Origin of the sequence: Gracilibacillus massiliensis (assembly GCF_001458115.1) — a bacterium.
GTDB classification, from domain to species: domain Bacteria; phylum Bacillota; class Bacilli; order Bacillales; family Amphibacillaceae; genus Gracilibacillus; species Gracilibacillus massiliensis.
In genome coordinates this window covers 344,650-575,335 of the sequence record NZ_CZRP01000013.1, presented here as the reverse complement: position 1 = coordinate 575,335, position 230,686 = coordinate 344,650, and the positions used below count along the sequence as shown (strand labels likewise).

Below are 230,686 nucleotides of genomic sequence, written 5' to 3'. Positions count from 1 at the left end.
ATAAATGGAAATGCTATCGATGTGTTCCTACCTAATCAAAATGATGCACTTCAATGGGGACGTAAAACCGTTCGCGTTGAAATTGTCGAATAAATAACGTGAAAAAGGGCGGGTTTGTTTCTTTTGGAAATAAACGTGCCCCTCTTTTTTCTAAAAAAATGTTTATTATCTTCTAGTAAAGGTATTAGTAAAACAACTACATATTAAGGAGATGATAACATGAACGATCTAGGAAATTCTTTTGCACAAATGTTTAATAATGTGATTCAGGCAATTCCAAATGTGATAGCAGCTTTATTATTACTTATCTTGGCATGGATAGTAGCAGCTATTGCAAAAGGGATTGTAGAAAAGTTATTTGTAAAATTAGGGGTACACAGAGCGATTGGAAAAACAAATTTTGTTGAAGATGAGGAAAAAGGAAAGCAAGTATTAAGTGCGATTGCGAAAGTTGTCTATTTATTGGTATTTATTTTATTCCTGCCTGCTATTTTAGATGCTTTAAGTATGGATTCTGTTTCGGGTCCAATCTCAAATATGATGGATAAGTTATTAGGATTCCTTCCGAATTTAATAGCAGCGGCTGTTATTCTAATCATAGGTTATGTGATTGCAAAACTAGTTAAAGAATTATTTGAGAGATTTTTAGTAAGTGTGAATGTTGATAAATGGTTTAATAAAGTGAAACCTGCTTCAAAACCAAATAGTGGAAGTACAATGACACTATCGTCTGTGCTTGCTAATGTCCTATTTGTTGTCATAATCATTCCGGTGATTACGATTGCATTAGAAGCATTAGAGATTCAAACAATATCAGAACCAATTACACAAGTGTTAGATAGTGTATTAATGATGATCCCAAATATTTTTATTGCGATTGTGTTAGTAATTGTAGGTTATTACTTAGGTAAAATCCTTGGTAATCTGCTTGAAGGTTTGCTTCAAGGCACTGGCATTAATAATGTATTCTCTTCCATAGGTATTGATAATGCGGAGAGTAAAGTACCATTCGATATTTCTAAAGCTATTGGTACCGTCGTAAAAGTACTAGTGATTCTCTTCTTCACCGTAGAGGCATTAAGCGTTTTACAATTAGAAGTATTAAATCAAATTGGAAGTGCAATGATTACCTATTTACCGTTCCTGGTAAGTGCGTTATTAATTCTGGGCGGAGGAATCTTATTAGGTTCATTCCTGGCTAGCTTTATTCGTAAGTATACACACAGTGGCTTCACCGCAGCTATTGTAAAATATGTGGTTATTGTATTTGCAGTATTTATGACTTTGGATCAGTTAAAATTTGCAACTTCTATCGTTAACACTGCCTTCATTCTTATCCTAGGCGGGTTAATGGTGGCCTTCGCAATCTCCTTTGGTATTGGCGGACGCGACTTTGCGAGAAATCAATTGAGTAAAGTAGAATCAAAAATGAAAAAAGATAATAATTCCAATAATCATGATAATGATTCGTTGAATTAAGATGCTGATAGAAAACCCTACATCAAGCCGTGTAGGGTTTTCTTTTAATAACAATAAACTTTAAAATGGATCAAATGAATTGTTTTTCAAAAATTCTTTTGGTGTCATTTGGGTATGTCGTTTGAAAACCTTTGTAAAATAACTTTGATCAGTGAAGTTTAATTGGTTACAAATATCTGTCACTGAACGATTAAAATAAATCATCATCTTTTTAGCTTCTTGTATTTTTGATTTCTGGATATATTCACTTAGGGAGATGCCAACTTCTTTTTTAAAAAGATTAGATAAGTATTTTGGATTTATCTCTAATTTTTCAGCGATAAATTTCACAGAAAGATCTGATTCGTAAATATGCTTATAGATATATTCCTGACTAAGTGTTATCTTTCGGGAGAAGTTCTGTTTTTTATTTCTCTTTACCATTTCTGTAAAATCGTATAAGATTTCTTCGCGATACCAAGAGACTTTGGAAATGGAAGTTAATTCCTCAAGATCTTGTATCAAAACATCTCCAAGGGAATAAGCATCTTCCGGATGAACTCCACCCCTAATCGCAGCACGGGTAGCTAATGTGATCATTGCTATTGCTCTATTTTTCAAACTTCTCATTTCACTATTTCGTGAAAGTAGGCCATGTTCAAAGTCTCCACGATTTTGAAAAGCTTTATAATAAGGTAATATCTCAGTAGTATTTCCATCCTCTACCAATTGATAGATGCGCCTTTCCAAAAGAGGGTCATGGTGGTATAAAGATTTCTCGCGAACATCTGCAATATAATCAGAATAAAATGTATTATTTGTGGGTTCCTCTTTTTGTTTTACTAAGCTTAATTCTTCTCGGATATTAATTTCTACTCCATTAATGATAAAGTATGCCATGTGCCCAGTTTCTATTAATTGATTTTTACTATCGATTTTTAAGGTGAATAAGTAATTTTCAAATTCTTCTTGAAAAAATAAACGGTCCAATTTTTTTAATAGTCTATTAATACTTTTTTTAGTAGGTGGATTATGGATGATGGGTCCAATAATTAACCAATAGTTGGTTCTACCCTTCGTAAAAGGGATACTCAGAAAGCTCTCGAAATAAATGGTATCCACTAACTGAATATACTGATCTTGAATTCCACAGTCTAAAAGTTGTTCCTGATAATTTTCAAATAACGGATTCGTTAACTTGCTATTTGAAAAGATGTTTATTTGCTCCGACCGTTTGACAATACTAATCGGTATTTTTGTCATTTCAAATAATGTTTGTAATAAACCCTTATTGAAATCTTTCATTAAAATGCCTCCCGTTAAATTGTAACCGCATACAATAAATATGAATAAATACAATAAAATGAACTTTTTTACCATAATTAAGTGTAACAATCCGTTATAATTTTTGCAAGTTAGCAAATGAGTTTGTTAACAAAGTATAAAAAATTATGAGGGGTGAATGAAGATGAAAAAGAAATTAGTTGGGTCATGGTTTGCACTTATTTTAATCGTATTGTTAGCGGCATGTGGCGGAGATTCATCAAGTGATGGAGATGGCGAAGAACTTACAATTCCAGAAAATCCAGAAGATGTAACTGGTGATATTACGGTTTGGGCATGGGCATTAGAAGCCAATTATCTGGATAAAGATGTATTACCGGCATTTCAGGAAATATATCCGAATGTCAATGTGACGGTGGAACATATTGGTGTCGATCAGGTTTACCAAAAAGTTAGTGCAGGGCTATCAAGTGGTGGTAGCGGTCTTCCAGATGTTGTACAGGTGGAGAATAACCGAATTCATTCCTTTACAGAAGAATTCCCTGATGCATTTACCAATTTAACGGCAATGGGGTATGACGAACATGAAGATAAATTTGCAGATGCAAAAATTGAAGGTCTAAAAGATAGTGATGGGAATGTAATTGCGGTACCACGTGATTTAGGTCCTGTCGGTGTTTTATATAGAGTGGATATTTTTGAAGAAGCGGGTGTTGACCCATCATCAATTGAGACATGGGATGATTATATAGAAGCTGGTAAAAAAATAGTAGATCATACAGGAAAGAACTTCTTGGGTACGGATGGTGATGGTTTACTTCGTATTATGATGCAACAGCAAGGTAGTTATTATTTTGATGAAGAAGGGAAGTTAGATATTACTTCAGAAGCTGGTGAAAATGCAGCACGTGTTTTACAGGAAATGAAAGATAATGAATTAATCACATTTACAAACAACTGGGATGGTCAAGTGGCTGCCATGAAAAATGGTGAAGTTTCTACACACCCTGGTGCTGTATGGTGGAGTGGTACGATGTTAGAACAAATGCCGGAACTGTCTGGTAATTGGGATATGTTTGAACTGCCTGCTTTTGAAGAAGGCGGTACTCGTGCATCGAATGATGGTGGTTCTGCTTTAGCAATTCCATCTTCTTCTGAAAATAAAGTTGCGGCCTATGTTTTTGCTGAATTTGCTACAACTGATATAGACTCACAAATTAAAGCATTAACGAACAGAGGGTTATTCCCAGCCTTATTAGAAGCATATGAAGAGCCTGTTTTTTCTGAAGACCAAGAATATTTCAATAATGAACCATTCTTCCAAAAATTCGCGGATACAGTAGAAAATATACCTGCTGTAAACCATGATGGCGCAGAGTTAGAAGTTCGTTCCGTAATGGGTAGCGAAACAGAAGCATTTTTATTAGAAGATAAGTCTGCTATGGAAATGTTGGAAGATGGGGAAGAGCAAGCAGCTCAACAAACTGGAAAAGAAACAACAGACTAATAAAATAAAGGTTGGCTGAAGTAGCTCCAGTCAACCTTTTTTTCTAAAGAAGGAGGGGACACTATTGGATAATGTAGCAAAAAAATCAGAATCAAAACCACACAAAAAAGGGTTTATTACTCCAAAGACAGCACCGTATATATTTATTTTACCTGCTGTTTTATTGTTTTTAGGATTTACCGTATACCCGATTATTGCGTCTTTCTTACTTAGTTTTCAGACACGTGTAGGTGGTGTCTACAGCTTTTCTGGATTAGATAATTATGTGCGATTATTCAGTGATCCAATCTTTTATAAAGCGTTAGGGAATACGTTTATCCTTCTAATTGTGCAGGTACCAGTCATGTTATTCTTTGCACTTTTATTGGCAGTATTTTTAAATGCAAAGTTATTGAATATGAGAGGCTTTTATCGTGTTTCTTTTTTTACACCAGCTGTCACTTCGTTAGTTGCAGCATCAATCATTTTTATCCTGTTGTTAAATTCTGATTATGGTTTAGTGAATTATATTTTAACTTCGATTGGCTTAGAGCAGATAGATTGGTTAACCAACGGGTTTTGGGCAAAAGTATCTTTAATTATTGTCACCACCTGGAGATGGACAGGATACAATATGGTTATTTTGTTAGCAGGACTTCAGAATATTCCTAATGATTTATATGAAGCGGCTAGTATTGACGGGGCATCAAGTATTCGTAAATTCTTTTATATTACGATTCCACAGTTAAAGCCTGTGTTACTATTCTGTTTTGTTTTATCAACCATCGGAACGTTTCAATTGTTTGATGAACCCTATAACTTAACAAGTGGTGGACCGAATAATGCGACCTTAACGATTACGTATTATTTGTATAACCAAGGTTTTGGTTATTTTGATTTTGGATATGCATCGGCTATTGCTTATGTGATTGTGTTATTTATCGCGATTCTATCCTGGTTGCAATTTAAGGTGGTGAAAGACGACTAATGAAAAGCGTATATGTAAAAAAATCATTGTTACATTTTATATTAATTGTTGGTGTTATCATTTCACTTGGACCTTTCTACTGGATGATCGTTGGTGCTACTAATCCATCTGGTGATGTACTAAGTTTTCCGCCAAAAATAATACCAGGTAACTATTTAATGGAAAACTTAACAAGCTTAAGTGAAGCAATACCAATTATGAAAGCATTATTTAACTCTGCAGTTATTGCGGTGATATTTGTTTTAGCAAGTTTGCTCGTCTGTTCAATGGCGGGGTATGCATTTGCTAAGTTTAAATTCAAAGGGAGTAATGTAGTATTCTCCAGCTTCCTTTTAGCGATGATGATTCCTTATCAGGCAACTATTATTCCATTGTTTCAAATTTTTGGTGCATTGGATTGGATTAACACCTACCATGCAGTTATTCTACCGCAGATCTGTTATCCGTTTGCGATTTTTCTTATTCGTCAAAATATGAAAGGTATACCCGACTCGATGATTGAGGCAGCACGTATCGATGGTGCAGGGGAAATTTCGATTTTCTTTAAGCTTGCCTTACCAACGATGAAACCAGCGTTAGCGGCAGTAGGAATTTTCTTATTTACCCATCAATGGAACAATTTTATGTGGCCATTAATTGTGATGACAACTAGCGATAAATATACTTTGCCTGTTGCGTTATCAACATTAGCTGGCTTGAATTCGGTTGATTATGGACAATTAATGCTTGGTACCGCTATTTCTGTCTTGCCGATTATGGTAGTATTTTTAGTGTTGCAAAAGCATTTTGTTTCAGGTATTTTAGGTGGATCCGTTAAAGAATAAAAGACACAAATAGTATACAGAAAAAGGAGCATACCAATGAAAAAAGTCATAAACGAAGAAACGATTCAATTAGGTGTCTGTTACTATCCAGAACATTGGTCAGAAGAACTATGGGAAGATGACTTTAAAAGAATGAAAGAAATGGGATTCAAATATGTAAGAATGGCAGAATTTGCCTGGACCATCTTTGAACCAGTTGAAGGAACTTTTGAGTTTGGTTTATTTGATAGTGCGATAAAGCTTGCACAGAACTATGACTTAAAAGTGATCATGGGAACACCAACAGCAACCCCACCAGCATGGTTGACGGAGAAATATCCCGAGGTATTAAACGTATCAAGAGACGGTGTCCGTTACAACCATGGTTCTAGAAGACATTACAATTATAATTCCGAAATATATCAGTCGCTATCAAAGCGAATTGTTAAGCAAATGGTCGAACACTATAAAGATAATCCAACGGTTGTCGGGTGGCAGATTGATAATGAAATCAATTGTGAGATTAATGAATTTTATTCGGATGCGGATCATGTCAAGTTTCGTGAATGGGCAAAAGAAAAATATGGAACATTAGACCGATTAAATGAAGCATGGGGAACGGTATTTTGGAGTCAGACGTATACGGATTGGGAACAAGTATATTTATCCCGCCCTACTGTGAACGATTCGTATAATCCACATCAATTTTTAGATGAAAAACGTTTTATCTCTGACAGTGCTATTCATTTTGTCCAAATCCAATCTGATATTATTCGTTCGATTACGACGAAACAGTGGGTAACTACCAACGGCATGTTTGGGCATTTGGATAACCACCGTATGACAAAAGAGGCATTAGATTTTTATGCGTATGACTCCTATCCGAATTTTAACAAAATTATAGATGATAACTCTTTCATGCCGTTACGAGATCGCAAATGGAGCCTTAATTTAAGTACAGTTCGAAATTTTGGTGGTAACTTTGCTATTTTCGAACAACAGGCAGGACCCGGCGGATGGGTGAACCGAATTGCACAACCCACTCCTCTTCCTGGTCAGTTAAGGTTATGGACCTTTCAATCAATCGCCCATGGTGCTGATTTAGTACTCTATTTTAGATGGCGAACAGCAACAATGGGCTCAGAGATTTATTGGCATGGAATTAACGATTATCACAATTTACCGAATCGCAGGATCAAGGAAATTAAAGAAACGAGTGAAGAAATTCAGCGTCTCGGATCTGCTATTTTTGATTCCAATTATCTTGCAAACGCTGCGATTTTAACGGATTACAATAATGAATGGGATGGAGAAGTGGATAAGTGGTATGGCGATTTTCTTGGGGAGAGTAAGGAAGCATGGTTTAAGGCTTTTCAATATCACCACATTCCAGTTGATGTTGTGAACGTTACTCAACATATGACGTTAGAGGAGTTATCACGTTATCAAGTGCTCGTTTATCCACACGCAGCTATTTTAACAGAAAAAACGGCTGAACTTTTGACGCGCTATGTCGAACAAGGTGGTCAAATTATCTTTGGAGCAAGAACGGGATATAAAGATATAAACGGACAGACGTATATGAAGGCATTTCCAGGTTATATAAAAGATTTAGTAGGTATTTCAGTTGAAGAATATACGTTGTTAAATGGCTGGCAGAAGAATCCTGAGGTCACTATGTTCGGTGAGGAGTTAGAGACACAAGGATTTAATGAGGTGCTTCATGTGGAAGCAGATAGTGTCGACGTGATCGGATCATTTAAAAACTGCCACTATGAAAATAAGCCAGCTTTAACGAAGAGAGAAGTTGGAAAAGGTAAGGCTTATTACTTTGGAGGGGTATTTGATTATCAAATTGCAACCATGCTTTTAGAAGACATTGAGGTTTCTCGCCATGATGATATCTTCTCACTTACAAGTGATGTGGAATTAGCAGTTCGTGAAAAAGACGGTGAAACGATGTATATATTACTTAACTATTCTCGAGAGGTACAATCTATTGAGATTAAAGAACAGATGGAAAACTTGTTAGACAACCGTACTGTTAGTGGCGAGATTGAAATGAAAGCTTATGATGTTATGGTGTTGAAATAGTAAGTATTAAAAAACAGCTAAGGAGGTATTCTCCTTAGCTGTTTTTAATTCGTGATCCAATCTGGAAAATTAGTCACAATACCGTCAACACCTAATTCCATTGCTTTATTAAAATGTTTTTGTTTTTTAATGGACCAGGCGGTAACCATGATGTCATTTTTTTGAGCAGCTTCTACAATTTCTTTGCTCAAATAATTCACATTATAGTTTATAACATTCACATAATTAGCTAAATCTGCAATCTCAGTCGTATTTAGTTGCCTCTTGGATACAATAACACCTGTATCCACGTCAGGAAGCATTTCGTTTACTTTTTTAATGACATCAAAATCAAAGGATTGTACGATGATATTATGTTTATCTTGGTAATCTTTAATAGTATTGACTACTTTTTCTTCAATTTCAGGATAGAGATCTGGATATTTAATTTCAATCATTATCCCTGCACCTGGATTTAAGGCAATCAGCAATTCTTCCAAAGTGAGAATCTCTTCACCGATATAATCTGTGCTGAACATGAGACCAGCATCGACTTTCTTCAATTCTTCTAGTGTCATATCTTTAACCATGCCAGTATAGTTGGTGGTACGATCGATTCGTTTATCATGCATGATCACAACATGACCATCCTTTGATAATTGGACGTCGCATTCTAAATAATCTGCATTTAGCTCAATCCCTCTTTGGAAGGCTCCTAAAGTGTTCTCAGGGGCATGATAAGAGGCTCCACGATGGGCGACAAGTATCGTATCTTCATGAAGTGGTACGGTTTTAACAGGTTTCGTTACAAAACCGAATGTGATAACTAAGCTACTACTGATCAATACGAGAATAAAACTGCTTTTAACAATGGACAATAATGACATATGACTGCACCTTCTTCGCTGTAAGACTTTCTTATCTGTTTCTATAGAACAATTATCGCATTTTTTTGACAAAATGAAAAGGCTTACATTTTAATTTCTTTAAAAAATAACCGAACTACTTTGATTTGTAGTTCGGTTCCTATTGCTACTTAGAATCTATTTATATTTTGCAAGTGCCAGATGGCTTCCTGGTGGCTTGGTTGTAGCTGTAGTACTTTTTCTAAATTTTCTCTAGCCTTTTGTGTTTGCTGTTTGCCGATTTGTCCGAGTGCGATCATAAAAAGACAGTGGACTTTGTTTTTTTGGTCCATATTTTCGTCAAACACAAGAAAATCAGGTAAGGAAACAGCGAAATAATCAATAGATAGTTCTTTGAATAATTGTGTTTTTCCATAATCGATTAATGTATTGAATTTGCCATTAGCGATATCTGTTTCGCCTAACTGGAGGTGTGCTAAACCTTGATAAAAAATCATCTCTGGCGGTTGATCATTATAATACATGGCCGTTGTTGGTTCACTGTGTCCGCGTGATGCTTTCCTCCAATAATTTGTAGCTTCCTGTTGCTGTTGATTGGCAGAATAAGCAACACCTAACCAATAATCTATATCGTTCTCCTGTGCACCATGTAATTTACCTTCTCCCAGATTTTTTGGAAAACTTTTCGCTTCTTGTAAGAGATTAATCGCTTGGTTATAGTCCTTTTTGTCGATAGCAGTTACTGCTTGCCCGACATGGGTGGCAATATATTGTTTGGTGATTTTTCCTTCGCCACCTTCCCATGGGTGGAACTGACGTCGGTTGATTAATGGTAATGTTTTTTTATGATATCCTAAGATATTTTGTAATGTAAGATATTCTACATAAAGATCATCACGTTCTTCAACAAGATTCATGTTTTGCTCTAAATAGTCGATGCGTTTCACCGGTGAAACACCAATCTTTTTGTAGAGTTGATCTAATTCATAGAACACTCTGGCGTCGTTTCGGTCTAAAGCAAAAGCTTTTTCAAGTACTTCCTTTGCTTTTTCCTGATTGGCTTTTTTATTGTAATAGTAAAAAGCAAGATTTCGATAGACGGTTGGGAAATTAGCGTTAATGGCTATGGACTGTAGCCAGTGATTCGCTGCCTCCTCGTATCTTTTTTTGTCATAAAATAAATTTCCTAGATAATAATGCGCTTTATCCTGCTGATTATCGTTTTCGATTGCATGTTCCAAGACAATTGCATCATAAAGATGATTTGGGAAACAATAATCTGCAGCCAATTGATTGGCTTGCTGATAAAAGTTAAGTGCTTCTTGAATACGACCTTGTTTGTGTACCGCATAGCCAAGGTAATAGCTGACCATTGGATTTGATTTGGCGGTTATCGAAGTTAACAATAACTCAATATCGCTAAATCTTCCTGATAAAAACAGGTCCTGTGCCAAGAAAAGATAATTACGTGATTCCCCACGTGTAAGCTTAGACAATGTTTGCCATGTTTCCGTTACTTTTTGTTTTGTACCTTGAGTTCTATAAGTCAAATATAATTCAAAGCGAGCTCCAAAGTCTGCTGGATCAATGGTGATCGTTTTTTTAATAAACGTAAGAGAGCTATCGATATCTCCTAATTCCCTTAAACAGGCTGCTTTTAGATTTCGGACGATTAGATTATGTTGATTGAGTGCAAGCGCATCTTCTGCATGAGATAATGCTGTTTCGATATCACCGTTATAATAAGCAATCATCGCTAATTGACTAAGTGCCTTATCTTTCCATAATCCGCTCCATGTTGCTTTGTATAAAATATCGTATGCGTCTGTTCGTTTTCCTTGTAATTGAAGACATACACCAAGGTAGTAATAGGGTTCCATCTCATAAGGGTTTGGGTTATGCCTAGTTAATGTTGTGACTGCTTTGCGTAAATAGTCTTCACTTTCTTTTAATTGCCCTTTGCGAAGTAGTAGTTGACCATATGCATTGTTCATCCGATAGTCTTTATGATTTCTTTTCAATCCCTCCAGATAATAATCCTCGGGTTCGAAGGTAGCATGACGGTATTGTTCTAAATGCTGTCCAGCAAGAAAAAGGTCTTCATTATGCTGTAGGGATTCGGGTGCTTCAATTGCTTTGGCTGCTTCCGGTATTTCTTCAATCGACGGAGCCTCTGCTTGAAAATCGACTAATGTTTGATCGCTTTCTGTTAACACTTCAATTTTAAAGTCATGAATTTGATCCGTATCATGTACTTCAAAAGACTTCACCCATCCTTTTTCAGGAGTGGCATCGAATGTGAACTCTTTCCATAAGGATTGTTGGTGTCTAATAATGGTCCGAATCTTTTTAAATGGAGCGGTTGTATAAACACCAGCTGTTAGCGTACCATTCTTTAATTCGAGATTGACTGCTGCATCGACACTGGCATTTTTTATAGCGCCGATATCTTTATAGGGCATGAAAAATTGTGTGAATCGTTTTTCTTCATACGGCTGCAACCATGTGAAATCTGGCTGATTGTCGGTGAAAACACCTGTCATTAATTCAACATATGGCCCATTCTCATCGGTTAAATTGCGATCCCATGCTTTGCCAAAATCACCACTTCCCCAAGTCCATTGTTTTTTCCCTGGGGACAGATGACGATTCGACACGTGATAGATTCCTGATTGCTTGTTAAAATCATAGTTTCCGACAAAGTTATAGTTGGAATGATGGACCATATAAGATGTAGGAACAGGTATGTTTTTATATTTCGAAATATCAACACCTGCAGAATAATCCATTTTGTAATATTCACCTGTTGCAATTGGAAAGTTCGATACATCTCTTTTGCCATGATCGAAAACAAAACGAACATCAGGTGGAAAAATCGATTGGGTATGATCATTTACCGGTATCGCAGGATTTGCCCACCATAGAAAGGTTTGCGATTGTGCTGTACGATTGTATAACTGGCCGGTAATTTCAATAACAGCTTTATTAGGATGAAGTGTGAAGCCGGCCATGCCTTTGGTGCCGTACATTCGATCAATTTCACTCATCCAGACCGTTTGGCTGCCATCATCCTGTTGTTCTATCGTATATTCAACAGGTCCAAATGTATTGGGGCGATGATGTTGAGGCCAGTTAAATTCAATACCTCCAGAAATCCATGGGCCTGCCAATCCGACTAATGCCGGCTTGATTACTTCATTATAATAGACAAAATCGTAATCGTTTGTTTTATCAAGTGCCCGGTAAATTCGTCCACCGATTTCAGGCATTAATTCAACATAAAGATAATCATTTTCCATAATGACTAATCGATACGTTTGATCTTCTTTATCATCGTAAATTTTTTCTATTATTGGATGGGGATAGACTTTTCCTGAGCTTCCTTGATAAACTCTTTTTTCTAAAAACATTGGATTTTTCTCTGCTTTACCTACCGGGTAGGTTGGGATGGTTACGTCCCGTTCATATACGTTTACAGTAGTTGTTGTCATGCTTTCTTTCCTCCTTAACGATGGACAATAGCCGTTACTTTAAAAATGCCTAACAATTCGCTCATTGTCAGTTCTGCAGTTGGCTGAAACTGTTTGCTGTTCAAATAATCAATAATTTCAAGCAATAAAGTCTGGGTTTCTGGTCGCTTCAAATCTGCCGGTTCTTTGGTATTTAGGCTTGTAACAAATAATTTCCCGCGTCCAACCTTTGCTTCAAACATATAGGTTAGTCTTTTTAATCGGTTAAAGTTGTCGATCACTTCTATAATGGGCTTAATTTGTGGAACACTGTCGATATTCAATGCGCCTGTTTGATTGACTAGGTGAAACCATTGCCAATTGGAAAAAGCATCATGTGGGAATCTTTGTAATACTGGATGTTGATGAATTTTCATTCCCATTGTTGTTCCTTGTTGCTCAGGAAACCATAAGTAATTCCAAAAGGTTGGTAAGTATCTTGTTAAAATTTCATCCTGTTGATTTTCTGACATTAACCAAACCGTTCCTCCATCGACAACATGTTGGATCACATCTCGAGATAATTGATCCGAAATGACAAGATCAACATTGGGGTCTTTTTGAAAACTGTGTTGGTTAATCCCTATCTTATCTTCAAATCGAGCACCGTACAGGACAGAACGTAATGTTGGGATATTGGTCCAAATTCTGTCGATATTATCGGGAAGCAAAGGTCTCGGATAGATCCAATAATCCCAGTTATTTGTTGCTAATGCTTCATTATTCTGAGTCAAATTCAGATGAAATGTAAGAGGTTTTGCACTGTCTGTTTCTAATGGTATTTGAATAATTTCTATCGGTTGTAAGCCTTGACCTGTTAAATGAATGTTATTGATTTCACCAGATCGAACTACTTTATTTTCGTCGGTCAATTGCCATTCTAAAGTCAAATTCTCGATTGATTTACCAAAATACGATACATCGACTTGAGCTGTCAAAGTCTCCTTATCATAAAATGTTCTTTTATCGCTTCTAGCTAATAGAACAATATCGTTACTAAACTGTCGAAAAGCTTTTTCTGAAATAATCCCTTTGGAATCCCAAAACACGTCCAAAATACCGACAGTGGCATGTCCTTGACCAGGGAAGTCTCTGATATCTAGTAATTGAATCCCTGCTAGTCCTGGTGTCCTACGCGCTTTTTCAAAGGTTTCCTTCAATCCACGTGCGAGATGATTTCCAGTAGCTTCGATAAATTCATCTACTCTTGATTGTAGTCCTTTCTTTTCAATAGATGCATTAATCGTATCCAGCCAGTGTGGTTCTAAGATGCCTTTGTATTTCTTTTCTTCCTCTGGACGGGCATACATTGTGAATTGTCCATGCTCATGAGCGATTAATGGTTTATTCTCAAGCTTGGTTACTTCACGATAATCTGTCGTAGTGTCAGGTCCTGCTGCATCATTAATATGATAAGGTGGATGCCAATTTAATGTTGGAATATAGAAATCTCCTGCACGATCATGTCCAGGCAATTCACCAAACCCTGTATTATCGGTATAGAGCCTAGAAACATCAATTGTTTTTGCGTATTCCACTAACTCATTTAGTTGTGGATGCCCCTCCTGGCTAATCAATTCATTGCCCATTGCTAACATGACGAATGATGGGTGATGATAAAGTTTTTTTAGTATAATTTCCAACTCTTTTTTGTAAAAGGTGTGAACGTCTTCAGGCGCATCAAGATCTCGCTCACGATAGTAGACACTCCACTGTGGCAACTCTGTTTGAACAAGCATGCCTTCTTCATCAGCCGCTTCCCAAAATGGCTCAGGAGGTGTCCAGCCATGTAAGCGTACATGATTGAAACCGTACCTTTTTGCTGTTTGAAACTGCATATGGTAATGCTCTTTATCCCGAACTGGATAGCCTGTTTGTGGAAAAACACAACAATCGACATAGCCATTTAAAAAAACAGGTGTGTCATTGATGAGAAACTGTTGATCTTTTGTTGAAAAAGAGCGAACACCGAATCGGATTTCTTCCGTCTGGATTATTTGTTGATTGTCAATGAGTTCTACCTGATAGAAGTATAAATTCGGATGTTCAGGTGACCAGTTTTCTAATTTCTCGTTCGTGTGAAGTTTTAGTATTGTTTGTTGGTTAATTAATTCTGCTTCTGCTGTCAGGATGATTGAATCTTTTACGTCCTTTACCGTCTGTTTAATGGTAACTGGCTGATTTGGCTCCTCTTTTAAGTTAATGATAGCTTGTAAGGTCGCTTGATTAGCCTCGACTTTAACATTTTGGATTCCATTTTGAGGCTTGGCAATAAGTTCTATACCACCTGTAATTCCGCCCCAATTGGTTGCAGTATGATAGGAATGTATGTGACTTTCCTGCAGATCCATTTGCATACGATTGTCTACTTTAATAGAGACGCGATTTTTCGTACCTGGTTGAACCGGTTTGGTAATATCATATACATGCGGAACACTTAAACGATTGCTTTCTGATATTTGCGTACCATTAATCCAAAGCTCTGTATGCCAACGAGCACCATTGATATGTAATTGTAAGTCGTGATCTTTAAAGTGTTCTGGTACTTTTATTTCTTTGGAGTACCATGCGATTCCTTCATATTCTCGTTTCTTTTTCCACGTCCCAATTGGAAAGTGATCGGAAGCGTCTCCAAATCCTTGTTCTTCAATGGAGCCAGGTATTTGGATGGTATCAGTAAATATTTCAGGTACCTTGACTTCGTTAGTTTGTTCTGGTGTTAATTTAAATGACCATTCGCCGTTTAGGTTGAGTGTGGTTTGATTAGACAATGGAATTCTCCTTTTCATGATTGTAATCGGTTTCTTTTATTATAGTAAAGTCACTTTAATAAAGTCAAATTATTTTTGCGAATATTTGTGTTTATTCTAATGAAGAGGGACTTGATTATTTAAAATAATTTTAATAAACTTGTATTTAGTAAACTTACTTTAATAAGATAATGTAAGAATTTAGGGAGATGCAAAATGTACAATACCACACAGCGAATCAGTAAAGACATGATGAAACAATATAATCAAAAATTAATTTTGCGTATTTTAATGAAAAATGGTGCTACTTCTAAGTCTACTTTGGCGAAACAAACAGGACTTACATTACCAGCAATTGCAGATATTGTAGATAAGTTAGAAAACTATCAATTAATAAAAAATATCGGAGCATCAAAAACAGATAGAGGTAGATTCCCAACTCTATATGATATCGAAGAAAAAACCTTAAAAGTTATAGGTGTGGGAATTACTTCTAAGCATATTACAATAGGCATTTATAATCTCAAGGGGGAAAAGTTGGTTCACCAATCTGAAGATTTGCCCCATAATACATCACCAGAACCTCTGATTAATAAGATCACTTTAGTAATTAACCATCTATTACAAAAAAAGGGATTTCACCGTTCCGAATTTTTAGGTATTGGTGTGGGGATGCATGGAATTGTAGACTATCAGAAGGGTGTCGCGATTTATCCACCTCATCTAGACTGGGAAAACGTACCGATTAAAGAACAGTTAGAGAGAGCCATCGATTTACCAGTTTTGGTTGATAATGATTGTAACGCCTTAACTTTGGCCGAATCCTGGTTTGGGGACGCGAAAGAAGAGAACTCATTTATTGTTGTGAATGTGGACTACGGTATCGGTGCAGGTATTATGATTGATCGTAAAATATTTCATGGTATTGATTTTGGTGCCGGTCAGATTGGGCATACAATAGTGGATGGTGATGGACCGTTATGTACATGTGGTAATTATGGTTGTCTGGAGGCACTCGCAAGTGAAGCATCAATTTTGGAACAGATACAGAAAAAAATGAAGAAGGGTTTTCCTACAATATTGCATGACGTAAGAGAGGTACCTGATGACATCATGATCTCAGATGTGTATGAAGCTTTAATTAAGGGGGATGCCCTAGTATTGAATGTGGTAGAAGAAGCTGCTAGATATGTAGGAATTGCTGTTTCTACTTTAGTAAATATTATTAATCCTGAAAAGATCATTTTAACGGGAAGCCTAATAAGTAATGCTTCAAAAGAAACGTATTCTTCTCTCGTCGATTCTTTTGCCAAACATGCTTTAAAAACAAATACGAAAAAATTAGAAGTTGTGAAATCTAATTTAATGGATCATACGATCGCACTAGGCGCTGCAAGTCAGTGGATAAACGAACTCTTATTAGGAAGCTTGTCTTTGAAACGGGAGATGGGTATAAATACATTATCTCAAAATATGTAAAAAGGAAGTCAGCCTAATTAACTGACTTCCCTTTTTTTATTCGAAAATATATGAAATTACTTCTATTGCTTGCTCCACTGTTTCCACTGTCACATTCGCTTTGTTCGATAATTCTTTAAGCGGATGGATAAGAGATTCTGGTCTAACAATAATAGTTGGCTTGTTTAGAGCTAATGCAGTACTAGCGTCCATTGCCGTGTTCCACTGTTTATATTTTTCACCGAAAAGAGCAATGACGATATCAGATTTTTGCATAAGCACCTGTGTTCTCAAATTGTTAATGGCCGAAGCAGCATCATCTTTAAACACATTACCGGGTTGTTCACCTAAAATATCTTCCCCGACATTATCTGAGCGAGCATGGTCTGTTTGTGGACCAACAAATTCTAACGATAGTTTCTTGTGATTTGCTTTTTCTTCCACCTCTTTACGCCAGTCATCATGTATTTGTCCTGCTAAGTAGACGGTTAAGTTCATTATCATCTCTCCCTTGACTGTAAGTATTAACTATCATTTTACCATGTTGTAAACGTTTGTAGTAGTCCCTAGATCCAGTAAAAACAGTGGCTCATTGCTTTTTGTAATTAGTAATATTATACTATTATCATCTGAAAACAAAGGGAGGTTAGTAATGTGAAAGAAAGAAATATTGCTGTTGCCTACATATTATGGTTTTTCTTTGGACAGATTGGTGTCCATCGCTTTTATACAGGACGAATTGGAAGTGGAATTGCTCAACTATTACTGGGAGCAATTGGTTGGTTTACAGTCTGGATTCTCATCGGTTGGATTCCATTAGTTGTTTTATGGATCTGGTTGATAGTGGATATATTTTTGATTCCAAGTATGTGTCGAAATCCGCGATAAAGACTTGTGGTCATAGTGGTGGGACCATTAGTTACTCGTATTTATTGCGAATTATTGATCGTCGTGTTCAAGATGCATGATGCACTGCAAACGATTAAACATAATACAACAGTAAAAACAAAAAGTTAAAGTCAGTTATCTGAATAAGTAAAAAGCTCAACTTTCGCAGCTAGAAAAAAGCATTAAATATAACTAGCTGTAAAGCATGTCACTGTTTAAATATGGTCATTGACAATCGAAATAGGTATAAAAAAACACCTCAACTTTTGGTATAGTGTAATTGACTAGAAAACACTACCAATACAGAAGAGGTGTCTCCTATATGATAGCGAATAATGACCAAAATAATCAACTACCAAATGAACTTTCTTCCATCTTTAAAGAATTAAACGTGTATAAGCATCTTAGAAAAGCTGGTATTACAAAGTCTGTCGGCTTTACTTGTGCCTATCTTATTCATTATATGATTTTTAGTTGATTTTGATAATAAGAACTGGTATCAAGTACTTCAAAGTAACAAAGCGAATGATTGTCCAGAGAAGAATGCCGTCTATCGCTTTTTAAACAAATCTACCTTTGCTTGGAGAAGGTTTTTATTATTTCTAAGCGCTCATACCATTGGAAAAGTAACCAACTTAACGCGTCATGATCGCCCCAAAGTATTGATTGTAGATGATTCTTCGTATGATCGTAACCGCAGTAAATCGGTTGAATTATTAGCTCGCTGTTTTGACCATGCATCCCAAAAAATGCGCTTTTATAAAGGGTTTCGTATGCTTACGCTTGGTTGGTCAGATGGTGCCACATTCATTCCAGTGGACTTTTCTTTATTAAGCTCGAAGAAAAGCCAAATTAATGGCATATCATCAAAAGTTGATAAACGTAGTTCCGGTTATAAACGCAGAGTAGAAGCATTACAAACCGCACCTGAGCAAATACCAGGTATGGTGGAACGCGCGATGAATGCCGGTATCGATGCTTCCTATGTGCTGATGGACTCTTGGTTCACGTATCAGCCTCTCGTTAAGGAGATAAAAGAGCAAGGACTCGATGTCATTGGCATGGTAAAGAACTTGAAACAGCGTTACCTTGTGAATGGCCAACGTGTAAGCTTAAAGGAACTATATCGTTTTGCGAAACCAACAGATGGAAAGAAAGGCATTCTTCGTTCGATTCATACCACACAAGCGAATGGCGTTCCTATTAAAGTTGTCTTTGTTCGTAATCGAAATAAAAAGAGTGAATGGTTAGCTATTCTAAGCACCGATTGTACACTTAGTGATCAAGAAATCATTCGTATTTATGGGATGCGATGGGACATTGAAGTTTTTTTCAAAACAACAAAATCTCTCTTAAAACTTCAAAAAGAGTTCCAAAGTCGTTCGTATGACGGCTTAATTAGTCATACGACCATCGTATTCACACGATATATTGTTCTCTCGTGGCAAAACCGATGTAGCACAGACGAGCGAACACTTGGCGGCATGTTTTATGAATTATGTGATGAAGTTAGTGATCTCGATTGGGCTGTGGCACTTCAGCAGTTGATCGAGCTTCTTGAAGATGCCTTGAAAATGAGCAACAAAAAGGTACAAAAATTAATCAAAAGTCAAGTCCAACAATGGATTGCAGGCTTACCCAGCTATATCAGGGCTTACCTGCCTATTTCAGTGTGCGAAAGTTGAGTAAAAAGCAAGTAAATATTTTATCGTTAAGAAGAAAGCTATCCAACTATACATAATAGTTAGGTAGCTTTTTTGTACGTTAAGAAAGAATATAATTTTTAGCGATGAAGGAGTTCGACAAAGGAAATGTTGAATGTACAAAATATAAGAAAAACTTTGTCGCTCACTAAAGAATTAGGATATAGCTAAATTTTTTTATGAGAAATATCAAAGTGTAGTATAGAACACTTATAATCACTGTTTCATCCCTCTGTTACTAAATGAGTAAAATTTACCTATAAAATATTCTTAATATTCTACACTTTTTGTCGAAAATGTACTAATATAGTAATATATACTCAATTGGTTTGGAGGTGTTGTAGTGAATGAGGGTGATAAATTCTTACATGAAATACTCCCAATTTTAGATGAAGAGCAAGGAGAAACAATAAAAAAAGTCCTGCATACGGAGAAAAAATCATTGCCGCAGTACGTGATGTTAACTCTAAAATGGAATTTTTACATAAGTTACAAATCCTATTATGTTTTATTTAATCAATTGATCGATTTATCTGAATCCCAAATGAGTTGGACAGAAGAGATTAGAACGCTAACTAATAAATTTATGGATAAATATAAAAATGAGAAAGTAGGGGAAGTGAATTTGGAAACATATCAAAAACATTTAGAAGATGAATTGTTAAACTTGTCTCCTATTCTAATCGAAGAGGAGCTTGAAGATCCTAAGACAGATACCGATCTAATAAGCAAGTTTGATACCATCAGAGATGAAGTAAAAAAAGGGAATCACGTTAATTTTAAATTATTGCAGGAGATACAGTTGCATATTGATGAAAAATTAGGACAACAGGAATTAGAGCAAGAATCCTCAATGGAGGAAGTTCATCAACAAGTCAATCAATATGTGGACCTTTTGTTAGAAGTATTTGATCTGCTTGATTTGATAAAAATCAATGCTGAACAAAAGCAAGATAGCTCATGGTTAGAGGAAGTGTCAAAAGTTGTCGATAAGGCTATCCACTTACTTGAGGAATATGGAATAGAAGAAGTACCAGTGATTGGGGAACCATTCGATGGCTCCATCATGGAAGGTATAGGAACTGTTAGCTTAGAAGAAGTGGAAGCCTCTAATTTGCAAAAGTATGAAGTGTATTCGGTTTTCCAAAGAGGCTTTCGATATCAACATAATCAATCATTAATCAGAAGAGCAAAAGTAATTACAATCTACTAAGAGAAAAAGGACGGGATCATCATGGCGATCATAGGAATTGATTTAGGGACAACAAATTCAGCAGTTGCTTACATAAAAAATGAAAAACCTGAGATTATTGAAAACAGAGAAGGCGGGAGAACCACTCCATCGGTATTTCACGTGACAAAGGATGGACAGATTGTTGTCGGAAACTCGGCAAAATCAGCGATTGTCAGTATGCCTGATCATGTTGTCACAGAAGTAAAACGTTTTATGGGAACGGATGAAAAACTAAACGTAGCAGGAGAAGTTTATCGTCCTGAAGAAATTTCAGCTAATATTTTAAAAGAATTAAAATTAAGTGCGGAAGATAAATTAGGAGAAGAAGTAACAGAGGCTGTGATTACCGTACCTGCTTATTTTTCTGATTCCCAGCGAAAAGCCACGCAAAAGGCAGGAGAATTAGCTGGTTTAAAAGTGGATCGTATCATTAATGAACCAACAGCAGCCGCAATTGCGTATGGTTTAGATAATATGGACAAAGAACAATACATATTGGTATATGACTTAGGTGGAGGTACTTTTGATGTATCGGTTGTCGAATTATTTGAAGGCGTTGTCGATGTAAAAGCAAGTGGTGGTAACAATACGTTAGGTGGTATGGACTTTGACCAACGAATTGTTGATTATATCGTAGAAGAATTTGAAAAAATGCATGGGATTAACCTTTTGCATGACGGATCTCAACAAGAGATTGTATTAAGAAAAAATCGTTTGAAAGAAGAAGCAGAACGGGTTAAGAAATTACTTTCTACTCAAGTATCAGTCAATATTTCGGTACCTATGATTCTATTAAAAGACGGCATGCCATTATCAGTAGATTTAGAGCTTAGCAGAATCGATTTTGAAAAAATGGTCGATGATTTATTGAGTTCCACATTAGTAGAAGTTGATAAAGTATTAGAAGACACTGGTATTGGTATCGATCAGATTGACGAAGTGTTATTGGTAGGGGGATCAACTAGAATTCCGAGTGTACAAGAGTTAGTTGAAAGAAAATTTAATAAATCACCACGCAAGGATATTAATCCAGATGAAGCGGTAGCACTTGGTGCAGCGATTCAAGTGGGGATAAAGAATGAAACGATTTCTTCACAAAATGGACTTGTCGTCACAGATGTTGCTCCATATAATTTAGGAATTGAAATTATTAAAGTAATTGGTGGCCAAAAAGTACCTGGATATTTTGATATTATTATTAATCGTAACTCGACGATTCCAAAATCAGAGACAAAGTACTATCATACGGTAGAAGATCATCAAACCTCTTTTAATATTCAAGTTTTCCAAGGAGATGCGGAAAAGACAATCGACAATACTTTCCTGGGAAATATTGAGATAAATGATGTGCCAGCAAATCCTGCTGGTCAAGAAGGTATTGAAATTACGTTCCATTATGATATTAACGGTAACTTGAAAGTAACGGCAAAACTTACCAGTACAGGTAAAACGGTAAATGCAGAAATTAATAATAACGGTGTAATGAGTGACTTGGAAGTAAGTCAGTCGAAAAGGAAAATGGAACAAGCATGGGATCAGTCAGAATTGTATAAAGAGGTAAAGGCGGTTATGTATCGTGCAGAAAAAGTGAGGGATGAGCTGGATTCCAATCAACAAGCTAGTCTTGATGCGATTATGAATAATCTAAAAGGCGCCCTTTCTCAAAATGATGCCCAACCAGTGAAAAAATATGAAGAACAATTGACCGATTATTTAATGGAAGTTGTGTAAAGGATGTAAAGAACCTATGGATACGATCAAAGAAAACTACAGACTAGCATTACACTATATAGGTGAAAAAGATTATCTTCGGGCAAAAAAATTGCTCGAAGATATCGCGATTCATTACCCTAATTCACAGGTAATGTGGGCATTAGCATTAGTAGAGGCAATGACTGGTAACCCTTTTCAGGCAAAAAGACTACTTCGTTCTGTAAGTCCTGAAGTGATCCCACAAGCAAAAAATTTACAGGAAAAAATTGAGCATCAAATCCCAGAGTATAAGCTATTATTTTCAAGTTATAATGATGGAATTGAAAAGGTGAAAAAGGGTCAATATCTCGAAGCTTTACAAGATTTTTCAGATGCTTTTGACAAAGGTAAGGACTTGCCTTTACCAGTTGCTATTTATAAAGGATATTTACTTAGTTTGATGCATTCAGGAGATCAGAAGAAAGCATTTGATTTATATCGCATCGCGCCATTATATATCCAACAATCGATTGATTTGAGTCGATACAGGAGTGCAGAAAAACCAAAGAAAAGCTCTCGTCGCTGGATTATGGTAGCTGCATTCGTGACAGTACTGATGATAGGGCTCTTTGTTGGAAGTAAAGCTTTTCCTGATACGAAAGAGATCCCTGTAGTAGCAGAAGATAATGAAACTGCCCAAGAAGAGGAAGAGTTTTTATCTGAACAAAGTGATACAATTGCAACTTTAGAATCAAAGCTGGACGAACAGATGGCTACATATGAAATGTTAGAAGAAGAGTATAACGAAATGGAAGAACGTATCGGTTTTGTAGCGGATGCTGAAGATATTAACGCGATCGCCAGTAATGAAGCATATCAACAAGGATTACAAGCATATCAGCAAGGAGATTATCAAAATGCTGCAATATTATTAGAAAAATCTTATAGATATGATGACCAGCAATATTTCTCAGATGATGCGAGATATTATCAGATTCAAGCATTCCAGCGGGCAGGGCAATCAATAGAAGAAGAAATTTTCGCTTTTATTACATCAACGAATAGTCATTTTCAAACGTCGCCATATCGCGATGATTTGATGTTACAATTGGCGGAATTATCGATCGACAAAGGTAAGGTTGAACAGGCAACCGAGTTATTACGGGAAATTGTTGACACATTTCCTCAGCAATGGACGGCTATCAGTGCTCAAACTCACTTAAATAAATTGTTGGAGGAAGAGTAAATGGGGGAACAGAATTTATATGAGGTATTAGGAGTCGATGAAAATGGCTCACAAACAGATATCAAAAGAGCGTATTATCGTCAAATACGAATTTATACGAATGAAAAACACCCTGAGAAGTTCCAGGAGTTAAATCAGGCTTATGAAACACTTTTTGACGAAGGAAAAAGGCAAGAATATGACCGAATGATACAAGATGGTGGAAGGTATGAAACGGCGGCGAATCAAGTTGTTGAACATATCAATAACCAGAATTATTATAGGGCAGCGCAACTTCTAGAAGAGATGCTACAGGATTACCCAGATGATCCAACGGTTAAATTTAAGCTGGCAGATGTATATATATCGTTGGAAAGGTTTCAGGATGCTAAGAGGTTGGGTGCAGATCTGATATTGGAAGACCCCAATTCAGAAGAGTATCGTCTTTTGATGCGTCAAATTTATTTTCATTTAGGGGATGCGTATAAAGAAGAAGTACAGCTCAAAAAACTGATCCAACTTAATTTAAACGAACGAAATTATCATTTATTACTATCACATCTATATACCGAGCGGGATCAGTATGACGAATCGATTAGAGTGATCGAAGAAGGACTATTAGTAACACCAAATGGTATCGAAGACTACTTTTTATTATCGGAATTATACTTTTTAGCATTTTTAAATCAAGATGAATTCTTACGGAAAAACACGCTTAAAAAGATGCGTCAGCTACCTAATAATGAAGAAGAAAAGCAACAGGTGATGGCATTTATCATGAATAATTGTGATAATGTCGACCAAAACCATCCTGCGCTGCCAGACTTAGTACGACTTGTGGAAAAGATGAATCACCCTTCCTATGATGAAGTGGAGGATTGGCTCAATGAGCGTCAACATTTATTAAACAATAATCAAGAGCACCAGCCGTCTAATTATCAGGAGGAAGTAACCGAAGATTTACGCGGTTCCATTTTAGGATCAATTATTGTCGGTATCATCTTTTCGTTCATTGCTACTCCAATTGTTGGTATTATCGTCGGATTTGTATATTACTTTTATGCGGAGAGAATTAAACAAATTCTCGGATGTCTTATTCTAATCATCATTGCAGTTGCGGTGATAGCGTTGTTCTTGTCAGGATTATAAGTGAGGTGATGGAATTTGAGTAATTGGTATGATGATTTTCTTTCAAAAGATCAACAGCAACAGTTGAGTAACTTTTCCAAAAAGGCAAAAAAGGAATTGGCGTCCTTACCTATTCTTTCAGCTGTCAGTGATGCCACCCAAGGTGCTACAGGTGTAGCTGATCTACAGGAAAAGCTCGAAGATGAACCAGATAATCCACTGTATTGGTTGTTTTTCTATGAAGCGATCATTACGTATCAGAAGTGGAACAGCGGAATGAATGTTGGTAGAGCAGTGATTAATCCGTTTGGCTTTGTTGTTGGGAAAGGTGTTGCCTCAGGCTTAAATGCCATTGACGAAGACTTTGAAAAAGCATCACCATCGACTTATTTAGGTATGGCAATCGCGTTAACTGCTGAAAGAGTGAAAAGTGATGAACATCGAAATGATGTGGAAGACCTAGTGATTTTAGGTAAATCGTTAGCGTATTCGTCTGCCTATGCGAGTTCTAATCTCAAGAAATTCAATTTACTAAAAAAAGCAATTCAATACATCTCAAAAGCGATTCATATAGAAAAAGTTCCACGTTTTCAAGCGGAATTCTTCTTCTATTTGGCACAGTGTTATCAGTTGGCAGAAAATCAGAAGATGTATCTACGCTCGTTAAATATCTCGAGGAAAAGGGGTTTTGCTCCCGCTGAATCCCTTTTGAAAGATGAATTAAAACAAAAAGTGACAGAAAATGAAAGGGAAAAGCTAATGTCTGCTGGGAGTACTGCTAAAACTAAAAACAGATTTATTTATACATTTCAGTTAGATTTTGATCAAAAGTTTGAAGGATCAATAGAAAATGTAAAGAAGAAACAAGCGGAAAAATTTCGACAAACGAGTAATCGTATTCAGAAATTTTTTGAATAATGATTGGAGGAATGATGTTAATGGATATAGATCCGTTAGATTTTTTGGATATGAACCATGATATGAGTATTGATGAGAGTGACTTGCAAATGTATCAACTTTCTGAATATGGTACATACGGAATCAATGACTTAGATCATGATCTAATCATGGACCAATTTGATGTTGATTTAAACAACGACGGATTCATCGATGAATTTCAAGCAGATCTGGATAATAATTCGGTCATCGATCAATTTGAAACAGATCCCGCTAGTTTCGGTGGAACAGAAATGAATTATGATATTAATCAAGACGGAAACACCGATTACATCGATACAGTTTTAGCTAAAGAGATCTTCTAAGCAGAAGGTACTTGTTAAAGAGGAATAATACTGCAAGAAGAGCAGAGGGAAATGCAAGAAGAGAAGCGAATTTGCAAGAAGAGCAGTGAGAAATGCAAGAAGAGAAGCGAATTTGCAAGAAGAGCAGAGGGAAATGCAAGAAGGAGAGCGAATTTGTAAGAAGAGCATTGAGAAATGCAAGAAAGAGAAAAAATCTGCAAGAAGAACAAGTGAAACTGCAAGATGAATTTATTAAAAGTCTCACCAAATAACAAAAGAGAAAGAGAGTTCGGACTCTCTTTCTCTTTTAGCGTTGTTCAAGCTTTTCAATTCGATCTTCTAAAGGTGGGTGGGATGAAAATAAGGTCATCATGCTACTTTTTCCATTAATTTTCATTGTTTGTATAGCAGAGTCATCGGTGCGATCATCGACTTTTGCTCGGTCGACATACATTTTTAACGAACGTAATGCATGTGCCATTTTGTCACGACCAGCTAAATCAGCCCCACCTTTGTCTGCATGATATTCTCGATGACGGGAATAGGCGCTGACAACAATACTTCCAAGTATCGAGAACAGAATTTGGAAGACGATAATTGCTGCAAATTGAACAATCCATTGAATTTCGGAACGTACAAAGCGAGATACAATAATCGCTGCGATTCTTGAAAAGAACACTACAAACGTATTGACGATTCCTTGTAATAACGTCATCGTTACCATGTCACCATTTGCAACGTGTGCTACTTCGTGAGCAATAATTCCTTCAATCGCATCATCATCCATTGTTTGTAAAAGCCCTGATGATACAGCGACTAATGAACGTTTCTTAGTCGGGCCTGTTGCAAAAGCGTTGACTTCAGCAGATTGATAAATACCAACCTGTGGCGTATGAACTAAACCAGCCGTACGAGAAAGGCGTTCGACTTTTTCATAAACCATGCGTTCCTGTGCATTGGCAGGACGGTTTGGATCGATTACTTTAACTTTCATCATCATTTTGGCCATCCAGCGTGACATTGCAAGGGAAATGAACGCCCCAGCGAAGCCGACAAGAATACTAAATATCATTAATGCTCCGTATGATATTTGACCTTCGGCATTTTGAATTGCACCAATATCTGTAAAAGTTGTGATCAACGACCATGCAATTACTATGGTAGTCATTACTAAAATATTTGTTAATAGAAATAACAGAATTCTTTTTCCCATTTCTCAACCTCCAAATTATCGCTTATCTCAGAATATCATAACATAATTTTGCGCATTTGACCTTCCTTAGAGATTAACTCTTCTCGTATGGTTCCCCAATTATGAAAAAAGTGTGTCCTTCTTGCTTTTTAAACTAACCGATGCTAAATTTTAAATGAAGTTAAGGAGGGGATACGAAATGGAATACACTTATTTAGGACGTTCAGGAATGAGAATAAGCAAATTATGTTTAGGTACGATGAATTTTGGTGTCGATACCGAAGAAAAAGAAGCCTTTAAAATTATGGATGCTGCTCTTGATGCAGGTATAAACTATTTTGACACCGCTAACAATTATGGTTGGGGTGAGAATGCTGGCTTAACGGAAAAAATAATTGGGAAATGGTTTCATCAAGGTGGAAATCGAAGAGAAAAAGTGGTTTTAGCAACAAAAATGCATGAAAAGATGTTTGATCCGAACTATGGTCCAAATGATGAGCAAGGGCTGTCCGCATACAAAATTAAGCGTCATTTAGAAGATTCGTTACATAGATTACAAACAGATCATGTTGAAATTTATATGATGCACCATGTCGATCGTCGAACATCATGGGAAGAAATCTGGCCTGCTTTTGAAATTGCGAATCAACAAGGAAAACTGGACTATGTAGGCTCTAGTAATTTTCCTGGTTGGGCGCTAGCGGAAGCACAAGCCAGTGCAAAAGCGAGAAATTTTCTTGGACTCGTGTTGGAGCAGCATAAATACAATTTGAATTGCCGTTTACCAGAATTAGAAGTATTGCCAGCTGCAAAAAGGTACGGAATCGGTATTGTGCCATGGAGTCCGTTAGACGGTGGTTTATTAGGTGGAAATGCACTCCATCCGGCTAAAAACTCCAGAAGTAGACACAATCAAGAAAGAGCCGAGAAACAACGCGGACAATTAGAACAATTTAGTGCATTATGTAATGAGATCGGTGAGAGAGAGGATACAGTAGCGCTAGCATGGTTACTTTCAAATCCTGCTGTTGACGCACCGATTATCGGTGTAAGAACCGTAGCACAGCTGGAGAAATCATTGCGTGCTGTCGAGGTGAAATTAACAGAGGCAGTGCTTCAAAAATTAGATGAGATATTCCCAGGACCAGGCGGACAAACTCCAGAAGCATACGCTTGGTAAATGAGCAACATACTAAATAACGAGAATAACCGATATCTTATTTAATAGGATATCGGTTATTTTAGATTAAAAGGGGGAGAAAGTATAGAACGGACATCAACTGTCTTATGGTTAAATGTCATCAGTTTTTCGCATATGTTTCAAGCAAAAAAAGCTGAGGAGGAAGCATCTCGTCGGCACTTTACTTTAAGAAATTGCCCTTCATAACGTAAATGAAGGACAAAAAACAGGAAAAATGCTCCGAATTGTCCTTCATAACGCGAATGAAGGACAAAAAACAGAGAAAATGCTCCGAATTGTCCTTCATAACGCGAATGAAGGACAAAAAACAGAGAAAATGCTCCGAATTGTCCTTCATAACGCGAATGAAGGACAAAAAACAGAGAAAACGCTCTGAATTGTCCTTCATAACGCGAATGAAGGACAAAAAACAGAGAAAGCGCTCCGAATTGTCCTTCATAATCGAAATGAAGAACAAAAAGCAGAGACTAAATTAAGGCACAAAAAGTCTAAGAGAGAAGAGCGGACATCTCATCGACACTTTCATCAATAATTATAAAACAAAACCTAATGAACGATGTGCTCTTCTAGTGAGAATCCGTAATTCAAGCTGATTGAAGTCAAATTTCATCTTGTTGCTCATTAATAGCATGAAACGCCTGCCGTTGTTGTTCTAAATCGCGACGAACTAAATCCAATGCTCCCTGATCATCGGTTGTATTGTCTGCTTGAACCATAGAACGTTCTGCTCGATCTAAGGAATGTTGAATTTGTTCTAAGATTTCTTCATTTGGATGGCTTTGAGCTTGTTGAATCGCATGTTGCAAATGAAGTATCGATTGCTGAACTTGTGCTATTTGATTTTGAGCTTGCAAACTTGAGATATTATTTCCTTTTTTCATCATTTTCCTCCTCGAAACATCAAACACGTGAAGCATTTAAATTCTCACTCTATAATGTGGATCAAACAAGCCGGAAATATTCATATAGTATTAAAACGCCATCACTTTTAGATGAAAAGTAATGGCGTTTAATTGTTACTGGATGGATTTCCTCAATGCTTCTAAACGAGGATTCATACCATCAGCAGCTTCTATATCATATTCATATTGGATAACAAGTACATTCTCATCGATTTGGTAGACGTAAAATCCTTGTGGTGTATCAAAAAAGTGTTGTCCTATTCCTAGATAAGGGTTGTCGTCTTCGGGTAGCTGATACGGACCGTCACTTTCGCCAGTGTACTCATTTTGTAAGTTAGAAGAAACCTCTTCCAAGTTGGCATTCTCTTCTACATACATAATAATCGAAGCTTCTGTATCATAATCATTATGATATCTTACCGTATTCTCTTCTATAGCATACTTGTCTAAAAAAGTATCTACACTATACTCTATTCCATATGGTTCCATTCGATAGTGTGCAATGGTTTCTTCATTTTCCATACCTTCGATCATTACTGTACGCGTATCCTCTCCGACCTTATCCACTTTAAAATCTTGAGGACTAACATCTTCCGTCTCGTTTGCTGTCTCCTCGTTACCTTCTGCCTCATTCTCATCCTGGCCATCATCTAACCCCTCAGCATCATCTGATTCTTTTTGATCATCACTGGTAATGCCTGTTTCTTCTTTTTGTTGGTTATCTTCTGCAGGAAGCGTGATCTGGTCGTTATTAATCATTTGATAAACGAGAAGACCACAAATCAATAAGGCTGCAGCACTTGAAAACCAAATGAACGTCTGTTTCGCTTTTGACTTGGCACGTTTTTTCTTAGCATGTTTTTGAAGTGCCATTTTCATCGTCTCCTTCTTTTTCGTCTCTAATGAGTTTTTTGATTTCAAATCTTTTAACTCCTTCATTAATTCGTCTTCATTATGACTCATATTGGACCTCCTCTACGTGCAGTTTCAAAGCCTTTAATGCTCGGTGGAATGTGACGCGAACTTTGGAATCGGACCATTTTAAAATAGTAGCCGTTTCCATGACAGATAGCTCTTCGATACCTCTTAAAATGACAACATCTCGATAATCTTGCTTTAGCTTAGAAATTGCTTGATGTAATTCCAATTTCCTTTCGCTTATAAGCTGTTTATCTTCAGGCGAAATATCTACTTTATTCTCATACGATTTGATTAACTTGCGCCAGTCTTTTCGTTTGTTTTTACGAGCTTCATCTATGGCTAAATTTCTAGCGATGGATATCAGCCACGTTTTCGGGCTGGCATCCCCTTTAAAAGAATCATATCGATCAATTGCTTTAATAAAAACTTCCTGGACTAAGTCTTCCACATCTGACGTCGAAGTGTAATAGATCAAAAAGCGATATACATCATCGGCATAAGCGTCAAACCAATCCGTAATTAATTCTTCATCCATCCTCTTGCCTCCTTATTTGACATTCTTTGGTGTTGTTAATTAATAGACGTTTATGCAAAAGAAATATTACATATTTATAAAAAATATTTTAGATGAGAATTTGTGATATAGCAATTTAATATGAAAACAACTCGCATAACTTACTGCTAAAAGTCTCATATTTGCATGGTTTTTTGATAGATGGGATACTAGTAGGAAAAGGTTGTTTAATTATGACAGGAGGGATCATGATGGAAGTAGGCAGAAATGATCTTTGTCCATGTGGCAGCGGAAAAAAATATAAGAAATGTTGTTTAAAAAAAGATAATGTGATCGAAATACAAGAATTAAAAGAAGAAAAATTTTATAAACAGAAAAATATGCTTGTCGAAAAAATAAGGGATTTTCTTATGTCATACTTGCCTCCAAGTGAATTCTATCCCCTTGAAGCAAAATTCAAAAAAAGAACCAATCACGTTTTTGGCTCGGATGACAGTGGCTTCTTTCAATTTTGGTTACATTTTTTCTATCGTTATGACAATGGATTGCGTGGAATTGAATGGTTTTTAGCTGAACAGGAAGAGCAATTGAATGAAGATGAAAAGGAAATGGCCAAACGTTGGTCACAACTGCAACCAAAACTTCTTCAGGCTATTGATTACACAGAAAATAATGTTATTTTTAAAGATTATTACTCAGAAAAAACGTATCCGATGCCAGAAATAGAAGAGAATATACCAACTTTACTACCTTGGATTAGTAGTTTCGGACTGATCGAAGAGTTAGATGGTAACTATTATTTTAACGGTGTAAGAGGTTTTGTAGGTCCAGATGATCTAAAGAATGCGGTAAAGTTTATCGACTCCATTCATAAAGAATCGGATCAAAATCGCGAACAAATAATGGTCGATTATTATCCAGAAATTTTGGCAAGTCTTTATCAACAAGATCAGATGGGCGATCAAACTCGAAAAATGAGTTTTTATCATTATGAATTTGAAATGATCGATCCTGCTCGAGCAGAGAATACACTTTATAATGATGAGGACTTTGAAATAGAGGAGTGGACACCATCCCGCAAAAAATTGGTCTGGTTCAGTGATCTCAAACGCTATATCGATAATGAGATTGATGGGGAAATATACGTGATGAATGTACATGCCAATGTTACGATGGAAGGAAATCTATTGACGTTTACCAGTTATGATTTACGGAAGGTGAATGAATTTTTAAGAAAATCGCAAAAACTAGGGACAGAAACCAGGTTATTAGAAGATGAAGAAGAACAATTCGAAGTTCCAAAAGACATTATCACAGAACAAAAATTTATAAAAACAAATAAGCAACTATCAGAGGATGTAGTAATTACTATACAACATCGAGCACAATTGAGTTTGGACGAGCCAATTCCAAGATACAATGGGAATTCGTTACGTCAACTAGCTGAAAATGATCAAGAATTCGCAGATGAGTACTTAAAACATGCTGAATTTCAAGCGTATAAGTTAGCATTAGAGCAGTTCGGAAAAATCGAGGTAACACCTGATTTTAATACTCCAAGAAGAGAACTAGGTTTACCTTTATCTTCTTTCATAACTGGTGGTGCAAAACGCGAATCTGAGTTAGAATCAGTTTCTTTAACAGAGCAACGGGAAACGGTAGTGTTAGAAGAAGATATACCACTTTATGAAAGTTTAGGTATTACCGCGACAACGATCGATGCTTTTTATACAAAGGATATTATTTCTTTTTATCAACAGAAAACAGCAGGAAAAGCGAAAGCAACCGAAAGAAAATATCGTAATAGTCTTAATGATATTCGAGAAATTATCGAAAGACATCCGATTACAAGTTGGAATGACTGCAATCTACCTTTCTGGGAAGAGTTGTTGGGACGAGATATATTTGAATTATATCATTATGTCAGCAAAGCACTTGTAAAAGATTTAGTAACCACTCTCAAGGCACTAATCAAATGGTTGGCAAAAGAAAATAAGATATCAAACGTAAAAAAAATTCTTGATCTGATTAAACAATATGAACCACGTATGTTAAAAGTTGTACAATTAATACAATTAGAAATGAGTTATGGCTATATCCACAATTCATTAAACATCGACAATATGGTAAAATTACAAACGATAAACGATAATACAATTGAACAGATTCAAAAAGGTATATTCCAAATCATCAAGATCAATAAAAAGAGTGTCCGTGTAAGGAATCTTTCAACAAAAGAAGAAATCACCATAACTTTAAAAGAAGAATCAATCAGGTATGTGGAAGAGGATATGGTGTTGACAGCTTATATTGGACTAAGAAAAGCATCCAATACATGGAAAAATATCGAATTAGTATCTGTTAGTTTAGTATGATATATCATTCTTGCAACTTATAGAAAACAATGAACACCGGGACTGAATAATGTCGCGGTGTTCTTTATCGTTCAAGTTTGTTAAGTAAATAGTAATTCCCTTTGGTTAGCAGTTGTATTGGTGAGAATTGTTAATTGATTAATTAGTCGCTGCTTAGTCTCTTCGTCTACAATCGGTTCTTTTGTCTGTTGTTTATCAATACATTTATCAACAATATAAACCCCTTGTAGGCACTGACCTTTTAATGAAGCTAGCAATGGTTTTAATGAATATTCAATGGAAAGTAAGTGTCCACCACTTCCTCCGGTCATAACTGGTAATACAGGTGTATCCTGTAGAACATCTGGTGGTAATAGATCTAATAGAGCTTTTAATACACCGGAATATGCAGCTTTATAGACTGGTGAACCAACAATTACTGCTTTTGCGTTTCGCAATAAATCGGTTACTTCTTTAATTTTAGGATGATCAAATTGAGCATGAAATAATACTTCTGCTGGAATATCCTGAATCGAGATATGTTTGACATCGAAACCTTCTTTTACTAATTTACCGCCTGCATAATGAAGTGCTAAATCCGTTCGTGAGCTTATTGATGGGCTTCCTGATAATAATATAATGTCTGTCATCTTCAAAACCTCTTCCTGTTTGTATTTTTAGACAATAAAAAACCTCTTCTAGTAAAGATAGAAGAGGGTGTGTGTTTAAAATGAAATCCGCTCCTCTTATCTATCAAGCTAGTTGCTTGCTGGAATTGGCACAGTACTTCTACTAAGTCTGTTGCCGAGGCTTCAAAGGGCCAGTCCCTCCACCTCTCTGGATAAGAAAATATTTCGCTTATTAAGTTAAGTCACAATATACAGGAATTATAAAATACTGTCAACTTCTTTTTTTAGAAAATTTTAAATAATAGAAAAACAGTTGACAATAACTAGAAAGTTTTGTAAAGTGATGGCTAACTTCATATCGATTAATCTTATCAAGAGTCAGGGGAGGAAACTGGTCCGCTAAACCCTGCAGCAACCACTTTTTTACGAGTGAGTGTAAAAAGAATGGTGCTACTTCCAGCAGACGATTCGGTCTGAAAGATGAGAGTACGTTTGTATTTATAAATCCTACTTCTCTCATTGAGATGTAGGATTTTATTAGTTTATAGGGGGATTTATGATGACAATTGTTTCAGAGAATAGTAGAAGCTACATAGAAGATGTCAAAAAGTTAGCGGAGATTTTTGCGGGAAGAGCAAATCAAGTCGACGAAGAAGCAACGTTTCCGTATGAAAATTTTGAAGAGATAAAAGAAAGTGGATTATTATCTCTAACGGTGCCAAAAGAATATGGAGGTTCCGGGATTAATCTTGTCGAATTTTTGCAGGTGCAACAACAATTAGCAAAAGGAGATGGACCAACGGCCTTATCACTGGGTTGGCAGCTTGGTGTAATCTTGGAACAAGCGGAGAATCGTAATTGGAGTAAAGCAAATTTTGAAAAGGTTTCTCGTTTGATCGTCGAAGAAAAAGCACTTATTAATTTAGCGCAGACGGAAAAAGCAACAGGCAGTCCTTCACGCGGGGGTATACCAACGACTATTGCAAAAAAAGAACAGAATGGTTGGCGTATCAATGGCGCTAAATCCTTTACATCGATGGCAGTAGCCCTTGATTATTCGATTGTTACTGTCGACGTTAATCAAACAGGAACCAAGGGTTATGTACTGATTGATCATTCTTTACCAGGAGTAAAAGTTAAAGAAACATGGGATAGTATTTCGATGAGAGCAACCAAAAGTGATGACCTTATTTTAGAAAATGTATTTGTCTCAGAAGATGCTTTACTGTTCGAAGAGACACCACAAAAACCATTTCCTAAGGGATGGTATTTACAGATACCTGCTGTCTATCTAGGTATTGCAGAAGCAGCACGTGATTATGCGATCGAGTTTGCTAGTAATTTTCAGCCGATTACGCTACCACACCCAATCAAAGAAGTACCAGAAGTAAGAAGAAAGATTGGCGAAATCGAATTAGAGTTAGTGAAAGCTCGTGAAGTGTTATATGGTGTAGCAACAAAATGGGTAGAGCAACCTGAGAACAGATCCCAGTTAGGTGCAGAACTACAAGCTGCTAAACACATCGTGACCAACAGTGCTAACACCATAGTAGATTTGGCGATGCGCATTGTCGGAGCTAGAAGTTTGTCTGCGAAAAATCCATTGCAGCGGCATTTCCGAGATGTTAGGGCAGGATTACATAATCCGCCAACAGATGATGCGATTGTCTACAATTTAGCAAAAAACGTTTTGGATAGCTAACGAAAATTTTTTGCAATAAAAGATTGACAATTCTGAAAAATCAAGTTACATTGAATACTATAATTTAATAACCACAACATTTTTTCTTATCCAGAGAGGTGGAGGGACTGGCCCTTTGAAACCTCGGCAACAGACTTGATCGCAAGTACTGTGCCAACTCCAGCAAGCAAGTAGCTTGAAAGATAAGAAAAGGACAGGACTTCAGTGATTGTATTTTTAAGCCTCTTCTTTTCTTAAAGAAGAGGCTTTTTAATTTGTAAAGGGGAGATATCTATGACAAAAGAGATAATTTTAAATGCATTTGAAATGACGAGCGCCATGCACAATTCACATGGTTTATGGAAACATCCAAAAAGTGAACGCCATCGTCAATATAAGGATTTAGATTATTGGATCGACTTAGCAAAATTACTAGAAAGAGGTAAATTTGATGCTGTTTTTTTTGCAGACGTATTAGGTATTTATGATGTCTATCAAAAAAGTAAAGCACCGTCGATAAGGGACGGCTTACAAGTTCCGTTAAATGATCCGGCATTATTAGTATCAGCGATGGCTAGTGTCACGAAACACCTGGCATTTGCTGTTACAGTAAGTACTACATATGAAGCGCCGTTTGGAAATGCGAGAAGGTTTTCGACTTTAGATCACCTTACTAAAGGACGCGTTGCCTGGAATGTCGTTACCTCCTACCTGCCAAACGCGGCCCGGAATTTTGGGCTTGAAGATATGATCAAACATGATGAACGTTATGATATAGCAGATGAATACCTAGATGTTTCCTATAAATTATGGGAACAGAGCTGGGAAGACAATGCGGTAGTCGAAGATGTGGAAAATGAAACATTAGTTGATCCTGAAAAAGTACACGAAATTAATCACAAGGGTCATTATTTCAAAGTAGAAGGACCACACCTGAGTGAACCCTCTATACAACGAACACCAGTAATCTATCAAGCTGGTACTTCGGAAAAAGGTCGAGAATTTGCCGCTAAACATGCAGAATGTATTTTTGTTGGTGGTCCGACTCCACAACGAATCCGCTATTATGCAGATGATATTAGAGAAAGAGCAGCAAAGCATGGTCGCAATCCTGAAAACTTAAAAATCATTTCTTTCTTAAGTGTCGTTGTGGCTGAAACAACAGAAGAGGCAGAAGCGAAATTCGAAGAGTATAACAAAGTCTGGAGTGCGGATGCCGCAAAAGCACAGTATGGTGCAAGCGGTTATGATATTGCTGAATATGAGGATGCAGATCCGGATGAGCCATTTGAATATAAGAAAAAGACAGAAGGTGGTCATTATAAGGCCGCAACTTTAACGAAAGATGCACCGAAAAAATTGACCGTTGGTGATGTGTTAAATCGCTTTGAAGCAATTGACCGTAATAGCTATATTGTCGGAAATCCAAAGGAAGTAGCGGACGCCATCCAATTTCAGTTTGAGGAATCAGGGGTGGATGGGTTTAATTTAAACCATTTGGTGACACCAGGTGACTTAGAGTCGTTTGTTGATCTTGTCATCCCTGAGCTCCAAGCAAGAGGCATCTACAAAAAAGACTATCGTGAAGGTACTTTAAGAGAAAAATTATTTCCAGATGGAAACAGTAGATTACCAGAGGATCATCCTGGCAGTAAATTCAGAAGGAAGTGATCACCATTGATTGAATTAACGAAAGTAACAAAAGAATTTAAAAGTAAAAAACGTAAAATCGTCGGTGTCGATAATGTGTCGCTAACCATTGATTCAGGAGAAGTTTATGGAATTGTTGGATACAGTGGTGCTGGGAAAAGTACCTTATTGCGTTGTATGAATATATTGGAACGGCCAACCTCGGGGAACATAGTGATAGATGGAATGAATCTACTGCAATTATCGGGAACAGAATTGCGAAAGGCAAGGCAATCAATCGGCATGATCTTTCAAGGGTTTTATCTTGTTTCATCCAAAACCGTTTATCAAAATGTAGCATTTGCTCTTAAGGCGGCTGGTGTTCCTGATAAAAAAATAAGACCAAGGGTAAACCATTTATTAGAATTAGTGGGATTATCAGATCGGACAAACCAATATCCGGCACAGCTGAGCGGCGGGCAAAAGCAACGGGTTAGTATTGCAAGGGCACTGGCAAATAACCCAAAAGTATTGCTCTGTGATGAAGCAACCTCTGCATTAGATCCAAATACAACCAAATCAATTTTAGCTCTACTTAAAAAAATTAACAAAGAGTTAGGGTTGACGATTGTAATTATTACCCATGAAATGGAAGTCGTCAAAGAAATTTGCCATCGTTGTGCTGTGATGCAGGATGGCAGAGTGATCGAACAGGGTTCTACTTATGAAATATTTTCTAATCCAACAGAACCTTTGACAAAGAAATTTATCGAAACAGTACTTGATTTCCAATTACCTGAACAACTGTTAGCAACAATTACAGGTAAACTAGTTCGACTTCATTTTTGGGGCGAGCTTGCAGCAGAGGCAATTGTTTCTGACGTACTACAAAACTTCTCAGTAAAAGGAAATATTCTGCACGGAAAAGTAGAATATATTCGCGATGTTCCGCTCGGAATTTTTGTTATGGAAGTGAATGGTGAGTCACGTGAAACGGAAGCTGCGATTGATTATCTCCGTGAACGAGTCAGTAAAGTAGAGGTGATCAACAATGGCTAGTATTATCGAACTTTTGCCAGAGTTAAATGTAGCCTTTTTTGAAACGTTATTGATGGTGGGTATAGCATTATTAGTAGCGATTTTTATTGGGTTACCTTTAGGGATTGTATTATATGTGACAGATAAAGGATTATTTCTTGAAAACAGTTGGATTAAAGGGATAGTGGGTGTTGTTATTAACTTGATTCGCTCAATCCCATTTATCATTTTGTTAGTTTTCTTATTGCCTTTTACCCAGTGGCTGGTCGGGGAAACGATCGGGCCATTAGCAGCATCTGTTTCGTTATCAGTAGCGGCGATTCCTTTTTATGCGAGAATTGTAGAATCGGCTGCACGTGAAGTCGACAAAGGGGTAATAGAAGCGGCGATTGCGGTAGGTGCTTCACCGTGGATGATTATTAAAGATATTATTTTCCCTGAAGCGAAGCCGGGATTGATAAGTGGTCTCACTATTACTGCCATTAGCTTAATTGGTTATTCCGCTATGGCCGGTACGATTGGTGGCGGTGGTATTGGTGACTTGGCGATTCGTTATGGCTATTATCGATATGATGATACGGTAATGTTTACCACTGTTATTTTATTAATTGTCTTGGTTCAATTCATTCAATATTTAGGTGATTTTATCGCTAAAACTGTAAATAAAAAATAAGGAGAATAAAAAATGAAAAAAGTAGTACTTTTGATTATATTAATTGGATTATTAGCAGCGTGTGGTTCTGATGACGGCAGTGCCTCAGGTGAAAAGAAAGAATTGGTGTTAGGTGGAACGATACCGTATAGTGATATGTTAGAGGAAGGGGTAAAACCTTACCTAGAAGAACAAGGATATACGGTAACAATTGAAGAGTTTAATGATTATGTGCAACCTAATAAAGCACTAGATAATGGTTCTTTAGATGCGAACCTTTTTCAACATCAGGTCTATATGGATGCATTTGCAGAAGAGAATGATATGGAATTATCGAGTGTGATCACTGTTCCAACAGCACCGATCGGTATTTATTCTAATGAGTATGATAGTTTAGATGAAATAGAAGAAGGGAGTACGGTAGCGGTTGCCAATGATCCTACTAATCTTGCAAGAGGACTAACGGTTTTAAAAGATAATGGTGTGATAGAATTTAGTGAAGATGTCGATCCATTACGAGCATCAGAGAAGGACATTACGAGTAATCCATTAAACTTACAATTTGAACCAGTTGAAGCAGCACAATTACCTCGTACCCTAGATTCAGTAGATGTAGCTGCGATTAATGGTAATTTCGCAATTTCAGCAGGGATCGACTTAACCACCGCACTTGTTCGTGATGAATTACCGGAAAATATCATCAATCGTGTCGTTGTAAAAACAGAAAATCTGGATGCTGAATATGTAGCAGATATTAAAGAAGCAGTGGAATCGGATCATTTTAAAGAAGTAATCGAAGAACAATTCCAAGGCTTCCATCAACCTGATTGGATGAGTGAATAAAATATAAATAAAATTATCATGAAATTAACATCAATCAAATAAATAGACGAGTATTATTCGCTCGATAGTCTACTTTTCTTAGACTATCGAGTCTTTTGTTTCAATTAGAACAAAATGATATGATACAAAGTGTTAACTTGACAATTTAGGAGCGTTTATTTTGCAAAATAAAAAGTTTTTACAAACCTCAATGGAAACGATACAATGGTTCATCTTTTTATTGGCTAGCTCAGTGGCATTGCCAATTGTAGTAGGGGCTATTTTTGATATGAGCTTTTCTGAAGTAGCTGGTTTGATGCAACGGACTTTTTTTATAGTGGGACTTGCATCGTTTCTGCAAAGTATTTTTGGACATCGCATGCCAATTATGGAAGGTCCTGCAGGGATATGGATCAGTATTTTTTCAGTAATGGCAGCAACCGGGTTACAAAACGGTACTTCACTTGATGGCACCCTTCGTTTATTAGAAACAACGATGATCATAACAGGTGTTTTTTTATTCTTATTCGGCATTTTCAAAATTTCTCAATATATTTTGCCTATATTCACACCTCTAGTGACGGGTACTTTTTTCTTTTTATTAACCGTGCAATTGAGTGGGACTTTTTTGCAAGGGATGTTAGGCCTGCAAGGTGATTCAACTAATATCCAAATCAAAGAAGCATTAATAGCTACCTTTACTTTTTTAATTGTGCTTGGTTTATCGATTTTTGCTAGAGGCTGGCTAAGTAGTTATTCGATGTTTATTGGTATATTAATTGGCTGGATTATTTTTGTGGTGGTCGAAGGTCAAGCACCAGAGATAGGTGATGTCGCCATATTTTCACTTCCACAAGTATTTGCGTTTGGCATGCCTACATTTGATATCAGTGCTATTCCGATTGCTTTTATCACAGCAATCATTTTAATTTCAAATATTGTGGCATCAGTCGTTGCGGTTGATCAAACATTAGGAAACGAGGGAGGAGAACGTCGAAAGGAAATTAATAGAGGAACTACTGTCTTTGGCATCAATCACGGATTGGCTGGGATGTTTTCATCGATCGCAAATGTCCCTTTGTCCACTTCTGCAGGATTTATTGGCCTTACTGGTCAAAAAAGAAAGACACCATTTATATATGCTTCCTTTTTACTTATGGTAATAGCTTTCTTTCCACCAATCGTTTCCTATATTTCGAGTATCCCATCACCGATTGCAAATGCTGCTTTAATGGCATCTTTTGTCCAATTAGTTGGTTTAGCTGTCCGTAATGTTACGTTGACACCATTAGATAACAGAAGAATTACGATTATTGGAATTGCTTATTTAATAGGTATGGGCACGATGTTTTTGCCAGCAGAAGTATTTTCGGAATTACCATTGGTCGTACAAAATGTAATGAGCAATGGCCTATTAGTAGGCACAGCACTAGTAATCATATTGGAGCAGATATGGAAAGAAAAATAAAAGTTGTAGCAACTCTTCATAACGCAGGCTTTTTTATATCTTCTATTTACGGTATAATATATTTCGAGTGCCGAAGTATATAAAGGAGACTTGCAGCATGGAAAATACAGGAGCAAAGGCATCCAGTACAGAAAGAATTTGGACAAAAGACTTTATTTTTATTTGTTTTGCTAATTTCTTTATTTTTTTAGGTTTTCAAATGACTTTACCAACCATTCCATTATTTGTGCAAGACCTTGGTGGCAGTGACCAGATGATAGGAATTATTACAGGTGTTTTTACATTTTCAGCACTATTAGTACGACCTAACGCGGGTCATGCACTAGAATCTCTCGGGCGCAAATTTGTTTACTTATTAGGTTTGGCTATTTTTGTACTATCTGTTGGTTCTTTCGCCTTCATTACTAGTGTTGTTTTTCTATTTCTGATGAGATTTGTTCAGGGCGTGGGTTGGGGTTATTCCACAACCGCAACAGGCACAATAGCAACAGACTTAATTCCTCCAAAACGACGTGGCGAAGGTATGGGTTATTTTGGTTTATCCGGTAACTTAGCTCTTGCTTTTGGACCATCATTAGGTCTATTTTTATATGGTTATATCTCTTTTACTTGGTTATTTTTAATTGCAGCTAGTTTAGGGATAGTAGCCTTACTACTAGCAACTCAAATCAATTATAAAAAAGTTGAAAAGCCAAGTGAAACAGAGAATAAAAAGAAATTTGATATTTTTGAAAAATCAGCTATTGAGCCATCGCTGTTACTGTTTTTTATTACAACGACGTTTGGTGGTATTGCATCTTTTTTACCATTATATACCGCTCAACAAAATGTAGCTGGAATTGAATGGTACTTTTTATTATTCGCATTTTTTTTAATGATTTCACGAGCATTTGCCGGCAGATTATATGATCGATACGGACATATCTCCGTATTCTTGCCGGGAACAGTTTCGATTTTAATCGCGATGTTATTACTCGTCTGGTTACCTAATTCGTTTATATTATTTGTTGCAGCTTCTATGTATGGTCTTGGTTTTGGAGCGGTGCAACCTGCATTGCAAGCATGGGCAGTTGATAAAGCGGCCGTTAATAGGAAGGGGATGGCCAACGCAACCTTTTTCTCCTTTTTTGATTTAGGTGTTGGGACAGGGGCAATCGCCTTCGGTCAAATTGCTTTCCTATTAGGGTATAGTTATATTTATTTAGCATCAGCAATCTCAATCGTGTTTTCGATTACCTTGTATATCTATCTTTTAATCTATCATAAAAAACATCCAGTTCGTTAAGAAAAGCGCAGAGCGCCCGCATAGAAACGTAGCGACTGGAGCGAATCAACTGAGATAAAGGAATCACGGTGAGCTTGCGAACCGATGATGACTTATCGTAGGGTGATTTGTGAAGTCGTCTAGTTTCTGGGCGCTCGGAGCTAGACATGACAATGCTTATATGCTTTACTTATAGAAAATACAAGCTAAGCCCATGGGCTTAGCTTGTATCACGGTGTAATCGTCCGTAAAACCCCCACTTCAAGAGTCGAGTGACACTAAAGAAGCTAAGTGGGGGATAAACGGACGCTAACTTCCTGATAAGTTTCGCTAGCATCAGTGGGAGTGTAAAACTCCCACTGATTGAAGTCTCACTTTATTTTAGTGTAAACCAATTTTTTCTTTAAAGTCCTCCATCGTGTCGTCAGGAAAAACTTCTTTGCGAGGTATTTCATACATGGGTGTTCCGGGATAGACGACATCAGGGTTTACAGTGAAAGCCATAGAAAAGCCCAAATCTTTAAATAATTGAATGTTTTCTTCGTCATAGGCACCATATGGTGAGGCAAAAGCCTGACGCTTTCCATCGAGATTGAATAAACTATTTTCTAAATCTTCTTTGACTTTTTCGTCACTTTTTCCGGTCAGATATGGGGTGTTATCTTCCATCCTTTTGTGGAAATTGTAAGTATGGCTCTCAAATTCAAACACATCACAGCTGTTATGAATATCATCCACACTGAAATATTGAAATTCGCCAGCTTTAAAAGGATAGTCATATTTATGGACTGCCGCTGTTATGACAAAGCTTACTGCATTGAAGTCCAGTTTTCGTAAGATCGGTGCCACTTCCATGGCATTATCTTTAAAACCATCATCAAAAGTTAAAACCAAACTTTTCTTTGGAACATCTAGGTCGTTATTTATATATTGCTCTAATTCTTTCAAAGTAAGTGTGGTATAGCCTTCTTTTTTTAATAACTGCATTTGTTCTTCAAATTGTGATTTCAACAAAACGGTAGAAACCAGTTCACCGTCTTCCTCAAGGTGGATATCATCTATTTCTTCATCTTCAATAATGCGGTGATACATTAATACGGTAACATTTTCTGCTTTATTATCAGGAGCCATATCAAAATTTCGCGTCGAATTTGTCCACTGTTGACAAGCTTCAATTTCGAACGTCTCGTCAGTTGGAAAGACATCATGATTATATAACGCACGAGCTATGTCTTCATAATAACTGAAAATTATGAATGAAAATAATCCGAAAAATACTAGAGTGAAACAGATATTAAATAAATTCTTTTTAATCATAATAGATACACCCCTTTATACTGCTTTGTTTTCATACATCAATTCTATTTGTTTACTTGCAACTGTTTGGGGATGATTGCCAATTCGTTTGGATACGTACCAACTGTCTTTATTTTTAAAATACATAATAGTACCTGTTATAACGAACAATAAGCCCATCAAGCGATAAGATATTGTTTCGAATGGTATAAAAAACAATACTTTTTTGAAATGTTTATTCGAATAAATCGTTCCAAATCTTTCTCCTATGATAATAGTAACAATACTTTGATAAACGGATAGAAATACGGTAACCGAAAATAGTGCTACTGCGACCATATAGTTTTCGCCAGTAAATAATAGAACAAATGGAATAATGATAATTGGAAAAGCATTTAATGTCCCTAGTAGCAAAGATTCAAACAAAAAAAAGAAAGATAACCTAAATCCTAATTGACGAAAAAATGATTTTTTAAAGTGAAAAACACAATCGACAAATGCCTTTTGCCAGCGTATCCTCTGATTATAAAGCTCTTTAAAATTTTGAGGGCATTCGGTATAGCAAATAGCTTGAGGTATAAAGGCGAGTCTACTATTCTTATATTTTTTATTTGTCTTCATTAACTTATGCATTTTTAAGGTGATGTCCATATCTTCACCGACCGTTTTCCGATACCCATTGGCATCAAACAGTGCTTGTTTGCGAAACGCACCAAAAGCTCCAGCAATTACAATAATAGAATTCAATTTAGCTTGTGTAAGTTTGTGTAAATAAAAGGATGTCATATATTGAACAATTTGATAACGGACAATTCCAGGTATTTTGAATGTGGGGCGTGGTTTCATTAAATTTCCTCTAAAGCCTTGGCTTATTTGTACCATGCCTCCAGCAGCAACAATATTTTTATCCTGAAATGATAGATTAATAGCATTTAATGATTGAGGATCTAATACACTGTCTGCATCAAGAGTAACGACAATTTCTTTATCAGCATATTCCGTACCTGCATTCAAGGCATCTGCTTTTCCGCCATTTTCCTTATCTATTAAAAAGATTTTAGGATATCGTTTTGATTGATAGATATCTTTAATATCTTCATGTGGTATTTTAACGGCAGGTAATTTATTGCAAATAGGTTCTAGTTCTAAATGATTCATTAAAACTGAGAGCGTCTGATCTGTTGAACCATCATTAACGAAAAGAATTTCATACTTTTCATAATCTAAATTGACGATACCTTGTAAACAATCCAGTATAATTTTTTCTTCGTTATAAGCTGGTATAATCACACTTATTCCAATTTCTTTCTCTAATTTTTTTATCTTTTTAACTTTTTTTACGGCGAAGAGTGGGTACAGTATATACAAAAGTTGAAAGAAAATATAGAAAATAAATAAAATTAGTGTTATTTTCAACATCATTTTTGATCCACTCCTATCTGTTGAAAAATGCGGACATAGTCAACTTCAAATACTTGTGGGAAAACTGTGCTACCATCTGGACTGCCTGGCCATTCTCCACCGATTGCTGTATTCAGGTATAAATACATATCCATTGATGGACTAAATGTACTTGTTTTAAAACGTTCATTTCCGTCGATATACCAAATAATTTCTTCTGGTGACCATTCGATTGAATACGTATGATACCCCTTTGAATAATTAACACCTACATAGGAATCCGATTGACTTACTAGTTGGTTATTATCATCCAACCAATGCTGTACCATCCAAATTTTTTCGGGTTGATGTCCAAGCATTTCCATAATATCTATTTCCGGTAACCAAGTATTATCGATATTAGGCATCATCCAAATGGCGGGGAATATCCCTTGACCAACAGGTAATTTTGCTTTGATTTCGACTTTACCGTAGCGAAAACTAAATTTGTCTTTGGAATGTATCGCTCCAGATGTATAATCACGACCCTGGTGTTGTTCTTTTTTACTCACTAGTTGTAAATGACCGTTTTGAACCTGAACATTATCAGGCGTATAAAATTGCAATTCATTATTTTTTTCAGCAGCCCAATTTTCTGTGTTCCAATTATTTTGGTTTAATGTGTTTTTGTCGAATTCATCATGCCAAATTAGTTGCCAACCATCTTCTTTGTATTGATTGCTGATCGACTTTTGATTGATAAAAGATTTTGACTGATCCGATTTTACTGAAATAGTTCGTTCTAATTTTGGTGAGTTCTTTATCTTTATGATTTCAGTAGGATGCTCAGCTAAGACATGGCCGGGTATAGTAAATAAAAATAGAAAAAAACAACCTAATAAAACAAATTTCATATAATCACATCCATTAATATGTATTTTATAAAGAACATTTAAGTAATTTGTTCTATATAAAGAACTAAAAGAAGTATAAAATAGAATATATAAAACTCAAAACAGCAAATTTGTTCGTTTTAGTGAAAAAAATAGTGTTTATGTTCTTTAAATAGAATATATCGTTCGTTATCTTAAAATTTCGTCGATTTTTGTTTTAGTTTGAAAGTGATAGAATAAAGAAAAGTACAAGGAGGAGATCGTTATGTTTTTGGGGATTCACCATATTGCTATAATTTGTTCAGATTACCAAGTATCAAAAGATTTCTATCTTAATAAGTTAGGTTTAACATTAATTCAAGAAGTATATCGAAAAGAACGAGATTCATATAAATTAGATCTCGCTCTTAACGATCAATATATTATCGAATTATTTTCGTTTCCTAATGCACCTAAGCGTCCAAATTTTCCTGAAGCACAAGGACTACGTCATCTCGCTTTCACTGTGGAGGATATAGACGCAACAGTGAAAAAACTAGTTTTGAAAGGAATTGAAGTAGAAGAAGTAAGAATAGATTCGACTACGAAAAAGAGATTTACCTTTTTTCAGGATCCAGACCAATTACCGATTGAAATATATGAAAAGTGACACATCTTAAACTTAAGTATAAGAGCATGCCAAATCAAAAAAGATCATAGTAAAATATGATTACGTAAACTAAATAATATGATAAAATTGAACTAAATTATTATGTAGTGAATAAAGGTAGGGATCCTGATGCATCCAGAAATGAAATCATTACTTTTTAAGATCTTACTAGCAGGAATCGTTTATTTTGTTCTTTTATTTCTCACACAAGATTATTTATTGATACGATTGTTAATGTCCATTACAGGACCCATAATCGCCCTTTTATTTATATTGCCTTGGTTATGGTCTGCCTTCCAGCAAGCATCAACCAAACAGAAGAAATTTTGGATTTTTATAGGCATCGGTATGATTATCTATATGATCTCAAACGTTATTTGGATACTAAACATTATTGTTACAAATGGTTATGCGTATCCTACCATTTCTTTTATTCTATGGTTGGTTTCTTACAGTCTATTTCTGGTAGCTGCTGTATATAAAATACGAGTAATTGAAACAAGCATTTCGACTAGTCCTTATTTGTTTAATATATTTGTGTTTATAGTTGTTGCTGTTGCAATCAGTATCCATTACCTTTTTGAACCTGTTATATTTTTCTCGCATGATTCGATTTTGTTAACTATCATTACGATTTTATATCAAATTGTCTATTTATGCCTTTTATTTGCAATAACTACACTGTATTATCTTAATTTGTACAGTCGTGAAAAGAATTCGCTGTATTTCTTTATAGGTGGACTATTTTTTCAAATCATTGCGCAATTGTTAATAGTCGTAGTAGAAATGAACGAACTAACAAACTTCCTTCATGTTGTGGATGCACTTTGGTTGTTTTCCTTTTTATTAATCGGTGGGTCAGCCCTGCTGGTTAGAATAGATTCTAATGAAAATGATAAAAATCGCTTAAATACGATATATTCTAAAGAAACGTACTTCCCCTATATTGCGGCAATCCTTTTGATGATATTAGTGACCGATAGCTATAATTGGTCATTAAATGCTCTTAGTATTGCCCTATGTATCGTGTTTACAATGATTGTTATCAGACAAATTATTATCTTGAATCATAATAATAAATTAGTTCGTCAATATCGACATTTAGCCTATCATGATTCTTTAACGTTATTAAAAAATCGAACAAGTTTTACGGAGGAAGCCCAAAAAATTCTAAAAAAGGCGGAAGTAGAAAGTTTTCCTGTAACCGTTTTATTAATGGATTTAGATCGTTTTAAAAATATCAACGATACCTTTGGTCATTATGCCGGTGATCAAGTCTTAAAAGAAGCGGCAAATCGGTTGAAAAGTATTTTTGCAGTTAAAAGTGAAATCTATCGCATAGGTGGAGATGAATTTATTATTTTATTACCAAATGCAACCAAGGAAAAAAGCAAGGATGTAGCTGAAACCATTCTATCAAATTTCTCTTTGCCTTTTTCCGTACACCATCATGAAATAATGATCACTCCTAGTATCGGTATTAGTTCGTATCCTAATGATGGGTTAACAGGGGAACTATTAATGAAACATGCGGACGCAGCTATGTATCAAGCTAAAATGCTAGGTAAAAATCGCTTTTATTTTTTCGATGAAAAATTAAATGAACAATTAATGCGGCGGATGACGTTAGAAATCGATTTGGAAAAAGCGATAGTAGCGAATCAATTGTTTTTAGTATTTCAACCGATTCATTGTTTACATACAGGAAAAGTAAAAAGGTTTGAAGCTTTAATAAGGTGGGAACATCCAAAACTAGGTATGGTTTCTCCAAGTGAATTTATACCTATTGCAGAAGACACCGGACAGATAAATAAAATAGGAGAATGGGTGTTAAGGAAAGCATGTGAAGAGACGAAAAAGTTGCATGACCATGGAATGAAAGAGCTAGGTGTGGCTGTTAATGTCTCTTCTAAACAAATGGAATCTAATTTTATTACTATCGTAGAAGAAATATTAGAGGAAACAGAGTTAGACGCTAAATATTTAGAATTAGAGATTACAGAAAGTACCATGCAAAATATTGATACTTCGGTGCGAATGATTCGTAAATTGCATGATATAGGAGTTCAAATAGCGATCGATGACTTTGGTACTGGCTTTTCTTCTTTATATTTATTAAGGGATTTGCCAATTGATACGATTAAAATAGATAAAGCATTTATTGATGAAATAAATGATAAGAAAAGTTTATCGATTGTAAAAACGATCATTGATATTGGGTTGAATTTGAATTTAAAGATAGTTGCAGAAGGAATAGAGCATGAATGGCAAAAAAATGCGCTGACTGATCTGAACTGTGACTTTGGACAAGGCTATTTTTTTGCAAAGCCCATATCATCTTATGAAGTTTTGAAGAATATGAAATAAAACGTGGTAACAGGTATTAAATATCGAAAGAGGAGGAAGAAAGAGTGGGTTTTTTAAGAAAATTATTTCAACCAAAAAAATGTGTGGTTTGTGGAAAGAAGCCTACTAATCCCACTTATTATTATAATGATAACGATGAGAAGGTACCAGTTTGTGATAAATGTGTGACGTATGCAGAAAGACGTGCCTATCGAAAAATTTAGTGTTTGTTGATAAGTAATCCAATTGCTGAAAATAAAGTATGCTGGAACAATATTTCTTTGCTCCAGCATACTTCTGATATTAATAGTTGCCTAGTTCACTTTCAGGTGTTTGAATAATTACAGGGTTTTTACTAGGATCAATCCATTTTAGAATATTGACCATGTTACTTTGAGATACACCGGTACATCCTAATGTATAATTGTTTGCAACATGAAAGAAAATAGCACTTCCTTTACCGGGAGTTTTATTCGTATTATAGTTAATAACAAAGCCATAAGTATATGCGGAAATATCCATATTTTCAGCACTATTCCACTGACCTTCTGTTTCTGCTTTGGATTGCCATGTATTATATAATGAAGAATTAGGATCATCAACCCATACATCATCTGAAGATATTGCGCGAAAAGGCAACTTAGTACCTGGATTCCCACTTCTACCGAAAGACGTGCCGATGGTGTACTTGCCAGTTGGGCTTTTACCGTCTCCTTCTGTCTTATTCCCGCTAAATCCGTTTTTTCCAATGTAGCCACTTGTGTTTAATACTCTTTTCCAATTCCCATTAGAATCTCGTTCAAATGTTTGAATTTTAGCATGAATACTATTATATCCTGCAGAAGTAACTAATATGAGTTGATTATTCTGGCCAACGGTAGACAATTTCATGGCGTCATTACTAACTGGTTTGGATTCTTGCTTTTCTTTCTTGTTAGTTTTTGTTTCTTTTTTTGTCTCCTTCTCTTTGTTAGTAGTTGTTTTCGTGCTTTTTTTAGCGACTGTCTGCGTTTCTTTCTTTATGGGGTTGTCTTTAAGGTAACTATTATTTACATAGGCAATGGTGTCATTTGTTTTTACTTGCACCCAACCTTCCTGACCGTTTCCAATTTCTGCAGTTATTTTCTGATTTTCTACTAGCACTCCAGCTACTTCATATTCTGTACCTGGGCCAACACGCATATTTAATGATTCTACGTGGACATACTTCTCTTGATAATCATTCACGTTATACTTTTCATCATAAACTGCGATTAGTTCAGTTTCTTTCTCTTTTTTATTCTGTATACTGTTTGCTTCATCACCACTTGTTTTCGTTTTTTCTGTTTCTTTTTGAGGTGACTTAACTAGTAATATAGGTATCTCTTTGTCATGTTCAGTAAGCTCATTTGTTTCGTTTGGTGAAATTTTCTTTATCTGTTCGGGAGTATTCTGCTCATTCAAAAGAAAAGTTAATAAAAATGAAAATACACACATAATAGTTAAAGAAATCATTATATTTTTTTTAATTATAGTAAAAACCTCCTGTTGATAAATAATGTAATTATAGTTATATTATATCAATTTTGATATAGCATTGTAAGCTTTTTGTCATGTATAAATGAATAATTATTACCTATTCATAGCAATCATGTGCAATATGTTAAACTTATCTTAGTAATAATAGGGAGGTAATAAGATGCAAGGTGTAATTGCAAAACAACCTGGTGGTCCTGAACAATTAGCATATGTAGAGATGGACGAACCTAAATTAAAAGCTGGTGAGTTATTAATAGAAGTCCATGCCACAGCAGTTAATAGGACCGATATATTGAATCGTGAAGGTAAATCCGGCTATGCCCTAAATCCGATAATTGGTATAGAAGTTGCAGGAGTTGTAGCTGAAACGAATGGTAACAAAGAATTTTCAATAGGTGATAGGGTCATGGGTTTAGTAAATGGGGGAGCGTATGCTGAAAAAGTAGCAATGCCTGCTAACCGTGCGATGCTGATTCCAAAGTCCCTAACTTTTGAGGAAGCAGCAGCTATTCCAGAAGTTTACTTAACTGCTTTTCAAACATTATATTGGCTAGGCAATTTGAAAAAATATGAAACGGTTCTGATACATGCAGGTGGTAGTGGAGTTGGAACGGCAGCCATCCAATTAGCTAAAAGATTATCACACGCAAAGGTGCTGACAACGGCAGGAACAGATGAGAAATTACAAGTATGTAAACAATTAGGTGCTGATGTACTTATAAACTATAAATCAGCTTCTTTTGATGAGGAAGTACAAAAGGCAACTAATCAAGAAGGTGCTGACCTAATTTTAGACTTTGTTGGCGCTAGTTACTGGGAAAGGAATTATCGTAGTATTGCCATTGATGGTCGTTGGGTATTAATTGGTGTATTAGGTGGAAGCACAGTAGAAAAAGTAAAATTAATGGATTTGATGGCAAAACGAATTCAATTAACAGGTACTTTATTAACACCTAGGAGTGATCAGTATAAAGCGGAGTTAACGAAAGATTTTTCAGAAAAGACGAGCGCACTATTTGATAATAAATCGCTGCAACCAGTGATTGATCAAGTCTTTCCTATTGAAGATGTAGCAAAAGCCCATCGACATATGGAGTCCAATAAAAATATAGGGAAAATTTTATTAAAAGTTAAATAGACAGTGGAGATAAAGACGCTAGGACAAGAGTGTGTTGTAATTAGGAAATCCAAACGATTATTCGAAGAGCTTTCGATATCGTTTGGATTTTTATATTTAATAGGAATACACTAACTTTGCAAAGATTTGATAAATAACTCCTAAATAAATGGTTGCGCTTCCAATGAAAATATTGTATATTATTAGAGAAAACGATTGCACATATATAATTTTGAAATGTGCAATCGTTTTTTAATATCATTAGTGCAAACGTTTTCTTAAAATTGCATGAAATTGCACGGATCTTGCACAAAGAATAAGGAGGGAAATGGATGAAGAAAAAAAAGCAAGTTTTAGTATTTTTTATGATTGGTGTAATGTTTTTAAGTCTATTTTCAGGAATAGCACCTCTTCCGGATGTCTCTGCTGAACAATCTGAGCTAGAAGAGGTAGAAGAAGGCTTTTTGAGAATTCATTATGATCATGGAGACAATGATACATCTGAAATTGGAGCATGGTTGTGGGGAGATGTTACAACCCCTTCAGATGAAACAAGTGATTGGCCAAATGGCACTTGGTTTGAAGAAGGAGGTATAGATGATTATGGTGTCTATATTGATGTACCTTTGGAAGAAGGTGCTGAAACAGTCGGTTTAAAAATCAATAACCGAGCTGGAGATGATGTCACGAATGATATATCTATTGATATTTTAGCCGACGAAATGAAGGAGGTTTGGCTTAGTTCGGAGGGAATTGTCTACTATTATAAACCTATTGAATTTGAGGAAAATATAGTACGTGTGCATTTTCAGACAGATGAAGCGTCTCATGAACCATGGGGGATATGGACTTGGGGGGATGTTGCCACGCCTTCAAATGGTGAGAATTGGCCAATGGACGCACATCCCTTTTTGGATGACGTAGTGGGAGAGTACGGAGCATATGTAGATATACAGCTAAATGACAATCCAAGTAATATAGGGTTTTTACTTGCTGAACGTATTGAAGATGGAGACCAAACTGGTGATTTTAGTTTTGATGATTTAGATAACCATAGACAAATATTCTTGGAAGAGGGAAATGAAGAAGTATATACTAATCCTTATTTTATTTCAACCGAGAAAGATGAGGATCTACCTGATGAATACGAAGGTGAACAGGATATTAAAGTAGAAGCTAATGTCAATCAGTCTTTCAATTATAATGAGCACGCAGTACTGTCTGTGGATATAACAAATAACTCTGAACTAGGGATTCGGACTATTTATGCAGACACCACTGCTCTTGGTGGAACAGAACGTCTTCATATTTCACCAGAGTTAAACGAAGTAACATTAACTGTACAACATGAGATTACTGCAGGTGAAAAAACAATACCTGTTACTGCAGTAGATGAGGAAGGTGGTACATACACAACAGAAGTGACAGCAACTGTTTCGCCTAGAGAAATAGGTGAAGCAACAACGGATTGGGATGAATCGATTATTTACTTTATGTTGACCGATCGTTTTTATGATGGAGATCCATCCAATAATGATCCATATGATCTGAATTACGATGGTTATGATAATCCAAGAGGCACTTATCAAGGTGGGGATTTTAAAGGGGTAATGGAACAACTGGATTATTTAGATGAGCTCGGTGTCAATACGATATGGATTACACCGATCGTTGAAAATGTTGGATATGACGTTAATTATGATGCGTCAGAAGGATCCTATTTTGCTTATCATGGTTATTGGGCTAAAGATTTTGAAGAATTGAATCCACATCTTGGGACATTAGATGAATTTCATGCCTTAATCGATGCGGCCGCGGAACGTGAAATTCAAATTATGGCAGATGTTGTTTTAAATCATGCTGGATATGGATTGAAGCAGGACGATGATTTAAGCATTGACGGTCCTGCTGGTTATCCGACAGACGAAGATCGTTCGCGGTTTGATGGAATGCTTCGCGACAAATCAGGTTCTGGAGATGAAGGAATGGAGCTTTCCGGACTACCAGATTTCAAAACTGAAAAATCAAATGTACGTGAACAATTGGTCGCTTGGCAAAAGAACTGGGTAGAGAAGTCAACAACTGATAATGGAAATTCATTAGCTTCCTATAGAGTGGATACGGTTAAACATGTTGATGGAACAACATGGCAACATTTTCGAAATGAATTAACAAAGCTAAAACCAGACTTCCAGTTGATTGGTGAAGCATGGGGTGCTGGTAAATCAGATGATCAAGGATATCTTGGCTCCGGAATGATGGATTCCTTGTTAGATTTTGAATTTAAAGGCACCGCACGAAATTTTGTCGATGGTAGCTTAGAGAGCGCTAATGAAGCTTTAACGATAAGAAATGAAACGATCGATAATACGAGATTACTTGGCCAATTTTTAGGCAGTCATGATGAAGATGGTTTTTTATACAGTCTTGATGGAGATGAAGGGAAATATAAAGTGGCATCTTCTTTACAGCTGACTGCAAAAGGTCAACCTGTCCTTTATTATGGCGAAGAATTAGGTCAATCAGGCGCAAATAATTGGCCAGAATACGATAATCGCTATAACTTAGATTGGAATAACATAAAGGACAATGATATTTTAGAACATTATCAAAAAGTAATAGGTTTCCGAAATGATTTTTCAGATGTGTTTGCCAAAGGTTCAAGACAACAAATTGCCGGGTCTGATCAAGATCAATATTTGATGTTCGAACGTTCCTTTCAGAACGAAAATATTTATGTGGCTCTCAATGTAGCAGAATCGAAACAAACGGTTTCAGTAAATGTCGAAAATGCTGATGTTTCCATTACGGACCATTATCAGGGGGTCACATATGAAGTAAACCAAACAAATGAAGAAAATTATCAAATTACGCTTGATCTGCCAGCTAGGTCAGAAGGCGGCACAGCATTGCTGACGTCTTCAGGGGGAGCTATATTATCTGAAGCTACGAATGTGGAAGTTCCCGAAGTGACGGAAATACCAGAAAACCATCTTCGTGTTCATTTCCCGGGAAATGAACATGATTTTGACGAATTGGGGCTATGGGTATGGGAAGATGTCGCATCTCCTTCTGAATCTGCAGGTGGATGGCCCAATGCGGCACTAAATTTTGATGAGACGAACCAAACAGAATATGGTCGTTTTGTTGATATCGAACTGGCTGAAAATCCTGAGAAAATTGGCTTTCTTATCAATCATGCAAATGGCGATAATTTATCCGGAGATTTGTTTGTGAACCTCTTGACGAAAGAGATGAATGAAGTCTGGCTGACTGATAATTATGAGGTTTATTTATATCCACCATTGAAAAAAGAAGATGGAAAACTTCGTGTTAATTTTTATCAGAACGAAGAATCGTATAATAATATTGGATTATGGACATGGGGAGACGTCGCAGAAGCTACCACAGATTGGCCTGATGGTGCCCATTTTTTATCTGATCAAAGATTAGGTTTAAACGGATCATATTTTGATCTCCCGTTGGCAGAGGATCCAAATCAGATTAACTTCCTCTTCCTGAATAAAGAAACAGGATGGCAATCAGGTGACTTGTCATTTGATAAGTTTGATGAACATACTCAAATCTTTGTCCGTAGTGGAGATGACACAGTTTATACAAACCCTTATTTTGTAACAGAGGAAGGAATATTGTCTGGCGAGGTAATCTCTGATCAAAAATTGGAACTTAGATTTAACTCTGTAGCAGAACTTGATCAAGAGAAGCTTGCCGAGGAATTAGAAGTTACAGATAAAGAAGGAGATATTGTAGAATTTACTTCTATCTCTATTTCAGAAGAAAATAACAACGTAATTGTTCATGGTACGTTTGATTTAGAAAAGGCACCTTTTACTATTACACATAACGGTAGAGAAGCTATCGCAACGATCGGCTGGAGATTAAAAGATGAAATGTTCGGCTATGATGGTGATTTGGGACTTACTTTACATGATGAAACAAATGCCACCTTGAAATTGTGGTCGCCAAGTGCAGATAAAGTTTCGGTTATACTCTATAATAAAAATGACCAAAAACAAATTGTGAAAGATGACATTGAAATGACAAAAGGTGATAAAGGAGTATGGCAAGTAGAATTAAACAAAGAAACAACAGGTATAGACAGCATTACAGGTTATTATTATCATTTTGCAATTGAACGTGAAGGTGAAACCGTTCTTGCTTTAGACCCTTATGCAAAATCAATGGCTGCATGGAATAGTGATAATGATGAATACGACATAGGAAAGGCCGCTATCGTTGATCCTAGTGCGATTGGGCCAGAATTAGAGTATGCAGATATTGAGGGGTTTGAAAAGCGAGAAGATGCGATTATTTATGAAATCCATGTCCGTGACTTTACGTCCGATCCTTCTATTGATGAGGAATTAGAAGCTGAATTTGGTACATTTGCATCTTTTGTTGAAAAATTAGATTATATAGAGGATTTAGGTGTCACACATGTTCAATTGCTACCTGTTATGAGTTATTATTTTGCAAATGAACTTAACAAAGATGAAAGGTTAATAGGTTGGTCAGCTTTAGAAAATAATTATAACTGGGGATATGACCCACAAAGCTATTTTTCATTAACAGGTATGTATTCGGAAGATCCGAATGATCCAGCGAAACGCATAGAGGAGTTTAAAAATCTGATTAATGAGATTCACGATCGAGATATGGGTGTTATTTTAGATGTTGTCTACAATCATACGGCTCAAGTTCATCTGTTTGAAGATTTAGAACCTAATTATTACCACTTTATGGATTCGGACGGTAGCTCGCGTGAAAGCTTTGGTGGTGGTCGTTTGGGTACAACTCATAAGATGGCGAGAAGAATATTGGTTGATTCTATTACTTATTGGTTGGATGAATTCAAGGTTGATGGATTCCGTTTTGATATGATGGGTGATCATGATGCTGAAAGTATTCAAATCGCCTATGATCAAGCAAAAGCATTAAATCCAAACATTATTATGATCGGTGAAGGCTGGAGAACTTTTGCTGGAGATGAAAATTATCCGAATGTCCAACCAGCTGATCAGGACTGGATGGAGCATACAGATAGTGTAGCTTCCTTCTCTGATGAATTCCGTAATGAATTGAAGTCAGGGTTTGGCAGTGAAGGCGAACCACGATTCATTACTGGAGGAGCAAGAAATATTGAGTCCATTTTTAATAATATAACAGCTAATCCAGGAAATTTTACAGCAGATGATCCAGGAGATGTTGTTCCATATATTGCTGCACATGATAATTTAACTTTACATGATGTGATTGCCCAATCGATCAAAAAGGATCCAAAAGATCATGAGAAAGAAATTCACCAACGTATTCGCCTTGGAAATTTAATGGTATTAACTTCTCAAGGTACACCATTTATTCATGCCGGACAAGAGTATGGTCGCACAAAGCAATTCAGAGCTGAGGAATTCAAAACAGAAGTAGCAGAGCCACCTTATAAGTCAACATTTCTTACAGATGAAAATGGAGAACCTTTTGAATATCCATACTTTATTCATGATTCCTATGATTCAACGGATGCAATTAATATGTTTGATTGGGAAAAAGCAACTAATTCAGCTGATTACCCTATTCATACAACGACGCGTGCTTATACTAAAGGGTTAATTAATTTAAGACGTTCTACAGATGCATTCCGCTTAGCAACAATGAAAGACGTGAATGAAAAAGTGACACTAATAGATGCACCCGAAATTGCTGATGAAGACTTAATAATTGGCTATCGTGCTGAAAATTCAACATCAGATGAAGCTTATTATGTTTTCGTAAACGCAGACAATCAATCTAGAAGTCTTACATTAACTGAAGATTTAACTGGTGGTGAGGTAGTAGTCGATGCTAGACAAGCAGGTGTTGAGACAATCGAGGAACCTCAAGGTGTGTCAATAACAGACAATGGATTAGACATAGATGCTTTAACATCTGTTGTGATTCGAGTAGCAGATAAAACAGAGCAGTCTAATGGGGAAAACCCTTCAAGCCCAGGGTCAGAAAAAGAAACAGAAGAAAGATCGGAAAACCTAGAAGAAGGTAATCACCAAAAAACGTCAACGCCAAAAGGTGGCGATCAAAATTCACTTGATAATGATAATGAATCAGAGCTACCAGATACGGCAACAAATATGTACCTTCAGCTAGTAATGGGTCTAATAATGATTGCAATAGCTTTTGGTTTACTCGTTGTTCGACGAAAAAAATAATTGGTTTCAATAGGACAGACTCTTTATTAGTAAAAAAGGTCTGTCCTATTTTGAGTATGACTCCAACTTTGTATACTAGCAAAAATTTTACTGTCACATTTAAATTAAAATTTAATTAATTATGTGAAAATATTCACAAATACAAGGTGATTTGTGGTATAATATATGTATTAGGAATATATGGAGTGAGTACAAATGATGACATTAGTTGCTTTAACACCAATTTTGGCTGTATTTCTTTTTTTGGTCTTATTAAGAATGCCTGCGATGAAAGCAATGCCGATTAGTTTAGCCGTTACAGCTATTCTAGCATTCTTTTATTGGAAAGTGTCTTTTTTACAAATTACTGCGTCAATTTTTGAAGGAGTATTGATTGGTATTTCAATTCTTTATATTGTTTTTGGGGCTATACTTCTTCTAAATACCTTACAAAAAAGTGGTGCGATCGATACTATTCGCAAATTTTACATGGGTGTAACACCGGATCGCCGGATCCAGGTCATTATTATTGCCTGGCTATTTGGGGCTTTTATTGAAGGTGCTGCAGGATTTGGTACCCCTGCTGCTATTGTCGCACCATTACTTGTTGTTCTTGGCTTCCCACCATTGGCCGCAGTTGTTTTAGCGTTAATTGCGGATAGTAGCCCAGTGTCTTTCGGTGCTGTAGGTACTCCAATTATTGTAGGGGTGGAGCAGGGATTAATGGAAGGCGGCGGTGTTGCCTCAATGGTAGCCGTTTTTCTAGGTGACATGTCAATTGGAGAATATATGAAAGTGATCGCAAGTCAGGTGATGCAATTCGATTTAATTACAGGTACTTTAATGCCTCTTATTATGGTAGTCCTGTTAACTCGTTTCTTTGGCGAAAAAAAATCTTGGAAAGATGGTTTAAGAATATGGCCATTTGCCATCTTCGCTGGTCTTAGTTTTACGGTTCCTGCATTTATTGTAGCTACTTTTATCGGACCTGAATTTCCTTCTATTATTGGTGGTTTATTCGGCTTAGTTATTGTTTTATTTGCTGTAAAAAAAGGTTGGTTCATGCCAAAAGAAACATGGGATTTTGCTGTTCGCGAGAAATGGCCGAAAGAATGGTTAGGCAATTTACCTATTGCAAAGGAAGAAACCAAAAAGAAAATGTCGTTATGGAAAGCATGGGTGCCTTATCAGTTGTTAGGTCTTTTGTTGATTTTAACGAGATTAGAAGTTTTACCTTTTAAAGCTTGGCTAACTAGCGTGAAAATGGGTTGGGAAAATATTTTAGGTACTTCTATTTCAGCCGTTTTTGAACCATTATACTTACCTGGTACGGTATTTATAATCGTGGTAATCATTACTTTCTTTTATCATAAAATGAGTATGAAAGAGTTAACAAGTGCCCTATCTAGCTCAGGAAAAACATTAATTGGTACAGCAATTACTCTGTTCACAGCTGTTCCTATGGTGCGAATCTTTATTAACTCTGGTTTAAATGATGCCGGCTTTGAAAGTATGCCAGTTGAATTAGCCTATCAAGCTTCCGATTTATTAGGAAGTAGCTGGCCAATCATGGCACCTTTTATCGGAGCATTGGGTTCATTTATTTCTGGCAGTGCAACTTTCAGTAATATGATGTTCTCATTATTTCAATTTTCTGTAGCAGATCAAGTAGGATTGGAGCCTACTTCAATTATAGGTTTACAGGTAATGGGAGCGAATGCTGGTAATATGATTTGTGTAGTCAATGTGGTAGCAGCAGCTTCAGTCGTGGGATTGGTAGGTAAAGAAGGTCTAATTATTCGAATGACTTTAATACCGATGATCATCTATGCGGTTATTGCCGGGTTACTCGGAATGTTTTTGTAGAAATAGTATTAACATAATTTCTGATAAATTAATTTTTTACCATGAGATATTGAAGTGCAATATCTCATGGTTCATTTTATTGGAGAAAAAATTCATTGCATATACATGGTGCACCCAATCAAAACAAGTGACTAGTACCACAAAACATAACATATTGAAATTATGTTTGATCAATGCTATGGTTAATTCAAATTAATGTAAGTGTTTTCATATAAAAATACGATTTTCTATTTTGCTACACTAGTGTCGCATTAAAATAATTTAACTCAGAGTAAAAATCAGAATATTCTGAAAATGTTTTTAACCGTAAAAAAATCCTTTATAATGGTTGGGTGGTAGTAAACCGATCCAAATCCAAAATAAAGGACACTGACATGGATAAGTTTACTCGAAAAACAGCCTTTGAACAATGGTTTTCGCTTATTTCCTCTGATTTTTTACAGGAACAAGTGGAAAACTATCAATTAGATTACTATACCAAAAAGCTTTATACGGCATCTTTTATGAAATTATTACTATATGCACAACTACATGAAACAGAGAGTTTGCGTGCCATAAGCGATAGTGTTTTTTCGGAAGAATTACAACAGGCAACAAATCTAGATTCTATTAGCTTTTCCCAATTAGGGAGACGGTTGAATAATGTTCCAACGGCTTTCTTTCAAGCGATTTTTCTGCGTTTAGTAGCGCACATTCATGAAAAAACAGATTTTCAAACGAGACGGAAAACCACAACACCCTTAAAAATCATTGATTCCAGTACCTTGCCGCTGTGCTTGAATAACCACAACTGGGCAAAATTCCGCAAAACAAAGGCTGGCGTCAAGCTACATCTGCGCCTCGTTTTTATGGAGAAGGGCTGTTCCTATCCCGATCAAGCCAAGCTTACGAATGCGAAAGAACACGATCGAGGTCAACTCGAAGTATTGGTTGACGATAAGGCATGCATGTATGTGTTTGATCGAGGCTATTTAGATTACGAACGATTTGATCGTATGACAGACGAAGGATATTTTTTCGTCTCGCGCTTACGCAAAAATGCGGTCACTCGTACGCTAGAAACGTTTTCTTTACCCACAGATTCGGATGTTTTGTCCGATGAAATGGTGGTGATTGGTACCACGCAAAACCGATCAGAGAATGTGTTTCGGCTATTGAAAATCATCGATTCTAAAGGTAATGCGTTGCACTTACTGACCAATCGTTTTGATTTAGATGCCGATGAAATCGCGGAATTGTATAAATCACGCTGGGCCATTGAGTTATTTTTCAAATGGATGAAGCAGCATTTAAACATTAAGAAGTTTTATGGTCAGAGCGAACAAGCTGTACATAATCAAGTCTATATCGCGATGATCGTGTACTGTTTAAACGTGTTGATACAACTCGAAACCAATAGTCAACGAACCTATCTACAAATCAGTCGATATTTAAAGGCTGCCTTGTGGAAATCTTCTCATCTATGGATACGCAAAATCCAGGGGAAAAGTGTTCCATAAAGCAATGGGTTGTCGTTGCTACTTAGTGAAGACGTTATAGTAAAAAATGGATGTTTACTACCTTTGCTTGGTTGTCTTTCTTTTTCATCAAAAAAGCAGAAGGTAATAGTCAGAAAATTCAGAATAAATTCATGCGACACTAGTGATTTTGCTATTTTATTTCATTTTGTATCAGAGGAATGGAGGTTGTTTGTTATAGTCAAGCTTATAAATAAGTTTAAGATGATGAGTCTAAAAGGTCGTATAGCGATCGTATTTGCTGTAAGCACCTTTATTCCACTTGTTTTCACCGTTGTTTTTTCCTACCTTACAATGTCATCGATTTTAACAAATAAATTAAATACCACCTTTAATAGCAATCTAAATCAAATCAGATTAACACTTGAAAATACGATTGATGACATGAACTATGTTTCCCAGCAAATCGATTTTTCAGAGAACATTAACATTACATTACAAAACTATCTCGAAATGGAAGATTCTTTAGAAAAGAAACAATTATATGAAGAAATTAAAAATGAACTAAATGTGATCACATTTAGTAATCCGAATATTGGTCTATCTCTCCTCTATATAGAAGAGGAGGATAGTTATGTTTTTAACAGTCATTGGGCAAAAGATGATTTTACATTAAGAAACGAACCGTTATTTATAAAAGGATATAAGATTGATAACTTTGGTCCTCACGTTAGTATGGAGAGATTTAATAATAAATCCGTTCTCTCCACTGTAAGAGAATTAAGTATTAACTATCCTCAGAAAGTCTATTTATATATTGAATCTAATCTAGATCTAACGAAAAACATACTAGAATCAGATAATGTCATAAATGATACTAGTTATCTTATATTAGATGAGAATAAAGAAATTATTTACTCAGAGCAGGAGGCAGCTTTCTCTGTTAATCAAACCTTTCGTCCAAAAAGCGATGCAAATTATGGGACAACAGATGGCTATTACTGGTTTAGAGAGGATACCGAGCGTGGATGGAGTATTGTTTCTCTTATCTCTATTTCGCAATACAATGAAGAGATTAATCAGTGGATTATTATGATGATGTACATTGCAATATTGTTTGTCATGATTAGTTTAGTCGTCGGATTGCTATTATGGAAAACATTTTATAAACCACTAAATCAATTTAACCGTGAAGTAAAATTAATGGGAGACAGCAACTTTCATTCGGAAATTGTCCAGACATCTATCCCAGAATTTATGGAGCTTACCAACAGGTTCAGGTATATGAGAAAACAAATTTCAACTTTAATCACAGAAATTGAGCTCAAAGAAAGGAATAGGGCTGATTTAGAGGTGGAAAAACTGCTACATCAAATTAATCCACACTTTTTAATGAATACCTTGGATACAGCAAGGTGGTTAGCAGTTTCTGGTGAAAAAAATCAAGTAATACACCTTATTTCTTCTTTAAATAAAATCCTTTATTACAATATGGGGAAGCTAGGCCAATCCTCTACTTTAAAAGATGAATTAGAAAGTATGGAGCAATATTTACAGCTGCAGCAAATTCGTTATGATTTCACCTACAACATTCATATTATGCTTGATAATGATTTATTAACAACTTCCGTACCTCGATTTATTCTGCAACCGATTGTGGAAAATTCGATTTATCATGGCTTAGTAGATGATGGGCAAATCGATGTCAATATTCAACTCCACCATAATGAGATCATGATAGAGATTAAGGATGATGGCAGAGGAATGTCGCGAGAAAAAATTAACAAAATACTTCATACAGATCAGTTAGAAGAAAAGAAGCAGGGCATGGGAATTGGTTTGAATTATGTAAAAAGAATACTAGAACGAACATATAATCATAAAGCAAGAATCGAAATTATCAGTATAATAGATCATGGAACTAGCGTCATTTTATATATACCGAATGGAGGGGAGTAAGATGATTCGAGTGTTATTAGTAGAAGATGATAAATTAGTCCGTAAAAGCTTGATTTCATCTTTTAATTGGGAGACTTTTGATATGAAGGTGGTAGGAGATGCGAAGAACGGAGAGAAAGCTTTAGAATTTTTAGAAACAGAAGAAGTTAATTTAATTATTACTGATTTGGCGATGCCAATTATGTCAGGTACGGAATTAATTAGAAAGGTGAAAGAAAATTATTCAGATATCCATGTAGTAGTATTATCTTTGCACCGAGATTTTGATTATATTCAAGATGCGATGCGGCTTGGCGCGATTGATTATATTGCAAAAGTTGAGCTAGATAATGAAGAAATGGATAAAACACTAAAAAGAATTCACGACCGTATCAAGTTGGACGAACAACCTCTGAGGAGTACAGAAAAAACTGAAATACAAGCAGTGAATAAAGGCTATTTTTTAATAACTGATGAAGAAATCGATAAATATGAGACGAGATTCCGAAATGAATTTAAAACATTGTCAATCGTTGTATTAGGTGAAAATGTATTATATATCGATTATGAAGTGAATATTACCGATCTTAAAAAACATGCCACTTCCGAAATTCATCCCAATGAACAGATTTTATTAGTCGAAATTGATAGTAATCATAAATTAGAGATTAACGAACTAGAAAGTTTTGTACGAAAATATAAAGACTCGATTTTTTTTTATGAGGTAGAAAAAACGGGTATTCTCTCTTTCTATACTTTAACAAGTGCAAATATAATTAGGCGTAGAGCAACAAAAGAAGAAATACAAAAATTAAAGGAAGAATTAATCTCTTTAAAATGGTGTCGCAGTGATGATTTATTAGAAAAAACTTTATATGATTTAAGAGAATTAAGATTAGCAAAAAACAAATTGATGAGTCTTTTATTATTAACCATCCATGAATGTAGACGAATTTATGCAGATATTCTTGCAGTCGATTTGTCACTCCCAGATGAATTTAGAAGTTGGCAAGAAGTAGAAAAATGGTTTAGAGAAACGAAAGAAACAATACATCAAAAAATTTTTTATACATCCGTATCAGAAGAAACAACGGCTTGCATTATAGAAGCGATCCAAATTATTGAAAAAAAGTTAGATACATCGATTACAGCTAATGAAATTGCCAAAGATGTAAACATGAGCAGAAGTTACTTCTCTATATGTTTTAAACAGGTAGTGGGAAATACATTTAATGAATATGTAAGAGTTGCCCGAATTAGAAAAGCAAAAAACTTTCTGTTATTTACAACGGAAAAGGTTTCTGTTATTTCAGAAAAAGTAGGCTACGCGGATGTGAAGTATTTTAGTAAAGTATTTAAAAAATCAACCGGTTTACTCCCTAGTGAATACCGAAAACAACAAAGCAAGGAGTAAATATGTTCTTTGTTAGTTAGACAGATGTATTCTCTGTGAAAGAATGAGTAAAGTTATCAAAAACAGTAAACATTTATCCCCTTTAAACTGAACACATTTGACTTATTGAATGCGTTTTCATTACTGGTATCATTAGAACTGTAATAAATACATGAAATGAAAAGAGGGGTTTTACATGAAAGTGAAGGGGAAAATTTTCGCTCTACTTATTTTGTTATTTTTACTACTCTTAGCAGCATGCTCAGACGATGCTGGTACCAATGAAGAGTCCGAGGGGACAGAGGAAGAAACTACAACAGAAGAAACAACTAGTGATGAAGACGCGGATCCTTTTGGAGTTTACGAGGAAACGGTTACAATTGCGATTGGCCAAGAGGTGGACCCTACCGATACGAGTTTAGAAGAAGGTGAGACACCACTTAATAACAAGTATGTCAATCATGTGAAAGAAAACTTAAATATTGAAGTTGAGCATGCCTTTACTGCATCACCTTCCAATTATGATCAAAAAGTAAGTTTAGCAATTGCTAGTAATGACTTACCGGATGCGATGATCGTAGGACCAGTAGAACTACGTCAAATGGTAGAAGCAGATCAATTAGCAGATTTAACGCAAGTATATGAAGATTATGCTTCTCCTGCAATCAAAGAAATAATTGATAGTACAGGTGGTGTTGCCTTAGACAACGTAACGTTTGATGGTAAAATCATGGCGATTCCAAATTCACAAGCATCTGCTGATGGAATTCATAATATGTGGATCAGAAAAGATTGGTTAGATGAACTTGGACTTGAACCACCCACGACTTTAGAGGAATTAAAAGAGGTAGCAAGAGCGTTTGTCGAAGAAGATCCAGACGGAAATGGTGAAGATGACACGATTGGTCTAGCAGGTCCTGACACAAGCAATAAATTATATGCAAACTTTTTGGAGTCCACCAATAACTTATACGGGTTTGATGGCATTTTCTCAGCACATCATGCATATCCAGGTTATTGGATAGAAGGAGAAGGCGGCGATCCAGTATATGGTTCCACTTTACCTGAAACAAAAGAAGCTTTAGCAACACTGCGAGATATGTATGCAGAAGGATTAATTGATAGAGAAATGGGTGTACGTGAAGATTCTGGTGAATCTGTTATTAGTGGTAAAACAGGAATGTTCTCTGGACCTTTCTGGATGCCATACGGACCGATAACGGATGCGGTTACAGAAAATCCTGAAGCAAATTGGCAGTCATATGCTATTCCATTAGATGAAAATGGGGAATATACTCCGCATTTAAGCACACCGACAAGTTCTTATGTAGTAGTGAGAAAAGGATATGAACATCCTGAAGCTCCAATGAAAATGTTAAATAATTTATTTGCGCATGAATCTGAATTTGATCACATGGAAGGTGGAGGTGGACCTGGTCATTATCCACTAAGACTAGTTTATGCACCTGCCGATGAAATGGAAGTAACTACGGTTGCTATGCGTGAAGTATTAGCTGGAACAAAAGAACCAGAAGATTTTTATGATATGCCAGCTTATAAATTAATTAAAAATGATGTAGATACTGTTTTTGATGCCAAGCTTGAGCCATATGACAATATGGATATCGAACATTGGGATATAACGTCAACTAGCTTTACTCGAGCCTATTCTGCTTTAGTTGGTACCGCACCACAGGTTGATACCGAAGTGAAGGGTGTTCCAAGTTTAATTTATTCTCAAACGGAATCAATGGAAGATCGTTGGGTGAATTTAAAGAAATTAGAGGACGAGATATTCTTGAAAATTATTATGGGTTCTGAACCTCTAGATGCATTTGATCAATTTGTAGAAGATTGGAAGCAACAAGGCGGAGATCAGATTACAGAGGAAGTAGCGGAAGTAGTAAATTGATTTAACTATTAAAGGCGTCGAAACTTTTCGGCGCCTTCTATCATAAGTAAAGAAAGCATATAAGTGGCATCATGTCTAGCTCCGATCGCCAGAAACTAGGCGACTTCACGACTCTGCCTGCGATAAAGAAGACTTGCCGATTGGTGAAAACAGAGGCTTAGTCGCACTTATACCTTTAGGTGAAAGTCATCATCGGTTCGTAACCTCACCGTGATTCCTTTATCTCAGTCGATTCTGAAGTCGCTACGTTTCTAAACGGGCGCTCTGCGCTTTTCTTAATTCACATCTTAGTTGAGAGGGAGAGTTTATTATGAAAGCAAAAGGCTTTGCCAAACACTACTACTTGATGATGCTTCCAGGTTTTGTTTGGTTATTTATTTTCAGTATTATTCCAATGTTTGGCATCATCATTGCTTTTCAAGATTTCAATCCAGGTCAAGGTGTTTTTAATTCAGAATTTGTCGGCTTGGAAACATTCAAGTACATGTTTCAACTAAATGATACGCCAATTATCTTTTTTAATACGATGTTTATTGCGATTATGAAAATAATAGGAAACTTAATTGTTCCTTTACTGTTTGCATTAATGCTTCATGAATTAAGGTATATTGGTTTGAAGCGTTCGATTCAAACGATCGTTTATTTACCTCACTTTTTATCATGGGTAATTCTTGGTGGCGTGCTGTTAGATATATTCGCATATCAGGGTCCTATTAACCAACTATTAGGTGTATTTGGAGTAGAGCCGATTTTATTTTTTGGAAGAGCGGACTTATTTCCTTTCTTAGTTGTAGGAAGTGATGTGTGGAAGGAGTTTGGTTTTAATACCATCATCTATCTAGCGGCGCTAACAGGTATTAACCCTGCCCTTTACGAAGCTTCAGGTATTGATGGTGCTTCCAGAATGCGAATGCTGTGGCACGTTACATTACCTGGCATTAGAACTACGGCAGTATTGCTAGCTGTATTAGGTTTAGGTAATGTATTAAACGCAGGTTTTGATCAAATTTTTAACCTTTATAATCCACTTGTATATTCTACCGGTGACATTATTGATACGTGGGTATATAGAACAGGTTTATTAAATCTTCAGTATGAACTAGCAACTGCAGTTGGATTATTAAAATCAGTCGCTGGATTTATCTTAATTAGTGTTTCGTACTACATGGCGTATAAGTTCACAAACTACAGAATTTTTTAGCGAAAGGGGGAAATCACATGATTAGAAGTAAATCATTGTCTTCAAAAATATTTGATATTGTATTAATCGTGATATTGTGTTCGATTGCTCTAACCTGTATTTTACCTTTATGGTACACACTTGCCGTTTCACTTAGCTCCAAATCAGCGGCTGCAGCAGGAATCATCACATTATGGCCGGTTGACTTTAATTTAACATCATATCAACAATTGTTAAACGATACGCAATTTTTTAAGTCGTTTTGGATTTCGATTCAACGTGTCGTACTCGGTGCAGGCTTAAACTTCATTATCGTACCATTAATGGCTTATCCGCTATCGAAAACAGTAAAAGACTTCCGAGGACGTAATGTTATTATGTGGACGGTTATTTTTACCATGCTATTTAACGGAGGATTAATTCCGCTTTATTTAACGATACAAGAATTGAATTTAATGAACAGTGTGTGGGCCCTAGTACTGGTAGGTGGAGCTCAGACGATTGTTTTTAATATAATTTTAACCATAAACTTTTTTAGAAATTTACCAAAATCTCTGGAAGAAGCGGCTCTCGTTGATGGTGCTGGACCATGGTATATCTTATTTAAACTGTTTATACCTCTTTCAATACCGGTACTTGCCACCGTGACGTTATTCAGTATTGTCTATCACTGGAATGAATTCTTATACGGCTTAATATTTATGACAAGAGAAGAATTTTATCCATTACAAACGTATATACAACAACTAGTAGTGTCGGTGGATCCATCTCAAATGACTGAAGACCAATACAAACGATTGAGTGAAATGTCTAATCGAACGTTAGACGCAGCGAAAATCTTTATTGCGATGATTCCAGTATTAGTTGTTTATCCATTTTTACAACGTTATTTCATTCATGGGATTACACTGGGGTCTGTAAAAGAATAGAACAGTAAAGGGGGGATAATATGGAATCATTTGCTTTAGAGCGAATCTATCGTTTCACCGATATCATTGTTCGAACCGCCTATATTAATATCTTAGTGATCGCTTTTTCCTTATTAGGTTTAATCGTGTTCGGTTTCTTTCCAGCAATTATTGCAGCCTTTTCAATATTTAGAAAATGGTTCACAGGTTATAGCGATATCTCGATAACGAAAACTTTCTGGCGGGTCTATAAACGAGAATTTGTAAGAAGTAATCTAGTCGGTTTTATTGTAGTTTTGGTAGGTGGATTGCTCTTCATCAACCTGTCAATTGCTGAAGTAATTCAGCATGAAGGTATTCGCCTTACGTATTATCCTTTGCTTTTAGTAAATATATTATTTCTAGGGATGCTCATTTATTTATTACCGATGTATGTTCACTTTGAAATGAATCTTGTTGAATTATTTAAAAATGCCTTTCTGTGTATGTTCGCCATGCCGCTACTCACTATTGTTTTGGTTGTAACGATCGTTCTGATTTATTTTTTGTTCACAATTATCCCAGGATTACTGCCATTCTTTGGTTTTAGTTTGTTTATACTGGTGATGATGAAAGGTGCACTAATTTCCTTTGAGAGAATGCTGGGCTTTTCAGATATTGCAAAAGAATAGTAATTTTCAAGCTGTAAAATAATGATAGCAATATAAGAGGAGTAGATAGGATGATCCGACTTTTTCAAACACATCGCATCAGAAAAAACAGAGATTTGCATGGTCTCTGGGAGTTTCAGACCATTAATGATTTGGGGGAATTAGCTAGTAAAAGATATCAATTACCTGTACCGAGCTGTTGGGAGATGCATCCTGAATTTTTAACGTACCGAGGTAGGGCTATTTATCGTAAATATTTTGATGTGAACGAAGAGAAAAATGTGAGGCTTGAGTTTAAAGGGGTTAGCCATACAGCAACCGTTTTGGTTGATGGAAAAGAAGTAGCAACTCACTATAACGCTTATACTCCTTTTTCTGTTGTGTTGCAGGAATTAAAAGCTGGCGAACATCTTCTTGAGGTCGTAGTAGATAATCGATTTACAGAAGATTCTTCCTTGCATGTACCCAATGATTATTATACGTATGGTGGCATTATTCGAGCGGTAATTTTAGAAGAGGTTCCCGATTGTTTTATTAAAATAATGAAAGCCTTACCAAAAAAAGTGGAGGATAAATGGTGCTTAGAAGTAGAAGCACATATAGTTAATTTAACGCATGAGTTAAAGAAGGTGCGAATAGAAGCAACGATTTCAGGTAGAAGAGTTATTACCCCTTTTTCCGAAGTTGCGCCAAATAATTCTGTCGTTATTACACGTTCTATTCCGATGAAAGATATACGCGAATGGACCCCAAGCTCACCTTATTTATATGAATTAGCTCTGAATTTATATGTGGGTCAAGATATTGATCCTATTGACGATCAAATTGAGCGAATTGGATTTCGAACGGTTACTACTCTAAATGGGCATATTCAAGTCAATGGTGAGAATATAGTGATGAGAGGTTTTAACAGGCATGAAGACCATCCGCAAGTTGGAGCATCTTTTTCACAAGCTTTAATGGTGCATGATTTAGAATTGATGAAGGATATGGGAGCTAATACTGTGCGAACCAGTCACTATCCCAACGATGAATTATTTTTAGATCTATGTGATGAGATGGGGTTCTTGGTATGGGAAGAGAATCATGCAAGAGGACTAAGTCTGGAGCATATGCAACATCCAAAATTTCAAACGCAGTGTCTAAAAGTAAATGAAGAGATGGTAACCAATCATATTCACCACCCATCAATTATCGTATGGGGAATATTAAACGAGTGCGCCAGTAACACGGAAGAAGGAAGAGTAATGTATCAAGAACAAATCGAACAAATTAAAGCATTAGATTCCAGCAGACCAATTACGTTTGCCTCACACCACAGGGGCGAGGAGATTTGTTTTGACTTGGTGGATATTTGTTCCTTTAATTTATATCCACAATGGTACACAGATGAAGATCCAAAAGAATTAGTAGAAGAAGCAAAAAAATGGGCAGACGAATTAGGTGGAAAAGGTAAACCGATAATCATGAGCGAGTTTGGCGGAGATGGTATCTACGGGTATCGGAGTCCAACCCAAGTAAAAGGTACGGAGGAACGTCATGCGGAAATAATTAGGCGGAATTTAGAAGCTTATGAGGATAAATCATACATTAGTGGGTTGTTAATTTGGCAATTTGCGGATTGTCGTGTTACGGAAGGTCTTGGGTTTTTATTAACGCGAGCAGGGACAATGAATCAAAAAGGGATTGTCGATACATACCGAAGACCAAAGCTCGCTTATCAAACCGTGAAAGAAATTTGGAAAAAGGGAGATAAAAAATAATGAAATTCACTGATGGAAATTGGCTAGTTAGAGAAGGATATCAGATTCATTTTCCAAGGTTAATTCATGAAGTGGTAGAAAAGGACGGTGCAGTGACGCTATATGCACCTTGTAAATATCTGAACCATCGCGGGGCTACATTAGATGGTCCACTTTTGACAATTAGAATATCTGCACCGACAGATGAAGTAGTACGTATTCAAACATGGCATTTTAAAGGAGAGAAAGTAAAGTATCCTACTTTTGAAGTGCTGGATCTAGCAAAATCTGTTCAATTAGAAGAGAAGAACGACACGTTAAGCTTTACAAGTGGTGAATTGAAGCTTAGCATTTCTAAAAGTAATTTTGCGTTATCTTTTGAAAATGCTACAGGTCGCTTAACCGATACGGATGGAAAAGGCCTGGCATGGATTGAGGGACCAGAGGATAAAACCTTTATGCGTGGTCAATTACGTTTAGGTGTTGGGGAACATCTATATGGTCTTGGCGAACGATTTACCCCGTTTGTTAAAAATGGGCAAAGTGTTGATATCTGGAACAAAGATGGAGGCACGAGCTCAGAACAATCGTATAAGAATATTCCTTTTTATCTTAGCAGTAAAGGGTACGGGATTTTTGTGAATCATCCTGAGGAAGTAAACTTTGAACTAGGATCAGAAACGGTCTCTCGTTCCCAATTCAGTGTGGAAGGCGAATATTTGGATTATTATTTCATTAATGGTCCAACTCCAAAAGAAGTAATTAGCCGTTATACAGAGTTGACTGGTAAACCAGCGTTACCCCCAGCATGGAGCTTTGGTTTATGGTTATCTACATCTTTTACCACTGATTATAATGAAGATACCGTTAATCATTTTGTTGATGGCATGGCAGATCGAGGTATTCCATTAAGTGTGTTTCATTTTGATTGTTTTTGGATGAAAGAATTTGAATGGAGTAACTTTATCTGGGATCGTCGTAATTTTCCTGATCCTGAAGGTATGCTGAAACGATTGAAAGACAAAGGGTTAAAGGTCTGCGTGTGGATTAACCCATATATCGCACAAAAGTCAGTCCTTTTTGACGAAGGAATGGAGAAAGGTTACTTGCTCAAAAAAGAAAATGGTGACATTTGGCAATGGGATTTATGGCAAGCAGGTATGGCAATTGTTGATTTTACAAATCCGGCAGCTTGTACATGGTACCAGAATAAATTAAAAAAGCTGCTTGATATGGGTGTCGATTCATTTAAAACAGACTTTGGCGAGCGTATCCCAACGGATGTTGTCTATTATGATGGTTCAGACCCTCAAAAAATGCATAATTATTATGCATATAAATACAATCAGGTAGTCTTTGATTTATTAAAAAAAGTAAAAGGCGAAAAGGAAGCGGTTGTATTCGCACGTTCTGCTACTACTGGCGGACAAAAATTTCCGGTCCATTGGGGTGGAGATTGTGATTCTACCTATGATGCAATGGCAGAGAGTTTACGTGGTGGATTGTCTTTAACCTCGTCCGGTTTTGGTTATTGGAGCCATGATATTGGGGGCTTTGAGAACACTGCTACACCCGATGTATTCAAGCGGTGGACGGCATTTGGCTTGTTATCCAGTCATAGTCGTTTCCACGGTAGCTCTTCTTATCGGGTTCCATGGAATTTTGATGATGAAGCAGTAAAAGTTGCACGTCATTTTACAAAATTAAAAAATAAATTAATGCCTTATATCTATGCTCAAGCAGTGGAAAATAATAAAACAGGTATTCCATTAATGCGTCCTATGTATATGGAATTTCCTGAGGATCCGATTTGTGAAACGTTGGATCGTCAATATATGTTGGGGGATTCCATCCTCGTAGCTCCTGTGTTCAATGAAGATGGAATCGGTTCTTTTTATTTACCAAAGGGAAAATGGACACACCTTTTGACAGGTGAAGAGAGGGAAGGCGGTATATGGATAAAAGAATACTATGACTATTTCAGTTTACCACTTTTCGTAAAACCGAATTCGATTCTCCCACTTGGAAAAAAGGACGATAATGCTGTTTATGATTATTTGGAGGGTATTACCTTCAGAATTTATGGTATCGATGATAGCGGAAGTGCAAGAAGAGATCTAGTTGATGCAGAAGGAGATATTAAAGCAAATGTGACAGTGGAAAGAATGGATCATACATTAAGCGTGAAAACTAACATAAGAAAAGATCAATATCAAATAGAAGTTGTAGGAAAGAAAACGATTCCTTCTGGATCAAGCTCAAATGAGACTGTGTTAGAAATAGTGAGAGAAAAACAATAGCCGAACCAGGCTATTGTTTTTTTATTCTTTTTTGTTATTTACTATTTATCAATATGAGAGGATGTATTGTTGAAACCCAAGTAGATTACTGCCTGGTTTTTCACGATGTAAATCATCCGAAATAACTCCACTTCCAGTTTCGAGCATAAGAAAACCAGATAAAATAGCTTAATTAATATTTATTATTTTTATTTGTAAGCTGCTGGACATCGTTTGTTGGTTGGAAATTTTTTTGTGTATTTGCACGAATATTTTTATTCTTAAGTTTGAATTTCTTTTTAGCCATTTTCTCACCCCTTTAGTCTCTTCATTATAGTTTTTACGTGTTTTTTGCTTTTTATGATTATAATAAATTGTTAAAGTTACCTAAGATTTCTTATGTAAGCACTTACTTTTCTTTATTCAATTGTAAAGGCTTACACTTTAGAATAAACTTATCACATTAGAAAGGGGAAATGATTTATGAGAAAGGTCTATTTATTATTCATTTTAATGTTAATTACAACAGTTGTAGTAGCTTGTAGTTCTGACTCAGCTACGGACGACACGACAGAGGATACTAACTCTGAAGGCACAACAGAAAGCGCAGAAGAAACCGAAGATGAAGAGGCGTCAGGTGAAGAAGATGTGACATTACGTGTTGCATGGTGGGGTGGTCAGGAACGACATGATCGTACTTTACAAGTAATTGAAATGTATGAAGAGCAAAATCCACATGTAACCATAGAAGCAGAGTATTCAGGGTTTGATGGTTACTTTGACAAATTAAACACACAATTAGCAGCAGGAAATGCACCAGATGTTATTCAGTTTGGTGGTAACTTAAATGATTTTGTATTAAGAGATGTCATTTTACCATTAGATGATTATGTAGGTAATGAACTTGATACAAGCTTGCATTCAGAAAGTATGTTAGATTCTGCTACATTTGATGGAAATTTATATGGTGTAACTTTAGGTACAACTGCTTGGGGAGTATTAGTTAATAAAACAGCATTAGAAGAAGCTGGTATTTCGATGCCTAGTAAAGAATGGACTTGGGAAGATTTTAAAGAGATTACACCAGAAATCACAGAAAATATCGACGGAACGTATGGTGCTAGTGATTTTAGTGAAGATGGATTTGGCGTATTTTTAGCGCAACGAGATAAATATACGTATCTAGACGGTGAAATAGGTTTCGGTGTCGAAGATGTTCAGGATTGGTTTCAATTATGGAAAGATTTAAGAGACAGTGGTGGTGCAGCGGTAGCAGAAGTACAAGTTTCCGCAACCCAAACACCTGAACAATCTTTAATTGTCCAAGGTGATGTATCTATGGAATCAATTGCAAGTAATCAGCTGGGTGCCTATTCGAGTGCAACCGAGGATGAATTTGAGTTATATCCTTATCCGTATAATTCTGAGACGGGAAAAAATGGTGTTTCGCTAAGACCAAGTCAATATTTTGCGGGTTATAAAGATACACCACATCCGGAGGAAGCAGCAAAATTTATGGACTTCTTTGTAAATAACGTAGAGGCCACTGAAGTATTAGGTAATGATCGTGGCGCACCAGTTAACTCAGATGTTCGAAAAAATTTAATTGATCAAGCAAGTGAATTAGATGAAAAAGTATATTCCTATATTGATCTGGTAAGCGAAACATCGGATGCTCCTTATATTCCGAACTTACCAGGGTATAACGAAAATACCCAGCTCTTTACAGAAACAGAACAAATTATCTATTATGATCAAAAATCTGTAGAGCAAGCATCAGAAGATTACTTTGAAGAGTTACTTTCAAATATTGAAAAGTATACAAGTGAAGAGAAATAACTTGTTGAACAAAGTGACTTTATGAGTCACTTTGTTCCACCATTTTACCTTTGAAGTCTTATTTCAATTAATTTCAGAGTGACAACTGATTCAATTAGTTGTTTTTTGAAATGAAGACTTCAAATTTTTAGGAGGGGTGACAATTGAAAAGTTCAGAGGCAATGACAGTATCTTCTGTTCAGAAAAAAATAAAAATAAGTAAAGAAACCAGGAAACAATATATTGCAGCCTATATTTTTTTACTACCATGGTTAATCGGTTTTCTTGGATTAGTTCTCGGGCCAATGATAAGTTCTTTATATTTATCCTTCACTCGTTTTGATTTACTTAATCCACCTGAGTGGATCGGCTTTGCCAATTATACCGAAATGTTTCAGGATACACGTTGGATAGCTTCAGCAAAAGTAACGATGACATTTGTATTTATAGCAGTTCCTACACAATTAATTGCAGCGCTGTTAGTAGCCGTTTTACTAAATAAAAAAATGGCAGCTGTTGGATTTTATCGTACTACTTATTATTTACCTTCCTTACTTGGTGGAAGTGTCGCAATTGCGATTCTGTGGAAAAATCTATTTGAAATTGATGGATTAGTCAATCAAGTATTAGCTTACTTTAACATCGAAGGTCAAGGGTGGATTTCACATCCTGATTATGCGTTAGGAACAATTATTATACTTGCTACATGGCAATTTGGTGCTTCAATGGTTATTTTTCTTGCTGGGTTAAAACAAATTCCGAAAGAACTATATGAAGCAGCAGCTGTCGATGGTGGGACAAAGAGACAAGTGTTCTTTCGAGTAACATTACCACTATTATCACCCGTTATCTTCTTTAATTTGGTAATTGAGCTTATTAAATCAATTCAAGTCTTCACTTCTGCTTTTATTATTAGTGAAGGTACTGGTGGACCAATTAACTCTACTTTATTTTATACCCTTTATTTATATCAAAAAGGTTTTACGCATTTTGAGATGGGATATGCTTCTGCAATGGCATGGGTATTAGTATTTGTTTTAGGTGTCATGACTCTTGTCATCTTCTTCTCATCAAAATATTGGGTGCACTATGAAGACGGAGGGAAATTATAATGGATCAAAGTACAAACAAAAGTAGAATATTAACACATACATTTATTATATTGATAGGAGCGGGTATGTTATATCCAGTAATTTGGATGGTAACAGCTTCCTTTAAACCGGAAACCCTTATTTTTTCTTCGCCTAGTCTATTTTCAAAAGAATGGACTTTAGATAACTATATTAATGGTTGGAATGTTGTTAGAGATGTCAATTTTGGTCAGTTTTTTGAAAATTCCTTTTTAATTAGTTTAATTGCAGTGGTTGCCAACCTGATTACTTGTTCAATGGCTGCATATGCTTTTGCTAGGTTGAAATTTCCATTGAAAAAGCTATGGTTTGCCTGTATGCTAATGACTATTATGCTTCCGGCACATGCAACATTAATACCACAGTATACTATTTTTCATAATTTAGACTGGGTTAATACGATTTTACCTTTGACTGTACCAAAAATATTAGCAACAGACGCCTTTTTTATCTTTCTAATGGTACAATTCTTTAGAGGAATACCACGTGAATTGGATGAGAGCGCGATCATGGATGGTTGTGGTGTTTTTCAGGTTTATACCAGAATTATTATGCCGCTAGCTGTGCCAGTCTTAATTACAACTGCGATTTTTACATTTATTTGGACATGGGATGATTTCTTTAGCCAAATATTGTATTTGAACACGGTAGATACGTTTACCGTACCATTAGGATTACGTTTATTCCTTGATTCGCAAGGTGAATCCTCATGGGGATCAGTATTTGCAATGTCCGTATTATCGCTAATACCAATTACGACTGTATTCTTTATTTTCCAGCGTTATATCGTTGAAGGAATCGCTACTACAGGTATAAAAGGGTAAGACAAAACGTGGTCTGATAGACATTCAGCAATGTAATAACAATTTAGTTGAAAGCAAGAAATGAGGGGCTTGTGATGATTCGAAAATTAAAGACGATCATGGTTATTTGCTTTGTTTTCGTTAATGCTCTATTTCTTGCTGCGGTTAGTTACACTTCCTACCAATACTTTTTTAATTTCACCTCAAATGAAATTAGTGAAACAAAATTGTCACTGTTAAATGAAAGTGCTAACAAATTATCTGGTGTTATAAAAAATATTAGTGAAGCAGGGACTTTTATTGCAATTGACCGCACTGTTTCGGAGATTTTTGATGACTCAGAAACAGATCCATATGATGCACTGGTAGAACGTAATGAATTAAAAAATTTAATTAATAATGTGGCATCATTAAAACAGGAAGTATACTCGATTGAGTTATTTACGGATCGTTATCAGGAGTATTCGTATTTATACGATCATACGATTCAACCGGAGTCCAATTTAACGGAGCGGGAATGGTTTGCCCCTTTCATAGAAAATGTTGATAATGGTTGGGTTCCAAGGCATACGGATACCTTAATGGATCGTGAGATGATTAGTTATGTTCATCGAATTTTAAACCAAAGAAGTCAAACAGTAGGCTATATCAAAGTAAATATTTTGGCTGAACATTTTTTAGAATATTTAATTGATACCGATTTATATCAAGAAATAAATGAACCGTTTATCTTATTAAATACAGGTGGTCGAATCATTGCCGAAACGCATTCACGTGAAGAATTTCCAATCGTTAACGATTTAACAGTCCGAACTAATAATGAAATATATGAGAGACTAGTTCCTGAATATGATGAGATGACGAATCATCATCAACTGATTAAAAGAGATAATGAATACCACCTCCTTCTAATTTCCGAACCAAATTATGAACAGTGGCGACTTGTTCAAGTTATTCCAGTTGATGATCTATACGCCGAAACAAAAGAGCTAGGTATCTTTGTTCTAGTGATTGGTTTCATTGCTATTTTATTATCGATTCCTATTGTTTATGGTATTGGGAAGTGGATAACCAAACCAATAACTCAAATGATCAAAGGAATGCGAAAAGTAGAAAAAGGAGACTTTGAGGTACAAATGAATCGCCATTATGTTGAAGAATATGACATCATGGCTAACAATTTTAATCAAATGACGGGTGAATTAGCTGATTTATTAGAAAAATTAGAAATGGAAAATTCTAATAGAAGAGAAGCCGAAGTCAGGGCATTACAAAGTCAGATTATGCCGCATTTTCTATATAATACGTTGGATATGATCAAATGGAAGTCCTTAGATCATGATGCAGATGAGGTAAGTGATATGGTCAATAACTTAAGCAAAATGCTTCGAATTGGCTTAAGTGGGGGATTGAAATTTATTCGCTTACGTGATGAATTAGATCATGCTAAATGTTATATCGATATTCAAAAACAGCGTCAAGCTCAAGATATTCAATATACTGTACGTGTGGCAGCATCGATGAAGGACTTATATGTACCCAAAATCATTTTACAACCTTTCATTGAAAATAGCATCAAGCATGGTTATCAATCCTCTAACTCAGAGCAAATGAAAATTGCTATAAACGGTTCGATTGTAGAGGATGGAAACCATATTAAATTAACGATTAAGGATAATGGAAACGGATTACCAGAAGATTGGACTTTCTCAGATGCAAAAGGTATCGGAATCCAAAATGTTAGAGAGCGAATCGCGATGTATTGTGGTGAGCAATTTGATGTAAAGATCTTTAATCATCTTCAAGGTGGAGTGATGGTAGAGATTTTGTTACCTATTCATTATCACCAACCATTCACAAAAGCTTCATCAATAGAAGCGGGGGATTAATTATGAAATCGGTCTTAATAATAGATGATGAATTGTCTGTAAGAGAGGGATTAACCAAACATATAAATTGGCGAAAATTAGATGTTTTTATAATTGGAACCGCAACTAATGGTCAGGAAGCATTAACCATGATGGAAGATCAGGTACCAGACATCATGATTACGGATATTTATATGCCAGAGATGGATGGCTTAACTTTAATCAAAGAAGTGAAACAAAAGTATCCAGATATCTGCATTATTATTCATAGTGGATATAATCATTTCGATAATGCAAGAAAAGCAATTCAATATGGAGTGAAGCATTTTTTTCTTAAACCTTCTCCTGTCTCTGAAATAGAAACTGTCATCCAGGAAGTATTGCAGGATATGGAGTCAGAAGAAAAGCAACAATCGATTCTTGAAAAGTATCGTGAACAAAGACCCATATATTTGACTTATCGAAGGGATACTTTCATTCGAAGTCTTTTATTTAATCGGTATGAAACAAAGGACCTGACTGCAGAAAGTAAAGAACTAATCGGGACAGATGCAGAAACCCCGCAGATTGTCACTTCCATTATGATTAATCGTCCGCCTTATTTAAGGACATCACATGAACGGGATTGGCAGTTGATGAAATTTAGTGTGGGTAATATCTTATCTGAAACTATCGATTATTTTAATGAAGAGAAGGACATGATGATACATCTGATTGATTATTCCGACTCTACCTATGTCATGGTCGCTTTTTTTCCGGGAAACGCCATTTACCTTGAACAGTTACATGATAAACTCGTCAACAAGATGCTAGAAAATTTATTATATTATTTAAAAGTATCAGCCATGATCGGTGTTAGTTCTACCAAATCAACTTTACATCAATTGGCGGATGGATATTCTGAAAGTATGCAAGCCTTAGAAGTCGCAGAGTATGAAGAATGGAATAAAGTCTACCATTATCAAGAAACAAAGGATAAGGGTTCAAGCGATGTTTTTACATATCCTTTTGAAACCATTAAAGAAATACATGGAAAAATTGCGGATAAGGACTATGATGAACTTTTAGCAATATGGCATCGATTTGTAAACGGTTTATCAGAAGAGAAGTATTCGCCATTTTATATGATCCAAACCATATCTATCAATATTTTAAGTGCATTAATGATGGAAGATCATTCACTAGAGCATGTTGATCAGCAACCAATTGAGAAGTCTTCTCTGTTAATAGAAGTTTATAATCATAACACAACAAAAGAGTTGTTAGATTGGACAACCGTTCAATTAATGAAATGGGTCGAGCATTCAAAAGAAGCTTTAGCTGGCAAAAAAACAAGTAAATTAGTAGAACGTGTGAAAGAACATATTCACCACTATTATGATGAAGAAATAACCTTAGCAGAAATTGCCGATACACTTTATGTGAATCGCAACTATTTATCACAGTTATTTAAAAAAGTTACTGGTGAGACATTTGTGAATTACCTTAACCATTATCGTATTACAAAAGCGAAGGAATTATTGAAGGAAAAAAGGTATATGGTGTATGAAGTGAGTGAAATGGTAGGATATCAAAACTCTACTTATTTTAGTCAAGTCTTTAAAGCGATTACAGGCGTTAGTCCATCAGAATATTTTTGAGATTGGGAGAGAATGCAGATGAAAATCAGTCAAGAAGTACAAATTAGAGACCCATTTATCTATGTTGATCGTCAAGACAGTAAGTACTATTTATATGGAAGTACCGATAATAATATTTGGGGAAAGGGTAGAGGGTTTGATGTCTGGATTGGAAATGATTTAGAAAGCTGGGAAGGACCGTATCCAGTTTTTCGACCTGATCAGGACTTTTTTTCTGAAGAAAATTTTTGGGCGCCAGAAGTTCATCTTTATAAGGGTGCTTATTATATGTTTGCTACCTTTTTATTAAAGGAGAGTGGGATGCGAGGTACAGCCATTTTAAAGTCAGATTCTTTAACAGGCCCTTTCTCACCACATAGTGATGGTATTGTTACACCGGATGATTGGTTTTCTTTAGACGGTACGTTACATATTGATGAAGAAGGTATGCCTTGGATGGTGTTTTGTCATGAATGGGTGCAGGTCGGGGATGGTGAAATCTGTGCGGTTCGTTTGAGTGAGGATTTAAAAGAAGCAATTGATGAACCGGTAACACTTTTTTCAGCATCTGATGCACCATGGCCAACTTCATTCAAACATAAAACGCGCAATACACAAGCTAATTATGTGACAGATGGTCCATATGTTTATCATGCGAAAAATGGTGAGTTACTTCTACTTTGGGCAAGCTTCGTGGATAATGTGTATGCTCAGGGTATTTCTCGCTCCACAACAGGAAAAATTACAGGCCCATGGATTCATGATGAGAAGCCACTATTCTCAAGTGATGGTGGACATGGAATGTTGTTTCATGATTTGCGAGATCAATTATATTTAACACTTCATTCTCCAAATAAAACCCCGAACGAGCGACCCGTTTTTATTGAAATGGATGAGAACAATGGCGGCATTAGGAGGAAGGACGATGAATAGAAAAGAAATCGTTGATAAACATTCGCCAATTATTAGAACGATACAACCAAGAGCCCCGTTATCAATTGGTAATGGTGACTTTGGTATGTCTGTTGATTTTACGGGATTACAGTCTTTCCACAATGCTTATATTGCCCCACTTAGCACACAGTCTAATTGGGGATGGCATGCTACAGGCGGGGATCATTCTTATACACTAGACGATGTACAGATGCAAGCCTATCAAGGTGCGCCATACCCATTATTTTCAGAAGGCGAGGATGAAGCATATCATTGGTTAAGACAAAACCCTCATCGATTGCAACTAGGCCAAGTAGGGTTTCGTTTTTATGATGCAAATGGCGAGCCAATCTCAAGTGAGAAAATCAAACCAGTCTCACAACAATTATTGCTTTGGGAAGGAATTATTGTTAGCGAATTTTCAGTAGATGGAGAAGTGGTCAAGGTAGAAACCTGTTGTGATCCTAAACAAGATATCATTGCTGTTTCTGTGAAAACTGCTGCTATGAAATCAGGTCAGTTTGCTATAGAATTAGCTTTCCCAAGCCCAAATGTTACCGATCTTAAGTGGGAACAAACCTTGAAACTAAATTGGCAAAAAGAAGGACACAAAACTGCGATTTCATTACATGAGAATAACATGGCGGTTTTTAATAGGAAATTGGATGACACAAATTATTTTGTTCAATGGAATTGGAATAAAGGAGAACTGAAACAGGAAGAGGATCATACTTATTCTTTAATACCTAACACAGAAGTATGCCATTTTACCCTTTCTTTTGCAGAAAATAAGACAGTAAGTAAATCCGTTGAGGAAGTATTTACAACTTCCCGGACTTACTGGGAAGAATTTTGGTTGGACGGAGGATTTCTTTCTTTTCAAGGAAGTATTGATCCTAGAAAAGAGGAATTGGAGCGCCGTGTTGTATTGTCTCAATATTTACTTGCTATTCATAGCGGTGGATCGGTACCACCACAAGAAACAGGATTCATGTACAATAGTTGGTTTGGTAAATTCCATTTAGAAATGCATTGGTGGCATGCCAGCCATTTTCCATTATGGGGAAGAGCATCGATCCTTGAAAAAAGTATGGATTGGTATTTGGAAATTTTACCTGAGGCGTATAAACTTGCACATTCTCAAGGGTACGAGGGGGCACGGTGGCCTAAGATGGTGGCAAGAGAAGGTGATCAGACACCATCTCCAATTGCGCCAGGATTAATCTGGCAGCAGCCTCATCCAATTAGTCTCTTAGAGTTATGTTATCAAGACAATAAAAATCCACTCTTCTTAGAAAAATATCAAGAAATTGTCTTTTCTTCGGCAGAATTCATGGCATCGTTTGCTAGATATGATCAAGAACAGGACGTATACCATCTTGGTCCAGGGCTGATCCCAGCACAAGAAAATCATTTGATGGAAGACAGCATCAATCCGCCCTATGAATTAGAGTATTGGCATTATGGTTTAACAGTGGCAATTGAATGGTGTGTGCGTTTAGGTAAAGAAGTACCTGATAAGTGGAGGAAAGTAAAAGAGAAATTAGCTAAGCCGAATGTAATGGACGAAGTATACCTCGCTCATCAAAACTGCTTAAACACCTATACTGAAAAAAATCATGATCATCCATCTATGGTAGCGTCATTGGGTGTTTTGCCAGGTGTACTAATAGATAAGGATGTCATGCTTAATACCTTATATAAAGTAAAAGAAGAGTGGAAGTGGGAGACTGCCTGGGGATGGGATTTTCCAATGTGTGCGATGACCGCAGCACGAATAGGGGAGTTAGAATTAGCTGTGGATTTTCTGTTGATGGAGCAAGACAAAAACACATATTTAATTAATGGACACAATTATCAGCATGATGCCTTAACCGCTTATCTTCCAGGTAATGGTGGTTTACTAACTGCAGTAGCCATGATGGCGACAAAATGGGGATTCCCTGACAACTGGAAAGTGGAGTGTCAAGGTATAAAAGGTTTAATGAAATAATAATTAAGTAAACTTTTTTCCACTACATAATTTCATAAAAAAGTGATGACAGCTGAGCTGAAAATTGATAAACTATTTTAGTATATTAAATGGTAAGTCAGGAACAGTAATGGACTTTGTTCTATTGCTGTTTTTTTCTGTGATTATTTGGTAAGGATAGATATAGTGGAGGTAATGATATGGAAGGTACAATATATTCGCTGATTCCAGCAGTCTTAATGCTGATACTAGTTCTGTTAACAAGGAGAATTTTACTATCGCTTGGAACAGGTATTATTGTTGGTGCGTTATTGATTCATGAATTCGATGTCTTGAAAAGTTTGCAACAAATCTGGTTGGTATTTCGAAATATTTTCTATTCGTCTGAGGGATGGAATTTAGGTAGTATCTATTTATTAGGCTTTTTACTATTACTAGGTATTATGACAGTGGTAATGACGGCATCAGGTGGTAGTAAAGCTTTCGGGGACTGGGCAATTGAGAAAGTGAAAACAAGACGAGGAGCTCAACTTGTTCCGGCCTCCTTAGGTGTCCTCATTTTTATTGATGATTATTTTAACAGCTTAGCGGTTGGACAAGTATCAAGACCATTAACCGATCGGTATAAAATATCGCGCGCAAAACTTGCTTATTTTATTGATTCGACGTCTGCTCCTATTACGGTGGTAACACCAATTTCAAGTTGGGGTGCTTATATCATCGGAACTTTGGGTTCTATTTTTGCAGCGGCTGAAATAACCGAGTTTCAACCATTAGAAGCATTTGTCAGAATGATACCTCTGAACATGTATGCATTTGCAGCATTATTATTAGTGTTCTTAGTTGCTTTGTATAACATTGATATAGGTGCAATGAGAACTCATGAAACGAGGGCGAAACAGACTGGACATGTAGTAGATCCGTTAAAGAAGACGATGGCAGCAGATATGGAAGTAAACGCACATATAAATGGAAATGGGAAATTGATACATCTCCTCATTCCGATTGTAGTATTAGTTTTAGCTACTGTAGGGATGATGCTTTTTACTGGGTATCAGGCAACAGAAGGAACCACCACCATTTTAACGATGTTTGAAAATACCAATGTCAACTTATCATTGTTTGTTGGTGGTCTGTTGGCAGTGGTAGTTGCATTTTTATTATATTTTTTATTAAAAGGTGAGAAACGATCTGGATTAAGCGTAATAAAAGATGGCTCACTTTCCATGATGCCTGCGATTTATATATTAATATTAGCTTGGATGATTGGCTCTATCATCGAATTAATCGACACAGGAGGATATTTGGCAACATTAGTAGAACAATTTTCACTGAATGTTAATTATCTCTCCTTGTTATTATTTGTCCTTGCAGGTTTTATGGCGTTAGCAACAGGTACATCCTGGGGAACATTTGGCATTATGCTACCGATTGCAGCACAAATCGCGGTAGTGTATGATGTGGAATTAGTTTTACCAGCTATGGCTGCTGTATTAGCAGGCTCTGTATTTGGAGATCACTGCTCACCAATTTCTGATACTTCCATTTTATCATCAACAGGAGCAGGATCTAACCATTTAGACCACGTGATCACTCAGTTGCCTTATGCCTTTATTAGTGCTTTAGCTGCCGGAATAGGTTATTTCGTTTATGGGATAACAGGAGAAGTAATCGTATCACTAGTCATTACTTTGTTAACTGTAATAGGGATAGCTTTAGTTCTAGTCTGGCAAGAAAGAATCAAGAAACGATAAATGTCAGGTTAATGAACATAACAATTAAATAAACAAGTATAGATGCTCGGACAAAAGAATTTTATAATTACAAAAATCCAAACGATTAAATGAAATCGTTTGGATTTTTCTGCGTAGTAGGAAAAAACTGCGCAATAACCGATATGTATGTATTAGCCAAAGTGGTAATTTTGAAATGTATTGTCCGATAAACATCCGCTCCAGCTGCCCACTTTCCTTTCCGTGGGGTTTTACCTTCAGCTAACTTTTTTAAGCAAAGAACGCTAAAAAAAGTGGATCTTCAGGTAAAACGTTCCCACAGGAGTGAAAGTGGGCGGCCTACGCTAATATACTTGTTCTACAACTACTGTGACAGATAGCATTTTGAGCTGTTATCTTATTATTTCTTTTTTACATAATAGAAATGACATAATGCTACCTCATGCTAGCGTTGTAGAATATCAAATTAGCGTAGGCGTCCGCTTCAACTCCTACGGCATGTTTTTATCCGAAGATCCACTTTGGCAAGCGGTTTTTGCTTTCCAAAGTTAGCTGAGGAGAAAAAGCCGTGGAAAGGGAAGCGGACAAGCCGTAGCGGTTTCTACGCACAAACATTATCTCAAAATTACTACATCATTTGTTGCGTAGTATCCTGATATTGCGCAACAATTTTTATTGTATCGTTCGTGTTTTAAGATAAGAAAAATCAGTATCTTTATGTGGTAAGTTGTTATACATAAAAAGTTTTGCATTCGATAAAATACCACAATTTCTATGTAATTAGACGTAAAATAATCATAAAAAAGTAACGACTATGAAAAAAATGTCGATGTAATATCGGATTATTCTAAATATTAAACGGATATTTATATATGCATTTTTTTCCACTTTGTTAAACTTACATATGTAAGCGATTACAAAAGATGGAGGTGAAATATTTAGTCTTTTTCAAGATGAAATTTCTAATCTTAACAGGGAAGGGGAAATGAACATTGCAGCAAACATGTAAAAAAACATCATTGCTATTTTTGTGTATTTTATTATTAGTTCCAAATATTCCTTTAAATCCAACATTTGTTTCCGCAGCAGACAATAAATTACAATTTGATTTTGGGGCAGAAGACAGTACGGTTAGTGAGGGTTTTACTAAAGTAACTGACACAACTAATTATTCAGAAGAAACTGGTTATGGTTTTGATGATACAGCTGATGTATCTGCCATTCAATTTGATTCAGAGGATCCAGTGGAATCAGATGCTGTTAGTTATCTAGATGCGACATTCGAAGTAGATTTAGAACCAGGTGATTATCAAATTACCGTTATTGCCGGTGATGAGAATGAAGCTGTTTCTACCGGGGTGAAAGCAGAGGATATTCAAAAGATTCAGAACCAAGAATTAAATAGTGGTGAATATTTAGAACGAACATTTGATATTGCATTGATAGATGGATCATTGTCGATACAGTTAATAGGAGACAATCCGCGATTGAATGGGTTAATCATTGAATCGTTATCTACTAGATCTGCAGCAGATCATCCTACTGTTTATGTTGCTAGTGATTCAACAGCACAAACGTACGACTCCTATTGGCAGCCGCAAGCAGGTTGGGGACAAATGTTAGACCGTTTTTTTGAAGAAGATGTTGAAGTAGATAATCATGCGATTGGTGGACGTAGCTCCAAAACCTTTTATACAGAGGGTAGATTGGATACGATTTTACGCGAGATAAAACCTAATGATTATTTATTGATTCAATTTGGTCATAATGACGCGACCATTAGCAGACCAGAGAGATATACGACAGTAGAGCAATTTAAAGAATACTTAACCACGTATGTTACAGGTGTTCGTCAACGAGGTGCAGAGCCAGTCTTAATTACTCCTGTAAATAGACGAGACTTTAATACGGAAAATGGGGAGTTTAATGTAAGTTTTCCTGAATATAAACAAGGAGTGGAAGAAGTTGCAGATGAACTAGATGTACTACTAGTTGATTTAAATACTTCCAGTAGAGAGTATTTTAATGAAGTGGGACCAGAAGGCACAAAGGCTATTTTCTTACATGCAGATGCGGGTGTTTATGAAGCATATCCAAATGGAATTCAAGATGATACCCATTTTCAGGAATATGGTGCTATTCAAGTGGCTCGACTTTTATCAGAAGGAATAGCAGACTTGGATACAAATTTATCAGCCTATGTAAGAGATATCGAAGCACCAGAAGCTGTTCCTAATCCTCCTGAGAATATTCGAGTTTCCAATATTAGTAATGCGGGTGCCATTTTCGCCTGGGATCCCTCAGCAGGTGCTGATATTTACCGTGTTTACCAAAAATTATCTAGCGAAGATAATTATAAAATGGCAGGTTCGACTGTTGTTCCGCAATTTAATCTATCCGGTTTGGAAGAAGGTAAAAGTTATGATGTCTATATTGCTGGTGTTAATAATAAAGGAGAATCAGACCCTTCTGATATTGTAACCATCCAAACAAAAGAAGCTACCTATCGCTATGATTTTCAACCGGCTGGCTCACCAACTAAAGAAGGATATACGGCGATATCAGCTGATACATTATACACGGAAGAACGTGGCTACGGATTATTAGATAATGAAGGAGTTATTTGGCGTGATCGTGGTGGAGATGATTTATTAAGAGATTGGATTGGTTATTTTAGTGTAGGCTGGGATTTTCAAGTCGATTTACCGAATGGTCTCTATTCTGTAAAAGTGTACGTAGCTGACTTTTTAGGCTCAGCAAGAACAGATTTAACGATTGAAGGAGTAGGTTATGGTGGTATTTCGGCACCACGTGAAGGCTCTACTGATAAAATTGTTCCAGAAGTAGCAGTAAAGGATGGCAACATGAACTTCCACTTTGGTGGTTCAACGGGGATTGCAAATGGATTGGAGATCACACCGATTTTATTAGCGCCTAGTGAACTTAACTTAGTAGAAAAATCACTTGAACCAAATAATACTTCAGCTACTATCAGTTGGGAACCTGCTGAAGGTGCTGATCACTACAATGTCTATCGAAAAGTAGAAGGAGCTAATCAGGCAGAATTAGTAGGGACCACAGATGAAACTACTTATAAAGATACCGATAACCGAGTGGGAGTAACCTATGAATACACTGTGTCGACTGTAAATTCGTTAAATACAGAAACCGTTCCTTCAGAACCTCTTACTGTTTCGATGGTAGATGAAGACGCGGAAGTGCCAGAAGCACCAACGAATTTAGAAGTCGAAGATTACAGCAAAAATCAAGTATTTTTAGCATGGAACGAGCTTGATGATGCCAATTATTATAATGTTTATCGTGCGGAGAAAGAGGACGGAGATTTTCAATTAATTGGACAAGCAGATGCTGGTTCATATGAAGATGATACCGTATTAACAACTGTACCATATTATTATAAAGTAAATGCTGTAAATGGTGGTGGTATGTCTGCTGATTCTGATGTGGTCGAATCTCCATCAGATACGATATTGACAAAACAAGCAGAATATTTAACAAGAGCACCTATTGCTGTTAAGAATGAACAAGGTGTGCTGATTAGTTGGCGATCGTTAGGCACAGATCCTAATACGCTTGGCTTTGATATTTACCGTAATGGAGAAAAAATTACGGATCAGCCTATCACAGATCGTACAAATTATCTTGATGTAACAGGTGATGTGGAAGCTGAATATGAAATACATCCAATCAGTAATGGTAGTCTTTACGGGGATATTAGCAATACAACGGTTCTATCTGAAAATCATCTTGATATTCCTATTGAAAAACCAGAGGATGGTGTAACGCCACTAGGTGACACTTACTCCTATCACGCAAATGATACGAGTGTTGCGGATGTAGATGGTGATGGGGAATATGAATATATTGTAAAATGGGATCCAACAAACAGTAAAGATAATTCACAGTCTGGTTATACTGGTAATGTTTATGTTGATGCATATGAACTTGACGGTACGAGATTGTGGAGAATTGACCTTGGAGTTAATATCCGAGCAGGTGCTCATTATACCCAAATGATTGCATATGATTTTGATGGTGATGGCAGGTCGGAGCTTGCCATGAAAACAGCTGATGGCACCATTGATGGACAAGGTAATGTAATTGGAGATGGATCTAAGGATCATCGATATACTAGTGGTTATGTCCTGCAAGGTGATGAATTTTTAACCGTTTTTGACGGTGAAACAGGCGCAGAAATTGATACGGTTGATTATGATCCACCAAGAGGAAGTGTTGACGCTTGGGGTGATGGATATGGTAACCGTGTCGACCGTTTCTTAGCGGGTCTTGCTTATTTAGATGGGGAGACACCAAGTCTTGTCATGACAAGGGGCTATTATACTCGGACGGTTATTGTAGCCTATGATTTAATTGATGGAAAAATTGAAAAACGTTGGAACTTTGATACGAATGATGAAGGCTATAGTGATTGGGCTGGCCAAGGTTATCATTCTTTAAGTATTGCCGATGTGGACGGTGATCAAAAAGATGAAGTAGTATTTGGTCAAATTACAATTGATGATGATGGTACAGGCTTATACAACTCAGGATTAGGACACGGTGATGCTTTACATGTTGGTGATTTGATTCCAAGTCGTGAAGGATCAGAAATTTTTTCAACCCAAGAAGATAGTGGCGCTGATTATGGTTATGACATGCGTGATGCCAAAACAGGAGAGATTATCTGGGGAGAGCACACTGGTCAAGATACTGGTCGTGGACTAACAGCAGATATTGATCCAAGATATGTAGGATCGGAAGCATGGGCAGTTGATGGTGCATGGAATAGTACGACAGGCGGTTTACATCAATCAACTGGTGAGAAAATAGGTGACTCGATTCCAAGTGCTAACTTTGCGATTTGGTGGGATGGTGACTTACAACGTGAGCTTCTGAACCATGAATGGAATGAGGAAGCTTATCAGGGAGTAGGTGTCATTGAAAAATGGGACTACCAAAATCAAGAGTCAAATGTTGTTCTAAAAGCAGAAGGTACGCTTTCGAATAATGGGACAAAAGGGACACCTGCGATTCAAGCTGACTTATTCGGTGATTGGAGAGAAGAGGCAGTCTGGCGGACGGAAGATAGCTCTGCATTAAGAATTTACTTTTCTGACCAAGAAACCGAACATAAAATTTATACGTTAATGCATGATATACAATACAGAACAGCAGTTGCATGGCAAAATGTTGGTTATAATCAACCACCACATCCAAGCTTCTTTATTGGTGAGGATATGAGTGAGCCTCCAACTCCGGCCATTTATACTGGTGAAGAAATTAGTGAGCCTGAAGATCCAGATGAAGAGAATCCTGACGAAGAACCAGGAGAAGAAAATCCGGGAGAAGGACCAGGAGAACAACCTGATGAGGAGAATCCGGGTGAAGAGCCAGAACAAAATCCGGAAGAAGAGAATTCAGGTGAAGAATCAGAAGATGATGCAGAAGAAACTAATGAGCAGGTTCATTCAAATACCGATGAAGAAGATGAATCAGCATTACCAAATACAGCAACCAATACTTTTAACTGGTTGCTAGCGAGTGTATTGTTCCTCTTGTCAGGAATTATAGTTTTGTTGAAAGCTAGAAAAAGATCAAATCAGTTTAAAGAATAGATAGCTATTAAACCTAGGAGGGAAATACCCTTCTAGGTTTTTTTGAATTATTAATTTACAATTTATTAACATTCCATACAAAGTACCTTAATGAAATATAGATAGAATAGTGAGTGAATATTGAAAAAGGAGTGGAATAATGAAGAATTCGTTGTCTAAAGTACTAATTTTGTCATTTCTTCTTATGTTATCTACATTAACACCATCAACGACTATTGCAGCTGAAGATTTAAATTATTATTCTGAAAAAGATCAGGCATTAGCAATCGAATGGTTAGGACGTTATGCAAGTAAAGCCCCTATTGATGATGGAGGAACAGAAATAGTTGCTTATGATCCTAATACATATTATGGCTATTCTGTGAATGGATCAGAGAAAACGTTAGACATTATTGATTTATCAGTTTTAGCCAATGGTGATACCGAAATCCCTTTAGTGAAAAAAATTAAGCTCAGTGATTTTGATGTTGATGCAGGAGATTTAACAAGTGTTACGATTGATCAAGAAAGTAGATTTATTGCTGTATCCGTACCAGCAGAAAATAAAGTCGAGAATGGCCATATTGTTTTTCTTTCTACGGAGGGTGACGTGTTAACCTCTGTTGAAGTAGGTGCTTTACCAGATATGGTAACGATTACGCCAGATGGTGATAAAGTATTGGTTGCCAATGAAGGTGAACCAAGTGAAGATTATGCAATTAATCCAGAAGGTACTGTATCGATTATAGATATCTCGAATGGTATTAAAAAGGGTGAAGAATTGTCAACTGAAACTGCAAGATTTACGAACGAAATAGTAGAAGACGATGTTCGAAAAGTACATCCTGACAGTTCTTATCCAGAGGACTTAGAACCAGAATATATCGTAGTAGATGAAGCGAGTCAGTATGGGTATGTTGTTTTACAGGAGTCAAACGCTATAGCTAAGCTTGACATAGAAACAGGTAAATTTCTGACAGTTAAAAGTCTAGGTTATAAAGACTTTTCATTAGGTCAAAACAAGCTCGATGCTTCTGATAAAGATGATACGATTAATATTCGCAATTGGCCTGTTCTTTCAATCTATCAACCAGATGGTATGGATATTATAAATATAGAAGGAAAGAGCTATATTTTAACAGCAAATGAAGGAGATGCTCAAGATTGGGATGGCTTCTCAGAGGAAGAAAGAGTAGAAGACTTGATCGACGATTATCAGCTTAATGCAGACCTTTATGATGGTTATACACAAGAAGAATTAGACCAGTTAGTGGATAATGGTTTATTTGATAATGAACAATTAGGTAGGTTAAAGACTTCTATTTCACATCCAGTAAATGAAGAAGGGAAATATGAAGCAATATACGGCTATGGAGGTCGATCCTTCTCTATTTGGGACGCAGATTCATTAGATTTAGTATATGACAGTGGATCAGACTTTGAAAATAAAATAGCAGCATTTCAACCAGATTATTTTCATAGTAATAATGATGAGGATACGTTTGAATCCAGAAGTGATGATAAAGGTGTTGAGCCTGAAAGTGTTATAACCGGAAAAGTGAACGGGACCAACTATGCGTTTATCGGTTTAGAACGACAAGGTGGAATCATGGTTTATGATTTAACAAATCCTACTTCTCCCCAATTTGAAAATTATTTTTCTTCACGAAATTTTAATGGGGAAGATGAAAAGGTTACATTGGCTAGTGGTGACGTTGCCCCTGAAGGATTAACGTTTATTCCTGAAAATCACAGTCCAACAGGTAAGTCTATCCTATTAGCAGCACATGAAGTAAGTGGAACGATTGCTGCTTATGAATTAGGTGTGTCATCCGATTCTACGATTTCCGAATTAACGGTTGATCATGGAAAACTAAGACCTGGTTTTTCTTCTGATACGTTCGAATATCAATTCGAAGTTTCCAATCAAGTAAAAAACATACATTTTTCAGCTATCGCTAATTCAGCTAATACGAATGTGTTCGTTAATGGAAATGATCCAGGTAAAGGTGTGCCTCTTGATGTAGGTGATAATGAAGTGATCATCGAAGCAGTTGCAGAGGATGGATCAAGTTCAAGCTATGTTGTTCATGTAAAACGATTAGCAAATACTATAACTGAAGAATTACAAACTGACGGTGACAATCTGGTATTTGAAACAGACGTAATCTATTTAGATAATATGGGAGAATTAATTCTAAATGTTCCTAATAACAATGATTCTATCGATAATATTATTATCTCAGCGGAACAATTACAACTATTAAAAGATAAAGATGTTACTGTTAAAGTTCAGAAAGAAGACGTCCATCTTGCATTTGACTTAACATCTTTTTCTGCAGAGGAAGATGTAACATTAACAATTGAACAGCTAGATGAAAAGAGTATAGAAAACGCTGAATTTGCACGTTCTGATCTATTTGATTTTGAATTTGTTCAAGCAAATCAGTCTATTACATCTTTTGAATCACCAGTTACGCTCTCCTTTAAATTAGCAGAGCACAATGATAATTTAAAAATTTACAATTGGAAAGATAGTACAGAAAAGTGGGAAAAAATTGGTGGTGAAATCTCAGATGGCTGGATTGAAGCAGAAACAAATCATTTTAGTACTTTTACCGTATTTGAACCTAAAGATTTGTTAGAGAAAGATACGGAAAGTAACGATGATAATCGACAACCCTCTCAAAATGAAGATATCAGCTCAGAGCCTATAAATGAAGATAACGGTGAAACGCCAAAAACCGATATAAAAAATAATACTTTACCAGATACTGCTACAAATATGTATACGATTCTCTTAATAGGTGGTCTACTATTAATCTTAGGAATGGTTTTAGTAGTGCTAAGAAAAAATAAAAAATTTACTAATGAATAAACAAAACCGGGCGATTGCCCGGTTTTGTTTGTCAGGATTCCTCTATGTATTCTAATAGATCTCCGGGCTGGCAATCTAATGCCTTACATAAGGCGTCTAATGTACTAAAGCGTACTGCTTTTCCTTTTTCATTTTTTATAGGTTCACATTATTATGAAAATTTTGTATATTAAAATAGAGATCAAGAAAAATAGAGGATGTTGTAGATGAATGAATTAAAATTAGAGCACAAATTAGCTGCCGATATGCCAAAAGTGAGAATGATTTCTGAAACGATTGGAAATATAATTGGTTTTATTGTGCTAGGTGTCTTATTTGGAGCAGATGCTTATTTTGAATGGCCAAAATGGATTGGTTGGATTTTGTGGGGAGTGTTTGTTTTTACAATTTTAGGGACGATATGGAGTTTGATTGAACCGAAATATTTATACAGAAGTTGGCGATATCAAATTGATGAGAATTATTTACAGCTTACATATGGTATCTTAAAGAAACAATGGGTGACAGTTCCTATGACCAAGATTCAATCCGTATCTACCAGTCAAGGACCGATCTTGAGGAAATATCATTTGAGAGCAATAAAAGTAGAAACGATGGGTTCCTCTCATGAGATTCCTGCCTTAGAAGAGCCTATTGCTCTAGAAGTTAGAGAAAAGATCGCAATCTCAGCAAGGTTAAAGGAAGTAGATGAATAATGAGATACCATCCATTAACGATACTTTTTAAATTATATCAACTTATAAAAAATAGTTTCTTTATTATCATTATTTTGTATGTGATTCAGGGTCGATCAGATTTCTGGCTCTATGAATATGGTCGATATGCTTATATTGTTTTCATTATTTTACGAATTCTCTACATAACAGTTAGTTGGTGGAAGGAAACATATCAATGGGATAAGCAGGCTTTTCATCTTAAGAAAGGGGTCTTTGTCAGAAATGTGAGTACGATTCCTTTCAATAAAATTCAAAATGTTACAAGACAAACTACCCTCTTCCATAAAATATTTCGCTTCACCTCGGTCTCTTTTGAAACAGCAATGGATGGGGCTGATGATACCATTAAATTTGATGTAGTGACAAAGAAACATGCATCTTTTTTAACAAATCTTGTTCAGAAGGATGAGGCAGAGAATACGGATGAGACAGATAATAAAGCTGAATCAGAAGAAAGAGTTGAGCCAGATCAAGAAACGAAAGAGTTTAAGACTATTCATTTTGAACCAACCAAGCGTGAATTGTGGAAAGCCAGTTTTACTTCTTTAAGTTTTTTGGCGATTATACCAATAACAGCGGGGTTATATGATTACGTGGAACCTTTTCTGCCAAAGCTTGAAGGTTTTGGTGAAAGTTTTTTACAAAGTAAATGGTTAATTTTTTTATTAAGTCTAATCGCAGTGATTATCGCGGTATCATTTGGTGTAATCAGAACGTTTGCACGTTTTGGGAAATATAAAATCTCTTCAAATGAACGGTATATTTATATCGATAGAGGTATTCTAAATGAAAGTAACTTTGCAATTGAGAAACGTAAAGTCCAAGGGTTACAAATGAGACAAACTTTTATGAAACGGTTATTTGGATTGACTGAAGTGACGTTAATTAGTTCGGCAAGTCCGGGTGCTAATGATGATAATGTAAATGTCAATTCGCTATATCCATTTTTACCGATTTCCCAAGCATATTCCTTAATTGAGCAGTTGTTACCAGAATATCAATTAAAAACGAATATGACTCGATTACCTAAAAAGGCACTACTAGTAAAATTATTACGACCCAGTTATGTTTGGTTGATTGCTACGGCACTTCTAATTTATTTCAAACCAAAACCTTTTGATATCGATATAGCTTGGTGGATATATTCATTCGTATTATTGGGATTAATTATCCTTCAGCGTATATTGGATTACGTCCATACGAAATATAGGATCGATGAGGAACAGGTACAATGGTGGCAAGGTGGCCTAACGACTCAAATGTTTGTTACTAAAAGACAGAGAATAATAGAAATAGCAACCTCTCAATCTCTGTTACAAAAGTTATTTGGTGCTGCTACGCTTCAAATGATGAATCGCTCAACGCCTGTTCATACGGAAACGATCGTAGACGTTCCTATTGAAGTGGTCCGTTTTTATCATCAATGGTATAAAGAACGTAAAACACAGATAAAGAAAGATGAAAATGGCTAGATAAGTTCTAGCCATTTTTGGTTACATAGCAATATAGGAATATAATTTCAACAATAATTAGCTATTAGATTAGGAATTTAATATGATATAATCAAAATGAAAACGTTTTCTATAATTAGTAGGAAGGTGGTAGGAGGTTGGTTCAAAATCTGCAAATGTTAAAGAAGAGAGTAGACGTTCCTGAGTTCACCATCCAACATAAGAATGACAATAAAACGATAAGAGATTTTCATGCACATCCAGGTTATGAAATCGTATGGGTAAGAAATGGAGAAGCAAAATTCATTTTTGAAGAAAAGGTTTATCACGTTAGAAAAGACGATGTTTTATTTTTTCGGAGCTCTGATTTTCATCGAGTTCGTTTGCTAGAGGAAGCACCATATGATCGCGTGATGATCATGTTCACCGATGCTTTTTATTCTTTTGAACAACCTATTTTTACGGCCTTTAAACAGTTGTTAGATCATTCTACTGTCCCCCATCGTTTACTACATCTAAAAAGGCAATGGCATGAGGAAACATTCCATCATATTATTCATCAATTATTAAAAGAAGACATGAATCAACATAAATGGCAACAAAAGAATGCCTTAAGCCTCTATCTAACAGAATTGTTGCTTTTCTTAGGTAGAGAAGTACACACTACATATGATCACTCATCAGCTATTACAGGGAACAGTAATGAAATAAGACTGCAAGAAAAAATTTTAAGAGAAATAAATTTAATTTGGGACACTTCATGGCAATTAAATGAACTAGCTGACAAGTTACATTTCAATAAATACTATTTGTGTCATTTTTTTAAAAAGGAATTTGGCTTAACGATACATCAATACATTTTAGAAAGAAGAATGTACGAGGCAAAGAAATTACTAGTTGAAACGACTATACCAGTAACAGAAATTGCGGCTAACGTCGGTTTTTCAACATCTTCCAATTTTATTAGGTGTTTTAAACAACAGCTTCAGATAACACCAAAACAATACCGTGAAGAAAAACGTAGGGAGTGATTAATAGAATAAAATGAAGTCTTAGTTCTATGGCGAAGGATGTCCAATTAAATTCAGGAAGGACGAGAGTATATGAAGCTAAAACGAATCAGTTATTTGTTTATTATTTTTATGCTTACATTGACAACCGTATTTTCATCGATGCCACTTACATTAGTTAAAGCTGATCCTAATTTTAACAACGTTGTTATTTTTGAGGATGACTTTAATGATAATACGACAGGTCAAGCACCAACTGATTTTGATGTTTCAGAAGATGGTGGAACCGTAGCAATTGCGGAAACTCCAGATGCGGAAAATAAAAGTGTATTTTTAGAAGACACAAGTGAAAGTGATGATGTTCAAGTATCAAAGAGTTTTGAGGATTTAACGAACCAGGTCACGATTGAAATGAAGTTTATGCAACCAAGCTATACAAGTTCAACAAAAGTAATGCGTCTTAAAGGTGATGTTACTTCGGTTATTCTTGAGACAAAAGATGGGTTCATCGCATACAGAAACAGCGATGATTCGTATGAAAATCTAGTAGAGGTAGAAGAAGGGCAATGGTATAACATAAAAGCGGAAGTTAATTTAGAAGAAAAAACGGTAAATATTTATATTGATGAAGAACTAAAAATAGAAGGTGCAAACCTTTACGAAGATGCTTCTCAAATTAACTTTTTTGAATCATTTACCCCTGGTAGTAAAGCATTAGGACATTATTTGGATGACATTCGAATTTCACATATGGAGGAAGTGGAAGTAGAAACACCTCCTGTAGGAACTACTGTATTCGAAACAGATTTTAATGAAGAGCTAGTTGATGAAGTACCTTCAAGTGTTACGGTTTCAGAAGGTGGAGGTACTGTAAGGGTAAAAGAAATCCCATCTTCAGAAAATAAAAGTGTTTTCTTAAATGATACAAGTGATGATACAAATGTTATTTTAAGTAAAAATTTTGAAGATGTAGAAGGTGTTGTTACTGCAGAGATGAAGTTTATGCAACCAAGCTATACTAGCTCTACAAAAGTAATGAGAGTTAAAGGGGATGCTACACCTGTAATTATCGAAACAAAAGACAATCATATCACCTATCGAACAGGTGATCATTATCAACCTTTAATAGAATTAGAGGAAGAAAAATGGTATCAAATAAAAGTAGAAATAGATCTAGATCAGCAATATGCCAATGTATATATTGACGATGAGTTAAAGTTAGAGGAAGCAGCATTAAATCAATCAGGAACAAAAGTGAATTTCATCGAGTCTTTTACTCCAAATAGTGGGATGAAAGGTCATTATTTAGATGATATAAAAATAACCGGTCAATTGCCTGAAGACGAACCTACAGATCCGGTGGAACCGCCAACAGAACCTGTCGAGGATGGAACAGGAGTAATTTATGAAGCAGAAAATGCGGAGATAAGTGATGCTATTATTGACAATCAGCATGTTGGATTTACAGGAGATGGTTTTGTTGATTATAAGCCAAATGCCCCTGGTGGATGGATCGAGTGGACATTGGATGTGCCAGCGGATGGAGAGTATACATTAGATTTTCGTTATGCGCATGGAGGTACCGATTTGCGACCTGCTGAAATTCTTGTAAATGGTGAAGTAATAGAGGAAGAATTGCCATTTGATCCTACTGGAGGTTGGGCAACCTGGGAATATACTTCGACAAAAGTAACCTTAACAGAAGGAGAAAATGTCATTCGTGCGACCGGAGTAGGAGCAAGTGGTGGTGCAAATATTGATCATTTAAAGGTATATATCGAATATGATCAAATTTTTGAAGCAGAAGAAGCAGAGCTGGAACCAGAGACGGTCATTATTGATAATAAACATGCTGGCTTTACTGGAACCGGATTTATTGATTATGCCCCTAATGCACCTGGTAGTTGGGTAGAATGGACAGTTAATGTTCCGGTTGAAGGAGTATATTCATTAGATTTTAGATATGGACATGGTGGAACTGATGAACGTCCGGCAGAAATTAAAGTAAATGACGAAGTGGTGGAAGCGGAATTGGAATTTAATCCAACTGGTGATTGGGCAGCATGGCAATATACAACCATGACGGCGGAACTTCAAACAGGAGAGAATAAAATTCGTGCTACTGGAGTTGGACCGAGTGGGGGTGCTAATATTGATCATTTACGTGTCCATAACACCTCTTCTTCCGATGATCAAGGACCGATTGACGTTGAGGAGACAGAAGTAGAAGAGGTAGCAGGTGGTGTCTTACTGAAAAAAATGAAAGAACTTGGCATTGTTGCAGATACTCTGCCAGATGAAGAAGAATCGATTTCGAGACTTGCATTTTTTGCTATGGTCAATCAAGCCTTAGGGGTAGTGCATGAAGAAGAATTTAAAGTATCCAGTAACAATGAAGATATTTGGGAGACTTCTAGTGAAGAATGGTATAGCTATGTTTTAGAAACAACAAATAAATTAGGTTATGCAGATGATCTTGTAGAAAATGGCAATATTTATCCTGAAGAATCAATTACATGGAACGAAGCAATCCAGCTTATGAAAGAAGTGACAGGAGAACAATATGAAAGATCTTCTGAACAAGCCCTGACATGGGGAGAAGCAAAAGAACTAATAACTACTGTAGATAGTGAGCAAGATACAGTAGATATAGCAGGCGTACATGCGATATCCAATAATGTGTTAGTAGTAACACTTAACGGTACTTTCGACGAATTTTCCTATTCGGACTTGGATGTAGTAGTACCTACTCGAAAATTGGAATTATTGTCACCAGACTTTCAAAATTTAAGAATAGACAAAGCAGCTAAAGCAACGAACCGTTTTGGACAGACGGTAATTGTCATGCATAGTCAAGATGAATGGAATGAGTATGCGGAATATCCGTTAGAAACTGAGGAAACAAGGTTTTCAGGAGATCTAGATACAGCGATCGAAGAAGCGGATAACTTGTTGACTTGGCAAATGGAGCATGGCGGGTGGACAAAAAATTGGTCCCATATCTATACGCGTCCATGGGATGGCGAAGAATCGCGTTCTGAATGGGTAGAAGATGGTGAAGAATTAGGTACGATTGATAATGATGCGACTATTTCTGAATTGTTATATATTGCGCAAGTGTACCAGGAGACAAAGGATCCTAAGTACAAAGATAGTGTGGAGAAAGGTTTAGAATTTTTGTTTGACCTTCAATATGATACAGGCGGATTTGCACAAGTATATCCTAGAAGAGGAAATTACTCGGACTATGTGACTTTTAATGATGAAGCAATGATTAATGTGTTAGAACTAATGGAACTTGTAGCAGAGCAACGATATCCATTCAATGATGACTTAATAAGTGAAGCGGATGTTATAAAAACAAAAGCTTCTATAGATCATGCCGTAGATTATATTCTAGAGGCACAAATTGAAGTCGATGGTGAGCTAACTGCTTGGTGTGCTCAGCATGATCCATATACGTATGAACCAAGAGGAGCACGAAGTTATGAACATCCTTCTATCTCAGGACAGGAGTCAGTTGGGATTATACGATATTTGATGACCCAACCACAAACAGAAGAAATTGAACAAGCAGTTTTGGCAGGACTGGAATGGTTGGATGAGGTGAAACTGGAAGGAATCAGATATGTGAGTGGGGATCCAAATAATGAATACTTTGTAGAGGATGAAAATTCTACTGCTTGGTATCGTTTCTACGAAATTGGCACAAACAAACCGATTTTTTCTGGTCGAGATGGTGTGATAAAACACGACATCGTGGAAATAGAAGCAGAAAGACGAAATGGTTACTCATGGGGTGGACATTGGGCAACACAATTACTAGAAATTGCCCAGACAACCGGTAACTATGAAGATCAAGTATTTGTTCGTGTAATTGGAAACAAATCAGCAGACGTGAACGGCAACACATTAACCGAAGATCAAGTGAAAGTGTTAGAAGGGCAGACGAAGCAAATGGAACAAATTGAAAGCCAGATAATTGTAGCTAAAGATGGTTCAGGAGATTATGAGACAGTTCAATCAGCGATAGATGCGGTTCCAGACAATAACAAACATCCGGTCACCATTTTAATAAAAGAAGGTACCTATAAAGAAGTGGTCACTGTACCAACGAATAAACCATTTATTACACTACTTGGTGAAGATGAGACAACAACTGTTATCACGTACGATAATTATGCTGGAAGAGATAATGGTGTTGGTGGAACTTTAGGTACAAGTGGAAGTGCAAGCGTATATTTACGGGCGGATGATCTGAAAATCGAAAATCTCACACTGGAGAATTCCTTCGATGAGTCGATGGATGTTGAAGGTAAACAAGCGGTGGCAGTCTATGCGAGTGGAGATAGGCAATACTTCAAAAATATTCGTTTTATTGGGAATCAGGATACGTTGTATACCCATTCTGGCACTCAATATTATCGTGATGTCTATATTGAAGGGGACGTTGATTTCATTTTTGGTGGTGCAAGTATCGTCATTGAAGATTCGATTATTCACTCATTGGATCGAGGATCAGATTCTAATAATGGGTACATTACAGCGGCTAGCACCTTATTATCAGAGCAATACGGTATGTTGATTAAAGATAGTACATTTACTAGTGATGCTGCTGATGGAACGGTTTATTTGGGAAGACCATGGCCTGCTGGAGGTAATCCAAATGCTAGAGCCAGTGTCGTAATTATGGAAAGTGAACTAGGAGCACATATTAAAGATGAAGGTTGGACCTCTATGAGCGGATTACAACCTGAAGACGCAAGATTATATGAGTATGAGAATGAAGGACCTGGTGCCGTCATTAATGCATCCCGTCGCCAGTTGTCAGATGAAGAAGCAGCGGATTGGACAGTTCAAAATGTATTAAAAGGTTGGGATCCTTATACAATTGATCCAGATGAAGAGGAACCCGAAGAACCTGGAGAGGAACCAGATGATGGTTCAGACGATGAAAATCCAGGCGAGAATCCTGGAGAACCTGGTGAAGAATCTCCAGATCAGGATGAGGGAAAAGACCAAGATGATATTACCGAAGAGGAAGAAGACACTGATAAACCAACATCAGATGAGGACGAACAAGAAGTATCATTTGATGAAAAAGTAGAAGTGTCCGCAAACATGGAGATTAATATCAAAAATTCGAATTCAAAAGTGATTTTACCTGAAGACCTGCCCAAGGGAACTACTTTAATAATAAAAAAGGCAAATCCAGTAAACTTAGATGGATTAATGATAGCTGGAGATGTATACACTTTTCACTTCACATTTCCTCAAGGATACGAAGACTATACGGGTGAATATCAATTAATATTAGGGTATAATGATACTGATTTTAATTCTGAAGATGTTTCTATCTATTATTATAATGAGGAAAAAGATAACTGGGAAAACAAGGGTGGAGAAGTGAGTGATAGTGTTGTCACTACCATGGTGAATCATTTTTCTACTTATGGTGTCTTAGCAGAAAAGCAAGAGAAGCAAGGCACTGATCACCAACAAATAAGCGAAGATAATAAGGTGTTACCTGATACGTCTACAAATATTTTCAACTGGTTGTTATCTAGCGTATTATTGATTTTATTTGGAAGTTTAATTTGGTATACTGTTAATAGACGAAAAAAAATGAATTAAATAAAAAGTTTTCTAGGGTTCCGCAACAGTAAGTTGGTCTGGTCCGAGAGAAAACACACAGTCATACTGTGACACGGAGGGACAAAAGCCTGGGAGAATTTAAATTTCTCTTAGGCTTTTTTTATTTGTAAGGAAGGAGAATGTTCATGTTAAAAGAATGGATCAAAATTATAGTTGCTGCATTTTTTGAGGTTTTATGGGTGATCGGGTTAAAACATGCTGATCAACCATTAGAATGGGTTGGAACGGTAATAGCCATATTTATTAGTTTTTATTTTCTTATTATGGCTGGCGAAAATCTCTCAGTAGGGACGGTTTATGCGGTTTTTGTAGGGCTTGGGACTGCGGGTACAGTCATTTCTGGTGTGTTATTTTTTCAAGAAGACATAAGTATGACTAAATTAGGACTTATTGTACTGCTGTTGATTGGTGTGATTGGTTTGAAGTTATCAGATACCAAGGAGGATTCAGTATAAATGGAATGGTTTGTATTAATTTTAGCCGGGTTATTTGAAATGTTAGCTGTGATGATGATGAATCAATGGCATCATGATAAATCAAAAATATCTATGATTCTGATGATATCTAGCTTTGCTGCAAGTTTTGTCTTTTTATCTATTGCTTTGAAGTCATTACCTATGAGTTTAGCATACGCTATCTGGACAGGTATTGGAGCAGCTGGTGGAGCTTTAATAGGTATAATTATCTATAATGAATCAAAGAATGCTAAAAGATTATTCTTCTTAACCATTATTATTGTATCAGTGATCGGTCTTAAAGCGGTGTGAAAAATCGACATTAAAAGACAAAAAATGATAGTAATATTGAACTAAATATGTTATATTATTTATGCAATAATACCTATATTTAATGATAATTTTGAAAGGAGGAATTTTCTGTGCGATTCAGTGAACTTGTAAAAAGTATTAATCATGCTACTGAAAATTTAGATTTAGTCACAGCTAGAAAGTATATGGAAGAAAATATAGAACTTCTAAAAAGTAAAAAGCATGTCTTAAATCATAATGCTAGAGAGATTTTAGAATTTATGATCAAGCGTCAAGAATCTGGTTATCGAAATTTAGATAAAAGAGAATTAGCGACGCTTAGAGCAGTTAACATGTATGCAGAACAGTTTGATGTTCGAGGAATAAAGATGATTATTAAAGAAAAGCCGAATCTTCTAATGGAGAAAGAAGCGATAGATTATTTAAGTAACGACTCTAAAGTAATATTAGTTGGTATGGGTGTATTAAAAAAAGAAGCTTAAAAGAGGCTGGAAAAAAAAGAGCTTTATAATTAGAAAAATCCAAACGATTGTTTGGATTTTTTTGCGTAGTTGGACAATACTGCGCAATAACTGATGAGTAACTATTAGCCAAAGTAGTAATTTTGAAATAAGTGATGTACTAGACACCCGCTCCGGCTGCCCACTTCCCTTTCCGTGGTTTTTTCCCTTCAGCTAACTTTTCCAAGCAAAGATCGCTCGAAAAAGTGGATCTTCAGGTAAAAAGTTACCACAGGAGTGAAAGTGGGCGGCCTGCGCTAATATATTTTTACTACGTACTGTTACAGATGGCATCTTGATCTTTTACTCCATTCAATGAATTTTTCACATGAGAGAAATGGCATAATGCTACCTCATGCTAGTGTTGTAAAATATCAAATTAGCGTAGGCGTCCGCTTTTACTCCTACGGGATGTTTTTATTCGAAGATCCACTTTGGTAAGCGGCTTTTGCTTACCAAAGTTAGCTGAGGAGAAAAACCCGTGGAAAGGAAAGCGGACAAGCCGTAGCGGTTGTTAAGCACAAACTTTATGTCAAGATTACTACTGAGCAGTATCCTTATATTGCGCAATAATACATTTTTGGTGTTTTAATTTAAAAAAATATTAATGCCCAGACATTTTTGCTAAGATCATTAATTAGTTAGATTAATATCAAAATTATTATAAAAATCTTAATAATATACCATAAAAGATAGAGTGATTCTATTATAATGAAGTAAGCGGTATCAAATAGAGGAGGTATTTTATGCAAGGGTATGTAGATAAAATAAAAGAAATGACATTAGAAGAGAAGGCAGGTTTATGTTCTGGATTGGATTTTTGGCATTTGAAAGGTATTGAAAGGTTGGAGATTCCATCTGTAATGGTAACAGATGGCCCTCATGGCTTGAGAAAACAGGCAGAGGGTGCAGATCATTTGGGGATTTATAATAGCGTACCAGCTACCTGCTTTCCATCAGCAGTCGGACTTGCTAGTACATGGGATAAAGAACTCATCTATCAAGTAGGTGTAGCACTGGGGGAAGAAGCACAAGCTGAAGAGGTTGCCGTGTTGTTAGGACCTGGGGCAAATATTAAACGGTCACCACTTTGTGGGAGAAACTTTGAATATTTTTCAGAAGACCCTTACTTATCTTCAGAAATGGCAGCAAACCATATTAATGGTGTACAAAGTCAAGGTGTAGGAACATCACTCAAACACTTTGCTGCAAATAATCAAGAGCATCGACGTATGTCTACAGATGCTATTATTGATGAGCGTACGTTACGAGAAATATATTTAGCAAGTTTTGAACAAGCAGTTAAAAAAGGTCATCCATGGACTGTCATGTGTGCTTACAATAAGGTAAATGGTGAATATGCAGCTGAAAATCATAAACTTTTAACCGAAGTTCTCAGAGATGAATGGGGATTTGAAGGCTTTGTCGTGTCAGATTGGGGAGCTGTTAATGAGCGTGTTGATGGTTTACAGGCAGGGCTTGAGCTAGAAATGCCTTCAAGTAATGGTGTAAATGATAAGAAAATAATAGAAGCTGTTCAAAACGGTGAATTGAAAGAAGAAACGGTAGATATAGCTGTTGAACGTATCTTGAATATTGTGGATAAAGCGATTTCTAACAAAAAAGAAAATGCAGGTTATGACAAAGATGCTCATCATCAGTTTGCTAGAAAAGTAGCAGCAGAGGGTATGGTTTTATTAAAAAATGAACAAAGTGTTTTACCTTTGGCTAAAGATGCAAATATTGCAGTTATTGGATCTTTTGCTGATAAACCACGTATACAAGGTGGTGGTAGTTCACATATTAATCCGACAAAAGTAGATCGTGTCATAGATGAAATCAAATTGTATAGCTCTACTACAACATTTGAAGAAGGTTATGAGGTAGAAACCGACAAAGTTGATGATCAAAAAGTGATTAAAGCTCAAAAAGCAGCCAAGAATGCAGAAGTTGCTGTTGTTTTTGCCGGATTACCTGATCGTTATGAGTCAGAGGGGTATGATCGAGATCACTTGCAGATTCCTGAAAATCAACGTTTGTTAATTGAAGCAGTCGCTGAAGTACAACCAAATACAGTAGTTGTTTTAAGTAACGGGGCACCTATTGAAATGCCATGGTTGGATAATGTAAAAGGTGTTGTAGAAAGTTACTTAGGTGGACAAGCTTTTGGTGGAGCAGTTGCAGATGTATTATTTGGAAAAGTAAACCCGAGTGGTCGATTAGCAGAAACGTTCCCTGAAAAATTAAGTGATAATCCTTCTTTCTTGAATTTCCCTGGAGAAGGTGACAAAGTTGAATACAAAGAAGGTATTTTTGTCGGTTACCGCTATTATGACACAAAAGATGTCAAGCCTTTATTCCCGTTTGGTTATGGTTTAAGTTATACCACTTTTGACTATAGCGAACTAAAGGTAAGTCAACAAGAAATCAGCGATAACGATAATGTAGAAGTTTCCGTTAAAGTAAAAAATACAGGGAATATTGCAGGTAAAGAAGTTGTGCAGTTATATGTAAATGACCTTGAGAGTACAGTTAATCGTCCTTTAAAAGAATTAAAAGGTTTTGAAAAAATATATTTAGAACCAGGAGAAGAAAAAACAGTTACATTCAGCTTAGATAAACGAGCATTTGCTTACTATAATGTAGAAATTTCTGACTGGCATGTTGAGACAGGAGATTTCAACATCATGGTTGGAACGAGCTCACAAGAGATTTTATTAGAGGAAAAAATTAAGATGATAAGTTCTGTTGAATTACCTTTTACCGTTCATCGCAATACATTGGTTGGTGACCTTTTAAGTAATCCTAAACTAGCTCCGATAGCGAAAGAGTTGTTGTCGAAAAACAATCCTTTTGGTGATATGGAACACTCTGAAGAGGAAGGTGATGCATCTGAAATGATGGAAGCGATGATGCAAAACATGCCACTTCGAGCAATGGTGAACTTTAGCATGGGTGCCTTTACCAATGAAATGCTGGATCAATTAATTGAAAATTTAAATAACGTTTAAATAAAATAAGTGTAAACAAAACGCTCAGAAATTGTCTAGTTTATCGGACAAACAAGGTGAAAAGAACCCCTCTTTTGTCCAATAAACAAATATATCGGACAAAACAAGAGGGGAAGAACCCTCCTTTTGTCCAATAAACAAATATATCGTACAAAACGAGAGGAGAAGAACCCTCCTTTTGTTCAATAAACAAATATATCGGACAAAACAAGAGGAGAAGAACCCTCCTTTTGTCCAATAAACAAATATATCGTACAAAACGAGAGGAGAAGAACCCTCCTTTTGTCCAATAAACAATATATCGTACAAAACGAGAGAAGAAGAACCCTCCTTTTGTCCAATAAACAAATATATCGGACAAAACGAGAGGAGAAGAACCCTCCTTTTGTCCGATAAACGAATATATCGGACAAACCAAGAGGGAAAGTCCCTCCTTTTGTTCAATAAACGAATATATCGGATAAAACAAGAGAAAAAGTACGCTCCTTTGTCCGATAAACAAATATATTGGACAAACCAAGAGGAAAAGAACCTCTCTCTGAGCGTTTTAATTTCATTACTACAACCATGAAATCATAAATATTAGTCCTAGATAAATGCAAAGGGGAGTGTATAATTTTGTATCGAAGTTTGAAAACGTCGTATTTTTTATTTTCTTTGTAATCCCAAAATACTTGAAATCGCCAATTGCTCTAAGTAGGAATATAAAGGTGAAAAGAATACAGGCCCATTGCGTAAAGATGTTAGAGGAAAGAAAAGATACTAAATTATTCTGTGCTAACAATACAAATGTCATAATGAGTAAGCCTAGTGCAACAGTCAACGTTTCAAACCATTTAGGTGTAAACGCGGACCCGCCTGCCGTTTCTTTAGGTATTACAGCTTTGATCCCCCATTTGCCGCCAAACACCCAATAAACATGTAACATGCTTATTAAAACTAAGATAAGTACTGCAAAATAGATCAATATTAGTTCCATTATTCGATGCCCTCCCATACTACTTCAAACTGCTTTTCAAAAAGTGTGATAATACTTTCGTTTTTCTCTTGACTTAAAGACCAATTGATTAAAGTATTAAAATAGATTCCTACGAGTACGGAAGAAATTGTTCCTGAAGCAAAATGAGTATTTAAAATGTTATTTTGCTTCGCTTTTTCAATCACTTCAGTTATTGTTTCTTTAAAAGCATTTATATTTGTTGATTCATCTTTTAATGCAGAACGAATGGTTTCAGAAATGGTGAGTTTAAAAAGGTCCGAATTTTTTAGGTAAACGGATAAAAGTTCCTTGAAGATATTTAAGAGCTGTTGTTTGATTTTTAGATGCTGATATTTTTGAACAATATCTTGTAGAAAATCATTTTGTGAATTGCCTAAATATAGCAATACATGCTCTTTCTTTGGAAAATAATTAAAAAAGGTTCCCTTAGCAATACCACAGGACGATGCGATTTTTTCAACTGTAACATTTTCATAACCATACTCCTTAAATAATTCAATGGATTTAAGAAATATTTGGTTTTTAAGTTCTTTTTTTCTTTCTTCTCTTAACATGGAATTACTCTCCCTTAAATAAAATGACCTCAGTCAATTTATGACTATGGTCATTTTATCACTAAAACCTTATTTTTACAATTATTAATTACTGCCGACTTTTTTCAAGATTTGTGGGATAAGTTTGCACTACCTTTTCTTTTCACGCATCGCTTTTGGTATATACACACAGTAAGGTTCACTTTCTAAATAATCCCCAGTTGCGGCATATGCTCTGGAACGTGAGCCACCACAGATGTGCCGAAATTCACATACTCCACATTTACCTTTATATTGATCTGGATCCCTTAGTTTTTTTAGTATAGGTGATTCACGATAAATTTTTGGTAAGGCTTGTTCTTTCACATTTCCTACTTTTATCGGTAATAGACCACTAGGGTAAACATCACCAATATGAGAAATAAAGATAAATCCATTACCATCATTAACTCCTTTTGGTGCACGTCCTAATCCATCCACTGTCCCTGTTGCGCCTTCCATTAGCACATTTTGAAACGCCATATCATCTTTATCAATTTTTTGTTCACGAGCTTTTTGTTGTAACACGACACGTCTGTAATGTTGAGCGGCTGTCGTTTTTATATCAAAATTGACAGATTTAGAGGTCGTATATAACCAACGGAAAACTTTTTCGTGTTCCGCCGGTGAAATCATATCCTTGTCTTGTCCGCGTCCAACTGGAACTAAGAAAAATACACTCCATAATACCACTTGTAATTTCTCCATTAATTTCTTCATTTCCTCTAAGTAGTCGATATTATAGTTAGAAATAACTGTATTGATTTGCAATGGCATATTTAGTTCATGTAAATATTGAATGGCTTCCATTGTACGATCAAAAGACCCTTTTGTTCCTCTGAAGAAGTCATGTATTTCTTGATTCGGTCCATCAATACTGAAAGCCCACCTGGATAATCCAATTTCTTTTGCCTTTTTCATCACACTTTTAGTTACATTTGGAGTTGCTGATGGTGTCATTGACACTCTTACTCCTTTTTTTATTGCATATTGAACAATCTCCAATAAATCGTCACGTTCTAACGGATCACCTCCAGTAAAAACAAGGAGAGGATTATTCATCGATTGGATTTGATCAATAAGAGTCTTCGCTTCTTTTATATTTAATTCTCTGGGGTCCCGCTTATATTGTGCATCTGCACGACAATGAAGGCATTTTAGTGCACAAGCACGGGTAACTTCCCATATTACGATAAACGGATCTTTATGATAATCTCTTGGTTGAAAAAATGGTGCGTTGCTGATCATATAGTAACCTCCTCTAATAGGGTGGTACCATATATTTTATCGAAAAGTCATTTAGTTTAGTGTGATTTATTGCACAATTATCAGGTCTTTTTTTTACAAATATATTGAAGAGTAGTGATGGGACTATATGTTAAAATACAAAAACCCCCACTTAGTTTTCATTTATTAATGAAAGCTAAGTGGGGATAATTGGACGCTAATCTGCTGATGAATTTCACAGAGTTTGTGTGAGTTTAAAACTATCACTCAATTAACGTCTTACTTTATCGCCAATACATAAATCAAAACACAGAAAAAATGTGCAATGGTCCCAGCTAATACAAATAAATGCCATAATGCATGGTGATACTTGAATCCACGCCATACGTAGAATACTGCCCCTACAGTATAAAGTACGCCACCAATTACAAGAAGCATCACTCCATTAGGGTGTAAATTTTCTACTAGCGGGTTCCAAGTTAATACGATTAACCAACCCATTACAACATAAAGAATGGTTGAGAAAAACAAAAACTTTTTAACGAAGAAAGCTTTAAAGATCGTTCCTCCAATTGCTAAGCCCCATATGATTCCGAAAAGGGTCCAACCTAATGTGCCCTGAATGACCACAAATAAAAACGGTGTATATGTTCCCGCTATAAAGAAATAGATCGAGGAATGATCCAATATTTCAAAAACATTTTTTGCTTTTCCTTTTGGGAGACTATGTAACAGAGTAGAAGAGGTATATAGTAAAACCATGGTCACTCCAAATAAGGTAAAACTTACGATATGCCAAGCTGTTCCATATAAAGAGGAATAGACGATTAATATAACTAATCCTGCTATGCTTAAGGCCATTCCAATACCATGTGTGATAGAATTAGCCACTTCTTCTCTCACAGAAAATTCATGCGTTGAACCCATATATAGACACGTTCCTTCCAAGAATCTTTGTTCTTTCTATATTATCTTCCTTCTATAGCTGAAATGCAAATGATCGAAATTTTTTCTATGAAATGTTGCCAAAATACTTTGTTTTGCGATTGAACTTAGTTATAATGATAGCTAAGTTAGGTTTGAGAAAAGGAGTTGAAATAAAAAATGAAAACGATAACAAATCCGATTTTGCCGGGTTATCATCCAGACCCATCCATCGTTCGAGTGGGAGACGATTATTACATTGCAGTATCTACATTTGAATGGTTTCCAGGTGTGCAAATTTATCATTCAAAAGATTTAAGCAACTGGGAGTTAATAGGTTATCCTTTAACACGTTCTTCTCAACTAAATATGTTAGGGGATGTCAATTCAGGTGGAGTATGGGCACCATGCCTTTCCTATTCTGATGGTTTATTTTATTTGATTTTTACTGATGTGAAAAGCAGACAAGGTGCTTTCAAAGATACCCACAATTATCTAGTGACTGCTCCAAGTATTGAGGGGCCTTGGTCAGATCCGATTTATCTAAATAGTAGCGGTTTTGACCCGTCATTATTTCATGATGAGGATGGTAAGAAATGGCTCGTCAATATGATATGGGACCATCGTAAAGGAACGAATTCATTTGCAGGAATAGCTTTACAAGAATATTCGGTAGAGGAGCAGCGATTAGTTGGACCGATTCAAAATATATTCAAAGGTACCGAATTAGGTTTAACGGAAGCACCACATCTCTATAAACAAAATGGGTATTATTATTTACTAACAGCTGAAGGAGGTACATGGTATACACATGCCGCAACCATGGCCAGGTCTAAATCACTTTTTGGTCCATATGAAGTAGATCCAACGAATCCTATTCTTACCTCAGATAAGTCACAAACAGATCAACTTCAGAAAGCTGGACATGGTTGTTTGGTCGAAACACAAAAAGGTGAATGGTATATGGTACATCTATGTGGACGACCAGTGATAGATGACAAATGTATTTTAGGAAGAGAAACAGCTATCCAAAAATGTTATTGGACGGAAGACGGCTGGATAAGAGTAGTAAACGGACCGAATCCGAGCAATGAAATCGAGGCACCTGATTTACCGGAAGTCCCTAAAACTTTAATAGATAACAAAGATGATTTTGAAGATACTAAACTTCGATTGTATTGGAATTCATTAAGAAGAACGTTTGAAGAAAAATGGTTTTCGTTAACAGATCGTCCGGGGTCTTTACGATTGTATGGAGAAGAATCAATGAGTTCCTTCCATCGACAAAGTATGATAATGAGAAGGTTAGAACATTTTAATGTGGAAGTCGAAACAAAAATGGAATATGATCCAGAGAATTTTCAGCAAATGGCAGGATTAATGATTTATTATGATACAAATGACCATGTTTATTTAAGAGTGACAGAACATGAAGAATTAGGTAAATGTCTCGGCATCATTGAAACAAAATATGGACAATATGATGAACTTTTAGATAAAGATATTGCTTTACCAAATGATCAACCGATTTACTTAAAAGCAGTGATTAAGCGTCATTTACTCCAATTTTATTATGCAAAACAAGAAAATAATTGGATTGAAATCGGTAATGCCATTGATATCGGGCACCTCTCGGATGATGATGCCGACTATATTCGTTTCACGGGTACATTTGTGGGAATGGCTGCTCAAGACTTAAGTGGACAGAAAAAGCATGCAGATTTTAATTATTTTGACTATCGAATCATAGAATCATAAAGTGAGACTGATTGATAACTAAACTTATCAGAAGGTTACCGTCCGTTTACCCCTCACTTAGTTTCTTTGGTATTACGGACGGTTAGCACCGTGATAGATAATAACTAGGAGGTTATAAAAATGAAACAAGCACTTATATTTCAAGGTGGTTGGCAAGGGCATGAGCCAGAGGAAGTAGCAAATATTTTAGGAGGGATTCTAGAAAAAGAAGGGTTTCAAGTCAAGATAACAGATACGTTATCCACCTTACAAGAAGATGATTTAACACAATATGATCTTATCGTTCCGAACTGGACACAAGGAACGATCGAACAGGAACAATTACAACCTTTACTAAAAGCCGTTGAACAAGGGACTGGATTAGCTGGCCTTCATGGTGGAATGGGAGATTCTTTTCGCTTTGAAGTAGATTATCAGTTTATGGTTGGCGGTCAATGGGTTGCACATCCTGGTAATGATGGTGTTTCATACAACGTCCATATCAAAGATCCTGATCATCCGTTAACGAAAGATTTAGAGGATTTCACAGTTGTGTCTGAACAATATTATATGCATGTTGACCCTGCTGTTCATGTCCATGCGACGACAAGATTTCCAGTAGCGGAAGGTGCCTATCAGACAAACGGTGAAGTGGACATGCCCGTAGTCTGGACCAAAAAGTGGGGCAAAGGAAAAGTCTATTACTGTGGATTAGGTCATGTAGCTGAAATTGTTAGAATGCCACAAGTTATGGAATTAATGAAAAATGGCTTAGTTTGGGCAAGTAGATAACGGTTACATTCATACATCAATAGTAAAAAAGATGAAGCACTACGAAAATAGGAGGAGTTCGATGACAGCATTGAATGTGGGTATCATAGGTTGTGGAAATATTAGCAAAATTTATTTAGAGAATGCATCTCAATTTGAAAATTTTGAAATTAAAGCAGTAGCTGATTTAGTTTTAGATCGAGCAATCGAACGTGCGAAAGAATTCGATATCGAAAAAGCTTATACAACTGATCAATTATTAGAAGATCCTGAGATTGATTTAGTAATTAACTTGACTATTCCTGCCGTCCATGCCGAAATTGCAATTAAAGCGCTAGAGAATGGTAAACATGTCTATGGAGAAAAGCCGTTAGCCGTCACCAAAGAAGACGGCAAAAAAATGATCGATGTCGCCAAAGAGAAAGGGTTGTACATTGGTAATGCGCCAGATACTTTCCTTGGTGCAGGTATTCAAACATGTAAAAAGCTGATTGATGATGGAACAATTGGTAAGCCAATCTCGGCAACCGCTGCTATGATGATTCCAGGTCATGAACGCTGGCATCCAGATCCAGCCTTTTATTATCAAACAGGGGGTGGCCCAATGTTTGATATGGGTCCCTATTATATTACAGCATTAATAGCGTTGGTAGGACCTGTTGCAAGGGTAACTGGATCGGCGCAATTAACGTACAAAGAACGAACGATTACAAGTAAAGAGAAATATGGAGAAAAAATAAAAGTAGAAGTACCAACACAGATTAATAGTGTATTAGATTTTGAAAATGGTGCAGTCGCTTCAATGGTGATGAGCTTTGATACTTGGCATCACCAGTTGCCAAATATAGAGATTTATGGAACAGAAGGAACATTATCAGTACCAGATCCAAATACATTTGGCGGTCCGGTATTTGTAAAAAGACATGATGATAAAGAATGGCGTGAGGTAGAGTTGGCCCATGGGTATGCCGAAAATAGTAGAGGACTAGGTGTAGCAGAGATGGTACAAGCGATTCAAACTAATAGCAAATCTCGGGTAGATGGAAGCTTAGGTTTTCATGTATTGGACATTATGCATGGTATTCATGAGGCATCGAATGAGGGGAAACACCAAGTTCTTTCGAGCAGTTGCCCACAACCAGAACCTCTACTTGCAGATTCTATTGAGAGTACATTTCCTTTAAAGTGATAAATAGTTGTAAGAGTGGGAATAAAGGTTAACCCCTTTCAAGTATTAGTGCGATTAAATTCGCACTAATCAAAATATTACAATATAAAAGGATGAGGTGATTCGTCATGAAATTAGGTGTTTTTGCTGTATTGTTTGGTGATAAGTCATTGGAGGAAGCGTTAGATAATGTGCAAGAAGCGGGGCTGGATGCGGTCGAAATAGGAACTGGAGGATATCCAGGGAATACACATTGTGATCCGTCTCAATTGTTGGCAGATGAATCAAAACTACAACAGTTTAAAGAGGCATTTACCAAAAGGAATATCGAAATAAGTGCACTTAGTTGCCACGGCAATCCATTGCATCCAAATCAGGAAATCGCAAAAAAACACCATGAACAATTCGAACAGACGGTTTTATTAGCGGAAAAAATCGGAGTAGATACAGTTGTTACTTTTTCAGGCTGTCCAGGTGAATCCGATTACTCACGATATCCTGTATGGGTAACTGCAGCATGGCCAGATGATCACCCAGAAGTATTGGAATGGCAATGGAAGGAAAAAGTTATTCCATATTGGCAAAGTCAAAATACATTTTTAGAGCAGCATGGGGTTCGTGTAGCGATTGAACCACATCCAGGTTTTGTGGTTTATAATAATGAAACAGCGCTAAAGTTACGCGCGGCATGTGGGGAACAAATTGGCGTTAATTTTGACCCAAGTCATTTATATTGGCAACAAATGGATCCAGTCGTTAGCATTAAGGAGTTAGGAGAGCATAATGCACTTTTCCATTTTCATGCCAAAGACACGGCGATTGATCCACAGAATACAGCTGCTAATGGTGTATTAGATACCAAACCTTATCAAGACGAATTACATCGCTCCTGGATTTTCCGCACGATAGGCTATGGCCATGGTGAAGAAGAATGGCGACGAATTATTAGTGCCCTGCAACTAATTGGATATCAAGGAACAGTAAGTATTGAACACGAAGATAGTTTAATGTCTGTTGAGGAAGGTTTAGAAAAAGCAGTTGACCTTCTCAAAAATGTATTAATCGAAGAAAAAGTGGGTGATATCTGGTGGGCGTAAAACCAAAAGTTAGAGTCGGGATGATTGGATATCAGTTTATGGGAAAAGCGCATAGTCATGCTTATCGTGATTTAGCCTTTTATTTTGATAATCCTTTAGAGATAGAGATGGCAGTAATCTCAGGTCGGAATCTAGAAGCAGTTAAAGAAGCTCAAGAAAAGATGGGATGGCAAAGCTATGAAACAGATTGGCGAAAAGTGATTGAACGAGATGATATAGACGTCATCGACATTGTCACGCCAAATCACACACATGCGGAAATAGCGATTGCAGCTGCTGAAGCCGGCAAACATATTATTACGGAAAAGCCATTAGCTTTGACAGTAGAAGAAGCAGAACGAATGCTCGAAGCTGTTGAGAAAAATGGCGTAAAGCATATGATCTGTCATAACTATCGTTTTGCCCCAGCTGTTCAATTTGCAAAAAAATTAATAGATGATGGTCGGATTGGACGAATTTATCATTGGCGAGCTAACTATCTACAAGACTTTATCATGGATCCAAATTTCCCACTAGTTTGGCGATTGAAAAAAGAAGTTTCCGGTTCAGGTGCTCTTGGTGACATTGGTGCACATAGTCTTGATTTGGCACGTTTTTTAGTTGGTGAATTTAGTGAACTGACAGCAACGATGGAAACTTTTATAAAAGAGCGACCAATCGGGGAAATGACTGGAGGTTTAAGTGCGAAAGGTGATTCAAGTAAGATGGGAGAAGTAACGGTAGATGATGCTGTTACCTTTATGGCTAGATTTAAAAATGGAGCACTTGGTACCTTTGAAGCGACGCGTTTTGCGGGTGGTAATCGTAATAAAAATAAATTTGAGATTAATGGTGAGAAAGGTTCGATTCGCTGGGACATGGAAAATATGAATAATCTTGAAGTTTATTTTCCAAGTGATGAGGAAGGTTTGCAAGGATTTCGTCTAATTAACTGTACAGAAGAAATTCATCCATATGCAGGTGCATATTGGCCACCAGGTCATATTATTGGATATGAACATACGTTTATTCATCTAATTGATGAATTTTTCCGTGGTATTCACGGTAACTATCAACCAAGCCCAAATTTCGTTGATGGTGTTCGAAATCAGAAAGTGCTTGAAGCAGTAGAAAAATCAGCTAAAGAAAGACGCTGGATAGAACTAGATTAATAGCTAAAAAAGAAGTATTCCAGATAAGTAGGAATACTTCTTTTTTTGTAACTAAAAACAGACAAAACATCCCACAAAATGCAGCGTAGGAGGAAGATACTGCGCAATAAATGATGTGTATGTATTAGCCAAAATGGTAATTTTGAAATGTATTGTCCGTTAAACATCCGCTCCGGCTGCCCACTTCCCTTTCCGTGGGGTTTTCCCTTCAGCTAACTTTTTTAAGCAAAGAACGCTAAAAAAAGTGGATCTTCAGGTAAAACGTTCCCACAGGAGTGAAAGTGGGCGGCCTGCGCTAATATATTTGCTCTACAAATATTGTGACAGCTAACATCTTGAGCTGTTAATCCATCATTGAATTTTTTACATGAGAGAAATAGCATAATGCTACCTCATGTTAGCGTTGTAAAATATCAAAATAGCGTAGGCGTCCGCTTCTACTCCTGCGGGATGTTTTTATCCGAAGATCCACTTTGGTAAGCGGTTTTTGTTTACCAAAGTTAGCTGAGGAGAAAAACCCGTGGAAAGGGAAGCGGACAAGCCGCAGCGATTGCTAAGCAGACACATCATGTCAAAATTTCCACATCATTTATTGCGCAGCATTCCTTATTCTGTGCAATAGCTGGGGTGGTGTTTTGGAACTTTTTTCTGTGATTAATCTATTTCATTTCACACTAACTATGAGTGGTTAAGTAGGTAGTAGTGAACTACAAATATATGATTTTATTGTTAAATTATTCAAATAATAGTTTACTTATTGTAGTAACATTGTGCTATAATAAATAGGTATTGTTAAGTATATAAAGATAGGATGTTGATTAAAAAGTGGAAACAAGAACAAAACGTAAAAAGTCAAAAAAATGGTGGATATTGACACCTTTTATCATATTATTTGTTATCATATTAGCAATTGGTGGATATGCTTGGTCCATTATTAACAATGTAGAAGATACATTTAATACAAGAATGCACGATCCAATAGAATCAATAGACACCGAAAAAGTTACAAAGAAAACTGAGGATGCAGAACCACTGAATATATTACTTTTAGGCGTGGATCAACGTGGTAACGATTCAGGACGTTCTGATGCCCTAATGGTTTTGACTTTGAAACCAGAAAAAGAAGAAATGCAGTTAATAAGTATACCACGGGATACTCGTACATTAATTGCTGGTAAAGGTTTTGAAGATAAAATAAATCATGCATATGCGTTTGGTGGAGCTGATATGTCTGTACAAACGGTACAAAATTTCTTAGATATAGAGATTGATTATTTTGTTAGAATTAACATGGAAGGTTTAAAGGAGTTAGTCGATGAAGTTGGCGCGATCACTGTCCAAAACGAAATTGAATGGAATGACGGTAAGTATGAATTTACCAAAGGTCCTGTACAAATGGATGGAGATAAAACTCTTGCATATGTAAGGATGCGTAAGCAAGACCCTGCTGGTGACTTTGGGAGAACGGATCGTCAACGAAAAGTTATTCAAGCAATTATTGATCAAGGCGCCAACGTAGCGAATGTAACAAAAGTAGATGAGATGATAGATATAATGGGAAATAACATGTCTACGAGTTTAGATTTTAATAATATGAAATCATTATTGAGTGGTTATTCAAATACTAGAAGAAACATGAATAGTTATCAAATGCAAGGATCTGGTACGACTATTGATGGTATCTATTATTATATTGTACCGAATGAAGAAATAACAAAAGTGAGAGAAATGATCGTAAATTAATTTATTGAGAGCTATAAGCAAAAAACCTGTTTCAATAGACGAAACAGGTTTTTAATTATTTGTTTTACTAAGGTACCTGGCCCAACACGCTAACCCTGCACCATGTCTAAAATTCCCCTTTTCTACTAAACGACAGAAGTCCTTTATTTCTACTTCTTCTACTTCAATATTTTCTAATTCATCTAATTGTTGATGGGATACCTTTTTAACATTTTCAGCTAAGAATAAATGGATTTTTTCTGTCGTTGATCCGGGTGAAGGATAAAAATAATCAAGGGATTGCCAATGCTCAGTGTGATAACCTGTTTCCTCCAGTAATTCACGCTCGGCAGCAACAATAGGTTCTTCATTTTCATCAATCATGCCAGCGGGAAACTCTATCTCTGTAGATTGTAATGGATGACGATACTGTTTTAATGTGATAATTTTTTGTTCTTCGGTGATCGCTAATATGCAAACCCCTTCTGTAAATTCAATATAAGAAAAATTTTGTGTCTCTTTATTGGCAAGTAATACCTCGTCAATCGTTATTTTAAATCGATCAACTTGGGTAATAGAACTATTGCTAATTCTCCAATTATTTCCGCTCAAATCAAGATCCCTCATTTCCTTTTTGGATAACTAATAATCATTTTAAATAAGATGATGTATAGCAATGTTAAACCAATTATAAAACTCAAAGTTATGGGAATTTTGGTAAAAAAAAGTAGATGATAAATCAGTAATGGCCATAATAATGCATAAGAAGTCATCTTCCATAATTGTTGGTATGCAAGTTTACGTTGACATACCCATTTTAAGAACCAAGAGCCCAGTGCAAGGATAGAAATGCTAGTGACAATCAAGAACATCATAAAGAAAGGATAAAACACAATGACTTGAAGTAAGTATTGACTAAATGGAATTTGAGACTCTGTTGATTCAAATTGCGAAATTATAAGTAAGACATTTGGTAAAAAACTGATAAAAAATAAGAGAAAAAGATAAACAAGTGTATCGCGCATACTAATTCGATTAAGCCAAAACATGGCCTCTTTTTTTGGTAAACTTGCACTTTTACTCAGGATAGATAGAATCGCCATTTTCTTCCTCCATGAAGCTATTGTTCTTCAGAAATTTTTTGATATCCACTATTGTAATAAATAATTGGATTTCCTTCGTCAAGTTTAATTTTATCAACTTCTGCGATAAGCAGCATATGATCTCCTGCTTCTACCGTATTGACAACACTGCATGCTAAAGTGGTTAAGGAATTATTGATTACCGGGATTCCATCTAAAGATACAAAATCATCATATTTTTTATCGATCTGTTTTGCAAAAATCATCGATACTTCTTTTTGTTCTTCACGTAAAATACTGATACCAAAACGTTTAATTTTATCCGCGTTTTGATAAAAATTTGTTTTATGATCAAGTGATATTGTAATTAACTGAGGATCTAATGAAACAGACATAAAGGCATTTACAGTCATGCCTTGCACCTCGTTATCAAATTCTGTTGTAACTACTGTTATTCCAGTTGCGAATTTGCTCATCGCTTTTCGGAAATCTTGCTTACTCATATTAGCATACCTCCTGTATATGATCCTATGTCGTGAAGACATACTCAGTTTAGTTTTAACTCGTATCTATTTTAACATATGAATGGATATTTATTATCTATTCTGACTCGCGACTTGATTATATAAAAAAGACGTTGGGACATAAATATTGTTCATAACTTAAAACACGAACAAATCAATATGGATTGTTACGTAAAAAAAGGTTTATGCGACAATATTGTAGTGGTAATTATGAGATATTATATGTGCTTTGCAATCACTCCGGCTTGTCCGCTTCACTTTCCGCGGTTTTTTCTCCTCAGCTAACTTTTCCATGCGGTTTGTGCTTGGAAAAGTTAGCTGAAGGGAAAACCCCACGGAAAGGGAAGTGGGCAAGCCGCAGCGATTTCTATGCACATATATTATTTCAAAATGGTTATCTCAGTTATGTCGTATTACCTTTCTAATACGCATAAAATCCAAACGATTCGGTGGTGAATAGATTTCGAATCGTTTGGATTTTTTTAATTTTACAATTCTTTTGTCCCAGCCTCTTTACTTAGTGCTTTCTTCATAATCATAAGCTACTTCATCAGCTTTTTTATCATAATTAACAAGTAAGTTGTAACCTTCAAAGTACCATGCATCTGTGCCATCTATAAAAAATGTAATGCCTTCTTTTTCTTTAGAAGTAATGGTGTCTTTAAGTGGCTCGTTTAAAGAGAAGGCTAATGAAAAACCCTCATGTATCGGACTGTATCCTCCGTATTTAGCTTGGAATTTGACTGTATCCCCATCACTTACTTCCACTTCATTTTTAAACCACTTTATCGCTTCATCAGAAATTTTAATTTCCATCTGTAAGCACTCCTTTGCTAATAACTCTCTTTAAACTATTCCCAATATTTAGTTCTATTACACTTCAATTAGCGTATTTATTTGAAATAATAAGAGTGCTGAGCAAGATGCTCCTTACGATACAAATTTAAATAAAACATTATTTTCTAAATGAATGTGCTGGTAGGTGTTATGTTCTAATTCAGCTAACCTTTCATAGGTGATACGATACGAATTGCATGCACCTTCAGGTAAAGTATAATTATTAGTGACTTCATTCATTTTTTGAATCAGCTCACCCACGAATTCATGATCCTGAATCATCGTTTCATTTAGGTTTAGAATTTGATTTTTTAATGCTTCTGTCGGATTTTTTTCATATTGTTCGAATAGAGGGAATAAATCACGTTCTTCTTCGATCATATGACCTTCCATTTCCATTTTATATTGATGATAGAATTTATATAACTCCTCCAAATGTGGATGATTCGCTCCATGAACACGATAAATCTTCGTTACAAATTGACTTAGTGGTGTTAATTCTTCATTTAGATAGTGATGGTGGTGTTGCATAACATGATTAACCACTTCTGATGGTGAAACTTCATCCCAGTTTACTTCTTTATTACCCGCTTCTTTCCATTTTTGAAAGGATTGGTTAATAGAAGAAATTAATTGCTGACCATCTACTGGCTTTTTCTTTTTATCTAAAATCGTTTGAAGTGGTTGATCACCACCACAACAAAAATCAACTTTCGCATTTTTGAAAAAGTCACTTGCTTTAGGATAGACTTTGACAATATCTGCTGGTGTATCCGTCAGTTGGAATTCTCTCATTTTGACTCCTCCTTTATAATTATTTAAAGCATATCAAATCTGATAACAAAACAATGTGATGTATATCACATTGTAGTGGATGTTTTAAATAGTTTAAAAAACTGTAATTCCGTCATTGGGAAATATCAAGATTTCGTATCTTTCAAAGTTTCACTTTATCTAGATTTTTGTTATACTAATGAAAGCAAAAGACTTGTGAGCAAGAATTGGTTATGAAACTAAAGGTGGTGTAAATATGACAGTACAATATACGAACTTTCGTGGAGATGAATATTTTTTGCATGTACGGAAAACGAAAAAAGGAAATCCTAGTTATTATTTTAAGAAGGATGACCCAGATACATCTTTAAATAGTATTCCTGAGGGTTACGAAATATATGAACATCCTAATGGTAGAGTATTTTTAACTAAAAAGTCAAAGCGAAAAATTACAGTTGAAGAAGTTAATACTTTAAAGAAAAGTATGGAAACTAATAGTCCAATCAGGGATTATAAATTAGATATCAGACAGAAAAGTATTTATCTGTATACGTATGAAAATCCTGTACCTTTTGATGAGAATCCGTTAATCGTGGAAGCATTATCTGATCCTAAATACAAGACATATGAAGCACAATTGTGTTTTTCGTTAGCAGATAAAAAAACAAGGTTGTTCCAAGTTGAACGAAAATCATATACAGGTGAAAAAGATGATCAATGGCTTTATTTAGATGAGTCAACTGATTTAAAAGCATTAGCAGATAAATTCGTGCAACACTTAGGACAAGAAACATTCTTCGATCTATTTTAAAATGAATAAGAAGCGACTGGAACAAAAGGAATGTTTCATCACAAAAGTCCAAACGAATAAACTTCGATTCGTTTGGATTTTTTTACATATTAGGAACAAACCGACATAGCTGAAGGAAAAACCCCATGGAAAGGGGAGTGGTCAAGCCGGAGCGGATACTACACACTTACATCATGCAAAATTACCACAAGGTTATGTCGCGGTGTGATTATATTGCGTATCAATGTATATTACATTCTTCGTTTTTGAAGGTAAGTGAATGTTGTGTCGCAAACTCTTTTTATTTTAGAGAATTATTCATAATTTCTATCAGTTTATTAAAGTTTGGTTTTACAACAAAATCTTTTGCGCCATATTGCAGAGCTCGAGTTACATTATTATGTGTTGCGAGGGAAGATGATATGATGACATTGGCTTGTGGATCTAATTCTTTGATTTTTTTTAATGCATCTAATCCGTTTGATTTAGGCATAACAATATCTAAGATAATGATATCAGGGTGATAGTGCTGATAAATTTTTACTGCTTCTAAACCAGTAGTTGCTTCTGCAATAACCTGGTATGAACTATTCTCAATGATTTGTTTTAGCCAACGTCTCATAAAGCGCGAATCATCCGCAATAATGACGGTATTTTTCATGATAGTTCCCTCTTTTTCTTGTTAGTTGGATTTTCGACATTATTCTACTATTATTTTAAAGGATTGATAAGGAGATGTGAAGCTTATTTTCTGTAAAAAAATAGATAAATGTTATACAACCTCACATTTAGTACCAAAATCTTCACTTCGTCTACTACACAATTGGGATTTTATGCTTACCTAACATAAAAAAATGAAACCCTGTTTGTATGTAAACAAGGTTTCATGATAATTACAATACATCATCACAATCTTAAATATAATATAATTTAAAATTGATATCTTGATCATGATTTCCGAATCCTTTTCCAAATAACGTAACACCACCAACATGTTCAGCGTCTTCTTTTACCTCTACACGGAATTTCCAACCATCAACGCTTGTGTCTAAATCATCAATCGTAACGTCTGACATTGGTTCACCATCCATATAGGTACCATGAGAAGTGATCCGAATGGTTTTAAACACGCCATATTGATTAATGTTATGTGGCCACCAATCAGGAGTGTATTTCCCGCGGGTGTCAGCAAAATCACCAGGACTCTGCCATGAACCTAATTCCATATCATTTAAAGTAAACGTTATATCAGATGGCCACACCTCATTAGAAAATGGAAACTCGGAAGAAATCTCAAAACTGATATCCATTTGCTGTAATTGATCTTCTTCTTTCAAGAAATTTGGTGTTTTATATTCAACAAATCCTTCCGTAAACCATAATATTCGGGCATCCATTCGTTTAGGATCCATAAAGTATTTTGTTTGATCGACTGGACCTACAAAGTCTTTATTAGTTGCTAGCCCACACGTAGGTAAAACTTTGTAATCTGTATAATGACCAATTGGGATGCTTGTTTCATATGTAGCAAAAGAATGATAGATTTTTTTCGGGAAATTCACTTCAATATGATCAACTTTTAATATCGAAATCCGTTGTAAACCTGACTTTCCAGGTATTTTTTCGGTTCGAATAATACCGGCCTTTTCTAATTTCTCAATATGCTTTGTTACGATTGGACTACTAATGCCTAAAGCGCTTGAGAGTTCTTTTATATTCATTTTATTTTTAGATAATAACTGGATAATTTCCAATCTTACCTTGCTTGCTAAAGCTTCATAAATATGTAAAGAGGATTTATCTATTTCCAATTGCATATGTTCATCAACTTCTTTCCAACTACTGATTAAATATGTTTATAACTGACATTATCTATTATGCCATAGTTTTAACAAGGAATCACCATTTTTAACCACTTTTTTCTCGGATTGCCTCTACGAATTGTCTTATAATCGTCTATTTTGGGTATAACAAAGATATAGATGTTTTTTGGAGGGATTAGAATTTGTTATTAGAGATTGGAATACTAATTATTTTAATATTAGTGAATGCCTTTTTTGCGGCTTCGGAGATATCATTGGTCGCATTAAATGATAATAAAATTAAAAAAAGAGCGGAACAGCAAGATAAAAAGTCGATAAAATTGCAGACACTATTGGCAGAACCAGGTCGTTTTTTAGCAACTATACAAATTGGGATTACACTAGCGGGATTTTTAGCTAGTGCTTTCGCAGCAGACAGTTTTGCTGGTCCATTGGCCGAATGGTTAGTGGCTATTGGGGTACCTATAGCTGTTTCGATATTGGAGACTATTGCTGTTATTACGATAACGATATTACTTTCTTACTTTACATTAGTGATAGGGGAACTTGTACCAAAACAACTGGCGCTACAAAAAGCCGAAACAATTGCTTACAAAACTGTTATACCCTTAACATTTCTATTTAAAGTAAGTTATCCATTTGTAAAAATTTTGAATCATTCTACTAACTTAATCGTAAAATTATTTGGAGTCGATCCCAATGCAAAACAAGATGAAGCAAATGAAGAAGAAATTCGGATGTTAGTTGATATTGGAGGAGAAAGGGGAACGATTGAAAATGAAGAAAAACGAATGATTCATAATATCTTTGAATTTAACGATAAAACCGTAACAGATATAATGACTCATCGAACAGAGATTACGGCTATAAATATCGAATCTAGTGTGGATGAAATTTTAGAAGTGATAAATGACAAACGTTTTACACGTTTTCCTGTCTATGAGGTTGATATCGATCATGTAATAGGTATCTTACATATGAAGGATATGTTTCCCATTTTACAAGAAAGAGATCATCCTTTTACACTTAAAAACATTTTAAGAAAACCTTATTATGTCATGGAATCCCAACCAGTTGATGTCGCTTTTCGAGATATGAAAAATCATAATATTCATATTGCGATGGTTGTCGATGAATACGGTGGGATTGATGGTTTAATTACAATGGAAGACATTATTGAAGAAATTGTTGGAGAAATCTTAAGTGAACATCACCTGCCAGGTGAAGATGAATCAAGTAGTTTTAAAAAAATCAATAGTAACCAATTTGAAGTAGAAGGAACGACACACCTCTATCTATTGGAAGAAGCTTTTCAAGTAGAGCTACCATCAGATGATTTTGAAACCATTAATGGCTTTATGGTCCATCTATTAGGTTATATACCTCATCCAAAAGAGCAACCTAGCGTAATATATGGTAATCTTATTTTAGAAGCAATCGAAATTTCAGATTATCGTATCGAAAAAATATTAATTACGAAAGATAAAGATAAGGGAGGAAACGAAGCTTGAGTACCTACCAAAAAACTAAAAAAGAAGTGTTAGATCAGTGGGAAGTATCAAAGGAAGACGGGCTAACTAGTCAGGAAGTTAATAACCGGCTGGAGCAGGAAGGTTATAATGAAATAGCCGATAAAGAAAAAGTTCCTACTTGGAAACTGTTCTTAGAAACGTTTAAAGATGCTATGGTAGTAGTTCTTTTGATTGCAGCGATTGTCCAGTTAGTCCTAGGTGAAGTTATTGAGTCCATCATAATATTTATTGTTATTTTGTTAAATTCGGTGATTAGTGTAGTCCAAACCAAAAAGGCCGAGAGCTCACTCGATGCTCTTCGTGATATGTCGGCCCCTGAAGCCAAAGTGGTTAGAAATGGTACGAGTCAAACCATTATGGCTCGAGAGTTGGTGCCAGGTGATATTGTACAATTAGAAGCAGGGGATTACATACCGGCAGATGGCCGTTTGCTAGAAGCGGAATCATTAAAAATAAATGAAGGAATGCTTACTGGTGAGTCAGATGCTGTTGAAAAAGAAACAGAACCTATTAAAGAAGAAGTATCAATCGGTGACAGAATTAATATGGTATTTTCTAGTTCATTAGTTGTCAACGGTCGAGGAACATTTGTAGTTACAGCTACTGGTGGAAAAGCGGAAATCGGAAAAATAGCAGAAATGATCGAAACTGCTGAATCTAAACAAACCCCATTGCAACGAAAACTTGATTCTTTTAGTAAAAAACTAGGTATAGCTATCCTGCTTATTTGTATTGTTATCTTTGCAGTACAAGTTGGCCGCATATGGTTTAGTGATGCAGATGTTGATATGACAAAAGCTGTTTTAGATGCGTTAATGTTCTCGGTAGCGATCGCGGTTGCCGCAATTCCTGAGGCGCTGCAATCAATTGTAACCATCGTTCTGTCCGTTGGAACTAATAAAATGGCAAAACAACATGCCATTATACGCAGATTACCTGCAGTAGAAACATTAGGGTCAACCAGTGTTATCTGCACAGACAAAACCGGAACTCTAACGCAAAATCAAATGACAGTCACTGAAACTTTTTTACCTGGAATAGAAGATCCATTTAGTAGCGAAAAATGGGTGATGAGCGAAGAATTACTAATACAGACGGCTGCACTGTGTAATGACTCCTATATTAATGAAGATAAGAACGAAATAGGGGATCCTACAGAGATTGCACTTATCCATTTAGCAGAAAAGCAAAAACAACCGTACAAAGAATTAAGAAATAAGTATAAACGAGAAGCGGAGCTGCCTTTTGACTCAGACCGCAAAATGATGTCTACGGTTCATACAATTAACAATGAGCGATTGATGTTGATTAAAGGTGGACCAGACGTCATGTTAGATAAAGCCAGGTTTATTTTAATTGATGGAAAAGAAGAAGAATTAACCTCTGATTGGCTAGAAAAACTACACCAACAGAATGAAGCATATTCAAAACAAGCATTACGTGTATTGGCTTTTGCATATAAAAAGTTAACTAAAGATCACGAATTGACATTAGAAGATGAAAAGGATTTTGTTCTGATTGGCTTCACCGCTATGATGGATCCACCAAGGGATGCAGTATATGGATCAATTGAAGAAGCAAAAAAGGCGGGCATTAAACCAGTCATGATAACAGGTGATCATAAAACAACTGCCGAAGCGATCGGAAAAGAAATTGGTCTTATGGATGAAGGTGATTTAGCGGTAACTGGTAAAGAATTAGATAAAATGTCTGAACAAGACTTAGATGAGAAATTAGAGCAGATTTCTGTATATGCGCGTGTATCACCTGAGAATAAAATACGAATCGTCAAAGCATGGCAACGGAAAAACCAAATTACCGCTATGACAGGTGATGGTGTTAATGATGCCCCCGCGTTGAAACAAGCGGATATTGGAATTGGTATGGGCAGTGGTACAGATGTTGCCAAGGATTCTGCCGCAATGATATTAACAGATGATAATTTTGTTTCCATTGTCAAAGCAGTGAGTGTCGGTCGAACCGTATTCGATAATATAAAAAAATCGATTGCTTATTTGTTTGCAGGTAATCTTGGAGCCATCATCGCAATCCTATTTGCGGTTATCATGAACTGGGCAAATCCTTTTACTGCGCTACAGTTATTATTTATTAATTTGGTAAATGATTCATTGCCAGCAATTGCCTTAGGGATGGAAAAATCTGAACCAAATGTGATGAAACGGAAACCTCGAAAAATTGATGATGGTATCTTTGCAGGAGGTACACTAAGATCTGTGATCATTCGCGGTTTATTAATAGGTGTAGCGGTCATTATTTCGCATTATATTGGTTTGCAACATTCAGAAGAAATGGGTGTCGCGATGGCTTTTACAACTTTGATTTTATCAAGGACCTTACAAACATTCCCTGCAAGGTCTAACGTACAGACAGCATTTGGAGCAGGCTTCTTCCAAAATAAATACGTACTAGGAGCTGTAGGGGTTGGCTTTGTTTTATATGCAATTACGATACTACCATTTGCAAGAGATGTCTTCCATATTCCGGCTGAGTTTGGATGGAGTCAGGGATGGATTGCATTTGGTCTTGCGATCGCATCTGTTATATTAATGGAAGTAGTTAAGATAGTTAGAAATAAATAAGAAACATAATAATGGTCACGTTCCCCTGATTACGTGGCCATTGTTTTAGTTGCTACTAAGATATCTCTTATTCTCATTAGTAAAAATGTGGTATCATTAAATTGTAAGGGTTTGCAAAAATGTGGGTGAGGTGATAAAATGAAGGTTTTTGTTACAGGGGCAAACAGGGGGCTAGGTTTATCCTTAGTTAAAAGCGGACTTGAAAGAGGACATATTATTTTTGCTGCTGTTCGTTCCTTAGCTGATAAACAAATTGATGACTTGCAACAATTAAAGGATAAGTACGAAGGACAACTTCGAATTATACATATGGATGTAACCAACGAAAAATCTGTGGAGCATGCAGCGGAGGCAGTAAAACTTACGGATCAATATTTAGATGTGATTATAAATAATGCCGCTATTTTAAATGAGCGTGATAAAACAATCGAAGAGTTAGATATTCATGCATGCTTACAAGCTTTTGATGTAAATACACTCGGCCCTTTGCGGGTCGTTAAGCATTTTTTACCAGTTTTGCGAATGGAACGCCAGCGAAAAAAGGTGAATAACCAAGCTATTATTAATATAAGTTCTGAAGCAGGCAGTCTATCAAACGCATATAGTGGAGATTATCCTTATGGTATGACGAAGGTAGCCTTAAATATGTTAACAGAAAAGTTAAAAGTTTATTTAAAAGATGATCAAATCAATGTGATTTCGATTCACCCTGGATGGATGAAAACCGATATGGGAGGGAACAATGCTCCAAAGCTTCCCAAGGATACAGCAGACAATATTTTTGCAATTATCGAAAATGGACTGGAGATAGAGCAACGTTTTGCATTTTTAGATGATACTGGTAATCCTATGGATATTTAATTTGTTAACTAAGTTCTCTGTTTTTTAGTAAACGTATACATTTATGTTATGTAATGATATAATGTATCAGATAACTAGGAAAAGAGGATGTGAAGATGATTAAAAAAGAGGCGTGGATATCTATTATTATACTAATTAGTATTGTTGTTATCATTAATATTAATCATGATAAACTTTCTGGTTTGTTTAATGGTTCGAGTGATACATTGCTAGATATGAGAGGGGAAATCGGTGATTTTAATGAATCAGCAGGGATAGATGACCCAGTACATGATCCATCTATCTTTAAAGAAAATGAAAATTATTTCGTTGTATCAACCGGTGCAGCAAGAAACAATAGTGATCCTGGTGGTATTTTTATGCGAAAATCTACTGAAGATGTTGCAGGTCCTTGGCAGTCTATTGGTGAAATTGAAGTACCAGAATGGGCAAAAGAATTTAATGTGGCTCATTTATGGGCACCACATGTCGTTGAACAAAATGGGGTATTTTATTTATATTATGCAGTTTCTATTTTTGGCACTAATGAGTCTAGTATTGGAGTTGCAAGTACAACTACCCCATCTGATTTAGCAAGTTGGGAAGATCATGGTCCGATTATTACCTCTGTTCCAGGCCAAACAGAATATAATGCCATCGACCCCATGGTTTTTGAAGCGGACGGAACATGGTGGATGGTGTTTGGCTCTCATTTTGGTGGGATTTTTGTTCAAGAATTAACTGATAATTTAGTAGAACCTATTGGAGAAGTAAACAAGGTAGCATCTAGGCAATCGAAAAGTGAACACAATGCGATTGAAGGACCGACTATTTTTGAACGAAACGGTTATTACTATTTATTAACTTCTTGGGATAAATGTTGTGACGGTTTGGATAGTACGTATAAGGTAGCGGTTGGAAGGTCTGAATCTGTTACAGGACCTTATTTGGACTCCGAAGGTAACGAATTGCTTGAAGGTGGCGGTGACGTAATTCTTGAAAGTATCGATAATCATATTGGACCAGGTGGCCAAGATATTCTAGAAGAAGAGGATAAATACTATATGGTTTATCATTATTATGATGGTGATGCAGATGGCACAATCCGCATGCAAATCAGGGAAATAAATTGGCAAAACAACTGGCCAACTTTTCAATAGCAAAAATCCCCCGAACGATTTCAAACATAGTTCGGGGTTTTACTATTTAAACGAAGGAGTATACTACATAACTCTGTTGGTAAATATGACATTTTAGAACTGCGTAACAACTGCTCCGGCTTGTCCGTTTCCCTTTCCGCGGGTTTTTCTCCTCAGCTAACTTTTTAAGCACAGTTCGCTTAAAAAGTGGATCTTCGGATAAAAACTTCCCGCAGGAGTGGAAACGGACGCCTGCGCTTTTTTATACTCTACAACTAAAGCAAGAGAGTGCATTTTTGCTATAATCACAACTTTTGTGGTAAATATTTTAGAAATAATCCAAAATAACAGCATTTGTAATCGTTGTAGACTCTCACTGAGCGTAGGCGTCCACTTCGACTCCTAGGGGATCAGCGCGATCTGAAGATCCACTTTGTAAAGTGACCTCCTTTACAAAGTTAGCTGAAGACGCGCCCCTTGGAAAGCGAAGTGGGCAAGCCGTAGCGGTTACTACACACATACATCATGTCAAAATTTCTATCAGGTTGTGTCGTGTTGTCCTGCTTATGTTCATTTTCACTTGGCTATTGAGATTTTTATGCTTTTATTAAAATTCGTGATACGTTCGTTGACATATCCTTTCATTTCATTGTTAGATAATAGTATAATAATGCTAGATGAAGAAAGGAGTAGTCATCATGATGAATGCTTTGGTATTACAATCAGACTTTGGTATAGAAGATGGAGCTGTTAGTGCAATGAAAGGTGTTGCACACAATGTAAGTAAAGTTATACCTATATATGACAACACTCATGATATACCTCCATTTAATATATGGGAAGGGTCTTATCGACTATTACAAACAGTTGCCTATTGGCCAAAAGGAACGGTATTTGTTTCAGTTGTCGATCCAGGAGTAGGGTCTGAACGTAAAAGTGTGGTTGTACAAACGAACAATGATCAATTTATAGTAACACCAGATAATGGCACACTTACTCATATCTATTATAAAGTAGGTATTAAGCATATTCGCGAGATTGATGAAGAGGTTAATCGACTTCCCCAATCAGGGGCCTCCCATACTTTCCATGGTCGGGATATCTATGCCTATACTGGTGCAAGGTTAGCTTCAGGTACAATACCATTTGAAGATGTCGGTCAGGAGTTAATGATTAAGGATGTAGTTCGACTCCCATTTTATGAAGCAAAGCTAGAAGACCACACCATCAATGGAACCATCGATATATTAGATGTGCGATTTGGCAACTTGTGGACGAACATCAGTAGAGATTTATTTTTAAAATTGAATATTGATTATGGGGAAGCAGTTGAGATAGAGATTATTAATGATTCGCGACGAGTGTATCGAAATAATATGACCTTCGGACGGTCTTTTGCTTCCATTCATGTAGGTGAGGCCGTGCTATATGTAAATTCTTTAGATAACATGGCTATTGCTATTAATCAGGGATCCTTTGCAAAGGCTTATAATGTTGGAACGGGTTCCAACTGGAGAATATATCTTAAGAAAATCGATTAAGGGGTTCAATGGATGGCTTTATTGTTAACAGAATTAAAATATTTATTTAAAAGATTCGTATTAATAGCGAATGTATTGCCTGCTATATTTGGGTTTTTGATTGCGGTAAAATATTATAATGTTTCATTTATGGATGTTTGGCTTCAGTTATTATTATTACTATTTGGAAGTGGAATGCTTGTTGCGGGAGCATTAACGTTAAACAATTGGTTAGAAGCTGATGTAGATAAATTGATGGAACGAACCAAACAACGTCCAACCGTAACAGGAACAATCTCTTTGAGAGCTGTTTTGATATTAGGAATTGTCTTAAGTATCATAGGTCAATTTATTCTTTTTATGATTAATATTGAAGTCGCCCTATATGGATTTATTGGTTGGTATACCTATGTAGTAGTGTATACGGTTTGGACGAAAAGAAGAGTAACATGGAACACACATATTGGAAGTTTATCAGGAGCTGTTACTCCTTTAATGGGCTGGGCAGTATTTGACACAGCTTTACATCCGATTCCGCTTAGCTTATTTGCGGTAATGTTCTTATGGCAAATGCCACATACGTACGCTATTGCGATTCGTAAATATGATGATTACGCCCGTGCTGGTTTAAAAATGCTACCAGTAGTCAAAGGTTATCAGGTTACCATTTGTCGAACGAATATTTATATAGCACTACTATTATTTATTCCGTTATTTTTAGAGAATTTTCATCCGCTTTTTTATGGGGTATTTACTGTAATAAATATTGGATGGTTAATTATTGGTTTAAGTGGTTTTAAACACAACTCTATCGTGAACTGGGCTAACAAGCTATTTGTAAATTCTCTGGTGTATCTGCTAACAATTTTTATAACGTATCTTGTTTTTGTGTCTTAAAAAAAGACTGAACAAACGACGTATTAGAAGGATTATACGACACTGTAGTGGTAATTATGAGATGTTATATGTGCTTTGCAGTTATTAACTCTCAAAGATTATTTCACAGCAAAGTGTTTTGTCGCATAATCCTTTAAGTTGTGTAACAATATCTTTCAGCGTTTGTGTTTGGAGTCTCACTTTATGTTTTTTATTCTTTAGTCATCGTCGTCATCATCTAAGTCATCTTTTGAAATGGAGATGATTTCTCCTGTGTAGGCATTGATTTCAATTTCGACCTCTGCTTTTGGTGTTCTAATTTCTACTTCATAATATTTTTGTCCATCGTCCTCGTCTAGTTCAAACTCTGTAATTGTTCCTTCGTATTCAGATAATGCGATGGATTTTGCTTCTTCTTTGGTTATCAGTGTCTTGCTATCGGAATTACTTTGTTTCGTTGTGTCATCGTTTGATTGTTTTGAAGTTGTTTCTTCATTGTTATCTTTTTTATTATTGGAATCACCGCCAGTAGTATCGATTAGTTGTGATTCTTCATTATTCATGACCTTTTCTTCTAATTTCAGGATATCACCAGTTTCAGCATCCATTTTCAGCTCATATTTTCGATCAGTCCCCTCAATTTCTATCTCATAAACCTTCTTATTGTTATCCTCTTCTAATTCTAATTCAACAATCTCTCCTGAAAATTGTTTGGAAACTTTTTCTTGTGCCTCGTCCTTTGATAGATAGGCGCTTGCAGAGTTTGAAGTGAATTTCAGTGTAGCAAATATGCCACCTATTGTGACCAACACAGTTAATACAATAAAAAATGTTTTGTTTTTCATCATGGAACACTCCTTTTTTGTTGTTACTTATAGTTTATAGAGATAATCTGAGAAGACCATGAAAGAAAAATGAGATTTTGATGAGAAAACAAGAAACTTTTTCTTATTTAGGTAATAGAATTGTAAATCGTGAACCATTTCCTGGTTGACTTGAAATGATGATCGAACCACCATGTGCTTGTATGATTTGATGGCAAATTGCAAGGCCTAAACCTGCTCCGCCAGCTTTACGACTACGTGCCTTGTCAGCTCGATAAAAACGTTCAAATATATGTTTTTGATCTTCTTCAGATAAGCCTTCCCCACGATCAGTCACAGATAAACTAACCTGACTTCCCTCGTCAGCTGTTGATACTATGACCTCTTTTTCACTATATTTACATGCATTGTCTACTAAAATATAGATAGCTTGGTGCACTTTCATCTTATCAGCACAAATCTTGATTTCTTTATCGATTGTCTCATGAAAGGAAATATTTCTTTTGTAAGCAAGTGATAAAGAACGAATAACTCCTCTAGTGACGGAATTGATGTTTACCTCTTCAAAATGAAGGTTTTCTTGATTTTGATTTTTGGCTAACAACAACATTTGGTCTGTTAGGTGTTTCATTCGATCTGATTCTGAGATAATTGCTTCTGTTGCCTCATCAAATATTTCTGGTTTATCTTTACCACGACGCTTTAACAGTTCTGCATAACTTGTAATTACGGAAAGAGGCGTGCGTAATTCATGAGAGGCATCAGAGACAAATCGTTCTTGTTTCTGAATGTTTTCATCAATACGAGTGATCATTGCATTATAGCTGTGTTGCATCTCGCTGATTTCATCTTTCCCTTTCCTGTTCATCGAGAGCATTTCCCATTTGCCATCCTTAGGATTATTTTTCATCTTGTTTGTTAGGGTTTGAATTGGTTTGGTTACATAGCTAGCTAAAAAATAGCCAGCAATTAAGGCGGGAAACACCATAAATCCAGCAGTTAGGAATAAGACAATTTGTAGAGTATCTAATGTGTCATTCATAGAGTATAAAGCCTCATTCAGTTGTAGAGTCACAACAGAACCATCTTCCCAAATTAATGGCATGGTAACGACTACATAAGGTATGTCATTAGCATTTTTCTCTAGTGTTGAAGTTTCGTTCTCACTATAAGTAGCTGGCCAATTGTAAAACTCAGCTTCCTTTGAAACAGCTTGAATAACTTGATCATGATTATCAATAATGCGAATGATTCCATTAGCGGGTAAAAACGCTTGAAGTAATCGCTGATTTTCAATTTCTGCTTCGCTATTTTGTGCGATAGCTTCCATAATGTTTTCGGCATCTGCTTTGACACGGTTCATTTCACTCTGACTAACTTGATCCTCATATAACACATAAACCACACTATTGATTATAAAAATAACTAAGATCATAAATGCGCTTAAAAAGAGTTGTACTTTCGTTCTTAGTTTCATTATTGAACATCCTTTATGGTATAACCGACACCTCTTATGGTCTGTATGGTTACTGTTTGAAAGGGCTTATCTATTTTATTTCGTATATATCGTATGTACACATCGACCACATTTGTGTCTCCTGCATAATCAAATCCCCATACTTTATCAAGCAATTGGTCTCTATTGAATACTTGATTTTTGTGCTCTAATAAAAAAGTTAGCAGATCATATTCTCGAGGCGTAAGTTCTATAGCTATTCCTCTTCGATTAATATCTCTCGTTTTTAAGTCTATTGTTAAATCTTGATAGAATAGTTGTTGTTCTGCTTCAATTGTTGGCTTTTGTCGTAACTGAGTACGAATACGAGCTAATAATTCTTCTGTTTGAAATGGTTTTGTCATATAATCATTTGCTCCTAAATCAAGGCCAGATACTTTATCATGAACTTCATCACGTGCTGTCAGTAAAATAATAGGAGTTAAGGAATCTTTTTTTCGAAACCTACGCAGTAATTCTAATCCACTCATACCAGGGAGCATGATATCTAATAATATGAGGTCAAATGTTTCTTCTTGTAATAGTTGAAAACCTTTTTGACCATTATATGCAATGGTTGTTTGATAATCTTCATATCCAAGCTCTAATTCTAGAACTCTCGCCAGTTTCTCCTCGTCTTCTATAATAAGAATCTTTGTCATGGAAATCTCTCCTTTGACCTTTAATATAGCATATGTATGAAGTTATTGTGGACATAATAATAAAAGGATTAAAATGAAGATAAAAAAACACCAGGAAAATTCCCGGTATTTTTTAGAAAATTAAAATTGTTTTTTTAGTTCTTCTGAATCTTCAACAGCTTGATCCAGCAATAAGGCTAGCTCTTGATTGCTTTCTGTTAGTGTTGTAACTGTTGCGCTCATTTCTTCAAGACTTGCAGAAGCTTGTTCGATTATTGCCGCCAGATCATTTGTCGATGCTTCTACACCATTTGATTGACCTTGTACTTCTTTGGCTAAATGAGAAAAATTAAGCAGTGCATCATTAAGCGTAGCGATCGTACTTGTTAAATCCTCAAAATATCCTGTAACTTCATTAGATGTTTCCATTCCGACAACGAAGTTTTGCATACTTTTATCCATTTGTGCTACCGCCGAATCATTCGTTTCATTTAATGCAGCAAGGTTCCCAGTTATTTTCTCCGTCGTCTCACCAGTTAAATCTGCTAATTTTCTAATCTCATCTGCTACGACTGCAAATCCTTTTCCGGCTTCACCTGCACGTGCAGCTTCAATCGAAGCATTTAAAGCAAGTAGGTTCGTTTGTTCAGTGATCTCTTTAATGTTGGAAGCAAATGTATTGGTTTCTTTAATTTTGTCTGTTAATTCAGCAAATGTTTTACTTAAATCACCTATTGTTTGTTCTAAAACATGGTTATTTTGATTTAAAGTATCCATTTTTTCTTTACCTGACAGGGTTAATGTACTAGCTTGCTTGGATTCCTCATATAAATGTTGGGAGGTTTGTTCCACGACATCGATATTTTGTTTAGTATCATTTGTCGCATTGGAAATATCAGATATTTGCTCTGCCTGTGATTGGCTAGCCTGTGAGATTTCCTGAATCGTATGATTTAGGTCATCTTGAGTTTTGACGTTCTCTTGAAGCTGGTCATTCACTTGAGAAATCTTATTTAATATGTTTGTCACCGATTTTTCAACGGCCTCTTTTTGCTGCTCTTTTTGGGCACCTTCTCTTTCGGAAGCTAGTAACAAACTTTCAAGCTTACTAAATTGTTCACTAGACATTTTCATCATAAAATGAAAAACAATAACTGTTAGTAAGTAGATCAGTAATGAATATTGAAACAATTGAACCATAATTTCATTCGTTTGATCCATCTCTATGTAGTTATAAACAATAACAGCTATACCTAAGATAAAACCAGTATAAAATACTTTTCGGTCCATTTGAATAGCGGAAAATAAGCTTAAAAATATAACAATTAAAAATAAGGCAGCACTTGCGCCACTGGTCACAATAAATAGTAGGTTAGAAAGATAAAAAATAATAACGAATAAATAGGGTAAAACAACTGGTTTTTTGATGACCTTTTGTAAGATCAAATAAAGAATAATTGTTACAGCTAATTCTGAACCATAGAATGTAGCAGATACTACCTCATTAGTTGCTAGTGAGAGTGATAAACCTACTACTAATGTTATAGCCATCACAAAAAACATTAAAGTATTCTTTTTCTGTAAATCGTTGTATCTCATCGATTGAATAATTCCCATTGTCTAAACTCCTTTTCTATAGAACATGATTACCAATAGTATATAAGAATAGGAAAATTTACACAATGCAATATATATAAATAAACATAAAAAAGGTGTTTTGTACCTAATTATTACCGAGGTAGTTCTTTGAAATATCTTTTCCTTAATGTTGTTAATTGTTCTAGTCTTTCTATATGTAGAGATTGTTCTTTTAAACTTATGCCTAGAATGATATTTTCAATTAACATTGTGGGCGCAAGCATTGAATGAAACTCGTGTGCTTCTCCTCTGCTTGCAAACAGAGTTAAACTAGATAAGGAAGTGAAGTCTGCTATTAACTGATCGGTAATCATGATCGTTCGATAATGTATATCTCTTTGATAGTCTAGTATGACCTTTGCTTCTGGTAACAATCGCCCAAATGCAAAAAGTAAAATCACATCCTCTCTCTTAAAATGAATAATTTCTTCAAAAATCTCATTGCCCTGATGTGCTATTAATTGAATAGGAATTCCTAGTCGTTTCATCCGGTATATCAATAATTCTCCAAGTCCTTTTGAGGGGCCACTTGCCAATACATAGACCCTTTTAGCTCGATATAACATGTCTAAAGTCTGATTAAACCGCTGTTCATTAATATTTTCGTATGTTTCCTGGAGGAGACTTATGCTCTTTTCGATGGAGAGATAATTCGTATTTGCAGATTTATTATCCTCTACTCGTTTTATTTTGCGTGCAGGAGATACTTCTAACTCTTTTTTCATATATTGTTTAAATTCTTTCATATTATGAAAACCAATCACAGACCAGAAGCGAGATACAGTAGCGATGCTAACTCCAACTTCATCTGCAATTTCTTTTTCAGTGGAAAGCAGTACTTGTTGGAGATGTTTCGTAATGTAGTTTGCTAGTTTGGTTTGACTTTGTGTTAAATTTCGATGATCCATAGAAAATGTCATTATATTCCCCCCTTCTATCAATCCTATCAAAAATGAAATAGATAACTCTAAAAATGAAAGAAAATTTACATAATGATAATAAAAGTTAACAAATTTACATTTACTTAACTTTATTCAGAAAGTAGCTTAAAAAAGCATCATTACAATAGAGATAACAAAATAAAGGAGGTAGAAAGAAATGAGTAATCTAAACAAACGCTATACACTTACACAGTCACAAAAAATGATGGTTTTTATTTTGTCGATGTCGTTATATGGTTTATCGAACATGATTACAGAATTAGTCCCAAGTGCACAGTTAGGTCCCATTGAATTCTCGATCGAGTATTTTGCTTTTATTCCTTTGACGTTATGTATCCTGTTCCATCCATTGTATGCTGCGATTGGCGCATCCTTAGGTGAAATAATTTTTGGCGAAATTATGTTAGGTCAATTTGGTGGTTTTGGAGAGTTAGAGAAATTTATTGCTTTTTCATTAGCGATGTATGTTGCCGGAACTTTTGTAAGAGATCCGAAAAATAGAATGCAAGTTGGACTCGCAGCTATGTTAGGGGTGATTATTCATCAAGCAATTAGTGCAACAGTAGATATTTTAAAAGTATGGGTTGGTGTAGAAGAATTAGAAGCAGTCCAAGGACTCGCTGAAAGTGTGGTCATTATTGAAGGGGTTGCCTTCTTAAATGATGTATTATTCTCCGGTATTCTGTTTGCTTTATTACCAACCATGTATTTAGTGCCGAGATTGTACGGAAAGATAGAGCCATTATTAGGAATGAAACCACGAGATCGTAATGATCGCTACTCGTTAACAGAAATTATTGGGCCAAGACTAGTGGCAGTTGGAATATTGTTAGCAGCATCTGCATTTTTGTTTGAGTTTTTATCAGAGTCAGGTTTTAACGTGGAATGGGAAGCAGACTTTCTTGCCATGTTTGGCGATTGGTTTATCTGGGTTAGTCTTGGTGTGGCTTTGTTGTTATCTATTATAATAATCACTGTTATGGTTAAGAAAAAATCTTCATCTTCTCTTAAAAATAAGCAGGAGGAAAAGATTCCGTCATGACCAAACATATAGACATTAAGAATGTTACATTTCAATATCCCGGAGCAACAGAAGCTGTACTAAAAAACGTCTCATTGTCAATTGAAAAAGGTGACTTTATCGCTGTTTTGGGTGGTAATGGGAGTGGTAAATCAACATTGTGTAAGTTACTTAACGGGCTAATCCCTCATTATTATGTCGGTGATTTTTCAGGTGAAGTAATGGTGAATGAGTTAGATACTTTAAATCATAAGGTGGCCGATTTGTCTCGATCTGTAGGATATGTCTATCAGGATTTTGAAAATCAGATTGTTAGTCCAAGAGTGCTAGAGGATGCTTGCTTTGCACCTCTTCACTATGGGCTGGCAGATTTTCGCGAGCGTGGTCTGCGTGCTTTACAATTAGTAGGATTAACAGAAGTGAAAGACGCATTTGTGTGGCAATTGAGTGGTGGACAAAAACACTTATTAGCACTTGCAAGTGTTTTATCACTTAATCCGGAAATTATTATTATCGATGAACCTGTCGCACAACTGGATCCACAGCATGCTATGGTGATTTATGATATTTTAAAAGAATTAAATGAGGTGCACGGCAAAACCATTATTGTGATCGAGCATCATACAGAATTTGTTGCCAGTTATGCTAAAAATGTTGTTTTAATGGCAAAAGGGAATGTTACTTTTAAGTTGCCTGTAAAAGAAGCGTTGAATCAAGTGGATACATTATTAGCGCATCAGATTTATCCACCGCAAATAACGCAAGCAGCAATGAAAATAGGTGTAACAGATTCCTTGCCAATTACCATAGAGGAAGGGGTATCTACCTTTTCTGAAGTAGGTCCGTTGGAAGCACACACTAAACCTTCACAATCAAGAAATAAAACGATTGTTTCCTATGAAAAAGTCGATTTTTCCTATAAGACCGTTTCAAGAGACAAGAAGCAAGTCTTACATGATATTAACTGTACAATAAATGAAGGAGATTATATTGCACTTGTAGGAAATAATGGTGCTGGTAAATCCTCCTTTATGCGTTTAATAACAGGATTAGTGAAACCGGGATCTGGTGATGTGTTGATAGATGATATTAATACAAGAGATCTATCACCTGAACATTTGGCAGAGAAGGTAACCTATATTCATCAAAACCCAGAGCAAATGTTTATTGAGGATTGTGTTGATAAAGATGTAGAATTTTTCATGAAAGCAAGGAAAGTAAAGAATTATCGCAGCAAAGTAGAACAGTTGTTAGAACAATTTGAGTTAACAAATTTAGCGGATCGTGATAGCCGATTATTAAGTGGTGGGCAACAACGTAGAGCTTCGTTAGCAATCGGGGTTGGAATGAATCCAGAAATTATGCTGTTAGATGAACCTACTGCGAATTTAGATATTAGTACAAGAAAACATATTACCAGATTATTAGAAGGGTTAAAAGATACATTAAAAGCAGTCATAGTGGCAACACATGATATGCAATTAGCTTGTGAATTTGCTAATCGAATTATTGTGATGCATGAAGGACGCATCATTCATGATGGGGATCGTGAATCGGTATTTCAAAATTACCGATTATTAGAAAAAGCAGGACTCGTGCCACCACAGATTTTTTCATTTACGCAATCACTAGGTTGGGCTCAACCAGCCTATACGGTAGAAGAGTTTGCAAAGCGTTATCAAAGAGAGGAAGTCGCTAATGGAGTATACGCGTAAATTTAGTGATAAGTTATCGGTTGAGCAAGTTAAAATTGAATTGTTAAATACGGCATATGGTAATGGGGATACCTTCCTTGCAAAGTTGGATCCTCGGACATTGTTCCTTTGGTATCTTTTCTTTGGTATTTTTCCTTGGTTTATTCATAATGTATCAGTGCTAATTGGAATGTTTATCTTTATGGTGGTCACTACTTATATTGCTAAAGTAAGTCCATTGATTATATTCATTTTATGTCTTGGTTTGTTAGGGCAAGGTGGCTATTTGTTAATCGTTTCGCTGTTTTTCGGTGGAGACTGGAGTGCAATCCTTCCATTATTGGTGTTAACGATTAAATTATCCGTTATTTCTTTAGCTAGTATTACTGTTTTTTGTTCGATGAATCCTGATAAATTAAGCGATGGATTGTTGAAAATTAAAGTGCCAGGCCAAGTATCATTTAGTATCTCTTACGGTTATCGCATGTTGCCAACCTTATTAGAAGAGTATCATCATGTTTTTCAATCATTCCGATTAAGAGGGAAAGCACCAGAAAAACATGGGTTTTTATATGTTAAAACGATTGGTTATTTTGTAAAAATTGCGATGCTATCCTTTTATCCTCTGTTGTTATCGACTGCCAAGCGAGCACGTACAACAGTGGAAGCTCTAGAAACGAAAGGGAGCATGTATGGGTTTAATCATCCTGAAGTGAAAAAGTTAAAATTAGCAGGATTGAAAATGAAACATAAGGATTATTTCTTTTTAGCAGGTTCGTTTCTGTATGTGGTTGGTTTATTTGTTCTGCTATGATACTACGGATCGAATCACTAATGAAATGCATATTTTAATAGATAGGAAGTGTTTTAATGATAATCGACTTTCATAGTCATGTGAAAATCTCAAAAAAGTCAATGTTTATGCCAGCATATTTTAAGGAAATGATGGAAGAAGCAAAAAGCAATGGATTAACTGCACTAGCATTAACCGAGCATTTTAATACCACTCGCTTTTTCGATATATATCATTTTTTAGATGAAAATTATTCTTACACAGAAGGTTTTTATAATATAGAAGGATTAAAGTTGTTTCCAGGTATAGAAGTAGATGTAAAAGAAGTTGGTCATATTTTGTTAATTGGTGATCGAAAAGATGTTATATCGATTCGTAAAGAGCTTGAAGCGCATGTGCCGGAAGAAAATTTTATTCCTTTTAATGAATTGATGGACCTTGCAGACCAATATGGTGTTTTGAAAATAGGGGGACATCCTTATCGACAAAGTACACCATTAGCAGAGAACGTGTCGAAAGATCAGTTGAAAAGATTAGACGCACTTGATTTAAATGGCAAAGACTTGTATGCAAAAGGCATTGACTCTTGTAAAAAGGAATTAGAAGCTTTGGCAGATGAACTTGAATTGCCGATAGTCGGTGGCAGTGATACTCATCAATTTTTGCAATATGGAAGTATTGTCAATCAATTTGAAGATGAGTGCAGTACTAGTGATGAGTTAAAACAATTGATCACCAACAGAAAATATCAAATTCAGATTGCAGAACAATTACCTCTAAAGGTGAAATCTGCAACATTAGTAAAGAAATATATGAAAAAAGCATTGAAAGAAGCAGACTCTATAACAGCATAATTAATAAAAGAGGATGAAACATAAATATTGTTACACAATAAAAGGATTATCCGACATAATTTTAGTTGGTAACTATGAAATGGTTTGTGAGCGTAAACACCACTTCGGCTTGCCCACTTCCCTTTCCATGGGGTTTTCCTTCAGCTAACTTTTCCAAGCAAAAAACGCATGGAAAAGTGGATCTTCAGGAAAAAGAATCCCATAGGAGTGGAAGTGACCGCCTACGCTAGTGGGGCTCTACAACTATTGCAAATGCTAATATTTTGGATTGTTACACTTAGACGATAAATCAGCTTATATTTAACATTTATAAGTAATCTAATGATAAATTGATGGGAAATAGTGAATACGCCAACATGATTATTCTTGCTTTAGTTGTAGAGCATTAAAAAGCGCAGGCGTCCGCTTCCACTCCTGCGGGATGTTTTTATCCGAAGATCCACTTTGGTAAGTGGTCTTTGCTTACCAAAGTTAGCTGAGGAGAAAAACCCGCGGAAAGGGAGGAGGACAAGCCGGAGCGAGTGCATAGCACATATAATATCTTCATAATTACCACTACAATAGTGTCGTATAATCCTGCTCATACGCATAAAAATTCTTTTCTCCCAATCTTGTCTTATACCTAAATAGCAACAAACTGATCTAAAGTTATTATAAATTCTTAAGCAATTGCTATGATATAATTATAGTGATTGGGGGGATTGGATGAGTACAAAAGATTCAAAGAAGTTATTACATTTACTACATACACACCATTCATCTTTTTTGAAGAGTCAAGTAGCGCATGCTATTGGAATGGAAATGTATATCCGGTCCAAACAAATTAATTCCAAAGAAGACCTAGCATCATTTTGTAATAGTTACATAGGAAATTATTTAGTATATAACGATACCATTATTATTAAAGAAATATTTCTTCAATTAAGAAAGAACGATTGGGAACAGGTTGTCTATTTAGCTGAAATTTATAATGCACGAAAAAATGTTTTAGAATTAAAAAAGACAAGTCGACAGGCAGGTAACCGATTATTAGATCGACTTTTAACGATCCAATCATCGCCTCTTTTAGAAAAATGGCAAAAGGAAATCAAAGAAAAGGATCTATTAAATCATTATGTAATTGTTTATAGTATCTATGCTTATGAGCAAGGGTTTGATCTATATTCTACAATTGAAACATATCTCTATTTTTCATTAAGCAATCTTGTGCAACATGCGGTGCGAGCGATACCGGTAGCACCTAAAGATGCTGAAAAAGTAACACTGGAGGCACTAGATGAAGTCGATCAAGCAACAGAAATGGCGATGACTCTATCATTTAAAGACATGAAGAATAACGCCATTGGCTTAGAAATTTCAGCTATGCAGCATAAATATCTTTTATCAAAATTGTTTATATCTTAATACAAAAAAATGGAGGTTGCTATGGTAAAAAAACAATTAAAAGCTAGGTTTCAAAAAGTAAATCTTCTTGACTATCAAAGTGAGCCTCCACTCCATATCGAAAAGACGGATAAGAAGCATCGAGTATTTACCAGTTATTCATTGGATGGATGGAATGAAAGTGAAGTACCGATTGACATCCATTTTACAGTGAAAAAGGCATCTAATATTAGGTTCAAACACCAGCTTCAGCCAGATGTTGTACCTAATGAGCAAATGATAGATTTGCAATGTGATATTGAAGAAGAGGCATTATTATTTTTTGATCAACGAGAAGTGATTCCAAGTAATAATAGTAATATTAACGAACATATAAAAATAAACGTAAAAGATGATGCTGAATTTATTTGGGCAGAAATTATTCATCTAAATCCGTCTGTGAATTATCTTTACCAGTCTTTAATGGAAATATGGAATGATTCGCATTGTATTTCCTACGATCCTATTCAATTTTCTTCTCAACAAGAAATAGCGCTTGCTCATCATGGCTTGACGGAAGATTTTCCTTATATGGCGTCGATTTGGTATATTTCACCAGATCCACCTTTTGATGAATGGGATATTCAGCAACGTCTTTCTCAAGCGAAGCACCACCGGGCTGGAATGACGGACATTGATGGAAAAGGAATACTGATCCGCTGGTTATCAACAGATTTATCCTTATTAAAACAAGAAGTCGATGACGTATTAACATTCTTCGATGAAAAAATTACAGAATTACGAAAATGGCGAGTATAATGAAAGTTAGAAGTAAACCTTCTAGCTTTTTTTGTAGTTTAACTATTTACTCCGTTATATAACTAAACATCGAAGTACCTGTTACTGCTCACTTTGAAATTTTGATGAGTGGAATGCAAAAGCTCCGTCCATTTACTTCGCTTTCTGCGGGCGTCACCCCAGCCTCCTCAGAAAAGCAAAAAGCGCTTTTCCTGCGGGGTCTTCGGAAGACGCTGATCCCGCAAGAGTCTTCGTATATGGACTACGCTTTTGGTAATGCTCTACAAATAAAGGAACTGTTAAAATATTAATATAACTGCTTATTTCGTCTTACTAGAACAGAACTTTACTCAAAGCGGAGGGAAAATGCGACACTCCTGAGGGATCAGTGCGAGCTGAAGATCCACTTTGGAAAGTGGTCTTCTTTCCAAAGTTAGCTGAAGCCGCACCCCTAGGAAAGGGAGTGTTTTACCGTAGCGATGGATTTACACTTCTCAAAATACTTTATAAGAGAAGCAATTTTAAAATTGTCAATACTTCGCAGGTTGTGTCTACTTTGTATAGTTTTGATTCTTTTTTCTGATTTTAACTAGATCTTGAGAGGTGGGATAGGATGCGGTATTTTCCTGAGGCGGTTGCTTATTATTATAAATTATGGCATGAATTTGAAATGGACTTGCATGATCATCCCGCAATGGAAATAATGTATGTGATCAAAGGAAAATGTCAAATTGAAATTGATAATCGAATCGTCGATATGCGTAAAGGACAATATATTTGGATTCAAAGTAATGTAAAACATCGCTTAATCGTACATAAAGAAGCCCCGTGTCGCATGCTAAATCTAGAATTTTTATTAAAGGACCAGGCGGATCACTATACATCGATCGGGGAGTTGTTTCACCAAAACCCAACATTAAAATATTTATTTGATGAAAATAACCATTATTTTTTATTGAAAGATGATGAAGCAGTCTATTATACATTACGAAATTTAGTATTAGAATTAGATCACCACTCACCACATAATCAATTACTAATTGACAACCTTATGGTGCAATTACTGTTGTGGATTAATCGCAATCGTTTAGAACTTGACCAACAAACCGATAATTTTCATATTAAAAAAGCACTAACTTTTATCCATGAACAATACGATACAGAAATAAAAGTAGGTGATCTGGCAGCAATAACACATCTCCATCCGAGTTATTTACATCGTATTTTTAAAACATCGTTGCAAATGACGATAAACCAATATATTACAAAAGTTCGACTGGATAAGGCTAAAATGTTGCTAGTAAACACAGAGATTCCAGTAACCGAAATCTCCAATTACATTGGTGTAAATACCAGCCAATATTTCAGTAGTTTATTTAAAAAGGATACAGGACGATCACCTTCTGACTACCGTGAACATTTTAGACAAATATAACAGGTTAGGATTTTATACATATATCATCAAATAGTCTATTATTTTTAAATCGCTTTCATTTCTTTTGTGATAATCTTTTTGATAAAGAGGTAGAGGAGGGGATGAATGTGTCATTTAAGATAGCATTTATAGGTGCAGGTAGTATAGGTTTTACTAGAGGATTATTGCGGGATATTTTGTCAGTGCCGGAGTTTCGCGAGATAGAAGTGGCATTCACAGATATCAATCAGCACAACCTAGAAATGGTCACCCAGTTGTGTCAACGTGATATTCAAGAAAATGGTCTAAAGATTACAATTGAAGCAACCACCAATCGTCGAGAAGCATTAAAAAACGCAAAATACGTTTTTAATGTGGTTAGAATAGGTGGGTTAGAAGCCTTTAAACATGATGTGGAGATTCCTTTGAAATATGGTGTCGATCAATGTGTAGGGGATACATTAAGTGCGGGCGGAATCATGTATGGTCAGCGCGGGATTGCGGAGATGTTAGAAATTTGTAAAGATATTCGCGAAGTAGCTGATCCCAATGTTTTACTATTAAATTATGCTAATCCAATGGCAATGTTAACTTGGGCATGTAATAAATACGGAAAAGTCAACACGATTGGCTTATGTCATGGTGTGCAAAATGGACATAAACAAATAGCAAATGTGTTAGGAAAAGAAAAAGAAGAAGTAGATATTATTTGTGCTGGGATCAATCATCAAACATGGTATATTCAAGTGAAAACAGATGGAGAAGATCGCACTTATGATTTATTAGAAGCTTTTGAGCAACACCCAGAGTATAAAGATACCGAGAAGGTTCGTATTGATATGTTACGTCGTTTTGGTTATTTCAGTACGGAATCTAATGGGCATTTAAGTGAATATCTACCATGGTATCGTAAACGCCCAGAGGAAATTCATGAATGGATTGATATGAGTTCTTGGATAAATGGTGAAACGGGAGGTTATTTAAGAGTCTGTACAGAAGGTCGAAATTGGTTTGAAACGGACTTTCCGAACTGGCTGAAAGAGCCTGCATATGAATATAAAGAAGAACATCGCGGCGAAGAGCATGGTTCCTATATCTTAGAAGGATTAGAAACGGGTCGTGTATATCGAGGACACTTTAATCGAGTGAATGATGGTATCATTTCAAATTTACCAGATGATGCGGTTATTGAAGCTCCAGGTTATGTGGACCGAAACGGAATTAATATGCCACATGTAGGTGACCTTCCTTTAGGTCCTGCCGCTGTTTGTAATGTAAGTATTTCTGTTCAACGCTTGGCGGTAGAAGCAGCAGTACATGGGGATGATTATTTATTGCGACAAGCGATGATGATGGATCCGTTAGTAGGTGCTGTTTGTAATCCAAAAGAAATTTGGCAGATGGTTGACGAAATGCTAGTGGCACAAAGTGAATGGTTGCCACAATATCAAGGTGCGATTAAAAAAGCAGAAAACAGATTACAAAAAGGTGATTTAGTACCTACAAAAAATTATCAAGGTGCAGCAAGAATGAATATAAAAACTGTTGAAGAAATGGCAGCAGATCGAGAGGCAGCCAAGAAAAACGCAGGGGAGGCAGACAAGGGTAACTTTTGATTCTGAAGCAATATATTAGTATAGTAAAGCCACTAGATAAACTGGTGGCTTTTTCGGTCATGGGATCATCATCTTTCCCACTTAAAAAAGAGCCATAAGAAAATAAAGCAGGGAGATGAATTCGGTGAAGGTTATTCCAATCGGTATTTGGGGCGGGTATCCAAAAGCAAATAGCGCCACGTCATCTTTTTTAGTAGAAGAAGATGGTTTTCATTTATTAATTGATTGTGGAAGCGGTGTGCTCTCCTCTTTACAGAACTATGTGTCTATAGATGCGTTAGATGCTGTCATTATTACACATTATCACCATGATCATATTGCAGATATAGGCCCCTTGCACTTCGCTAAATTGATTCAAAATCAATTAGCTCAAGATGAAAAAACGTTATCAATTTATGCAGGTGATCAAGATCCAAGATACAAGACATTATCCTATAAAAATCACACAAAAACTTTTCCTTTATATTCAACACAACAAATAGGACCATTTACTATCGATACAACCCCTACCAATCATCCTGTTCATTGTCTTGCTCTTAAAGTAAAATCAAAAGGAAAAACGGTTGTTTTCACAGCAGACACAGGATGGCAAGAATCCTTGATTTCTTTTTGTAAAAAAGCGGATTTATTAGTATCTGAGGCCAATCTCTATCAGTCATTTGAAGAGAAAATACCAGGTCATATGAGTGGTCGACAAGCAGGGTTGTTAGCAGCTACAGCTCAAGTAGATCAATTAATTTTAACCCATCTTCCACATTTTGGGGAACTGTCTGATTTAGTATGTGAAGCGCAAACTGAATATAAGCAAGAAGTATCATTAGCAGAAGTAGGGAAAGTATATCAAGTATAGCCGCTCAATGGTATACTACATAAATAAGACAATGGATTTTTCATATCCATTGTCTTATTATTTCATTCGCTATAGGATCGAGTGGATTGTCTAAACTTTATTTCATATGGGACAATAATTCGTTTTGCAGGTTCGTCCTTATTTTTAGCCTTTTCGATCAAGCATCGAGCAGATTGTACACCTAATTTATAGATTTGAATATCTACAGTAGTAAGAGGTGGTGTGGTGATTTCTGAAAGATATAAATTATTAAAAGATGTTAAGGAAACATCCTCAGGACAACTTAATCCGATTTCTTCTAATGTATTGATTACACCTAATGTCATTAAATCATCAGCAACAACTAGACCTGTAGGTGGTTGATCCAATGCAAATAATTGTTCTACAGCATCTCGTCCTCCTGACTTCAAAAATTCTGTGTGAATCATATATTCCTCAGGTAACGGTAAATTAGCTTCGTTAATAGCAGATTTATAACCATTTAATCGATCCACTGTTACCGTTAATTCAGTAGAACCCCCGATAAAAGCAATATGACGGTGACCAATATCTATTAAATGATTGGTAAGGTCTTTACTGGCTTTAAAGTTATCATTATCTACATATGTTATTTCACTTTCTTGTTCAGAAGGCTTTCCAACAATAACAAAAGGGAACTTATTGTCTGATAAAAATTTTTGGACAGGATCAGCAATTCGTGAGTATAGCAAGATAATACCATCGACACGATTGCCATTCACCATACGCTGAACCTCTTCAAAAACCTCTTTATCGTTGCCACCGGTAGAGACATACAGTGAATATTCTGTTTCATGTGCAAACGAACCGATTCCTCTAAGTACTTCAGGAAAAAAAGGATTCTGCAATGCCTTATCAGCAGAGGAAGGCATGATCACACCGATTGCTTGTGAAGAGCGCACTGCTAAGTTGCGTGCATTAATATTTGGATGATAACCTAATTCCTTCATCGCTTTTCGTACCCGCTTTTTTGTATCTAAACTGATTCGAGGATTGTCTGCGATTACTCTAGAGACGGTGGAGGGGGCCACTCCTGCTTTTTTTGCTACCTCTTTTATTGTAACGGCCATATCATTACATCCTTTGAATATATTGATAAATCATTGTTAAAATACCATGTAATTCTATTATATGTGATCAATAAGTAAATGAAAACATAGAATCTTAAAAATTATTATGCTATCAAGCTACTTACCATATTTGGAAGTAGCTTGATTCCTATCTTTTATTCTAACCTTTCGTCGCACCAGCAGTTAGTCCTCCAATCAGATATCTTTGAAGTAGTAAAAATACTAATGCTATTGGGACAGCGATTAATATAGAACCAGCAGCAAAACGAGTAAAGTTAGTTGAGAACTGGTCGTTAATAAAGTTGTATAAGCCTAAAGCTAACGTGTAGTTGTTCGGGTCTGTTAGCACAATTTGTGGTAATAAGAAATCCATAAATGGTGCCATAAAATTAAATAATGCAACTACTGCTAAAATTGGTTTAGCGAGTGGCAACATGATCATCCAAAAAATACGTAAATGACCAGCGCCATCTATTTTTGCAGCTTCATCTAATTCGCGAGGTATTGTATCATAATAACCTTTTACTAACCATGCATTAAAAGGTATTTGCCCACCTAAGTATATTAATAATAATCCCCAAATAGAATCAACTAATCCAATCGTTGTAAGCAAAATATACAAAGCCACCATACCCATTAAAGCCGGGAACATTTGCAATAGTAAGAATAAATATAAACCATATTTACGACCGAAAAATTGATACCGAGAGAATGCATAGGCGATGAGTGATGTAATAATTACTGAGCCAATTGCGTTTAAAACAGCAATTATAACACTGTTTTTATACCAAATTAGATAGTCACTACCAGGGTCTGTGAATAACCAAATATAGTGTTCCAATGTTGGAGTATCTGGAATTAATTGTGTTACAAGCATATTGGTGCCTGGATTAATGCTCATCATAACTGTCCATGCAAGTGGATAGCCAATTATTATGAACATTAGCGCAAAAAATAAGTATATGAACGCTACTTCGATCTTTGATTTTGTTTTTCTAGTCATAGCCATTAATAACGTCCCTCCTCTTTAAATGATGCTGTTTTGCGGAATTGATAAAAGGCAAATCCCATCACAATGATACCCATGATAATAGTAATAGCTGCAGCCATGTTGTATTGGTTTGTTTCAAATGTTAGTTTGTAAACCCATGAAATAAGAATATCAGTACCACCGGCATTTTGACCACGAACTGCAGGAAGTCCTTCATTAAACAGATAAATAATATTAAAGTTATTAAAATTTTGAGCATATTGCATAATTAATAATGGTGCTGTAGCAAATAGAATATGAGGTAATGTAATAAATTTCAGCTTTTGCCACCTTGTTCCACCGTCCACATCTGCTGCTTCATACATATCTGCTGGAACACTTTGTAAAACTCCTGTAAAGAGAGCGAAAACAAAGGGGAATCCCAACCATGTTTGGATCATGATTAGCGCTACTTTCGCCCAAAATGGGTCAGATAACCATGGTATCATCAAATTAAATTGACTTAATATGTCACGGTTAATTGCACCGAAAGTTGGATTGAACAGCGCTGAGAAAATTAGTATCGATACAAACGCAGGGACTGCCCAAGGTAAGATTAGGAAAGTTCTAATTGTGCGTTTGAATTTAATTCGCTTATCGTTAACAAGTAACGCTAAGAATAATCCAAGTACGATTTGCAGAGTAGTAGCAACAACTGTCCAAACAATTGTCCATGTAAATACATTAAAGAAAGTATCTTTCCAAATATCAATTTGTACTAAGTCAATAAAATTTTGAAAACCAATCCAATTTAACAAATTCCTAGGCGGCGCATTATATTGATTGTAATCGGTAAATGCTAGTCCAACCATAAATACTAGTGGTAATACGACAATAAATAATAGCATCAATAGGCCGGGAAGGATCATGAAGTAAGGAAAGCCATTATTGTAAAAATCTCGTACTCCTTGAAGTAATGTTGGATTTGTTTTTCCATGTTCTTTTGCTATAGCATCTTTTCGAGCATCTAAGAAATTATAAGCATAGATACCGAGACCAAAAGCTAATATAATTAACGAAATAAGCCCTTGAATTAATAATTGAATGGAATGATGTTCTCTAGGAACTGTACCTAATGTAAAAAGTCCCCAAATACCGATATCAAGAAAATCCCAAAAAGCAATCAAAAAGGCTGCAGATATAATGAGGAATAAGAGCCCTTTTATTATTCTTTTATTATAGAATTGACCAAAACCGGGAATAATCGATAAAATGGTTGCAATATTTCGTGATTGTGACATTTTAAATTTCTTTTCAGTATTTTGATTTGCCACCACTTGTCCCTCCTCAGAGAGAAAATGATATACAGAAACTCATCGTTTTACTGTATATCATTTTCCTCATTTTTTTTAGTTGTCTACTGTTATTGAGTAGCACCAGATGCAGCAATGTTATCTTTAATTGTTTGTACAGCTTCATCTAATACATCTGCTACTGGTTCCCCTTTAGAAATAAAGGAAAGCCCGTTGTTAATTGGATCCCAAACTTGTTGCATTGCAGGAACTCCAGGCATTGGTTCACCGTAAGTTGCTTGTTCAGCAAATGCAGAATAGATTGGATCATTTGCAATGGCAGGATCTTCAATTGAATCTATACGCGCTGGCATTTCACCTGCGACTTCATAATAAAGCATTGCATTTTCGGAGTTCGTTAAGTAAGCCATGAAATCTTCTGCCCACTCTTTGTTTTCAGAATAATAGGACAGTAAATAGGCTTTTACACCTACAAAAGATTTAGGGTTTTCGCCATTGTCAAGCTTCGGTAAAATCGTAGCTTGCAAGTCATCGCCTAGAGCTTCTTGGTATTCACGTACCATCCAAGGCCCATTAATCACAGAGGCAACTTTTCCTTCTTTAAACAATCCATTCATAATGTCTGGTGTAAGGTCTTGTGGAATGTAACCCTTATCAAACCATGATTGTATCAATTCACCGCCTTGTACAGCACCTTCATTGTTTAAACCAATGTCTTCGATATCATATACACCATTTTCTTCCGCGAATACATATGCCCCGTTACCAGAGAAGAAAGGATATGTGAAGTAGAAATTCGCTGCTTCCATTAAGAAACCAAATTCCTCATTATCTGCATTTGTTTGCTCATCAGCTATTGCCATTAAGTCTTCCATTGTTGCAGGAGCTTCATCAACTAATGATTTGTTGTAGAATAAAGCATATGTTTCTGTTACTGCCGGATAACCCCAAATTTCACCTTCATTTGTTACGGCGCTTAGTGCTGCTTCTGTATAGTCTGATTCAAGTTCGCCTAAGTTGACTGGATCAACTAGACCACGTAATACCAGATCCCCTATTCTGTCATGCGGCTGGAAAATGATATCTGGCCCATTACCAGCAGGCCCCTCCACATCTAATTTCTCCACTTGCTCTAACATATCAATTGGCACTGTTTCAATTTCAATTCCAGTTTCATCTGTATATGTTGCAGCCATTTGATTTACTGCTTCTTCTTGTTTTTCTTCAGCATTTACCCAAATTGTTAATTTTTCTGGTTTTTCTGGCATAGAGTTGTCATCTTCAGCGCTTTCATTGTCACTGTCATTATTTTCGACTTCCCCTTGATCATCCGATTGATCTCCTTCACCTGCACTTTCCTGTGCATCATCTGGACCACATGCTACAAGTAATCCCAAGATCATTAGTACTGCTAATAAAGTTCCAAACCATTTTTTCATTTAAAAGACCTCCCAAATAAATATAATGTGTTTTTTTGATATGAACGTGAAAACGATTGCGCATATCTTGTTTTTTATTATACATAGATAGAGCCCCTTTGACAACCATAAATTTTGATACTTATTCGCATCGTTCATTTACATTATCAATACTAAAGGTTTAACGCTTACAAATGGCGGTGTTTTTTGGTATAATAATTATTTGAGAGAAAGGATAAAACGATTTTATGAAAGTATTTATTTATAAATAATTATAAATTCATTAAGATTTATGCGCAATCGTTTGTTCTATCTTCACTATAAATATATGGAGGTTTTATATTGTACACTGAAGCAATTTTCCACAGACCAATTAATCAATTTGCATATGGCTATGATAAAGAGACAATTCATTTGCAGTTGCAAACAGAAAAACAAGATATTGAAAAAGTAACACTAATTTATGGAGATCCTTATCACTTTGAAAATGGGAATTGGGAATATTATCAAAAAGAAATGAGGAAAACTGGTACAGATTCACAATATGATTATTGGCAGATAACTATAAAGCCTGAATACAGAAGGTTGCGATATGGTTTTTGTTGTGAAGATACGGAAGGTGATATGTTAATCATCACAGAAAGAGGATATTTCAAAAAAATTCCTCAGGATATAGGTGACTTTTTCTGTTTTCCTTACTTACATGAAGCAGATATTTTCCAAGCTCCCGAATGGGTAAAAGATACAGTCTGGTATCAAATATTTCCAGAACGTTTTGCGAACGGGGATTCTTCTTTAAATCCAGAAGGTACTTTACCATGGGGAAGTGAAAAACCGACATCAACCAATTTTTTTGGTGGGGACTTTCAAGGTGTTATAAATCATCTTGATTATTTAGTGGAGCTAGGGGTTAATGGTATTTATTTCACTCCCATCTTTAAAGCATATTCTAATCATAAATACGATACGATTGATTATTTTGAAATCGATCCGCAATTTGGTGATAAAAAAACTTTTCGAAAATTAGTGGAAGAATGTCATAAGCGCGAGATTAAAGTGATGTTAGATGCGGTATTTAATCATAGTGGATATTACTTTGAGCCTTTTCAAGATGTTTTACGTAATCAAGAAAACTCATCTTATAAAGATTGGTTTCATTTATGGGATTTTCCAGTAATGCCTAAAGGTTACCCTAATTACGATGCATTTGGTTTTGTTGCATCAATGCCGAAGTTAAATACTACAAATCCAGAAACGAAGAAGTATTTATTAGATGTGGCGCGCTATTGGATTGAAGAGTTTGATATTGATGGATGGCGTTTAGATGTGGCGAATGAAGTGGATCATGCATTTTGGCGTGATTTTCGAAAAGTTGTGAAAGAAGCGAAACCAAGTGCCTATATTTTAGGCGAAATTTGGCATGATTCAATGAAATGGCTTCAAGGAGATCAATTTGACGCAGTGATGAATTATCCTTTTACCAATGGCGCTGTTGAATTTTTTGCTGCTAATAATATGAATAGCCAGACATTTGCTGATACGATAACAAAAGTGCTGCATATGTATCCGAAAAATGTGAATGAAGTGGCATTTAATTTACTAGATAGCCATGATACACCTCGGACTTTAACACTGGCTAATGAAAATAAAGAAAGAATCAGATTATTATACTTGTTCCAATTTTCTTTTATCGGTTCCCCGTGCATATACTATGGAGACGAAATCGGACTCTCAGGTGGTGGAGATCCTGAATGTCGTAAGTGTATGGAATGGGATCAGGCTAAACAAGACCTTACACTATTTGAATTTGTAAAAACATTATTGCAAATGAGAAAAGAAATACCTGCTTTTGGTAATCGATCAGATTTCAAATTCCTAAAAGTAGAAAAAAACGTCATTGCATACCAAAAGAAAAATAAAGAAGGTAATTTAATCTTTATCTTAAACAACAGTAATGAAAAACAAACAATGGTTGTATCGGCTTTAGAAAATAAAAAAGTGAAAGAGATGTTTACTGGTCAAGATATAATTTTTTCAAACAAAGCAGAACTACATTTAGACCAATTTGGTTATCGATGTTACCAGATCCTAGAATAATGTAGTCTATCTTGCCTTTACAACCTATATAAACGGGAATTTCATAGGCTTTGCGACACCATAAAAAAACCGAACTATTTAACGAATAGTTCGGTTTCTCTGTTGGCTCTAGTATATGAATTAGTGCTCCTATATTACGGATAATCACATGAAATTCGCGCAATCATTACAAGTCTAACACTTCTAGTGATGGAACTCTCACTTTATTGTTTTGCCTCATATCCTGCAGCGAAGATAGCTGCTATGAATGTAACAGAAACGCCGATAATTAATGCGATGCCCATTGTAGATCCTCCCCTTTTCATATGTAAATGATCCTCTTCTTTTATCAATCATTATACCTAAACCTTTACGATTTGTGAAGTAACTAATAAAGTCCGCGAAAAATCTGATATTTCTTAGGATGGATGAATGAAAGGAACTTTATTCATTATTAATCCAATTCATTTTTTGCTACCTTCCCACATACATTTATATATAGCTAAGAACATATTATTTGTTCAAAACGTATAATTACTTTATCTCGGTATCAACCGACATGAAGTTTCTCATTGTGAGGAATGAAATTCGTTAATTTACAACCATCACAATACTGATGGAAGTCTCACTTATCGGGAGGTCGTTGTATGGATATTTTAAGGAAAGTGCAACAATATAGAACAACACAAAATGCATTGAAGTGGGAAGGGACATTTGCAGAATATCTTGATTTATTAAAAGAAAAACCATATCTTGCTCAATCTGCTCATTCTCGTATTTATCAAATGATTAAAGAAGCGGGTGTAGAAGATGTAAATGGTGTCAGGCAGTATTCTTTCTTTAGTGAAGAACTATTTGGTTTAGAAGAAGCTTTAGAAAAATTAGTAGAAGAATACTTTCATCCTGCAGCAAAAAGGCTAGATGTGAAGAAAAGAATATTATTATTGATGGGACCGGTCAGTGGCGGTAAATCCACGTTAGTGACATTATTAAAAAGAGGACTTGAACAATACACATTAACAGATAGAGGCGGAGTTTATGCAATAAAAAATTGTCCAATGCATGAAAATCCGTTACACCTAATACCTGAACATCTTCGTGGAGATTTTGAAGAAGAATATGGCATTAAAATTGAAGGAAGTCTCTCACCTTTAAATCGATTAAGATTAGAAGAGGATTACGGTGGAAAAATAGAAGATGTATTAGTCGAACGAATTTTCTTCTCAGAAGATAGACGAGTAGGAATTGGAACATTTAGCCCATCTGATCCAAAGTCACAGGATATTGCAGATTTAACAGGATCGATTGATTTTTCTACCATTGCAGAATATGGATCAGAATCAGATCCCAGGGCATATCGGTTTGATGGAGAATTGAATAAAGCCAATCGCGGACTAATGGAGTTTCAAGAAATGTTGAAATGTGATGAGAAATTCCTTTGGCACTTGTTATCTTTAACACAGGAAGGTAATTTTAAGGCAGGCAGGTTTGCGTTGATTTCAGCAGATGAAATGATCGTTGCCCATACAAATGAATCAGAATACCGTTCTTTTATTGCTAATAAAAAGAATGAGGCTTTGCATTCGAGAATGATCGTAATGCCAATTCCATACAATTTAAAATTGGATCAAGAAGAGCGAATTTATAAAAAGATGATTGAAGATAGTGATATTCAAGATGCACATATCGCGCCACAAACGTTGAAAATTGCTGCGATGTTTACAGTGTTGACGCGCTTGCGAGAGTCGAAACAGAGTAATGTAAGTTTATTGAAAAAAATGTATTTATACAATGATCAGGATGTGGAAGGATTTAGTGATCAGGACGTTAGTGCTTTGAAAAAAGAATATGCGGATGAAGGTATGACAGGTATTGATCCGCGTTATGTGATTAACCGCATTTCGTCCACTATTATTCGAAAAGAAATGCAATCTATCAATGCTCTTGATGTATTACGCTCATTAAAAGATGGATTAGATGATCATCCATCGATTACTAAAGAACAAAAAGAAGATTATTTAGATTTTATTTCGGCGACACGAAAAGAATATGATGAATTAGCCAAAAAAGAAGTTCAAAAAGCTTTCGTATATTCCTATGAGGAATCTGCCAAAACATTAATGAATAATTATCTTGATAATGTAGAGGCTTTTTGTAATAAAGCAAAATTAGAAGATCCATTAACTGGCGAAGAGATGCATCCAGATGAAAAACTCATGCGTTCGATCGAAGAACAAATTGGTATTTCAGAAAATGCAAAAAAAGCATTTCGTGAGGAGATTTTAATCCGTATCTCTGCGTACGCTAGAAAAGGGAAAAAGTTTGAATATCAATCACATGAAAGATTACGTGAAGCGATACAGAAAAAATTATTTGCAGATTTAAAAGATGTTGTAAAAATCACGACTTCAACAAAAACCCCGGATGAGCAACAATTGAAAAAGATGAATGAAGTAGTTGCAACGTTAGTAGAGGAATATGGATACACCACACAATCCGCTAACGATTTGTTAAGATATGTCGGCAGTTTGCTGAATCGGTAAATTGTAATTTCAATGAAGATAGGACTAAAGAATATAAAATTAGAGAAATCCAAACGATTATATGTAATTGTTTGGATTTTTCTGTGTAATAGGAAGAAACTGCGACATAGCTGAAGAGGTAATTATGAGATTTTATATGTGCTTTGCAACCGCTGCGGCTTGCCCGCTTTCCTTTCCGCGGGTTTTTACCCTAAGCTAACTTTTTAAGCAAAGTTCGCTTAAAAAGTGGATCTTAGGTTAAAAACATCCCGCAGGAGTGAAAGCGGACGCCTTCGCTTTTTTATACTCTACAATTTAAGCAAGAGGACACTTTTTGCTTTAATCACTATCTTTTGTTGTAATTATTTGTAGAAAGGATCCAAAATATTAGCATTTGCAAAAGTTGTAGAATCTCATTGAGCGTAGGCGGCCACTCCAACTCCTATGGGAATCGTTTTTCCTGAAGATCCACTTTTCCATGCGGTATGTGCTTGGAAAAGTTAGCTGAAGGAAAAACCCCATGGAAAGGGGAGTGGCCAAGCCGGAGCGGATACTACACTCATACATCATGTCAAAATTACCATCAGGTTGTGTCACTATTCCCTTATATTGCGTAATAATACGTATTGCATCGTTCGTGTTTAATTGTTTGTGTCTCTGTCTCATTCAATAAATTCGTATTTCATAATGCTTTTGAGTTTAAAATTGACGGTTGGGACAGTTTACTTGCGGCAATATATGCAATAAGCGAAATGGCTAGTGATGATACCACGGCATGCATACCAAATGGATTTGGATAAAAGGCCTGTAATACGATATAGGAAGTGAAACCAGAGATGATTGCTGCAATAGCTCCATGTTTCGTTCCTTTTTTCCAGTAGATCCCCATCACCACAGGCCACAGAAAGGCCGCTTCTAAACCACCTATTGTATATAAATTCAACCAAATAATCAGGTCTGGTGGATTTACGGCAATCAGGTAAACAATAATTCCAAGTATTGCTGTTATGGTCATGCTTAAGGTACGTACCTTTTTACGTGAAGCAGTTGGTTCTATGTAGTTGATGTAAATGTCTTTAACAATGGTAGAACTTACTAATAAAAGTAATGAATCGACGGTAGACATAATTGCTGCCAATGGTGCAGCTAATACAATACCTGCTAACCATGCGGGTAAAACTTCCAATGCTATTAACGGAATCACTGTATCGGCAACTTCGATTCCAGGTAAAATTGGCCGAGCAAACACTCCGATTAAATGCATATTCAACATAATGACACCAACTACCAACGTCCCAATAATGAGCGCACGATGAAAAGCTTTGGTGTTTTGATAGGACATTGCCCTTACCACAATTTGAGGCAATGCTATTACACCGACGCCAACTAAAATCCAGAATGAAGAAACATACTGAGGCGAAAGTGCACCATCCGCACCATAGGGAGTGATTAGGTTTGGATTTTCGTTCTGTAAGTCGGTCATGATGGCGGAAATTCCCCCGCCTGTTATAATAATTGAAACTAGTAGAATAATAGTTCCAACCAACATGATGCTGCCTTGAATCGAATCGGTTAGTGTGACCGCACGAAATCCTCCAAAAGTAACATAAATAATGACGGTTATTACGAAAATAAATAAAGCAGAATGATAGGATAGTCCAGTAATCGATTCAATCAACCGCCCTCCACCAATCCATTGGGCGGCCATTGCCGAAAATAAAAAGATGATGATACTGAAAGATGATAATAGGACAACCCATTTTGATTGATATCGTTCTTTTAAAAAATCGACCATCGTAATTGCCTTGTATTTCTTTGCGACAATAGCAAATCTCTTTCCAAGGATCATTAAGGTGAAATATCCGGTCGCAACTTGCGTTATAGATAATAAAACCCAACCTAATCCTTCATTATAAGCTACACCAGGTCCACCAATAAAACTACTGGCACTTCCATAAGTAGCGGTCATTGTCATCGCAAGTACAAATCCACCTAATCGTCGACCACCCAGATAATAGTCTTCCATAAATGATTTACTAGGAGAAGAAGTTCTGCTTGCAAGTAATCCGATGATAAATATAAGGCCTACAGAGATAAATAAAGTAACTGTTGCAATAATATTCATGTATTATCATACTCCTTTTCGTCAAGTGAGACATCTTTGAAAAAGAATTTGACAATGACGAAAACAAGTAGTGACATTAAAAACACACCAACGATACAGCTGTAAAAAAACCATGCCGGAAATCCAAAAATGAATTGGTATTCTTCCGGATTCTTATGTCCCAGACCATAAGCGAAAGCAAACCACCATATGAAATTAAAAACTACTAGTATGATTCCTATAATTGCTTCACGATTGGCTATTTGAAAAGGATGTTTATCTTTCACTTTGACAATCTCCTTTTTGAAAAAAATATTGTGTGATAAAAGTAAAGCATATTAAACTAATGCTCGCAATATAAAACACCTCTTTTCTCAGCAAAATAAATAAAAATCTAAAGGTATTTATTCTCTCTTTAGAAGGCATTCTTATAAACGATCATTATGTGTTTTTTAACGGATAAAAGGTAGCTTTTTATAGCTTTTTTTATAGTAATTTAACTTTTAAGAAAAGAATTTAAATATTCCCTACTTTTATGTTGTTTCCCTAGGTAAAATAGGTTATATTAATTGATGTAATGATTTATTGTTACAACATTTGGATGGGAGTTAAGTTTAGCAGGAGAAAGTGACTTCTAATGGGGGTATAAGACGTGACACAGCAGGAATCCAGTGAGAGATTCTGGAAAAAATTTTACGGTCCCAATATGGGATACGTGCAAGAACAGTATGAGCTGTATTTGGAAAATGAGGACTCTGTAGATCCATCCCTAAAATCAATGTTTGATCAGTACGGAGCTCCAAAAGAAATAACCGAAGGACAACAAGCAGAGGTAGCAAGCAGTAAGGGCTTATCATCTGAAATAAGTGCAAAACAACTAACCTCAGCTATTAAGCTTGTTGAGGCTATTCGTCGTTATGGGCATTTGAAAGCAGAAATTTATTCTGTGGGATCTGGAATTTCAAGTGATACAACGCTTGTAGATCCAGAACACTACAACTTGTCTAAAGAGGTTTTGGAAGCGATTCCGTCTGAATGGGTTTGGGATACATCTGTTCAAGGCGTAGAGAATGCGCAACAAGTGATTGATTATTTAATGGATCAATATGCAGGTACGATTTCATTTGAATATGACCATGTTAACAATGACGATGAGCGCTTATGGTTCCAAGAAAACATTGAGTCTGGGAAATATCGTTTTCCTTTTTCTGAAGATGAGAAAAAAGAGCTACTAGGAAAAATTGTAGATGTAGAAGGATTTGAGAATTTTCTAGCCAAGACCTTCGTGGCACAGAAACGTTTTTCTATTGAAGGTTTAGAAATGATGGTCCCGATCTTAGACCGAATGGTTCAAAATTCCTTTCACGATGAAACGGAAGAAATTTTAATGGGGATGGCACACCGTGGGAGATTGAGTGTATTAACCCATATTTTAGGTAAGCCATATGATAAATTATTTTCAGAATTTCATCCTTCAGCAGATAAGGAATTAGTCCCATCTTCACCTGGATCAAGAGCCATTACATATGGTTGGACAGGGGACGTTAAATACCATTTTGGTGCAAAAAGAGACGTAGGTGAAGAAAAACCATCACCAACAAGAATTACATTAGCACACAACCCTTCCCACCTTGAATTTGTAAATCCAGTGGTGGAAGGTTTTACAAGAGCAGCACAAGACTTTCGTTTTCAAAAAGGTAGCCCTGAGCAAAATCCCGAAAAAGCTTTTAGTATTCTCATTCATGGAGATGCTGCATTTATCGGGGAAGGCGTGGTAGCAGAGACATTTAATTTAAGTGCATTACCTGGATATAGTACTGGCGGAACTTTGCATATTATTGCTAACAACTTGGTTGGGTTTACGACTGGCCAGCGTCAAGGTCGTTCAACTAGATATGCTAGTGATTTAGCCAAAGGTTTTGAAGTGCCAATTATCCATGTGAACGCAGATGATCCTGAAGCATGTATTTCGGCCGCTATGTTAGCATACGATTATCGTAAAAAATTCAAGAAAGATATCTTAATTGATTTAGTTGGTTATCGCCGTTATGGTCATAATGAAATGGACGAACCGCGAGCAACGCAACCTAAACTATACCAATCGATCGATAATCATCCTACATGTGCAACTGTTTATGCGAAACGTTTACAAAAAGAAGGCATCTTAAATGAAAATACTCATGAAGAAATGAAAGAAGCTGTTTTTAATAAATTACAAGGTATTTATGATGAAATGACGGAAAGTGTAAATGAAAATCCGGAAGCAATGCCCGTTCCACAAGCATTACGTCAAGGATTAAGTGATATTGAAACGGCAGTACCAAAGGAATTACTCCTTTCTCTTAATAAAGGGTTATTAAAACGGCCTGAAGGTTTTCAATCCTTTAAGAAGCTCGAAAAGATATTATCTAAGCGGCATAACGCGTTTGAAAAAGAAGAAAAAGCGGATTGGGCAGTTGGTGAGGCGTTAGCATATGCTTCTATTCTTCAAGATGGAATTCCAATTCGTATTACAGGGCAAGATTCTGAACGTGGAACTTTCGCACATCGTCATTTAATGCTACACGATGTCGATTCAAGTGACACATATTGCCCGATGCACGGTCTAGATGAAGCGAAGGCAACTTTTGACATTCATAATAGTCCACTATCGGAAACTGCAGTATTAGGTTTCGAGTATGGATATAGTGTGAAGGCACCAAAAACACTAGTCATCTGGGAAGCGCAATTCGGAGACTTTGCTAATGCTGGTCAAGTTATCTTTGACCAATTTATCTCATCAGGACGTGCAAAATGGGATGAACGTTCAAATATGGTTATGCTATTACCTCATGGATATGAAGGACAGGGTCCAGAACACTCAAGCGCAAGAGTGGAAAGATTCTTAACCATGGCAGCAGAAAATAACTGGATTGTAGCAAATGTAACGACAAGTGCTCAATTTTTCCATTTAATAAGACGGCAAGCAGCATTGGCGGATAGTGAGGCAGCTCGTCCGTTAATCGTATTAACACCTAAGAGCTTATTACGTAGTCCAAAAGTAGTTTCAAGTATTGAAGAATTTTCAAAAGGTAAATTTAAACCATTGATGCCGCAACCTGGTCAAGATTTAACATCGAAAAAAGCTAAACGCTTACTAATAGGAACAGGTAAAGTAATGGTAGATATTGCTGATAAAATAAATGAAAATCCGAAAGCATTCACTGATATCCATGTACTTCGTTTAGAGCAGATTTATCCATTCCCTGAAAAACTAATTCAAGAAGTGATAAATGGTTGCCCTAACTTAGAAGAAGTGGTATGGGTTCAAGAAGAACCACGTAATATGGGAGCTTGGAATTTTGTAAAAGAATTATTGTTTAGAATGATTGAAGACAGTCAATTAGAATTACATTATGAAGGTCGTCCAGAGCGTTCATCACCATCTGTAGGTGATTCACATATTCACAAGACGGAACAGAGTCGCATCGTAAAAAGAGCAGTAGAGTTGTCTGAAGGAGGAGAAACCAAATGAAGGAAATAAAAGTCCCAGAATTAGCAGAATCCATTACGGAAGGTACGATAGCGGAATGGTTAGTTAGTGAAGGTGATTCCGTCGAGAAAGGTGATCCTATCTGTGAGCTGGAAACAGATAAAGTAAATGTAGAAGTTAATGCTGATTATTCAGGTGTAATCACCGAGTTTGTCAAAGGTGAAGGTGATGATGTAGAAGTAGGAGAAGTCATCGCAAAAATTGATGAAAATGGTGAAGCTAGTAGCGGTTCTTCAGCTGAGTCAAATACTGAAGAAGCAAAAGAGGAACCAAAAGAACAACCGAAAAAAGAAGCACCAGCTGATAAAAAACAAACAGAACCGAAAAAAGCAGGGGAACAACAAAAAGTAGTTGCATCCCCTGCAGCGAGAAAACGAGCGCGTGAACTTGGTATTGACTTGAATGACATTACACCAAGTGACCCACTAGGTCGTATTCGTCCTGAAGATGTAGAGCATTCTGCGAAATCGTCTAAAGAACAACCAAAGCAAACGAAATCAGACAAAAAAGCGGATACTTCAAGTGAGAAGCAAGAATTTGATAAGCCGGTAGAACGAGAAAAAATGTCCCGCCGTCGTCAAACAATAGCAAGTAAGCTTGTAGAATCACAACATAATGCTGCCATGCTTACTACTTTTAATGAAGTAGATATGACAGCAGTAATGAATCTTCGTAGTGAACGAAAAGATAAGTTTGCAGAGAAGCATGGTATCAAATTAGGATTTATGTCTTTCTTTACAAAAGCAGTTGTTAGTGCATTGAAAGACTTCCCTTATCTAAATGCTGAAATTCAAGAAAAAGAGATTATCAAGAAAAAATTCTATGATATCGGTATTGCCGTATCTACTGATGATGGTTTAGTTGTACCAGTCGTTCGTGATGCTGATCGATTAGATTTTGCAGGAATTGAATCTGAAATCGCTGAACTTGGAACAAAAGCAAAAAATAAAGAATTACAACTTAGTGACTTACAAGGTGGATCTTTCACAATTACCAATGGAGGGATATTCGGATCACTTCTATCCACACCTATCATAAATTCACCACAAGTTGGTATTCTGGGAATGCACACGATTCAAAAGCGACCTGTAGCAATGCCAGATGATTCCATTGAAGTTCGACCAATGATGTATATTGCTTTATCCTATGATCATCGTATTGTAGACGGGAAAGAAGCTGTTCAATTCTTAGTACGTATCAAGCAATTACTAGAAGACCCATATGATCTTTTACTAGAAGGTTAATACTTAAGCACTCATCTAATAAATTAGGTGAGTGCTTTTTTTGTGGACAAGCTTCAAGTTGAATTTCCATGATGATCTAACGGACAAAAAAGTGAGGAATCGCGTAAAAGTGTCCGTAATAAAGGATCTTATGGACAAAAAAGCGAGGAATCGTGTAAAAGTGTCCGTAATAAAGGGTCTTATGGACAAAAAAGTGAGAAATCATGTAAAAGTGTCCGTAATAAAGGATCTTATGGACAAAGTAATGAAAAAAACTCAAACCTTCCACCGCTTGAAATCTCACTTTATAAAATTTTCTGGCAAAAATGCTTAATCATTCTTTGCTTCGCTGCATACAATAAAATAATACAAGCGGAGGAGGGGATTTGATGACTGATACGAACTTTGTAATTGCTGAAGAAGATTGGTCCCTCCATCGAAAAGGGTTTGATGATCAGAAACGACATCAAGACAAAATAAAAGAAGTTATCAAAAACAAGTTACCAGATATTGTTAGTGAAGAAAATATCATAATGTCACGAGGGAAAGAAATTATTCGTATCCCAATTCGTTCACTAGATGAGTATAAAATCCGTTACAGCCAATCCAAAAACAAACATGTTGGTCAAGGGGATGGTGAAAGTAAAATAGGTGATGTCGTAGCTGAAGATGCCCAACAAACAAAAAAAGGCCAACAAGGTGAGAAAGCAGGTAATCAACCTGGTGTTGATTATTATGAAGCAGAAGTAGATTTTGAGACAGTGGAAGAAACTTTCTTTTCACAATTAGAATTGCCCAATTTGATGGAGAAAGAACAAAATAATATTACGATTACAGACGTAGAATTCCGAGATATTCGCAAAAAAGGTTTAACTGGTAATATTGATAAAAAACGAACGATGCTTGCATCTTTCAGGAGAAATGCATTAGAAGGAAAGCCATCTTTCGCTCCCATTTACCCGGATGATTTACGATATAAAACGTGGGACAATATTGAAAAACCTGAATCAAAAGCGGTTGTATTAGCAATGATGGACACAAGTGGTTCCATGGGACAGTTCGAAAAGTATGTAGCAAGAAGTTTTTATTTTTGGATGGTTCGCTTTTTAAGAAAAAAATATCAAACGGTCGATGTTGAGTTTATTGCCCACCATACAGAAGCAAAAATCGTCGATGAAGAATCGTTTTTTACAAAAGGAGAAAGCGGTGGCACCATCTGTTCGTCTGCCTATCGAAAAGCATTAGAATTAGTAGATGAGAAGTATCCCGCAAGTCAATACAACATTTATCCGTTTCACTTCTCGGATGGAGATAATCTTACCTCCGATAATAGGAGGTCATTAGAAGCGGTATACCAATTGTTAGAAAGTGCTAGTATGTTTTGTTATGGTGAAGTAAATCAATACAATCGTTATTCCACCTTAATGCAAGCCTTTAAAGAGATCGAACACCCGCGCTTTAAACAATACGTATTACGTAATAAAGAAGATGTTTTTTATGCCATGAAACATTTTTTTCATAAAAGTAACGTCGATGCTAAATAGTATCGACGTTTTCTATTGTGTAAGAATCATTATAAGAAGTACAATAGTACTAACACAGTTAGAGATGAATAATGATTATTTAAAGAATAATGATGAAAGGTCTTATTTTTGAAACTTTTTAGTTATATATATCGTCTAATAGTATACGAAATAATTATTAAGGAAGTCTCACTATATTGGAGGAAGACAAGTATGAGGTTTTTTCAGCAGGTAATCGCAACTATTTTGTTTATTGTTATCTTAACAGGATGTAACACTCAATCTGCCGTTCCAGACGGTTTTTATTCCTACGAAAAAAATGAAATTGAGGATGCAGTCGAAGTATTAGAATTTAATCCGGAATTACCATCCTATATTCCGGTACCTGCTGAAATTCTTGTGACAGACCGTTTCCGAATAGAAGAAAGTGGACAAGAAGCTTTTGATATTACCGTGTTTACAAATGAAAATGATATATTTACCATTCAATTCTTAAATGGGGTAATGGAAGAACCAAAAGACTTTAATCAAATCCAAATAACAGATGATGTAAAAGGCTACTACCAAAACCAATCCTATTCACAGACTTTGAAATGGACAAAAAATGGTATTACTTATCATTTAATTTATCGTCCTAGCGAAAAATCCTTAACCAAAGAGAAGCTAGTAGAAGTGGCAAAGTCATTTCAATCGACTTAATTAATCACGGCTGGTAATTTCCTTATAAGTTTCGAAGTCTGACTTTTTTTCTCCTTTTGAAAACGTGATTATTTCTATCATTGTTTGGGTATGGTAGAAGTAAACATGTTTCTTTAAAGGAGGAAAAATTGTGGGGATTTTATTAGGACTTTTTGCCATAATTATTGCGTTAGCCATCGCATATGCAATGTCTAATGACCGGAAAAACGTAAACTTTATTGGAGTCGGAATTATGCTGGTGGCTCAAGTGTTAACGACATGGTTTATGTTTATGACTCCTATAGGTGAAGCAATAATTAATTTTATTTCTGACGTTTTTAATAAACTAATCGAGTTTGGATCAGAAGGGGTTGCCTTTGTATTAGGTGGACTTGCTGTAGAAGAGAATGCGTCTGTATTCTTTTTTAATGTGTTATTGATTATTATTTTCTTTTCTACCATCTTGTCTGTTCTTACGTACTTGAAGGTTTTACCGTTTATTATTAAGTATATTGGCTGGGGAATTTCTAAAATAACGGGTTTACCAAAAGTCGAGTCTTTTAATGCGGTCAATAGTATGTTCTTTGGTCAGTCAGAAGCAATTATTGCGATAAAATCACAATTTAGACATTTAAATAATAATCGTTTATATATTGTAAGTGCGTCGGCAATGGGGTCGGTTTCTGCTTCGATTATCGGTGCCTATATTCAAATGTTGCCAGCACAGTACGTGTTAGTGGCAATACCTCTAAATATGTTCAGTTCTCTTATCATCGCATCGATTATTGCACCTGTGAATGTCCCTAAGGAAGAAGATGAAGTGGATGTGAAAAATGTGTCCGACGCAAATAGTTTTTTTGAAGCAATGGGTAATGGTGCTTTGGATGGTGGTAAAATAGCGCTCATCGTTGCATCGATGTTAATTGCTTTTATTGCGTCACTTGAATTAGTGAACTGGGTTATTTCATCTATTTTTGCTGGAACTACGCTGCAAGAGATTTTAGGTTATGTGCTCGCACCAATTGGATTTTTAATGGGGATCGCTCCTGGTGAATTGATTCAAGCTGGTGGTATTATGGGTACAAAAATTATAACGAATGAATTTGTTGCAATGATCGAGCTAGAAGCAGCAATGGGTGAATTCTCTGAAAAAACGCTTGGAGTAGTTTCCGTATTCCTTACGAGTTTTGCTAACTTTTCTTCGATCGGTATTATTGCAGGTACTGTGCAAGGGATTGATAGTGAAAAAGGTGCATCCGTTTCCAAATTTGGTATGAAGTTATTAATAGGAGCCACCTTAGGTTCGATTCTGTCTGCAACAATGGCAGGTCTATTCTTGTAAAGTGAATAACCATTATAAGAGGAGTCTTTGAACATGAGACTTCTCTTTTTTTAGAGTTTAAAAATGTAACAAAGTGGAATAACAAAAGTAGACTAAAAATAGAGGTGTTAATCATGAATCAATATAAACTTTTTATAGATGGAAAATGGATGGATTCAAATGAATCCTTAGAAGTATTAGATAAATATTCTCAAGAGGTGTATGCACAAGTTGCAAAGGCGGATGAAGAAGTCGTAGATAAAGCTATATCAAGTGCTTCAAGTGCGTTTGAACAACACAAACTATCACCTTTTGAAAGATATCAAATCCTGCACAAAGCATCACAATTAATCACAGAACAAAAAGAAGAGTTAGCCAATATTATTACGAAAGAAGCAGGAAAGCCTTTAAAACAAGCAAGAACGGAAATTGATCGTACATCTCAAACCTTTTTAGTGGCAGCGGAAGAAGCAAAACGAATACATGGTGAAGGAGTTCCGGTTGAAGCTGCTCCAGGTTCTGAAAATAGAATGGCTTTCACAATAAAGGTACCAGTAGGTGTAGTTGGAGCAATCAGTCCTTTTAATTTTCCATTAAATTTAGTAGCACACAAAATAGCACCAGCGTTGGCGGCAGGAAATGCAGTTGTTTTAAAACCTGCTAGTAAAACACCAATATCATCATTGAAACTTGCGGAAATTTTAGACAAAGCAGGACTACCAAAGGGCTTACTTCAAGTTGTAGTCGGTTCTGGTTCAACTGTTGGTAGTCAGATGATGAAAGATGAGCGAATCGCTGTTTATACCTTTACTGGTAGTGCTGAAGTTGGTCTGAAGTTAAAGCAGGAAACAGGTTTGAAACGTTTGATCCTTGAACTAGGTAATAATTCACCTGTCATTGTCGATAAAGAAGCGGACATTGATCTAGCCGCAAAAACGTTAGCTGCACAGTCGTTTGCTTTTGCAGGACAGGTTTGTATTTCCGTTCAACGGATATATGTTCATGAGTCGATAAAGGATACATTTATGGAAAAGTTAACGGAGCATATTTCCGCGTTGAAAATAGGAGATCCATCTGATCCTGAAACAGACGTTGGGCCAATGATTTCTGAAGAAGAAGCAAAACGAGCAGAAGAGTGGATTCAAGAAGCAGTGAGTGATGGCGCGACGATTGCTCATGGCGGCAAACGTAAAGAGGCATTGTTAGAACCAACTATTATCACAGACGTAACAAAATCGATGCGTGTCGTATGTGAAGAGATCTTCGCACCAGTGGCAAGTGTCATCAGCTATAACGATTTAGATGAGTGTATTAAAGAAATAAATCAATCTGATTATGGCTTGCAAGGTGGTATTTTTACACAAAATATCGATACAGCCTATTATGCTGCTAAACGTGTCGAAGTTGGTGGATTTATGATCAATGACGGCTCACAATATCGTGTCGATTTAATGCCGTATGGTGGTGTTAAAGACAGTGGTAGTGGAAAAGAAGGACCAAAATATTCGATCGAAGAAATGACAGAAGAACGGTTAATTGTAATGAACTTAAAGGGGTAGGCACATAAATATTATTCTTAACTTGAAACACGATGTATTGTTACGCAATAGCAGGATTTTATGATATAACTCTAGTGGTAGTCTTGAAATGGTGTATGTGTGTGGTAAGCGCTTCGGCTTGCCCACTTCCCTTTCCGTGGGGTTTTCCCTTCAGGTGCGGCCGAGCATAGGTCGTAACATATAGCGGGTGGGATTCCCGTCAAGTAAGAACTAACCATTCACTTGTAGCGAGTCTTGGAGGGCAAGTGGTAACACATTGCCTTTAAGCGTAGACAGTTAGGTAACGGGCCGGAAAGCCCTAGTGGCTGAGGCATGGAGCTCCGAAATAAAGCCAAAGTCGAGAAGGTCGATGTGTTCTGAAGCATAGAAGACAACAATACGGTTCTCGTTAAAGGTGAGAGAATGCTATCTTCTCCGGAGTCGAAGACCCTGGCACGTTACACATTGATATGTTGCGGTAACTCGGGAGGTCCTTTAGGTCTTTCGGATAAAGAAAGTAATGACGAACAAGCGATAATAAAGTGAGGGCTGTCAAATGCCTAAAGGAAGTCGGATAACGGCGTAGTACTGATGAAGTCGGGTAATGCCGATGGAGGAAAGGCCGTTACCTGTCATCACCCTTGATAGAGAAACATAATCCATACCCAGAGGTGGAACGTATTATGGAAACGAAACTTAATAGGATAACAGAATTAGCAAAATCGGATAAGAACCTTGTCTTTAATTCTCTCGTACATTTACTAAATGAAAGTAACTTGAAACAGTGCCATTACCAATTACCGAAAGGTAAAGCAACCGGTGTGAATGGCACTACCAAAGAAATGTACGAAGCGAATTTAGACCAAAACATCAAAGGCCTAGTGAAACGAATGAAGAGAAAGGCTTATCGACCGATTCCGGTCAAGCGTTCTTACATTGACAAGCCGGGTTCCAACAAGAAACGGCCACTAGGTATCCCCGAACATGAAGATAAGATCGTTCAAATGGGTATTACGAAGATTTTGAATGCCATTTATGAAAATGATTTTCTCGATTGTTCCTTCGGTTTTCGTCCGAATAGAAACTGCCATGATGCATTAAAGATTTTAAATGTATACATGGAACAACGGAAAACCAATTATATAGTAGATGCGGATATCAAAGGATTCTTTGATCATGTGAGTCATGATTGGATGATGAAGTTTCTTCGCCATCGTATCAATGACCCCAACTTACTTCGTATTATCGCTCGATTTCTAAAAGGTGGTTATATGGAAGATGGGAAATTTATCGATACAGACCGGGGAACCCCGCAAGGGGGTATCATTTCTCCGGTTCTAGCGAATATCTATCTTCATTATGTGTTGGATCTATGGTTTGAGAAAGCAGTAAAGAAACAATGTAAGGGTCAAGCCTACATGGTTCGCTATGCGGATGACTTTGTGTGTTGTTTCCAATACAAAGAAGATGCCAACCGATTCTACACGAATCTGATTCAAAGGTTACGTAAGTTTCATCTAGAAATTGCAGAGGATAAAACGAAGATTATCTCGTTTGGTCCTTATGCCTGGAAAGATGCAAAGCGTGACGGAAAGAAGAAACCATCTACGTTCGATTTTCTTGGCTTTACGCACTATTGTAGTAAAAGCAAGAAAGGTAATTACCGTGTAAAACGGAAAAGTAGTAAGAAGAAAGTCCGGGCCAAGATTAAACAACATAAAGCTTGGTTAAAAGCAAATCGAACGAGGGATATTCAAGACATCATGCGCCGAATCCAACAATCGCTAGTGGGCTACTATAATTATTATTGTATCACGGATAATGCTCACGAAGTCCACTACTTTTTGCGCTGCATAAAACAACTACTATTTAAATGGATGAATCGAAGGAGTCAACGGAAATCTTTCAGTTGGGAGAAGTTTGAAGTATTTTTGGTGAAATACCCATTACCAAATCCGAGAACGAAAACGAACATATATGACTTGAGGCGTCATATATCGTATATTCTGTGAATGATGATAGGAAGAGCCGTGTGCGTGAATAGCGCACGCACGGTTCTGTGAGGAGTGAGGAATACTTAAAGTTATAAAAGTATTCCCGCTTACTCGACCTAACTTTTCCAAGCAAAGACCGCGTGGAAAAGTGGATCTTCAGGGAAAACAATCCCACCGGAGTGGAAGTGGCCGCCTACGCTGAATGATGCTCTACAAAAAGTGCAAATGCTAACAGTTTGGATTGTTTTAAATATAACCTTATATTGCTATTAATGAAAATAGTATTAGAACAAATTCATAGTCGGTATTGAATAAAGCCAACGTTTTTATTCTGACTTGAGTTGTAAAGCATTAAAAAGCGCAGGCGTCCGTTTCCACTCCTGCGGGAAGTTTTTATCCGAAGATCCACTTTTTAAGCGCACTTTGCTTAAAAAGTTAGCTGAGGAGAAAAACCCGCGGAAAGGGAAACGGACAAGCCGGAGCGGTTGCAAAGCGCATGAAATATCTCATAATTACCACAAGAGTTATGTCGCATTGTCCTTCTAATATGCATAAAAATCCAAATGATTTCGTTTGGATTTTTCTAATTAAAGAATTCGTTTGTTACAGTTAATTTAATATTATGAAGTAGATCTCTTAATCATTTTCTTTTGTAGATATTGCATTCGACCAAATAAAGTAATTGCTCCTGCTGACAAACCAACAATTAGTCCTAACCAGTAGCCAAATGCATCTAAACTTGTATAGTTAGCAAATATCCAACCACTAGGCAGACCAATTAACCAATAGGAAACAAGCGACATCCAAAAGGTAATATTAACATCTTTATACCCACGAAGTATCCCTTGAACAGGAGCACCAAATGCATCCGCAAATTGAAAGAAAATCGCATAAAATAAAAATTGCTTTGTTAATGAAATCACTTCAGGATTTTCACTATACAAGCGTGCTACTTGATCATCGAAAATGTAAAGTATGCCGCCAGCTACAAATGCTATCATGACACCTGATACAATGCCTAAATAAGAATAGGATTTTGCATCAACAAATCGTTTAGCACCCACTTCAAATCCTACTGATATCGTTAAAGTCATCGCTATACTCAAGGGTATCATATACAAGAAGGATGCAAAATTTATAGCTGCTTGGTGCGCTGCGATTGTGTTGGTGCTATAAACACTTAACATAAAGGTCACCGCTGAAAAAATACTGACTTCAAAAAAGATGGAAAATCCGATTGGAATCCCTAATCGTAACTGGCTGAACCACTCTTTTAAATCAGGCTTCAAAAAGTTTCTGAAAATCCGATGTTCCCGAAATGGACGGACATAATGAACAATCCAAATCGATAATAGCAGGTTAACAACAAAGGTTAAGGCAGAGGCAATCCCTGCACCAATTCCACCGAAAGTAGGCAAGCCTAACTTCCCGAAGATAAAGATATAATTAAACAGAATATTTAGCGGTAAGGAAATAAGAATAATCGCCATAGATATTCGAGTGTGACCAAGCCCATCAATATAAGAGCGTAATAAATTATAAATAAAAAATGGAATCATCCCGAGTCCAATCGTGATAATATAATACTTAGCGACATGCCGGACCCGTTCTTCCAGATCCATCATCGATAAAATAGGATCAATAAGAAACGCGCCGACAATACTGACCAAGATACCGAGTGCTATCGACAAATACATTCCTTGCTGAACGGTAAATGGGATTTTATCAGCTTCTTTTGCTCCTGTAAGTTGTGCTACAATAGGTGACATCGCCATTAATATACCAACAACCCCCATTTGAACAGGGACCCATAAACTTGAACCAATCGCAACGCCAGCTAAATCAGCTGCACCTGCTTTTCCTGACATAATCGTGTCAAAGAAGTTCATCGCATACATACTTACTTGCGTGATGAGAATAGGTATAAGTATAATCAAAAAGAGTCGTATTTTTTCTCGTAACGTTTTAGTTGGATACATAATCGTACTTCCTTTTCATAGATAGTAGAAGGATTATAACATAAAAAAGATAAGAAGAAAGGAAGATTATATTGAAAGATAAACAAATTATTTTTACTGGAGGAGGAACTGCTGGACATGTGATGGTCAACCTTGCGATCATTCCAGAGTTTCTTAATGAAGGGTGGTCGGTAGATTATATTGGTTCGAAAGATGGAATCGAGAAAGAATTAATTGAATCTATTGAAGGTGTCACCTATCATCCAATATCTACCGGCAAACTTAGACGTTATTTTTCTAAAGAGAATTTTAAAGATCCATTTAAGGTACTCAAAGGAACATGGCAAGCACGCCGAATTATTGGAAAAAAGAAACCTACTGTCATTTTCTCAAAAGGTGGGTTTGTTTCGGTGCCGGTTCTGGTGGCTGCTCGATTAAAGGGCGTTCCTGCTGTCATTCATGAATCCGATTATACACCAGGGCTTGCCAATAAATTGGCGATACCTTTTGCCAAAAAAGTACTGGCAACGTTCCCTGAAACATTAAAATATTTACCAGAGGAGAAGGCAGAATGGATCGGAGCTGTTGTCCGGGAAGAACTGTATAAAGGTAACCGTAAAAAGGGATTTCAATTAACAGGTTTTAGTGGTTCAAAAAACGTGTTACTTATAATGGGTGGAAGTGCAGGCTCGCAAAAGATTAACCAGGCCATTCGTGAAGGTCTTGATCAATTATTAGAAGAATTCCAAATTGTACATATTTGTGGAAAAGACAATATAGATGAGCAGTATACACAGCCAGGATATGTTCAATACGGATATATCCAAGATGAATTAAAGGATTTGTTAGCAATAACTGATCTAGTATGCTCTCGAGCTGGTGCAAATGCTATCTTTGAATTTTTAGCATTAAATAAACCAATGTTACTAGTACCACTATCCAGAAATGCTAGCCGAGGCGATCAAATTGTAAATGCAGAATCTTTTGAGAAACAAGGTTATGCTCAAGTGTTAGAAGAAGAACAATTAACAACAGAGTCCTTAACAACAGCGCTAAAACAGTTAAAAAAAGATAAATTAGATATCAAGGATAGAATGAATAACTATCGATCAAGTGAAGCGAAAGAAAGAGTAATCGACATTATTAAGCAGCAAGCAGAAAATAGATAAGCAGTTTTCTTTCTAGAAAAGCAAGATTTTATTAAAATAGGGGATGTACATGATAACAAACTAAGGAGGCGTTTCTGAAATGAGCTTAACTTCAACATTAAAATTGAACAATGGTACAGAAATTCCACAAGTCGGACTAGGTGTGTACAAAGCAGAGCCAGGTGATGAAGTATATCATGCGGTCAAATCTGCTTTGGAACTAGGTTATCGTCATATCGATACTGCATCTTTATATGGGAATGAAGAAGGTGTAGGACAAGCGATTAAAGATAGCAATGTGCCGCGTGAAGACATTTTTGTTACAACAAAAGTGTGGAACGATGAACAAGGATTTGATGAAACGAAAGCAGCTTTCAAGCGAAGTTTAGAACGTCTACAAATGGATTATGTGGATTTATATCTCGTTCATTGGCCAGTGCCAGGTAAATTCACAGAAACGTACAAAGCGTTAGAAGAAATTTACCGAGATGGTAAAGCCAAAGCAATTGGTGTAAGTAATTTTGAGCCTCATCATTTAGAGGAACTCTTAAAAGTAGCAGAAATTAAGCCTGTTGCCAATCAAGTAGAATTACATCCGCAACTGCAGCAAAAAGCAGTAAGAGATTTTTGTGAAAAGCATGACATTAAAGTAGAGGCATGGGCTCCATTAGGTAAAGCTCGCTATTTTGATCATCCCGTATTACAAGAGCTTGCTGCAAAACATAATAAGAAACCATCGCAAATAATAGTTCGTTGGCAATATCAAAGCGGTATTATAACGATACCAAAATCTGTTCATAAAGAACGTCAACAAGAAAATGTTGATATTTTCGATTTTGAATTAACTTCTGAAGATATGGACAAAATGGCAAGCATGGATGAAAACAAACGAATCGGACCACACCCAGACGAATTCGATTACGACGTATAATATAAAAACCACCAGTTTAATTAAACTGGTGGTTTTTACCTTTAATATATATTTCTTCACGGGAATACTACTATTGTTGACGGGAAATAGTCTTCGCTTAACGGGAATTATCCCTTTTTCCCGCCAATCAGCACATGATTCCCGTCTACACAAGGCTAATTCCCGTTAAGAGAAAGAGAATTCCCGCCTAGAATGAGTGGATTCCCGTGAAGAAAACAAATGTTTTAGAACTAACGTAAATTTTAGGATTTCAGTCAACGTATGGTTGCTTGATGAAATTTGATTTAGTATCCCTTTTTCACCAAGTCCAGTTTTCCTGTTGCTGGATCGATTACTAAACCGTGTACTGGGATATCTTCTGGTAATAGTGGATGGTTCTCGATGATTCGTACTGATTGCTCGACATTTGCGGTTACATCATCGAACCCAGTTAACCATTCTTTTGGATCTTTGTCTAAGCTATTAATTGCCGATTGTTCGATTCCCTTGTCTTTCATTAAATTAACAAAATCTTCTGTATTAAAGCCATTCATACCACAACCATGATGGGCAATTACAATTACTTCATCCGCTTGTAACGCATGGATTGCTACCAGGATACTTTTCATCGTACTATCATAGGGATCATTTAAGATCGCGCCTGCATTTTTAACCATTTTAACATCGCCATTTTTTAAATTTAAGGCGTTAGGTAATAATTCAATTAATCGTGTGTCCATGCAAGTGAAAATGACAGCACGCTTGTTAGGAAATTTATCTGTCTCAAAAACTTCGTACCCTCTATCTTCGACAAATTGCTTATTATAATCTAGAATTTCATCTAATAACATTTTTTACACTCCTTTTAAAGTCTTATTACTAATATAAAAGAATATTGCTTTTTCTTCAATCAAAATACCTTTGAAACATGCTATAATAGAATTCAAAATAGGTCGATTATGGTGAGGTGTGACATGCGAGATACGGAAGAAAAAAAAGAGTGGGATATCATAGATGAAGACCTTTACGAAGAAATAGATCCTGAAGAGATGTATGAACTTGTTCAAATAGAAAAACAAAAACTAAAAGAAAAAGAACTGCGAGAAGAAGAAGGAAGAAAGAAAAGACCTTTTCCGAAATGGGCGATCTGGTCGATTGCGATCGCGATGTTTATTCAAGTTATTGCAATACTTCCGCAAACCTTTTCGATACCTGCCATTGAATTTATTAAAACATCTGCACAATTATTGCAAAATGAAACGGTACAGGACTATCGGGAAGCCGTAGTCGTCATAGAAGGTGCAGATAATAAAGGGACAGGTTTTGCTATTTCGGATGATGGCTATATTATCACCAATCATCATGTTATTGAAGATCAATCAAAAATCACCGTCGCATTCAAAGAACAAGGCTTGTTTAATGGGGAAGTAGTGGAGGTTTATCCAGAAATAGATTTAGCATTATTAGATGTGGAAGCAGAGAACTTACCACATTTATCGTTATCCGATGAGAGTACATCGCCTCCAATTAAAGATGTTTATTTTATTGGTAATCCGTTACGTTTTAACGGCATCGCTAATCAAGGGGATTTGATTGGTATGACAGAGTTGGAAAGTTGGAATCAACCTGTTTATATGTTGGATGCTCCAGTATACCGAGGCAATAGTGGTAGTCCGGTGATTGATCAGGATGGAGAGGTAATTGCAGTTGTATTTGCAACACAGAAAAAGGAGCAACACGGTCGGGTAGGATTAGCTGTACCAATAGAATATCTACATGATCTTAGATAAACCTTTGAAGATAAAGGTTTATTTTTTATGAAAAATGGGTAAACATATCAAGGTTAATTGACCAAAAAGTCAAAATCAGTGACTTAGAGTCATTAGAACTAGGTGTATATAGATGAGAACTGATATAAATTAATCACTGCATGACATATGAACTACTTATTGAAAATAAAATTTAATTATTTGTAATCAAATTATGGTAGATAGATCATTCAACATCTTATATTCTAGACAAAGTGACAAAAATAAACCATTGAAATTTTAAAAAATTAAATTGATATATTAAATACAGACAAAAAAACGGATAGATTATACGAAAAATATAAAGGACTGGTGGTGCTGGATATGTTAGAAAGCCAGTTAATCGATAGAGATTATAGATTAGAAGACCAAATTGAATATATTCAACGGGGGGATGAGCAATTAAGAAATGAAATTATAAAGGCATATCAACCATACATAGCGAGATGTGTGTCTGATGTATGCAAACGATATATTAAAAAAAATAATGATGAATTTAGTGTAGGTATGATTGCTTTTAATGAGGCAATCCAACTGTATTCAAAAGATAAAGGTGCGTCTTTTCTCGCATTTGCACAAGTTATTATAAAACGAAAAGTAATTGATTACATTCGAAAAGAACAACGACAATATATGTATCCATCACTTGATGTAAGTGAGGAAGAAGAAATTGAAGATAGTCCATTAGAAATTTCTGAAGCAAAGAAGATTTTTCAATTGGAGCAAGAATCCTGGTACCGCAAGCAAGAAATATTGGAATTATCAAAACAATTAAAAGAATACAAAATTTCCTTTAATGAATTAACGAAAATTTCTCCTAAACATCGTGATGCTAGAGAGTCTGCTGTTTTCGCAGCAAAGCAATTAGTAGAGGATCCATCATTGTATGAATATGTTTGTACCAAAAAGCGTGTTCCAATCAAAAGGTTGTTAAATCTGGTTAGTGTAAGCAAAAAAACGTTAGAAAGAAATCGTAAATATATTCTAACTGTTTTTATTATTCTTACTGGAGATTATATATATTTAAGAGAATACCTCGAGGGGGTAGATCTGTGAAAAAAGGAATTATTGTGGAGCATAACAAAAGATATACTATTGTAATGGATAAAAACGGTATGTTCCATAAAGCTATACCAATAAAGGAAAAAGAAATAGGCATGGAAACATATTACCAGCCTAAAAAAAAGTCTTGGTTTCTATCTTTGTTTTTTATAGGTGGTCCAAAGTGGAAAATAGCGCCGATGATCTTGATTTGTCTGCTATTATTAAGTCCAATGTACATATGGATAGCAGAAGACGAAGAAGCCTATGCAGTCGTAAATATTGATATTAACCCAAGTATAAAGGTAATGATTGACGAGGACTATCAGGTATTAGAGATGGAAGCAATGAATAAAGATGCGGATCAATTATTGAAAAATATGGACTTAAAAGGGCATACGATCACTTCTTTAACAGATGAACTAATTGAATTTTCTCAAAATGAACTTGGTCTGAATAAAGATCGTCCAGTATTAATGGCTGTAAGTTACTATGACAATCAAGCAGAGAATAAACAATTTGAAGAAAAAATCGATGAATATTATCAACAACTTGGATATAAAGTAGCTATTTATGAAGTTGCGGAAGAGTTACGAACACAAGCCGAAACAGACCATATTTCCATGAATCAATTGACTGCAGAACAAATAAATAATTCGGATAATTCTGAGGTAACCAATCTCTCGTCTGAAAACAATAACACCTCTTCCTCATTAGATGACGAAGAAAAAGAACTTATTCAAAATTACTATAATAAGGATGAGGAAGAAGAAAAGAAAGATGATCATTCTGTAGAAGAAGATCAATCAGACGCCTCTGAATCGTCTAAAGAGCCAAAAGTACTTCCAGTTCAAGCTAACGAACGTTCTCAAGAAAAAAAAGCTGTAAATGGAGAAGTAAAGGAAAATCATGGTCAGAAGGTTAAAGAATCAGCAAAAAATCAGGAAAAACAAAAACATGGCCAAGAAGTCAGTGAAAAAGCAAAAAATAAAGAAAAAAAAGGTCAAGGTTCGCAAGCTAAGAAAACATTAAAAAAAGATAACCACGGGCAAAGAGTTAGTAAGGAAGCAAAGAAAAAGAAAAAACCTAATTTCAACAAACAACATAAACTAAATGATAAAAAGACGAAAGAAGATCATAAAGGAAATCATAATTCTAATAAACATATAAATAATCATCCTGGTAAAGGAAATGGAAAGACAAACTGAATATAATGATTAATTAGCTGTGTCAAAACAGATTCAATAAAAAAGAAATCCGAACGCTTATAAATTCCGCGAATTTGTAATCGATCGGGTTTTTTAGTGTACCATTGGAAGAAACTGCGCTATTGTGGTAATTTTGAAACCAGTAGTGTGCTAACATAGCGCTCCGGCCGATTGCTTCGCTTTCCGCGGGGACGGCTTCAGCTAATTTTTCAAAATAAAATAAATTTTATTTTGAAAAATGGATCTTCAGCTCGCCCTGTTCCCGCAGGAGTCTTCGCAATCGGCCTCCGCTATTTGAATAATTCTACAATGTTTGTACCTGCTAGTAATTTGAATTTTTAAGCCAAATAACAAATTCTTCAAATGATAGAAATACCAATAAGCTTACTGATTTTAGCGTTGTAAAATATCAAAGTAGCGTAGGCGTCCGCTTCTACTCCAACGGGATGTTTTTATCCGAAGATCCACTTTGGTAAGTGATCTTTGCTTACCAAAGTTAGCTGAGGAGAAAAACCCGTGGAAAGGGAAGCGGACAAGCCGTAGCGGTTTTAAGCACATACATTATCTCAAAATTACCACACCATTTATTGCGCAGTATCCTGATAATGTGTAGCATCATTCCTTGAAAGTGATCACGTTTCGGGTTGAAGGTAAATTAATTTGTTTCTGTCTCTTCCTAAAATGGGCATGTCTATTTAAAATACGTTATAATTTTTAGTAGACCATAGAGAAGGGATGAAACAGTTTGTCAAAAATCGATTTATCCAACTTTGAAAAGAAAATCATCGTACGAAATATAACCAGTGCCGATTTTGAACAAATTTTTGCATTACAGAAATTATGTTTCCCTAAAATGGAACCATGGAAAAAGGAACATTTAGAGAGTCATCTTACTATATTTCCGGAAGGTCAGTTTTGTGTCGTATATGATGGCCAAATTATTGGCAGTTGTTCTAGTCTTGTTATTAACTTTGATGAATACGACGATCAGCATACATGGGATGATATCACCGATGAAGGATATATCACCAACCATAACCCTGATGGATATAATTTATATGGAATTGAAGTGATGGTCGATCCATCCTTTCAAGGAATGAAGATTGGAAAGCGCCTTTATGAAGCACGAAAAGATTTAGCACGTCGAATGAATTTAAAGAGCATTATTATTGGTGGTAGAATCCCCAATTATCATAAACATCAAAAAGAATTAACACCAAGGGAGTATGTAGAAGAAGTAACCAATCAAAATATATATGACCCTGTCTTAACTTTTCAAATTATGAATGGTTTTTCGGTGATGCGTATTAATCCTAAGTACTTACCAGATGATTATGCGTCCGCACAGTATGCAACGTTAATGGAATGGAATAACATTGATTATCAACCACAAACAAAACGTCACTTTAAAACAGCTTTTCCGGTTCGAATTACGGTGATTCAATATATGATGAAACGGATAGATTCATTTGAAGAATTTGCAAAGCAAGTGGAGTATTATGTGGACGTTGCTTATGATTTCGGTTCAGACTTTGCGGTCTTTCCAGAAATTTTCACGGCACAATTAATGTCCTTTCTAGATGAAAAAGTGCCATCTAAAGCGATTAGAAAGTTAGCGGAATATACCGAGGATTATATTGCATTGTTCACAGACTTAGCAGTGAAGTATAACGTCAATATTGTAGGTGGTTCACATTTTGTTGAAGAAAATGATCACGTCTATAATATTGCTTATTTATTTAGACGTGATGGAACGATAGAAAAGCAGTATAAAATACATGTAACGCCAAACGAACGTAAATGGTGGGGCATTCAACCAGGGGATCAAATTGGTGTTTTTGATACAGATTGTGGCAAGATAGCTATTCAGATCTGTTATGACATTCAGTTTCCCGAATTATCACGTTACGCAGTAGATCAAGGTGCAAATATTATCTTTGTTCCATTTTGTACAGACGATCGTCAAGGCTATCTTCGAGTCCGTTATTGTGCGCAAGCACGTGCTGTTGAAAACCAAGTATATACGGTGATTGCTGGAACTGTAGGTAATTTAACACAGGTAGAAAATATGGATATACAGTATGCACAGTCAGGAATCTTTACGCCATCAGATTTTGAATTTGCTCGTGATGGTATAGTCGGTGAATGTAACCCTAACATCGAAACCGTGGTAGTTGGAGATGTCGATTTAGAGATCTTAAGAAGACAACGTAAGTCAGGAACAGTTCGTCAATTACGTGATAGAAGAAGAGACCTGTTTGAAGTGAATTATCACGGTGCTAACCGCCCGTAATGTCACCCTTTAATCAAAACGGTGACGAGAAAGAACGGAAGCTAGCACTATGATAAGTTTTGCAGGTTTTATACTTCGATGTGACTACTGATCAAAGCATGATCTATATAGTACATGAGTTGTTCGTGTTTATTTATTAAATACTCATTTGAAATGGGATAATGATAAGCATGTAAAAACTGTTCGATTTTTTTTGAAAGTAAATCATCGTTGGTTCGTACCATTAAAACAAGCAGATCATCCCATTGTCCCCAAAGTGTATAGTACAAAGCTTTATCATAATCAATATTGTACAATGATAAATCCCCCTTTTTTTAAAATTTACTTTTTAGATTTTCAGTTGGGGATTTGAAACAGTGATGAATTTCGTCATCAATCAATAGGTGTTTAAAAGATCCAATGATTGAAGTCACCTTTATTATTTGTGATAAAAAACAATTAAATCAGAGGTTCTTTTGGACTTCTTACCATATATTATTTCGGATAAGTAATATTGATTCCTCCCATACTAATGTTGATTCTAAAAAAGGGAGGTAATCAGATGAAATTATCTAAACCAGCTCTAGCACTAACGTTTGCAGCGTCATTGACACTAGTAGGATGCGGGGGTAATGAGTATGGCCAACAAGATGGTGAATATAACGGAAATAACACACAACCGATAGGCTATAACCAAACATCAAACGAGCCCATGACAGATCGTGCAAATAATACAGAGCGTGGACAAGGAAATGAAAATAATCAATTTATGTTTGATGGTAAAACAAATCGTGATGCTGATAACATGGCAAATTCAAGACGTGAAGGCAATAATTACGAGGTGGCGGACAAGGCTGCTGACAAAATAAAAACGGATGTTGAAGAAATCGATCGCGCGTATGTCCTAACCACTGATAATAATGCATATGTTGCTGCTTCTTGGGACAAACGTACAGATAATTCAAGTAAGAATAATAGCGAACTAGGCCAAGCAACAAAGGACAAGATTACAAAAGCTGTGAAATCTGTCAATAATGATATTGATAATGTTTATATTTCGACGAATCCAGATTTTTTTGATTTAGCTGATCAATACACAAATGATGTTGATAATGGTCAACCAGTAGAAGGGTTCTTCCGACGAATTGGCAACATGATCGAAAGAGTTTTTCCAGATGAAGATAATGAATCATTAAGATAAATGAAAAGTGACTTGCATAAAAATTGCAATAAATAAAAAGGGGCTGTTGCACAATCAAGAATTTAGATTGTGCAACAGTTTTTTTGTGAAGACAAAAAAAGCAGACCACAAAGGGCCTGCTTTCGTGTATTATTAACTTATGACCAATAAACTAATAACACAAACTCAGTATACGCAACCATCGACAAATTATCAACTATATCTGCCGATGGATCTGGAAGTAATGATTCCATTAGATGATTCGGTCCGACTCCATTGCCTCTTATGTGAAAGGATGGATTACAGAGAATTACTACAGGCATACTCTCCAAAAGGGAGAAAACCGGTAGTCGATCCAGTCATTTTATTTAAGATCATTACGTACGCGGCTTCCCAAAAAATCACGTCTTCACGCGCCATTGAAAAGGCGTGTCGTCGGGACATTCATTTTCATTGGCTTCTCCAAGGGTATCCCGCTCCTGACCATGCGACCATCAGTCGATTCAAGAAAAAATACCTAACAGATGACGTGATGGCAAAGCTCTTTTTCCAACAAATCGAGTGGCTCTACCAACAAGAAGTGATTACCGGAGAAACCGTCTATATTGATGGTACCAAAATCGAAGCCTATGCTAATCGGTATTCCTTTGTATGGAAAAAGGCCATCACCAAATATGAAACGAACATGTACGTGAAATGGCAAACACTCCTAGAACAGATCAATACAACTTACTGTAAAATGTTCCACACTTCTTATGAGACATTTCATAAGGATTTAAAAAAGGTTCTTGCCTTCCTAGAAGAACGACAGGAAGAAGAACAAATCGTGTTTGTTTATGGTAAAGGGAAAAGAAAAACCGTCCCTCAACGATACCATGAACAAGTAAAGGACATGCTTCAACGCAAAAAGCAATATGACGTTTCCCAGCAGATTATGGGAGAAAAACGGAACAGTTATTCCAAAACAGACCATGATGCCACGTTTATGCGAATGAAAGACGATCATATGAGAAACGGACAACTCAAACCAGCTTACAATGTCCAAGCTGCCGTGGATGCAGAATTCATCGTGGGGATCGATGCTTTTTCAGATCGTAACGACACGACGACATTGATTCCGCTACTTCGCTATCTAAAGGAACATCTCCCTTTCACCTATCGCCATATCGTCGCGGATTCCGGATACGAAAGCGAAGAAAATTATGTGTATTTAGAGAAGCAGGAGCAGACGGCCTATATCAAGCCACAAAATCATGAACGAAAGAAAAAAGCTTCGTTCCAAAAGGAAATCAAACACCGAGAAAATATGGCTTACGACAAAAGCACCGATACGTACACGTGCGCAAATGACAAGCAGTTACATGCGATTCGAAACTATACACGAACCTCGCAGACAGGCTACCAATCTTTGGTAACCGTCTACGAATGTGAAGACTGCACAGGTTGTCCACTTAAGGAGAAATGTACAAAAGCGAAAGGTAATCGACAACTACACGTAGCAAAGCAATTTCTTGCGTTCCGAGAAACAGCGCAAGAAAATATTCAAACAGAAACAGGCACGCTCTATCGCATGAATCGTTCCATACAAGTAGAAGGAACTTTTGGTGTCATAAAGGAAGATTATCATTTGAAAAAGTTTCATTCAAGAGGAATAAACAATGTGCGAAATGAGTTAATGATTCTGGCATTTGGTTATAATCTCAATAAAATACATACAAAAATTCAATCGAACCGTATCCGTCTCTATTACCATCCATTAAAGACAGCTTAAAAATTTTTGAAAAAGTGGAGGCTTATTTAAGTGTGTCAAAAACCGTTCTATTATCCTATTATTACCAAACAACCCAACCGAAATAAAAAGGATCGACCTTAAATACACAATCCAATGGAAAAAAGAGCTGTCGTCTAATGCATACTCTGCATTTTGCGACAGCCCCTTTTTATGCGTATTAGGAAGAAACTGCGACATAGCTGAAGAGGTAATTATGAGATTTTATATGTGCTTTGCAACCGCTGCGGCTTGCCCGCTTTCCTTTCCGCGGGTTTTTACCCTAAGCTAACTTTTTAAGCAAAGTTCACTTTAAAAGTGGATCTTAGGGTAAAAACATCCCGCAGGAGTGAAAGCGGCCGCCTTCGCTCTAAATGGATTTTACAACTGTTGTCACAGCTATCATTTTGAACTTTCTATAAGTATTTCGTTTACATTATGAGATAGTAGTCTTTATTTAAACTCTTGCATCTATTGTAGAACTTTAATTAGCGCAGGCGTTCGCTTCCACTCCTATGGGACTCGTTTTTCCTGAAGATCCACTTTTCCATGCGGTTTTTGCTTGGAAAAGTTAGCTGAAGGAAAAACCCCATGGAAAGGGAAGCGAACAAGCCGTAGCGATTGTTACGCACAAATTTACTGTCAAAATGGCTACATCATTTATTGAGTAGTATCCATATATTGCGCAATAACACATATTGCATCAATTGTGTTTTAATTTTGAGGTATAATCGTCCGCAATATCGATATTGATGAGGTCTCACTTTATTGCAAGAGTCCGTATTTTGTGCTATATTAGTATCAATTCCGATAAAACAGAGTAAAATAGTATGAATTGATATATACTGGAGGAATTCAGATGGGGAGAGAGTTTTTAGAAGTATTTGAAGAATGGGCATCCTCCTATGATGAGGCCGTTACAGGACATGACCCTCAATATAGAGATGTATTTGAAGGATATGATACAATACTGAGTGAAGTAGCCAAGCTTTCTGAAGGGAAAGTGATGGAATTTGGTGTAGGAACAGGTAACTTAACAGAAAAAATATTAGCTAAAGATCTGCAAGTTATTGGCGTAGAACCATCGGAACCAATGCGCCAACTTGCTAAAGAAAAATTACCACAGTTAGAACTTTACGAAGGGGATTTCCTTGATTATCCCTTGCCAAAGCAACAAGTGGATACCATTGTAAGTACCTATGCTTTTCATCACCTAACCAAAGAAGAGAAGAACGTAGCAATTACTAAATTTCATTCCCTTCTAGCTAAAGATGGGCGCGTTGTATTTGCTGACACGGTTTATGAAAATCAGAAAGCAGAAGAGCAAATCAAACAGGAAGCATCACAAAAAGGTTATCTGGAATTGTTAGAAGATCTAAACCGAGAGTATTATCCACATTTAGGGGAATTGCAGGAACTTTTCGAGCAAAATGGTTTTAGTTTTGAAGCAAAGCAGCGGAACAAGTTTGTTTGGTTATTTATTGCTAAAAAACAATAAGAGGAGTGATCAATAATGACAGAAAAAATGAATGTAGAAAGTTTTAATTTAGATCATACAAAGGTTAAAGCACCATATGTACGTTTAGTAGGTGTTACAACAGGTGCAAACGGGGACAAAGTGTATAAATACGATATCCGTTTTTGCCAACCTAATAAAGATCATATGGAGATGGCAGGCCTACATTCCATTGAACATTTAATGGCAGAAAATATTCGAAATCATATAGATAATGTTTTAGATATTAGTCCAATGGGGTGCCAGACAGGATTTTATTTAGCGATTATCAATAATGATAGCTACGATGAAGTGATAACAGCTATAGAAAAAACATTAAACGATGTATTAGAAGCAACGGAAGTACCTGCATGTAATGAAGTTCAATGTGGTTGGGCAGCTAATCACAGCTTAGAAGGTGCTAAAGAAATAGCTGAAAATATGTTAGCTAAGAAAAACGAATGGCATATCGTATTTGCAGAATAATGAGGGATTAGATTGACACTATATCGAAATATACAACAATTAATTGGAGGTACACCGTTAATGGAATTGACGAATTTTTCTCTTCCAGACGGTGTACGCCTTTTTGCAAAACTTGAGTTTTTTAATCCAGGGGGAAGTATCAAAGACAGGTTGGGATTAAATTTTATTGAGGATGCCATTCAATCTGGTCAGTTACAGCCCGGCGGTACTATTATTGAGCCGACAGCAGGTAATACTGGAATTGGTATTGCGTTAGCTGCAGTAAATAAAGGGTTCCGTGTCATTTTTGTCGTACCTGAACATTTCAGTAGAGAAAAGCAACTATTGATGCAAGCATTGGGTGCAGAAATTGTTCATACCAGACGTGAAGATGGTATGAGAGGGGCTATTGATAAAACAAAACAACTATTATCAGAAATACCAAATAGTTATTCTCCTCAACAATTCGAAAATCCATCAAATCCAGATACCTATTACCGTTCGTTAGCTCCAGAAATTGATAAAGATTTAAATGGAGATGTTTCTGTTTTTGTGGCAGGCGCTGGAACTGGTGGAACATTTTCTGGCTCAGCACGTTATTTTAAAGAGAAGAACCCTGAAGTAAAAACAGTCATAGTGGAACCAGAGGGATCCATAATAGCCGGTGGGGAAGCAGGACCTCATCGTACGGAAGGTATTGGAATGGAGTTTTTGCCTGAGTATATGGATCGTCAATTATTTGATGCGATCCATACCGTTGAAGATGCGATTGCTTTTAATATGGTAAAACAACTTGCGGAAAAGGAAGGACTTCTTGTTGGCAGTTCTTCAGGAGCGGCAATGGTTGCTGCATTAAAAGAAGCACAAGCTGCAAAACCTGGAAGCAATATTGTTACCGTATTTCCTGATAGCAGTGAGCGATATTTAAGTAAAGATATTTACCCGTTTGATTAAGAGGAGGTTTTACAATGAAAAGAAAAACAAAAATGGTCCATGGTGGTATTACGGGTGATGAAAAAACAGGTGCTGTATCTGTACCAATTTATCAAGTAAGTACGTACCGACAACCAGAAGCAGGAAAACATACTGGTTATGAATATTCTCGTACTGGTAATCCGACACGACATGCTTTAGAAACCGTAACAGCAGAATTAGAAAATGGAAAAGCGGGTTTTGCATTTGCTTCAGGGATGGCAGCGATAACTTCTGTGATGATGCTGTTAAAAGCAGGTGACCATGTCGTATTAACAGATGATGTGTATGGTGGTACCTATCGTTTAACAACGAAAGTATTAGATCGCATCGATTTATCTCATACCTTTGTGGATACAAGTGATGTCGAAGCTGTGGAAGCGGCGATTAAACCAACTACTAAGATGCTTTATATCGAGACACCAACAAATCCATTGTTAAAAGTAACGGATTTGAAAAAAATGAAAGAAATTGCAGATAAACATAATTTATTATTAGTTGTCGATAATACATTTGCAACACCATACCTGCAAACACCATTGGACTTAGGTGCAGATATTGTTTTGCACAGTGCGACAAAATACATCGGTGGTCACAGCGATGTGGTAGCAGGTCTCGTTGTTGTTAAGGATGACCAATTGGCCGAAGATATTCATTTTATCCAAAACTCAGTAGGTGCTGTTCTTGGTCCACAAGATGCCTGGTTATTAATGAGAGGAATCAAAACACTCGGTCTTCGTATGGAAGCAATTGAAAAGAACGCCAATAAAATTGCGTCCTATCTGGATCAACATAAAGCCGTAGAAAAGGTATATTATCCAGGTTTGGCAAATCATTCAGGACATGATATTACCAATCAACAAGCACAAGGTTTCGGTGGTATGATTGCCTTTGATGTCGGAAGTGGCGAAAAAGCGGACCATGTTCTAAGTAAAGTAGACTTTTTTACATTAGCAGAAAGTCTTGGAGCTGTTGAGAGCTTAATTTCAATCCCAGCCCGAATGACACATGCATCGATTCCAAAAGATCGTCGTGAAGAACTAGGAATTACTGATGGACTGATTCGTTTATCAATAGGGATTGAAGACGTCGATGATTTAATAGAAGATCTGTCAAAAGGATTAAACTAAAGAAAAAGCACCTATCTTTTTTGAAAAAGGTGGGTGCTTTTTCTTATGGACAAAAAAGAGTAATAAACGGAAAAAGTGTCCATAAGAATCGATCTATCGGACAAAAAGAAGCAGAAAACGGAAAAAGTGTCCATAAGAATAATTCTTACGGTCAAAAAGGAGTAGAAAATGAAAAAAATGTCTATAAGATTCATTCTTATGGACACAATGAGAGCATACACATTAAAACTGTCCATGAGTTTCTTTAAAGACAAATATAATTCGTACATGTTAAACTATGGAAGGATAATTGGAAAAGGAAGTGATCGTTATGCAAGAAGTGATAGAATATCTTGAAAAAAATAAAGAGAAACATATTGAAGAACTAAAGCAATTTTTACATATACCTAGTGTGAGTACGGATTCCAGCCATAAAGAGGATGTTACGAAGGCGGCAGAATTTGTCTCAAATTATTTAACAGAGGCAGGATTCCAAACGGTTGAATTGCAGAAAACAAAAGGCCATCCACTTGTATATGCTGAATGGATGGATGCTGGAGAAGATAAACCAACTGTATTGTTTTATGGACACTATGATGTACAGCCGCCAGACCCACTTGATCAATGGAAAAGCGATCCATTCCAAGCAGAAATACGAGATGGACGAATCTATGCGCGAGGAGCAAGTGATGATAAAGGGCAAGTATTTATGCATTTAGTTGTGCTGAAGGCATTTTTACAAACAACAGGGTCATTACCGATTAATGTAAAAGTTTGTATTGAGGGCGAAGAAGAAATCGGAAGTGCTAATTTATATGATATTCTCCATCAACAAAAAGAAAAGTTCTCAGCAGATTTTGCTGTTATTTCTGATTCAGGGATGGTCGCCAAAGACCAGCCGACAATACTATATGGTTTAAAAGGATTTACTGGATTAGAATTCACGTTAAAAGGTCCAGACAATGATTTGCACTCCGGACTTTATGGTGGGGCAATCAAAAATCCGGCAATGGCGATGGCGCAATTATTGGCGACCATGAAAGATGAACAGGAAGTTGTGCAGGTAGCTCATTTTTATGATCAAGTAGAACCATTAACCTCAGAAGAACGACAATTAATTGAAGAAGCTCCAAGTGAAGATTATCCAGTTTCTACTGGTGCAACCAAAACCGTCTCAGAAAAAGGTTACACCGCTAAGGAACATACGATGGCGCGACCGACCCTTGAAATTAATGGTCTATTTAGTGGCTATCAGGGAGAGGGAACCAAAACAATCATTCCTTCGACAGCAACGGCTAAATTGACTTGTCGATTAGTCCCGGGTCAAGATCCAAAACAAATTCAAGATCTCTTAGTAAAACATATAGAAAAACATCTGCCTAAAGGTGTCGAGTTAACCATTAAACGTGAACCATTATCTGCAAAGGCTTATAAAGTGGACCCAAATCACGAGCTGATTACAAAAGCAGCGGCAAGTTTTGCAGAAACCTTTGATAAAGAAGCGGTTTATGTTCGGATGGGTGGATCAATTCCAGTTGTTGAATGGATCGATGCAATATATGATATTCCAGTAGTATTATTAGGGTTTGGTACACCAGATGACCGGCTCCATTCACCGAACGAAAGTTTTCCAATCGCTCATTTCGAAAAAGGAATGAAAACGATTGTTCATTACTGGGAATCTGTGAAAAATTATCAAGGAGTAAATCGTTCATAATAGCTGACATAATAATGATAGAAGCAAAGAGGGGCATAACCAGACAAAAATGTATTCAAATAATAAGTCCCAATTTAAAAATGGTGAGATCCATTAGTTGACTTAATACCATTCAGGGTATAATATATGGATGAACCTTTTAGAACAGTAATAGGAGGAATAATCTATATGTTTATCCTGTGGTTGATCGCAATAGTGATAACAATCGTTATTGCTCACTTAATATATACTAGGTATGTCCCAATTAAAGGCGTCCCTTGTGTGGAACCTAATAAAGAATGTAAGCATGGTAAAGCCATCTTAGATATCCGTGATTACCAAAAAGCAGCTAAAGATAAAGTAGATGGGGCAATCGTTATTCCAGTTCCCTACTTAAGAAGGTATTATTCTGAAATTTCATCACAATCCATTTATGTGATTGCATCTAATCATTTAGAAAAAAATTTAGCGATTCGCTTTTTGAAGAATAAAGGCTTTGATGTTATTGGTTATACCTTAACAGATTGTCAGTGTAAGAAGAAAATCGAACAGATGGTATAAATTGTGAAATAAACCTTACTTTTGTATGAAATAAAGTAAGGTTTATTTTTTTTAGCCTATAAGTACTATTAGTGTGGTAAAATAGTCTTTAATATAATAGCCAGATTACATTAAAGGGGTCATTATTAATGAGGAAATTATTTAATAAAAAAAAGCACGATACTTTCAGTCCTAAGTCACAAGAACTTGAAGTTACACTAAATGTTCAAAGTGGTTCATCTTTTGATAAACAATTAAAAATGGTCAATTTGACAAAAGATGATTTGGTAACACTTATGCAAATAAAACCATGGGTAGAAGAAAATATTGACAAGATTGTGGGACAGTTTTATAAAAACCTAGAGAATGAGTCATCATTAATGGAGATTATAGAAGAGAACAGTTCAATAGAACGGTTAAAACAGACGCTGACCGTACATATTCAAGAAATGTTTAATGGGACAATTGATCAACAGTATTTTGAGAAAAGAATGAGAATTGCCCATATCCACTTTAAAATTGGGTTAGAACCAAAGTGGTATATGTGCGCGTTTCAGGATTTACTAAATTCGTTACTCACTATTTTAGCTGAAAAAATACCTGATAAAGCTTTCTTTTATACTGCCGTATCGTCCACTTCAAAGATCTTAAACATTGAACAACAGCTTGTTTTAGATGCTTATCAAAGTGAAGTCCAGAGAGTGCATGATAACCAAGAACAGGAAAAAGAAGAGTTGCATAAAAAAATAAAAGATACATCAGAGGATTTAGCAGCCATTTTTCAACAATCAGCTGCTTCCACACAATCACTTGTTCATCAACTTGAAGATATTCTTAATTCAGCACAACAGGGAACGGCAACATCGGAAAATGTGGAGAAGTCATCTCAAGATCGCCGCAGAGACCTGCAAGAACAAGAAAAACAAATGGAACAGATGGAAGATAAGATGAATGGAATTAAACAAGAAAGTAGTAGTTTAGCAGATATATCGAAACAAATTGAATCGATTGTCAGTATGGTAACAGATATCGCAGAGCAAACCAATCTTTTAGCATTAAATGCAGCTATTGAAGCGGCACGAGCAGGGGAAGAAGGAAAAGGATTCGCCGTCGTAGCCGATGAAGTACGTAAACTTGCAGAACAAACTAAAAATTCAGTGAGTAATGTAACAGGATTAATTGAAAAAACCAATACTCAAGTAGGAAAAGTAACCGGATATGTAGACGAAGTCCAACAGTCTGTTAGCGGTAGTACGCAAAATATGAAAGATATTCATCAATTTTTTGTAGAATTAGTCGAAAAAATGAATCAATCGAAGGGCCATAACAATACGATTGAAACAGAAATTGAGCAGTTCTTCCATAAGTTAGATGACGTTCATCAGTCGTTTGGACAGATATCTTCTGCTATAGAAGACTTAGTAGACATGACCAATAATAAATAGGTTTTGATAGGACACTCATAAGAATGAGTGTCCTATTTTCTTCTGTTTTTCATATACTGTAGTGGAGGTGTTATGTGTTGAGAGCAGAAGAAAAAGCAAAATTAGAAAAATCAATACAAGAAATCACGGAAATAGCAGAAGGGTTTGGCTTGGATTCCTATCCAATGCGCTATGAGATTTGTCCACCAGAAATCCTGTATACGTTTGGAGCGTATGGAATGCCAACTCGTTTTTCGCATTGGAGCTTCGGTAAGCAATTCCATCGTATGAAACTACAATATGATTTAGGTTTAAGTAAAATATATGAACTCGTAATTAACTCTAATCCTTGTTATGCCTTTTTATTACATTCTAACAGTCTGATTCAAAATAAATTAATTGTCGCCCATGTGCTCGCACACTGCGACTTTTTTAAAAATAATGTCCGTTTTCAAAACACAAAAAAAGATATGGTCGAAAGTATGGCAGCAACAGCCGAAAGAGTAGCAAAATATGAAAAACAGTATGGGATTAAAGAAGTAGAGAAATTTCTAGATGCAGTTCTTGCGATTCAGGAGCATATTGATCCTACGTTATTAAAAGCACAATTAGATTGGCAAAAAGATGAAGAAGAACAGCAATTAGAAAAGAAAAGAACGGAATACGATGACCTGTGGGATTTAGATCAAACAAATATAAATCAAAAATCTTCGAACGTAAAAAGAAAGAAAGCTTTTCCTCCGCAACCTGAAAAAGATATTTTATTATTCATTGAAGAACATAGTCGGGAATTAGAGGAATGGCAAAGAGATATTCTAACAATGATGCGTGAGGAAATGTTGTATTTTTGGCCACAGCTAGAAACGAAAATTATGAACGAAGGCTGGGCCACCTACTGGCATCAACATATAATTAGGGAATTAGATTTAACAAGTGATGAAACAGTTGAATTTGCTTCATTAAATGCCAGCGTGGTGCAACCATCAAAAACGCAAATTAATCCATACTATCTTGGTGTGAAAATGTTTGAAGATATTGAAGAACGTTACAACCATCCAACAGATGAAATGAAACGTTTTGGAGTGACGGAAAATTCAGGTCGTGAAAAAATATTTGAAGTAAGGGAAATCGAATCGGATATTTCTTTTATGCGTAATTATTTAACGAAAGAGTTAGTCGATCGAGAAGATTTATATCTTTTTCAAAAACAGGGCCATCAGTATAAAATTATCGATAAGAAATGGGAGGATGTCCGCGATCAACTAATCTCGACTCGATTAAACGGTGGATTTCCATATTTGACAGTCGATAATGGTGATTATTTACGTAATGGTGAACTATATATTCGTCATCACTATGAAAATGTTGAACTCGATCTCAAATATTTAGAAAAAACGTTACCATATATTTATACGCTATGGGGAAGAGATGTTCATATTGAAACCACAATGGAAGGAAAGCCTTGCTTGTTTTCATGTAATGGCACAAAAGTTGTTAAAAAATTTATGTAAAAGAAGGATAAAAGAAAAGATTTATAGAAGTAGAATGGATACAGTAGTATAAAGAATGGAGGTGTTATTTGATTGGAAATCGTAATCAAAGAGGAATTCACTGCGGTGGGTTTTATAGTGCAGCAAGATTGGGAAGGCTTAATTCGTGAGATGCCTGTGAAGTGGGATTTGTATAAGAACAGTGTGACAGAAATTGATAAAAGAAAAACGGATGTCATGATGGACATTAGTTTAGAACAACATCAAGGAATTTACACACAATTTATTTGTGCAGAAACAGATGATGATGCTTCCGTACCGAAAGGAATGGAGCTGCGAAAAATTCCAACACATCGTTATTTGCATCATCAACATCATGGAAGCTTGGTGGGGATAGCCGAAACATTTGGTGAAATGTATCAATTCGGAAAAGAGAATAGAATAGAATTAGAAACGATGAAAATTGATATCGGGTATACGATCGCAGGAAATGAAACAAGTCATGATCTTTATATAAAAGTAATCGACTAATGTGCTCCTGCCCATTTTACAGTTGGACAAATTACCTAACCTGGTGCCCATCATATAGTGATAGGGAATAGGAGGGTAATCATAATGGAATCTATGTATCCAACTAATTATGGAAATTACGATGAGTACGGCAATATGTATCAAGATGATCGCCAACTAGGCTTTTTCCCTTTTTTTCCAGGTTTATTTCCTGGAGGTAGTTCACCTGGTCAAGGAGGGCCACCATTCGGCCCACCACCTGGCCAAGGTCAACCAGGAATTCCACCATTCGGACCACCTCCAGGTCAAGGACAGCAAGCAGGACCACCTGTAGGTCCACCACCACAATATGTTCCACAACAACCTTCTCAAGTTGGAAGCGGTGGTGCACAATTATTTGCAGTTGATCCTGGTTCGATCAGAGGATGTTTATTTCGCTACACCTATGTTTGGCTAAGTCGTTTCAATGCTTTCTGGTTCTATCCGACGTATGTAGGAAGACGATCAGTGGCAGGTTACCGCTGGACAGGATTCAACTGGGTTTATTTTGGGATTGACCTTGATCGTATTCAATCGTTTACATGTGTCTAGACGTCTTCATGCACGAGTACGAATTAAAGAAGATCATACTAATTACAATGGTGCGAATCGAGTGTTGATTTGTGCCTTTTTTTATATGTTAACAAGAAAGTTTAAATTTTAACGCTAGAGTAGCTTTTGTTTTATTAGTAAAAGGACGTCATCGGCATTAAGCGGATGAATCGAGGTTAAAATGTCGATGAGGATCAATCTCATCGGCATTTTGCCACTAAATAGAACTCAAATTGCCGACGAGCAGCTGTCTCATCGACAATCCAAGGGAAACAAGAGATCAAACTGCCGACAACAAACCTTCTTATCAAATTTGCATCTGTAATTATTATTGGGAATAAAAAGAGCATAATATTAAAATTAATGTTACAGTTAGAAGGTATATAAAATAAGTTAGTAGGTGAAAAACATGATTGAGATTAAAACATCAAAGCTTAGTGACGGTGAATTTAATAGAGGTGTTTTTGCTACATGTAATATCGAAAAAGGCAAGCTTTTACATGAAGCACCCGTCATTGCATATCCAAATGACGAGCATCAACATATTGAAAAAACCTTACTCGCAGATTATGCATTCGAGTATGGGATAAATCATTCAGCGATCTTGCTAGGTTATGGCATGCTGTTTAATCATTCTTATCAACCGAATGCAAACTATGAGATTAATTTTGATAATCACACATTTGAATTCTATGCTTACACAGATATAAAAGCAGGAGATGAGATTTTAATTAATTACAATGGCGAAGTTGATATAGATGATCCACTCTGGTTCAATCAAGAAGAAGAAAATTAATATGACACCGAAAAATCATGAAATACCCGCTATGAAATTCAAGTAAGAGGTGAATGTTACAACTTGATTTGTATGTTGTAAAATTAGTTGCAAGGGGATGGAATCAATGGACAGTCTAGTTGGTTTTAATCGAAGTGACTACCCATTTCATTTGTTTTCTCTTTCTCATATTTATATGGTAATCATTACAGTGGGATTATTAGCATGGATGTATATTTTTAGAGAGAACATTAAGAGGAACTATAAACGAATCTATAAAAATATATTAATTGTATTTCTTATATTAGGGGAAATTACGTTTCATTTATGGTATCTCTCGCACGACAGGTGGGATGTCGCGACTAATTTGCCTTTGCAACTATGTTCGATTTCTTTATATTTATGTACAATTATGTTACTCACAAAAAATTTTAAAGCATTTGAAGTTTCTTTTTTTGTGAGTATGACAGGGGCCTTTATAGCAATTGTGACGCCAGAACTTTTCTTCGGATTTCCGCATATGCGATTCTTTCAATTTTTCATTGCCCACATTGCCATTATACTTTCCTGTTTTTATATGATATGGATCGAGGAATATAAACCCTCTTTTCGTTCTGTGATTCGAGCGTTTGTCATTATAAATATTATGGCCTCCTTTGTATTTGTCATTAATCAAATCGTTGGTTCTAATTATATGTTTCTAGCAGAAAAACCTAATACCACAAGCATCATTGACTTTTTAGGACCATATCCATGGTATATCTTGTCACTTGAAGCTGTGGCATTTACCATATTTCTGCTTCTTTACTTTTTATTATTTAAAATACCTGCTTTTTTTAATAAAAAGTAAAAAACAGGGGGTAAGTATTCTACTTAACTGCAAACTCAAACAATGAAAAAATTATATAACTAAACAGCGAATTAATTGCGTATACGTATCGTTCTCTTCACGGGAATTAATGTCCGCTAGACTGGAATTATACTTTATTCCCGTGAAGCAGAACACAATTCCCGTCAAGAATAAGAAGATTCCCTTGAAGAGAGACTGAATTCCCGTAAAGCGTGTGTAGATACCCGTGAAGAGGAAAGATTCTTTAATCCTAAACAAAACTTATAATAGTCACTATTCTTTAGTTTCTGCTTAATACGCATAAAAAATCCAAGTGATATCGATTCTATTCGAATATCGCTTGGATTTTCGTCATCTTAAAATACCTTCGTCCCCGTTTAATGGTGTGTGGCGTGGTCAATGGATTGCTGCAAAATTTTCATCACGTGTTCGTCGTCCTGAGAATAATAGATCGTCTTACCATCGCGACGATATTTTACTAAGCGTAAATTTTTGAGAAAACGAAGCTGATGGGAAACATTGGATTGATTTAAATCCAGTTTTTCGGCAATATTGGAAACCGATAATTCCTGTTCAAATAATAAATGCAAAATGCGAATTCTTGTCGGATCACCTAAAGCTTTGAAGGTTTGCGATACCAAAAATAACGTTTCTTCATCAAGAGCCTCATATGTTTCGTCTGCCATTACATCATCTCCTTAATTACAACAGTCTTCCTCTTTTTCAATTTCTGCATGGACACCTTCTATTTGAATGGTGGTGTGGTGAAGGGAGAACGAATCATGTAATAAATTCGAAGCCTTTTTTAATAAATGATCGCGATCAACATTTTCCTCTACAACCATATGACAACTTAATGCAGGAAAGTCAGAAGTGATCGTCCATACATGTAAGTCATGTATGTTAATCACTCCTTCTAATTGAACCAATTTATTTTCCACTTCTTCATAGGATACATGGTTTGGAGTACCTTCCATTAAAATGTGCAACGAATCCTTGGTAATCCGGTAACCGCTGACTAATATCAGTATCGCTACAATAATACTGGCAAGTGGATCAGCAATATTCCAATTGAAAAGCATAATGAGAATACCAGCTATTATCGCTCCAACGGAACCAAGCAAATCACCTAACACATGTAATAAAGCACTCCGCATATTTAAATTCCCTTTGGTATCTCCACTGTAAATCAGAATAAAGGCTACAATAATGTTTATTAATAAACCAGTAACAGCGATCCAAAGCATCATCGGACTAACATTTGGTGGTTCTAAAAAACGATGATAGGCTTCATAAAAAATATAAAGAGAAATCGCTAATAGTGTAATCCCATTAATAAATGCTGCCAAAATTTCGAATCGTTTATATCCAAATGTTTTATGTGCGTTTGCTGCTTTCTCACTTAATTTAAAAGCAAATAAACTGAGTCCAAGAGCAAATGCATCACTTAGCATATGTCCTGCGTCTGACAACAATGCTAAGCTATTAGTTAAAATACCACCAATTACTTCGATGACCATAAAAGTAAAAATTAACATAAAACTTATTAGTAACGCTTTTTTATTGTTGGTGTGATGATGATCATGCGCGTGATCATGTCCGTGTGAATGTCCCATAATTCAACTCCTCTATACATATGAACATATATTCATATTATAAAAGTTCAGAAGAAAATGTGCAAGTGTTTTTAGCACAAAAAAAGTGACTGGACGATCCCAGTCACTAGAATGGTAAATAGGGTAATAAAATTCCACCGATGAGACCAATGATTACAATAACCCATGAAGGTAATTTCCAAAATGCTAATAAGCTAAAAAGGATAGCGGCTAAGATAAAATCTTTCGTTTCTATGATCGTACTAGTCCAAATCGGTTGATAGAAGGCAGCGATTAATAATCCGACAACAGCTGCATTGACGCTAATAAGCGCACCACGAATCGAAGGTGTTTGGCGCAACAAGTTCCAAAATGGTAATGTTCCAACTATTAATAAGAAGGCTGGTAAAAAAATTGCGAAAGTGGCTAAAAGCCCACCTGGAACGCCAGCTATCACCGTTCCTAAATAGGCAGCAAATGTAAATAGTGGACCTGGTACTGCTTGGGCGGCACCATAACCAGCCAAGAATTCCTGTTCTGAAATCCAGCCAGTAGGGACGAATTCCTGTTCAAGTAGTGGTAATACAACATGACCACCACCAAAAACTAATGCACCAGATCGATAAAAACTGTCAAACATTGCAAGCCATTGCCAGTCACTCATTTGATTGGCAAATGGTAAAATGATCAGTAACAAAAAGAATAAAGAAAAACTTATGATGGCCGTTTTCTTAGATAAAGTTAAATGAAGATTTATCGTTTCTTTTTTTTCTTGTTTTTGAAAAAGAAATATACCAATTAAAGCAGCTACGAGAATGATTGCCACTTGTGTTAAGGTCGTTTGCCAAACTAACATGACCACAACTGCAAGTAAAGCAATCGCTTTTCTTGGAAGATCTGGTGCAAGTTTTGCCCCCATTCCAATAATAGCGTGTGCCACAACCGCGACTGCGACGATTTTTAAGCCATGAATAAAACTAGCATCATAAAAGGAAAATTGCTGAAGTGCTAAAGCAAAGACAATTAAGACAACAACGGATGGTAAGGTAAAACCGATAAAGGCGAGAATTCCACCTATAACGCCACCACGTATAATCCCAACCCCCATTCCGACTTGACTACTTGCAGGTCCGGGTAGGAATTGACACAATGCAACCAAATCTGCATAAGCTTTTTCATCTAGCCATTTTTTTCGCCTGACGTATTCTTCATGGAAATAACCTAAATGTGCAATAGGACCTCCAAAGGAAGTAAAACCTAATCTAGTTGCAATCCATAGAATAATCAAGTAATCTTGAAACGTATTTTTTTTAGTTTCCATATAAGCCCCCTGTATATCTATTTTCTAGCTGAATTATAGCAACATTTAATATGAAACGACAAGCTGTCCGACGTAAATTTTTTGTTAAAATTGAATAATGAATATGAGTATCGCTAAAATGACGATCACGATACTAACGGCAATAAGCGAATACGTTTTCGAAGTGTTAGCAACTTGGATTTCACTCCAATTAATTGGTTGAATGCCGCTTGTCCAAAAAACAAGGATAGCGGAACATAAAATCGCACTAATATTAACTAATAGTAAAATAAAAGGAGTCAGTGCTTGCTCGAATTCCAAAGCACCAAGCATCATTCCTAAGACGACCGCTGGAGGTAATAGCGCAACAGATACCATAACACCTACTAATGCTTCTGAAACACGTTTAGCGAAGGACATGGCACCTGCCGTACCTGCAGCAAGTGCCACAACAATATCCATCAATTCGATGTTTGTTCTTGCTAAAAATTCATCACTATTAATCGGTAAAGGGAAAATAAATCCGAAAATAATCGCGATAGCAATTGGGATTACTAAGCCATACAAGCATGTTAATACAGATCGTTTCATTAACTTGTAATCCCCTAATGTAGCAGCAAAAGCGAGAGCGGTAAATGGTCCGATTAGTGGGGCAATCACCATAGCTCCAATCACAATAGCAGCACTATCTTTAACAATCCCAGCAGTAGCTACAACAGCAGAGAGAACTAGCATCCATAAATAGTTGATGCTAGTTGTACTGGAAGAGTGGACGACATTATACAATTCATGCCGGCTGGCACGAGTGATTTCTTTTTGCTTTTCTTCAGAATCTTCTTCTATCTCTTCTTCTTTATCGGGTTCTACTCTAGGAACATAGGTCGAAATATTGTAAAGTAAAGCTCTAACTTCTTCTTGACCTTGGTCATTTACTTCTAAAAAGTCAAGAATTTCTTCGGTGTGTTTTTTCTTTATCAGTATTTTGACTAGTTCTTCTTTGTCTGAAATTTTTGTGTGCCATTTTTCGATGACATGGAATTGTTCAATTTCAGTTAAAAAAGCATCCAGCCGATTGAGTGGAATATAGACTTCGATTAGTTGTAATTCCATAGTGTGTGTCCCTTCTTAATGTTCGTACATCATTTTTCTTGTCATACCACCATCAATAATTATGTTTTCTCCATTAATAAAATCATTAGCTGGATCGGTTAGAAATAGGCAAGCACGAGCGACATCTTCTGGCTTACCTACTCGTTTAGAAGGGTGTTGCTGGTGATCGATTTCTCTTAATTGGTCGTATTCTGTTGTTTGAATCCAGCCTGGACTAATAGCATTACTTGTAATAAAGTCTTCTTGCAAGGACATAGCTAAAGAATGTGTCAGTGCTAAAATACCACCCTTACTTGCAGCATAGCTTTCACTATTTGCTTCTGACATATAAGCACGAGTGGAAGCTATATGAACTAGACTGCCACCAGTTGATTGATTCCGCATGATTTTAGCAGCCTGTTGTGAACATAAAAAAACACTTCGTAAATTCGTGTTAATGATATGGTCCCAGTTTTCTAACGTCATTTCGTAAAAATTACCGAATGTGGATACTCCAGCATTGTTAATCAGAATATCGAGCTTACCATATTGCTTATTTACTTTTCGGAAGAGATCATACACTTCCTCAGGAACACTAACATCTGTTTGAATAAAATCCATGTTATATTCGAAAGGTTCTACTTTATCGGCAACGATTACAATAGCTCCTTCATTACGATAACTTTTAGCAATCGCTTTGCCTATACCATTTGCTCCACCAGTAACTACGACGACTTTATCTTGGTAACGCATTTTGTTGTGCAGCCTCCTCTATAGGAAATCTCAATGTAATGGTTGTTCCTTGATTAACTTCACTTGATACTTGTATATCACCTTCATGCATTTCAACTAAATTTTTTACAATAGATAAACCTAATCCAGTTCCACCATTAGCTCTAGAACGTGATTTGTCGACTCGATAAAATCGTTCAAATAAATAAGGGATATCTTCTTTTTTAATACCAATACCAGTATCTTTTACACGTATGAAGACGTTAGTATCTTCTTCTTTGACTTCTAGTAATATGCTTCCCTTTTCTGTGTATCTTACGGCATTTTCTACTAGATTGGTCAGTACTTGGTCTAGTCTGCTTTTATCAGCAAATAAATAGACCGTTTTGTCAGGAATCTCTAATTCCATTTTTAATCCTTTTTCCGATGCTCTAAATTGCGAACGTTTCAACATTTCTTCTGCTAGTTTATTAATATTTACATCTTCTTTATTAAGGTCGATTTTGCCTTCTTCTATTTTCGATAGATCCATCAAATCATCCATAAGGTTACTAATGTGATCTGTTTCGTTTTCAATAATTTCCAGAAATTCATCTCTTTCCTCTTTACTTTGATACATTTCATGTCGAACAGCGTTGGCATATCCTTTGACATAGGTAAGGGGTGTTTTTAGTTCATGCGTAATATTAGAAAAAAATTCATTGCGGTTTGTTTGATATCGTTCCAACGTTTCCGATAAGTGATTAATAGCATGTGCGAGTGAACCGATTTCATCGTTTGCTTTATAATCAACGCGTAAGGAGAAATTTTTCTTTTCGGCGATTTGTTTAGCCGCTTTCTCCATTTCAATAAGAGGGGCCCCTAATTTTTTTGATATGAAAAAGGTAAAGCCCATTGCTAACGCCACTGCCCCTAAACTAGCCAAAATAACTAAGAAAATGATATTGTGAATCGAATTACTAATAAGGCCGAAAGAAGAAAACAAGACGACACTTCCATTAGTTCCATTCGGATTCGTAATGGGTTGTGCCACTTTTAAATAAGTAGAGCCGTTGAGTGTATATTCTTCAACCACTGTTTCACCTTGATCTAATTGTTTTATTTCATTTGTATCTAAAACTTGATCGGTAATATCATCATGCCAGTTCGTTTGCAATAAATTATTACCGTCACTATCCAAAATTACAGCACTCGTATCTGTCATATCGGTTAGGTGCTCTAATAATTGCAAGTTTTCAGGATCTTCTAAATCATTTACCTGGGTAGCATATTTTTCGGATAGTTGCACCAACTGTGTTTCTGTTTGATTGATCGAATAGTTTAAAATCAGCTGTAAGATAATATATCCTAGAGGAATTAAAATAATCAATTGTAAAAAAAGAATAGTAGCACCAAGTTTAAAAACGACACTATTTAGTTTCATTTTTACCCTCCCAATCAAATTTATAACCTACTCCCCATACGGTTTCAATTGGTTGATACGAAATTCCTGCTTTTTTCAATTTATCTCTTACATATCGAACGTGTGAATCAACCGTACGAATGTCTACAATTTCATCCAATCCCCATATCAAATCTAATAATTGTTCTCTTGTATATACTCGGTTTGGATGGGAGGCAAGTAAAAATAGAAGTTCAAATTCCTTTGGACTATATTTCACCTCGGTTTGATTGACGGTAACCGTGTGTGATAAGGAGTCGATGGTTAGTTCTCCAAATGTTAATAATTTTTTGGCTGTTTGATTTTCTTTTTGAAAATGACGCAGTTGTACCTGTATTCTTGCTAACAATTCCTCGGGTTCAAATGGCTTTACAATATAATCATCTGCCCCGATCGTTAACCCTTCCACTTTCTGTGACGTATCATTTAGCGCTGTTAATAAAATGATTGGGACATTTGGTTTAACGGTCTTCATTTGTTTACATGCCTCAATCCCATCTAGCTCTGGCATCATGATATCTAATAAAACAATATCAATAGCTTGGTTCTTCAATGTTTGAACTGCTTTCGTGCCATTTTCAGCTTCCATTATTTCAAAGTCTTTTCTTAAATATAATTTTAACATTGTTCTCATCTGTAATTCATCGTCGACAATTAAAATGGTTGTCATTGTTATCCCTCACATCTATCTATTTATTCCCTACTCAAATAGTATAGAAAAATTCGTAATTAGTAAAACAGAGAGTGCTTCAAGCAACTATAATTCGGAAGTTCAACCTAAACTGCGAAGTTGTGAGAACTTCTTCATGTAAAGGAGAATGATGAGTGAATTACCAGCGCTACGGAAAAACACTCCCTTTCCGGGGGCACGGTTTCAGCTAACTTTGAAAAGAAAGACACTTTTCAAAGTGGATCTTCAGCTCGTGCTGTTCCCCCAGGAGTGTCGCATTTTTCCTCCGCTTTGGACCGTACTCTGTTCAAGTGCGATGAAATAAGTTTTAATCACAATATCCTAGCTGTAACTTAGGTTGTGAAATATTACCGAAGCGTAGTCCATTTACGTAGACTCTTGCGGGATCAGCGTCTTCCGAAGACCCCGCAGGAAAAACGCCCTTTGTTTTTCTGAGGAGGCTGAGGTGACGCCCGCAGAAAGCGAAGTAAATGAACGGAGCTTTTGCATTGCACTCATTAAAATTTCAAAGTGAGCAGTAAACGTATTTCGCAGTTTGTGTCAACTTTTCATAAAAGCTAATGACTGTATTGTTTTGAAATGGTCAGTTTTTGAACAATTTATGACAATGATGGTTTCATCATAATTTCATCATATTTATCTGTCAGTATGTAAGACAGTTGTAAAATTATTTTTCAAACCAAAGGGTATGTAAAGTATATAAATGTTTTCGTAAAGAAAGGAGAAACATCATGAAGGCAATGAAGAAGCTCGTATATATTCTCACATTTTTGTTTATACCTATCTTCTTAGCAGGTTGTGAATCAAAACTATTAGTCTTTGATCCAAAAGGGCCGATAGCGAGAAGTTTAACAGATTTAATTGTGTATTCTATCATCTTTATGTTGGTAATTGTTATTGTCATTTTTGTTTTGTTTGGTTATATCGTTTGGAAGTATCGAGCACGGAAAGACGATGGTGATTTCGAACCGAAAGAAGAGAAAGGAAACCATTGGTTGGAGATTACTTGGTTTACGATACCAGTTATTATCGTTATTGCCTTAATGATACCTACAACTAAAACCATTTATGAAGTCGAGGATGTTCCACAAGGATATGAAGAAGAAGAGCCCCTTGTCATTCACGTTACTTCTGCCGATTGGAAATGGATCTTTAGTTATCCTGAACAAGATATAGAAACAGTGAATTATATTAATATTCCAGCAGATCATCCCGTTCAATTTAAGATGACTTCTGCAGGGACGATGCAGTCCTTTTGGGTACCTGAATTAGGTGGTCAAAAATATACAATGGCTAATATGCAAACAAATCTTTACTTAGTTGCGGATAAGCCGGGTTCATTCTATGGACGTAATACTAGTTTTAATGGTCGAGGGTATGCCCACATGGAATTCGAAGTACAGGCACAAACACAAGGTGATTTCAACGAATGGGTAAATGATGTTAAAACAACAGCAATGGACTTAACAGAAGACAAATATGCGGAAATATTAGAACCGGGTAATCTTGGTAGAATGACATTTAATAAAACGCATTTAGAGTGGGTTAATCATGCTCATGGTGGATCTGAGAAATATATTGATCCGGAATTATATGAAATTAGCCATGGTGATGAAGAGCATGAAGAAGAAAGCGAAGATACAGATGAGCAAATGGAAGAAAGTAATACAGAAGTAAAAGAAGATACGAGTGATTCGACAGATGCAGATCACTCACATCATTAATAGAGGTGGTGAAAGACATGTCATTAGATGAATTTTTTGTCACAGGTGACCCGATGATTTTTGCGTCACAGATTGCCATTGGTTTAACAATGGTTGGGTTAATTGCTTTAATCACATATTTGAAAAGATGGAAATGGTTATGGAGCGAATGGTTTACAACTGTTGATCATAAAAAAATAGGTATTATGTATATTTTAGCTGGGGTACTCATGTTTTTCAGAGGTGGTGTCGATGGTCTATTAATGAAAGCCCAAACCTCAAGGCCTGAACTAGGTATATTGGATGCCCAGCATTATGATGAAATTTTCACTACGCATGGTGTCATCATGATTTTGTTCATGGCCATGCCATTACTAATCGGGATTATGAACGTTGTAATTCCGTTACAAATCGGGGCAAGAGATGTTGCCTTTCCTAAATTAAATGCACTTAGTTTTTGGCTATTCTTTGCAGGTGCGATGCTATTTAATCTATCCTTTGTAATTGGTGGATCGCCTGATGCCGGTTGGACATCTTATTTTCCGTTAGCAGGAAAGGAATTCACACCAGGTGTCGGGAATAACTATTATGCTGTATCGCTACAGATAGCAGGTATCGGTACATTAGCAACAGGAATTAACTTTGTTGTAACGATTATTAAAATGCGGGCACCAGGCATGAGTTGGATGAAGATGCCGATTTTTGTTTGGACAACATTTATTACGTCGATCATTATCGTTGCTGCTTTCCCAATTTTTACAGTAGCATTACTTTATATGACGTTGGACCGACTTTTTGGGACACACTTTTTCACTGTGGCCGCTGGTGGGGACCCGATGTTATGGCTTAATTTATTCTGGTTATGGGGCCACCCGGAAGTTTATATCGTTGTTTTACCAGCGTTCGGGATGTTCTCAGAAGTTATCGCAACATTTGCACGGAAAAATTTATATGGTTATAAGTCAATGGTATACGCTGTTGCAGGGATTGCCTTCTTAAGTATGTTAGTTTGGGTCCACCATTTCTATACAATGGGCAACAGTGCAGCAGTTAACTCGATTTTCTCATTAACAACGATGATGATTGCGATACCGACTGGTGTGAAAATCTTTAACTGGTTGTTTACGTTACGAAAAGGTCGAATTGAGTTTTCAACATCCATGTTATGGGCATTAGCATTTATCCCATGTTTTACAATAGGTGGGGTAACTGGTGTCATGCTTGCAATGGCAGCAGCCGATTATCAATACCATAATACGATGTTCTTAGTGGCACACTTCCACTATGTGTTAATACCAGGTGTTGTCTTTGCAGTCTTTGCTGGTCTTTATTACTGGTGGCCAAAAATGTTTGGCTTCACACTTAATGAAAAAATCGGTAAATGGCATTTCTGGTTATTCGTAATTGGTTTTAATTTAACATTTATGCCAATGTTCTTCGTAGGTTTAGACGGTATGTCCCGTCGTATGTACACTTATGCAGAAAGTACTGGATGGGGTGCATGGTTAGGATTCTCAGCAGTAGGTTCATTAATTATGGCAGCTGGTTTTGCTGCACTTGTTTACAATATTTATTGGAGCTTCCGCTACGCATCACGAAATGTCGGAAACGATCCATGGAACGCTCGTACACTAGAATGGGCGACTGCATCTCCAGCACCACATTACAATTTTGCTAAGGTGCCAGAGGTAGGTCATCTAGATGATTTCTGGTACAAGAAGAAAAAAGGGGAAACAGGTCTTAAAAAGGCTGATTTAAAACCAGTTCATATGCCAAGTAACTCATGGACCCCAATCGTATTAGCAGCAGCATTTGGTGTTGTAGGGTTTTTCCTAGTATTTGAGTGGTTTACACTGGCGATAATCGCGTCTGTTGGTATTGTGGTTGGATTAGTTGCCAATACGTTTGATTATGATGACGGCTACCATATTCCGGTCGATGAACTAGAAGAAGAAGAAAGAGAGTGGAGAGGTGATCTAAAATGACGTCACACACAACTACACCGTTAGAATACAAGACACAACAAAGTCAAATGAATATTTTAGGGTTTTGGGTCTTCTTAGGTGCTGAAATCGTCTTATTCTCCACCTTGTTTGCTTCTTATTTCGTATTGGAGCATAACACTGCTGGAGGACCTGCTGGTGGAGACATCTTTGTCTTAAAAGATGTCTTGATCGAAACCTTTTTACTATTAACTAGTAGCTTCACTTCAGGTCTTGCAATTCATGCCATGCGTAATCATGACAAAAAAGGATTATTAATATGGATGATCGCGACCTTATTGCTAGGTGCAGGCTTCTTATATATGGAAATTAACGAATTTCTTCATTTTATCCACGAAGGGGCAACGATCCAAACAAGTGGTTTCACTGCTGGTTTATTTACATTATTAGGTACGCACGGTGCCCACGTTACGTTCGGGATTTTCTGGATTAGCTTATTATTAGTTCAATTAGTACGTCGTGGTATAACTGAAAAAACATCTAGCAAGCTGTTTATTGCCAGCCTGTACTGGCACTTCTTAGATGTTGTCTGGATCTTTATTTTTACATTTGTATATTTAAAAGGGATGGTGATGTAAATGAGTGCACATACTAGTCGTTTTCCATGGAATCTATTAGTAGGTTTTGTTCTTTCCATTGCACTAACATTACTCGCCGTGTTTGTAGCTTTTAACACCAATTTTTCTAAGTCGATCATATTAGGAATTATTGGAACACTAGCAATATTTCAAGCATTGATTCAGCTATTTATGTTTATGCACGTAACCGAAGGAAAAGAAGGTATTATTAACGTGGTGAACATGATCTACAGTGTATTCCTTGCATTAGTGATCGTATTTGGTTCGATCTGGGTACTAACATCAGGACACGCGTCTATGCATTAAGTAATAGCGAAAGGGACTGCCTCAACGGCTTGCGTTGAGTGCAGTCCATTTCGCAAAGTTGCCAGTAAATTCGCAAAGTTGCCAGTAAATTCGCAAAGTTGCCAGTAAATTCGCAAAGTTGCCAGTAAATTCGCAAAGTTGCCAGTAAATTCACAAAAGTTTGAGTAAATTCAGCAAACTTAATCACAAAGTTGTCTGTTCACCTTATTAATCCATAAGTTCTCTGGATCAGCTAAAAGAGTTTGCCATCCAAGTTTTTCAGCGGGTTCTAAATTCTCTTTCTTGTTATCAACAAAAAGAATTGGTCGATTTTCATCTAATTGGTTCATACAAATCTGATAAATTCTTTGATTAGGCTTCGCAGCTTTAACCTCAGCTGATATAGTGGCACTTTTTATCACGGTGTAATCGTCCGTAAAACCCCCACTTCAAGAGTTGAGCGATAGCAAAGAAGCTAAGTGGGGATAAACGGACGCTAACTTCCTGATAAGTTTCGCTAACAATCAGTGGAAGTTTAAAATTCCCACTGATTGAAGTCTCACTTTATAAATGGACGTATTTGATCTAATATCGGTTCTATCCATTCTGTACGATGATTACTTAGAATATGGATATCTGCAATTCTACTCCATTTCTTAATACAATGAAGACCTTCTAGCTCGATAAGACTTTTAGGTAAGATATCTTGTAAGTAGTTTAGGTCTATATTGGGAAAAGTAGTTTTAAGCCAGTTCCAAAAAAATCTTCTGAAATTTCACCATGCCAGAGTTTTTCGCGAATTTCTTTCTTATAAATTTTTCGTACTTCTTGATAAGAAAGGCTTGCTTGTGACACGAGTTCATCCCAAAATTTGTCGAGATCAGTAGCTAATACACCACCAATATCTAATACTAATTGCACGTTTTTCATAAATGTATCATTTCCTTTCATTATTATGGTATCATATCTTCAGACAATTTTTAAAAAGGAGAAAAAGGCATGACACTAAACAAAAAAGGATTATTATCATTTATCGTTGCCTTAATTTTTGCAACACCGATTACTGCATACGCTCATGTAAAATGGTTTGCAGAAGTAGAACCAGAAAAAGTTCCGATTGAGCAAATTTTATCACCATTTTTTATAACATTTGCCATCATCGTTGCTATTATCTTAGCTGTTTTATCGCAAGTAATGGATTACTTTATGAGAGTTCCATATGCCGAAAAAATAGATAACTTTTTAAATGGAATCAGAAAATACTCCCGCTATATCTTAAAATATGGTACAGCACTAGCATTCATTATCCAACTAATTTCTGGAACCATGTTTGCACCAGAATTTGAGATTACAGATGGTTGGCAAACGGTTGTAATGGGTATGATTATCGTAGCTTTACTAATACCATCCCATATTAGCACCAAGGTCGCTGCCTTTCTAATGCTTGGCTTGTTTATTACGGTATGGCAAGATTACGGTTGGTTCTATATGTTGGACTATGGATTTTATCTAGCGATTATTTTCGTATTATTTATTGGAAAAACGAAATGGGAAAGATGGGGTTTTCCATTCCTTTACTTGGGTACAGGTTTAAGTTTATGTTGGGTTGCCGTAGAAAAATGGGTTTATCCAGCAATGACCTTAGATATTGTGGTAAATCACAATGTACCGACCTTTGGCTTTGATCCTGAAATTTTTATTGTTATGGCAGCATTTGTAGAATTTGTGGTTGGTTATTTATTAGTTGTAGGGATTCTCAACCGTATATTAGGTTTAGTGGTAACATTGATATTTGTTTCCACCACCCTTTTATTTGGAATGACAGAAATTATCGGACACGCGATGATTCATATTGTCTTAATCATTTTTATTATTGAAGGGGTTTCGTTTTATCACCCTCCAATAAAAATCCATAAAACGAAAATTGATCAATTTGTGTTTGTATTCTTAAACTTTATTTTCATATTAGCTACCTTTATTTTAGTCTATTATCGATTTGCGTAATTTGTCGATTTACTTGATCACTGTTATAAAGTAAAATAGTAGCTAAGACAAATAGCACAGCTCGTGCAAGAAATGGGGCGAGTATCATGAAAAAGATTGCATGGATTACAGATAGCTCTTGCGGATTAGATAAAGAATACGCAGAGAAAAATGATATCTTTATTATCCCTTTAAATGTGATTATCAAGGGAAAAACATATAGAGAAGATATCGACATTTCAAAAGAAGAATTTTATGATTTATTAAAAATTCACGGTGACGATGCCAAGACAAGTCAACCAGCCTACGGAGACTTCATCACATTGTATGAACGTTTGAAAGAAGAGTATGATTGTGGCATAGCTCTACATGCATCAAGTCAACTAACAGGCACATATCAAAGTTCAATATCTGCATCAGAAATGGTTGGCTTTGATGTAGAAGTAATTGACTCTAAAATAGGGGACTATGCACTGGGTAAAATGATCAAAAATGGTGTTGAAATGGCGAAACAGAAAACATCTTTTGAACAAATCGTTGCTAAACTCAGGTCCTATCCAGAATTTGCCCAGATGTATCTAATGCCTCAAAGTTTTGATCAATTACGTAAAAGCGGAAGGGTAAGTGCTGCTCAATCACTATTTGCATCGCTATTAAACATCCATTTAATATTAGGTTTTGATAATGGTAAAGTGGTTGTAAAAGATAAAGTCCGTATTAAAAAAAGAGCAGCACGAAAAATGTTTCAGTTATTAGATGAAGTAATGGAAAAGTATCAATTAAAAGAAATTTGTATTTTACATGCCGGAGTCAAGGATCAGGCACATAAATGGAAAGAAGACATCGAGAAGCTTCATACAGGCTTAAAAGTAAATATTCAGACATTGGTTCCAGTAGCCGGTGTTCATACTGGATATGGCACGATGTGTATTACCTGGTTGCGTGACTAATAGAAAGGAATCAAGTTTTTCTAATTGGAAAAACTTGATTTTTTGCGTTAAAGTATAATTAATGATATGTAAGAGATAGAGAGGAAGATTGTTAAAATGGGACATCATTTTGATACAAGGTCCGTGCACGTTACGATGAAAAGAAATGAAGGTGTACCAACTAAAGTAACACCAATTCACCAAACATCTGCGTTTACCTTTAAAAATTTGGAAGATATCGAAAACTTTTATAATGGTGAAAGAGATTATCTTTATACACGTGTTGGAAATCCAAACACCGATGAATTAGGAAAGGCTGTTGCTAACTTAGAAGCGGCACCATCAGGAATTGCAACATCTTCTGGATTGTCAGCGATTATGGTAGGGATTCTTGCTATTGCAAAAGCAGGTGATCACATTCTAGCTTCAGAAGATCTATATGGTGGTACATACGAACTATTGGCAAATGAGTTAACAAGTTTTGGAATCGAAGTTAGCTTTGTTTCTTTTGAAAAGGATATCGAAACCGAAATAAGAAAGAATACGGCGTTATTGTACACGGAATCGATCACAAACCCTTTGCTACGTGTGGAGGACTTAGAGCGTGTAGTTCGAATCGCCAAAAAACATAATTTGAAAACAATGGTTGATAACACTTTCGCAACTCCTTATTTAGTACAGCCTTATCATTTAGGAGTTAATTTGGTTGTCCATAGTGCAACTAAATATCTTGGAGGACATAGCGATATAACAGCGGGTGTTTTAGTTGGAGATGAGGACTTACTAACGAAAGCGAGAACTAAATGTGTCAACCTCGGAGCTAATTTGAGTCCGTTTGAAGCCTGGTTAACGGTCAAAGGTTTAAAAACATTGAGTGTTCGAATGGAGAGACATGTCCAAAATGCCTCTAAATTAGCAAAAGCATTAGCGAAACATGCAGCAGTAGACAAAGTATATTATCCTGAATTTGTAGCAGAAAAAGGAAACGGTGCAATTGTCACGATCGATATTACTAATCAAGCAAATATTGACACCTTTTTTGAATCGCTGGATTGGATTAAAATTGTCGCAACATTAGCTGGTGTGGAGACAACTGTTTCTTATCCGATCGGCACTTCCCATCGTAATTTGCCTAAAAAATCTCAACAGGCATTAGGTATTACAAAAGGTTTAGTTCGTATTTCAGTAGGAATTGAAGATGTCGATGATATCGTCACAACGCTTGAAAATGCGTTAACGAAAGCTAAAAAATGAGGTGAAATCATGAAATATGCAGTTGTAACGGGAACATCAAAAGGCCTTGGTGCGTCTATCGCAAGATTGTTAATGGAAGCTTCTGTAAATGTGATTGGTCTTGCAAGAGGTGAAAATCAAGCTTTGGAAAACGCTGATTTACCTGGTAGTTATCAGCATTATCAAGTCGATTTAGCTAATATCGAGCAAACGGAAAAGACATTTTTAGATATTATTGCCTTTTTGAAAGAGCACCCAATCGAATCTTTACAATTGGTTCAAAACGCAGCTTTAGTATCACCAATTGAACAAGTGGGGAAACAATCCGCAGAAGAATTAACGTCACATGTTCATGTTAATTTGTTAGCGCCAATGGTGATTACGAATTTATGGTTGGATGCCTGGCGTGATCGTGATATTCCCTTAGTACTTGTAAATATCACATCTGGTGCAGCCAACCGGTCAGTTTATGGTTGGAACGCTTATGGAAGTACGAAGGCTGGATTGGATCGCTATACTGATACGGTTGCACTAGAACAAGAAAAATTAGAAACGAATAACAAAATTTTCTTGTTTGATCCTAGTATAATGGACACGGATATGCAAGGAGAAATTCGTTCTGCAGATCCAAGTCAATTTGTTGATGTGGAGCAATTCAAAAATTATAAAACGGAAGATAAGCTTCGTGATACAGATGTTGTAGCAAAAGTTTTAGTCGATCGTTTATTAGATGAACAAGCGATCAAAAATGGTGACTACTATAGTGTTAAAGATATTCTCTAAAATAGGTATCTACCTATTTTAGAAATTTTTACTGACCATTTTATCCTTGCCTACATACGTTATAAGTGTAAGTATTAAAGGAGGGATGAAGATGGGTGCACAACAATATGGAGGCGGATATGGCTCTGGTTTTGCCCTAATCGTCGTATTGTTTATTCTGTTAATTATCATCGGTGCTTCATGGGGATACGGCGGCTTCTAATAGAAAATAGGTAACATCCTAACTAGTAAGAGAAACACTTCTCTTGCTAGTTTTCTATATAATCATACCGTGAAAGTGGACACAAACTGCGAACCTGTGACGATTATTATAAAGAATTTAGATGAGTGTAAATCCAACGCTACGGAAAAACACTCCCTTTCCGGGGGTCGGCGGTCTGCTAACTTTGGAAAGAAGACCACTTTCCAAAGTGGATCTTCAGCTCGTGCTATTCCCACAGGAGTGTCGCATTTTTCCTCCGCTTTGTGCAGATGTCTGTTCAAGTACGATGAAATAACCTTTGATATCAATATTTTAGCTGTTACTTACTTTGTTGAACTTTACTTAAGCGTAGTCCATTTACGAAGACTCCAGCGGGAATAGCGCGAGCTGAAGATCCCGCAGGAAAAGCGCACTTTGCTTTTCTGAGGAAGCTGAGGCTGTGCCCGCGGAAAGCGAAGTAAATGGATGGAGCTTTTGCATTCCACTCATCAAAATTTCAAAGTGAGCAGTAACAGGTACTTCGCTGTTTAGTCAAAAAAAGCTGCTAATGTGGTTTCGATTTTCTGACGTTATGGAACACATCTTTTATGAAAAATATGATAAACTTTATAGAGACGATATTTGCTATAGGTTTAGAAAGGAAGTTTAGAAATGATCACAAGAAAAAGTAAACGTGAAATAGAAATGATGCGTGAAGCAGGTAAAGTGCTCGCAAAATGTCATAGAGAAATTGCGAAACTGATTAAACCAGGAGTAACAACAAAAGAAATTGATGATTTCGTAGAATTATTCTTAGAAGAGCACGGGGCAACTCCAGAGCAGAAAGGCTATAGTGATTATCCATATGCGACATGTGCGTCCGTAAATGATGAGATTTGTCACGGTTTTCCTAGAGATGAAAAATTGGTGAAAGGTGACATTGTAACAATAGATATGGTAGTCAACTTAAATGGAGGTCTAGCAGACTCAGCATGGACATATGCAGTAGGAGAGCCTGATGAAAAAACAGAAAAGTTATTAGAAGTAACGAAAACTTCTTTATATAAAGGGATCGAACAAGCAATGCCAGGTAAACGGATTGGTGACATTGGTCATGCAATTCAGCAATATGCGGAAGCAGAAGGCTATTCTGTTGTGCGGGAATTTACTGGTCATGGTATTGGACCAACTATTCATGAGGATCCACAAATTCCTCACTTTGGTTTAGCGGGTAAAGGTCCACGTTTAAAAGAAGGTATGGTTATTACAATTGAACCAATGATTAACGAAGGTGTTTGGCAAAGTAAAATGGATGATAACAATTGGACAGCACGCACAGTCGATGGAGAGCGTTCAGCCCAATTTGAACATACCTTAGTTATTTCAAAAGAAGGTCCGATTATCTTAACGGATCAGGACGATATTCAAGACAATTAAGAAGGAGCCACAGTTGTAATGGACCTAGGGGAAAAACAGATAATCAAGATGCAGATAAGAGATGGGTTCATTGCTGGTTCACCAATAGTGGTTGGATATTTGCCAATCGCTATTGCTTATGGTGTGTTAGCGAAGCAAGCAGGATTATCTTTATTAGAGCTTACAGGCATGAGCCTTTTTGTGTTTGCAGGTGCTGCGCAATTTATGGGTGCTGGTATGATTGGTTTGGGTGTCAGTGCCACAGAAATTATTATTGCGACTTTTGTATTAAATTTACGGCACTTTGTCATGAGTTTATCTTTTATCAATCAAATTAAACAATACGCTATGAAATGGAAATTCTTTTTATCACTGGGTTTAACCGATGAAACTTTTTCCGTATCATCTATTTATAAAAAGCAAGTTAATCAAAAGAATGGCTACTTTTTTTACGGTACGATTATGCTTGCCTCTTATTTATCATGGGTATTTGGTTCATTCCTTGGTGGGATTTTAGGAGATGTTATCCCAGAAAAGCTAACTCAGAGTATGGGTGTTGCTTTATATGCAATGTTCATCGGTTTATTAATTCCTTCTGTCCGAAAATACGGACGAATTGCTATTATTAGTCTGTCTGCGATGCTAATTAATTATCTTGTAAGTCCATACATAGGACAAGGTTGGGGTATAGTGGCAGGAACAATACTAGGGGCATGTGTTGGTATTTTTGTTTTAGAGGAGGAAAAAGTGTGATTTGGCTTATCATTATAGGAATGGCATTAGTGACCGTAATTCCAAGGATTATACCTGCGTATATTGTAGATTGGATTCAATTTCCTGGGTGGGCCAATAAGGGGTTAAAAGCAATTCCTTACGCAGCATTAGGCGCCCTTATTTTTCCTGGGATCCTGACTGTTATCCCTGAAAAGCCTTATATAGGTTTGATCGCAGGAGGAGTAGCAATCGTACTAGCTTGGTTGAAAATTCACGTCATACTAGTTGTGTTAAGTGCCATTATTACCGTATTTTTGTTAACAATATAACAAGGTTAGGGTGTAGACCATATGTATACAATTAGAAAAGCACGAATTGAAGACGCTCAAGATATTGCGGAAGTACATGTGAACAGCTGGAAAGCAACGTATCAAAACCTAATAAATGAACAAGATCTTTCAAATACGACAGTAGAACATCGTCAGATTTTATGGGAAACGATCTTAAAATTACCACGAAAGCAACAACCTGTTACGGTTATAGAAGAACAAGGAGAAATTGTTGGATTTATTTCGGGAGGAAAAGAACGTACAGATCGTTTCGGCTATGATGGTGAGATTTTTGCAATTTATTTAATGCCAAGCCATCAGGGGAAAGGATTGGGTAAACGATTATTAAAATCCTTTGCCCAAGAAATGAAGGAATTAGGCTACCGTTCTCTTTTAATTTGGGTACTAACCAAAAATCCAACCCATCAATTTTATTTGAAATATGGTGCAACGAAAATAGAAGAAGATCAAACAACTATCGGATACGATACCTATCAAGAAACGGCATATGGATTCAAAGATATTGACATTCTTCTTCAGAAATTGATTCAAGTGTAAAGCGAGACTCCAAGGAGCAGGGAATTAAATAAATGCATATAATCAGAAAATCTAAACGAATAGATGAGATCGTTTAGATTTTTTTATTGAGTAGTAGGAGAATACTGTGCAATAACTATTAGCCAAAGTAGTAATTTTGAAATGATTGATGTATTAGACATCCGCTCCGGCTGCCCACTTCCCTTTCCGTGGTTTTTTCTCTTCAGCTAACTTTTTTGAGCAAAGAACGTTAAAAAAAGTGGATCTTCAGGTAAAAAGTTACCACAGGAGTGAAAGTGGGCGGCCTGCGCTAATATACTTGTTCTACAACTATTAAGACAGCTAACATTTTGAGATGTTACTCCAATCAATGAATTTATCAGATGAGAGAAATGGCATAATGCTACCTCACACTAGCGTTGTAAAATATTAAAGTAGCGTAGGCGTCCGCTTCTACTCCAACGGGATGTTTTTATCCGAAGATCCACTTTGGTAAGTGATCTTTGCTTACCAAAGTTAGCTGAGGAGAAAAACCCGTGGAAAGAGAAGCGGACAAGCCGTAGCGGTTTCTAAGCACGCACATCATCTCAAAATTACTACATCATTTGTTGCGTAGTATCCGTATATTACGCCATAATACATATTGCATTCTTTGTGTTTGATGTTAAGAAACATATTTATGTGCCAGTCTAATCACTGTCTACGTTTCATTGTCATATGGTTCAATATGGATATGTGCGTGTGGTACATCATGATCTTCTTTTAGTTTTTCCTCAATATTATCGGTGATTTCATGACTCTCCTCGACCGTGAGTAAAGGATCAACATATATCGTTGCTTCAATTAATGATTGATTCCCATGCAGGCGTCCTTTTACATCTTTAATATCTAATACATCTGGATGTGTATCAATACTTTCCTTAATACCTTCTAGTTCTTTCGGATGGAAACCATCAGTAAGCGTGTGGGTGGCATTGCTAAATATATCCCAAGCAGTTTTACAAATAATCAGGCCGACAATAGCACCTGCTAGAGGATCTAGCCAGTATAAATTAAATTGTGCACCGACAATCCCGATAAAAGCACCAATACTAACAAGAGCATCTGATTTATTATCTTGGGCAGCAGCTTGCAAGGCAGCGCTGTTTACTTTTTTTCCTAGTCGCAAGTTATAGACATATACAATAAACATAATGATAGCAGCTGCTAGAGCAGTCCACGCTGTCAACATATCAGGTTGAGAAAACTCACCAACGATAATCGATTTAACGGTATCAATTAATACTTGAATACCAATTGTCATCATAATAAAGGCAGCAATAAGGGAAGCAATCATCTCGGCACGAAAATGTCCATAGTGGTGATCCTCATCTGGTGGCTTTCTTGATATTTTAAGTCCTATTAAGACTGCAATGGAGGCGATAACGTCTGTTGCATTATTTAATCCATCAGCACGTAAGGCAGAGGAATTTCCGATTGTAGCAATAATTAATTTGACAGTAGCAAGAAAGATATAGGTGAAAATGCTAAGCCATGCTCCCTTTTCTCCCTCTTTAAATTTATGATATTGATCCATAATTTTCCTCCGCTGTTTCTTTATACTAAGATAAGCTTATCAAACAAAGCTATTTTACGTCCACATTAGTGTTTCCTAAACCCTGAAAATATTGCTTATGAGTGATAAAGAATACGTTTTAAGTTCCTAATTTAAGGGAAATGGTTAATAACCTATTCACAAGAATAACATTTCAGCATACAATGTTATTTAAATAGAGTATAAAAAGGGAGGCGTGCTCCATGAAAAAACATAAGCTTAGTTATCAGTTAAGAAAGTTTGACAAAAATGAGCAATTAGTACTTAAAGCAAAAAGAGAAATACCGTTTGAAATTCGTTTGGCGTCACAACTTGTTCTAGATGATCTTTGTTTCAGTTGGAATAAAGCACGCTTAGAAGAAGATATAAATCAATCGATTGATGAGAATAATAAAGAAGCTTTCGAAACTTTAAGTAAAACATTCAATAGTTATATATGGGAATCTTAATAACAAGCCTCGCCATTTTGTGGCGAGGCTTTTGTTTTATGACTTAAGGGCTTTTGCTATTTTCCAATAAAATAGTACTTTCAAAGTGTATTGCAATCGACTTCAATATGTTATAGTAAATAGAGCAAATACTAGTTACATGGACACAGAAAGGAAATAAAAATGAAAAAAATAGCTATACTATTTATTCTGATGGTTTCCGTTTTGTTGATAAGCTGCCAACAAGAGAGCTATTCAACCGAAAAACAAGATAAAAGAAATTATCAATCTGACCATAAAAAAGAACCAGAAATAGTAGAAGTAAATGCTGAAGTTGAAGAAGAAACAGATGAAGAAGAAATGTCAGAGCAAGATACAGCAAATGAATCCGAACAAACGGACGATACAGTAGAACAAGAAGAAGATGGCTTGAAAGTTATTGATGATCCGAAAAGTGTAGAACTAGTTGTCAACAAACAACGTAAACTTCCTGATGGTTATGAGCCAGATGATTTAGTAGAGGCTAATGTTTCTTATTACGCTGCTGAAGGGGATCCGAAACGATTATTGCGACAAGTTGCTGCAAATGCGTTAGAGGAACTTTTTCAAGCTGCAGAAACAGATGGTCTTGATCTTGTTGCGGTTTCCGGCTACAGGTCGTATCAACGTCAGAAACAAATTTATGAAAACAATGTTGCTACGAAAGGTCAAGAGCATGCCGATAAATTTTCTGCAAAGCCTGGTACAAGTGAACATCAGACAGGTCTTGCAATGGATGTCGCTTCAGCTGCCCTTGTAGCTGTCTTAGAGCAAAGTTTTATTGAGACGGATGAAGGAAAGTGGTTGGAAGAAAACGCCCATAAACATGGATTTATTATCCGTTATCCAGAAGGAAAAGAAGATATAACCGGTTATAGCTATGAACCATGGCATTTACGCTATGTTGGAGAAGATATGGCAACAGAAATCTACCAGGCACAAACGACATTAGAAGAATATTTTGGACTATATCCATAAAGATGCAACTAAGAATTTTTAGTTGCATCTTTTTTTAAGTGATTTTCACCAAATTATCCCTTTGCACATAGCCTATATTAGCAAGCTCTAGATGGGGTGGTTGAGTGAATCTGATGACAGGAATGCTTGTGACGCGATATTCCTACAAACATGACATCGTTTTTCGTGTGAAAAATATTAATGGAAACAAAGTCTTACTTCATGGGGAAGATATTCGTTTAGAAGCTGACGCCCCTGAAGAAGATCTCCGTATTTTACCTGAAGCTGATGTGCGAAAAAGACAAGAGGAAATAAAAGAAAAAGAAGAGTATTCTTATCGTCTTTTTCGTCAAGATTATCAATTAATGAAAGAAAAAAAAGAATATGAACACAAAAATCAGGAACCGCGAAACCTTCAACGATTTCAATTGCCTGTCAAAGTATTACACATTGATGGTGATCGCCTTTATTTAAAAAAGTGCATCGAGTTGTATCAACGACTAGGATTGCAAGTCCACGGGGTTTACGTACAAGAAAAAGATTTGCCATTTGAAATAGATGCTTTGATACAAAAAGTCCAACCAGAAATAATGGTGGTAACAGGACATGACGCCTATTCGGAAACCAAAGGAAGTAAAAAAGATTTAGCAGCTTATCGAAATACTCGTTTTTTTGTGGAAGCAGTAAGGCAGGCGAGATCTTGGTCTTCTAATTTAGACCAGCTTATTATTTTTGCAGGGGCGTGTCAATCACATTTTGAATCGTTAATTCGAGCAGGGGCAAATTTTGCAAGCTCACCAGACCGTGTGAACATTCACGCGCTAGATCCCGTATATGTCGTTGCGAAGGTAGCGTATACACCTTTTATGGAAAAGGTAAATGTATATGATGTTTTAAAAAATACCTTAACAGGTGAAAAAGGTCTAGGCGGAATGGAAACAAGAGGTCTTTACCGTACAGGTTTACCATATATAGAGACAAAATAGCTTTTGTCTCTATTTTTTTATTATTTTTTGATACAATAAAGTGGAAGAAAACTTAAGGGGGAAAAGGATAATGGATTTTCGAATTGAACGTGATACAATAGGTGAAATTAAAGTAGCAACTGATAAATACTGGGGAGCGCAAACCCAAAGAAGTAAAGAAAATTTCCCAATCGGTATTGAAACAATGCCAAAAGAAATCATTGAAGGATTTGCGATTCTAAAACGAAGTGCAGCAATTGTTAATAGTGAATTAGGTTTAATGGATGAAATGAAAGCGGATGCGATTAAACACGCTGCAGACCGGATACTTGCTGGAGAATTATTTGAACACTTTCCATTAGTAGTATGGCAAACCGGTAGTGGTACTCAATCCAATATGAATGTCAATGAAGTAATAGCATTCGTCGGAAATGAATGGTTAAAAGAACAAGGTAGTGAAATTACGTTACACCCAAATGATGATGTCAATAAATCTCAAAGTTCCAATGATACATACCCAACTGCATTACATATAGCTGCAGTTCGTAAGTTAGAAGATGTGACATTACCAGCATTAGACACTATGAAACAGACCTTAAAAGAGAAAATGGAAACATTTAATGATATTGTTAAGATTGGTCGAACACACCTACAAGATGCAACACCTTTAACATTAGGCCAGGAAATAAGTGGCTGGCACCGCATGTTAGAAAAAACAGATGACATGATTAAAAGGAGTATACCTTATGTTAAAGAGTTGGCTATTGGTGGTACCGCAGTTGGTACAGGCTTAAATGCCCACCCAGAATTTTCAGAACGTGTTACAGCTAATATTAATGACTATACAGGCAAAAGTTTTGTCTCAGCAGCTAATAAGTTTCATGCTTTAACAAGCCATGATGAATTAGTGTTTGCACATGGCGCACTGAAAGGTCTTGCAGCAGATTTGATGAAGATTGCCAACGATGTTCGTTGGTTAGCAAGTGGTCCGCGTTGTGGAATTGGCGAAATAACGATTCCTGCGAATGAGCCGGGAAGCTCGATTATGCCAGGTAAGGTAAACCCAACTCAAAGTGAAGCTATTACGATGGTAGCGACGCAAGTAATGGGAAATGATGCAACGATTGGAATTGCAGCTAGTCAAGGTAACTTTGAATTGAATGTATTTAAACCTGTGATTGCTTATAATTTCTTGCAATCTGCACAATTACTAGCGGATAGTATGCTATCATTTAATGATCGTTGTTTAATTGGCTTAGAACCAAATCACGAACAAATTGAGAAAAATTTAAACGATTCTTTAATGTTAGTAACTGCATTAAATCCTCATATTGGATATGAAAATGCAGCTAAAATTGCCAAAAAAGCTTTTGCAGATAACACTACATTAAAAGAAGCAGCCATTGAATTAGATTTATTAACAGCAGAACAATTCGATGAATGGATTAAACCAGAAGAGATGACCTATCCAAAATAATGAAAATTGGTTTTTTTACTATAAATTACTAGGTAAAAGCAAGCATAGTGATCCCTTTTTTGTTCACAATATGGTGTACAGGAGGTGATCAAAGATGGCGACTAATAATTCAAATCAACTAGTTGTTCCAGGAGTTGAACAAGCATTAGACCAAATGAAATATGAAATTGCTCAAGAATTTGGTGTAAACTTAGGAGCAGACTCTACTTCTCGTGCTAACGGATCTGTTGGTGGAGAAATCACAAAACGTCTAGTAACAATGGCTGAACAACAATTCGGTGGTAACCAACAACAATAATGATTAGATAAGAAAAAGGGAGACGCTTTAATACATGTGTCTCCCTTTTGTAAAATGGATGATTAATCAAGCATAGTAGATCGATCTCTTTGGAGGAGCGCTATGTATATTTGTTATTTATGTAACGGTTTAGATAAGATGCAAGATACCTGCCCAAACTGTAATGCTCATATGTTAGATGGTGGCAAATTGGTGGATTATTATGGAGATTATGCACCATATATAGAAACTGATAATGCTCAAATGATCGATGGACTTCCGAACTCAAGCAAAGAGCATCAATGTGTACATGTCGGAGTTTGTTCAGTATGTAATCATGTCGAAGAGCTCATCATTAGTGAACAAGAACTACAATAGTATTTATATTTTAAAGTGAAAGTAAAAAGCGCATAGCATCAGGCTATGCGCTTTACTGATAATTATTGAATTCTTTGTTCAGAATCTTTGTCGAAGAAGTGACATTTGTGCATATCGAATGCAAGATCAATTTTTTCGCCACCATGAATGTCTGTACGAGAATCAACACGTGCAACGAATTCTTGACCATTTACCTCAGAGTATAGGTAAGATTCAGAACCCATTAGCTCAGATACGTCGATAGTTGCTTTGATTTTCTTACCAGGATTTGCATCTAAGAATACTGGCTCATCATGGATATCTTCAGGGCGCACACCTAGTACAACTTCTTTTCCGATATATCCTTGCTCACGAAGTAATTTCATTTTACCTTCTGGTACTTCTACATTTGTATCACCTAACTTGATTGAACCTTCTTCTAATGTACCATTAAAGAAGTTCATTGCTGGTGAACCGATGAAACCACCAACGAAAATGTTGTTCGGTTTGTCATATACTTCTTTAGGCGCACCAACTTGTTGGATAACACCATCTTTTAGTACGACAAGGCGAGTTGCCATTGTCATTGCTTCTGTTTGATCGTGTGTTACATAAATTGTTGTAGTTTGCAGGCGGTGGTGAAGTTTTTGAATTTCAGCACGCATCTGCACACGTAATTTCGCATCCAAGTTTGATAAAGGCTCATCCATCAAGAATACTTTTGCATCACGAACGATCGCACGTCCTAATGCAACACGCTGACGCTGACCACCTGAAAGTGCTTTTGGTTTACGATCAAGATATGCTTCAAGTCCAAGAATACGAGCTGCTTCTTTTACACGACGCTCGATTTCGTCTTTCTTGAATTTACGTAATTTAAGACCGAATGCCATATTGTCATATACATTCATGTGTGGATATAGTGCGTAGTTCTGGAATACCATTGCGATGTCACGGTCTTTTGGTGCAACTTCGTTCATCAATTTGTCGTCAATGTAAAACTCTCCAGATGAAATTTCCTCAAGACCTGCAATCATACGAAGTGTCGTTGATTTACCACAACCAGATGGACCAACAAATACGATAAATTCTTTGTCTTTAATATCAAGGTTGAAATTATCAACCGCTTTTTCGTCTCCTTTATTATATACCTTGTCAATGTTTCTTAATGTTAATTCTGCCATTTTGTATTCCCTCCTAGTTTTGTTGAAAGCGTTTCATCTATGTTTTACATTCTACTAGTAATTTAATTAATCGTAAATAGAAAGCGTGCACAAAAAATGTCGTTTCGTTTGTGCACGGTTACAAAAGCTTGGTCAAAAGAACAAATAAACCTAAAGAAATGGAGTATTTTCTTAACCTCATACACGAACGAAGTAATATACATTATTGTGTAGTATTGGAATACTGTGCAACAAATGATGTGGAAATTTTGACATGATACGTCTGTTTAGCAGTCGCTGCGGCTTGTCCGCTTCCCTTTCCACGGGTTTTTCTCCTCAGCTAACTTTGGAAAGCAAAACCCGCTTGCCAAAGTGGATCTTCGGAGAAAAACATCCCGTAGGAGTGGAAGCGGACGCCTGCGCTAAATTGATATCCTACAACGTTAGTGTGAGGTAGCATTATGTTATTTCTCTCATGTGAAAAATTCGTTGAATGGAGTAAAAGCTCAAGATGCCATCTGTAACAGTAGTTGTAGAAAAAATATATTAGCGCAGGCCGTCCACTTTCACTCCTGTGGTAACTTTTTACCTGAAGATCCACTTTTTCAAGCGATCTTTGCTTGGAAAAGTTAGCTGAGGGGAAAAACCACGGAAAGGGAAGTGGGCAGCCGGAGCGGGTGTCTAGTACATCAATCATTTCAAAATTACTACTTTGGCTAATAGTTACTCATCAGTTATTGCGTAGTATCTTCCAAATACGCATGAAAAAACAAACTATTTCACAGTTATTTGGATTTATCTAATTTTAAAATTATTTTGTCTCATCCTGCTTTGAGTTTAGTTTGAAGTTACTTCGCATCTTATTTTACCATTTTGTCCTCATAATAAGGCAAAGGTAGATGGCGATGGCACCTTCGAATTGTTTGACATCAATTCCTGTTTTTTCAATGAATTTGTCCACGCGATATTGCAGACTGTTACGGTGCATATACATTTTTTTTGCTGCTAGAGTCGTATTCGAGTTGGATTCCAAAAACACTTGAACGGTCTTTAATAATTCTTCATCCTCTTTTACATTATTCAACAGCGATTCTATAATGATCTTTTGCTCTTTGTCGTTAATGTCCTGTAAAAATAGATAAGGAATTGCTTCTATGTAATGCATCACATCATGATTATGGTTAGTTGTTAAGTGATAACACTTTTTAATCCAGTGATAAAACTCTGGTGCTTGCTTTATATTTTTGATCGTTGGGCCTATAAAAAGTTTGATATTCATATAGAAATCCGTTGTTAAAACTTCAATGATTTCAGAATATGAAATGAAGTCTTCTGAATCTTGGGTCTCTTCCTGGATAATAACGCCTTCATGGTTATTTTCCCATAAGATTGGAGTTTTGGCGGGGAATAGACCATGAATCGCTTCTCGAAAGGATTCCGGATCGATTGTTTCATCCGAGATAGAAAAATAGACAAAATGAAAGTTATTTAATTTTTCTTTTAACATTTGTTTTGGAAATTCATGATGAAATAAAACATCCATCCACATTTTTTCACGGTCTGTAGTTGGTGGTTGATTTGCTTTATATGGAGTTAATAATATTTCTAATAATTCTCTTTCTCGCTTAGTAAGTTCCTCTTTAGGTACACCTATAATTTCATTATTACTTGTTACGTACCATTGATAGGAAACAGTATCCATGGTTGTACTATCAGTAATCGTAATTAAATTAGGAAACATTGATTGCAGTTGTGTGAACATATTGATGCCTCTTTCATTAAACTTTACATCTATTATAACAAAGAAATGTAAAAACACACACTATGGTAAGTGTGTGTTAGTCTTCGGTTTCAGCTGGGAATGATTCGTGTTCTTTTGGTAATTTTCTAGCTTGTTCAATTTGCATTCTTCCGTGAAGTGAATAGGTGGTTCCGCCAGCCATCCCTTCGTTAATCATACGATCTACATCTACTTCGTAAGTCTCACGTGAATCTTTTTCATTTTTTGATGAAGGTTTTGCCATCTTTTTTCCCTCCTATTGATCTTAGCTTGAACAAAAATGTTAAAATCATTCAGAGTCATTTAAGTCTGTTCACATTAAAAAAGTTTGTAAAATAAGATGTTGCTTTTGACGCCATTAGAGGATGATAGAATACATCCCAACTGGGCTTGGCATATACTTCCGCTAACCATAATCGATTTTCTTGATCTAAGGCAATGTCGAATCCTAATTCACCAAGGCTTTTATCCATATGTGTATCTAAAATGTTGCTTAACTTCAATGCAATTTTATCTAGCTTTTGTAACATAACACCAGCTTCATTTTTTGTGAAAACAGAGGATAACGAAATAACCGTTTCGTTCGTGTTGTGAGAAGAGGAAGATAATTCTTTCATATAATTTAATGCGACTTGCCATTCATGATCACTATTTTTTAATGTATATAGGCGAAAATGGAATGGCTTTTCTTGATATTCTTTATATCTAATCGCATCCTGTAACACATATTGATGACTTCCTTTTGGAAAATATTCATTAAAAAATAACTCCCAACTCTCAAAATATTTGTATTCCTTGCTTTTATTGAATATCGTGACAAATAGTCGGTTATCCACTTTTTCAATATAGTAGCTATAAAGATTTTTATTGTGTTTGACCGGCTTCAGATAGACTGGATGCTGTGTTAAGGTTTCGTTAATTGTAGCTGAAGAAGGATGGAATATAGTTTCAGGTAATAGATAATTGACTTCATCAGAATTTTTTAATATATCGTAAACTTGCCACTTGTTAAAAAAATTAGGATTAAATAAAATGGAAGAAGTTTTTAAGTGGTTTATAGCCTTTTTGATCGTTTTGTGATTTTCAATAGCACGATTTGGGATGCGGTTGTATATAACTGGAGGTATATCTGTTTCGATCTTTATCCATTTAGATTCTTGAAAAATTGATCCATGTGTTGTATGAGATATCTGATCTAAATCTTGGGTCGAAAATAGGATGGTTTCAAATCCAAGCGTGTGCCCCACTCTAGCCATCTCTTGATAAAGAGCCTCATGCTTTAATTTATCTGGTTGACGATGAACAAACACGCCAAACAAATAGTAGATAGAACAACTATTTTTATGTCTGTGAATGATAACATTAGATTGGTTTTTTATATTCAATTGTTTCATAATAGAAGAGGAAATGTAGACACTATTTTTTTTCTGGTTATGGCTTAAAATATCACATGATACTTTTTTTAATCCATGTTGGATCAGCTTCACATTTTTGATCTGATAATAGTTAGATTTTGGTACAATTATTCTATTTTTATTAGTGTGGTAAACTTTAATTTGAAAAGTTGGTAGCATGCTGGTCCCTCATTCCTTGTGAAAGGTAATTCATTATATGCAAAAGAAAGACAAACTATACGTAGTGGAAGGTGGAAATTAAGATTGGAAACATTATTAATCATTCTTGTTATGGTTGGTGTTGGAAGTTTTATTGGAGGATTGACGAATTCCATTGCAATCAAAATGCTATTCCGACCATATGAAGCAAAATATATAGGAAAGTGGAAGATTCCCTTTACACCAGGAGTAATTCCAAAAAGAAGGGATCAATTAGCCAAACAATTAGGGCAACTTGTTGTCAATCATTTGTTAACGCTAGACAGTATTCAAAAGAAGCTAGCAGATCGTGAGTTGCATCATAAGGTGGAGAAAAAAATCGAGAAAGAATTCGACCACTTTTTATTACAGTCTACATCTATTCAACAACTATCTGACAAGCTGGGAATCAATCTTCAAGCAAATCTGCTAAAGGAAAAGATTGCAGAAAAAATAATGGAACAGGTCCGTGTATACTTACAACAACATCGTGACAAACCGATCAAACTTTGGTTGGAACAAGCTGTGACAGAGCAAGATATCGATAAGGCTTCTGGATTTATTAGAAATAAAGGAATTGATCTTCTAAACAATGAAGAAACACGTCAAAAAATGGAGCAAGTGATTCAGCAATATGCCCAGTCCAAAGGTTTTTTAGGAAATATGGTGTTATCGATGTTTAGTGGTGAGGAATTAGCATTAAAAGTACAACGATTAGTGATCGAATATCTAAGCTCGGAGGAAGGTTATCAATGGATCTCTCGAGCTGTCCATCAGGAATGGTCCAATCTACTTGAACAAGAGATATCAATCATCGAAACCGTATTTGAAAAAGAAGAAACGCAACATTTGTTAAATAAACTTATTCAGGAGCAATTACCCGTTGAAAATTGGATGCAAAAACCAATTCAAACAATCCTGGTGCCTTTTATAGATCAAATCAAACGAAAGATAATCCCACTTTTAACGGATCAACTTTTTAATAAACTTTCGACGAGTTTACCAGAAATATTAAACCAATTAGAAGTGGAAAAAATGGTTGAGAACCAAGTTTCTTCTTTCCCAACTTCCCGGATCGAAGAAATCATTCTGTCGATTTCGCGTAAAGAATTTAAATTAATTACCTATCTAGGTGCGTTATTAGGTGGTTTGATTGGATTAATTCAGGCGCTACTCTTTATCATGATTTAAATCTTTGTTATAGTGGTAAAGTATATGTAGGTAATATCTAAAATCTACAGTAGATGTTTTATATTTTAGGAGGATTTTATTTTATGTCAAATGTAAATGACAAGGCACATGAGCTAGAACAAGCAATTCAGGAAAGCGAAGAATACAAGGATTTAAAAGCTGCTTATGATAAAGTAATGGCTGATCCAAACGCGAAGCAAATGTTTGATAATTTCCGAAACACGCAATTAGAATTACAACAAAAACAAATGCAAGGAATGGAAATTACTGAAGAAGAAGTAGAAAAAGCGAAACAAGTTGTGGAGCTTGTTCAACAACATGAAGATATATCTAAATTAATGGAAGAAGAACAACGCGTAAACGTGCTTATTAATGATCTTAGCCGTATTATTACAAAGCCGTTAGAAGAATTATACGGTGCACAAGAACAATAATATTTGAAAATGAGTTACAGCAATATCTGCTGTAACTCATTTTTTTGAAACTAATTTAGTATAGTATTCGTATGTATAGTGGAAGGAGTGAGTGAATGTGACATTAAAACTAGAGAATGTGACAAAGAAGTTCGGATCGTTTACTGCCGTAGATGAACTTTCGTTAGAAATTCCAGATAACCAAATTTTTGGGTTTCTTGGCGCGAATGGGGCAGGCAAAACGACATCATTCCGTATGATCTTAAATTTACTAGATCAAACATCAGGAACGATAACATGGAATGGTGAGAAAATCGATTACAACAAAAGTGATTTAATTGGTTACTTACCAGAAGAAAGAGGACTATATCCGAAACTAAAAGTCAGAGATCAGTTGATTTATCTTGGAAAACTGCGAGGTATGGCAAAACAAGAAGTAGTGGAAGAATTAACGAAATGGCTCGACCGGCTAAAAGTTCCTCATTACATGGATAAAAAAGTAGAAGAATTATCAAAAGGGAACCAACAAAAAATCCAATTCATCTCTGCTGTGATACATAAACCTAAATTACTTATTTTAGATGAACCTTTTTCTGGACTAGACCCTGTTAATGTTGAATTGTTAAAAGAAGCGGTAGTTGAATTAAAAGATAGTGGCACTTCCATAGTCTTTTCCTCTCACCGCATGGAGCATGTCGAGGAACTATGCCAGCATTTATGTATGATGCAGCATGGAAAACCAATATTACATGGTGATATTCGAGAAATAAAGCGCTCCTTTGGCAAGAAAAATTTATCCATTCAAGCAGATTTCGATTTAGATTTTGTAGAAAATATTTCCGGTGTGGTCAAAGTGAAGCACTTTTCAGATGGTGCACTTTGTCAAATTGAAAATGAAGATGTATCGCAAAAGATTCTAGAACAATTGCTAGGAAAAGGTTTTGTTCGTAAATTTGAATTAGATGAACCTAGCTTAAACGACATCTTTATTGAGAAAGCGGGTGAGTCCTATGAATAAGTTTTGGATTGTATTTTCCCATACGTATATGTCTAAAATAAAATCGAAATCCTTCATTATTACTACTGCTATCTTTCTCTTATTTATCGTATTAATGGCCAATATCCAATCGATTCTCGATATGTTTGATTCAGAAGGTGAAGTAGATCAAGTTGCAGTCATAACCGAAAATGAAGATTTATATCAACAATTAGAATCTAGACTAGCTGCAAATGAGGCTAATTTTGAAATTGAGCATTTTGAGGCATCGATTGAAGAGGCAAAAGAAGCGGTAACAGAGGAACAGTATGTAGCAGCAATCGAAATTACTGAATCTGCTGAAGGTTTACCATCTGCTGTTTATCATAGTAAAGATTATTCGAATCAATCGGTGGAAATGAGACTTCAAAACGAATTACAACAAATAAAAGTGGAAATGGCCACAAATCAGTCTGAAATAGATCCGGCTATTATTACCGGCATTTATGAACCAATGACTTTTGAAAGCGAATTGATTGCTACTGGAGACGGTGAAGCTTCCAATGTGAAATCAGAAGAAGAATTAAGCGGAGCTAGAGGGTTAGTATACGTTATCTTATTTCTATTATATTTCACCGTAATTGCGTATGGTAATATGATCGCAATGGATATCGCTAACGAAAAAACATCTAGAGTAATGGAAATATTGATTTCAAGTTCTTCTCCAGTTAGCCAGATGTTTGCTAAAATTACCGGTATTGGCCTAGTAGGTTTAACACAGATCATTGCATTTTTAGGAGTAGGTTATCTTGTGATTACGCAGAAGCAAGATGAATTAGTTGGCGGATTTTTCGACTTTTTTGGACTTTCCGATATTAGTACATCTACGTTTATCTATGCGATCGTCTTTTTCTTGTTAGGGTATTTCTTATATGCTACATTAGCTGCGATGTTAGGATCATTAGTTAGCAGGACAGAGGATGTTCAACAGTTAATGATGCCAGTAACATTACTGATTGTTGCAGCATTTATGATTACAATGTATGGACTAAATATGCCAGATTCAACAATTGTTGTAGTTTCTTCCTATATTCCATTTTTCTCACCACTTGCCATGTTCTTAAGGGTTGGTTTATTAGAAATTCCATTCTGGGAAATTGGTTTAAGTATTGGGATTTTGATCGTAACGATTGCATTGTTAGCTGTAATCGGTGCAAGAGTCTATCGTGGAGGCGTGTTGATGTACGGTACATCCACATCACTAAAAGATTTCAAAAAAGCACTCCAACTATCGAAAAAAGAATAATTGAAAGAAGAAGCTATTTCGTCCTTGTGACGAAATAGCTTTTTTCATGGTGTGAGCAGAGTTGCCAGTAAAACGCGAGAGTTGCCAGTAAAGTGTACGAAGTTGCCAGTAAAACACGAGAGTTGCCAGTAATACATGAAAGTGCTAGCAACATATTTATACATTTCACTAACATTTATTTAGTAAAAGGGACAGATCGTGTTTTCTATTTCGATAAGTACCTTTAGAAGGAAAGT

At 36.2% G+C, this 230,686-nt stretch carries 186 protein-coding genes, 2 pseudogenes and 4 riboswitches (2 of these 192 running past the window's edge); of the genes and pseudogenes, 133 read left to right on the top strand and 55 right to left on the bottom strand.

The genetic code is table 11. From position 1 onward, the window contains the following. Together BN3107_RS14985 and BN3107_RS14980 are read left to right on the top strand one after the other, a co-directional pair. A protein-coding gene (locus BN3107_RS14985) for a peptidoglycan-binding protein (protein WP_058308445.1) crosses the window boundary here: on the top strand, positions 1–93 show its 3' portion. Its footprint begins 711 nt before the window's first position; the window shows 93 of its 804 coding nt (coding positions 712–804); the start codon falls outside the window, past its left edge; the stop codon is at positions 91–93. 126 nt (positions 94–219) lie between these two features. Next, positions 220–1,479: a mechanosensitive ion channel gene (locus tag BN3107_RS14980; protein ID WP_058308444.1), complete on the top strand. Its 1,260-nt coding sequence runs from the start codon at positions 220–222 to the stop codon at positions 1,477–1,479. 60 nt (positions 1,480–1,539) lie between these two features. Here the strand turns inward: BN3107_RS14980 and BN3107_RS14975 are convergent, their stop codons facing one another. Continuing rightward, positions 1,540–2,763: an AraC family transcriptional regulator gene (locus BN3107_RS14975; protein ID WP_058308443.1), complete on the bottom strand. Its 1,224-nt coding sequence runs from the start codon at positions 2,761–2,763 to the stop codon at positions 1,540–1,542. 163 nt (positions 2,764–2,926) lie between these two features. On the opposite strand from BN3107_RS14975, the gene BN3107_RS14970 reads away from it, so the two are divergent. The 4 genes from BN3107_RS14970 to BN3107_RS14955 all read left to right on the top strand — a co-directional run bounded on the left by BN3107_RS14970 (position 2,927) and on the right by BN3107_RS14955 (position 8,113). Then, the gene (locus BN3107_RS14970) at positions 2,927–4,249 is read left to right on the top strand and encodes an ABC transporter substrate-binding protein (RefSeq protein WP_058308442.1); all 1,323 of its coding nucleotides are present in this window, start codon (positions 2,927–2,929) and stop codon (positions 4,247–4,249) included. A 64-nt stretch (positions 4,250–4,313) separates the two neighbouring features. After that, a complete protein-coding gene (locus tag BN3107_RS14965; protein ID WP_187371037.1) occupies positions 4,314–5,216 on the top strand; it encodes a carbohydrate ABC transporter permease in 903 nt (300 codons plus the stop codon). Then, the gene (locus BN3107_RS14960; protein ID WP_058308441.1) at positions 5,216–6,040 is read left to right on the top strand and encodes a carbohydrate ABC transporter permease; all 825 of its coding nucleotides are present in this window, start codon (positions 5,216–5,218) and stop codon (positions 6,038–6,040) included. Before BN3107_RS14965 ends, BN3107_RS14960 begins: the two co-directional genes overlap by 1 nt. Positions 6,041–6,076: 36 nt before the next feature. Then, a complete protein-coding gene (locus BN3107_RS14955; RefSeq protein ID WP_058308440.1) occupies positions 6,077–8,113 on the top strand; it encodes a beta-galactosidase in 2,037 nt (678 codons plus the stop codon). A gap of 44 nt (positions 8,114–8,157) precedes the next feature. Here the strand turns inward: BN3107_RS14955 and BN3107_RS14950 are convergent, their stop codons facing one another. The 3 genes from BN3107_RS14950 to BN3107_RS14940 form a co-directional block, all read right to left on the bottom strand. Then, a complete protein-coding gene (locus BN3107_RS14950) occupies positions 8,158–8,979 on the bottom strand; it encodes a glycerophosphodiester phosphodiesterase (protein WP_058308439.1) in 822 nt (273 codons plus the stop codon). Positions 8,980–9,128: 149 nt separating this feature from the next. After that, entirely contained in the window at positions 9,129–12,449 is a 3,321-nt protein-coding gene (locus BN3107_RS14945) for a DUF5107 domain-containing protein (protein ID WP_058308438.1), read from the bottom strand. 14 nt (positions 12,450–12,463) lie between these two features. Further along, positions 12,464–15,238, bottom strand: coding sequence for a glycoside hydrolase family 2 protein (locus BN3107_RS14940; RefSeq protein ID WP_058308437.1), 2,775 nt, complete (start codon positions 15,236–15,238; stop codon positions 12,464–12,466). Between the two features lie 195 nt (positions 15,239–15,433). On the opposite strand from BN3107_RS14940, the gene BN3107_RS14935 reads away from it, so the two are divergent. After that, complete coding sequence (locus BN3107_RS14935) at positions 15,434–16,696, top strand: ROK family transcriptional regulator (RefSeq protein ID WP_058308436.1); 1,263 nt, start codon at positions 15,434–15,436, stop codon at positions 16,694–16,696. Between the two features lie 36 nt (positions 16,697–16,732). On the opposite strand, the gene BN3107_RS14930 is transcribed toward BN3107_RS14935, so the two are convergent. Then, complete coding sequence (locus BN3107_RS14930) at positions 16,733–17,173, bottom strand: YtoQ family protein (protein WP_058308435.1); 441 nt, start codon at positions 17,171–17,173, stop codon at positions 16,733–16,735. Between the two features lie 156 nt (positions 17,174–17,329). Between BN3107_RS14930 and BN3107_RS14925 the strand changes: the two genes are divergently transcribed. The 10 genes and pseudogenes from BN3107_RS14925 to BN3107_RS19865 all read left to right on the top strand — a co-directional run bounded on the left by BN3107_RS14925 (position 17,330) and on the right by BN3107_RS19865 (position 26,058). Next, positions 17,330–17,563, top strand: a complete 234-nt coding sequence (locus tag BN3107_RS14925) for a TM2 domain-containing protein (protein ID WP_058308434.1) — start codon at positions 17,330–17,332, stop codon at positions 17,561–17,563. Between the two features lie 6 nt (positions 17,564–17,569). Continuing rightward, on the top strand, positions 17,570–17,692 hold the full coding sequence (locus BN3107_RS20280; protein ID WP_148434746.1) for a hypothetical protein: 123 nt from the start codon (positions 17,570–17,572) through the stop codon (positions 17,690–17,692). Between the two features lie 193 nt (positions 17,693–17,885). Continuing rightward, positions 17,886–19,248, top strand: a pseudogene (locus tag BN3107_RS14920) (IS4 family transposase). Positions 19,249–19,609: 361 nt separating this feature from the next. Beyond that, entirely contained in the window at positions 19,610–20,479 is an 870-nt protein-coding gene (locus BN3107_RS14915; protein ID WP_058308433.1) for a nucleotide exchange factor GrpE, read from the top strand. 21 nt (positions 20,480–20,500) lie between these two features. Next, positions 20,501–22,231: an Hsp70 family protein gene (locus BN3107_RS14910; protein WP_058308432.1), complete on the top strand. Its 1,731-nt coding sequence runs from the start codon at positions 20,501–20,503 to the stop codon at positions 22,229–22,231. Positions 22,232–22,247: 16 nt separating this feature from the next. Then, positions 22,248–23,438, top strand: a complete 1,191-nt coding sequence (locus tag BN3107_RS14905; protein ID WP_058308431.1) for a tetratricopeptide repeat protein — start codon at positions 22,248–22,250, stop codon at positions 23,436–23,438. Further along, complete coding sequence (locus tag BN3107_RS14900) at positions 23,439–24,566, top strand: tetratricopeptide repeat protein (protein WP_058308430.1); 1,128 nt, start codon at positions 23,439–23,441, stop codon at positions 24,564–24,566. Between the two features lie 15 nt (positions 24,567–24,581). Continuing rightward, a complete protein-coding gene (locus BN3107_RS14895) occupies positions 24,582–25,463 on the top strand; it encodes a hypothetical protein (protein ID WP_058308429.1) in 882 nt (293 codons plus the stop codon). Positions 25,464–25,483: 20 nt separating this feature from the next. After that, entirely contained in the window at positions 25,484–25,807 is a 324-nt protein-coding gene (locus BN3107_RS14890; protein ID WP_231735341.1) for a hypothetical protein, read from the top strand. A 92-nt stretch (positions 25,808–25,899) separates the two neighbouring features. Continuing rightward, on the top strand, positions 25,900–26,058 hold the full coding sequence (locus BN3107_RS19865) for a hypothetical protein (protein WP_156416121.1): 159 nt from the start codon (positions 25,900–25,902) through the stop codon (positions 26,056–26,058). 35 nt (positions 26,059–26,093) lie between these two features. Here the strand turns inward: BN3107_RS19865 and htpX are convergent, their stop codons facing one another. After that, positions 26,094–26,999, bottom strand: a complete 906-nt coding sequence (htpX, locus tag BN3107_RS14885; protein ID WP_058308427.1) for a protease HtpX — start codon at positions 26,997–26,999, stop codon at positions 26,094–26,096. A 178-nt stretch (positions 27,000–27,177) separates the two neighbouring features. On the opposite strand from htpX, the gene BN3107_RS14880 reads away from it, so the two are divergent. Beyond that, positions 27,178–28,158: an aldo/keto reductase gene (locus tag BN3107_RS14880; protein WP_058308426.1), complete on the top strand. Its 981-nt coding sequence runs from the start codon at positions 27,178–27,180 to the stop codon at positions 28,156–28,158. A 620-nt stretch (positions 28,159–28,778) separates the two neighbouring features. Here BN3107_RS14880 and BN3107_RS14875 read toward each other — a convergent pair. The 3 genes from BN3107_RS14875 to BN3107_RS14865 all read right to left on the bottom strand — a co-directional run bounded on the left by BN3107_RS14875 (position 28,779) and on the right by BN3107_RS14865 (position 30,537). Continuing rightward, the gene (locus BN3107_RS14875) at positions 28,779–29,060 is read right to left on the bottom strand and encodes a hypothetical protein (protein WP_058308425.1); all 282 of its coding nucleotides are present in this window, start codon (positions 29,058–29,060) and stop codon (positions 28,779–28,781) included. 135 nt (positions 29,061–29,195) lie between these two features. Then, on the bottom strand, positions 29,196–30,044 hold the full coding sequence (locus BN3107_RS14870; protein ID WP_058308424.1) for a hypothetical protein: 849 nt from the start codon (positions 30,042–30,044) through the stop codon (positions 29,196–29,198). Further along, positions 30,034–30,537 (bottom strand): RNA polymerase sigma factor, encoded by a 504-nt coding sequence (locus BN3107_RS14865; RefSeq protein ID WP_058308423.1) that lies wholly within the window; start codon positions 30,535–30,537, stop codon positions 30,034–30,036. The genes BN3107_RS14870 and BN3107_RS14865 overlap by 11 nt, the downstream gene beginning before the upstream one ends. Before the next feature lie 212 nt (positions 30,538–30,749). On the opposite strand from BN3107_RS14865, the gene BN3107_RS19860 reads away from it, so the two are divergent. Then, on the top strand, positions 30,750–32,891 hold the full coding sequence (locus BN3107_RS19860) for an SEC-C metal-binding domain-containing protein (protein WP_148434744.1): 2,142 nt from the start codon (positions 30,750–30,752) through the stop codon (positions 32,889–32,891). Positions 32,892–32,971: 80 nt separating this feature from the next. Here the strand turns inward: BN3107_RS19860 and ssuE are convergent, their stop codons facing one another. After that, positions 32,972–33,520, bottom strand: a complete 549-nt coding sequence (gene ssuE / locus BN3107_RS14855; protein WP_058308421.1) for an NADPH-dependent FMN reductase — start codon at positions 33,518–33,520, stop codon at positions 32,972–32,974. A gap of 93 nt (positions 33,521–33,613) precedes the next feature. Then, a riboswitch (SAM riboswitch) is annotated at positions 33,614–33,718 on the bottom strand. Between the two features lie 146 nt (positions 33,719–33,864). Next, positions 33,865–33,986: riboswitch (SAM riboswitch) on the top strand. A 69-nt stretch (positions 33,987–34,055) separates the two neighbouring features. Between ssuE and BN3107_RS14850 the strand changes: the two genes are divergently transcribed. The 7 genes from BN3107_RS14850 to BN3107_RS14820 all read left to right on the top strand — a co-directional run bounded on the left by BN3107_RS14850 (position 34,056) and on the right by BN3107_RS14820 (position 42,074). Then, complete coding sequence (locus BN3107_RS14850; protein ID WP_077065138.1) at positions 34,056–35,201, top strand: acyl-CoA dehydrogenase family protein; 1,146 nt, start codon at positions 34,056–34,058, stop codon at positions 35,199–35,201. 83 nt (positions 35,202–35,284) lie between these two features. Beyond that, positions 35,285–35,390: riboswitch (SAM riboswitch) on the top strand. Between the two features lie 84 nt (positions 35,391–35,474). After that, positions 35,475–36,851, top strand: a complete 1,377-nt coding sequence (locus tag BN3107_RS14845) for an LLM class flavin-dependent oxidoreductase (RefSeq protein ID WP_058308419.1) — start codon at positions 35,475–35,477, stop codon at positions 36,849–36,851. Positions 36,852–36,857: 6 nt separating this feature from the next. Beyond that, on the top strand, positions 36,858–37,868 hold the full coding sequence (locus BN3107_RS14840; protein WP_058308418.1) for a methionine ABC transporter ATP-binding protein: 1,011 nt from the start codon (positions 36,858–36,860) through the stop codon (positions 37,866–37,868). Then, positions 37,861–38,520, top strand: a complete 660-nt coding sequence (locus BN3107_RS14835; protein WP_058308417.1) for a methionine ABC transporter permease — start codon at positions 37,861–37,863, stop codon at positions 38,518–38,520. Before BN3107_RS14840 ends, BN3107_RS14835 begins: the two co-directional genes overlap by 8 nt. Positions 38,521–38,532: 12 nt before the next feature. After that, positions 38,533–39,342, top strand: coding sequence for a MetQ/NlpA family ABC transporter substrate-binding protein (locus BN3107_RS14830; RefSeq protein WP_058308416.1), 810 nt, complete (start codon positions 38,533–38,535; stop codon positions 39,340–39,342). 160 nt (positions 39,343–39,502) lie between these two features. Then, positions 39,503–40,789, top strand: coding sequence for a purine/pyrimidine permease (locus BN3107_RS14825; RefSeq protein WP_148434742.1), 1,287 nt, complete (start codon positions 39,503–39,505; stop codon positions 40,787–40,789). 97 nt (positions 40,790–40,886) lie between these two features. Beyond that, complete coding sequence (locus tag BN3107_RS14820; RefSeq protein WP_058308415.1) at positions 40,887–42,074, top strand: MFS transporter; 1,188 nt, start codon at positions 40,887–40,889, stop codon at positions 42,072–42,074. A gap of 360 nt (positions 42,075–42,434) precedes the next feature. Here the strand turns inward: BN3107_RS14820 and BN3107_RS14815 are convergent, their stop codons facing one another. From BN3107_RS14815 to BN3107_RS14805, 3 genes are read right to left on the bottom strand one after another with little or no spacing between them, the layout of a single operon-like run. Further along, a complete protein-coding gene (locus BN3107_RS14815) occupies positions 42,435–43,370 on the bottom strand; it encodes a polysaccharide deacetylase family protein (protein WP_058308414.1) in 936 nt (311 codons plus the stop codon). Positions 43,371–43,385: 15 nt separating this feature from the next. Further along, entirely contained in the window at positions 43,386–44,771 is a 1,386-nt protein-coding gene (locus tag BN3107_RS14810; RefSeq protein WP_058308413.1) for a glycosyltransferase family 2 protein, read from the bottom strand. Further along, positions 44,768–45,730 carry a glycoside hydrolase family 16 protein gene (locus tag BN3107_RS14805; RefSeq protein WP_262359975.1) on the bottom strand — a complete coding sequence of 321 codons (963 nt, stop codon included), beginning with the start codon at positions 45,728–45,730 and terminating at the stop codon, positions 44,768–44,770. Before BN3107_RS14805 ends, BN3107_RS14810 begins: the two co-directional genes overlap by 4 nt. A 157-nt stretch (positions 45,731–45,887) precedes the next feature. On the opposite strand from BN3107_RS14805, the gene gloA2 reads away from it, so the two are divergent. The 3 genes from gloA2 (at position 45,888) to BN3107_RS20030 (ending at position 48,841) form a co-directional block, all read left to right on the top strand. Further along, positions 45,888–46,271 (top strand): SMU1112c/YaeR family gloxylase I-like metalloprotein, encoded by a 384-nt coding sequence (gene gloA2, locus BN3107_RS14800; RefSeq protein WP_058308411.1) that lies wholly within the window; start codon positions 45,888–45,890, stop codon positions 46,269–46,271. A 129-nt stretch (positions 46,272–46,400) separates the two neighbouring features. Beyond that, a complete protein-coding gene (locus BN3107_RS14795; RefSeq protein WP_058308410.1) occupies positions 46,401–48,638 on the top strand; it encodes a putative bifunctional diguanylate cyclase/phosphodiesterase in 2,238 nt (745 codons plus the stop codon). A 44-nt stretch (positions 48,639–48,682) separates the two neighbouring features. Then, positions 48,683–48,841, top strand: a complete 159-nt coding sequence (locus BN3107_RS20030) for a hypothetical protein (protein WP_187371036.1) — start codon at positions 48,683–48,685, stop codon at positions 48,839–48,841. Between the two features lie 79 nt (positions 48,842–48,920). Here BN3107_RS20030 and BN3107_RS14790 read toward each other — a convergent pair whose 3' ends face one another. Then, positions 48,921–50,111 (bottom strand): SH3 domain-containing protein, encoded by a 1,191-nt coding sequence (locus tag BN3107_RS14790; protein ID WP_058308409.1) that lies wholly within the window; start codon positions 50,109–50,111, stop codon positions 48,921–48,923. Positions 50,112–50,295: 184 nt separating this feature from the next. On the opposite strand from BN3107_RS14790, the gene BN3107_RS14785 reads away from it, so the two are divergent. The 22 genes from BN3107_RS14785 to BN3107_RS14680 all read left to right on the top strand — a co-directional run bounded on the left by BN3107_RS14785 (position 50,296) and on the right by BN3107_RS14680 (position 93,146). Next, on the top strand, positions 50,296–51,273 hold the full coding sequence (locus BN3107_RS14785) for an NAD(P)H-quinone oxidoreductase (RefSeq protein ID WP_058308408.1): 978 nt from the start codon (positions 50,296–50,298) through the stop codon (positions 51,271–51,273). Between the two features lie 311 nt (positions 51,274–51,584). Further along, positions 51,585–57,473: a pullulanase gene (locus BN3107_RS14780; RefSeq protein ID WP_058308407.1), complete on the top strand. Its 5,889-nt coding sequence runs from the start codon at positions 51,585–51,587 to the stop codon at positions 57,471–57,473. A 195-nt stretch (positions 57,474–57,668) separates the two neighbouring features. Then, on the top strand, positions 57,669–59,318 hold the full coding sequence (locus tag BN3107_RS14775) for an L-lactate permease (protein WP_058308406.1): 1,650 nt from the start codon (positions 57,669–57,671) through the stop codon (positions 59,316–59,318). Between the two features lie 374 nt (positions 59,319–59,692). Beyond that, on the top strand, positions 59,693–60,817 hold the full coding sequence (locus BN3107_RS14770; protein WP_058308405.1) for an IS4 family transposase: 1,125 nt from the start codon (positions 59,693–59,695) through the stop codon (positions 60,815–60,817). 222 nt (positions 60,818–61,039) lie between these two features. Beyond that, on the top strand, positions 61,040–62,734 hold the full coding sequence (locus tag BN3107_RS14765; protein ID WP_148434740.1) for a sensor histidine kinase: 1,695 nt from the start codon (positions 61,040–61,042) through the stop codon (positions 62,732–62,734). 1 nt (position 62,735) lies between these two features. Next, positions 62,736–64,127, top strand: coding sequence for a response regulator transcription factor (locus BN3107_RS14760; RefSeq protein WP_058308404.1), 1,392 nt, complete (start codon positions 62,736–62,738; stop codon positions 64,125–64,127). 175 nt (positions 64,128–64,302) lie between these two features. Further along, positions 64,303–66,018, top strand: coding sequence for an extracellular solute-binding protein (locus BN3107_RS14755; RefSeq protein WP_058308403.1), 1,716 nt, complete (start codon positions 64,303–64,305; stop codon positions 66,016–66,018). Between the two features lie 310 nt (positions 66,019–66,328). Further along, positions 66,329–67,219, top strand: coding sequence for an ABC transporter permease (locus tag BN3107_RS14750; protein ID WP_058308402.1), 891 nt, complete (start codon positions 66,329–66,331; stop codon positions 67,217–67,219). Between the two features lie 17 nt (positions 67,220–67,236). After that, complete coding sequence (locus tag BN3107_RS14745; protein WP_058308401.1) at positions 67,237–68,127, top strand: carbohydrate ABC transporter permease; 891 nt, start codon at positions 67,237–67,239, stop codon at positions 68,125–68,127. 20 nt (positions 68,128–68,147) lie between these two features. After that, complete coding sequence (locus tag BN3107_RS14740; protein WP_058308400.1) at positions 68,148–68,777, top strand: YesL family protein; 630 nt, start codon at positions 68,148–68,150, stop codon at positions 68,775–68,777. A 50-nt stretch (positions 68,778–68,827) separates the two neighbouring features. After that, complete coding sequence (locus tag BN3107_RS14735; RefSeq protein WP_058308399.1) at positions 68,828–70,519, top strand: glycoside hydrolase family 2 protein; 1,692 nt, start codon at positions 68,828–68,830, stop codon at positions 70,517–70,519. Continuing rightward, a complete protein-coding gene (gene yicI / locus BN3107_RS14730; protein ID WP_058308398.1) occupies positions 70,519–72,798 on the top strand; it encodes an alpha-xylosidase in 2,280 nt (759 codons plus the stop codon). The genes BN3107_RS14735 and yicI overlap by 1 nt, the downstream gene beginning before the upstream one ends. Before the next feature lie 462 nt (positions 72,799–73,260). Continuing rightward, positions 73,261–74,616, top strand: a complete 1,356-nt coding sequence (locus BN3107_RS14725; RefSeq protein WP_058308397.1) for an ABC transporter substrate-binding protein — start codon at positions 73,261–73,263, stop codon at positions 74,614–74,616. 161 nt (positions 74,617–74,777) lie between these two features. Further along, positions 74,778–75,707, top strand: coding sequence for a carbohydrate ABC transporter permease (locus BN3107_RS14720; protein ID WP_058309260.1), 930 nt, complete (start codon positions 74,778–74,780; stop codon positions 75,705–75,707). Next, positions 75,707–76,549 (top strand): carbohydrate ABC transporter permease, encoded by an 843-nt coding sequence (locus BN3107_RS14715; RefSeq protein ID WP_058308396.1) that lies wholly within the window; start codon positions 75,707–75,709, stop codon positions 76,547–76,549. Before BN3107_RS14720 ends, BN3107_RS14715 begins: the two co-directional genes overlap by 1 nt. Positions 76,550–76,623: 74 nt before the next feature. Beyond that, complete coding sequence (locus BN3107_RS14710) at positions 76,624–78,417, top strand: sensor histidine kinase (RefSeq protein WP_058308395.1); 1,794 nt, start codon at positions 76,624–76,626, stop codon at positions 78,415–78,417. A gap of 2 nt (positions 78,418–78,419) precedes the next feature. Beyond that, positions 78,420–80,036, top strand: a complete 1,617-nt coding sequence (locus BN3107_RS14705; RefSeq protein ID WP_058308394.1) for a response regulator transcription factor — start codon at positions 78,420–78,422, stop codon at positions 80,034–80,036. A gap of 18 nt (positions 80,037–80,054) precedes the next feature. Then, on the top strand, positions 80,055–80,948 hold the full coding sequence (locus tag BN3107_RS14700; protein WP_058308393.1) for a glycoside hydrolase family 43 protein: 894 nt from the start codon (positions 80,055–80,057) through the stop codon (positions 80,946–80,948). Next, a complete protein-coding gene (locus BN3107_RS14695; protein WP_058308392.1) occupies positions 80,941–82,941 on the top strand; it encodes a hypothetical protein in 2,001 nt (666 codons plus the stop codon). Before BN3107_RS14700 ends, BN3107_RS14695 begins: the two co-directional genes overlap by 8 nt. Before the next feature lie 179 nt (positions 82,942–83,120). Then, positions 83,121–84,674, top strand: coding sequence for a Na+/H+ antiporter NhaC family protein (locus tag BN3107_RS14690; RefSeq protein ID WP_058308391.1), 1,554 nt, complete (start codon positions 83,121–83,123; stop codon positions 84,672–84,674). Positions 84,675–85,645: 971 nt separating this feature from the next. Continuing rightward, a complete protein-coding gene (locus tag BN3107_RS20235) occupies positions 85,646–90,289 on the top strand; it encodes a rhamnogalacturonan lyase family protein (protein WP_058308390.1) in 4,644 nt (1,547 codons plus the stop codon). Between the two features lie 139 nt (positions 90,290–90,428). Continuing rightward, entirely contained in the window at positions 90,429–93,146 is a 2,718-nt protein-coding gene (locus BN3107_RS14680; RefSeq protein ID WP_058308389.1) for a choice-of-anchor I family protein, read from the top strand. Between the two features lie 31 nt (positions 93,147–93,177). On the opposite strand, the pseudogene BN3107_RS19475 reads toward BN3107_RS14680, so the two are convergent. Continuing rightward, positions 93,178–93,285: pseudogene (locus BN3107_RS19475) on the bottom strand (helix-turn-helix domain-containing protein); the annotation flags it as partial. 67 nt (positions 93,286–93,352) lie between these two features. On the opposite strand from BN3107_RS19475, the gene BN3107_RS14675 reads away from it, so the two are divergent. The 8 genes from BN3107_RS14675 to BN3107_RS14640 all read left to right on the top strand — a co-directional run bounded on the left by BN3107_RS14675 (position 93,353) and on the right by BN3107_RS14640 (position 106,256). Continuing rightward, on the top strand, positions 93,353–93,841 hold the full coding sequence (locus BN3107_RS14675; protein WP_058308388.1) for a PH domain-containing protein: 489 nt from the start codon (positions 93,353–93,355) through the stop codon (positions 93,839–93,841). After that, the gene (locus BN3107_RS14670) at positions 93,841–95,334 is read left to right on the top strand and encodes a PH domain-containing protein (RefSeq protein ID WP_077065136.1); all 1,494 of its coding nucleotides are present in this window, start codon (positions 93,841–93,843) and stop codon (positions 95,332–95,334) included. The genes BN3107_RS14675 and BN3107_RS14670 overlap by 1 nt, the downstream gene beginning before the upstream one ends. Positions 95,335–95,471: 137 nt before the next feature. Continuing rightward, a complete protein-coding gene (locus BN3107_RS14665) occupies positions 95,472–96,344 on the top strand; it encodes an AraC family transcriptional regulator (protein WP_058308386.1) in 873 nt (290 codons plus the stop codon). 72 nt (positions 96,345–96,416) lie between these two features. Beyond that, positions 96,417–101,957 carry a pectate lyase gene (pelA, locus tag BN3107_RS20025; protein ID WP_077065135.1) on the top strand — a complete coding sequence of 1,847 codons (5,541 nt, stop codon included), beginning with the start codon at positions 96,417–96,419 and terminating at the stop codon, positions 101,955–101,957. Between the two features lies 1 nt (position 101,958). Further along, positions 101,959–102,055: riboswitch (guanidine-I (ykkC/yxkD leader) on the top strand. Between the two features lie 48 nt (positions 102,056–102,103). Beyond that, positions 102,104–102,433, top strand: coding sequence for a DMT family transporter (locus tag BN3107_RS14655; RefSeq protein WP_058308385.1), 330 nt, complete (start codon positions 102,104–102,106; stop codon positions 102,431–102,433). Next, on the top strand, positions 102,434–102,745 hold the full coding sequence (locus BN3107_RS14650; protein ID WP_058308384.1) for a DMT family transporter: 312 nt from the start codon (positions 102,434–102,436) through the stop codon (positions 102,743–102,745). It begins immediately after the preceding gene. A gap of 110 nt (positions 102,746–102,855) precedes the next feature. Continuing rightward, positions 102,856–103,227, top strand: a complete 372-nt coding sequence (locus BN3107_RS14645) for a hypothetical protein (RefSeq protein ID WP_058308383.1) — start codon at positions 102,856–102,858, stop codon at positions 103,225–103,227. A gap of 764 nt (positions 103,228–103,991) precedes the next feature. Next, positions 103,992–106,256, top strand: a complete 2,265-nt coding sequence (locus BN3107_RS14640) for a glycoside hydrolase family 3 C-terminal domain-containing protein (RefSeq protein WP_058308382.1) — start codon at positions 103,992–103,994, stop codon at positions 106,254–106,256. Between the two features lie 559 nt (positions 106,257–106,815). On the opposite strand, the gene BN3107_RS14635 is transcribed toward BN3107_RS14640, so the two are convergent. The 4 genes from BN3107_RS14635 to trhA form a co-directional block, all read right to left on the bottom strand. Further along, positions 106,816–107,235, bottom strand: a complete 420-nt coding sequence (locus BN3107_RS14635; protein WP_058308381.1) for a DUF3995 domain-containing protein — start codon at positions 107,233–107,235, stop codon at positions 106,816–106,818. Then, on the bottom strand, positions 107,235–107,810 hold the full coding sequence (locus tag BN3107_RS14630; RefSeq protein WP_058308380.1) for a TetR/AcrR family transcriptional regulator: 576 nt from the start codon (positions 107,808–107,810) through the stop codon (positions 107,235–107,237). Before BN3107_RS14630 ends, BN3107_RS14635 begins: the two co-directional genes overlap by 1 nt. Positions 107,811–107,939: 129 nt before the next feature. Then, positions 107,940–109,076 (bottom strand): TIGR04053 family radical SAM/SPASM domain-containing protein, encoded by a 1,137-nt coding sequence (locus BN3107_RS14625; RefSeq protein ID WP_058308379.1) that lies wholly within the window; start codon positions 109,074–109,076, stop codon positions 107,940–107,942. Between the two features lie 258 nt (positions 109,077–109,334). Then, positions 109,335–109,982, bottom strand: a complete 648-nt coding sequence (gene trhA, locus BN3107_RS14620; protein WP_058308378.1) for a PAQR family membrane homeostasis protein TrhA — start codon at positions 109,980–109,982, stop codon at positions 109,335–109,337. 177 nt (positions 109,983–110,159) lie between these two features. Here trhA and BN3107_RS14615 point away from each other — a divergent pair, with 177 nt between their 5' ends. From BN3107_RS14615 to BN3107_RS14590, 6 genes are all read left to right on the top strand, one after another. Continuing rightward, positions 110,160–111,737 (top strand): glycoside hydrolase family 43 protein, encoded by a 1,578-nt coding sequence (locus tag BN3107_RS14615; RefSeq protein ID WP_058308377.1) that lies wholly within the window; start codon positions 110,160–110,162, stop codon positions 111,735–111,737. Between the two features lie 120 nt (positions 111,738–111,857). After that, positions 111,858–112,508 carry a ThuA domain-containing protein gene (locus BN3107_RS14610; protein WP_058308376.1) on the top strand — a complete coding sequence of 217 codons (651 nt, stop codon included), beginning with the start codon at positions 111,858–111,860 and terminating at the stop codon, positions 112,506–112,508. 61 nt (positions 112,509–112,569) lie between these two features. After that, complete coding sequence (locus BN3107_RS14605; RefSeq protein WP_058308375.1) at positions 112,570–113,676, top strand: Gfo/Idh/MocA family protein; 1,107 nt, start codon at positions 112,570–112,572, stop codon at positions 113,674–113,676. A gap of 107 nt (positions 113,677–113,783) precedes the next feature. Beyond that, positions 113,784–114,752 carry a sugar phosphate isomerase/epimerase family protein gene (locus BN3107_RS14600; protein WP_058308374.1) on the top strand — a complete coding sequence of 323 codons (969 nt, stop codon included), beginning with the start codon at positions 113,784–113,786 and terminating at the stop codon, positions 114,750–114,752. Beyond that, entirely contained in the window at positions 114,743–115,903 is a 1,161-nt protein-coding gene (locus BN3107_RS14595) for a Gfo/Idh/MocA family protein (protein WP_187371035.1), read from the top strand. The genes BN3107_RS14600 and BN3107_RS14595 overlap by 10 nt, the downstream gene beginning before the upstream one ends. Before the next feature lie 825 nt (positions 115,904–116,728). Next, positions 116,729–117,646 carry an LCP family glycopolymer transferase gene (locus BN3107_RS14590; protein WP_058308373.1) on the top strand — a complete coding sequence of 306 codons (918 nt, stop codon included), beginning with the start codon at positions 116,729–116,731 and terminating at the stop codon, positions 117,644–117,646. Between the two features lie 51 nt (positions 117,647–117,697). Here the strand turns inward: BN3107_RS14590 and BN3107_RS14585 are convergent, their stop codons facing one another. The 5 genes from BN3107_RS14585 to ric all read right to left on the bottom strand — a co-directional run bounded on the left by BN3107_RS14585 (position 117,698) and on the right by ric (position 120,863). Then, a complete protein-coding gene (locus tag BN3107_RS14585; RefSeq protein WP_082631323.1) occupies positions 117,698–118,237 on the bottom strand; it encodes an NUDIX hydrolase in 540 nt (179 codons plus the stop codon). Between the two features lie 11 nt (positions 118,238–118,248). Beyond that, positions 118,249–118,728: a DUF1189 family protein gene (locus BN3107_RS14580; RefSeq protein ID WP_058308371.1), complete on the bottom strand. Its 480-nt coding sequence runs from the start codon at positions 118,726–118,728 to the stop codon at positions 118,249–118,251. Between the two features lie 17 nt (positions 118,729–118,745). Further along, complete coding sequence (locus BN3107_RS14575) at positions 118,746–119,210, bottom strand: flavin reductase family protein (RefSeq protein ID WP_058308370.1); 465 nt, start codon at positions 119,208–119,210, stop codon at positions 118,746–118,748. Positions 119,211–119,744: 534 nt separating this feature from the next. Next, a complete protein-coding gene (locus tag BN3107_RS14570) occupies positions 119,745–120,047 on the bottom strand; it encodes a HesB/YadR/YfhF family protein (protein ID WP_058308369.1) in 303 nt (100 codons plus the stop codon). A 114-nt stretch (positions 120,048–120,161) separates the two neighbouring features. After that, on the bottom strand, positions 120,162–120,863 hold the full coding sequence (gene ric, locus BN3107_RS14565) for an iron-sulfur cluster repair di-iron protein (protein ID WP_058308368.1): 702 nt from the start codon (positions 120,861–120,863) through the stop codon (positions 120,162–120,164). Positions 120,864–121,098: 235 nt separating this feature from the next. Here ric and BN3107_RS14560 point away from each other — a divergent pair, with 235 nt between their 5' ends. After that, positions 121,099–121,653: a hypothetical protein gene (locus tag BN3107_RS14560; RefSeq protein WP_058308367.1), complete on the top strand. Its 555-nt coding sequence runs from the start codon at positions 121,099–121,101 to the stop codon at positions 121,651–121,653. 280 nt (positions 121,654–121,933) lie between these two features. On the opposite strand, the gene BN3107_RS14555 is transcribed toward BN3107_RS14560, so the two are convergent. After that, a complete protein-coding gene (locus BN3107_RS14555) occupies positions 121,934–122,293 on the bottom strand; it encodes a response regulator (protein ID WP_058308366.1) in 360 nt (119 codons plus the stop codon). A 253-nt stretch (positions 122,294–122,546) separates the two neighbouring features. After that, positions 122,547–123,449, bottom strand: a complete 903-nt coding sequence (locus tag BN3107_RS14550; protein ID WP_058308365.1) for an ArsR family transcriptional regulator — start codon at positions 123,447–123,449, stop codon at positions 122,547–122,549. Between the two features lie 188 nt (positions 123,450–123,637). On the opposite strand from BN3107_RS14550, the gene BN3107_RS14545 reads away from it, so the two are divergent. The 6 genes from BN3107_RS14545 (at position 123,638) to cyoE (ending at position 131,983) form a co-directional block, all read left to right on the top strand. Next, a complete protein-coding gene (locus BN3107_RS14545) occupies positions 123,638–124,966 on the top strand; it encodes a hemolysin family protein (protein WP_058308364.1) in 1,329 nt (442 codons plus the stop codon). Beyond that, on the top strand, positions 124,963–127,587 hold the full coding sequence (locus BN3107_RS14540) for a cation-translocating P-type ATPase (protein ID WP_058308363.1): 2,625 nt from the start codon (positions 124,963–124,965) through the stop codon (positions 127,585–127,587). The genes BN3107_RS14545 and BN3107_RS14540 overlap by 4 nt, the downstream gene beginning before the upstream one ends. A gap of 138 nt (positions 127,588–127,725) precedes the next feature. Next, positions 127,726–128,448, top strand: a complete 723-nt coding sequence (locus BN3107_RS14535; RefSeq protein ID WP_058308362.1) for an SDR family oxidoreductase — start codon at positions 127,726–127,728, stop codon at positions 128,446–128,448. A gap of 95 nt (positions 128,449–128,543) precedes the next feature. Next, positions 128,544–129,587 (top strand): arabinan endo-1,5-alpha-L-arabinosidase, encoded by a 1,044-nt coding sequence (locus BN3107_RS14530; protein ID WP_058308361.1) that lies wholly within the window; start codon positions 128,544–128,546, stop codon positions 129,585–129,587. Positions 129,588–130,261: 674 nt separating this feature from the next. After that, positions 130,262–131,107 (top strand): SAM hydrolase/SAM-dependent halogenase family protein, encoded by an 846-nt coding sequence (locus BN3107_RS14525; protein WP_148434792.1) that lies wholly within the window; start codon positions 130,262–130,264, stop codon positions 131,105–131,107. Positions 131,108–131,119: 12 nt separating this feature from the next. Continuing rightward, positions 131,120–131,983, top strand: coding sequence for a heme o synthase (cyoE, locus tag BN3107_RS14520; protein WP_058308359.1), 864 nt, complete (start codon positions 131,120–131,122; stop codon positions 131,981–131,983). 197 nt (positions 131,984–132,180) lie between these two features. Here cyoE and BN3107_RS14515 read toward each other — a convergent pair whose 3' ends face one another. The 5 genes from BN3107_RS14515 to BN3107_RS14495 form a co-directional block, all read right to left on the bottom strand. Then, positions 132,181–132,810, bottom strand: a complete 630-nt coding sequence (locus tag BN3107_RS14515; RefSeq protein WP_082631322.1) for a PepSY domain-containing protein — start codon at positions 132,808–132,810, stop codon at positions 132,181–132,183. A 100-nt stretch (positions 132,811–132,910) separates the two neighbouring features. Beyond that, positions 132,911–134,263: an ATP-binding protein gene (locus BN3107_RS14510; RefSeq protein ID WP_058308357.1), complete on the bottom strand. Its 1,353-nt coding sequence runs from the start codon at positions 134,261–134,263 to the stop codon at positions 132,911–132,913. Next, entirely contained in the window at positions 134,263–134,949 is a 687-nt protein-coding gene (locus BN3107_RS14505) for a response regulator transcription factor (protein WP_058308356.1), read from the bottom strand. The genes BN3107_RS14510 and BN3107_RS14505 overlap by 1 nt, the downstream gene beginning before the upstream one ends. 114 nt (positions 134,950–135,063) lie before the next feature. Then, a complete protein-coding gene (locus tag BN3107_RS14500; protein WP_058308355.1) occupies positions 135,064–136,539 on the bottom strand; it encodes a methyl-accepting chemotaxis protein in 1,476 nt (491 codons plus the stop codon). A gap of 113 nt (positions 136,540–136,652) precedes the next feature. Further along, complete coding sequence (locus tag BN3107_RS14495) at positions 136,653–137,480, bottom strand: MurR/RpiR family transcriptional regulator (RefSeq protein WP_077065134.1); 828 nt, start codon at positions 137,478–137,480, stop codon at positions 136,653–136,655. Positions 137,481–137,658: 178 nt separating this feature from the next. Between BN3107_RS14495 and BN3107_RS14490 the strand changes: the two genes are divergently transcribed. The 9 genes from BN3107_RS14490 (at position 137,659) to BN3107_RS14445 (ending at position 147,903) form a co-directional block, all read left to right on the top strand. Beyond that, positions 137,659–138,543 carry a hypothetical protein gene (locus BN3107_RS14490; RefSeq protein ID WP_058308354.1) on the top strand — a complete coding sequence of 295 codons (885 nt, stop codon included), beginning with the start codon at positions 137,659–137,661 and terminating at the stop codon, positions 138,541–138,543. After that, positions 138,540–140,237 carry an ABC transporter ATP-binding protein gene (locus BN3107_RS14485; protein WP_058308353.1) on the top strand — a complete coding sequence of 566 codons (1,698 nt, stop codon included), beginning with the start codon at positions 138,540–138,542 and terminating at the stop codon, positions 140,235–140,237. The genes BN3107_RS14490 and BN3107_RS14485 overlap by 4 nt, the downstream gene beginning before the upstream one ends. Then, positions 140,221–141,030, top strand: a complete 810-nt coding sequence (locus BN3107_RS14480) for an energy-coupling factor transporter transmembrane component T family protein (protein WP_058308352.1) — start codon at positions 140,221–140,223, stop codon at positions 141,028–141,030. The genes BN3107_RS14485 and BN3107_RS14480 overlap by 17 nt, the downstream gene beginning before the upstream one ends. Before the next feature lie 56 nt (positions 141,031–141,086). Further along, positions 141,087–141,863 carry a PHP domain-containing protein gene (locus BN3107_RS14475; RefSeq protein WP_058308351.1) on the top strand — a complete coding sequence of 259 codons (777 nt, stop codon included), beginning with the start codon at positions 141,087–141,089 and terminating at the stop codon, positions 141,861–141,863. Positions 141,864–142,568: 705 nt separating this feature from the next. Then, positions 142,569–143,267, top strand: coding sequence for an urease accessory protein UreF (locus BN3107_RS14470; RefSeq protein WP_058308350.1), 699 nt, complete (start codon positions 142,569–142,571; stop codon positions 143,265–143,267). A gap of 21 nt (positions 143,268–143,288) precedes the next feature. Beyond that, on the top strand, positions 143,289–144,044 hold the full coding sequence (locus BN3107_RS14465) for an urease accessory protein UreD (RefSeq protein ID WP_058308349.1): 756 nt from the start codon (positions 143,289–143,291) through the stop codon (positions 144,042–144,044). Between the two features lie 592 nt (positions 144,045–144,636). Beyond that, entirely contained in the window at positions 144,637–145,458 is an 822-nt protein-coding gene (locus BN3107_RS14455) for an AraC family transcriptional regulator (protein ID WP_058308347.1), read from the top strand. 107 nt (positions 145,459–145,565) lie between these two features. After that, entirely contained in the window at positions 145,566–147,053 is a 1,488-nt protein-coding gene (gene melA / locus BN3107_RS14450; protein WP_058308346.1) for an alpha-glucosidase/alpha-galactosidase, read from the top strand. A gap of 124 nt (positions 147,054–147,177) precedes the next feature. After that, positions 147,178–147,903 (top strand): MBL fold metallo-hydrolase, encoded by a 726-nt coding sequence (locus BN3107_RS14445; RefSeq protein ID WP_058308345.1) that lies wholly within the window; start codon positions 147,178–147,180, stop codon positions 147,901–147,903. A gap of 62 nt (positions 147,904–147,965) precedes the next feature. Here BN3107_RS14445 and BN3107_RS14440 read toward each other — a convergent pair whose 3' ends face one another. The 4 genes from BN3107_RS14440 to BN3107_RS14425 all read right to left on the bottom strand — a co-directional run bounded on the left by BN3107_RS14440 (position 147,966) and on the right by BN3107_RS14425 (position 152,713). Then, a complete protein-coding gene (locus BN3107_RS14440) occupies positions 147,966–148,991 on the bottom strand; it encodes a LacI family DNA-binding transcriptional regulator (RefSeq protein ID WP_058308344.1) in 1,026 nt (341 codons plus the stop codon). A 160-nt stretch (positions 148,992–149,151) separates the two neighbouring features. Next, positions 149,152–149,994: a sugar ABC transporter permease gene (locus BN3107_RS14435; RefSeq protein ID WP_058309257.1), complete on the bottom strand. Its 843-nt coding sequence runs from the start codon at positions 149,992–149,994 to the stop codon at positions 149,152–149,154. A gap of 5 nt (positions 149,995–149,999) precedes the next feature. Then, a complete protein-coding gene (locus tag BN3107_RS14430; RefSeq protein WP_058309256.1) occupies positions 150,000–151,262 on the bottom strand; it encodes a carbohydrate ABC transporter permease in 1,263 nt (420 codons plus the stop codon). Positions 151,263–151,384: 122 nt separating this feature from the next. Then, entirely contained in the window at positions 151,385–152,713 is a 1,329-nt protein-coding gene (locus BN3107_RS14425; protein WP_058308343.1) for an extracellular solute-binding protein, read from the bottom strand. 321 nt (positions 152,714–153,034) lie between these two features. On the opposite strand from BN3107_RS14425, the gene BN3107_RS14420 reads away from it, so the two are divergent. Together BN3107_RS14420 and BN3107_RS14415 are read left to right on the top strand one after the other, a co-directional pair. Then, the gene (locus tag BN3107_RS14420) at positions 153,035–154,789 is read left to right on the top strand and encodes a glycoside hydrolase family 13 protein (RefSeq protein ID WP_058308342.1); all 1,755 of its coding nucleotides are present in this window, start codon (positions 153,035–153,037) and stop codon (positions 154,787–154,789) included. A 626-nt stretch (positions 154,790–155,415) separates the two neighbouring features. Beyond that, entirely contained in the window at positions 155,416–157,311 is a 1,896-nt protein-coding gene (locus BN3107_RS14415) for a PrkA family serine protein kinase (RefSeq protein ID WP_058308341.1), read from the top strand. Positions 157,312–157,972: 661 nt separating this feature from the next. Here the strand turns inward: BN3107_RS14415 and panF are convergent. After that, positions 157,973–159,415 (bottom strand): sodium/pantothenate symporter, encoded by a 1,443-nt coding sequence (gene panF / locus BN3107_RS14410; RefSeq protein WP_058308340.1) that lies wholly within the window; start codon positions 159,413–159,415, stop codon positions 157,973–157,975. After that, on the bottom strand, positions 159,412–159,681 hold the full coding sequence (locus tag BN3107_RS14405; protein WP_058308339.1) for a YhdT family protein: 270 nt from the start codon (positions 159,679–159,681) through the stop codon (positions 159,412–159,414). Before BN3107_RS14405 ends, panF begins: the two co-directional genes overlap by 4 nt. A gap of 419 nt (positions 159,682–160,100) precedes the next feature. Here BN3107_RS14405 and BN3107_RS14400 point away from each other — a divergent pair, with 419 nt between their 5' ends. From BN3107_RS14400 to ltrA, 7 genes are all read left to right on the top strand, one after another. After that, positions 160,101–162,908 carry a 2-oxoglutarate dehydrogenase E1 component gene (locus BN3107_RS14400; RefSeq protein ID WP_058309255.1) on the top strand — a complete coding sequence of 936 codons (2,808 nt, stop codon included), beginning with the start codon at positions 160,101–160,103 and terminating at the stop codon, positions 162,906–162,908. Continuing rightward, entirely contained in the window at positions 162,905–164,170 is a 1,266-nt protein-coding gene (gene odhB / locus BN3107_RS14395) for a 2-oxoglutarate dehydrogenase complex dihydrolipoyllysine-residue succinyltransferase (protein WP_058308338.1), read from the top strand. The genes BN3107_RS14400 and odhB overlap by 4 nt, the downstream gene beginning before the upstream one ends. Before the next feature lie 368 nt (positions 164,171–164,538). Continuing rightward, positions 164,539–165,693: a sporulation protein YhbH gene (gene yhbH, locus BN3107_RS14385; RefSeq protein WP_058308336.1), complete on the top strand. Its 1,155-nt coding sequence runs from the start codon at positions 164,539–164,541 to the stop codon at positions 165,691–165,693. Between the two features lie 192 nt (positions 165,694–165,885). Further along, the gene (locus BN3107_RS14380; protein ID WP_058308335.1) at positions 165,886–166,371 is read left to right on the top strand and encodes a hypothetical protein; all 486 of its coding nucleotides are present in this window, start codon (positions 165,886–165,888) and stop codon (positions 166,369–166,371) included. 130 nt (positions 166,372–166,501) lie between these two features. Continuing rightward, positions 166,502–167,692, top strand: a complete 1,191-nt coding sequence (locus tag BN3107_RS14375) for a NupC/NupG family nucleoside CNT transporter (protein WP_058308334.1) — start codon at positions 166,502–166,504, stop codon at positions 167,690–167,692. Between the two features lie 113 nt (positions 167,693–167,805). Further along, a complete protein-coding gene (locus BN3107_RS14370) occupies positions 167,806–169,230 on the top strand; it encodes an aldehyde dehydrogenase family protein (RefSeq protein WP_058308333.1) in 1,425 nt (474 codons plus the stop codon). A gap of 662 nt (positions 169,231–169,892) precedes the next feature. Beyond that, entirely contained in the window at positions 169,893–171,221 is a 1,329-nt protein-coding gene (gene ltrA, locus BN3107_RS14365) for a group II intron reverse transcriptase/maturase (protein WP_058308332.1), read from the top strand. 602 nt (positions 171,222–171,823) lie between these two features. Here ltrA and BN3107_RS14360 read toward each other — a convergent pair. Further along, positions 171,824–173,182, bottom strand: coding sequence for an MATE family efflux transporter (locus tag BN3107_RS14360; protein ID WP_058308331.1), 1,359 nt, complete (start codon positions 173,180–173,182; stop codon positions 171,824–171,826). 71 nt (positions 173,183–173,253) lie between these two features. Between BN3107_RS14360 and BN3107_RS14355 the strand changes: the two genes are divergently transcribed. Both BN3107_RS14355 and BN3107_RS14350 read left to right on the top strand, forming a co-directional pair. Further along, positions 173,254–174,330, top strand: coding sequence for an undecaprenyldiphospho-muramoylpentapeptide beta-N-acetylglucosaminyltransferase (locus tag BN3107_RS14355; RefSeq protein WP_058308330.1), 1,077 nt, complete (start codon positions 173,254–173,256; stop codon positions 174,328–174,330). 79 nt (positions 174,331–174,409) lie between these two features. After that, positions 174,410–175,240 carry an aldo/keto reductase gene (locus BN3107_RS14350; protein ID WP_058308329.1) on the top strand — a complete coding sequence of 277 codons (831 nt, stop codon included), beginning with the start codon at positions 174,410–174,412 and terminating at the stop codon, positions 175,238–175,240. 284 nt (positions 175,241–175,524) lie between these two features. Here BN3107_RS14350 and BN3107_RS14345 read toward each other — a convergent pair whose 3' ends face one another. Next, positions 175,525–176,070, bottom strand: coding sequence for a beta-class carbonic anhydrase (locus tag BN3107_RS14345; protein WP_058308328.1), 546 nt, complete (start codon positions 176,068–176,070; stop codon positions 175,525–175,527). Positions 176,071–176,193: 123 nt separating this feature from the next. Between BN3107_RS14345 and BN3107_RS14340 the strand changes: the two genes are divergently transcribed. From BN3107_RS14340 to BN3107_RS14325, 4 genes are all read left to right on the top strand, one after another. Then, complete coding sequence (locus BN3107_RS14340; protein ID WP_058308327.1) at positions 176,194–177,009, top strand: S1C family serine protease; 816 nt, start codon at positions 176,194–176,196, stop codon at positions 177,007–177,009. Positions 177,010–177,351: 342 nt separating this feature from the next. After that, on the top strand, positions 177,352–178,083 hold the full coding sequence (sigI, locus tag BN3107_RS14335) for an RNA polymerase sigma-I factor (RefSeq protein WP_058308326.1): 732 nt from the start codon (positions 177,352–177,354) through the stop codon (positions 178,081–178,083). Then, positions 178,080–179,276: an anti-sigma-I factor RsgI family protein gene (locus tag BN3107_RS14330; RefSeq protein WP_058308325.1), complete on the top strand. Its 1,197-nt coding sequence runs from the start codon at positions 178,080–178,082 to the stop codon at positions 179,274–179,276. The genes sigI and BN3107_RS14330 overlap by 4 nt, the downstream gene beginning before the upstream one ends. Before the next feature lie 745 nt (positions 179,277–180,021). Beyond that, positions 180,022–181,569 (top strand): bifunctional GNAT family N-acetyltransferase/carbon-nitrogen hydrolase family protein, encoded by a 1,548-nt coding sequence (locus tag BN3107_RS14325; protein ID WP_058308324.1) that lies wholly within the window; start codon positions 180,022–180,024, stop codon positions 181,567–181,569. A 68-nt stretch (positions 181,570–181,637) separates the two neighbouring features. Here BN3107_RS14325 and BN3107_RS14320 read toward each other — a convergent pair whose 3' ends face one another. After that, a complete protein-coding gene (locus BN3107_RS14320) occupies positions 181,638–181,865 on the bottom strand; it encodes a YhdB family protein (RefSeq protein ID WP_058308323.1) in 228 nt (75 codons plus the stop codon). A gap of 245 nt (positions 181,866–182,110) precedes the next feature. On the opposite strand from BN3107_RS14320, the gene BN3107_RS14315 reads away from it, so the two are divergent. The 14 genes from BN3107_RS14315 (at position 182,111) to BN3107_RS14245 (ending at position 196,413) form a co-directional block, all read left to right on the top strand. Continuing rightward, the gene (locus BN3107_RS14315) at positions 182,111–182,749 is read left to right on the top strand and encodes a YhcN/YlaJ family sporulation lipoprotein (protein WP_058308322.1); all 639 of its coding nucleotides are present in this window, start codon (positions 182,111–182,113) and stop codon (positions 182,747–182,749) included. A 139-nt stretch (positions 182,750–182,888) separates the two neighbouring features. Further along, positions 182,889–184,499: an IS1182 family transposase gene (locus tag BN3107_RS14310; protein ID WP_058308321.1), complete on the top strand. Its 1,611-nt coding sequence runs from the start codon at positions 182,889–182,891 to the stop codon at positions 184,497–184,499. Between the two features lie 856 nt (positions 184,500–185,355). Beyond that, positions 185,356–185,994 (top strand): class I SAM-dependent DNA methyltransferase, encoded by a 639-nt coding sequence (locus BN3107_RS14305; protein WP_058308320.1) that lies wholly within the window; start codon positions 185,356–185,358, stop codon positions 185,992–185,994. Positions 185,995–186,009: 15 nt separating this feature from the next. Further along, positions 186,010–186,477: an S-ribosylhomocysteine lyase gene (locus tag BN3107_RS14300; protein WP_058308319.1), complete on the top strand. Its 468-nt coding sequence runs from the start codon at positions 186,010–186,012 to the stop codon at positions 186,475–186,477. A 12-nt stretch (positions 186,478–186,489) separates the two neighbouring features. Then, the gene (locus BN3107_RS14295) at positions 186,490–187,410 is read left to right on the top strand and encodes a PLP-dependent cysteine synthase family protein (RefSeq protein ID WP_058308318.1); all 921 of its coding nucleotides are present in this window, start codon (positions 186,490–186,492) and stop codon (positions 187,408–187,410) included. A gap of 14 nt (positions 187,411–187,424) precedes the next feature. Continuing rightward, the gene (locus tag BN3107_RS14290) at positions 187,425–188,558 is read left to right on the top strand and encodes a bifunctional cystathionine gamma-lyase/homocysteine desulfhydrase (protein WP_058308317.1); all 1,134 of its coding nucleotides are present in this window, start codon (positions 187,425–187,427) and stop codon (positions 188,556–188,558) included. Between the two features lie 310 nt (positions 188,559–188,868). Then, on the top strand, positions 188,869–190,254 hold the full coding sequence (locus tag BN3107_RS14280; RefSeq protein ID WP_058308315.1) for a dipeptidase: 1,386 nt from the start codon (positions 188,869–188,871) through the stop codon (positions 190,252–190,254). Between the two features lie 261 nt (positions 190,255–190,515). Continuing rightward, positions 190,516–190,794 (top strand): rhodanese-like domain-containing protein, encoded by a 279-nt coding sequence (locus tag BN3107_RS14275; RefSeq protein WP_231735338.1) that lies wholly within the window; start codon positions 190,516–190,518, stop codon positions 190,792–190,794. 128 nt (positions 190,795–190,922) lie between these two features. Then, positions 190,923–192,218: a globin-coupled sensor protein gene (locus tag BN3107_RS14270; protein WP_058308313.1), complete on the top strand. Its 1,296-nt coding sequence runs from the start codon at positions 190,923–190,925 to the stop codon at positions 192,216–192,218. A 77-nt stretch (positions 192,219–192,295) separates the two neighbouring features. Continuing rightward, positions 192,296–193,708 (top strand): SpoVR family protein, encoded by a 1,413-nt coding sequence (locus tag BN3107_RS14265; protein ID WP_058308312.1) that lies wholly within the window; start codon positions 192,296–192,298, stop codon positions 193,706–193,708. 72 nt (positions 193,709–193,780) lie between these two features. Next, on the top strand, positions 193,781–194,218 hold the full coding sequence (locus tag BN3107_RS14260; protein WP_058308311.1) for a GyrI-like domain-containing protein: 438 nt from the start codon (positions 193,781–193,783) through the stop codon (positions 194,216–194,218). Positions 194,219–194,311: 93 nt separating this feature from the next. Continuing rightward, on the top strand, positions 194,312–194,788 hold the full coding sequence (locus BN3107_RS14255) for a hypothetical protein (protein WP_058309254.1): 477 nt from the start codon (positions 194,312–194,314) through the stop codon (positions 194,786–194,788). Positions 194,789–195,197: 409 nt separating this feature from the next. Continuing rightward, positions 195,198–195,584, top strand: coding sequence for an SET domain-containing protein (locus BN3107_RS14250; protein ID WP_058308310.1), 387 nt, complete (start codon positions 195,198–195,200; stop codon positions 195,582–195,584). 106 nt (positions 195,585–195,690) lie between these two features. Further along, entirely contained in the window at positions 195,691–196,413 is a 723-nt protein-coding gene (locus BN3107_RS14245) for a YwaF family protein (RefSeq protein WP_058308309.1), read from the top strand. A gap of 377 nt (positions 196,414–196,790) precedes the next feature. Here BN3107_RS14245 and BN3107_RS14240 read toward each other — a convergent pair whose 3' ends face one another. The 7 genes from BN3107_RS14240 to BN3107_RS14210 form a co-directional block, all read right to left on the bottom strand. After that, positions 196,791–197,099, bottom strand: a complete 309-nt coding sequence (locus tag BN3107_RS14240; protein WP_058308308.1) for an ArsR/SmtB family transcription factor — start codon at positions 197,097–197,099, stop codon at positions 196,791–196,793. Positions 197,100–197,111: 12 nt separating this feature from the next. Beyond that, on the bottom strand, positions 197,112–198,029 hold the full coding sequence (locus BN3107_RS14235; RefSeq protein WP_058308307.1) for a cation diffusion facilitator family transporter: 918 nt from the start codon (positions 198,027–198,029) through the stop codon (positions 197,112–197,114). A gap of 106 nt (positions 198,030–198,135) precedes the next feature. Continuing rightward, complete coding sequence (gene chrA, locus BN3107_RS14230) at positions 198,136–199,329, bottom strand: chromate efflux transporter (RefSeq protein WP_058308306.1); 1,194 nt, start codon at positions 199,327–199,329, stop codon at positions 198,136–198,138. An 84-nt stretch (positions 199,330–199,413) separates the two neighbouring features. Continuing rightward, positions 199,414–200,418: a TIGR00341 family protein gene (locus BN3107_RS14225; protein WP_058308305.1), complete on the bottom strand. Its 1,005-nt coding sequence runs from the start codon at positions 200,416–200,418 to the stop codon at positions 199,414–199,416. A gap of 15 nt (positions 200,419–200,433) precedes the next feature. Further along, positions 200,434–201,150, bottom strand: a complete 717-nt coding sequence (locus BN3107_RS14220) for an SDR family oxidoreductase (RefSeq protein ID WP_058308304.1) — start codon at positions 201,148–201,150, stop codon at positions 200,434–200,436. Next, entirely contained in the window at positions 201,134–202,552 is a 1,419-nt protein-coding gene (locus BN3107_RS14215; protein WP_058308303.1) for an ATP-binding protein, read from the bottom strand. The genes BN3107_RS14220 and BN3107_RS14215 overlap by 17 nt, the downstream gene beginning before the upstream one ends. Then, the gene (locus tag BN3107_RS14210) at positions 202,539–203,240 is read right to left on the bottom strand and encodes a response regulator transcription factor (protein WP_058308302.1); all 702 of its coding nucleotides are present in this window, start codon (positions 203,238–203,240) and stop codon (positions 202,539–202,541) included. Before BN3107_RS14210 ends, BN3107_RS14215 begins: the two co-directional genes overlap by 14 nt. Before the next feature lie 752 nt (positions 203,241–203,992). On the opposite strand from BN3107_RS14210, the gene qoxA reads away from it, so the two are divergent. Genes qoxA through qoxD form a run of 4 tightly spaced genes read left to right on the top strand, consistent with a single transcriptional unit; the run spans position 203,993 to position 207,851 of the window. Then, a complete protein-coding gene (qoxA, locus tag BN3107_RS14205) occupies positions 203,993–204,985 on the top strand; it encodes a cytochrome aa3 quinol oxidase subunit II (RefSeq protein ID WP_058308301.1) in 993 nt (330 codons plus the stop codon). A 17-nt stretch (positions 204,986–205,002) separates the two neighbouring features. After that, positions 205,003–206,949 carry a cytochrome aa3 quinol oxidase subunit I gene (gene qoxB, locus BN3107_RS14200; RefSeq protein ID WP_058308300.1) on the top strand — a complete coding sequence of 649 codons (1,947 nt, stop codon included), beginning with the start codon at positions 205,003–205,005 and terminating at the stop codon, positions 206,947–206,949. Beyond that, entirely contained in the window at positions 206,946–207,545 is a 600-nt protein-coding gene (gene qoxC / locus BN3107_RS14195) for a cytochrome aa3 quinol oxidase subunit III (RefSeq protein WP_058308299.1), read from the top strand. Before qoxB ends, qoxC begins: the two co-directional genes overlap by 4 nt. Further along, on the top strand, positions 207,546–207,851 hold the full coding sequence (qoxD, locus tag BN3107_RS14190; protein WP_058308298.1) for a cytochrome aa3 quinol oxidase subunit IV: 306 nt from the start codon (positions 207,546–207,548) through the stop codon (positions 207,849–207,851). Positions 207,852–208,030: 179 nt separating this feature from the next. Here qoxD and BN3107_RS14185 read toward each other — a convergent pair whose 3' ends face one another. Beyond that, the gene (locus tag BN3107_RS14185; protein ID WP_058308297.1) at positions 208,031–208,252 is read right to left on the bottom strand and encodes an HAD family hydrolase; all 222 of its coding nucleotides are present in this window, start codon (positions 208,250–208,252) and stop codon (positions 208,031–208,033) included. Between the two features lie 301 nt (positions 208,253–208,553). Then, on the bottom strand, positions 208,554–208,760 hold the full coding sequence (locus BN3107_RS14180) for a hypothetical protein (protein ID WP_058308296.1): 207 nt from the start codon (positions 208,758–208,760) through the stop codon (positions 208,554–208,556). Positions 208,761–208,829: 69 nt separating this feature from the next. Between BN3107_RS14180 and BN3107_RS14175 the strand changes: the two genes are divergently transcribed. From BN3107_RS14175 to BN3107_RS14140, 9 genes are all read left to right on the top strand, one after another. Then, positions 208,830–209,834: a DoxX family membrane protein gene (locus tag BN3107_RS14175; RefSeq protein WP_058308295.1), complete on the top strand. Its 1,005-nt coding sequence runs from the start codon at positions 208,830–208,832 to the stop codon at positions 209,832–209,834. A gap of 86 nt (positions 209,835–209,920) precedes the next feature. Next, on the top strand, positions 209,921–210,763 hold the full coding sequence (locus BN3107_RS14170; RefSeq protein WP_058308294.1) for a DegV family protein: 843 nt from the start codon (positions 209,921–209,923) through the stop codon (positions 210,761–210,763). A 96-nt stretch (positions 210,764–210,859) separates the two neighbouring features. Further along, on the top strand, positions 210,860–211,996 hold the full coding sequence (locus BN3107_RS14165; protein ID WP_058308293.1) for a trans-sulfuration enzyme family protein: 1,137 nt from the start codon (positions 210,860–210,862) through the stop codon (positions 211,994–211,996). Between the two features lie 9 nt (positions 211,997–212,005). Then, a complete protein-coding gene (locus BN3107_RS14160; RefSeq protein ID WP_058308292.1) occupies positions 212,006–212,758 on the top strand; it encodes an SDR family NAD(P)-dependent oxidoreductase in 753 nt (250 codons plus the stop codon). A 91-nt stretch (positions 212,759–212,849) separates the two neighbouring features. After that, positions 212,850–212,960 (top strand): YjcZ family sporulation protein, encoded by a 111-nt coding sequence (locus tag BN3107_RS19465; protein WP_073198928.1) that lies wholly within the window; start codon positions 212,850–212,852, stop codon positions 212,958–212,960. Between the two features lie 651 nt (positions 212,961–213,611). Continuing rightward, a complete protein-coding gene (gene map / locus BN3107_RS14155; RefSeq protein WP_058308291.1) occupies positions 213,612–214,376 on the top strand; it encodes a type I methionyl aminopeptidase in 765 nt (254 codons plus the stop codon). A gap of 18 nt (positions 214,377–214,394) precedes the next feature. Further along, a complete protein-coding gene (locus tag BN3107_RS14150; RefSeq protein ID WP_058308290.1) occupies positions 214,395–215,108 on the top strand; it encodes an AzlC family ABC transporter permease in 714 nt (237 codons plus the stop codon). Beyond that, positions 215,105–215,398, top strand: a complete 294-nt coding sequence (locus tag BN3107_RS14145) for an AzlD domain-containing protein (RefSeq protein ID WP_077065131.1) — start codon at positions 215,105–215,107, stop codon at positions 215,396–215,398. Before BN3107_RS14150 ends, BN3107_RS14145 begins: the two co-directional genes overlap by 4 nt. A gap of 21 nt (positions 215,399–215,419) precedes the next feature. Then, on the top strand, positions 215,420–215,956 hold the full coding sequence (locus tag BN3107_RS14140; protein ID WP_058308288.1) for a GNAT family N-acetyltransferase: 537 nt from the start codon (positions 215,420–215,422) through the stop codon (positions 215,954–215,956). A 679-nt stretch (positions 215,957–216,635) separates the two neighbouring features. Here BN3107_RS14140 and BN3107_RS14135 read toward each other — a convergent pair. Continuing rightward, positions 216,636–217,511 (bottom strand): cation diffusion facilitator family transporter, encoded by an 876-nt coding sequence (locus BN3107_RS14135; protein ID WP_058308287.1) that lies wholly within the window; start codon positions 217,509–217,511, stop codon positions 216,636–216,638. A gap of 221 nt (positions 217,512–217,732) precedes the next feature. Here BN3107_RS14135 and BN3107_RS14130 point away from each other — a divergent pair, with 221 nt between their 5' ends. The 6 genes from BN3107_RS14130 (at position 217,733) to BN3107_RS14105 (ending at position 222,050) form a co-directional block, all read left to right on the top strand. Beyond that, the gene (locus BN3107_RS14130; RefSeq protein ID WP_058308286.1) at positions 217,733–217,978 is read left to right on the top strand and encodes an IDEAL domain-containing protein; all 246 of its coding nucleotides are present in this window, start codon (positions 217,733–217,735) and stop codon (positions 217,976–217,978) included. Between the two features lie 162 nt (positions 217,979–218,140). Continuing rightward, complete coding sequence (locus BN3107_RS14125; RefSeq protein ID WP_058308285.1) at positions 218,141–218,974, top strand: M15 family metallopeptidase; 834 nt, start codon at positions 218,141–218,143, stop codon at positions 218,972–218,974. Between the two features lie 104 nt (positions 218,975–219,078). Next, the gene (yabG, locus tag BN3107_RS14120; RefSeq protein WP_058308284.1) at positions 219,079–219,939 is read left to right on the top strand and encodes a sporulation peptidase YabG; all 861 of its coding nucleotides are present in this window, start codon (positions 219,079–219,081) and stop codon (positions 219,937–219,939) included. Positions 219,940–220,009: 70 nt separating this feature from the next. Next, positions 220,010–221,395: a class II fumarate hydratase gene (gene fumC, locus BN3107_RS14115; protein WP_058308283.1), complete on the top strand. Its 1,386-nt coding sequence runs from the start codon at positions 220,010–220,012 to the stop codon at positions 221,393–221,395. A 94-nt stretch (positions 221,396–221,489) separates the two neighbouring features. Continuing rightward, a complete protein-coding gene (locus BN3107_RS14110; protein ID WP_018933661.1) occupies positions 221,490–221,693 on the top strand; it encodes an alpha/beta-type small acid-soluble spore protein in 204 nt (67 codons plus the stop codon). Positions 221,694–221,795: 102 nt separating this feature from the next. Beyond that, entirely contained in the window at positions 221,796–222,050 is a 255-nt protein-coding gene (locus BN3107_RS14105) for a hypothetical protein (RefSeq protein ID WP_058308282.1), read from the top strand. Between the two features lie 62 nt (positions 222,051–222,112). Here the strand turns inward: BN3107_RS14105 and BN3107_RS14100 are convergent, their stop codons facing one another. From BN3107_RS14100 to BN3107_RS14085, 4 genes are all read right to left on the bottom strand, one after another. Next, a complete protein-coding gene (locus tag BN3107_RS14100) occupies positions 222,113–223,213 on the bottom strand; it encodes an ABC transporter ATP-binding protein (RefSeq protein WP_058308281.1) in 1,101 nt (366 codons plus the stop codon). A gap of 844 nt (positions 223,214–224,057) precedes the next feature. Then, complete coding sequence (locus BN3107_RS14095; RefSeq protein ID WP_058308280.1) at positions 224,058–224,954, bottom strand: PucR family transcriptional regulator; 897 nt, start codon at positions 224,952–224,954, stop codon at positions 224,058–224,060. Between the two features lie 76 nt (positions 224,955–225,030). Continuing rightward, positions 225,031–225,216 (bottom strand): hypothetical protein, encoded by a 186-nt coding sequence (locus tag BN3107_RS14090; RefSeq protein WP_058308279.1) that lies wholly within the window; start codon positions 225,214–225,216, stop codon positions 225,031–225,033. A gap of 55 nt (positions 225,217–225,271) precedes the next feature. Then, the gene (locus BN3107_RS14085) at positions 225,272–226,546 is read right to left on the bottom strand and encodes a YheC/YheD family protein (RefSeq protein ID WP_058308278.1); all 1,275 of its coding nucleotides are present in this window, start codon (positions 226,544–226,546) and stop codon (positions 225,272–225,274) included. An 84-nt stretch (positions 226,547–226,630) separates the two neighbouring features. Here BN3107_RS14085 and BN3107_RS14080 point away from each other — a divergent pair, with 84 nt between their 5' ends. The 4 genes from BN3107_RS14080 (at position 226,631) to BN3107_RS14065 (ending at position 230,450) form a co-directional block, all read left to right on the top strand. Further along, positions 226,631–227,755, top strand: a complete 1,125-nt coding sequence (locus BN3107_RS14080; protein WP_058308277.1) for a DUF445 family protein — start codon at positions 226,631–226,633, stop codon at positions 227,753–227,755. Between the two features lie 83 nt (positions 227,756–227,838). Further along, positions 227,839–228,189 carry a YlbF family regulator gene (locus BN3107_RS14075; RefSeq protein ID WP_058308276.1) on the top strand — a complete coding sequence of 117 codons (351 nt, stop codon included), beginning with the start codon at positions 227,839–227,841 and terminating at the stop codon, positions 228,187–228,189. A gap of 97 nt (positions 228,190–228,286) precedes the next feature. Next, the gene (locus tag BN3107_RS14070) at positions 228,287–229,186 is read left to right on the top strand and encodes an ABC transporter ATP-binding protein (RefSeq protein WP_058308275.1); all 900 of its coding nucleotides are present in this window, start codon (positions 228,287–228,289) and stop codon (positions 229,184–229,186) included. Continuing rightward, positions 229,179–230,450, top strand: coding sequence for an ABC transporter permease (locus BN3107_RS14065; RefSeq protein ID WP_058308274.1), 1,272 nt, complete (start codon positions 229,179–229,181; stop codon positions 230,448–230,450). Before BN3107_RS14070 ends, BN3107_RS14065 begins: the two co-directional genes overlap by 8 nt. Positions 230,451–230,618: 168 nt before the next feature. Here the strand turns inward: BN3107_RS14065 and BN3107_RS14060 are convergent, their stop codons facing one another. After that, positions 230,619–230,686, bottom strand: the end of a protein-coding gene (locus tag BN3107_RS14060; RefSeq protein WP_058308273.1) for an NERD domain-containing protein. The gene runs 880 nt beyond the window's last position; only the last 68 of its 948 coding nucleotides appear in the window; the start codon falls outside the window, past its right edge — the gene reads right to left on this strand; the stop codon is at positions 230,619–230,621.

Coding starts and splice junctions, on each gene's coding strand:
- BN3107_RS14710 (WP_058308395.1), top strand. CDS start 76,624: ATGATTCGAAAATTAAAGACGATCATGGTTATTTGCTTTGTTTTCGTT.
- BN3107_RS14300 (WP_058308319.1), top strand. CDS start 186,010: ATGACAGAAAAAATGAATGTAGAAAGTTTTAATTTAGATCATACAAAG.
- BN3107_RS14560 (WP_058308367.1), top strand. CDS start 121,099: ATGACAGTACAATATACGAACTTTCGTGGAGATGAATATTTTTTGCAT.
- BN3107_RS14350 (WP_058308329.1), top strand. CDS start 174,410: ATGAGCTTAACTTCAACATTAAAATTGAACAATGGTACAGAAATTCCA.
- qoxA (WP_058308301.1), top strand. CDS start 203,993: ATGAAGGCAATGAAGAAGCTCGTATATATTCTCACATTTTTGTTTATA.
- BN3107_RS14950 (WP_058308439.1), bottom strand. CDS start 8,979: ATGTCATTATTGTCCATTGTTAAAAGCAGTTTTATTCTCGTATTGATC.
- BN3107_RS14605 (WP_058308375.1), top strand. CDS start 112,570: ATGACAGCATTGAATGTGGGTATCATAGGTTGTGGAAATATTAGCAAA.
- BN3107_RS14740 (WP_058308400.1), top strand. CDS start 68,148: ATGGAATCATTTGCTTTAGAGCGAATCTATCGTTTCACCGATATCATT.
- BN3107_RS14835 (WP_058308417.1), top strand. CDS start 37,861: ATGGCTAGTATTATCGAACTTTTGCCAGAGTTAAATGTAGCCTTTTTT.
- BN3107_RS14360 (WP_058308331.1), bottom strand. CDS start 173,182: ATGTATCCAACTAAAACGTTACGAGAAAAAATACGACTCTTTTTGATT.
- BN3107_RS14175 (WP_058308295.1), top strand. CDS start 208,830: ATGACACTAAACAAAAAAGGATTATTATCATTTATCGTTGCCTTAATT.
- BN3107_RS14900 (WP_058308430.1), top strand. CDS start 23,439: ATGGGGGAACAGAATTTATATGAGGTATTAGGAGTCGATGAAAATGGC.
- BN3107_RS14245 (WP_058308309.1), top strand. CDS start 195,691: ATGGACAGTCTAGTTGGTTTTAATCGAAGTGACTACCCATTTCATTTG.
- BN3107_RS14610 (WP_058308376.1), top strand. CDS start 111,858: ATGAAACAAGCACTTATATTTCAAGGTGGTTGGCAAGGGCATGAGCCA.
- BN3107_RS14615 (WP_058308377.1), top strand. CDS start 110,160: ATGAAAACGATAACAAATCCGATTTTGCCGGGTTATCATCCAGACCCA.
- BN3107_RS14810 (WP_058308413.1), bottom strand. CDS start 44,771: ATGATGTTGAAAATAACACTAATTTTATTTATTTTCTATATTTTCTTT.
- BN3107_RS14430 (WP_058309256.1), bottom strand. CDS start 151,262: ATGTCACAATCACGAAATATTGCAACCATTTTATCGATTATTCCCGGT.
- sigI (WP_058308326.1), top strand. CDS start 177,352: ATGTTAGAAAGCCAGTTAATCGATAGAGATTATAGATTAGAAGACCAA.
- fumC (WP_058308283.1), top strand. CDS start 220,010: ATGGATTTTCGAATTGAACGTGATACAATAGGTGAAATTAAAGTAGCA.
- BN3107_RS14550 (WP_058308365.1), bottom strand. CDS start 123,449: ATGCAATTGGAAATAGATAAATCCTCTTTACATATTTATGAAGCTTTA.
- BN3107_RS14480 (WP_058308352.1), top strand. CDS start 140,221: ATGGAGTATACGCGTAAATTTAGTGATAAGTTATCGGTTGAGCAAGTT.
- BN3107_RS14750 (WP_058308402.1), top strand. CDS start 66,329: ATGAAAGCAAAAGGCTTTGCCAAACACTACTACTTGATGATGCTTCCA.
- BN3107_RS14935 (WP_058308436.1), top strand. CDS start 15,434: ATGTACAATACCACACAGCGAATCAGTAAAGACATGATGAAACAATAT.
- BN3107_RS14870 (WP_058308424.1), bottom strand. CDS start 30,044: ATGAGTCATAATGAAGACGAATTAATGAAGGAGTTAAAAGATTTGAAA.
- BN3107_RS14105 (WP_058308282.1), top strand. CDS start 221,796: ATGTATATTTGTTATTTATGTAACGGTTTAGATAAGATGCAAGATACC.
- BN3107_RS14400 (WP_058309255.1), top strand. CDS start 160,101: ATGGGATACGTGCAAGAACAGTATGAGCTGTATTTGGAAAATGAGGAC.
- BN3107_RS14530 (WP_058308361.1), top strand. CDS start 128,544: ATGATTAAAAAAGAGGCGTGGATATCTATTATTATACTAATTAGTATT.
- odhB (WP_058308338.1), top strand. CDS start 162,905: ATGAAGGAAATAAAAGTCCCAGAATTAGCAGAATCCATTACGGAAGGT.
- BN3107_RS14485 (WP_058308353.1), top strand. CDS start 138,540: ATGACCAAACATATAGACATTAAGAATGTTACATTTCAATATCCCGGA.
- BN3107_RS14140 (WP_058308288.1), top strand. CDS start 215,420: ATGTATACAATTAGAAAAGCACGAATTGAAGACGCTCAAGATATTGCG.
- BN3107_RS14680 (WP_058308389.1), top strand. CDS start 90,429: ATGAAGAATTCGTTGTCTAAAGTACTAATTTTGTCATTTCTTCTTATG.
- BN3107_RS14210 (WP_058308302.1), bottom strand. CDS start 203,240: ATGACAACCATTTTAATTGTCGACGATGAATTACAGATGAGAACAATG.
- BN3107_RS14270 (WP_058308313.1), top strand. CDS start 190,923: ATGAGGAAATTATTTAATAAAAAAAAGCACGATACTTTCAGTCCTAAG.
- gloA2 (WP_058308411.1), top strand. CDS start 45,888: ATGTTTTTGGGGATTCACCATATTGCTATAATTTGTTCAGATTACCAA.
- BN3107_RS14170 (WP_058308294.1), top strand. CDS start 209,921: ATGAAAAAGATTGCATGGATTACAGATAGCTCTTGCGGATTAGATAAA.
- BN3107_RS14225 (WP_058308305.1), bottom strand. CDS start 200,418: ATGGAATTACAACTAATCGAAGTCTATATTCCACTCAATCGGCTGGAT.
- BN3107_RS14775 (WP_058308406.1), top strand. CDS start 57,669: ATGATGACATTAGTTGCTTTAACACCAATTTTGGCTGTATTTCTTTTT.
- BN3107_RS14760 (WP_058308404.1), top strand. CDS start 62,736: ATGATTCGAGTGTTATTAGTAGAAGATGATAAATTAGTCCGTAAAAGC.
- BN3107_RS14095 (WP_058308280.1), bottom strand. CDS start 224,954: ATGTTCACACAACTGCAATCAATGTTTCCTAATTTAATTACGATTACT.
- BN3107_RS14735 (WP_058308399.1), top strand. CDS start 68,828: ATGATCCGACTTTTTCAAACACATCGCATCAGAAAAAACAGAGATTTG.
- BN3107_RS14780 (WP_058308407.1), top strand. CDS start 51,585: ATGAAGAAAAAAAAGCAAGTTTTAGTATTTTTTATGATTGGTGTAATG.
- BN3107_RS14425 (WP_058308343.1), bottom strand. CDS start 152,713: ATGAAAAAATGGTTTGGAACTTTATTAGCAGTACTAATGATCTTGGGA.
- BN3107_RS14725 (WP_058308397.1), top strand. CDS start 73,261: ATGAGAAAGGTCTATTTATTATTCATTTTAATGTTAATTACAACAGTT.
- BN3107_RS14470 (WP_058308350.1), top strand. CDS start 142,569: ATGAGTACAAAAGATTCAAAGAAGTTATTACATTTACTACATACACAC.
- BN3107_RS14345 (WP_058308328.1), bottom strand. CDS start 176,070: ATGTTATTAGATGAAATTCTAGATTATAATAAGCAATTTGTCGAAGAT.
- BN3107_RS14490 (WP_058308354.1), top strand. CDS start 137,659: ATGAGTAATCTAAACAAACGCTATACACTTACACAGTCACAAAAAATG.
- BN3107_RS14880 (WP_058308426.1), top strand. CDS start 27,178: ATGGAATACACTTATTTAGGACGTTCAGGAATGAGAATAAGCAAATTA.
- BN3107_RS14440 (WP_058308344.1), bottom strand. CDS start 148,991: ATGGCCGTTACAATAAAAGAGGTAGCAAAAAAAGCAGGAGTGGCCCCC.
- BN3107_RS14465 (WP_058308349.1), top strand. CDS start 143,289: ATGGTAAAAAAACAATTAAAAGCTAGGTTTCAAAAAGTAAATCTTCTT.
- BN3107_RS14370 (WP_058308333.1), top strand. CDS start 167,806: ATGAATCAATATAAACTTTTTATAGATGGAAAATGGATGGATTCAAAT.
- BN3107_RS14785 (WP_058308408.1), top strand. CDS start 50,296: ATGCAAGGTGTAATTGCAAAACAACCTGGTGGTCCTGAACAATTAGCA.
- BN3107_RS14290 (WP_058308317.1), top strand. CDS start 187,425: ATGAAAAGAAAAACAAAAATGGTCCATGGTGGTATTACGGGTGATGAA.
- BN3107_RS14875 (WP_058308425.1), bottom strand. CDS start 29,060: ATGAAAAAAGGAAATAATATCTCAAGTTTGCAAGCTCAAAATCAAATA.
- BN3107_RS14700 (WP_058308393.1), top strand. CDS start 80,055: ATGAAAATCAGTCAAGAAGTACAAATTAGAGACCCATTTATCTATGTT.
- BN3107_RS14890 (WP_231735341.1), top strand. CDS start 25,484: ATGGATATAGATCCGTTAGATTTTTTGGATATGAACCATGATATGAGT.
- BN3107_RS14955 (WP_058308440.1), top strand. CDS start 6,077: ATGAAAAAAGTCATAAACGAAGAAACGATTCAATTAGGTGTCTGTTAC.
- BN3107_RS14160 (WP_058308292.1), top strand. CDS start 212,006: ATGAAATATGCAGTTGTAACGGGAACATCAAAAGGCCTTGGTGCGTCT.
- qoxC (WP_058308299.1), top strand. CDS start 206,946: ATGACGTCACACACAACTACACCGTTAGAATACAAGACACAACAAAGT.
- BN3107_RS14250 (WP_058308310.1), top strand. CDS start 195,198: ATGATTGAGATTAAAACATCAAAGCTTAGTGACGGTGAATTTAATAGA.
- BN3107_RS14635 (WP_058308381.1), bottom strand. CDS start 107,235: ATGGAACTAATATTGATCTATTTTGCAGTACTTATCTTAGTTTTAATA.
- BN3107_RS14865 (WP_058308423.1), bottom strand. CDS start 30,537: ATGGATGAAGAATTAATTACGGATTGGTTTGACGCTTATGCCGATGAT.
- BN3107_RS14745 (WP_058308401.1), top strand. CDS start 67,237: ATGATTAGAAGTAAATCATTGTCTTCAAAAATATTTGATATTGTATTA.
- BN3107_RS14455 (WP_058308347.1), top strand. CDS start 144,637: ATGCGGTATTTTCCTGAGGCGGTTGCTTATTATTATAAATTATGGCAT.
- htpX (WP_058308427.1), bottom strand. CDS start 26,999: ATGGGAAAAAGAATTCTGTTATTTCTATTAACAAATATTTTAGTAATG.
- BN3107_RS14910 (WP_058308432.1), top strand. CDS start 20,501: ATGGCGATCATAGGAATTGATTTAGGGACAACAAATTCAGCAGTTGCT.
- BN3107_RS14435 (WP_058309257.1), bottom strand. CDS start 149,994: ATGACTAGAAAAACAAAATCAAAGATCGAAGTAGCGTTCATATACTTA.
- BN3107_RS14135 (WP_058308287.1), bottom strand. CDS start 217,511: ATGGATCAATATCATAAATTTAAAGAGGGAGAAAAGGGAGCATGGCTT.
- BN3107_RS14850 (WP_077065138.1), top strand. CDS start 34,056: ATGATGACAATTGTTTCAGAGAATAGTAGAAGCTACATAGAAGATGTC.
- ltrA (WP_058308332.1), top strand. CDS start 169,893: ATGGAAACGAAACTTAATAGGATAACAGAATTAGCAAAATCGGATAAG.
- BN3107_RS14650 (WP_058308384.1), top strand. CDS start 102,434: ATGGAATGGTTTGTATTAATTTTAGCCGGGTTATTTGAAATGTTAGCT.
- BN3107_RS14380 (WP_058308335.1), top strand. CDS start 165,886: ATGAGGTTTTTTCAGCAGGTAATCGCAACTATTTTGTTTATTGTTATC.
- BN3107_RS14065 (WP_058308274.1), top strand. CDS start 229,179: ATGAATAAGTTTTGGATTGTATTTTCCCATACGTATATGTCTAAAATA.
- chrA (WP_058308306.1), bottom strand. CDS start 199,329: ATGGAAACTAAAAAAAATACGTTTCAAGATTACTTGATTATTCTATGG.
- BN3107_RS14720 (WP_058309260.1), top strand. CDS start 74,778: ATGACAGTATCTTCTGTTCAGAAAAAAATAAAAATAAGTAAAGAAACC.
- yicI (WP_058308398.1), top strand. CDS start 70,519: ATGAAATTCACTGATGGAAATTGGCTAGTTAGAGAAGGATATCAGATT.
- BN3107_RS14255 (WP_058309254.1), top strand. CDS start 194,312: ATGTATCCAACTAATTATGGAAATTACGATGAGTACGGCAATATGTAT.
- BN3107_RS14075 (WP_058308276.1), top strand. CDS start 227,839: ATGTCAAATGTAAATGACAAGGCACATGAGCTAGAACAAGCAATTCAG.
- BN3107_RS14765 (WP_148434740.1), top strand. CDS start 61,040: ATGATGAGTCTAAAAGGTCGTATAGCGATCGTATTTGCTGTAAGCACC.
- panF (WP_058308340.1), bottom strand. CDS start 159,415: ATGAATATTATTGCAACAGTTACTTTATTTATCTCTGTAGGCCTTATA.
- BN3107_RS14215 (WP_058308303.1), bottom strand. CDS start 202,552: ATGAAACTAAATAGTGTCGTTTTTAAACTTGGTGCTACTATTCTTTTT.
- BN3107_RS14515 (WP_082631322.1), bottom strand. CDS start 132,810: ATGATGAAAAACAAAACATTTTTTATTGTATTAACTGTGTTGGTCACA.
- qoxD (WP_058308298.1), top strand. CDS start 207,546: ATGAGTGCACATACTAGTCGTTTTCCATGGAATCTATTAGTAGGTTTT.
- BN3107_RS14495 (WP_077065134.1), bottom strand. CDS start 137,480: ATGACATTTTCTATGGATCATCGAAATTTAACACAAAGTCAAACCAAA.
- ric (WP_058308368.1), bottom strand. CDS start 120,863: ATGAGAGAATTCCAACTGACGGATACACCAGCAGATATTGTCAAAGTC.
- map (WP_058308291.1), top strand. CDS start 213,612: ATGATCACAAGAAAAAGTAAACGTGAAATAGAAATGATGCGTGAAGCA.
- BN3107_RS14280 (WP_058308315.1), top strand. CDS start 188,869: ATGCAAGAAGTGATAGAATATCTTGAAAAAAATAAAGAGAAACATATT.
- BN3107_RS14535 (WP_058308362.1), top strand. CDS start 127,726: ATGAAGGTTTTTGTTACAGGGGCAAACAGGGGGCTAGGTTTATCCTTA.
- BN3107_RS14090 (WP_058308279.1), bottom strand. CDS start 225,216: ATGGCAAAACCTTCATCAAAAAATGAAAAAGATTCACGTGAGACTTAC.
- BN3107_RS14945 (WP_058308438.1), bottom strand. CDS start 12,449: ATGACAACAACTACTGTAAACGTATATGAACGGGACGTAACCATCCCA.
- BN3107_RS14770 (WP_058308405.1), top strand. CDS start 59,693: ATGGATAAGTTTACTCGAAAAACAGCCTTTGAACAATGGTTTTCGCTT.
- BN3107_RS14235 (WP_058308307.1), bottom strand. CDS start 198,029: ATGGGACATTCACACGGACATGATCACGCGCATGATCATCATCACACC.
- BN3107_RS14475 (WP_058308351.1), top strand. CDS start 141,087: ATGATAATCGACTTTCATAGTCATGTGAAAATCTCAAAAAAGTCAATG.
- pelA (WP_077065135.1), top strand. CDS start 96,417: ATGAAGCTAAAACGAATCAGTTATTTGTTTATTATTTTTATGCTTACA.
- BN3107_RS14980 (WP_058308444.1), top strand. CDS start 220: ATGAACGATCTAGGAAATTCTTTTGCACAAATGTTTAATAATGTGATT.
- BN3107_RS14640 (WP_058308382.1), top strand. CDS start 103,992: ATGCAAGGGTATGTAGATAAAATAAAAGAAATGACATTAGAAGAGAAG.
- BN3107_RS14415 (WP_058308341.1), top strand. CDS start 155,416: ATGGATATTTTAAGGAAAGTGCAACAATATAGAACAACACAAAATGCA.
- BN3107_RS14820 (WP_058308415.1), top strand. CDS start 40,887: ATGGAAAATACAGGAGCAAAGGCATCCAGTACAGAAAGAATTTGGACA.
- BN3107_RS19865 (WP_156416121.1), top strand. CDS start 25,900: ATGCAAGAAGAGAAGCGAATTTGCAAGAAGAGCAGAGGGAAATGCAAG.
- BN3107_RS14580 (WP_058308371.1), bottom strand. CDS start 118,728: ATGGCGATTCTATCTATCCTGAGTAAAAGTGCAAGTTTACCAAAAAAA.
- BN3107_RS14085 (WP_058308278.1), bottom strand. CDS start 226,546: ATGCTACCAACTTTTCAAATTAAAGTTTACCACACTAATAAAAATAGA.
- BN3107_RS14220 (WP_058308304.1), bottom strand. CDS start 201,150: ATGCGTTACCAAGATAAAGTCGTCGTAGTTACTGGTGGAGCAAATGGT.
- BN3107_RS14845 (WP_058308419.1), top strand. CDS start 35,475: ATGACAAAAGAGATAATTTTAAATGCATTTGAAATGACGAGCGCCATG.
- BN3107_RS14100 (WP_058308281.1), bottom strand. CDS start 223,213: ATGGCAGAATTAACATTAAGAAACATTGACAAGGTATATAATAAAGGA.
- BN3107_RS14500 (WP_058308355.1), bottom strand. CDS start 136,539: ATGGGAATTATTCAATCGATGAGATACAACGATTTACAGAAAAAGAAT.
- BN3107_RS14575 (WP_058308370.1), bottom strand. CDS start 119,210: ATGAGTAAGCAAGATTTCCGAAAAGCGATGAGCAAATTCGCAACTGGA.
- BN3107_RS14975 (WP_058308443.1), bottom strand. CDS start 2,763: ATGAAAGATTTCAATAAGGGTTTATTACAAACATTATTTGAAATGACA.
- BN3107_RS14240 (WP_058308308.1), bottom strand. CDS start 197,099: ATGGCAGACGAAACATATGAGGCTCTTGATGAAGAAACGTTATTTTTG.
- BN3107_RS14110 (WP_018933661.1), top strand. CDS start 221,490: ATGGCGACTAATAATTCAAATCAACTAGTTGTTCCAGGAGTTGAACAA.
- BN3107_RS14165 (WP_058308293.1), top strand. CDS start 210,860: ATGGGACATCATTTTGATACAAGGTCCGTGCACGTTACGATGAAAAGA.
- BN3107_RS14690 (WP_058308391.1), top strand. CDS start 83,121: ATGGAAGGTACAATATATTCGCTGATTCCAGCAGTCTTAATGCTGATA.
- BN3107_RS14930 (WP_058308435.1), bottom strand. CDS start 17,173: ATGAACTTAACCGTCTACTTAGCAGGACAAATACATGATGACTGGCGT.
- BN3107_RS14705 (WP_058308394.1), top strand. CDS start 78,420: ATGAAATCGGTCTTAATAATAGATGATGAATTGTCTGTAAGAGAGGGA.
- qoxB (WP_058308300.1), top strand. CDS start 205,003: ATGTCATTAGATGAATTTTTTGTCACAGGTGACCCGATGATTTTTGCG.
- BN3107_RS14815 (WP_058308414.1), bottom strand. CDS start 43,370: ATGATTAAAAAGAATTTATTTAATATCTGTTTCACTCTAGTATTTTTC.
- BN3107_RS14310 (WP_058308321.1), top strand. CDS start 182,889: ATGACCAATAAACTAATAACACAAACTCAGTATACGCAACCATCGACA.
- BN3107_RS14630 (WP_058308380.1), bottom strand. CDS start 107,810: ATGTTAAGAGAAGAAAGAAAAAAAGAACTTAAAAACCAAATATTTCTT.
- BN3107_RS19860 (WP_148434744.1), top strand. CDS start 30,750: ATGACAGGAGGGATCATGATGGAAGTAGGCAGAAATGATCTTTGTCCA.
- BN3107_RS14150 (WP_058308290.1), top strand. CDS start 214,395: ATGGACCTAGGGGAAAAACAGATAATCAAGATGCAGATAAGAGATGGG.
- BN3107_RS14305 (WP_058308320.1), top strand. CDS start 185,356: ATGGGGAGAGAGTTTTTAGAAGTATTTGAAGAATGGGCATCCTCCTAT.
- BN3107_RS14555 (WP_058308366.1), bottom strand. CDS start 122,293: ATGAAAAATACCGTCATTATTGCGGATGATTCGCGCTTTATGAGACGT.
- BN3107_RS19465 (WP_073198928.1), top strand. CDS start 212,850: ATGGGTGCACAACAATATGGAGGCGGATATGGCTCTGGTTTTGCCCTA.
- trhA (WP_058308378.1), bottom strand. CDS start 109,982: ATGGGTTCAACGCATGAATTTTCTGTGAGAGAAGAAGTGGCTAATTCT.
- ssuE (WP_058308421.1), bottom strand. CDS start 33,520: ATGACAGACATTATATTATTATCAGGAAGCCCATCAATAAGCTCACGA.
- BN3107_RS14655 (WP_058308385.1), top strand. CDS start 102,104: ATGTTAAAAGAATGGATCAAAATTATAGTTGCTGCATTTTTTGAGGTT.
- BN3107_RS14625 (WP_058308379.1), bottom strand. CDS start 109,076: ATGATCAGCAACGCACCATTTTTTCAACCAAGAGATTATCATAAAGAT.
- BN3107_RS14960 (WP_058308441.1), top strand. CDS start 5,216: ATGAAAAGCGTATATGTAAAAAAATCATTGTTACATTTTATATTAATT.
- cyoE (WP_058308359.1), top strand. CDS start 131,120: ATGGCTTTATTGTTAACAGAATTAAAATATTTATTTAAAAGATTCGTA.
- BN3107_RS14180 (WP_058308296.1), bottom strand. CDS start 208,760: ATGAAAAACGTGCAATTAGTATTAGATATTGGTGGTGTATTAGCTACT.
- BN3107_RS14600 (WP_058308374.1), top strand. CDS start 113,784: ATGAAATTAGGTGTTTTTGCTGTATTGTTTGGTGATAAGTCATTGGAG.
- BN3107_RS14795 (WP_058308410.1), top strand. CDS start 46,401: ATGCATCCAGAAATGAAATCATTACTTTTTAAGATCTTACTAGCAGGA.
- BN3107_RS14315 (WP_058308322.1), top strand. CDS start 182,111: ATGAAATTATCTAAACCAGCTCTAGCACTAACGTTTGCAGCGTCATTG.
- BN3107_RS14695 (WP_058308392.1), top strand. CDS start 80,941: ATGAATAGAAAAGAAATCGTTGATAAACATTCGCCAATTATTAGAACG.
- BN3107_RS14130 (WP_058308286.1), top strand. CDS start 217,733: ATGAAAAAACATAAGCTTAGTTATCAGTTAAGAAAGTTTGACAAAAAT.
- BN3107_RS14125 (WP_058308285.1), top strand. CDS start 218,141: ATGAAAAAAATAGCTATACTATTTATTCTGATGGTTTCCGTTTTGTTG.
- BN3107_RS14970 (WP_058308442.1), top strand. CDS start 2,927: ATGAAAAAGAAATTAGTTGGGTCATGGTTTGCACTTATTTTAATCGTA.
- BN3107_RS14755 (WP_058308403.1), top strand. CDS start 64,303: ATGAAAGTGAAGGGGAAAATTTTCGCTCTACTTATTTTGTTATTTTTA.
- BN3107_RS14340 (WP_058308327.1), top strand. CDS start 176,194: ATGCGAGATACGGAAGAAAAAAAAGAGTGGGATATCATAGATGAAGAC.
- BN3107_RS14510 (WP_058308357.1), bottom strand. CDS start 134,263: ATGAAACTAAGAACGAAAGTACAACTCTTTTTAAGCGCATTTATGATC.
- BN3107_RS14670 (WP_077065136.1), top strand. CDS start 93,841: ATGAGATACCATCCATTAACGATACTTTTTAAATTATATCAACTTATA.
- BN3107_RS14790 (WP_058308409.1), bottom strand. CDS start 50,111: ATGATTTCTTTAACTATTATGTGTGTATTTTCATTTTTATTAACTTTT.
- yhbH (WP_058308336.1), top strand. CDS start 164,539: ATGACTGATACGAACTTTGTAATTGCTGAAGAAGATTGGTCCCTCCAT.
- BN3107_RS14570 (WP_058308369.1), bottom strand. CDS start 120,047: ATGGAAATTAAAATTTCTGATGAAGCGATAAAGTGGTTTAAAAATGAA.
- BN3107_RS14905 (WP_058308431.1), top strand. CDS start 22,248: ATGGATACGATCAAAGAAAACTACAGACTAGCATTACACTATATAGGT.
- BN3107_RS14675 (WP_058308388.1), top strand. CDS start 93,353: ATGAATGAATTAAAATTAGAGCACAAATTAGCTGCCGATATGCCAAAA.
- BN3107_RS14715 (WP_058308396.1), top strand. CDS start 75,707: ATGGATCAAAGTACAAACAAAAGTAGAATATTAACACATACATTTATT.
- BN3107_RS14830 (WP_058308416.1), top strand. CDS start 38,533: ATGAAAAAAGTAGTACTTTTGATTATATTAATTGGATTATTAGCAGCG.